General features: G+C 56.0%; 222 protein-coding genes, 1 tRNA gene, 2 pseudogenes and 1 riboswitch (2 of these 226 only partly in view). Of the genes and pseudogenes, 105 read left to right on the forward strand and 120 right to left on the reverse strand.

All coding sequences use genetic code 11. The features are described 5' to 3' along the window. From BLU05_RS06190 to BLU05_RS06255, 14 genes and pseudogenes are all read left to right on the forward strand, one after another. Positions 1-273, forward strand: partial view of a phosphopentomutase gene (locus BLU05_RS06190; protein WP_091878623.1) — the final stretch only. 963 nt of this gene lie to the left of the window's left edge; 273 of the gene's 1,236 nt are visible here — the last part of the coding sequence; its start codon lies off the left edge, out of view; its stop codon occupies positions 271-273. Beyond that, entirely contained in the window at positions 266-1,159 is an 894-nt protein-coding gene (gene mutM, locus BLU05_RS06195; RefSeq protein WP_091878625.1) for a bifunctional DNA-formamidopyrimidine glycosylase/DNA-(apurinic or apyrimidinic site) lyase, read from the forward strand. Before BLU05_RS06190 ends, mutM begins: the two co-directional genes overlap by 8 nt. Positions 1,160-1,172: 13 nt before the next feature. After that, entirely contained in the window at positions 1,173-1,946 is a 774-nt protein-coding gene (locus BLU05_RS06200) for an enoyl-CoA hydratase (protein WP_091878627.1), read from the forward strand. Positions 1,947-2,102: 156 nt separating this feature from the next. Beyond that, on the forward strand, positions 2,103-2,369 hold the full coding sequence (gene rpsT, locus BLU05_RS06205) for a 30S ribosomal protein S20 (protein ID WP_091878628.1): 267 nt from the start codon (positions 2,103-2,105) through the stop codon (positions 2,367-2,369). A gap of 968 nt (positions 2,370-3,337) precedes the next feature. After that, positions 3,338-4,783: pseudogene (dnaA, locus tag BLU05_RS06210) on the forward strand (chromosomal replication initiator protein DnaA); the annotation flags it as partial. A gap of 185 nt (positions 4,784-4,968) precedes the next feature. Then, positions 4,969-6,087, forward strand: coding sequence for a DNA polymerase III subunit beta (gene dnaN / locus BLU05_RS06215; RefSeq protein ID WP_091878630.1), 1,119 nt, complete (start codon positions 4,969-4,971; stop codon positions 6,085-6,087). 432 nt (positions 6,088-6,519) lie between these two features. Further along, a complete protein-coding gene (gene recF / locus BLU05_RS06220) occupies positions 6,520-7,686 on the forward strand; it encodes a DNA replication/repair protein RecF (protein ID WP_091878631.1) in 1,167 nt (388 codons plus the stop codon). 115 nt (positions 7,687-7,801) lie between these two features. After that, a complete protein-coding gene (locus BLU05_RS06225; protein ID WP_091878633.1) occupies positions 7,802-8,506 on the forward strand; it encodes a glutathione S-transferase N-terminal domain-containing protein in 705 nt (234 codons plus the stop codon). A 190-nt stretch (positions 8,507-8,696) separates the two neighbouring features. Further along, positions 8,697-10,358, forward strand: a complete 1,662-nt coding sequence (locus BLU05_RS06230; protein ID WP_091880096.1) for an L-lactate permease — start codon at positions 8,697-8,699, stop codon at positions 10,356-10,358. Positions 10,359-10,504: 146 nt separating this feature from the next. Next, on the forward strand, positions 10,505-10,801 hold the full coding sequence (locus tag BLU05_RS06235) for a DUF6958 family protein (RefSeq protein WP_091878634.1): 297 nt from the start codon (positions 10,505-10,507) through the stop codon (positions 10,799-10,801). Between the two features lie 179 nt (positions 10,802-10,980). After that, a complete protein-coding gene (sugE, locus tag BLU05_RS06240) occupies positions 10,981-11,295 on the forward strand; it encodes a quaternary ammonium compound efflux SMR transporter SugE (protein ID WP_091880098.1) in 315 nt (104 codons plus the stop codon). A gap of 48 nt (positions 11,296-11,343) precedes the next feature. Continuing rightward, positions 11,344-12,126 carry a molybdopterin-synthase adenylyltransferase MoeB gene (locus BLU05_RS06245; protein ID WP_091878636.1) on the forward strand — a complete coding sequence of 261 codons (783 nt, stop codon included), beginning with the start codon at positions 11,344-11,346 and terminating at the stop codon, positions 12,124-12,126. A 9-nt stretch (positions 12,127-12,135) separates the two neighbouring features. After that, positions 12,136-13,389 carry an aconitase X gene (locus BLU05_RS06250; protein ID WP_091878638.1) on the forward strand — a complete coding sequence of 418 codons (1,254 nt, stop codon included), beginning with the start codon at positions 12,136-12,138 and terminating at the stop codon, positions 13,387-13,389. Next, positions 13,386-13,799, forward strand: coding sequence for an aconitase X swivel domain-containing protein (locus BLU05_RS06255; protein WP_091878639.1), 414 nt, complete (start codon positions 13,386-13,388; stop codon positions 13,797-13,799). Before BLU05_RS06250 ends, BLU05_RS06255 begins: the two co-directional genes overlap by 4 nt. Positions 13,800-14,019: 220 nt before the next feature. On the opposite strand, the gene BLU05_RS06260 is transcribed toward BLU05_RS06255, so the two are convergent. Further along, a complete protein-coding gene (locus BLU05_RS06260) occupies positions 14,020-15,021 on the reverse strand; it encodes a 2-hydroxyacid dehydrogenase (protein WP_091880099.1) in 1,002 nt (333 codons plus the stop codon). Between BLU05_RS06260 and BLU05_RS26125 the strand changes: the two genes are divergently transcribed. After that, entirely contained in the window at positions 14,954-15,166 is a 213-nt protein-coding gene (locus BLU05_RS26125; RefSeq protein ID WP_162700490.1) for a hypothetical protein, read from the forward strand. The two genes, BLU05_RS06260 and BLU05_RS26125, sit on opposite strands and share 68 nt — an antisense overlap. Positions 15,167-15,260: 94 nt before the next feature. Continuing rightward, complete coding sequence (locus BLU05_RS06265; protein WP_244518283.1) at positions 15,261-15,767, forward strand: SH3 domain-containing protein; 507 nt, start codon at positions 15,261-15,263, stop codon at positions 15,765-15,767. A 2-nt stretch (positions 15,768-15,769) separates the two neighbouring features. On the opposite strand, the gene BLU05_RS06270 is transcribed toward BLU05_RS06265, so the two are convergent. Beyond that, the gene (locus BLU05_RS06270; RefSeq protein ID WP_210184598.1) at positions 15,770-16,669 is read right to left on the reverse strand and encodes a DMT family transporter; all 900 of its coding nucleotides are present in this window, start codon (positions 16,667-16,669) and stop codon (positions 15,770-15,772) included. A 111-nt stretch (positions 16,670-16,780) separates the two neighbouring features. Between BLU05_RS06270 and BLU05_RS06275 the strand changes: the two genes are divergently transcribed. Further along, the gene (locus BLU05_RS06275; RefSeq protein WP_091878641.1) at positions 16,781-17,650 is read left to right on the forward strand and encodes a LysR substrate-binding domain-containing protein; all 870 of its coding nucleotides are present in this window, start codon (positions 16,781-16,783) and stop codon (positions 17,648-17,650) included. Between the two features lie 12 nt (positions 17,651-17,662). Here the strand turns inward: BLU05_RS06275 and irrA are convergent, their stop codons facing one another. Beyond that, entirely contained in the window at positions 17,663-18,094 is a 432-nt protein-coding gene (gene irrA / locus BLU05_RS06280) for an iron response transcriptional regulator IrrA (RefSeq protein WP_091878642.1), read from the reverse strand. A 223-nt stretch (positions 18,095-18,317) separates the two neighbouring features. On the opposite strand from irrA, the gene fabA reads away from it, so the two are divergent. The 4 genes from fabA to BLU05_RS06300 all read left to right on the forward strand — a co-directional run bounded on the left by fabA (position 18,318) and on the right by BLU05_RS06300 (position 21,384). Further along, entirely contained in the window at positions 18,318-18,833 is a 516-nt protein-coding gene (fabA, locus tag BLU05_RS06285) for a 3-hydroxyacyl-[acyl-carrier-protein] dehydratase FabA (RefSeq protein ID WP_091878644.1), read from the forward strand. A 32-nt stretch (positions 18,834-18,865) separates the two neighbouring features. Next, on the forward strand, positions 18,866-20,095 hold the full coding sequence (gene fabB, locus BLU05_RS06290) for a beta-ketoacyl-ACP synthase I (RefSeq protein ID WP_091878645.1): 1,230 nt from the start codon (positions 18,866-18,868) through the stop codon (positions 20,093-20,095). A gap of 11 nt (positions 20,096-20,106) precedes the next feature. Then, positions 20,107-20,922 (forward strand): enoyl-ACP reductase FabI, encoded by an 816-nt coding sequence (gene fabI, locus BLU05_RS06295; RefSeq protein ID WP_091878647.1) that lies wholly within the window; start codon positions 20,107-20,109, stop codon positions 20,920-20,922. Between the two features lie 108 nt (positions 20,923-21,030). Beyond that, positions 21,031-21,384 (forward strand): NIPSNAP family protein, encoded by a 354-nt coding sequence (locus BLU05_RS06300; RefSeq protein WP_091878648.1) that lies wholly within the window; start codon positions 21,031-21,033, stop codon positions 21,382-21,384. 14 nt (positions 21,385-21,398) lie between these two features. Here the strand turns inward: BLU05_RS06300 and BLU05_RS06305 are convergent, their stop codons facing one another. From BLU05_RS06305 to rpsO, 3 genes are all read right to left on the reverse strand, one after another. Next, positions 21,399-22,418, reverse strand: a complete 1,020-nt coding sequence (locus BLU05_RS06305) for a class I SAM-dependent methyltransferase (protein WP_091878650.1) — start codon at positions 22,416-22,418, stop codon at positions 21,399-21,401. 114 nt (positions 22,419-22,532) lie between these two features. Further along, entirely contained in the window at positions 22,533-24,677 is a 2,145-nt protein-coding gene (gene pnp / locus BLU05_RS06310; protein WP_091878652.1) for a polyribonucleotide nucleotidyltransferase, read from the reverse strand. Between the two features lie 218 nt (positions 24,678-24,895). Further along, a complete protein-coding gene (gene rpsO, locus BLU05_RS06315) occupies positions 24,896-25,165 on the reverse strand; it encodes a 30S ribosomal protein S15 (RefSeq protein ID WP_175540537.1) in 270 nt (89 codons plus the stop codon). 306 nt (positions 25,166-25,471) lie between these two features. Here rpsO and BLU05_RS06320 point away from each other — a divergent pair, with 306 nt between their 5' ends. Both BLU05_RS06320 and BLU05_RS06325 read left to right on the forward strand, forming a co-directional pair. Continuing rightward, on the forward strand, positions 25,472-26,239 hold the full coding sequence (locus BLU05_RS06320) for a class I SAM-dependent methyltransferase (protein WP_091878653.1): 768 nt from the start codon (positions 25,472-25,474) through the stop codon (positions 26,237-26,239). 42 nt (positions 26,240-26,281) lie between these two features. Further along, on the forward strand, positions 26,282-26,629 hold the full coding sequence (locus BLU05_RS06325) for a gamma-glutamylcyclotransferase family protein (protein WP_091878655.1): 348 nt from the start codon (positions 26,282-26,284) through the stop codon (positions 26,627-26,629). A 414-nt stretch (positions 26,630-27,043) separates the two neighbouring features. Here the strand turns inward: BLU05_RS06325 and truB are convergent, their stop codons facing one another. The 6 genes from truB to rimP all read right to left on the reverse strand — a co-directional run bounded on the left by truB (position 27,044) and on the right by rimP (position 34,370). Beyond that, on the reverse strand, positions 27,044-28,018 hold the full coding sequence (gene truB, locus BLU05_RS06330; protein WP_091878656.1) for a tRNA pseudouridine(55) synthase TruB: 975 nt from the start codon (positions 28,016-28,018) through the stop codon (positions 27,044-27,046). Then, positions 28,018-28,485, reverse strand: a complete 468-nt coding sequence (gene rbfA, locus BLU05_RS06335) for a 30S ribosome-binding factor RbfA (protein ID WP_091878658.1) — start codon at positions 28,483-28,485, stop codon at positions 28,018-28,020. The genes truB and rbfA overlap by 1 nt, the downstream gene beginning before the upstream one ends. A gap of 93 nt (positions 28,486-28,578) precedes the next feature. Then, positions 28,579-31,371, reverse strand: a complete 2,793-nt coding sequence (gene infB, locus BLU05_RS06340; protein WP_091878659.1) for a translation initiation factor IF-2 — start codon at positions 31,369-31,371, stop codon at positions 28,579-28,581. Continuing rightward, positions 31,368-32,027, reverse strand: coding sequence for an RNA-binding protein (locus tag BLU05_RS06345; RefSeq protein WP_280139031.1), 660 nt, complete (start codon positions 32,025-32,027; stop codon positions 31,368-31,370). Before BLU05_RS06345 ends, infB begins: the two co-directional genes overlap by 4 nt. Positions 32,028-32,040: 13 nt before the next feature. Continuing rightward, entirely contained in the window at positions 32,041-33,642 is a 1,602-nt protein-coding gene (gene nusA, locus BLU05_RS06350) for a transcription termination factor NusA (RefSeq protein WP_091880107.1), read from the reverse strand. Positions 33,643-33,704: 62 nt separating this feature from the next. Beyond that, on the reverse strand, positions 33,705-34,370 hold the full coding sequence (gene rimP / locus BLU05_RS06355) for a ribosome maturation factor RimP (protein ID WP_091878661.1): 666 nt from the start codon (positions 34,368-34,370) through the stop codon (positions 33,705-33,707). A gap of 402 nt (positions 34,371-34,772) precedes the next feature. Between rimP and BLU05_RS26130 the strand changes: the two genes are divergently transcribed. Beyond that, positions 34,773-34,937: a hypothetical protein gene (locus tag BLU05_RS26130; protein ID WP_175540538.1), complete on the forward strand. Its 165-nt coding sequence runs from the start codon at positions 34,773-34,775 to the stop codon at positions 34,935-34,937. Between the two features lie 68 nt (positions 34,938-35,005). On the opposite strand, the gene BLU05_RS06360 is transcribed toward BLU05_RS26130, so the two are convergent. The 22 genes from BLU05_RS06360 to BLU05_RS06470 form a co-directional block, all read right to left on the reverse strand. Next, positions 35,006-36,523, reverse strand: a complete 1,518-nt coding sequence (locus BLU05_RS06360; RefSeq protein ID WP_091878662.1) for a tripartite tricarboxylate transporter permease — start codon at positions 36,521-36,523, stop codon at positions 35,006-35,008. A 14-nt stretch (positions 36,524-36,537) separates the two neighbouring features. Then, a complete protein-coding gene (locus BLU05_RS06365) occupies positions 36,538-37,020 on the reverse strand; it encodes a tripartite tricarboxylate transporter TctB family protein (protein WP_091878664.1) in 483 nt (160 codons plus the stop codon). After that, complete coding sequence (locus BLU05_RS06370) at positions 37,017-37,958, reverse strand: Bug family tripartite tricarboxylate transporter substrate binding protein (RefSeq protein WP_244518284.1); 942 nt, start codon at positions 37,956-37,958, stop codon at positions 37,017-37,019. Before BLU05_RS06370 ends, BLU05_RS06365 begins: the two co-directional genes overlap by 4 nt. A gap of 245 nt (positions 37,959-38,203) precedes the next feature. Then, positions 38,204-38,911 (reverse strand): tRNA (guanine(46)-N(7))-methyltransferase TrmB, encoded by a 708-nt coding sequence (locus BLU05_RS06375; protein WP_091880108.1) that lies wholly within the window; start codon positions 38,909-38,911, stop codon positions 38,204-38,206. Positions 38,912-38,936: 25 nt separating this feature from the next. Continuing rightward, complete coding sequence (gene metK / locus BLU05_RS06380) at positions 38,937-40,202, reverse strand: methionine adenosyltransferase (RefSeq protein ID WP_091878667.1); 1,266 nt, start codon at positions 40,200-40,202, stop codon at positions 38,937-38,939. Between the two features lie 169 nt (positions 40,203-40,371). Further along, positions 40,372-40,788, reverse strand: coding sequence for a helix-turn-helix domain-containing protein (locus BLU05_RS06385; protein ID WP_091878669.1), 417 nt, complete (start codon positions 40,786-40,788; stop codon positions 40,372-40,374). Positions 40,789-40,888: 100 nt separating this feature from the next. Further along, a complete protein-coding gene (lnt, locus tag BLU05_RS06390; protein ID WP_091878670.1) occupies positions 40,889-42,478 on the reverse strand; it encodes an apolipoprotein N-acyltransferase in 1,590 nt (529 codons plus the stop codon). 57 nt (positions 42,479-42,535) lie between these two features. Next, positions 42,536-43,624: a hemolysin family protein gene (locus BLU05_RS06395; protein ID WP_091878672.1), complete on the reverse strand. Its 1,089-nt coding sequence runs from the start codon at positions 43,622-43,624 to the stop codon at positions 42,536-42,538. Positions 43,625-43,629: 5 nt separating this feature from the next. Beyond that, positions 43,630-44,127 carry an rRNA maturation RNase YbeY gene (gene ybeY, locus BLU05_RS06400; protein WP_091878674.1) on the reverse strand — a complete coding sequence of 166 codons (498 nt, stop codon included), beginning with the start codon at positions 44,125-44,127 and terminating at the stop codon, positions 43,630-43,632. A 2-nt stretch (positions 44,128-44,129) separates the two neighbouring features. Then, the gene (locus tag BLU05_RS06405) at positions 44,130-44,516 is read right to left on the reverse strand and encodes an ADP-ribosylation/crystallin J1 (protein ID WP_091878675.1); all 387 of its coding nucleotides are present in this window, start codon (positions 44,514-44,516) and stop codon (positions 44,130-44,132) included. Then, positions 44,516-45,535, reverse strand: a complete 1,020-nt coding sequence (locus BLU05_RS06410) for a PhoH family protein (protein ID WP_244518220.1) — start codon at positions 45,533-45,535, stop codon at positions 44,516-44,518. Before BLU05_RS06410 ends, BLU05_RS06405 begins: the two co-directional genes overlap by 1 nt. Positions 45,536-45,566: 31 nt before the next feature. Beyond that, complete coding sequence (miaB, locus tag BLU05_RS06415; RefSeq protein ID WP_091878677.1) at positions 45,567-47,006, reverse strand: tRNA (N6-isopentenyl adenosine(37)-C2)-methylthiotransferase MiaB; 1,440 nt, start codon at positions 47,004-47,006, stop codon at positions 45,567-45,569. 9 nt (positions 47,007-47,015) lie between these two features. After that, positions 47,016-47,882 carry a lyso-ornithine lipid O-acyltransferase gene (locus tag BLU05_RS06420; protein WP_244518287.1) on the reverse strand — a complete coding sequence of 289 codons (867 nt, stop codon included), beginning with the start codon at positions 47,880-47,882 and terminating at the stop codon, positions 47,016-47,018. A 4-nt stretch (positions 47,883-47,886) separates the two neighbouring features. Further along, complete coding sequence (gene rimI / locus BLU05_RS06425; protein WP_091878680.1) at positions 47,887-48,390, reverse strand: ribosomal protein S18-alanine N-acetyltransferase; 504 nt, start codon at positions 48,388-48,390, stop codon at positions 47,887-47,889. Beyond that, entirely contained in the window at positions 48,387-49,076 is a 690-nt protein-coding gene (gene tsaB / locus BLU05_RS06430) for a tRNA (adenosine(37)-N6)-threonylcarbamoyltransferase complex dimerization subunit type 1 TsaB (RefSeq protein ID WP_091878682.1), read from the reverse strand. Before tsaB ends, rimI begins: the two co-directional genes overlap by 4 nt. 81 nt (positions 49,077-49,157) lie before the next feature. Then, positions 49,158-49,526: a type II toxin-antitoxin system VapC family toxin gene (locus BLU05_RS06435; RefSeq protein ID WP_091878683.1), complete on the reverse strand. Its 369-nt coding sequence runs from the start codon at positions 49,524-49,526 to the stop codon at positions 49,158-49,160. After that, entirely contained in the window at positions 49,523-49,729 is a 207-nt protein-coding gene (locus tag BLU05_RS06440; RefSeq protein WP_091878685.1) for a type II toxin-antitoxin system VapB family antitoxin, read from the reverse strand. Before BLU05_RS06440 ends, BLU05_RS06435 begins: the two co-directional genes overlap by 4 nt. 75 nt (positions 49,730-49,804) lie before the next feature. Beyond that, positions 49,805-50,647, reverse strand: a complete 843-nt coding sequence (locus BLU05_RS06445; RefSeq protein WP_091878687.1) for a DUF2066 domain-containing protein — start codon at positions 50,645-50,647, stop codon at positions 49,805-49,807. Between the two features lie 36 nt (positions 50,648-50,683). Next, on the reverse strand, positions 50,684-52,726 hold the full coding sequence (locus BLU05_RS06450; protein ID WP_091878688.1) for a GAF domain-containing protein: 2,043 nt from the start codon (positions 52,724-52,726) through the stop codon (positions 50,684-50,686). 332 nt (positions 52,727-53,058) lie between these two features. Then, positions 53,059-53,574, reverse strand: a complete 516-nt coding sequence (locus BLU05_RS06460; protein WP_091878690.1) for a DUF3859 domain-containing protein — start codon at positions 53,572-53,574, stop codon at positions 53,059-53,061. A 6-nt stretch (positions 53,575-53,580) separates the two neighbouring features. Continuing rightward, positions 53,581-55,761: a malate synthase G gene (locus BLU05_RS06465; RefSeq protein ID WP_091878691.1), complete on the reverse strand. Its 2,181-nt coding sequence runs from the start codon at positions 55,759-55,761 to the stop codon at positions 53,581-53,583. A gap of 107 nt (positions 55,762-55,868) precedes the next feature. Then, entirely contained in the window at positions 55,869-57,884 is a 2,016-nt protein-coding gene (locus tag BLU05_RS06470; RefSeq protein WP_091878693.1) for a hydantoinase/oxoprolinase N-terminal domain-containing protein, read from the reverse strand. A gap of 145 nt (positions 57,885-58,029) precedes the next feature. Here BLU05_RS06470 and BLU05_RS06475 point away from each other — a divergent pair, with 145 nt between their 5' ends. Further along, the gene (locus BLU05_RS06475) at positions 58,030-58,989 is read left to right on the forward strand and encodes a cation diffusion facilitator family transporter (protein WP_091878695.1); all 960 of its coding nucleotides are present in this window, start codon (positions 58,030-58,032) and stop codon (positions 58,987-58,989) included. Positions 58,990-59,044: 55 nt separating this feature from the next. After that, entirely contained in the window at positions 59,045-59,638 is a 594-nt protein-coding gene (locus BLU05_RS06480) for a YdeI/OmpD-associated family protein (protein WP_091878696.1), read from the forward strand. 83 nt (positions 59,639-59,721) lie between these two features. Here the strand turns inward: BLU05_RS06480 and BLU05_RS06485 are convergent, their stop codons facing one another. After that, on the reverse strand, positions 59,722-60,957 hold the full coding sequence (locus BLU05_RS06485) for a DNA recombination protein RmuC (RefSeq protein WP_091878698.1): 1,236 nt from the start codon (positions 60,955-60,957) through the stop codon (positions 59,722-59,724). A 114-nt stretch (positions 60,958-61,071) separates the two neighbouring features. On the opposite strand from BLU05_RS06485, the gene def reads away from it, so the two are divergent. From def to truA, 4 genes are read left to right on the forward strand one after another with little or no spacing between them, the layout of a single operon-like run. Continuing rightward, positions 61,072-61,602: a peptide deformylase gene (gene def / locus BLU05_RS06490; protein WP_091880113.1), complete on the forward strand. Its 531-nt coding sequence runs from the start codon at positions 61,072-61,074 to the stop codon at positions 61,600-61,602. Positions 61,603-61,605: 3 nt separating this feature from the next. Then, positions 61,606-62,541 (forward strand): methionyl-tRNA formyltransferase, encoded by a 936-nt coding sequence (gene fmt / locus BLU05_RS06495; RefSeq protein ID WP_091878699.1) that lies wholly within the window; start codon positions 61,606-61,608, stop codon positions 62,539-62,541. Further along, positions 62,538-63,035 (forward strand): GNAT family N-acetyltransferase, encoded by a 498-nt coding sequence (locus BLU05_RS06500; protein WP_091878701.1) that lies wholly within the window; start codon positions 62,538-62,540, stop codon positions 63,033-63,035. Before fmt ends, BLU05_RS06500 begins: the two co-directional genes overlap by 4 nt. After that, the gene (gene truA / locus BLU05_RS06505) at positions 63,035-63,820 is read left to right on the forward strand and encodes a tRNA pseudouridine(38-40) synthase TruA (protein WP_091878703.1); all 786 of its coding nucleotides are present in this window, start codon (positions 63,035-63,037) and stop codon (positions 63,818-63,820) included. Before BLU05_RS06500 ends, truA begins: the two co-directional genes overlap by 1 nt. Here truA and BLU05_RS06510 read toward each other — a convergent pair. Continuing rightward, a complete protein-coding gene (locus BLU05_RS06510) occupies positions 63,772-64,383 on the reverse strand; it encodes a hypothetical protein (protein WP_091878704.1) in 612 nt (203 codons plus the stop codon). The two genes, truA and BLU05_RS06510, sit on opposite strands and share 49 nt — an antisense overlap. 6 nt (positions 64,384-64,389) lie before the next feature. Then, positions 64,390-65,577 (reverse strand): succinyl-diaminopimelate desuccinylase, encoded by a 1,188-nt coding sequence (dapE, locus tag BLU05_RS06515; RefSeq protein WP_091878706.1) that lies wholly within the window; start codon positions 65,575-65,577, stop codon positions 64,390-64,392. A gap of 98 nt (positions 65,578-65,675) precedes the next feature. On the opposite strand from dapE, the gene BLU05_RS06520 reads away from it, so the two are divergent. After that, positions 65,676-66,707 carry a 2-dehydropantoate 2-reductase gene (locus BLU05_RS06520; RefSeq protein WP_348271755.1) on the forward strand — a complete coding sequence of 344 codons (1,032 nt, stop codon included), beginning with the start codon at positions 65,676-65,678 and terminating at the stop codon, positions 66,705-66,707. A 5-nt stretch (positions 66,708-66,712) separates the two neighbouring features. Here the strand turns inward: BLU05_RS06520 and BLU05_RS06525 are convergent, their stop codons facing one another. After that, complete coding sequence (locus tag BLU05_RS06525; protein WP_091878707.1) at positions 66,713-68,008, reverse strand: MFS transporter; 1,296 nt, start codon at positions 68,006-68,008, stop codon at positions 66,713-66,715. A gap of 84 nt (positions 68,009-68,092) precedes the next feature. Further along, on the reverse strand, positions 68,093-68,947 hold the full coding sequence (gene dapD / locus BLU05_RS06530; protein ID WP_091878709.1) for a 2,3,4,5-tetrahydropyridine-2,6-dicarboxylate N-succinyltransferase: 855 nt from the start codon (positions 68,945-68,947) through the stop codon (positions 68,093-68,095). Positions 68,948-69,101: 154 nt separating this feature from the next. Between dapD and BLU05_RS06535 the strand changes: the two genes are divergently transcribed. Then, entirely contained in the window at positions 69,102-69,944 is an 843-nt protein-coding gene (locus tag BLU05_RS06535; protein WP_091878710.1) for an LOG family protein, read from the forward strand. Here BLU05_RS06535 and BLU05_RS06540 read toward each other — a convergent pair. Beyond that, the gene (locus BLU05_RS06540) at positions 69,929-70,801 is read right to left on the reverse strand and encodes a DUF817 domain-containing protein (RefSeq protein ID WP_091878712.1); all 873 of its coding nucleotides are present in this window, start codon (positions 70,799-70,801) and stop codon (positions 69,929-69,931) included. The two genes, BLU05_RS06535 and BLU05_RS06540, sit on opposite strands and share 16 nt — an antisense overlap. Then, a complete protein-coding gene (locus BLU05_RS06545) occupies positions 70,798-71,523 on the reverse strand; it encodes a pyrimidine 5'-nucleotidase (protein ID WP_091878713.1) in 726 nt (241 codons plus the stop codon). The genes BLU05_RS06540 and BLU05_RS06545 overlap by 4 nt, the downstream gene beginning before the upstream one ends. A gap of 236 nt (positions 71,524-71,759) precedes the next feature. Here BLU05_RS06545 and BLU05_RS06550 point away from each other — a divergent pair, with 236 nt between their 5' ends. Further along, on the forward strand, positions 71,760-72,437 hold the full coding sequence (locus tag BLU05_RS06550) for a GGDEF domain-containing protein (RefSeq protein ID WP_175540539.1): 678 nt from the start codon (positions 71,760-71,762) through the stop codon (positions 72,435-72,437). Here the strand turns inward: BLU05_RS06550 and phhA are convergent. Beyond that, positions 72,434-73,267, reverse strand: coding sequence for a phenylalanine 4-monooxygenase (gene phhA, locus BLU05_RS06555; protein WP_091880116.1), 834 nt, complete (start codon positions 73,265-73,267; stop codon positions 72,434-72,436). The two genes, BLU05_RS06550 and phhA, sit on opposite strands and share 4 nt — an antisense overlap. A gap of 122 nt (positions 73,268-73,389) precedes the next feature. On the opposite strand from phhA, the gene BLU05_RS06560 reads away from it, so the two are divergent. Next, entirely contained in the window at positions 73,390-73,872 is a 483-nt protein-coding gene (locus BLU05_RS06560; RefSeq protein ID WP_091878716.1) for an Lrp/AsnC family transcriptional regulator, read from the forward strand. Here the strand turns inward: BLU05_RS06560 and argB are convergent, their stop codons facing one another. Beyond that, positions 73,873-74,766: an acetylglutamate kinase gene (gene argB, locus BLU05_RS06565; RefSeq protein WP_091878718.1), complete on the reverse strand. Its 894-nt coding sequence runs from the start codon at positions 74,764-74,766 to the stop codon at positions 73,873-73,875. Positions 74,767-74,935: 169 nt separating this feature from the next. Here argB and BLU05_RS06570 point away from each other — a divergent pair, with 169 nt between their 5' ends. Continuing rightward, the gene (locus BLU05_RS06570; RefSeq protein ID WP_091878719.1) at positions 74,936-75,475 is read left to right on the forward strand and encodes a sigma-70 family RNA polymerase sigma factor; all 540 of its coding nucleotides are present in this window, start codon (positions 74,936-74,938) and stop codon (positions 75,473-75,475) included. Continuing rightward, positions 75,472-76,191, forward strand: a complete 720-nt coding sequence (locus tag BLU05_RS06575; protein ID WP_175540540.1) for an anti-sigma factor — start codon at positions 75,472-75,474, stop codon at positions 76,189-76,191. The genes BLU05_RS06570 and BLU05_RS06575 overlap by 4 nt, the downstream gene beginning before the upstream one ends. Before the next feature lie 13 nt (positions 76,192-76,204). Here BLU05_RS06575 and yihA read toward each other — a convergent pair whose 3' ends face one another. The 4 genes from yihA to rpmH form a co-directional block, all read right to left on the reverse strand. Further along, positions 76,205-76,828: a ribosome biogenesis GTP-binding protein YihA/YsxC gene (gene yihA / locus BLU05_RS06580; RefSeq protein ID WP_244518291.1), complete on the reverse strand. Its 624-nt coding sequence runs from the start codon at positions 76,826-76,828 to the stop codon at positions 76,205-76,207. 192 nt (positions 76,829-77,020) lie between these two features. Next, complete coding sequence (gene yidC, locus BLU05_RS06585) at positions 77,021-78,862, reverse strand: membrane protein insertase YidC (RefSeq protein ID WP_091878722.1); 1,842 nt, start codon at positions 78,860-78,862, stop codon at positions 77,021-77,023. Beyond that, positions 78,862-79,245: a ribonuclease P protein component gene (rnpA, locus tag BLU05_RS06590; protein WP_091880119.1), complete on the reverse strand. Its 384-nt coding sequence runs from the start codon at positions 79,243-79,245 to the stop codon at positions 78,862-78,864. The genes yidC and rnpA overlap by 1 nt, the downstream gene beginning before the upstream one ends. 48 nt (positions 79,246-79,293) lie before the next feature. Continuing rightward, a complete protein-coding gene (rpmH, locus tag BLU05_RS06595; protein ID WP_040853797.1) occupies positions 79,294-79,428 on the reverse strand; it encodes a 50S ribosomal protein L34 in 135 nt (44 codons plus the stop codon). A 284-nt stretch (positions 79,429-79,712) separates the two neighbouring features. On the opposite strand from rpmH, the gene BLU05_RS06600 reads away from it, so the two are divergent. Then, the gene (locus tag BLU05_RS06600; RefSeq protein ID WP_244518293.1) at positions 79,713-81,170 is read left to right on the forward strand and encodes an ATP-binding protein; all 1,458 of its coding nucleotides are present in this window, start codon (positions 79,713-79,715) and stop codon (positions 81,168-81,170) included. A 14-nt stretch (positions 81,171-81,184) separates the two neighbouring features. Further along, positions 81,185-82,645 carry a phospholipase D-like domain-containing protein gene (locus tag BLU05_RS06605; protein WP_091878725.1) on the forward strand — a complete coding sequence of 487 codons (1,461 nt, stop codon included), beginning with the start codon at positions 81,185-81,187 and terminating at the stop codon, positions 82,643-82,645. Here the strand turns inward: BLU05_RS06605 and BLU05_RS06610 are convergent. After that, on the reverse strand, positions 82,617-83,462 hold the full coding sequence (locus BLU05_RS06610) for an endonuclease/exonuclease/phosphatase family protein (protein ID WP_091878727.1): 846 nt from the start codon (positions 83,460-83,462) through the stop codon (positions 82,617-82,619). The two genes, BLU05_RS06605 and BLU05_RS06610, sit on opposite strands and share 29 nt — an antisense overlap. Positions 83,463-83,869: 407 nt before the next feature. On the opposite strand from BLU05_RS06610, the gene BLU05_RS06620 reads away from it, so the two are divergent. Next, positions 83,870-84,103: a type II toxin-antitoxin system HicB family antitoxin gene (locus tag BLU05_RS06620; protein ID WP_091878729.1), complete on the forward strand. Its 234-nt coding sequence runs from the start codon at positions 83,870-83,872 to the stop codon at positions 84,101-84,103. A 30-nt stretch (positions 84,104-84,133) separates the two neighbouring features. On the opposite strand, the gene BLU05_RS06625 is transcribed toward BLU05_RS06620, so the two are convergent. Together BLU05_RS06625 and BLU05_RS06630 are read right to left on the reverse strand one after the other, a co-directional pair. Continuing rightward, positions 84,134-85,417 (reverse strand): NAD(P)/FAD-dependent oxidoreductase, encoded by a 1,284-nt coding sequence (locus BLU05_RS06625; RefSeq protein WP_091880120.1) that lies wholly within the window; start codon positions 85,415-85,417, stop codon positions 84,134-84,136. 136 nt (positions 85,418-85,553) lie between these two features. After that, positions 85,554-86,459 (reverse strand): LysR family transcriptional regulator, encoded by a 906-nt coding sequence (locus BLU05_RS06630; RefSeq protein WP_091878731.1) that lies wholly within the window; start codon positions 86,457-86,459, stop codon positions 85,554-85,556. 124 nt (positions 86,460-86,583) lie between these two features. On the opposite strand from BLU05_RS06630, the gene BLU05_RS06635 reads away from it, so the two are divergent. The 5 genes from BLU05_RS06635 to BLU05_RS06655 all read left to right on the forward strand — a co-directional run bounded on the left by BLU05_RS06635 (position 86,584) and on the right by BLU05_RS06655 (position 93,023). After that, positions 86,584-87,987 carry a 2-oxoadipate dioxygenase/decarboxylase HglS gene (locus BLU05_RS06635; RefSeq protein WP_091878733.1) on the forward strand — a complete coding sequence of 468 codons (1,404 nt, stop codon included), beginning with the start codon at positions 86,584-86,586 and terminating at the stop codon, positions 87,985-87,987. A gap of 88 nt (positions 87,988-88,075) precedes the next feature. Continuing rightward, entirely contained in the window at positions 88,076-89,587 is a 1,512-nt protein-coding gene (locus BLU05_RS06640; RefSeq protein WP_091878734.1) for an L-piperidine-6-carboxylate dehydrogenase, read from the forward strand. A gap of 289 nt (positions 89,588-89,876) precedes the next feature. Further along, positions 89,877-92,264: a bifunctional diguanylate cyclase/phosphodiesterase gene (locus BLU05_RS06645; RefSeq protein ID WP_091878736.1), complete on the forward strand. Its 2,388-nt coding sequence runs from the start codon at positions 89,877-89,879 to the stop codon at positions 92,262-92,264. Between the two features lie 286 nt (positions 92,265-92,550). Then, positions 92,551-92,796, forward strand: coding sequence for a hypothetical protein (locus BLU05_RS06650; RefSeq protein ID WP_139210409.1), 246 nt, complete (start codon positions 92,551-92,553; stop codon positions 92,794-92,796). Between the two features lie 41 nt (positions 92,797-92,837). Then, the gene (locus tag BLU05_RS06655; protein ID WP_091878739.1) at positions 92,838-93,023 is read left to right on the forward strand and encodes a hypothetical protein; all 186 of its coding nucleotides are present in this window, start codon (positions 92,838-92,840) and stop codon (positions 93,021-93,023) included. Positions 93,024-93,032: 9 nt separating this feature from the next. Here BLU05_RS06655 and BLU05_RS06660 read toward each other — a convergent pair whose 3' ends face one another. Beyond that, positions 93,033-93,245 (reverse strand): hypothetical protein, encoded by a 213-nt coding sequence (locus BLU05_RS06660; protein WP_091878741.1) that lies wholly within the window; start codon positions 93,243-93,245, stop codon positions 93,033-93,035. Between the two features lie 20 nt (positions 93,246-93,265). Between BLU05_RS06660 and BLU05_RS06665 the strand changes: the two genes are divergently transcribed. Beyond that, a tRNA-Arg gene (locus BLU05_RS06665) sits at positions 93,266-93,342 on the forward strand. A gap of 146 nt (positions 93,343-93,488) precedes the next feature. Here the strand turns inward: BLU05_RS06665 and BLU05_RS06670 are convergent. Next, the gene (locus BLU05_RS06670) at positions 93,489-94,517 is read right to left on the reverse strand and encodes a porin (RefSeq protein WP_091878742.1); all 1,029 of its coding nucleotides are present in this window, start codon (positions 94,515-94,517) and stop codon (positions 93,489-93,491) included. Between the two features lie 321 nt (positions 94,518-94,838). Further along, complete coding sequence (locus BLU05_RS06675; RefSeq protein WP_244518222.1) at positions 94,839-95,780, reverse strand: membrane-anchored protein; 942 nt, start codon at positions 95,778-95,780, stop codon at positions 94,839-94,841. Positions 95,781-95,839: 59 nt separating this feature from the next. Here BLU05_RS06675 and BLU05_RS06680 point away from each other — a divergent pair, with 59 nt between their 5' ends. The 4 genes from BLU05_RS06680 to BLU05_RS06695 all read left to right on the forward strand — a co-directional run bounded on the left by BLU05_RS06680 (position 95,840) and on the right by BLU05_RS06695 (position 99,783). Beyond that, on the forward strand, positions 95,840-96,865 hold the full coding sequence (locus BLU05_RS06680; RefSeq protein WP_091878745.1) for a fatty acid desaturase: 1,026 nt from the start codon (positions 95,840-95,842) through the stop codon (positions 96,863-96,865). A gap of 221 nt (positions 96,866-97,086) precedes the next feature. Beyond that, complete coding sequence (locus tag BLU05_RS06685) at positions 97,087-98,001, forward strand: hypothetical protein (RefSeq protein WP_139210411.1); 915 nt, start codon at positions 97,087-97,089, stop codon at positions 97,999-98,001. 178 nt (positions 98,002-98,179) lie between these two features. Continuing rightward, positions 98,180-98,680 (forward strand): ankyrin repeat domain-containing protein, encoded by a 501-nt coding sequence (locus BLU05_RS06690; protein ID WP_091878748.1) that lies wholly within the window; start codon positions 98,180-98,182, stop codon positions 98,678-98,680. Positions 98,681-98,766: 86 nt separating this feature from the next. After that, a complete protein-coding gene (locus BLU05_RS06695; protein ID WP_091878750.1) occupies positions 98,767-99,783 on the forward strand; it encodes a DUF930 domain-containing protein in 1,017 nt (338 codons plus the stop codon). Between the two features lie 15 nt (positions 99,784-99,798). On the opposite strand, the gene BLU05_RS06700 is transcribed toward BLU05_RS06695, so the two are convergent. After that, positions 99,799-100,266, reverse strand: a complete 468-nt coding sequence (locus BLU05_RS06700; RefSeq protein WP_091878751.1) for a VOC family protein — start codon at positions 100,264-100,266, stop codon at positions 99,799-99,801. A gap of 159 nt (positions 100,267-100,425) precedes the next feature. Further along, positions 100,426-100,680 carry a GlsB/YeaQ/YmgE family stress response membrane protein gene (locus BLU05_RS06705; RefSeq protein ID WP_091878753.1) on the reverse strand — a complete coding sequence of 85 codons (255 nt, stop codon included), beginning with the start codon at positions 100,678-100,680 and terminating at the stop codon, positions 100,426-100,428. Between the two features lie 162 nt (positions 100,681-100,842). Here BLU05_RS06705 and BLU05_RS06710 point away from each other — a divergent pair, with 162 nt between their 5' ends. After that, a complete protein-coding gene (locus BLU05_RS06710) occupies positions 100,843-101,301 on the forward strand; it encodes a YidB family protein (protein ID WP_091878754.1) in 459 nt (152 codons plus the stop codon). Between the two features lie 43 nt (positions 101,302-101,344). Here BLU05_RS06710 and BLU05_RS06715 read toward each other — a convergent pair whose 3' ends face one another. Next, a complete protein-coding gene (locus tag BLU05_RS06715; protein WP_091878756.1) occupies positions 101,345-102,520 on the reverse strand; it encodes an MFS transporter in 1,176 nt (391 codons plus the stop codon). A 121-nt stretch (positions 102,521-102,641) separates the two neighbouring features. Between BLU05_RS06715 and BLU05_RS06720 the strand changes: the two genes are divergently transcribed. The 4 genes from BLU05_RS06720 to BLU05_RS06735 all read left to right on the forward strand — a co-directional run bounded on the left by BLU05_RS06720 (position 102,642) and on the right by BLU05_RS06735 (position 104,968). Then, on the forward strand, positions 102,642-103,022 hold the full coding sequence (locus tag BLU05_RS06720) for an ArsR/SmtB family transcription factor (RefSeq protein ID WP_091878758.1): 381 nt from the start codon (positions 102,642-102,644) through the stop codon (positions 103,020-103,022). Further along, complete coding sequence (locus tag BLU05_RS06725) at positions 103,013-103,414, forward strand: (R)-mandelonitrile lyase (RefSeq protein WP_091878759.1); 402 nt, start codon at positions 103,013-103,015, stop codon at positions 103,412-103,414. Before BLU05_RS06720 ends, BLU05_RS06725 begins: the two co-directional genes overlap by 10 nt. A 109-nt stretch (positions 103,415-103,523) precedes the next feature. After that, positions 103,524-103,712 carry a hypothetical protein gene (locus tag BLU05_RS06730; RefSeq protein WP_091878761.1) on the forward strand — a complete coding sequence of 63 codons (189 nt, stop codon included), beginning with the start codon at positions 103,524-103,526 and terminating at the stop codon, positions 103,710-103,712. A gap of 368 nt (positions 103,713-104,080) precedes the next feature. Continuing rightward, a complete protein-coding gene (locus BLU05_RS06735) occupies positions 104,081-104,968 on the forward strand; it encodes a LysR substrate-binding domain-containing protein (protein WP_091878762.1) in 888 nt (295 codons plus the stop codon). A gap of 35 nt (positions 104,969-105,003) precedes the next feature. Here BLU05_RS06735 and BLU05_RS06740 read toward each other — a convergent pair whose 3' ends face one another. Continuing rightward, on the reverse strand, positions 105,004-105,165 hold the full coding sequence (locus BLU05_RS06740; RefSeq protein ID WP_091878764.1) for a Thivi_2564 family membrane protein: 162 nt from the start codon (positions 105,163-105,165) through the stop codon (positions 105,004-105,006). A 216-nt stretch (positions 105,166-105,381) separates the two neighbouring features. Between BLU05_RS06740 and BLU05_RS06745 the strand changes: the two genes are divergently transcribed. Next, entirely contained in the window at positions 105,382-105,795 is a 414-nt protein-coding gene (locus tag BLU05_RS06745; protein WP_091878765.1) for a VOC family protein, read from the forward strand. A 6-nt stretch (positions 105,796-105,801) separates the two neighbouring features. Beyond that, positions 105,802-106,704: a DMT family transporter gene (locus tag BLU05_RS06750; protein ID WP_091878767.1), complete on the forward strand. Its 903-nt coding sequence runs from the start codon at positions 105,802-105,804 to the stop codon at positions 106,702-106,704. On the opposite strand, the gene BLU05_RS06755 is transcribed toward BLU05_RS06750, so the two are convergent. Next, a complete protein-coding gene (locus BLU05_RS06755; protein ID WP_091878768.1) occupies positions 106,685-107,320 on the reverse strand; it encodes a glutathione S-transferase in 636 nt (211 codons plus the stop codon). The genes BLU05_RS06750 and BLU05_RS06755 overlap by 20 nt on opposite strands. A gap of 223 nt (positions 107,321-107,543) precedes the next feature. On the opposite strand from BLU05_RS06755, the gene BLU05_RS06760 reads away from it, so the two are divergent. Further along, positions 107,544-108,728 (forward strand): MFS transporter, encoded by a 1,185-nt coding sequence (locus tag BLU05_RS06760; protein WP_091878770.1) that lies wholly within the window; start codon positions 107,544-107,546, stop codon positions 108,726-108,728. Between the two features lie 151 nt (positions 108,729-108,879). Then, positions 108,880-110,181: a hypothetical protein gene (locus BLU05_RS06765; RefSeq protein WP_091878771.1), complete on the forward strand. Its 1,302-nt coding sequence runs from the start codon at positions 108,880-108,882 to the stop codon at positions 110,179-110,181. 3 nt (positions 110,182-110,184) lie between these two features. Here BLU05_RS06765 and BLU05_RS06770 read toward each other — a convergent pair whose 3' ends face one another. The 9 genes from BLU05_RS06770 to BLU05_RS06810 all read right to left on the reverse strand — a co-directional run bounded on the left by BLU05_RS06770 (position 110,185) and on the right by BLU05_RS06810 (position 117,906). Further along, positions 110,185-110,760: a hypothetical protein gene (locus BLU05_RS06770; RefSeq protein WP_091878773.1), complete on the reverse strand. Its 576-nt coding sequence runs from the start codon at positions 110,758-110,760 to the stop codon at positions 110,185-110,187. 4 nt (positions 110,761-110,764) lie between these two features. Then, positions 110,765-111,352 (reverse strand): hypothetical protein, encoded by a 588-nt coding sequence (locus tag BLU05_RS06775; RefSeq protein WP_091878774.1) that lies wholly within the window; start codon positions 111,350-111,352, stop codon positions 110,765-110,767. After that, positions 111,352-111,936 carry a hypothetical protein gene (locus tag BLU05_RS06780; protein ID WP_091878776.1) on the reverse strand — a complete coding sequence of 195 codons (585 nt, stop codon included), beginning with the start codon at positions 111,934-111,936 and terminating at the stop codon, positions 111,352-111,354. The genes BLU05_RS06775 and BLU05_RS06780 overlap by 1 nt, the downstream gene beginning before the upstream one ends. 117 nt (positions 111,937-112,053) lie before the next feature. Next, positions 112,054-112,932, reverse strand: a complete 879-nt coding sequence (locus BLU05_RS06785; protein WP_091878777.1) for a D-alanyl-D-alanine carboxypeptidase family protein — start codon at positions 112,930-112,932, stop codon at positions 112,054-112,056. Between the two features lie 140 nt (positions 112,933-113,072). Beyond that, positions 113,073-114,113 carry an L-idonate 5-dehydrogenase gene (locus tag BLU05_RS06790; RefSeq protein ID WP_091878779.1) on the reverse strand — a complete coding sequence of 347 codons (1,041 nt, stop codon included), beginning with the start codon at positions 114,111-114,113 and terminating at the stop codon, positions 113,073-113,075. Further along, positions 114,110-115,516: a TRAP transporter large permease gene (locus BLU05_RS06795; RefSeq protein ID WP_091878780.1), complete on the reverse strand. Its 1,407-nt coding sequence runs from the start codon at positions 115,514-115,516 to the stop codon at positions 114,110-114,112. Before BLU05_RS06795 ends, BLU05_RS06790 begins: the two co-directional genes overlap by 4 nt. Positions 115,517-115,519: 3 nt before the next feature. Further along, positions 115,520-116,092 carry a TRAP transporter small permease gene (locus BLU05_RS06800; RefSeq protein ID WP_091878782.1) on the reverse strand — a complete coding sequence of 191 codons (573 nt, stop codon included), beginning with the start codon at positions 116,090-116,092 and terminating at the stop codon, positions 115,520-115,522. A gap of 66 nt (positions 116,093-116,158) precedes the next feature. Further along, complete coding sequence (locus BLU05_RS06805; protein ID WP_091878783.1) at positions 116,159-117,133, reverse strand: sialic acid TRAP transporter substrate-binding protein SiaP; 975 nt, start codon at positions 117,131-117,133, stop codon at positions 116,159-116,161. 23 nt (positions 117,134-117,156) lie between these two features. Next, positions 117,157-117,906: a FadR/GntR family transcriptional regulator gene (locus tag BLU05_RS06810; RefSeq protein WP_091878785.1), complete on the reverse strand. Its 750-nt coding sequence runs from the start codon at positions 117,904-117,906 to the stop codon at positions 117,157-117,159. Between the two features lie 263 nt (positions 117,907-118,169). Between BLU05_RS06810 and BLU05_RS26605 the strand changes: the two genes are divergently transcribed. Both BLU05_RS26605 and BLU05_RS06820 read left to right on the forward strand, forming a co-directional pair. Then, complete coding sequence (locus tag BLU05_RS26605) at positions 118,170-118,961, forward strand: lytic transglycosylase domain-containing protein (RefSeq protein ID WP_091878786.1); 792 nt, start codon at positions 118,170-118,172, stop codon at positions 118,959-118,961. Between the two features lie 71 nt (positions 118,962-119,032). Further along, on the forward strand, positions 119,033-121,873 hold the full coding sequence (locus BLU05_RS06820) for a DUF2339 domain-containing protein (RefSeq protein WP_091878788.1): 2,841 nt from the start codon (positions 119,033-119,035) through the stop codon (positions 121,871-121,873). Here the strand turns inward: BLU05_RS06820 and thiD are convergent. The 11 genes from thiD to BLU05_RS06875 form a co-directional block, all read right to left on the reverse strand. Then, positions 121,815-122,615 carry a bifunctional hydroxymethylpyrimidine kinase/phosphomethylpyrimidine kinase gene (gene thiD, locus BLU05_RS06825; protein ID WP_091878789.1) on the reverse strand — a complete coding sequence of 267 codons (801 nt, stop codon included), beginning with the start codon at positions 122,613-122,615 and terminating at the stop codon, positions 121,815-121,817. The two genes, BLU05_RS06820 and thiD, sit on opposite strands and share 59 nt — an antisense overlap. Then, entirely contained in the window at positions 122,612-123,274 is a 663-nt protein-coding gene (gene thiE, locus BLU05_RS06830; protein ID WP_091878791.1) for a thiamine phosphate synthase, read from the reverse strand. Before thiE ends, thiD begins: the two co-directional genes overlap by 4 nt. A gap of 25 nt (positions 123,275-123,299) precedes the next feature. Then, positions 123,300-124,247, reverse strand: coding sequence for an ABC transporter substrate-binding protein (locus BLU05_RS06835; protein ID WP_091880122.1), 948 nt, complete (start codon positions 124,245-124,247; stop codon positions 123,300-123,302). Positions 124,248-124,285: 38 nt separating this feature from the next. After that, complete coding sequence (locus tag BLU05_RS06840; protein ID WP_244518223.1) at positions 124,286-125,029, reverse strand: ABC transporter permease; 744 nt, start codon at positions 125,027-125,029, stop codon at positions 124,286-124,288. 118 nt (positions 125,030-125,147) lie between these two features. Beyond that, positions 125,148-125,250: riboswitch (TPP riboswitch) on the reverse strand. Between the two features lie 54 nt (positions 125,251-125,304). After that, positions 125,305-126,354: a TadE/TadG family type IV pilus assembly protein gene (locus BLU05_RS06845; protein WP_175540541.1), complete on the reverse strand. Its 1,050-nt coding sequence runs from the start codon at positions 126,352-126,354 to the stop codon at positions 125,305-125,307. A gap of 124 nt (positions 126,355-126,478) precedes the next feature. Beyond that, positions 126,479-127,252: an ABC transporter ATP-binding protein gene (locus BLU05_RS06850; protein WP_091878794.1), complete on the reverse strand. Its 774-nt coding sequence runs from the start codon at positions 127,250-127,252 to the stop codon at positions 126,479-126,481. Then, the gene (locus BLU05_RS06855; protein ID WP_091878795.1) at positions 127,249-128,082 is read right to left on the reverse strand and encodes an ABC transporter ATP-binding protein; all 834 of its coding nucleotides are present in this window, start codon (positions 128,080-128,082) and stop codon (positions 127,249-127,251) included. Before BLU05_RS06855 ends, BLU05_RS06850 begins: the two co-directional genes overlap by 4 nt. Continuing rightward, entirely contained in the window at positions 128,079-129,011 is a 933-nt protein-coding gene (nikC, locus tag BLU05_RS06860; protein WP_091878797.1) for a nickel transporter permease, read from the reverse strand. Before nikC ends, BLU05_RS06855 begins: the two co-directional genes overlap by 4 nt. After that, positions 129,008-130,075, reverse strand: coding sequence for an ABC transporter permease (locus BLU05_RS06865; protein WP_091878798.1), 1,068 nt, complete (start codon positions 130,073-130,075; stop codon positions 129,008-129,010). Before BLU05_RS06865 ends, nikC begins: the two co-directional genes overlap by 4 nt. Positions 130,076-130,103: 28 nt before the next feature. Next, entirely contained in the window at positions 130,104-131,711 is a 1,608-nt protein-coding gene (locus BLU05_RS06870; RefSeq protein WP_091880125.1) for an ABC transporter substrate-binding protein, read from the reverse strand. 31 nt (positions 131,712-131,742) lie between these two features. After that, positions 131,743-132,798 (reverse strand): dipeptidase, encoded by a 1,056-nt coding sequence (locus BLU05_RS06875; RefSeq protein ID WP_091878800.1) that lies wholly within the window; start codon positions 132,796-132,798, stop codon positions 131,743-131,745. Between the two features lie 288 nt (positions 132,799-133,086). On the opposite strand from BLU05_RS06875, the gene BLU05_RS06880 reads away from it, so the two are divergent. Next, the gene (locus BLU05_RS06880; protein ID WP_091878801.1) at positions 133,087-133,386 is read left to right on the forward strand and encodes a toxin-antitoxin system TumE family protein; all 300 of its coding nucleotides are present in this window, start codon (positions 133,087-133,089) and stop codon (positions 133,384-133,386) included. Beyond that, complete coding sequence (locus BLU05_RS06885; protein ID WP_091878803.1) at positions 133,383-133,745, forward strand: HVO_A0114 family putative DNA-binding protein; 363 nt, start codon at positions 133,383-133,385, stop codon at positions 133,743-133,745. Before BLU05_RS06880 ends, BLU05_RS06885 begins: the two co-directional genes overlap by 4 nt. Positions 133,746-133,785: 40 nt before the next feature. Here the strand turns inward: BLU05_RS06885 and gyrB are convergent, their stop codons facing one another. After that, positions 133,786-136,227, reverse strand: a complete 2,442-nt coding sequence (gene gyrB, locus BLU05_RS06890) for a DNA topoisomerase (ATP-hydrolyzing) subunit B (protein WP_091878805.1) — start codon at positions 136,225-136,227, stop codon at positions 133,786-133,788. Positions 136,228-136,420: 193 nt separating this feature from the next. On the opposite strand from gyrB, the gene BLU05_RS06895 reads away from it, so the two are divergent. From BLU05_RS06895 to BLU05_RS06905, 3 genes are all read left to right on the forward strand, one after another. After that, positions 136,421-137,800, forward strand: coding sequence for a cytochrome P450 (locus BLU05_RS06895; RefSeq protein ID WP_091878806.1), 1,380 nt, complete (start codon positions 136,421-136,423; stop codon positions 137,798-137,800). A gap of 655 nt (positions 137,801-138,455) precedes the next feature. After that, on the forward strand, positions 138,456-138,839 hold the full coding sequence (locus BLU05_RS06900) for an MbcA/ParS/Xre antitoxin family protein (RefSeq protein ID WP_091880126.1): 384 nt from the start codon (positions 138,456-138,458) through the stop codon (positions 138,837-138,839). Beyond that, positions 138,799-139,551, forward strand: coding sequence for an RES family NAD+ phosphorylase (locus tag BLU05_RS06905; protein ID WP_091878807.1), 753 nt, complete (start codon positions 138,799-138,801; stop codon positions 139,549-139,551). The genes BLU05_RS06900 and BLU05_RS06905 overlap by 41 nt, the downstream gene beginning before the upstream one ends. Here the strand turns inward: BLU05_RS06905 and fghA are convergent. The 4 genes from fghA to BLU05_RS06925 are packed head-to-tail and all read right to left on the reverse strand — an operon-like array spanning position 139,548 to position 142,654. Continuing rightward, a complete protein-coding gene (gene fghA / locus BLU05_RS06910) occupies positions 139,548-140,381 on the reverse strand; it encodes an S-formylglutathione hydrolase (protein ID WP_091878809.1) in 834 nt (277 codons plus the stop codon). The two genes, BLU05_RS06905 and fghA, sit on opposite strands and share 4 nt — an antisense overlap. 29 nt (positions 140,382-140,410) lie before the next feature. Then, positions 140,411-141,067 (reverse strand): DUF1345 domain-containing protein, encoded by a 657-nt coding sequence (locus tag BLU05_RS06915; RefSeq protein WP_091878810.1) that lies wholly within the window; start codon positions 141,065-141,067, stop codon positions 140,411-140,413. A gap of 1 nt (position 141,068) precedes the next feature. Beyond that, positions 141,069-141,542 (reverse strand): GNAT family N-acetyltransferase, encoded by a 474-nt coding sequence (locus BLU05_RS06920; protein WP_091878812.1) that lies wholly within the window; start codon positions 141,540-141,542, stop codon positions 141,069-141,071. Further along, positions 141,542-142,654 (reverse strand): S-(hydroxymethyl)glutathione dehydrogenase/class III alcohol dehydrogenase, encoded by a 1,113-nt coding sequence (locus tag BLU05_RS06925; RefSeq protein ID WP_091878813.1) that lies wholly within the window; start codon positions 142,652-142,654, stop codon positions 141,542-141,544. The genes BLU05_RS06920 and BLU05_RS06925 overlap by 1 nt, the downstream gene beginning before the upstream one ends. Before the next feature lie 200 nt (positions 142,655-142,854). Here BLU05_RS06925 and hrpB point away from each other — a divergent pair, with 200 nt between their 5' ends. The 3 genes from hrpB to BLU05_RS06940 all read left to right on the forward strand — a co-directional run bounded on the left by hrpB (position 142,855) and on the right by BLU05_RS06940 (position 147,314). Beyond that, on the forward strand, positions 142,855-145,302 hold the full coding sequence (gene hrpB / locus BLU05_RS06930; RefSeq protein ID WP_091878815.1) for an ATP-dependent helicase HrpB: 2,448 nt from the start codon (positions 142,855-142,857) through the stop codon (positions 145,300-145,302). A 75-nt stretch (positions 145,303-145,377) separates the two neighbouring features. After that, positions 145,378-146,682 (forward strand): ActS/PrrB/RegB family redox-sensitive histidine kinase, encoded by a 1,305-nt coding sequence (locus tag BLU05_RS06935; RefSeq protein WP_091878816.1) that lies wholly within the window; start codon positions 145,378-145,380, stop codon positions 146,680-146,682. Positions 146,683-146,750: 68 nt separating this feature from the next. After that, positions 146,751-147,314, forward strand: a complete 564-nt coding sequence (locus BLU05_RS06940) for an ActR/PrrA/RegA family redox response regulator transcription factor (RefSeq protein WP_091878818.1) — start codon at positions 146,751-146,753, stop codon at positions 147,312-147,314. A 301-nt stretch (positions 147,315-147,615) separates the two neighbouring features. Here BLU05_RS06940 and BLU05_RS06945 read toward each other — a convergent pair whose 3' ends face one another. Further along, entirely contained in the window at positions 147,616-148,110 is a 495-nt protein-coding gene (locus BLU05_RS06945; RefSeq protein WP_091878819.1) for an MmcB family DNA repair protein, read from the reverse strand. Between the two features lie 179 nt (positions 148,111-148,289). Here BLU05_RS06945 and BLU05_RS06950 point away from each other — a divergent pair, with 179 nt between their 5' ends. Next, a complete protein-coding gene (locus BLU05_RS06950) occupies positions 148,290-148,907 on the forward strand; it encodes a L,D-transpeptidase (protein ID WP_091878821.1) in 618 nt (205 codons plus the stop codon). Between the two features lie 137 nt (positions 148,908-149,044). Further along, positions 149,045-150,673 (forward strand): alpha-D-glucose phosphate-specific phosphoglucomutase, encoded by a 1,629-nt coding sequence (locus BLU05_RS06955; RefSeq protein WP_091878822.1) that lies wholly within the window; start codon positions 149,045-149,047, stop codon positions 150,671-150,673. Positions 150,674-150,873: 200 nt separating this feature from the next. Here the strand turns inward: BLU05_RS06955 and BLU05_RS06965 are convergent, their stop codons facing one another. Continuing rightward, the gene (locus tag BLU05_RS06965; protein ID WP_091878825.1) at positions 150,874-152,091 is read right to left on the reverse strand and encodes an Mrp/NBP35 family ATP-binding protein; all 1,218 of its coding nucleotides are present in this window, start codon (positions 152,089-152,091) and stop codon (positions 150,874-150,876) included. A gap of 124 nt (positions 152,092-152,215) precedes the next feature. Continuing rightward, positions 152,216-152,674 (reverse strand): carboxymuconolactone decarboxylase family protein, encoded by a 459-nt coding sequence (locus tag BLU05_RS06970; RefSeq protein WP_091878827.1) that lies wholly within the window; start codon positions 152,672-152,674, stop codon positions 152,216-152,218. A 143-nt stretch (positions 152,675-152,817) separates the two neighbouring features. Here BLU05_RS06970 and BLU05_RS06975 point away from each other — a divergent pair, with 143 nt between their 5' ends. After that, positions 152,818-153,681, forward strand: a complete 864-nt coding sequence (locus tag BLU05_RS06975) for a sigma-70 family RNA polymerase sigma factor (RefSeq protein WP_091878828.1) — start codon at positions 152,818-152,820, stop codon at positions 153,679-153,681. A 49-nt stretch (positions 153,682-153,730) separates the two neighbouring features. On the opposite strand, the gene BLU05_RS06980 is transcribed toward BLU05_RS06975, so the two are convergent. The 9 genes from BLU05_RS06980 to hutI all read right to left on the reverse strand — a co-directional run bounded on the left by BLU05_RS06980 (position 153,731) and on the right by hutI (position 162,593). After that, positions 153,731-154,321 carry an SCO family protein gene (locus BLU05_RS06980; RefSeq protein ID WP_091878830.1) on the reverse strand — a complete coding sequence of 197 codons (591 nt, stop codon included), beginning with the start codon at positions 154,319-154,321 and terminating at the stop codon, positions 153,731-153,733. Further along, a complete protein-coding gene (locus BLU05_RS06985; protein WP_091878831.1) occupies positions 154,321-154,857 on the reverse strand; it encodes a copper chaperone PCu(A)C in 537 nt (178 codons plus the stop codon). Before BLU05_RS06985 ends, BLU05_RS06980 begins: the two co-directional genes overlap by 1 nt. A gap of 23 nt (positions 154,858-154,880) precedes the next feature. Further along, entirely contained in the window at positions 154,881-156,245 is a 1,365-nt protein-coding gene (locus BLU05_RS06990; RefSeq protein WP_091878833.1) for a PepSY-associated TM helix domain-containing protein, read from the reverse strand. A 116-nt stretch (positions 156,246-156,361) separates the two neighbouring features. Continuing rightward, positions 156,362-156,745 (reverse strand): hypothetical protein, encoded by a 384-nt coding sequence (locus BLU05_RS06995; RefSeq protein WP_091878835.1) that lies wholly within the window; start codon positions 156,743-156,745, stop codon positions 156,362-156,364. A gap of 89 nt (positions 156,746-156,834) precedes the next feature. After that, on the reverse strand, positions 156,835-157,386 hold the full coding sequence (locus BLU05_RS07000) for a HutD/Ves family protein (protein WP_091878836.1): 552 nt from the start codon (positions 157,384-157,386) through the stop codon (positions 156,835-156,837). Next, positions 157,386-159,056 carry a urocanate hydratase gene (hutU, locus tag BLU05_RS07005; RefSeq protein ID WP_091878838.1) on the reverse strand — a complete coding sequence of 557 codons (1,671 nt, stop codon included), beginning with the start codon at positions 159,054-159,056 and terminating at the stop codon, positions 157,386-157,388. The genes BLU05_RS07000 and hutU overlap by 1 nt, the downstream gene beginning before the upstream one ends. Before the next feature lie 2 nt (positions 159,057-159,058). Continuing rightward, on the reverse strand, positions 159,059-159,859 hold the full coding sequence (gene hutG / locus BLU05_RS07010; RefSeq protein WP_091878839.1) for an N-formylglutamate deformylase: 801 nt from the start codon (positions 159,857-159,859) through the stop codon (positions 159,059-159,061). Beyond that, on the reverse strand, positions 159,856-161,397 hold the full coding sequence (gene hutH / locus BLU05_RS07015; RefSeq protein WP_091878841.1) for a histidine ammonia-lyase: 1,542 nt from the start codon (positions 161,395-161,397) through the stop codon (positions 159,856-159,858). The genes hutG and hutH overlap by 4 nt, the downstream gene beginning before the upstream one ends. 2 nt (positions 161,398-161,399) lie before the next feature. Then, positions 161,400-162,593: an imidazolonepropionase gene (gene hutI, locus BLU05_RS07020; RefSeq protein ID WP_244518225.1), complete on the reverse strand. Its 1,194-nt coding sequence runs from the start codon at positions 162,591-162,593 to the stop codon at positions 161,400-161,402. Between the two features lie 85 nt (positions 162,594-162,678). Here hutI and BLU05_RS07025 point away from each other — a divergent pair, with 85 nt between their 5' ends. From BLU05_RS07025 to BLU05_RS07065, 9 genes are all read left to right on the forward strand, one after another. Beyond that, positions 162,679-164,061, forward strand: coding sequence for a formimidoylglutamate deiminase (locus BLU05_RS07025; protein ID WP_091878844.1), 1,383 nt, complete (start codon positions 162,679-162,681; stop codon positions 164,059-164,061). Beyond that, on the forward strand, positions 164,058-164,759 hold the full coding sequence (locus tag BLU05_RS07030) for a GntR family transcriptional regulator (RefSeq protein ID WP_244518227.1): 702 nt from the start codon (positions 164,058-164,060) through the stop codon (positions 164,757-164,759). Before BLU05_RS07025 ends, BLU05_RS07030 begins: the two co-directional genes overlap by 4 nt. 427 nt (positions 164,760-165,186) lie before the next feature. Beyond that, positions 165,187-165,693 carry a hypothetical protein gene (locus BLU05_RS07040; RefSeq protein WP_091878847.1) on the forward strand — a complete coding sequence of 169 codons (507 nt, stop codon included), beginning with the start codon at positions 165,187-165,189 and terminating at the stop codon, positions 165,691-165,693. Between the two features lie 17 nt (positions 165,694-165,710). After that, positions 165,711-165,887 (forward strand): hypothetical protein, encoded by a 177-nt coding sequence (locus tag BLU05_RS26135; RefSeq protein WP_175540542.1) that lies wholly within the window; start codon positions 165,711-165,713, stop codon positions 165,885-165,887. 326 nt (positions 165,888-166,213) lie between these two features. After that, positions 166,214-167,245 (forward strand): sulfate ABC transporter substrate-binding protein, encoded by a 1,032-nt coding sequence (locus tag BLU05_RS07045; protein WP_091878848.1) that lies wholly within the window; start codon positions 166,214-166,216, stop codon positions 167,243-167,245. A gap of 4 nt (positions 167,246-167,249) precedes the next feature. Further along, positions 167,250-168,110, forward strand: a complete 861-nt coding sequence (cysT, locus tag BLU05_RS07050) for a sulfate ABC transporter permease subunit CysT (protein WP_091878850.1) — start codon at positions 167,250-167,252, stop codon at positions 168,108-168,110. Further along, on the forward strand, positions 168,100-168,984 hold the full coding sequence (gene cysW, locus BLU05_RS07055) for a sulfate ABC transporter permease subunit CysW (protein WP_091878851.1): 885 nt from the start codon (positions 168,100-168,102) through the stop codon (positions 168,982-168,984). Before cysT ends, cysW begins: the two co-directional genes overlap by 11 nt. Before the next feature lie 11 nt (positions 168,985-168,995). Then, on the forward strand, positions 168,996-170,033 hold the full coding sequence (locus BLU05_RS07060; protein ID WP_091878853.1) for a sulfate/molybdate ABC transporter ATP-binding protein: 1,038 nt from the start codon (positions 168,996-168,998) through the stop codon (positions 170,031-170,033). A gap of 355 nt (positions 170,034-170,388) precedes the next feature. After that, positions 170,389-178,992, forward strand: coding sequence for a glycoside hydrolase family 94 protein (locus BLU05_RS07065; protein ID WP_091878854.1), 8,604 nt, complete (start codon positions 170,389-170,391; stop codon positions 178,990-178,992). 29 nt (positions 178,993-179,021) lie between these two features. Here the strand turns inward: BLU05_RS07065 and BLU05_RS07070 are convergent, their stop codons facing one another. Genes BLU05_RS07070 through BLU05_RS07085 form a run of 4 tightly spaced genes read right to left on the reverse strand, consistent with a single transcriptional unit; the run spans position 179,022 to position 182,474 of the window. Continuing rightward, positions 179,022-179,873, reverse strand: coding sequence for a metal ABC transporter permease (locus BLU05_RS07070; RefSeq protein ID WP_091878856.1), 852 nt, complete (start codon positions 179,871-179,873; stop codon positions 179,022-179,024). Next, the gene (locus BLU05_RS07075) at positions 179,870-180,730 is read right to left on the reverse strand and encodes a metal ABC transporter permease (RefSeq protein ID WP_091878857.1); all 861 of its coding nucleotides are present in this window, start codon (positions 180,728-180,730) and stop codon (positions 179,870-179,872) included. The genes BLU05_RS07070 and BLU05_RS07075 overlap by 4 nt, the downstream gene beginning before the upstream one ends. Further along, positions 180,727-181,626, reverse strand: a complete 900-nt coding sequence (locus BLU05_RS07080) for a manganese/iron ABC transporter ATP-binding protein (protein ID WP_091878859.1) — start codon at positions 181,624-181,626, stop codon at positions 180,727-180,729. Before BLU05_RS07080 ends, BLU05_RS07075 begins: the two co-directional genes overlap by 4 nt. Then, the gene (locus BLU05_RS07085; RefSeq protein ID WP_244518294.1) at positions 181,623-182,474 is read right to left on the reverse strand and encodes a metal ABC transporter substrate-binding protein; all 852 of its coding nucleotides are present in this window, start codon (positions 182,472-182,474) and stop codon (positions 181,623-181,625) included. The genes BLU05_RS07080 and BLU05_RS07085 overlap by 4 nt, the downstream gene beginning before the upstream one ends. 279 nt (positions 182,475-182,753) lie before the next feature. On the opposite strand from BLU05_RS07085, the gene BLU05_RS07095 reads away from it, so the two are divergent. From BLU05_RS07095 to BLU05_RS07105, 3 genes are all read left to right on the forward strand, one after another. Further along, positions 182,754-183,188 carry a Fur family transcriptional regulator gene (locus BLU05_RS07095; RefSeq protein ID WP_091878862.1) on the forward strand — a complete coding sequence of 145 codons (435 nt, stop codon included), beginning with the start codon at positions 182,754-182,756 and terminating at the stop codon, positions 183,186-183,188. 32 nt (positions 183,189-183,220) lie between these two features. Continuing rightward, on the forward strand, positions 183,221-184,132 hold the full coding sequence (locus BLU05_RS07100) for an agmatinase (RefSeq protein ID WP_091878863.1): 912 nt from the start codon (positions 183,221-183,223) through the stop codon (positions 184,130-184,132). Positions 184,133-184,298: 166 nt separating this feature from the next. Continuing rightward, on the forward strand, positions 184,299-184,682 hold the full coding sequence (locus BLU05_RS07105) for a cupin domain-containing protein (protein WP_091878865.1): 384 nt from the start codon (positions 184,299-184,301) through the stop codon (positions 184,680-184,682). Between the two features lie 3 nt (positions 184,683-184,685). Here BLU05_RS07105 and BLU05_RS07110 read toward each other — a convergent pair whose 3' ends face one another. Further along, complete coding sequence (locus tag BLU05_RS07110; RefSeq protein WP_091878867.1) at positions 184,686-185,543, reverse strand: LysR substrate-binding domain-containing protein; 858 nt, start codon at positions 185,541-185,543, stop codon at positions 184,686-184,688. Positions 185,544-185,645: 102 nt separating this feature from the next. On the opposite strand from BLU05_RS07110, the gene BLU05_RS07115 reads away from it, so the two are divergent. After that, positions 185,646-186,542: a DMT family transporter gene (locus BLU05_RS07115; protein WP_091878868.1), complete on the forward strand. Its 897-nt coding sequence runs from the start codon at positions 185,646-185,648 to the stop codon at positions 186,540-186,542. 59 nt (positions 186,543-186,601) lie between these two features. Here BLU05_RS07115 and ptsN read toward each other — a convergent pair whose 3' ends face one another. The 6 genes and pseudogenes from ptsN to lptC all read right to left on the reverse strand — a co-directional run bounded on the left by ptsN (position 186,602) and on the right by lptC (position 192,015). Next, entirely contained in the window at positions 186,602-187,066 is a 465-nt protein-coding gene (gene ptsN, locus BLU05_RS07120; protein WP_091878869.1) for a PTS IIA-like nitrogen regulatory protein PtsN, read from the reverse strand. A gap of 63 nt (positions 187,067-187,129) precedes the next feature. Then, on the reverse strand, positions 187,130-187,723 hold the full coding sequence (gene raiA / locus BLU05_RS07125) for a ribosome hibernation-promoting factor, HPF/YfiA family (RefSeq protein WP_091878871.1): 594 nt from the start codon (positions 187,721-187,723) through the stop codon (positions 187,130-187,132). 206 nt (positions 187,724-187,929) lie between these two features. Then, positions 187,930-189,594, reverse strand: coding sequence for an RNA polymerase factor sigma-54 (rpoN, locus tag BLU05_RS07130; RefSeq protein ID WP_091878873.1), 1,665 nt, complete (start codon positions 189,592-189,594; stop codon positions 187,930-187,932). Positions 189,595-189,762: 168 nt separating this feature from the next. Next, positions 189,763-190,491: pseudogene (gene lptB / locus BLU05_RS07135) on the reverse strand (LPS export ABC transporter ATP-binding protein); the annotation flags it as partial. Between the two features lie 109 nt (positions 190,492-190,600). Continuing rightward, positions 190,601-191,233: an LptA/OstA family protein gene (locus tag BLU05_RS07140; protein WP_091878876.1), complete on the reverse strand. Its 633-nt coding sequence runs from the start codon at positions 191,231-191,233 to the stop codon at positions 190,601-190,603. Positions 191,234-191,277: 44 nt separating this feature from the next. Continuing rightward, a complete protein-coding gene (gene lptC, locus BLU05_RS07145) occupies positions 191,278-192,015 on the reverse strand; it encodes an LPS export ABC transporter periplasmic protein LptC (RefSeq protein ID WP_091878878.1) in 738 nt (245 codons plus the stop codon). A 259-nt stretch (positions 192,016-192,274) separates the two neighbouring features. Between lptC and sppA the strand changes: the two genes are divergently transcribed. The 15 genes from sppA to BLU05_RS07220 all read left to right on the forward strand — a co-directional run bounded on the left by sppA (position 192,275) and on the right by BLU05_RS07220 (position 208,826). Next, positions 192,275-193,261: a signal peptide peptidase SppA gene (gene sppA, locus BLU05_RS07150; RefSeq protein ID WP_091880130.1), complete on the forward strand. Its 987-nt coding sequence runs from the start codon at positions 192,275-192,277 to the stop codon at positions 193,259-193,261. Positions 193,262-193,338: 77 nt separating this feature from the next. Next, positions 193,339-193,620 carry an integration host factor subunit beta gene (locus BLU05_RS07155; RefSeq protein WP_091878879.1) on the forward strand — a complete coding sequence of 94 codons (282 nt, stop codon included), beginning with the start codon at positions 193,339-193,341 and terminating at the stop codon, positions 193,618-193,620. A gap of 69 nt (positions 193,621-193,689) precedes the next feature. After that, positions 193,690-194,019, forward strand: a complete 330-nt coding sequence (locus BLU05_RS07160; protein ID WP_091878881.1) for a LapA family protein — start codon at positions 193,690-193,692, stop codon at positions 194,017-194,019. A gap of 24 nt (positions 194,020-194,043) precedes the next feature. Further along, positions 194,044-195,018 carry a bifunctional Delta(1)-pyrroline-2-carboxylate/Delta(1)-piperideine-2-carboxylate reductase gene (locus BLU05_RS07165; RefSeq protein WP_091880132.1) on the forward strand — a complete coding sequence of 325 codons (975 nt, stop codon included), beginning with the start codon at positions 194,044-194,046 and terminating at the stop codon, positions 195,016-195,018. Between the two features lie 84 nt (positions 195,019-195,102). Further along, on the forward strand, positions 195,103-196,254 hold the full coding sequence (locus BLU05_RS07170; RefSeq protein ID WP_175540543.1) for a class I SAM-dependent rRNA methyltransferase: 1,152 nt from the start codon (positions 195,103-195,105) through the stop codon (positions 196,252-196,254). Continuing rightward, a complete protein-coding gene (locus BLU05_RS07175) occupies positions 196,251-197,129 on the forward strand; it encodes a TrmH family RNA methyltransferase (RefSeq protein ID WP_091878882.1) in 879 nt (292 codons plus the stop codon). Before BLU05_RS07170 ends, BLU05_RS07175 begins: the two co-directional genes overlap by 4 nt. A gap of 4 nt (positions 197,130-197,133) precedes the next feature. Next, positions 197,134-197,637, forward strand: coding sequence for a signal peptidase II (lspA, locus tag BLU05_RS07180; RefSeq protein ID WP_091878884.1), 504 nt, complete (start codon positions 197,134-197,136; stop codon positions 197,635-197,637). A gap of 157 nt (positions 197,638-197,794) precedes the next feature. Next, positions 197,795-198,634 (forward strand): l-ornithine N(alpha)-acyltransferase, encoded by an 840-nt coding sequence (locus BLU05_RS07185; RefSeq protein ID WP_091880135.1) that lies wholly within the window; start codon positions 197,795-197,797, stop codon positions 198,632-198,634. A 147-nt stretch (positions 198,635-198,781) separates the two neighbouring features. Further along, positions 198,782-201,502, forward strand: a complete 2,721-nt coding sequence (mutS, locus tag BLU05_RS07190; RefSeq protein ID WP_091880137.1) for a DNA mismatch repair protein MutS — start codon at positions 198,782-198,784, stop codon at positions 201,500-201,502. A gap of 111 nt (positions 201,503-201,613) precedes the next feature. Continuing rightward, complete coding sequence (locus BLU05_RS07195) at positions 201,614-204,424, forward strand: [protein-PII] uridylyltransferase (RefSeq protein WP_091878886.1); 2,811 nt, start codon at positions 201,614-201,616, stop codon at positions 204,422-204,424. A gap of 37 nt (positions 204,425-204,461) precedes the next feature. Further along, positions 204,462-206,060 (forward strand): murein biosynthesis integral membrane protein MurJ, encoded by a 1,599-nt coding sequence (gene murJ, locus BLU05_RS07200; protein ID WP_091878888.1) that lies wholly within the window; start codon positions 204,462-204,464, stop codon positions 206,058-206,060. Beyond that, entirely contained in the window at positions 206,057-206,443 is a 387-nt protein-coding gene (locus BLU05_RS07205; protein WP_091878889.1) for a VOC family protein, read from the forward strand. The genes murJ and BLU05_RS07205 overlap by 4 nt, the downstream gene beginning before the upstream one ends. Before the next feature lie 109 nt (positions 206,444-206,552). After that, on the forward strand, positions 206,553-207,632 hold the full coding sequence (trpS, locus tag BLU05_RS07210) for a tryptophan--tRNA ligase (RefSeq protein ID WP_091878891.1): 1,080 nt from the start codon (positions 206,553-206,555) through the stop codon (positions 207,630-207,632). 27 nt (positions 207,633-207,659) lie between these two features. Continuing rightward, positions 207,660-208,148, forward strand: coding sequence for a universal stress protein (locus tag BLU05_RS07215; RefSeq protein ID WP_091878892.1), 489 nt, complete (start codon positions 207,660-207,662; stop codon positions 208,146-208,148). Positions 208,149-208,247: 99 nt separating this feature from the next. After that, positions 208,248-208,826: a NifU family protein gene (locus BLU05_RS07220; protein WP_091878894.1), complete on the forward strand. Its 579-nt coding sequence runs from the start codon at positions 208,248-208,250 to the stop codon at positions 208,824-208,826. A 52-nt stretch (positions 208,827-208,878) separates the two neighbouring features. Here BLU05_RS07220 and BLU05_RS07225 read toward each other — a convergent pair whose 3' ends face one another. The 5 genes from BLU05_RS07225 to xylF all read right to left on the reverse strand — a co-directional run bounded on the left by BLU05_RS07225 (position 208,879) and on the right by xylF (position 212,907). Next, entirely contained in the window at positions 208,879-209,298 is a 420-nt protein-coding gene (locus BLU05_RS07225; protein WP_091878895.1) for a type II toxin-antitoxin system VapC family toxin, read from the reverse strand. Then, positions 209,295-209,543 carry a FitA-like ribbon-helix-helix domain-containing protein gene (locus tag BLU05_RS07230; RefSeq protein WP_091878897.1) on the reverse strand — a complete coding sequence of 83 codons (249 nt, stop codon included), beginning with the start codon at positions 209,541-209,543 and terminating at the stop codon, positions 209,295-209,297. Before BLU05_RS07230 ends, BLU05_RS07225 begins: the two co-directional genes overlap by 4 nt. Before the next feature lie 136 nt (positions 209,544-209,679). Beyond that, complete coding sequence (locus tag BLU05_RS07235) at positions 209,680-210,459, reverse strand: ATP-binding cassette domain-containing protein (protein WP_091878898.1); 780 nt, start codon at positions 210,457-210,459, stop codon at positions 209,680-209,682. Positions 210,460-210,472: 13 nt separating this feature from the next. Continuing rightward, positions 210,473-211,780, reverse strand: coding sequence for a sugar ABC transporter permease (locus BLU05_RS07240; protein WP_091878900.1), 1,308 nt, complete (start codon positions 211,778-211,780; stop codon positions 210,473-210,475). A gap of 86 nt (positions 211,781-211,866) precedes the next feature. Beyond that, complete coding sequence (xylF, locus tag BLU05_RS07245) at positions 211,867-212,907, reverse strand: D-xylose ABC transporter substrate-binding protein (RefSeq protein ID WP_091878901.1); 1,041 nt, start codon at positions 212,905-212,907, stop codon at positions 211,867-211,869. Between the two features lie 214 nt (positions 212,908-213,121). On the opposite strand from xylF, the gene BLU05_RS07250 reads away from it, so the two are divergent. From BLU05_RS07250 to xylA, 3 genes are read left to right on the forward strand one after another with little or no spacing between them, the layout of a single operon-like run. Further along, positions 213,122-214,366: an ROK family transcriptional regulator gene (locus tag BLU05_RS07250; protein ID WP_091880138.1), complete on the forward strand. Its 1,245-nt coding sequence runs from the start codon at positions 213,122-213,124 to the stop codon at positions 214,364-214,366. 24 nt (positions 214,367-214,390) lie between these two features. Continuing rightward, the gene (xylB, locus tag BLU05_RS07255; RefSeq protein WP_091878903.1) at positions 214,391-215,845 is read left to right on the forward strand and encodes a xylulokinase; all 1,455 of its coding nucleotides are present in this window, start codon (positions 214,391-214,393) and stop codon (positions 215,843-215,845) included. Beyond that, positions 215,842-217,152 carry a xylose isomerase gene (gene xylA, locus BLU05_RS07260; RefSeq protein WP_091878904.1) on the forward strand — a complete coding sequence of 437 codons (1,311 nt, stop codon included), beginning with the start codon at positions 215,842-215,844 and terminating at the stop codon, positions 217,150-217,152. Before xylB ends, xylA begins: the two co-directional genes overlap by 4 nt. 198 nt (positions 217,153-217,350) lie before the next feature. On the opposite strand, the gene BLU05_RS07265 is transcribed toward xylA, so the two are convergent. Next, the gene (locus tag BLU05_RS07265; protein ID WP_091878906.1) at positions 217,351-218,100 is read right to left on the reverse strand and encodes an SDR family NAD(P)-dependent oxidoreductase; all 750 of its coding nucleotides are present in this window, start codon (positions 218,098-218,100) and stop codon (positions 217,351-217,353) included. Positions 218,101-218,270: 170 nt separating this feature from the next. Between BLU05_RS07265 and glpK the strand changes: the two genes are divergently transcribed. Then, entirely contained in the window at positions 218,271-219,761 is a 1,491-nt protein-coding gene (gene glpK, locus BLU05_RS07275) for a glycerol kinase GlpK (protein ID WP_091878909.1), read from the forward strand. Here the strand turns inward: glpK and BLU05_RS07280 are convergent. Further along, positions 219,758-220,252 (reverse strand): SRPBCC family protein, encoded by a 495-nt coding sequence (locus BLU05_RS07280; protein ID WP_091878910.1) that lies wholly within the window; start codon positions 220,250-220,252, stop codon positions 219,758-219,760. The genes glpK and BLU05_RS07280 overlap by 4 nt on opposite strands. Positions 220,253-220,356: 104 nt before the next feature. Here BLU05_RS07280 and BLU05_RS07285 point away from each other — a divergent pair, with 104 nt between their 5' ends. Then, positions 220,357-220,674 carry a metalloregulator ArsR/SmtB family transcription factor gene (locus BLU05_RS07285; protein WP_091878912.1) on the forward strand — a complete coding sequence of 106 codons (318 nt, stop codon included), beginning with the start codon at positions 220,357-220,359 and terminating at the stop codon, positions 220,672-220,674. A 27-nt stretch (positions 220,675-220,701) separates the two neighbouring features. Here BLU05_RS07285 and BLU05_RS07290 read toward each other — a convergent pair whose 3' ends face one another. From BLU05_RS07290 to BLU05_RS07315, 6 genes are all read right to left on the reverse strand, one after another. After that, on the reverse strand, positions 220,702-221,472 hold the full coding sequence (locus tag BLU05_RS07290) for an amino acid ABC transporter ATP-binding protein (protein ID WP_091878913.1): 771 nt from the start codon (positions 221,470-221,472) through the stop codon (positions 220,702-220,704). Between the two features lie 12 nt (positions 221,473-221,484). After that, positions 221,485-222,147 carry an amino acid ABC transporter permease gene (locus BLU05_RS07295; protein WP_091878915.1) on the reverse strand — a complete coding sequence of 221 codons (663 nt, stop codon included), beginning with the start codon at positions 222,145-222,147 and terminating at the stop codon, positions 221,485-221,487. Between the two features lie 4 nt (positions 222,148-222,151). Beyond that, the gene (locus tag BLU05_RS07300; RefSeq protein WP_091878916.1) at positions 222,152-222,814 is read right to left on the reverse strand and encodes an amino acid ABC transporter permease; all 663 of its coding nucleotides are present in this window, start codon (positions 222,812-222,814) and stop codon (positions 222,152-222,154) included. A 62-nt stretch (positions 222,815-222,876) separates the two neighbouring features. Further along, positions 222,877-223,722, reverse strand: coding sequence for a transporter substrate-binding domain-containing protein (locus tag BLU05_RS07305; RefSeq protein WP_091878917.1), 846 nt, complete (start codon positions 223,720-223,722; stop codon positions 222,877-222,879). Between the two features lie 228 nt (positions 223,723-223,950). Continuing rightward, entirely contained in the window at positions 223,951-226,143 is a 2,193-nt protein-coding gene (locus BLU05_RS07310) for a transglycosylase domain-containing protein (protein WP_091878919.1), read from the reverse strand. Between the two features lie 93 nt (positions 226,144-226,236). Further along, positions 226,237-226,638, reverse strand: a complete 402-nt coding sequence (locus tag BLU05_RS07315) for a cupin domain-containing protein (RefSeq protein ID WP_091880140.1) — start codon at positions 226,636-226,638, stop codon at positions 226,237-226,239. Positions 226,639-226,925: 287 nt separating this feature from the next. Here BLU05_RS07315 and BLU05_RS07320 point away from each other — a divergent pair, with 287 nt between their 5' ends. Next, entirely contained in the window at positions 226,926-227,450 is a 525-nt protein-coding gene (locus tag BLU05_RS07320; protein ID WP_091878920.1) for an EF-hand domain-containing protein, read from the forward strand. Positions 227,451-227,501: 51 nt separating this feature from the next. Here the strand turns inward: BLU05_RS07320 and BLU05_RS07325 are convergent, their stop codons facing one another. Beyond that, positions 227,502-227,566, reverse strand: the 3' portion of a protein-coding gene (locus BLU05_RS07325) for an O-methyltransferase (protein WP_091878922.1). The gene runs 601 nt beyond the window's last position; only the last 65 of its 666 coding nucleotides appear in the window; its start codon lies off the right edge, out of view; its stop codon occupies positions 227,502-227,504.

Below are 227,566 nucleotides of genomic sequence, written 5' to 3' on the forward strand. Positions count from 1 at the left end.
TTTGACCGCCGCCTGCCGGAAGCTTTGGCAAAATTGCGGGCCGGTGATCTGCTCATCCTGACAGCCGATCATGGTTGTGATCCAACCTTCAAGGGGACAGATCACACGCGCGAACGCGTTCCGGTTCTGTGTTTCGGGCCTGACCTGCCGCACGGATCGCTGGGTGTGCGTCCGACCTTTGCCGATATTGGTGAAACGATTGCTGCTCATCTCGACATTGCACCCGGCCCACACGGCAAGAGCTTTCTGCGAGGCACAGCATCCCATGCCTGAACTTCCTGAAGTCGAAACAGTGCGCCGTGGGTTGCAGCCCTTCATGGAAGGCGCAACCATTGCGCGCGTCGAGCAGCGCAGACCGGATCTGCGCTTTCCTTTTCCGGAAAATTTCGCGCAAAGGCTGACGGGGCGCCGGATCGATTCTCTGGAACGCCGGGCCAAATATCTGATTGTACATCTCGACGATGGTTTGGGATTGATCAGCCATCTGGGAATGTCTGGCTCCTATCGGATCGAGCAGGACGAGGAAGAAACGGCGCCGGGTGTGTTTCACCATGAACGATCGCGAAATACGACACACGACCATGTGGTGATCCATGTGGAATCAAAAGAACGTGTGAAAAGTCGTATCATCTACAACGATCCACGCCGTTTCGGCTTTATGCTGTTTGCTGAACCCGGTGCGCTCAACACCCACAAATTCATTCAGGATCTCGGCATCGAACCCACGGGCAACCGACTGGATGGCGCACTGCTCGCAAAACTTTTCGAGAACAAGAATGCGCCGTTGAAAGCAGCCCTGCTGGATCAGACATTGATTGCCGGCCTTGGCAATATCTATGTCTGCGAAGCTCTCTGGCGCGCCGAGCTGTCGCCTTTGCGCGTCGCCGGGTCCATCGCTGGCGAGAACAGCGAACCTACTCCCATGGCGGAGCGGCTTGCCACCTCCATTCGCTCCGTCATCTCCGATGCGATTGCCGCAGGCGGGTCCAGTCTGAAGGACTACCGGCAGACCGACGGGGAGCTTGGCTATTTCCAGCATTCATTTTCTGTCTACGATCGCGAAGGCGAGCCTTGCCCGCGTCCTGCCTGTGATGGCACGGTAACGCGCATCGTCCAAAGCGGACGGTCGACATTTTTCTGCCCGATCTGCCAGCATTAGGAGGAGTACCCGCATGGCCTACGAAAATATCATCGTCGAAACGCGCGAGAAGGTTGGCTTCATTCAACTTAATCGACCGCAGGCACTGAATGCGCTGAATTCCGCCTTGCTTGCCGAGCTGAGCGCGGCGCTGGAAGACTTCGAAAAGGACGACCGGATCGGTGCCGTTGTCATTACCGGCTCTGAGAAGGCATTTGCTGCCGGTGCCGACATCAAGGAAATGCAGACACTCCAATTCGCCGATGCTTATCTCAGCGATTATTTCAGCGAATGGGAGCGGGTCACGCGTCTGCGCAAACCGCTGATCGCCGCGGTGGCGGGCTATGCGCTGGGCGGTGGCTGCGAGCTTGCCATGATGTGCGATTTCATCATTGCAGCAGATACCGCCAAATTCGGGCAACCCGAGATTACACTTGGCGTCATGCCCGGCATGGGTGGCTCCCAGCGGTTAACGCGCTTTGTCGGCAAGTCCAAGGCAATGGACCTGTGCCTGACCGGACGCATGATGGACGCTGCAGAAGCGGAGCGAAGCGGCCTTGTGGCGCGCGTGGTGCCCGCTGGCGAGCTTATTGAGGAAGCATTGAAGGCGGCCAAGAAAGTTGCCTCCTTCTCTCTGCCGGTTGTCATGATGACCAAGGAGACGGTCAACCGCGCCTATGAAACAACGCTGTCAGAAGGATTGAGGTTCGAACGGCGCTTGTTCCATTCCATGTTTGCGCTGGAAGATCAGAAAGAGGGAATGGCGGCCTTTGCGGAAAAGCGCACGCCAAATTTCAAGAATCGTTGAGGGTGAAATATCCACCGGCAAGGCGACGATTCCAAGTTGACGCAACAGGAAACGTCATCTATAAGCCCGACAACGTTTGGTGGCCCCTCGGCCACCCTATTATTTTGTGACGGCCGCTTTGAAGCTGCCGAGTAGCTGACAGAAAAGAGAGGCATCATGGCCAACACTCCTTCGGCCAAGAAAGCGGCGCGTAAGATTGAAGCCCGCACCGAAGTAAATAAATCCCGCCGCTCACGCGTGCGCACCTTCCTTCGCAAGTTCGAAGATGCGGTGGCAAGCGGTGATCAGGCAGCCGCTTCCGTAGCCTTCAAGGCTGTTGAACCGGAAGTGATGCGCGCTGCTACCAAAGGCGTGATGCACAAGAACACGGCATCCCGGAAGGTTTCCCGTCTTGCACAGCGCCTTAAGGGCATGTCTGCGTAACTAGACAGAAATAGTCTATTTTGAACCCGGCTGGTCTTTAGCCGGGTTTTTTATTTGCCGTTTTTTTGAGCATAAATTCGTTTCCAGCGAAAAAGATTGTGGCATATCAAAACCCTGACATATGCCGGTCACAAAGAGTTTCATACAAAAAGCGACAATCATCATTTCTTGTTTAATATCAATTACTTACAGAAGGTAGTCATTGTATGCCGACCCCAGCCGGGAGAATCTGCCACCCCAGCCACTGTCAAGCGATAATTTAATATTTTTTTTTGATCGCGTGAGTCTGCGGTGCAGCAAAATCCGCATTCCAAAAAAGGCTTTGAATCCGAAGGCTTTTTCCCGGCTGAACCGGGAGTCGTTAAAAAAAACGTAAAAGCGTTAACCTTTTATTTACTAAAAAAGCGTCGTGCCTGCCCTTGCCCTCACCGCAAAGGTTTTTGTAAGGTCCAGACATCGAAGGGGTGGGCAAAAACCCATTTAACAGGCTTATAAATTTAGTGGGTTCGGACGCAGATTTTTTGTTTGCGTAACGAGTAAGTTTTGTCGGTATTCAGGTTTTATACGGGCCTGGGTCGTTTCAGAAAAGAAGCAAGTTGGCGGCGCTGGCATCAGCCGGGCGTGAGTCTTTTTGCGCCTAAGTTGAGAAGGATATGGACGTGGCAGTTTTTAGAATTTCAGTGCGAGATTGTTCTGATCTGTATTACGCGTCCTTGACCCTGTCCAACCATTAGCTTCAGGAGAGTGGGGGCCGATCATAGGGGTGATCGGTTTTTCAGGACTGCCAACCGGTCTCAGACCGGTCCACATGAGAACACGGGCACAATAAAGCCCGAACAGATAAATATCAGGATGAGGCGATGACAATGACCAGCGGAATAATGGAAAACGGCACGAATGCAGCCATGGTACCGCTCCATATGGATGAAGGGAAAAGCATGTCGGCCGGCAACGAGGGCGAAATGATTTTCGAGAGGGTCAAGACCAAGCTCAAGGCCAAACTCGGAAATGAAGTTTACTCCAGCTGGTTTGGTCGTCTGAAACTGGATGAAACGTCGAAGAGCATCGTTCGCCTTTCCGTGCCAACCGCATTTCTCCGTTCCTGGATCAACAACCACTACTCCGACATGATCAACACGTTGTGGCGTGAAGAGGACGAACAGGTTCTCAAGGTCGAGATCGTATTCCGTAGCGCCAGCCGTGCCTGCCGTCCTTCGCTGGAAGCAGAGCCAGCATTGCGTGCCGACCCTCGTGCCATTACCCGTGACAAGCCAGTTTTCCCTGTCGGCAGCACATCGCAGGACAAGAAGGCACCGGCACATTTCGCTGACCGCGCGACGGATCGTCCCGGACAGAACTCTGTCTTCGGTTCGCCGCTGGACCCTCGCTATACGTTCGAGACATTTGTTGATGGTACGCCGAACCGCGTTGCCCTCGCTGCTGCGCGCACCATCGCTGATGCAGGTGCCAGCGCCGTCCGTTTCAACCCGCTGTTCATCCATGCCTCTGTGGGTCTCGGCAAGACACACCTTTTGCAGGCAATTGCTGCTGATGCATTGAAGCGCTCGGAACGCGCCCGTGTGGTTTATCTCACAGCTGAATATTTCATGTGGCGCTTTGCAACGGCTATCCGCGACAACAATGCGCTCTCTTTCAAGGAACAGCTGCGCGACATCGACCTTCTGATCATTGACGACATGCAGTTCCTGCAGGGCAAGTCGATCCAGCATGAATTCTGCCATCTGATCAACACCTTGCTCGACAGCGCAAAGCAGGTCGTCGTGGCCGCTGACCGTCCGCCGTCAGAACTGGAATCGCTTGATGCGCGCGTACGTTCGCGCCTGCAGGGTGGTGTAGCTCTTGAAATGATCTCCCCTGATTATGGAATGCGTCTGGAAATTCTCAAGCGCCGTCTGGTTTCAGCCCAGCACGAAGACCAGTCGCTTGATATTTCGCCCGAGATTCTCGATCACGTTGCCCAGTCCGTTACGGGAAGCGGCCGCGAACTCGAAGGCGCGTTCAACCAGCTTCTGTTCCGTCAGACGTTCGAGCCCAACCTTTCCGTAGACCGGGTCGATGAGTTGCTGAGCCATTTGATGCGCGGCGGCGAAGCCAAGCGCATCCGCATCGAAGAAATCCAGCGCATTGTTGCCCGCCACTACAACGTGTCCAAGCAGGACCTTCTGTCCAACCGTCGTACACGCACCATCGTGAAGCCACGCCAGATTGCCATGTATCTTGCCAAGATGCTCACGCCCCGTTCGTTGCCGGAAATCGGCCGGCGCTTTGGCGGCCGTGATCACACCACAGTTCTGCATGCGGTGCGTAAGATCGAGGATATTGTCGGCAAGGACCAGAAACTGTCGCAGGAACTTGAACTCCTCAAGCGCCTGATCAACGATCAGGCCCAGTAAGCCACCACGCCACTTATCAACAGAAAGCCTGTGGTATGGTACGTTGATGCCAGCCGCAGGCTTGCTTTTTATGGTGACTTTCTGCCAATTTGCTTGACCTTGGGGGAACTTCACCCTCTCGCCAGAAAAAGCGCCGCAGGCCCCTAAAGGCTTTGGGTCTAAAAAGACAGTGAGACCGGTTTATCATGCGTGTAACTCTTGAACGTTCCAATCTTCTGAAGTCGCTCAACCATGTCCATCGCGTGGTGGAACGGCGCAACACCATTCCGATTCTTTCGAACGTTCTTTTGCAGGCCGAGGGTGCAAGTCTTGCCCTCAAAGCGACCGACCTTGATCTTGAAGTAACCGAAGCCACGGCAGCCCAGATCGAACAATCGGGCGCGACCACTGTACCCGCACATCTGCTCTATGACATTGTGCGCAAGCTGCCCGATGGCGCGGAAGTCATGCTGGCGACCAACACCGACGGCAATTCGATGACTGTGACCTCTGGCCGGTCGAACTTCCGCCTCCAGTGCCTCCCGCAATCGGATTTCCCTGAGCTAACGGCGGGCTCCTTCACTCACACATTCCGCATTACCTCGACAGCGCTGAAAAGCCTGATCGAGCGGACCCAGTTCGCCATCTCCACTGAAGAAACCCGCTATTATCTCAATGGCATTTACTTCCATGCCATTGAAAGCGAGGGTTCCCTGAAACTGCGCGCTGTCGCCACGGACGGACATCGTCTGGCGCGCGCGGAACTCGAAGCGCCGTCAGGTGCCGAAGGCATGCCCGGCATTATTATTCCGCGTAAGACTGTCGCCGAGTTGCAGAAGCTGGTCGATGACCCGGATGTTGCTGTCACGATCGAATTGTCGGACACCAAAATCCGCTTCACCATTGGCTCGGTGGTTCTCACCTCCAAGCTGATTGACGGCACATTCCCTGACTATCAGCGCGTCATTCCATCCGGCAATGACAAGAAGCTGACCATCGACCGCCAGAGCTTTGCCTCCGCTGTTGATCGCGTTTCGACCATTTCGAGCGAGCGTGGCCGCGCGGTCAAACTGACCATTGCCGACGGGCAGCTGACCTTGACCGTGAACAACCCGGATTCGGGCAGCGCTACGGACGAGCTTGCCGCTGATTACGACTCCGACCCGATCGAGATCGGCTTCAACGCCAAATATCTCCTCGATATCACAGCCCAGCTTTCCGGCTCCGAGGCGATCTTCATGCTGGCAGATGCAGGCTCGCCGACATTGGTGCGTGATACGGGCGATGCGAATGCGCTCTATGTGCTCATGCCAATGCGGGTTTAACGCTGGCTGACGAACGTTTCTGACGCTGGAGTTGCTAGCCCTCCTCCGCGGTGTGGGGGGTAAGAGATGGGTTCGTGGTTCGACAAGCTCACCATGAGGGAGAGTGTGGATGAAAGGGGGTCAAGTTCTGGACCCTTTATGATCCGCGATCTTTGTGATCTGCAACCTTTGTAATCTGCAACCTTTGCGATTAGCGTTGCATCACCTCTCTCCCTCATGGTGAGCTTGTCGAACCACGAACCACGCACCCTGCAACACCAACCACGCTCTGAACCCCGACAAACATCATCAATAGCGCAGTGGGAGAATGAACAATGCAAAGTCATATGATTTCTTTCATCAACGCGACTGTTCACTGATGCCAACGCTTTCCTCCCTCCAATCAGGACGTTCCCCACATTGGGGGAGAGTAAAGAGCGGCAGTACATCAGCATGACAAACGACTTCCCAACTCCCGAAGCTGGCAAACCGGCCCGCGTTTCGATCAGCCGGTTGAAGCTCGCTCATTTCCGCAATTATGAAAACCTGTCGCTGCGGCTTGGTCCGTCGCATGTGGTGCTGACGGGTGAAAACGGTTCGGGCAAGACCAATCTGCTTGAGGCGATTTCGTTCCTCTCACCGGGCCGCGGGTTGCGCCGCGCCACCTATACGGATGTTACCCGCAATGATGCGCCTGATGGTTTTGCCATCCACGCGGCTATCGAAACGGAGGACGGCTCCGTCGACGTTGGTACCGGGCTTGCCGGCAATGCCCCGGGGGATACGGCACGGCGTGTGCGTATCAATGGCGTGACTGCATCGAGCGCCGATGACCTTTTGGAATATTCCCGCATTCTCTGGCTGGTGCCTGCCATGGATGGGCTCTTCACCGGTCCTGCTGGTGATCGCAGGCGTTTTCTTGATCGTATGGTGCTTGCCATTGATCCGGCGCATGGCCGCCGCGTTCTCGACTATGAGAAAGCCATGCGCAGCCGTAACCGCCTGCTGAGCGAAGAGCGCAGCAACAGCGCCTGGCTTGATGCTATCGAGACCCCTATGGCGGAGCTTGGCATTGCCATTGCAGCGGCCCGAGCCGAGCTTATGCGCCTGATCAACGGCATGATCGAGCGGCTGCCGGATGATAGCCCCTTCCCCAAGGCCGACTGTATTCTTGATGGCGAACTGGAAGCGCGCATCGGCATCGAATCGGCGACCGATGTGGAAGAAACCTTTCGCCGCGCGCTGCATGATGGTCGCAGCCGTGATCGGGCTGCAGGCCGTACACTTGACGGCCCTCACCGCTCCGATCTGCTGGTGCGCCATCGGCCCAAGAGCATGCCCGCCGAACTTTGTTCGACCGGCGAGCAAAAAGCCCTGCTCATTGGCCTTATCCTGTCGCATGCGCGGCTAACAGGCGAACTGGCAGGCATGGCGCCCATCCTTCTGCTGGACGAGATCGCCGCCCATCTTGACGAGGGTCGCCGGGCGGCACTTTTCGACATTATCGAAGAGCTTGGCGGTCAGGCCTTCATGACCGGCACCGACCGGGCGCTGTTTTCAAGTCTCGCCGGTCGCGCCCAGTTTTTCGACGTGGCTCACGGAGAAGTGCATGCCGGTTAGCACAGACCATGGAAAGTCTGTCTGTCACCGTGTTAGCATGTCCTGGAATCGCAGCAACCCCCATCAAACAAAGCTTCTACGGCCCTCGGCCACTTGATCCAACAAAGGAATCCCTATGTCTGATCTTTCGTCCTTCCCAATCACCCAACGCTGGCCAGCCCAGCACCCTGAGCTTCTTCAGCTCTATTCCCTGCCAACACCGAATGGCGTGAAAGTGTCGATCATGCTGGAAGAGCTTGGTCTGCCCTACGAGGTTCATCTCATCGACATCGGAAAGAACGAAAGCTGGACACCGGAATTCCTGTCGCTCAACCCGAATGGCAAAATTCCTGCGATCATCGACCCGGATGGTCCTGATGGTAAGCCGCTGGCACTGTTCGAATCCGGCGCGATCCTGCTTTACCTCGCCGAAAAGACCGGCAAATTCCTGCCTTCTGATCCAGCGCGCCGCTACCAGACAATTCAGTGGGTGTTTTTCCAGATGGCCGCGATCGGTCCAATGTTCGGTCAGGTTGGCTTTTTCCATAAGTTTGCCGGTCGTGAGATCGAGGACAAGCGCCCGCTTGAACGTTACCAGAATGAATCCAAGCGATTGCTTGGCGTGCTTGAAACGCGTCTGGAAGGCCGCCAGTGGATCATGGACGATGAATACACCATCGCCGATATCGCCACGCTTGGCTGGGTGCGCAATCTGGTGGGCTTCTATGGCGCGGGCGATCTTGTTGACTATGCCAGCCTGAAGAACGTTCCGGCATGGCTGGAACGTGGTCTTGCACGTCCGGCAGTACAGCGCGGCCTGGATATCCCCAAGCGCCCCTAGACGCTTTTAATCAGTCATTCCTGTTGAAAAGCCAGTGAATGCCGCCATTTCGGCGGCGTTTGCTTTTTGTCCGGTTGCATTCTCCTTCGAACGCCGCACAAATAGAGCGATCTGACACATATACTAGAGTACCGGACGATTGTTCGAGGTATTCGGATCGTCGCGGTGCTCCATGATGGGGGGCATTATGATGTGGAATCAGGTCTATAATCCGTTTGGCAATTCCGTTCTTTCAACACTGGCAGCAGCAATACCTGTTGTCGTGCTCTTGGCGATGATCGCATCCAACAAGGTCAAGGTGCACATCGCGGCAATCATTGCGCTGGTGGTTGCCAATCTCATCGCAATCTTCGTGTTCACCATGCCAGCGGATATGTCGATCCGGGCCTCGCTGCTTGGCGTCATCACCGGCTTTTTTCCCATCGGATGGATCGTCCTCAACGTCATCTTTCTCTACCGGCTCACGGTGGAGAAAGGCGTCTTCGAAACGCTGCAAAACACCATTGGCGGCGTAACGCGCGACCGGCGTCTGCAAATCCTGCTGATTGCCTTTTCCTTTGGCGCTTTCTTCGAAGGCGCTTCCGGTTTCGGAACGCCTGTAGCAGTGACTGCCGCGATCCTCATCGGCCTTGGCTTTTCGCCGCTGGCAGCATCCGGGCTTTCGCTGATCGCCAATACGGCACCCGTCGCCTACGGTGCTCTGGGCACACCCATTGCCGGGCTTTCCAGCGTCACCGGCATTGATCCTTTCCTGCTTGGCGCCATGGTTGGCCGTCAGCTACCATTCTTCTCGCTCATCGTGCCGTTCTGGGTTGTCTGGGCCTTTGCCGGATATAAGGGCATGAAAGAGGTCTGGCCGGCAATTCTCGTTACCGGCGTTTCCTTTGCGGTACCGCAGTTTCTCATCTCGAACTTTATCAATCCATGGATCGTTGATATCGGTGCATCGCTGATCTCCATGGCCTGTCTCATCGGCTTCCTGCGCATATGGCAGCCAAAAGTCATATGGACATCCGCCGCATTGCGCACCCGCGATGATTCCGCCTCACAAGTTCCGCCAGTGAAGACAACGAAGACCACACCAACCCGGGCAGAAGTCTGGGCTTCAATGACCCCGTGGATCATTGTCTGCGCTGTGCTTCTGCTCTGGGGTACCGACTGGTTCAAGAGCGCCGTCAATCCATGGGCGACCTTGAGCTACAGCGTTCCCGGCCTTAACAACCTGATTATGAAAGTAGCGCCCATCGCCGCACAGCCAACGCCTGAGAAAGCGGTCTTTGCCTTTACGTGGCTGTCCTATACGGGTTCAGGCATGCTGATTGCGGCTGTTATTTCCGGGCTTGTCATGGGCTACAAGCCTATAGAAATGTTGAAGGTATATGGGCGCACGATCAAACTGTGCTCCTATTCCCTCATCACCATTTCAGCCATGCTGGCCATTGGAACGCTGACGCGCCTTTCGGGCATTGATGCCACCCTCGGGCTCGCATTCGCCGCCACGGGTGTGCTCTACCCGTTCTTCGGCACATTGCTGGGCTGGCTGGGTGTTGCCCTGACGGGATCGGATACGGCTTCCAATGTGCTCTTCGGCAATCTGCAGAAAATCACGTCCGAACAGCTTGGTCTCTCGCCGATCCTGATGGGCGCCGCCAACTCATCGGGTGGTGTCATGGGCAAGATGATCGACGCGCAGTCCATCGTCGTCGCTTCGACAGCCACCAACTGGTACGGGCATGAAGGGACGATCCTGCGCTTCGTCTTCAAGCACTCGATCATTCTTGCCTGTCTCGTCGGCGTGCTTGTGATGCTTCAGGCCTACGTCTTTACCTGGATGATCGTTACGCCACCTTGAGCGTAATCGCCTGCCAACAGACGTCGCGGCTTCCGTTGGCCGCGATTGGTTTGAGCTATTTTCGTACGGCTGTCGGTTTTTAACCCGCCTATACGTCCTATTGAGCAACGCCCGGTGTGGGGCGGACGTCAGAAGGAAAGAATGAAATGCCCCAGTCACAGAAAGTGCAGGTAGAGAACGTCAACCATCCCGGCAACAAACAGCGCCTTGATCAGGCTAAGTACGATGCCATGAAAGAAGCATATCTGCAGGTCCTGCCAGCAGCAACGCCCGGCCTGACCGTGGCTGAAATTCGTGAACGTCTGACTGATGTATTGTCACAGGAGCAATTTCCCGGCGGTGCCAAAGCTGGATGGTGGGCAAAGGCTGTCCAGCTCGATCTTGAAGCCAAAGGCGTGGTGAAACGGGAAAAGACCAGCCCGATAAGGCTGTATCTGGCCTGAATGGACGCAATTCCATTCATTATCCTTGATGTTAAACACCAAAATTACTCAGCCTTTCAGCCCTTGCCTGCGCATTCGCCCCAGCCTAGATAGAGCCATGGAGGACGCCCTCCACGCGGCATGATTTGCAGCGGATGAACACAGCCGGGACGGCCCGCATATGGAAAAGGATGGTCGTCATGGCCTGGATTTATCTCGTTATCGCAGGACTGTTTGAAATTGGCTGGGCTATCGGGCTCAAATATACGGATGGGTTTACCCGTCTGACGCCTTCGGTACTGACCGGGGCAAGCATGGTTATCAGTGTTGTGATTCTTGGGCTTGCCTTGCGTGAATTGCCCGTGGGCAGTGCCTATGCGGTGTGGACCGGCATTGGCACAGTGGGTACTGCCCTGCTAGGCATGTATCTCTTCGGCGAACCGGCTACAGTGATCCGTCTTGTCTGTATAGGCCTGATTGTATCCGGTATTGCCGGTTTGAAATTTCTCGCCTGAGACAAATCGGATGCTGCCTTCAGGCTCAATCTTGTTCTAATGTGAGATATGACCGAGCCTGAAAACCCAGCATTTACCCCAACGGAACTCGAGCGCTATGCCCGCCACATCATCCTTGCGGAGATCGGCGGGCCTGGCCAGCAAAAGCTCAAACGCGCCCGTGTGCTTGTCGTGGGGGCTGGTGGGCTTGGCGCGCCGGTGCTGCAATATCTGGCAGCCGCCGGTGTCGGCACGCTCGGCATTGTCGATGATGACCGGGTTTCGCTGTCCAACCTGCAACGGCAGGTCATCCATGATACGGACCTTGTCGGTTCAGCCAAGGTGGAAAGCGCTGCCCGGGCCATTGCTGCGATCAACCCACACGTAGTGGTTGAGGCGCATGAAACACGGGTTGCATCCGACAATGTTTCAGATCTCATCAGCCGCTATCACATCGTCGTCGATGGTTCGGATAATTTTGACACACGTTATCTGCTGGCAGATGCCTGTGCAGCAGGAAAACGCCCGCTGGTTTCGGCAGCGCTTGGGCGCTTCGATGGTTCTTTGACGACGCTCAAACCCTATGAGCAGAACGCCAAGGGTGAGCAAAATCCATCCTATCGCGATCTCTTTCCTTCACCACCGCCACCGGGACTTGTGCCTGCCTGCGCAGAAGCGGGCGTTCTCGGGGTGTTGCCGGGTGTGATCGGCAGTTTGCAGGCAACGGAGGTCATCAAGCTGATTACCGGTGTCGGTGAACCGCTCATCGGCAAGCTGCTGCTTTACGATGCTTTGAGTTCGCGGTTCGAGACGATCAAATACAGAGCAAGTGCGGCCGGGGCCGCGGCGTGAGCGTGATCCATGCCGCTTGAGCTGACACCGGAGCAGCAGGCTATCGCCAGCGGCGCGCGTGGTGAAGGCGCGGCGATGGCAATGCGCATTGTGGCCGCAACGGCCCGGCTGATGGGCGCGCCCTCTCTCATCCCCATCGCCTCAGCGCATATTGATGGCGCTCTCTATCACGGCGATTCCGGCACGCTGTTTGCCGAGAAACTGGCGGAAGGCGGAGCGAAGGTTGCCGTGCGGGCGACACTCAATGTCGGCTCGCTTGACTTGACCGGCTGCTCCAAAAACAGGCTTGAACCGCATGAACGCGGCATGGCGCGGCGCATGATGGATGCCTACCGGACGCTTGGCTGCGAGCCGACATGGACCTGCGCGCCCTATCAGGCGGGCCATCGCCCGGCTCTTGGCAGTGATGTTGCCTGGGGCGAGTCCAATGCGGTGGTTTTCTGCAATTCCGTTCTGGGTGCGCGCACCAACCGTTATGGTGATTTTCTCGATATCGCCTGCGCGATATCAGGCTGTGCCCCCTATTATGGATTTCACCAGCCGGAAAACCGCCGGGCCAAAATCATATTTGATGTCTCAGGTCTTGAAGTCAGCTTTCTTGATTCAGAAGTAGCATGGCCGATTCTCGGCAGCCTGTTCGGGCGGGAAGTTGGAGATTCTGTCGGCGTTGTCGCCGGTATCGACCATCATCCCGGAGAAGATGCATTGAAAGCCTTTGGTGCAGCCTCGGCATCAGCGGGTGCAGTCGGGCTGTTTCATGTGGCGGGTGTCACGCCTGAAGCGCCCGATCTTGCCACAGCATTGCACCATCAGACGCCTGAAGCGGTGATCAAGGTGACCGGCGATATGATCAAAGAATCACGCCACAGACTGTCGACCGTGGCAGATGCGCAAACCATCAATGCGGTAGCGATTGGCAGCCCGCATCTTTCCAGCACTGAATTTGATCGTCTGGAGGCGCTGATCGCCGGGCGTCGCCTGAGCGTGCCACTCTATGCCTGCACCGGCCGCCACGCGCTGGCTACACTGGAGAGCAGCGGCAAGCGTCAGACGCTGGAGAAAAGCGGCGTCATTATCGTTGCCGATACCTGCGTCGTCGTTACGCCTATCCTGCCTGCTATCGACAATGCGGTGCTGATGACCAATTCGGGCAAATTTGCGCATTATGCACCGGGGAATACGGGGTATGGAGTCATTTACGGTTCCATGGCCGAATGCGTGGAAAGTGCCGTAACCGGGCGTCCGATGTTTGGTGCCGCATGACACAGCTCCAGACAGAGATCCTCGTGAAGGGACAGCCAGCAAAGGCCGAAGCCCTGGTGCTGACGGCCCCGATCAGTTTCTGGGGCGGGGTTAATCCCAAAACAGGGCTGATTGCCGATGTGCGCCACCCGCAGCATGGCGTAGCGATCACTGGAAAAGTATTGTGCCTTCCGGGAACCATCGGTTCTTCATCCGCCGCCGCCGTGCTTCTGGAACTTGTCTACGCAGGCCTCGCGCCCGCAGCGATCATCCTGCATGAACCGGATGCCATCCTTCTGCTTGGGCTGATCGTTGCGCAGGAGATGGATCATGGAACGCCAATGGCGTTGAAGCTTGATCGCGAGGCGTTTGGGTGTCTGTCCCACAAGATTTTGCAGATAGATGCAGGTGGGATGATTTCAATCCGATAGAGCTGTTTGCAGGTTCGTGGTTCGTGGTTCGTGGTTCGACAAGCTCACCATGAGGGAGAGTGGGGATGCAACGATAATCGCGAAGATTGCAGATCCCAAAGTTTGCAGATCACAAATGTTGCCGATCTTGACTCCCTTTCATCACCCCTCTCCCTCATGGTGAGCTTGTCGAACCACGAACCATGACCACAAAGCACCCCACAATCCCGATAAAGATCAGCTAAACCCTATTCGGCAAAACCCGATCAGGCGGGCGGTGGCCATCAATGAAGGTGCGGATGTTGATGATCACCTTCTCGCCCATATCAATGCGGCCTTCCAGCGTGGCGGAGCCCATGTGCGGCAGGATGACGACTTTACCCGCCTTGGCGAGTTTGCGCAGCTTGGAATTGACGGCGGGTTCGTGCTCAAACACATCAAGCGCCGCACCGGAGAGTTTTCCAGTTTCCAGTTGGGCAATAAGTGCCTGTTCATCAATGATCTGGCCGCGAGCCGTGTTGACGATAAAGGCGGAGGGTTGCATCAGCGCCAGCCGCCGCGCCGACAGCAAATGGAACGTCGCTGGAGTAGACGGGCAATTGACCGAGATGATGTCCATACGGGCCAGCATCTGATCGAGACTGTCCCAATAGGTAGCCTCCAGTTCGGCTTCCGTTTTGGGGCTGACAGGTTTGCGATTGTGATAGTGGATCGACAGGCCGAATGCCTTGGCGCGGCGGGCAACGGCTGTACCAATGCGGCCCATGCCGACAATACCGAGGCGCTTGCCCCAGATACGGCGTCCGAGCATCCAGGTCGGGCCCCAGCCCTCCCATTTGCCATCATCGAGAAGAATGGACGCGCCTTCCACCAACCGGCGCGGCACGGCCAGCATCAGCGCCATGGTCATGTCAGCGGTGTCTTCGCTCAGAACATTGGGCGTATTGGTAACAGTGATGCCGCGTTTGGCGGCGGCAGGCACGTCAATATTGTCGACACCATTGCCGAAATTGGCGATGAGCTTGAGATTGGGACCGGCAGCATTGATGATCTCCTCATCGATGCGGTCGGTGACAGTCGGCACGAGAACATTGGCTTGCTGGACGGCTTCAATCAGTTCCGCCTTCGACAATCGCCGGTCATCGACATTCAATCTGGATTCGAAAAGTTCACGCATGCGCGTCTCAACGGAATCGGGCAACTTTCGGGTGATGACGACCAGAGGCTTTTTGCTAACCAATATTCCCCTCCCTTTTTCCGATGGTATTGAGACCTCTTTAACCAAACCACTGCAAACTGCAATCGCTCTTGAGTTCCGCTTCCTGTCTATCAAGGCGGCGCATCAAAGACAAAGAAAAATAGGGATCGTTTCTCGTTCAACCGCATAATCGCCGGAAAAGAGCAGGGAATGATGAAGGACTGGTTTTGTTGGGCATCTCATTTATTCGTTCTTTCGCACTGACTGCAGGCATTGCCTGGGCCATTTTGCTGGCCTCGCCTGCCGCGATACCGGGCTTTGCAGCGGCTCAAGCCGCGGAACAGGTGGGGCCGAGCGGCTTGCCTTTGCCGCGTTTTGTCAGCCTGAAGCCCGGCCGCGTCAATTTGCGCGTGGGTCCCGGACGTGATTATGCCGTGACATGGCTCTTTCTGAAATCCGGACTGCCTGTTGAAATCGTGCAGGAATATGACAATTGGCGGCGCATCCGCGATTCTGAAGGGACCGAAGGCTGGGTCTATCAGTCACTGCTGTCAGGCAAGCGCACGGCCATGACCGCACCATGGCAGCGCGACAAGGACAATGTCATGCTGAATGTCTATCGCAGCGCCGATGACAAGGCTGGCGTCGTGGCGCAGGTGCAACCCGGCGTTCTGGCAACCCTCAAGAACTGCAACGGGGACTGGTGCCGGCTGGTGTTCAGCGGTGCCAGCGGCTGGATGCGCCAATCGGATATCTGGGGCGCTTACCCCGGCGAGAAATTCGATAATTAGATTTATGCGATCTCGCGCCCACGTCGATTTTGCGACCGCTGGAACATAAGAATCGCCGAGATCACAATGAGAACGCCGACAACGGTGAATCCCGTCACAACGGTACCAAACACAATATAATCAAAAGCCATGGTAAAAATCGGCACCAGATAGAACAAAACGCCTACCTTGCTCGCGGCTTCATTGGAAAGCATATGAAACAGCAGGAGAACAGCGCCAACGGACACAACACACACCATCCACGCCACGCAAAAGGCGAATTGAGCCGTCCACAGCACATTCCATCCCTGAAAAGCAATAATGATCAGGAAGACAATGGAAGCGGCAGTGTACTGATAAATCGCCGACGCGATCGGATGGATGTTCAAATGCTTTTGATACACAGAGCCCATTGTGATCGCGAGAACCGATGCAAAAGCAAACAGAACGCCGCCTAGGCTCATGGCGCTTACATCCTTGGCACCGTAAACGACCAGACTAAGCCCGGCAAAACCGACGGCAAGCGACAGATACCCCCTGATGCCAATGACTTCCCGCGCAAAAATGGGCGTGAGAATGGGTTGAAGACCCAGAATGATTGCCAGAGTGCCCGGCGCCAAATGGTGATCAATCGCCAGAAAGAAAAAACTTTGATAGGCAACCTGCAGCAACAGCCCCGCGACCATGGATTTCAATATATGCTTTTTGGAAACGGAGAGCGTTTCACGCATTTCCCTTGGCAATAGAACGCTGCTGGCGACGGTAATCACCAACAGCGCCCCGCACGCCCGCAAAGCCAGGAACGACCAAACAGAGCCATTCTCAAGGCCCAGTTTTACAAATATCGCGCCGCTGCTCCACATCAGCAAAAACAGCACGGGAGCGACCTTGACGAGATTTCGCACAGACAGCTCGATTTCCATTGTTTTGAACGATACCCGGCATAATATTCATTCAGAATTGCCCGTAAAATTAGAAATAACGATCTCCTCAATCACAAAATATGATTGCCTCCTTTATGCAGGACTTGCCGAATGGATCTGGATACCTCGCAGTTGCGCGCCTTCGTAACAGTGGCAGAATTGAGAAGTTTTTCGCGCGCGTCGTTGCAACTCAATCGCGTTCAATCTGCCGTCAGCCAGCTTATCCAGCGGTTCGAGGCGAACATAAGCGCGAAGCTCTTTGTGCGGGAGCGTGGCAGGATCAGTTTGACAGCAGAGGGAGAAGCACTCCTGCCCTATGCGATAAAGATGCTTGCAATCAACGATGAAGCGGCTGGAATGCTGCGCCGTTCGCAGCCAACTGACTGTTTGCGAATTGGAACATCGGACACTTATGCGGCGTGTTTTCTTCCCGCAATGCTCGCCGTGTGCAGAGAGGCTAATTCGAATCTTCAAATCGAGTTGCATTGTGGCTACAGCGAAAAAATCTGGGGTGATTTTGCCTGTGGTGATTTGGATGTGGTTCTCACACAGAGTTGCCCGGCTGACATCATGTCCGAAACGCTTCACATAGAGCCGCTGCAATGGGTTTGTTCCAAGGCAAGCGATGTCCATATGGCAAATCCCGTGCCGCTGGCCCTGTTTACCAGAGGTTGTGCTGATCGGGATTTGGCCGTGAAAACCTTGGCAAAAGCAAAGAAGGATTATGCGATCTGCTATCAGAGCACCAGCCAAGCTGGAATATTGGCAGCGGTGTCATCAGGCATGGCGGTGTCGGCAATGGTGGCCAGCACACAAACGCCGTCGTTTAGATATCTTGATGAATCCGACGGATACCCTGCTTTGGGAAATCTTGAGATATCCCTCGCCTATCACGATCATCGTGATGACAGTGCAACGTCAGTCTTTGCAAATGTCGCAAGGTACTATTTCAAGACGCTGCCCAAAAGGACACACGCCTAAACATCAAATCAATCAGCCGCGCTTTTTGCGCAGGCGGATGATGATGTCCACATTGACGATTTCCATGCCCTCTGGCACGGGAGGGAGGCTGCCAACCATGGCGGAGCCATCGGGAATATCGATTACTTCGTTTTCGCCTTCGACGAAAAAGTGGTGATGATCGGACACGTTGGTGTCGAAATAGGTCTTTGCGCCTTCGACAGCCAGAATGCGCAGCATTCCTGCCTGGGTGAACTGGTGCAGGGTGTTATACACAGTTGCCAGCGAAACCGGCACATTGGCGCCCAGCGCCTCTTCATGCAGTTCTTCGGCTGAAAGGTGACGATCACCCTTGGCAAAGATCAGGCTGGCAAGCGCAATACGCTGACGGGTAGGACGCAAACCCGCAAAGCGCAGGCGCTCTTGCAAGGGTACGTCGGCATCAATCTCATAAGAAATATGCATGGCCCGTCTGCCACTCCGTTAAATGATATCAAAAGTCTCACCATAGACTGTTGTCTATCGTGTTACATCATTGATATATGCCGTCTTGCGAAATCGATCAATAGGCTGCAATTCAGCCATTCCGTTAGGGATAAGCCAACAGACCGTTTTCAGCAAGAAACACTCTGTGATAGGGTCCGCCCGCGCAAAAGCGCCAGCATTGAAGCAATTGATGGGAGACAGAATGCCAGAACAGAAATCAAGCTACGGGTATGAAGAGCTTCTTGCTTGTGCCCGCGGAGAGATGTTCGGCCAGGGCAATGCCCAGTTGCCAGCGCCACCCATGCTGATGTTCGATCGCATTACCGAGATTTCCGAGACCGGCGGCGAAAACGGCAAGGGCTATATCCGCGCCGAATTCGACATCAAGCCAGACCTCTGGTTCTTTCCCTGCCACTTCATCGGCGATCCTGTCATGCCGGGTTGCCTTGGCCTTGACGCCATGTGGCAGATGACCGGCTTCTATCTGGGCTGGCTGGGCGAGCCCGGAAAGGGCCGTGCCCTGTCGACGGGCGAAGTGAAATTTACCGGTATGGTCACACCAAAGACCAAACTTGTTGAATATGGTATCGACTTCAAGCGTGTCATGCGCGGACGGCTGGTGCTTGGCATTGCGGACGGCTGGTTAAAAGCCGATGGCGAAACTATCTATAAGGCAACTGACCTGCGGGTTGGCCTGTTCAAGGAAAGCGCGGCCTGATAGGGCAGCGCAATACCTTCAAGGAGATCGCGATGCGGCGAGTGGTTGTGACGGGGATGGGTATCGTATCCTCTATCGGAAATAATGTGCAGGAGGTGCTGGAATCCCTGCGTGCAGCGAAATCGGGCATTGTCTTCGCCGAAGACTATGCAAAATACGGTTTCCGCAGTCAGGTGCACGGCGCTCCTACGCTTGATCCGACAACGCTGGTCGACCGGCGCGCAATGCGGTTTCACGGTGGTGGAACAGCCTGGAATCATGTGGCGATGGATCAGGCCATCGCCGATGCCGGTCTCGATGAGAGCCAGATTTCCAATGAACGTACCGGCATCATTATGGGTTCGGGCGGTTCATCCACCCGTACAATCGTGGAAGCTGCCGATAAAACCCGCGAATCGGGTTCGTCCAAAAAGGTCGGGCCGTTTGCTGTACCGAAAGCCATGTCTTCAACCGCTTCGGCAACACTTGCCACATGGTTCAAGATCAAGGGCGTCAATTATTCCATCTCATCGGCCTGCGCGACCTCCAATCATTGCGTCGGCAATGCCTACGAGATGATCGCTTACGGCAAGCAAGACATGATGTTTGCAGGTGGCTGCGAAGATCTCGACTGGACCCTCTCTGTGCTTTTCGACGGCATGGGTGCCATGTCATCCAAGTTCAATGACCGGCCTTCGGTAGCATCGCGCGCCTATGACAAGAATCGCGATGGCTTCGTTATCTCCGGCGGTGCCGGTGTGCTGGTTCTGGAAGAACTGGAGCATGCCAAGGCACGCGGCGCCAAGATTTATGGCGAGATTGTCGGTTACGGCGTCACCTCAGATGGTGCCGACATGGTTGCACCGAGCGGCGAAGGGGCTGCCCGCTGCATGCGCATGGCAATCGAGAACGTGAAGGGCAAGGTGGATTACATCAACCCGCACGCCACATCGACGCCCGTTGGCGATCTCAAGGAGATCGAGGCGATTCGCGAAGTGTTTGGCACGGCGGAAGCCGGTTGCCCGCCGATCTCGGCGACTAAATCGCTGACCGGCCACTCGCAGGGTGCCACTGGCGTGCACGAATCAATCTATTCGCTTTTGATGATGAACCACAATTTCATCGCTGAAAGCGCCAATATCGAAGAACTCGATCCGGCATTCGAGGACATGCCTATTGTGCGCAAGCGGATCGACAATGCCAAACTGGATACGGTTCTGACCAACTCCTTCGGATTTGGTGGCACCAATGCAACGCTGGTATTCCAGCGGTTCCAGGGTTGAGAGGGAAGAATATGGGTGAACTGATGAAAGGCAAACGCGGTCTCATTATGGGGGTCGCGAACAGCCATTCCATTGCCTGGGGAATTGCCAAGGAACTGGCCGATAATGGTGCCGAGCTTGCCTTCACCTATCAGGGTGACGCATTCGGCAAGCGCGTTGCGCCGCTGGCTGAACAGCTGGGCTCAAAACTGCTGCTGGCCTGCGATGTCGAGGATATTGCGACTGTCGATGCGGTGTTTGAAACTTTGGAAAAAGAATGGGGCACAATCGATTTCGTTGTGCATGCCATCGGCTTTTCCGACAAATCGCAGCTCAAGGGTCGTTATGCGGATGTGACCACACGCGATAATTTCAGCCGCACAATGGTGATCTCTGCCTATTCCTTCACGGAAGTGGCGCAGCGCGCCGCAAAGCTGATGAAAAATGGCGGCTCAATCCTGACGCTGACCTATGGCGGTTCGACCCGCGTCATGCCGAACTACAATGTCATGGGTGTGGCAAAGGCGGCTCTGGAAGCCATGGTGCGCTACCTTGCGGCGGATTATGGTCCGGAAGGCATCCGCGTCAATGCGATCTCTGCTGGCCCTGTGCGCACGCTTGCCGGTGCAGGCATTGGCGATGCACGCGCCATGTTCTCCTACCAGAAGCGCAATGCGCCGCTGCGCCGGACTGTTGATATTGAAGATGTCGGCCGTTCTGCTCTCTATCTTCTGTCGGATCTTGCGAGCGGTGTAACCGGTGAAATCCATTATGTGGATTCCGGCTACAACATCGTATCGATGCCAACGCTTGAAGAGTTGAAGAAATCCGACGACGGCAAGGAATAAATCCTCCTGCCAGACCTGACAGTAGTCCCGCAAAGCCAGGCTTGGTTTTGCGGGATTTTTGTTGAAAGTGGGCCTCCCTTTTTCGTCAGGAATGTCAGGAGAACCACCATGCGCCTCGTTGAAACACTCATTTACAGCCTGCGCCCGGGAACAGGTGCCGAGTTCCATAAGCTGGTGCGCGAAGAAAGCCTGCCGATACACAATGCTGTCGATATGGACATCGTTGACTTCGGCCAGTCGGAACACCACCCCGATGCCTATTACCTCGTGCGCGCCTATGACAATCTTGATCATCTGAACAGTTCGCAGCAGGCGCTCTATTCCAGCGATATATGGCGCAAGGGACCACGCCCCGCCATTCTCGAACGCATCGTCGTCAGCCTCAAAACCATGGCGTGGATGAGCGAAGCTGCCATCGAGGAAACCCGGCTCTGCGGTGTCCGAAGACGAGCGGTGGACTAGGGTCTGGACTCTGATTATTTCTTCGCTTCGATGATCTTGTAACCGGCCACATCCTCTATCGGGAGAACCGAGCGGAACAGCGACTTCAGGCCCGCCTCATAGGGCATCTGGCGGTTGGCGACCAGTAGCAGCTTGCCGCCGGGCTTCATGCGCTTGGCGGCGGCGGCGATGAACCCCTGCCCCATGGTTGGATCGGCACTGCGACCCGCGTGGAAAGGCGGGTTCATGACGATGGTATCGTAAATCTCGGTGATGGTTTCGCCGTTCACATCATGCCAGTGGAATGACAGCGGCAATTCCGTTGATCCGGCAAGGTTCTGCTTTGCCGCTTCCAGTGCTTCAAAATCCGCTTCATAGAGCGCCAGTGATTTAAGCTTCTCAGGATGCTTCAGCACTTCACTGGCAAGATAACCCCAGCCTGCACCAAAATCCGCGGTATGGCCGCTTATACGTCCGGCAAAATGCTTCACCAGCAGAGCAGAACCCTTGTCGATGGCCGTATGGGAGAACATGCCGGGGGCCGTGATGAAACGCTCTTCCACGCGCGTTGGCTCGGCGACAAGCGCCTGCACCTGCATATCGTCAACCGTCTCGGGGCTGGTGAACCAGAACGCCACTGCGTGGTTCTTGGACAGACGATCCGCGACCGGCGCAAATTTCTCGACTGTCTTGCGGAAACTGTCGATGCCAAGTTTCTTGTCGCCGGCAACCGCAATCAGACCGCCCGCATCCACATGGCGCAGAGCCTGTGCCAGCCATGCTTCATTGCGCCCACGATGCTTGCCAAGGAGGATCAGCGCGCCGTTGAAGCGTTCGCTGCCTTCGAGGCGCGAAACGGCCTTGAAGCCTGCCTTTTGCAAAGCGAGATAATCGGGCCTGAACGGCTGGAGGGCTGTCAGGGCAGCTTTCCACGCGGGATCGATGTCGCGGTCCACCTCGGCGCCAAGGAAGAGCCATGCGCTATCAGCACCGGGGAGCGGCAATATCTCATCTTCAAAGGGCAGAAAAAGCGTCTTGAGTGCGCCGTTGGCCATGGCAGTGTCCATTCATCAATAGGTCAATCTAGGGCGAAATTGCCAGACAAGGAAATCCCGCCAAGAAAAAAGCGCGCCACAGGGGCGCGCTTTCATCACGTCAAAGCAAGAGGCTTATTCAGCGTCTTCTTCAGCCTGCTTCTTTTCCTGAACGATTTCTTTGCCGGTTTCCTGATCGACAACCTTCATCGACAGGCGAACCTTGCCACGTTCGTCAAAGCCCATGAGCTTGACCCAGACCTTCTGGCCTTCCTTGACCACATCGGAGGTCTTGGCAACGCGCTCGGAAGCGAGCTGGGAAATATGGACCAGACCATCGCGCGGGCCGAAGAAATTGACGAATGCGCCGAAGTCAGCAGTCTTGACGACTGTGCCTTCGTAGATTTCGCCGACTTCAGGCTCAGCAACGATCGAATGAATCCACTTGCGGGCAGCTTCGATTTCCTTGGCAGAAGAGGACGCGATCTTGACCGTGCCATCGTCTTCAATGTTGATCTTCGCGCCCGTCTTTTCGACGATTTCACGAATGACCTTGCCGCCGGAACCGATAACGTCACGGATCTTGTCGGTCGGAATGCTCATGACTTCGATACGCGGAGCAAATTCGCCAAGTTCCGAACGGCCTTCCGTGATGGCTTTCGCCATTTCAGTCAGGATGTGCAGACGGCCATCCTTGGCCTGACCCAGAGCAACCTTCATGATCTCTTCGGTGATACCGTCGATCTTGATGTCCATCTGGAGCGCTGTGATACCGTTCTCAGTACCGGCAACCTTGAAATCCATGTCGCCGAGATGATCTTCGTCGCCCAGGATGTCAGAAAGAACAGCGAAACGCTCATCTTCCTTGATCAGGCCCATGGCGATACCGGCAACTGGACGGAGCAGCGGAACGCCGGCATCCATCAGAGCAAGCGAGGTGCCGCAAACGGTTGCCATTGACGACGAACCATTGGATTCGGTGATTTCCGAAACCGTGCGCAGCGTGTAGGGGAACTGTTCCTTGGCAGGCAGAACCGGATGGATAGCGCGCCAAGCGAGCTTGCCGTGACCGATTTCGCGGCGACCGGGCGAACCCATGCGACCTGTTTCACCGACCGAATAGGGCGGGAAATTGTAGTGAAGCAGGAAGGTTTCTTTGTACATGCCAGTCAGCGAGTCGACATACTGCTCGTCTTCGCCGGTGCCGAGCGTTGCAACAACGATGGCCTGTGTTTCACCGCGGGTGAACAGGGCCGAACCGTGGGTGCGTGGCAAAAGACCAACTTCCGATACGATTGCACGAACTGTCGACAGATCACGGCCATCAATACGGCTGCCAGTGTCAAGAATGTTCCAGCGAACGATCTTCGCCTGAACCGACTTGAACACGGTTGCGATCTGCTCGGAGGAGAATTCCGGCTCTTCAACGCCTTCCGGGAAGAAATGTGCCTTGACCTTGGCCTTGGCAGCATCAACCGCAATGTAACGCTTCTGCTTGTCAGTGATCTTGTAGGCAGCGCGCAGGTCAGCTTCGGAAACCTTGAGAACCGCAGCTTCAACAGCCGAAAGATCTTCCGCGTGGAAATCACGTGGCTCTTTGGCAGCAACTTCAGCAAGCTTGATGATCGCATCGATCACCGGCTGGAAGCTCTTGTGACCGAACATAACGGCGCCGAGCATGACGTCTTCAGCCAATTCCTTGGCTTCCGACTCAACCATCAGAACAGCGTCGCCTGTACCGGCAACAACAAGATCGAGGCTGGACTCAACCATTTCGTCAACGGTCGGGTTCAGTCTGTATTCGCCGCCGATGTAGCCGACACGTGCGCCGCCGATCGGGCCCATGAAAGGAACGCCGGAGAGTGTCAGCGCTGCTGAAGCACCAATGAGCGAGACGATGTCAGGGTTGTTTTCGAGATCGTGCTGGATAACGGTCAGAACAACCTGTGTGTCGTTCTTGTAGCCATCAGCAAAGAGCGGGCGGATCGGGCGGTCGATGAGGCGGGAAACGAGTGTTTCGTTTTCGCTTGGACGGCCTTCACGCTTGAAGTAGCCACCGGGGATCTTGCCGGCTGCGTAGGTCTTTTCCTGGTAGTTTACAGTCAGCGGGAAAAAGTCCTGACCTGCCTTTGGTTCCTTGGCGGAAACGACAGTGGCAAGAACCACGGTCTCGCCATAAGTGGCAAGAACTGCGCCGTCTGCCTGGCGGGCAATCTTGCCCGTTTCCAGAATGAGCGGACGACCGCCCCATTCGATTTCAACTTTGTGTTGATTAAACATACTGTGTCCTTGAGTGGAGACAAACGCGCATCCCTTTGGATAGCAGCGTTATTCTTCCGTTTCGTTTTGACCAATCACGGGCAAGACAACGTGCAACTCGCCTATCCGAGTTGCCTGCAATCCTGCCCCATGACGTGTCGCATGAGTCAGTGTTCACCCTGTTCGGAATGAACGAAACCGGCGGAGCGAATGAACGCAACCGCCGGTCTAATCCGTTATTAACGGCGCAGGCCGAGCTTTTCGATCAGCGTCTGGTAACGACCCTGATCAACTTTCTTGAGATAATCAAGAAGGCTGCGGCGGGTCGAAACGAGCTTGAGCAGACCACGGCGGGAATGGTTATCCTTCTTGTGGTCCTTGAAATGTTCGGTCAGGTTAACAATGCGCTCTGTCAGGACAGCAACCTGGACTTCCGGAGAACCGGTGTCGCCTGTCTTTGTGCCATATTCAGTGATCAGTGCCTGCTTACGTTCAGCGGTAATCGACATCGTATATCCTTTCTTTTGAAGGGAAAACGGGATGCCCACGGCCGGGATGTCGTCCAGCGGGGGCCGGTTAAAGCGGAGGCAATGCCTATCGCTGCGGGCCGTATAGTCGAAAATGTGACAAATTACCAGCCGCAAATGATTCGAGGGCTTTTCAGCAGTCGAACGTGGGGCAAAACGGTCATATTCATTTTGCCATCTTACAATAGAATTGAATTCCGGCATGAGCGTGGCAGGCTGTCTTCGCCTCGATTCCGCCCATCCTCGTTTCCATAATGTTTCTCCTCGCCACCAATCCGGAGTGAAATCATGAATACCATTCATCAGGCTGCCGCCGTGGGTTTTGCTGCAAAGGCTGATAGTTATGTGCGCGGCAGGCCGGACTACCCGCCTGCACTCGATGCGTGGTTGCTTGATGAGCTTCATCTGACGGCGGGTAAGACCGTGGTTGATCTTGGAGCCGGAACCGGCAAATTCACCCTCCGACTCATCGCAACAGGCGCAACCGCCATTGCGGTCGAACCGGTGCCCGAAATGCTGCAGAAACTCTCAGAGAAACACCCTGATATCACAGCGATGGCTGGCACGGCGGAATCGATTCCCCTTGATGACGCGTCGGTTGATGCGGTTGTCTGTGCACAGGCGTTTCACTGGTTTGCGACGAAAGCGGCCCTCACTGAAATCCACCGCGTGCTCAAGCCAGGCGGTAGTCTGGGGCTGATCTGGAACACGCGGGACGAGCGGCTTCCCTGGGTGGCAAGACTTGCCGATATCTTCAAGCCCTATGAAGGTGACACACCGCGCCATGGCAGTGGCGACTGGAAAAAACCCTTTCCATTCAAAGGTTTCGGCGCTCTCAAGGAACAACACTTCCCCAATAGTCACATCGGGTCCCCGGAGGATGTCCTTGTCAATCGCGTGCTATCAACCAGCTTCATCGCGGCCTTGCCGCCGGAAAAACAGGAGCAAGTCGCAGCTGACGTGCGGGCGATCATAGCGAGCGAACCATCGCTTTCAGGCAGGACAGAAGTGACGCTGCCCTATGACACGGCAGCCTACAGTTGCGTCAAGGAATGATGTCAGCCAATAAGGATAGAGAGCAAGGAGGCTGCAAACGGCATGAATAACACACGCGCAATCCATCTCTTTTCCTATGGTACCCTGCAGCAGGAGGGTGTGCAGCTATCCTCGTTCGGTCGCCTTCTGAGCGGTGCACCGGATGCGATGCCGGGCTTCAAGCAATCGATGATCGAGATCACCAATCCTGATGTCATCCGTGCCAGCGGGAGCAATTTTCATCCCATAGTTGTGCCAAGTGATGATATCGGGGACGAGGTGGCTGGAACGGTTTTCCAGATAACCGCATCGGAGCTTGCTGCCGCCGATGCTTATGAAGTTTCCGACTATAAACGCATTGAGGTGCGGTTGAAGTCGGGGATTGATGCCTGGGTTTATGTGAAAGCTTAGGTTGGGTCTATATGTGGTTCTGCGGGGTTTCACCCCCCTCTGTCCTGTCGGACATCTCCCCCACAAGGGGGGAGATCACATTGACACAAACGCTTTCGCGCAAATTGCAATGCTGAAGATTGGTGGAAATAGTATTGCCAGCTGATCTCCCCCCCTTGTGGGGGAGATGTCCGACAGGACAGAGGGGGTGAAACTTGGCAACTCTATCCTGCAGGTACGTGGTACGTGGTTCGACAAGCTCACCATGAGGGAGAGGGGTGATGCAAGGGAGCCATATTCTGCAACCTTTGCGCTGCAATATTTGTGATGTGAAATTTTGGCGCTTAGCGTTGCATCCTCACTCTCCCTCATGGTGAGCTTGTCGAACCACGAACCACGCAAAAATGGTATCGCTGGCGTAACCGCAGCTAACGCTCAGGCGTTAAAAACGCGCTTTGGCTTGAACTGGCCCTGTTCGATGAAACCGATAGCCAGAAGCTTGCCCTTGCTGGTCACACAGGCTTCATCAGCCTCAACAGGCGCATCGCGGCCGCGCAGGATCACTGGATTACCCATGCGGATGCGGTGGGCCTGATCATCGGAAAGAGCAACCTGAGGCAGGCTTTCCAGCGCAGCGCCCGTATCGATCAGAAACGCGTCCATTACGGAAAAACGCGCTGCGATGCTTTCATAGGAATTATCCGCGCTTTCATCATCCTCGGCGGGAACCGGCGGATGGGCAGCTTCCAGCTCTGCCAGGGTGACGAAATCCTGCTCGTCGAAGGGTGCAACTTCAATGCGGCGCAGATCGGAAATATGGCCGTAGCAGCCAAGGTCGCGCCCCATATCGCGCGCCAGCGAGCGTACATAGGTGCCTTTGCCACACTCGACCTCGAAAATCGCGGTCGACGCATCAGGCTGCTCGATCAGGTCAAGCCGGTCGATTTCCACTTCGCGGGAAGGAATTTCGACTTCCTCACCGCCCCGCGCCAGATCATAGGCACGTTCACCTGCAATCTTGATGGCTGAGAATTTTGGCGGCGTTTGCTGAATAACACCCGTATATTTGGGCAGGATGGCCGTAATCGCCGCCTTATCGGGGCGAATATCGGAGGTGACGGTGATCTCGCCTTCCATGTCATCGGTGGTGCGTTCGGCACCCCAGGTGACGGTGAAACGATATATCTTGGTTCCGTCCATCACGTAAGGAACAGTCTTTGTCGCCTCACCCAGCGCAATTGGCAGCATGCCGGATGCAAGCGGATCAAGCGTACCCGCGTGACCGGCCTTTTCAGCCTTGAACAGCCATTTGATCTTGGAGACGGCTTCGGTCGAGCCCATGCCCTTCGGCTTGTCGAAAATCAGCCAGCCGGATACCGGACGGCCCTTTTTCTTGCGCTGCCGTGCCATCAGTTATTACCGTCGCCGCCATGTCCCGGCACATCGCCGGGGTTTGGATCACCGCCGTCATCGTCATCATGATCGTCATGATTGTCGAGATCGCGGGTCACTTCAGGCTTGCGCAGCAGCGCATCAATCTTGGCGTAATTGTCGAAGCTCGTATCAATACGGAAGCGAAACTCCGGCATATATTTCATCTGCTTGAGGAAAACGCCCGCCCGGCCGCGAATAAATTTCGCATGCTGGTTCAAGGCGGCAATCACCGCATCACCGTCCTTCGCGCCAATCGGCGAGACAAAGCAGGTGGCTATCTTCAAATCGTTGGACATGCGCACTTCAGAAATGGCGACGACGGCGTTTTCCAGTGTGTCGTCACGGACTTCACCGCGCTGGAGCACCTGAGAAACCGCATGGCGCACCTGTTCGCTGACGCGCAACTGGCGTTGAGAAGGGCCGGGTAGAGCAGAACGAGGCATAATAATCGTATCCCAACATACAGGAGATCGCCGGTTTTGGTCCGGCGATCCTGTTATCGATGATTTAAACGCCGCCCTTGTCAGGGCTGAGCATTAGAGTGTGCGGGTAATGTGTTCGACGCGGAACGCTTCGATTGTATCGCCTGCGCGAATATCGTCGTAGTTCTCGAACGCCATACCGCATTCCTGACCCGCAGGCACTTCGGAGACTTCGTCCTTGAAGCGCTTGAGCGTCTTGAGCTTGCCTTCGTGAATGACAACGTTGTCGCGGATAAGGCGCACGCCTGCACCACGTTCGACCTTGCCTTCCGTAACACGGCAACCAGCCACCTTGCCGACCTTGGTAATGTTGAAGACTTCGAGAATCTCCGCATTGCCGAGGAAGGTTTCGCGGCGTTCCGGCGACAGAAGACCGGACATGGCTGCCTTCACGTCATCCACCAGATCGTAGATGATGTTATAGTAGCGGATTTCGATGCCTTCACGTTCGGCCAGATCACGGGCCTGCTTGTTGGCACGCACGTTAAAGCCGATAATCGCAGCATTGGAAGCTTCAGCCAGAGCAATATCGCTCTCGGTGATACCGCCAGCACCCGAATGGATGATGCGTGCCCGAACTTCGTCAGTTCCAAGCTTGTCCAGCGCACCGGCGATGGCTTCGATTGAACCCTGCACGTCGCCCTTGATGAGCAGCGGGAATTCCTTGAGGCCGGTTACCTGCAACTGGCTCATCATCTGTTCGAGCGAACCGCGCGAGCCAGCCTGACGTGCCACAACCTTTTCACGGGCAAGGCGCGTACGGTATTCGGAAATCTCGCGGGCCTTGGCTTCGCTCTCAACAACAGCAAAACGATCACCAGCCTGCGGCGGTCCGCCGAGACCGAGAACCTCAACCGGCATTGCCGGTCCCGCATCCTTCAGGTTTTCGCCGCGATCATTGACGAGCGCGCGGACACGGCCCCATTCGCTACCGGCAACGATGATATCACCAGGCTTGAGTGTGCCCTTCTGAACCAGAACGGTTGCAACCGAACCACGGCCACGATCAAGCTTGGCTTCGATAACGACGCCCTCAGCTGTACGGGTCGGATCGGCCTTGAGGTCGAGAACTTCGGCCTGAAGCAGGATGGCTTCAAGCAGCTTGTCGAGACCAAGGCCTGTCTTGGCTGAAACTTCCACATCGAGCGTTTCACCGCCCATGGTTTCAACAAAAACTTCGTGCTGAAGCAGGCCGTTGCGGACCTTCTGCGCATCGGCGGATGGCTTGTCGATCTTGTTGATCGCCACGATGATCGGAACACCCGCTGCCTTGGCATGGTTGATCGATTCGATCGTCTGCGGCATCACGCTGTCATCGGCAGCAACAACAAGGATAGCAATATCCGTTGCCTGCGCACCGCGGGCACGCATGGCCGTAAAGGCGGCGTGACCCGGCGTATCGATGAACGTGATCTTGTGACCGTTCTGCTCAACCTGATAGGCACCGATGTGCTGGGTGATGCCACCGGCTTCACCCGATACAACGTTCGCCTTGCGGATAGCGTCGAGCAGCGAGGTCTTGCCGTGATCGACGTGACCCATGATGGTAACAACGGGCGGACGCGATACAAAGGAAGACTGGTCGTCCTGCACGTTGAAGATACCTTCTTCAACGTCGGATTCAGCAACGCGGCGAACCGTGTGGCCAAATTCCTCGGCAATCAGCTGCGCCATATCCGCATCGATCAGGTCGCCAGCCTTCATCATCTGGCCTTCCTTCATCAGGTACTTGATGACGTCGACCGAACGCTCGGCCATACGCTGGGCAAGTTCCTGAATGGTGATGGTCTCTGGCAGAATGACTTCACGTGCGATCTTCTCACGTGTTTCCTGCTGCATGCCGCGCTTGAATTTCTCCTGACGGCGACGCATGGCGGAAAGCGAACGGCTGCGGCCCTCATCATTGAGCGCAGAGCCCAAAGTAAGCTTGCCACGACGGCGTTCGTCTTCGCCCTTGACGACCTTGGGCGTGCGCACTTCCGGCTTGGCCGGAGCAGCACTGCTGTTGCCACGGCGCGCACCGGCAGGACTGCTGCCACGACGTTCTTCTTCTTCCTCACCACCGGCCTTGCGTACAGGACCCTTGGGAGCAGCCGTCTCTTCGGTGGCAGCTTTTGCTGTTTCCGGCTGGCGCTTGCGGGCTTCCTCTTCCGAGCGATGCTTGGCTTCAGCTTCCTTGCGCAGGCGCTCTTCTTCCTCAGCCTGACGGTGGGCGGATGCTTCACGCTCCTTGGCGCGCAGAGCATCTTCTTCCGCACGGCGCGTCGCTTCAACAGCGGCACGGGCCCGGTCCTCGGCATCACGAACCTTTGAACCTTCAAGTGCCTTGCGGCGGGCTTCAAGCTCGGCAGTCGACAATGTGTTCAAGACCATGCCTGAACGGTCGTTCGGGCGCGGACTTGCTGACCGGTAAGGCTGCTGTGCAGGACGCTGCGACTGCGACGGAGCAGCGGAACGCGCGCTCGCGGAAGCAGAAGCTGCTGGTGCACTTGGTGCAGGTGCCGCCGGACGCGGGGCTGGGGCTGGCGCGCTTGGTGCTGCTGTCTGAACAGGCGCAGGGGCTGGCGCAGGCTGGGGAGCCGGTGCTACAGGCCGCACAACCGGTGCCGCAGGCGCAGGCGCCGCGGATGCAGCGGGCGCCGGAGCCGGGGCAGCAGGAGGCGTTACCTCCGGCTTCTGATCCGGTAGGCTAAACTTGCGCTTCTTTGTTTCAACGACAACAGACTTCGTGCGGCCATGACTGAAATTCTGACGCACTGTACTCTGTTCAACGCCAGGCCGCTTCAAGGTCAGGGTCTTTTTATTGACGCCAAGCGTCTTGTCGTCTGTCGATTTTGTATCGCTCATTCCGTTTCCGTTTCCTTCGCGGCAGGTGCCGCTTTAGCGTCGGCCAGATCCGTACGGCCATCGCGAAAATGCTGTAGCAGCCGAGCTCGATTGATGAACCCGGCAGCTGCCTTCCCCTTGAGTACGGCAGCATGTATCACATTTACCCCGCCTAATGCCAAATCCATTTCATCGCTTTCAAACAATGAAAGGGCGGGAATTTCCGGTCCGCCGGCATAAACTACCGAACGGCGGGCCTGGTCAAGCTTGCGGACGCCATCTTCGGCGGCTTCTCGGGCATGAAGAACCAACGCTGCGGTGCCACTGCGGATAGCTGAGTCCACTTTTGCGGCCCCTGTTACCACAACACCGGCCTTGCGCGCCAACCCAAAACTGCCGAGCGCGAATTTTACCAGCATCTGCTCCACAACCAACCCGAAATCATCCGGGACAGTCACGTTGGTTTTCAATGCACGCGGGAAAAGCTTTCGCTTGACCGCTTCATCAATATAACGCCGCTCGGCCTTCACCCAGCACCCCCTGCCGGGAAGATTGCGCTTCAAATCAGCAACAACCGTCCCATCGGGGCTTGCCACGAACCGGATCATGTCATCGACAGAACCGCCTTCGCGCGTGACAATGCATGTCCTGTCGTTCATTTCCGGTTCCACGTACAAGGTCTTCTCGCTATCAGCCAGCGACCTCTTCGTCCGGCACTTCGTCAGTTTCAACAGCAACCAGATCGTCTTCGGTGATCCAGCCAGCCTTGAGGCGGGCGGTCAGAACCATCTGTTCGGCATCGGTACGGCTGACTTCAAAAGCCGAGAGAATGCCCGAATGGTTGATTGTCTCACCATCCTTGCGCTCACGCCAGCCGGTCAGTTCATCCACCGCATATCCGGCGAAGTCTTCGATCGTCTTGACGCCATCTTCACCGACAGCAACCAGAATGGCATTGGTCATACCTGGCAGGTCGCGCAATTCGTCCGTAACACCGAGTTCCTTGCGGCGGGCATCGCGCTCTTCTTCGATGCGACCGAGATATTCCTGCGCACGCTGCTGGATTTCGCTTGCCGTTTCCTCATCGAAACCATCGATGGAGGAGATTTCATCGCCATCTACATAGGCGATTTCCTCGACGCTGGCAAAACCTTCCGACGCAAGAACCTGACCGACCATCTCGTCAACATCAAGCGCTTCCATGAACAGGTTCGAACGCTCGACGAATTCCTTCTGGCGACGTTCGGATTCTTCCTGCTCGGTGAGAATATCGATATCCCAGCCTGTCAGCTGTGATGCAAGGCGAACGTTCTGACCACGACGACCGATTGCTAGTGATAGTTGGTCATCCGGGACCACAACTTCAATACGTTCCGCATCTTCATCGAGAACAACCTTGGAAACTTCCGCCGGCTGCAATGCATTAACGATGAACGAAGCTGGCTCTGGCGACCATGGAATGATGTCGATCTTTTCGCCCTGCAATTCGCCGACAACCGCCTGAACGCGCGAACCGCGCATACCAACGCAGGCACCAACAGGATCAATCGAGGAATCGCGGGAAATCACGGCGATCTTGGCGCGGGAACCCGGATCACGGGCAACAGACTTGATTTCGATGATGCCGTCGTAAATCTCAGGCACTTCCATGGTGAAAAGCTTTGCCATGAACTGCGGATGGGTGCGGCTCAGGAAAATCTGCGGACCACGCTGTTCACGGCGAACGTCATAGACATAGGCGCGAACGCGGTCACCGTAACGGAATGTTTCGCGGGGGATCAGCTCGTCACGACGAACAATCGCTTCGCCGCGGCCAAGATCGACGATCACATTGCCGTATTCAACACGCTTGACGCTACCGTTGATGATTTCACCAACACGGTCCTTGTATTCGTCATACTGACGATCACGTTCGGCTTCGCGCACTTTCTGCACGATAACCTGCTTGGCAGACTGGGCAGCGATACGGCCAAAATCCATCGGCGGCAGCTGATCGGCGAGGAAATCACCCGGCTGCGCATCTGGATTACGGTCGCGGGCAGCATCCATGCTGATCTGCGTAACCGGATCTTCGACATTGTCGACGACTTCAAGCAAACGTTGCAGCTTGATTTCACCCGTCTTGGCGTTGATATCGGCGCGGATGTTGGTTTCCTGACCGTAACGCGAACGTGCGGCCTTCTGGATGGCGTCGGCCATTGCCGCAAGAACGATCTCGCGGTCAATCGACTTCTCGCGGGCCACCGCATCGGCGATCTGCAGAAGTTCTAGCCTGTTTGCACTGACTGCCATGTCTTTCTCCTTGAAATTCCCCTTGGGGTTCATCGCACCGCTTCTCCCGCGGCGTATGAAGATCAATCCTGTTTAGTCTGTTCCTGCTCAGCAGATTCCGGCTGCTCTGCTTCATCAGCAGCGCCCTCCTCCGGAATCCTGCCTTCGCGCAAATCCTTGTCGCGGCGCAAAGCATCGCGAATGAGATCATCCGTCAGTATGAGGCGTGCATCCGAGATCAACTCGAAAGGCACTTCGATTACCGGCTCATCACCATAGCTCGCCTGATCGCTCTCTATCGTGACAGCGCCTTCGGTAACCGCAGCAATGCGGCCACGGAATTTCTTCCGACCGCTCAAAACAGCCGATGTGTCGACCTTGACGATATGACCGGACCAGGTGTTGAAATCCGACTTGCGCACCAATGGGCGATCGATACCGGGCGATGACACTTCCAGATGATAATGGCGGTCGATGGGGTCTTCCACATCAAGCACCGGCGACATGGTGCGGCTGACCAGTTCGCAATCTTCAACGGTCATCGTGCCATCGAAGCGCTCTGCCATGATTTGCAAAGTCAGGCCGTTCAGGCCTGATAGACGAACACGCACGAGGCGAAAACCGATGGATTCGAGAACCGGTTCGATAATACCGGCAACACGGGCATCAACACCCGTCTCGGTTATAATACGCTCTTCATGCACGGTTGTTTCAACCGCTTCGTGTTCTGTTTTGGTGCCGTCTGTCACGCAGAATTTTCCCTGTTTCGGCCCCAAGAAACAAAAAAGAGCGGGACCTGTGTGGACCCACCCCTGTTCTATCGACCAAGAATATGAGTTCTATATATCGAAATGACGGGGTAGTTTCAAGCTCCGTGTCGAATTTCTACACATCAGCCACAGTTCGATGATTTTCAAACCGGAAGACTACCAATCTGTCTAACGTGTTGCGCTGAGAAACGCAGCAGAAGCCCAAGGCAGTCAAAAGCGGTCCGGACAGGTAGATTGAGGCTTTTATGAGGGGCCAAAACGCCCGATTCTGGCCATCGCAATGCATTTTCGCATGGCTGCCCTGCGCCTGGGGGACTAACCATTGGAGGTTAACTCACCTATTTATGCTGCATCGCAATATAACTGCGAAAGGAATGAGCCATGACCACGAGACATATGCCTAACAAGATCAGCCGCTTTCTCAATGTATTCGGCAGTGCCGTCGCTGTTGCTTCTGCAACACGTATCGGTCACCAGCCAGTTGCATCCGACCTGCGCAATCTTGGCATTGACCCTGTTCAGTTCAGCGCTATCCACCGGAACTAAAGCATCGCGCCGTCAATAAGGCGCAAGCTCTCATATCCGGTGGACCGAGGCTGATCGCTGATCGCTGATCAGTCTTCGTTTGCGGCAAGCTGCGACAGTACCTTGCCTTTGCCCCGTGCCCGCAAGATCAACGGCACAACCACAGCACAGACAGCCAGAACCAGCAGTATGATCGCGATGGGCGAACCCACCAGAACGGTGACGTCGCCCTGACTGATCGCCAGCGCGCGGCGCAATTGCTGCTCGGCCATGGGTCCAAGGATCAGGCCGACAACGACCGGGGCGATCGGATAACCGAAGCGCCGCAGGATATATCCCAGAATACCGAACACCAGCAACATACCGAGTTCGAATGTCGAGGGATTGGCGCCGATAGTGCCAAGCGTTGCGAACACCAGAATGCCCGCATAAAGCCAGTGCCTCGGGATCGAAAGCAAGCGAACCCAAAGACCGATCAGCGGCAGGTTTAGCACCAGCAGCATGAAATTGGCGACCAGCAGGCTGGCAATCAGGCCCCAGACGATTTGCGGATTTGTCGCAAACAATAGCGGTCCCGGCTGCAAACCGAATTGCTGGAAACCCGCCAGCATGATCGCGGCAGTGGCCGTCGTTGGCAGGCCTAGTGTCAGAAGAGGAACCAGCGTTCCGGCAGCCGATGCATTGTTGGCAGCCTCTGGACCAGCCACGCCTTCAATCGCGCCATGACCGAACTCCTCCGGCTTTTTCGCCAGCTGCTTTTCCACCGAGTAAGACAGGAATGTGCCAATTTCCGCACCACCGGCAGGCATGGCACCAATCGGGAAGCCGATAAGCGTGCCGCGCAGCCATGGTTTCCATGAACGTGACCAGTCTTCCCGGTTCATCCAGACAGAACCCTTGACCGGCTCGATCTTTTCATCGCCGCCACCACGCGCAGCCGCCACACTCAGCGTTTCACCGATAGCAAAAAGCGCAACGGCAAGCGTCGTCACTTCCACCCCATCAAGCAAATCCGGAATGCCGAAGGCCAATCGTGCCTGACCGGTCTGAAGGTCGATGCCAATCAATCCGAGGGCCAGGCCGAGGAACAATGCTGTCAGACCGCGCAGTGTGGAATCGCCAAAGGCCGCCGAGACGGTCATGAAGGCGAGAATCATCAATGCAAAATATTCGGCTGGTCCAAAGGACAGGGCAAATTTGACGATCGTTGGTGCGATCAGTGCAAGGCCCAGCGTCGCAATCAGTCCGGCAACGAAAGAGCCAATGGCAGCCGTTGCCAGTGCAGGCCCTCCCCGCCCCGCGCGGGCCATCTTGTTGCCTTCGAGCGCGGTGACGATGGATGCGCTTTCTCCCGGTGTATTCAAAAGAATGGACGTGGTGGAGCCGCCATACATGCCGCCATAATAAATACCGGCAAACATGATGAGCGAACCCGCAGGATCAAGCTTGTAGGTTACAGGCAAAAGCAGCGCGACAGTCAGCGCTGGCCCGATACCGGGCAAGACGCCAACGGCTGTGCCCAGTGTCACACCGACCAACGCATAAAACAGATTCATTGGCTCCAGAGCGACGAGAAAGCCGTGGGCCAAGAGTGTGAATGTATCCATGGCTATGATGCCCTTTAAATGAGGTGCTCAAGTGGACCGGCCGGAAGCGACAATTGCAGCCCCTTGGCAAAAATCACCCATACGACAAAGGAAAGGACGATGCCGATTGGAACTGTCATCCAGAGCGGCCCCTTACCGAACCCACGCGCGGTCGCTGCAAACAGGAGGCCCGTTGCAATGGAAAAGCCGACGGTGTTCAGAAGCAGCATCTGGGCGGCAAGTCCGCCAACAATCCAGAAAACCGGACCGAATTCCTGTTCCTCGCGCACGGGAAAATCTCCACGACGGGCTTCAAAACCGGTCCATATGGCCAATACAAACAAGCAGGCGGCAATGGCATAAGGGAAAGCGCCGGGGCCAATGCGTGTCGAGCTTCCGCCATGGGCGGTCGCCGTGCTGTAGACAATGACAGCCGCGATGATGGCCAGAACGGCTGCAATGACCAGCGCCGCCCGATCAGGGCGGCGCGTTTCGGAGGTGGTTGGCTTGTCTGTCATTTTACAAGGCCGATGTCTTTCAGGATCGCTGACGTTGCTTCCGTGTCCTTGGCGAGCTGCGCTTTGAATGCATCACCGGCAAGATAGGTATTGGCCCAGCCCTTGGCAGCAAGCTGATCCTGCCATGTCTTCGACTTCACCATTTTTTCAACGTCAGCGCCGATAGCAGCTTCCTGTTCCTTGGATATGCCGGGGGCAGCCGCAACCATGCGCCAATTCTGGATGGCGACATCAACGCCGCCTTCCTTGAAGGTTGGCGCATCAATGCCAGCAACCCTTGCATCGCTGGAAATGCCGATAATGCGCAGTGTGCCAGCCTTGATCTGCGATTCAAACTCGCCGTAACCGGAAATACCGACTGTCACCTGATTGCCGAGAATGGCAGCCAGTGCTTCTCCGCCACCCGAGAAGGCAATGTAATTGACCTTGGTGGGATCAACACCTGCCGCCTTGGCAATCAAGCCAGCCGTAATGTGATCCGTACCACCAGCGGAGCCACCGCCCCAGGAAACGGAACCGGGATCAGACTTCAGCTTCTCAACAAGATCAGCGATATTTTTGATCGGGGATGCTGCCGGAACAACCAGCGCTTCGAATTCACCGGTAAGGCGGGCAATCGGAGTGACCTGTGTCAGATTAACAGGTGAGTCGTTGGTGAGGATAGCGCCGACCATCACATAACCGCCGACGATCAGCTGTGCCGGATCACCCTTTGCCGAATTGGCAAACTGAGCAAGACCGATGGTGCCGCCAGCACCCGGAACATTGACCACCTGAATGCTTTTGGAGATCTTCTCATCCTGCAATACGGTCTGGATCGTACGCGCTGTCTGATCCCAGCCACCACCAGGGGCCGCAGGTGCCATGATCTTATAGTCTGCAGCGAAAGCCGCACCTGACACGATCAGTGCCCCGGTCGCGACGAAAGCAAGCAACATTTTACGCATTGTAGAAATCCTCCCGTGACAGCATTCCGCCATCTGTTTTTGCTGGTCCTTTGAAGAAGCCGGGAGTTGGCAACAGTCAAAGTCATGAATTGACGGCGAGCGTCGAACTCAAGCACAACAATATAACTACGGACAGCCTCCCAGCGGTCTCCTCATCTTCAAATTGATATGAGAAAACTGTCTGGAAGCTGTCATAGGCAATGAAGAGCAGGCAAATATTGCCCGAAACACCAAAATCAGCGGCGCAAAAAGGTTAGATAAGCGCCAATGCGGCCTTCGCGATGCGCCTTCTGTTCATAGCGCGTGCCGGGCCAGGCTTCGTAGGGCATATGCCAATCAGCAGAGGTTTCGGCCTGCCAGTCAAATTCGCTATGAATGCGGCAATGCTGCAGTGTCCAGTTCACATAGGTGTCGATATCGGACGCAAAGCGGAATGGACTGCCCGGCTTCAATACGCGGGCAAAACGATCAAGATTTTTCTGGCTGACGAAACGCCGCTTCCAGTGCTTCTTTTTCGGCCAGGGATCTGGATAGAAGAGATCAATGCCATCAAGCGATGCTTCCGGCAACCAATCCAAAACCTGAGTCGCATCGTCATCGTAAAGACGGATATTCTGCAAAGGGTTCTCATGCAGATCGACGACGAGCTTCGCCATGCTGTTGACGAAAGGTTCGACGCCTATGAAACCAGACTTGGGAAAGCGTGCGGCCTCATGCAGCAAATGCTCACCGCCACCAAAGCCAATTTCCAGCCTGACCTTGTCGACCTCCGCAGTAAACAAACTGCGAAGGTCGCTTGGTGCAGGTTCCGACAGATCCAGTTTGAGCAACGGTAGCAATTCATCGCGAATGGACCGCTGCAAGGGCCGCAGCGTCTTGCCATTGCGTCTGCCAAAAAAGGCTTCCGTCGAACGCTCGCGTCTGGGCTCTTCTGTCTCTGTCATCATTACAATCAATCGTACGGGCGGCTTACGCTGCCAATGCGCTCTTCAGTTGCTTGGCCAGATCAGTCTTTTCCCAGGAGAAGGAACCATCACGGCCCGGCTTGCGGCCGAAATGGCCATAGGCTGAGGTCTTGGCATAGATCGGCTTGTTCAGATCAAGATGCTTGCGAATGCCTGTCGGCGAAAGGTCCATGACCTTGCGCAGGGCGCCTTCGATTGCATCTTCACTCACCTTGCCAGTGCCATGCAGATCCACATAAACAGAAAGCGGCTGGGCAACGCCAATGGCATAGGACAGCTGGATCGTGCAGCGATCGGCAAAGCCGGCAGCCACAACATTCTTGGCAAGATAGCGCGCTGCATAGGCCGCAGAGCGGTCAACCTTCGTTGTATCCTTGCCGGAGAAAGCGCCACCACCATGGGGAGCGGCACCGCCGTAAGTGTCAACAATGATCTTGCGGCCCGTCAGACCGGCATCGCCATCGGGTCCGCCGATGACAAACTTGCCAGTTGGGTTGATGTACCAGACGCAGTTATCCGCAATCTTGAGATCACCCAGCGCTTCGCGGATATAGGGTTCCACAACCTGGCGGACCTTCTTGGAATCCCAGCTTGCATCAAGATGCTGGGTCGAAAGGACGATCTGTGTGGCTTCTGCGGCAACGCCGTCGACATAACGAACCGTAACCTGGCTCTTGGCGTCGGGGCCAAGCCGTCCGGCATCGCCCTCGCCCCTGTGACGAGCCTCGGCAAGCAGCTCGAGAATCTTGTGGGAGTAATAGATTGGCGCTGGCATCAAGTCAGGGGTTTCGCGGCAGGCATAACCGAACATAATGCCCTGATCGCCTGCACCTTCTTCGCCCTGCCGGTCGGCGGCATTGTCGACACCCTGTGCGATATCGGCCGATTGAGGATGCAAAAGCACGTCAATCTTGGCAGTTTTCCAGCTGAAACCTTCCTGCTCGTAACCGATATCACGGATCGCACGACGCGCCGCCGCACGGAAACGGGCTGGATTGATGACCGGATGACCCTTGGCGTCATGGACAACCGCGCCGCTCTTGTCCTTCTTGAGAAGCGTATCGGGAACACGCACCTCACCGGCGATAACGACTCGGTTGGTCGTCGCCAAGGTTTCGCAAGCGATGCGCACAGTCCACGGATCAACGCCCGTCTTCTTTGCTTCCTTGTAGATCATATCGACGATTTCATCGGAAATCCGGTCACAAACCTTATCTGGATGACCTTCCGATACGGACTCACTGGTAAAAAGGTAGGAACTGCGTGTCACGGGGAACCCCTCTTGAAACAAATATGCGCTCTATCCGCAGGGAACGAGCATGCGTAGTGTTTGCCAAGCTCGAAGGATTCAGTCAATTGCTTTCATTTTCAAACAAACAGCATTGGAAGATTTTTTTACTACAATCCGGAAAGAAAGCTCAGTTTGCACAGAATTTTTGCTATTCTGAATCTTCCTCATGGCTCAAAGTCCGGACGAGGTCGAGGATTTTGCGCCTTATCTTGGGGTCACCAATCTTTGCAAAGGCACGCGCAAGCTGGATACCCTCCGAGCTGTTGAGGAAGCCAACCACATAGGTGTTGTCACCTTCCTCTTCGAAACCCTGCGGTTTATCCGGCTGCTCGGGCATATCGTCAAAGAAGAATGTGACCGGCACATTGAGAACGTTACCGATCGCTTGCAGACGACTGGCGCCGACACGGTTGACGCCCTTCTCGTATTTCTGAATTTGCTGAAAAGTAATTCCCAGACTGTCGCCAAGTTTTTCCTGGCTTAGACCAACCATGTTGCGGCGCAAACGGATGCGCGCGCCCACATGGACGTCAACTGGGTTCGGTCGCTTTTTATTATCGGGCATGAAAATCTCATTCGTATGAAATGGGGCTGAAAACTAATTTTATCATCAATGTATCAACAGACCAAATATACAGGTATTCGACAGGGCAACGACATAAAAGTCAACCAAGACGCCTTCTGTCACGGTAAAAATACGCCAGTACCGCAGCAAAAAACACGCTGAGTACAATCAGAAATTGAAACCTGCGTAAGGCTTCACTTAATGGTAGCTGAACCTTACCCGGTAGCGCCGCGTCAATAACGCCAACGGCATCCAGTGCCAAAGCGTCAATGATTCGACCATAAGGATCGACAACTGCCGACAACCCATTGTTGGCTGCGCGAACCAGTGGCAAGCCCTGCTCGACAGCACGCAACTGCGCCTGACGAAAATGCTGGTATGGCCCCGGCGTATCACCGTACCATGCATCATTGGTCACATTGATGATCGCATCTGCGGGGGCTCCCTGATAACCGAGTTCAGCGGGAAAAATTGCCTCGTAACAGATCAATGGCAGGGCAACGAAACGATCATTCACCTTCAGCGATTGCCGCGACGCTCCTGATGTAAAGCCACCGGGCATTTCCACAACCTCACTGACGCCCAGACTGCGCAGAATACCTTCAAGCGGCAGATATTCGCCAAAAGGAACGAGGTGCACCTTGTCCGCCGCGCCGACAATCTCGCCCGCGCCGTTGATGGAATATATCGTATTATAATAAAGCGGCTGTTGATTGCCGCCCGGCTCTTCCATGCGAATAGCGCCTGCGAGCAGCATCTGTCCATCATCAAGCGTGTCGGCAATAGCCTGCAGAGCATCCGGCGTCTTGGTCAGAATATAGGGAACAGCGGTCTCCGGCCAGACGATAATATCCGGTTTGGCGACCCCCGCTTTTGGCGGTTGGGCGCTCATACCAAGATATTTGTCAAAAATATCGCGGCGAGCACCTGCATCGAATTTGAGGTCCTGCGCGATGGACGGCTGGACAATACGCACGTTCGGACCCTTGGCCACAAGGCTCGCCGTCTGCAGTCTGTAGAATCCATAACCGGCATGCGCACAGACCAGAACCAACGCCAGAATCACGCCCGTCCTGATATCCCGGCGACCCGCCAATAGAGCGGGCATGGAGAATACCAGCACAGCCAGCGCATTCATTGCCAGCAGCCCGACAATGACCGACGACTGCATGAGCACTGGAACGGGCATTGCTGCATAGCCAATGGCATTCCATGGAAAGCCGGTCAGAACAAAGGAGCGCAGCCATTCTGCAACGCCAAAAGCGAATGCCAGTGACAGGATACGCCCAAGCCCTTCACTCCAGAAGAACCGGGCCAATGCAGCCGCAAAAGCGTAGAAAATGGCAAGAACCGCAGGCAATCCAAGGATCGCCAATGGAATAGCCCAGGCGAAATTGGCGGCATCGACGAGCAAGGCATTGCCAATCCACCAGAGCCCGAAAACAAAATAACCGAAGCCGAACCACCAGCCGATCATGGCCGCTGGCAACAGCCTGCGAATGGGACCTGCCCCCGCATTATCAACGGCACCATCGATCAGCCAGACAAGAACAGGAAAGGAAACGAAGCAAACGGCAAAAAAATCATAGGGTGGCAGTGCGAAACTCGCCAGAGCGCCCATGAGAAAGGCCAGCGCAATACGCTTCCATCCCCATAGAAGGATGATTTTACCGGCCAGACGCTGGATCATGCCAAGCCCCACCCTTTCTGATTTTTCTTCAGTCTTAGTCGGTGAGACTTGCGCCAATCATTCGTCCATTTCGGCAGGTTCATCCGCCGCGCCTTGCCGCGGGGTGCGCGGACGGCGCTCGGCATGGCGCAGTGGTACGATGCGAACCTTGCGGATACGGCGCGGATCGGCTTCCAGCACATGGAACTCATAGCCGGGAACCGCCTGCACCATTTCGCCGCGCACGGGAATGCGCCCAAGGATCGAGAAGATCAAACCGCCGACCGTATCCACATCCTCGCCATGTTCGCCAACCACGAAGCCCGAGCCGATTTTTGCGGCGATCTCTTCAAGATCGGCACGCGCGTCGGCAATGAAGATACCTTCCGGCTCTTCCATGATCATCACTTCATCGTCGTCATGCTCGTCTTCAATATTGCCGACGACCATTTCCACAATATCTTCCAGTGATACCAAACCATCGGTACCGCCATATTCATCGATGACAAGCGCAATCTGGATGCGCTGCGCCTGCATGCGGCCCATCAGATCATTGGCCAGCATCGAAGGCGGCACAAACAGAATCGGGCGCATCAGGCTGAGTTCGGCAATCGTCTTGGTCAGTTCGACGTTGCCCAGATCAAACTTGGCAGCAGCGGGCGCTTTCGGTGCCTTGGCCGACGTACGCCGCTGGGTCTTCACCCGCGAAATCTTGGTGATGTGATTGACCACATCCCGGATGTGGACCATGCCACGCGGATCATCCAGGGTTTCAGCAAAGACAGGCATACGCGAATGGCCGGATTTTTCGAAAACCTCAAGCAGATCGCCAAGGGTTGTGGTGATATCAACCGCTTCGATATCGGCACGCGGAATCATCACATCCTCCACGCGCAATTCGCGCAGGCGCAGGATGTTGTGCAGCATGGCACGCTCTTCCGGCGAGAATGCCGTATCGCCATGATCGGTGCCAGCCAGCGCCGCATCGATATCCTCTCGCAAGGATGTACCCGGGCGAGCGCGCAGGAATGGAAAAATTGCGGTGAGAAGCGAGCGCTTTTCAGTGGCGGGCGCTCTGGTGCTACTTTGCCCCTCGGCGTCACTCTCCTGCCCGGTTATGCCCTTTGCGGGTGCGGCAGGATCGTTCTGGTGCGACGTGTCAGACATGGTCCTCAATCGGATTGATCGTCAGAGACCGATAGCGCATATGGGTCGGGAATGGCAAGATGCGCAAGAATTTTACGCTCCAGTCCCTCCATCTCTTCCGCTTCGCTCTCAACAATATGATCATAACCGAGCAGGTGCAGAAATCCATGCACGATCAGGTGGGTCAGATGGTGGTCAAACGGCTTCTGCTCGTCAATCGCTTCGCGCTCAACCGTTTCCCGCGCAATAACGATATCGCCAAGCATCGGCCCCGGCTTTTGACCCGGCTTGATGGGGAAGGCCGGAAATGACAGGACATTGGTCGGCTTGTCCTTTTCGCGCCAGTCATTGTTAAGCGCGCGGATTGCCGCATCATCGGTGAATACGAGGCTGAGTTCGCTTTCAGGCTGCGAGCCCCCGTCGAGAATCTGCCACGCAGCAGCAATGGCCCGTTCTGCAAACGTGCGCAGTTCCAACTCATCGGCCCAGCCGTCTGTCTCAACCAGAATATCGATATCGATCAAAACTAAGTCCTCGTCGGCGAATGACCGGATACACCTTCACGAAATTCTGCCGTCACTTCTATCTCATCAACGATCGCCTCATTAAAGCGGGGCAAATCTTCCGCCGGTATCCAATATTCAAGATGCGCCTTACCGCCTGCTTCTTGAATAGCATACTGATTGAGATAGTCCTTCCTGACGTGGAAACGGGTTACAAAACCCGCGCCACTCGCCGGAACATTCCAATCACGCGCGATTTTGACTGCATAGTCTTCAGACAGCACGGGATAAAAGATCGGTTGATCTGGCAATCTTGGCGGAAAAGCACGCATTCCCGCTTGCCTGATCAATTCAAGCTCCAGCGGCCCAACGGGCCGCCACAGCAGTACAGTTTCTATAGTGCCGCTCATTAAGGCTTGGCACCTTCCTTATCATAGGCCCGGACGATTGCCGCTACGAGCGGATGACGGACAACGTCCACATCCGAGAACCGAACGGTGACAATGCCGCTGACGCCTTCGAGAATTCTCAGCGCCTCGACAAGACCGGATTTTTGGCCGGGTGGCAGATCGACCTGGCTCGGATCGCCTGTGATGATCATGCGGCCGTTTTCACCCAGCCGGGTCAGGAACATTTTCATCTGCATCGCTGTCGTATTCTGCGCTTCATCAAGAATGATGGCAGAGTGTCCCAGCGTACGTCCGCGCATGAACGCGAGCGGTGCAATTTCGATCACACCGGCAGCAATTGCCCGTTCCACCTTATCGGCAGGCATCATGTCGTAAAGTGCGTCATAAAGCGGCCGCAGATAGGGATCGACCTTTTCCTTCATATCGCCGGGCAGGAAGCCCAGACGCTCACCCGCTTCGACAGCTGGACGGGAAAGAATAATCCGGTCCACCAGACCGCGCTCGAGAAGCATGGCCGCATGGGCAACCGCGAGATAGGTCTTGCCGGTACCGGCAGGTCCAACACCGAACACCATTTCGGAGCGGTCGAGCGCCCGCATATAGGCATCCTGCGTCGGCGTGCGGGCAAAAATGGTTTTCTTGCGAGTCGATATCTGGGCAGCAGCCATCTTGCTCTTGTTTTCCATGGTGGGAAGCGTCAACTGATCGTCAGCGGCAATAGCCATGCGCAAGGCACCATCCACATCGGAGGCTGAGATGTCATGGCCTTTCTGCAGCTGTTCATAAAGCTGGTCGAGAGTCCTGCGGGCCTGTTCCGTCGCACCGGGTTCGCCGCGAATGGCAAGCTGGTTGCCCTTGGATCGGACATCCACACCCAGTTTCTGTTCAATGCGGGCAAGGTTCTCGTCGAACTGACCGAACAGGGCACTTGCCAGCCGGTTATTATCAAATGTCAGTACGATATGCGCCAGATCCGAGGCTCCTGATGGAGCGGGTTTCAGCTTTTCGGTGGCGGTCAATCGGCTCTCCTTACCAAAAGGTGTTCAGTCCTTATATAGTCCCATCGCCCGTAGTTTCCATCTCACGAACCCCAACCAGACTGTTGGTTCCTGTGCTGATGATTCGTACCCTGATTATGTCGCCGATTTCGCCGCCATGTACATCGATAATTACAGGTTGTAACCAAGGAGATCGTCCAACCATCTGTCCCGGCTGCCGCCCAGCCTTTTCAATCAGCACATCCATGGTCTTGCCGACGAGACTGCGCTGGAAGGCGTATTGCTGTTCGGACAGCAATGCCTGCAAGCGCTGCAGCCTTTCATCCTTCACTACTTCAGGAACGTGATCATCCATATCGGCACCCGGCGTGCCGGGGCGCGGCGAATATTTGAAGGAATAGGCGGCGGCATAGGTGACATCGCGCACGATTTGAAGCGTCGCCTCAAAATCCTCTTCCGTTTCACCGGGGAAGCCGACAATGAAATCACCTGACAGGGCAATATCAGAACGCGCATCGCGAATCCGATCAATAAGCCTGACATAATCCGCAGCTGTATGTTTGCGGTTCATCGCCTTGAGGATGCGATCTGAGCCTGATTGCACCGGCAGATGCAGATAGGGCATCAGCATAGGCAGGTCGCGATGGGCGTGGATCAGCGTATCGTCCATATCGCGCGGGTGGCTGGTCACGTAGCGCAAACGCGCAATGCCGGGGATTTCTGCGAGCCGGTAAAGCAATTCGCCCAAACCCCATTCGCGTCCATCGGGACCCTCGCCGTGCCATGCATTGACGTTCTGGCCGAGCAGGGTCAGTTCACGCACACCGGCATCCGCAAGCTTTTCGGCTTCCTTCAATATCTGCGCAACAGGGCGCGAGACTTCCGAACCACGGGTATAGGGCACGACGCAGAAGGTGCAGAACTTGTCGCACCCTTCCTGAACAGTCAGAAAAGCGGTCACACCACGGCTTCTGGTCTGTTCCTTGCGCGGCGCAGGCAGATGCTCGAACTTGTCTTCAATGGCATATTCGGTTTCAACAACCCGTTCGCCCTGACGCACGCGGGCAAGCGCCTGCGGCAGCCGATGATAAGTTTGCGGTCCAACCACCAGATCAACCACCGGTGCCCGGCGCGTGATCTCGTCACCCTCAGCCTGTGCCACGCAGCCCGCCACGCCGACAGTCAGTTCGCGGCCTTCTTTGGCGCGGGCGTCCTTCATCTTGCGCAAACGGCCCAGCGCTGAATAGAGCTTTTCGGAAGCTTTTTCGCGGATGTGGCAGGTGTTGATCAGCACCAGATCGGCGTCATCAGCCGTATCGGTGGGTGTATAGCCCTCGGCGGCCAGACTGTCCGTCATGCGCTGGCTGTCATAGACATTCATCTGGCAGCCATAGGTCTTCACATAGACCTTGCGCGTATTGGCAAGGGCCGGTGAAATTGCTGCGGGTCCGGATGTCTCGTCCGGTTTATGAGAGATGCTGATATCGTCCATGCGAGGCTTCTAAAGCTTTTTATCGTCTTTGAGAATAGCAGAGTCAGGGAGAATGGCCGTCTCGGGGTTTTCCACGCGAGGCGTAACCAGATCGCGTCCGAGCAGTGATGACAACATCATCGCCCTCACCCGCTCCTCCATCAACCGTGCCAGGGTCTTGCGATTGGTCTTGGCATCGATGGTTATCGGTTCGCCAAACCAGACATCAACGTCAATCGCACCATCCTTCAAAAGCCCGATCAGGCTTGGTCCCAAAGGCACATCACCCGGCCACGAAATCAACGGGCGATGAAACCGTCCCATGGGCACGCCATGCACCCGCGTATAGGCAATGGCCACGGGTTGCACTGTGACTGTTTCAACGCTTGTTTCGCGAATAGCCACCTGTGCAGCGCCAAAGAGCGAGGTTTTGAAAGGCAATACACGATTGCCGTCAGACGTTGTACCTTCGGCGAACAGCACCATGACATCACCGGCGGCAAGGCGCGTGGCAATCTCGCTCGCCTGATCATGGGTCTTGCCGCGTTTTTCACGCTCAACGAAGACAGAGCGTTGCAGCTTGGAAAGCATCCCGAACAACGGCCAGCTCGCAACTTCAATCTTGGCAATAAAAGACAATTCCTTGAGCGAACCCAGAATCACAATATCGGACCATGAGGCGTGATTGGCCGCCAGCAGCAATGGTCGCTCCGTTGCCATGTCACCATGCATGTGAATACGGAAGCCAAGCAATCTGGAGACAATACGATGGTAGAAAATGGGAAAGCTTTTGCGCAAACCCAAACCGGCCTTCAGGAAAAAATACTGCAAGGGTATCGAGATCGCAGTGATCAGGACGAATGCCGTTGCCGTTACGATGAAACGGGCCCATGCCATCATATCAGCGGACCTGCTTTAAATCGCGGCGCATTGTCAGGGCAGCTGAGCGCCCATCAGCGGTCTCATAATAGCCCGGACGCTTGCCGACCTGTTTAAAGCCAAGGCGACGATAGAGCGCCAGCGCCGGAATGTTCGTCTCATCGACCTCAAGAAACAACATGTCTGCACGGGCATTGTGCAAATGGCGCAAGGTAGCATCCATCAAAGCGCGGCCAAGGCCGCGGCGTTGTGATGATGGTGCGACGGCAATAGTCAGTATTTCGGCCTCATCAATCACAAGCCGAGCCAGCACAAAACCGCCCGGTGGTGCGGATCGGTTGCCCTCTTCCCGCGCGATGAATCCGAAGACATTTTCCTGCACGATCAGCGCATGGAATTCTTCATCGCTCCATGGCTTGCTGAAGGTCAGCATGTGCAGCTTTGCCAAATGGGTCGCATCGCCGCTCATCAATCGCTCGATGACAAAAGGGCGGTTTCGCAGATTGCCCAGGGGAAAACCCATCATTCCGCGACCTTCCTTTTCAACACGAAGCCCTGTTGGGGCTTAACATCAAGCCCGCGCAGATAAAGCGGTTTGGGCGCTTCGCCATTGATCTCGCTCAACGCGCCAAGGCGGGCAAAGGCTCCAATCGTTCCTGTCGATGTTGTCACAGCCACGTCCAGCTTCTGCTCAAGACCGGCGTTGACAAGCGCCGCACCCGAACCGGATAGTACCACATCATTCTGGCGTTCCGACAATGCGGTAAAAACCTCTGGCAGGGTCGTCACACCGGGCACCGAGCCAATCGAGCCATCTGACGCAAAGAATTGCGCATAAATCTCGTCCCGCCGCGCATCAATGATGGACAGCACAGGGCGTCCGGCAAATGTCTGCCGGGCATCATAAGCCAGCGCTTCAAGTGTGCTGATACCCACCACCGGACATTTCAGCGCGAGGCCGAACCCACGCGCCGTCGATACCCCGACACGCACACCTGTGAACGAGCCCGGACCAACGCTTACGGCAACTTTGCCGATTTCGCCGATTGATATGGCGGCTTCATTCAATGCCTGTTCGATAAATGCCATCAGATGTTCGGCATGCCCCTTGCCAATATCCTCACTGATTGCGGCGAGCATAGTCCCGGTTTCAACATCGAGAACAGCGACGGAGCAAAGAGTCGAAGCAGTATCAAGGGCAAGCAGTTTCATGACCAATCGCGTAAACAAGAATCAGCCAGCAAACAAGGTGTGTTCGCTTGACGATGCAAATTCTCGTTCATGGTGTCGTGATTAGTGAAAATCAGCTTGGAGCTGTAGACGAGTTGCAGCCGCAGCCAATCTTTTGTCTCTTGTCCATAACCGTGTGCCGGGCGTCAGCCGTGTTGCAGCCAGCAAGTGCACATCCACATAGCCGATACCAAGACCAAAGATTGTTTCAGCGTCAATGAAATATAAGATCTCTTTGTCATCGGCCACCTGTACTTTCGGCAAATCCTGAAGGCTGTTCAAAATGAGTTCACGCTGCCGCAAACTCCCCAAAGCTAGTTCCCCCACGATAAACGGATGGATTAATATTTGCCCAGTGTTGAGATGTCGTACCAACTCCGCATCGCCGTAACGCAGATGATCTATCCATACTGAAGTGTCGGCGAGGATCATTCTTGAACGTCCGGCATAACTTGACGCCGGGGTATAGTGTTCAAATCAGGTTCACTCCCACCCAGAAGTGCCAATCTACGGGCACTCTCACTGTTGATCAAAGCCTTGAGGGCCGCACGCATAAGTGCGGATTTTTCCCGCAAGCCCGTGTATTCCTGTGCCTTGGCAACCAAATCATCATCGAGAGCAAGTGTGGTACGCATCTTCATATTCCTTGATAGGCACGATTTTAGCATCAAATGATGCCTTAAACAATGCGTACTAAGGTTAACCTCTTGCTATTTTGGCTGGCCGTGGCCGGACAAAACCTGTAGGGCGCCACGCATTCCGTTGCGAAAGGCATCATCGAAGCTAACACCACGGATTTGCCAGTGAAACGTTTTATGCCGGCCATTGATCCGCCAATCGGCAACCCAGCCCATCGCCTCATTGCTCCACACCAGCACACCGGAAAGCGCTGTATCACCTATCCCGCTCTTTGCAGCGGCATTGAGTTCGGTAAGATCAGCAGTCGGCAATGTCTGCACGGTCCAACCTTTTTGCGCCAATTGGGCTTTGGTCGGCAGTGCAATCGGCAGCCCAACTTTCGTAGCCGCAGCTTGAAGAGCGCTGCGCATGTCAGCGTCTTCTTCATTGTCACTCGTCATGACAAAAACGCGCTTGGGCGGCCTGATATCGAGAAATACCGCGACACGCGGTCTGGCTGCACGCCATGGTTGGCGTCCAAGCAAATTCAGTGACGAATCTACGGCAGTCTTGTTGAAATAGACGGTCAAATCCTGTGGACGATCGTAAGAACCCTGTTCGTCGTGTATAGGCTGGCCCGACAGGCGATCATGATATTCAAAGCGGGTGACAAGTCCTGCAACATTGGCTCCAAGCGCAATAGCCGCCGGATCGCCGATCAGGCGGGGATCGCCAGAAACTTTCGCCAGTACATCTTGCAGGCATTGGGCAAGGCCAAGCGCTCTGTTTGCATCGCCGCGCCCTGTCACCACCGCCTGCGACTGGTAAAGATCGGCATCTGATGGATCATCCGCCGCAGCGGCGACCCCACTGCAGAGCAAAAGAACTGTCAGAATAGTGCCAAAAGTACGGGCAAGCGCTGTTTTGGTGTTCATCCGATCTGCCCTTCCCTGCCGTTAAAAAGCGTCCAATCAATTATCCATGATCAGCGCCAGCGGCGCCTTGAACTGTGCCACAAGCCCTTCCTTTTCATATTGGACATCGGCGTCACCTGTTCCTGACAGACCAAAACGGATCAGGCGCGAGCCGAATCCCTTCTTTTCAGGAGCTATTGCCGCCGGACCACCGCGCTCACGCCATGTTAGCACGAATTCCATCTGCGACTGCGCGCGCTGAATCTCCCAACTGATATCCACCCTGCCATGCGCGTTGGACAGTGACCCATATTTCAGCGCGTTTGTTGCAAGTTCATGCAGCAGCAATGACAGCGAAAGAACGGCCTTGGGACCGAGATTGAGATTGGGGCCGCGCAAATTGAACTGTGACGTTTCGCCATGCAATGCCAGAACGCTTTCCAGTACCGAGCGGATACGCGCCGCCGACCAGTTCTGATGCAACAACACATTGTGGGCAGAGCTAAGCGCCATGATGCGCTGCTTGAACGCCTCGACAGCATCCTGCGGCGCATCACGCAGGGTTTGTGTCGCGATGGCCTGCACCATGGTCAGGGTGTTTTTCAACCGATGGCTGAGTTCCTGATTGAGAATGCCCTGCTCGTGTTCGGCCTGCAGCTTGGCGATGGCGGCATAGGTTCGGTCGGCAACACTGACCACGAATTGAATCTCATCCGTCTGCCAATCCCGTGGATTTTCATCATGGACGAACATCAGCCCCACCAGTTCGCCGCCATGCATCAACGGGACATTGATAAAGGATCGGGCCTGGATTGCGGCATAACCATCATAGTCGAGGGCGAGCCAGTCCGTGCTGTTTACGTCAGAAACGGCGATGGGTATGCCGATTTGCGAGTTCTTGATTGTCGCCTTGAAATTAACCAGCGAATGCCGGCCAGCCATGGACTTTAGATCCGACGCTGTCCAGTCGTGCTCCACGTTGAAGAGATCCGCCGTGAGATCGATGATGGCAAATCCTGCGCGACCGGCACCCAGATTCTCTCCCAATATCCTTGAGGCAATCTCTGCCGCTTCACCGGTTGTATTGGCATCGCGAATACTATCACCAAGTTCTAGCAGTGCAGTCTGCCGGATTTCAGCCTGCTTGCGCTTGGTCACATCCTGAACCGTGCCCCGGAAGGCCACCGGCTGTCCCTTATCATCATGGACAAGTTCACCCCGGCGGCTCAACCACCGCAGCGCCCCGTCATCGGCGCGCTTGATGCGGTACTCGATATCCAGAATAACATTGCCGTCCCGTCGCGTGGACTGGTTCGATACGAGGTGTTTGTCTTCCTCGTAGGTCAATGCTTCGAACGTCGTGGCCGCGTATTGGTCATTTACAGCCAACCCGTAGAGCCTGCACATCTCTGGTGTCACCCGCGATGTGTTGGTTTTCATATCGAGTTCGAATGCACCGATGCCACCCGCCTGCTGGGCAGGTACGAGCCAACCATCAATCCGATATTGCTTGTTGCGTGCCGCTTCGCTGGATAGCGCGCGCTTGAGGGTGGCCCGAACCGTACGGCGCTGCTGGATCACAACGTCATTGCGGTCTTCAACCACGCGGCGCAATTCGAGAATGGTGATGACCTGCTCGGCAAGATCCTGCAAAGCTTCGGCCTGTGCTTCAGTCAGTCCGGCGGGACGCGGCGCATTGTCAATGACGCAGAGCGTACCAATTGCTTCGCCGCTTGGTGTGTTGAGCACGGCTCCGGCATAAAACCCGATGAAGGGTTCGCCCGTCACCAGCGTATTGTGCTTGGTGCGCTCGTCCAACGTCAGATCGGGAATAATAAGAACTGAACCTGTCAGCAGGGCGTGAGCGCAGACCGACTGTTCGAGCGGTGTCTCGCAGGGTTCGAAACCAGAGCGGGCTTTGAACCATTGCCTGTCACCCGTGACCAGACTGATCAAGGCAACCGGAGTTTCGCAAATCTGTTTGGCAAGAGAAACGATATTATCGAATGCCGGTTCGGGCGGCGTGTCCAAGATATCATATTCGTCAAGCGCAGCCAGCCTATGGGCGTCCTGAAGCACTGAAAGGGGCAAATCGCTCATGGATGAACCCAATCGCCAAATTGTGTCTGAGAGACAGAGGAAGTATCTGCCCTATCAAATAGTCTAATTTCGGCTTGTGACAATTGCTATTTGCAACCGTCCGTTGTCTTCGTCGTCGCATCCACTCTCAGGTTCAGATGAGCGCTTTCTTCAGCCAGATACAGTCATAACCGTGCGGGATGCCCTCAAGCCTGCCAAACTCGATATATCCTTGCTTGCGGTAAAAATCCGGCGCCTGAAAGGTGAAGGTTTCGAGATAGACACCGACACATCCGCGCAGGATCGGCTTCGTGGATTATCGTCAACATGGTCGAACCTCTGATTTCATCCCGTCACGATATGGGGCAGTTCCCTGCCAGGACATCAAAGCTTTTGGTGGCGAATTCGTGTCCCTTCGCGTCCTGGAGCGAAAAGGTCCACACACCCGATACAAGCTCGTAGCTCTTTTCAAACACCCATCCCGCATAGCGTTGCCGCCGGATAGCACCATCGGGCCAGCTGCTGCGCAACATGACCCGGCCGTCAGGTGTGTGAATGGCCGGATGCTGTACTACAACCATAATGGGCACGATCTGAAAATCGGGAATATTGAAAGCGGCGTACATAACGCCGAAACTCGTACCGAGGCAGGCGGTGATTTTCTCAGCTTGGATAACTTCAACCGGGCCGTCGACGAGCCTGTTATAGCCCGTCGGCGTATCCGGCGCGGTTTCCGTCCCGACATCCCTGGCCCGCGTCAGGCCCCAGTTGAGGATTTCAATGGTAGGTTCGCCACCTTGCGCCCTCGCCAACCCTGCCTCCGCAAATAATGCGAAAAGAAGCAGGGCCAGAAGGCGATAGGTGCCCATCCGTCGCTATGCTGCGGCGCGCTGGGCTTTCAGTTCCAGCCTGCGGCGATGCAGGACCGGCTCCGTATAGCCATTCGGCTGGGCCCGACCTTCGAACACGAGATCACAGGCCGCTTGAAACGCGATTGATCCATCGAAATCCGCAGCCATTGGCTGGTAGTGCGGATCGCCTTCGTTCTGCTTGTCAACGACAGCGGCCATGCGCTTCAGGGTCTCCAGCACCTGTGCCTGGCTGGCAACGCCGTGGTGCAGCCAGTTGGCGATATGCTGGGCGGAAATACGCAAAGTAGCGCGGTCTTCCATCAGGCCGACATTGTTGATGTCAGGAACCTTGGAGCAACCAACACCCTGATCAACCCAGCGGACGACATAGCCGAGAATGCCCTGCGCATTGTTGTCGAGTTCGCGCTGGATGTCTTCGGGCGTCCAGTTGGGCCGTGAGGCAACGGGCACCGACAGAATATCGCTGAGTTTGGCGCGTCCGCGTGATTTCAACTGAGCCTGAACTTCAGCCACATTGACCTTGTGATAATGCGTTGCATGCAGCGTAGCCGCCGTCGGCGAAGGCACCCATGCGGTGTTGGCACCAGCCTTTGGGTGGGCGATCTTCTGCTCCAGCATTGCGGCCATCAAATCCGGCATGGCCCACATGCCCTTGCCGATCTGCGCATGGCCGGAAAGGCCGCATTCAAGACCCACATCGACGTTCCAGTTTTCATAGGCACCGATCCACGATGCCTGCTTCATGTCGCCTTTGCGGATCATCGGTCCGGCTTCCATAGAGGTATGAATCTCGTCGCCAGTGCGGTCAAGGAAACCGGTGTTGATGAACACAACCCGTTCTTTTGCCGCACGGATCGCTTCCTTGAGGTTCACAGTCGTTCGGCGTTCCTCGTCCATGATGCCCATCTTCATCGTGTTGGGCTGCATGCCAAGCAAGGCTTCCACCCGGCCGAAGAGTTCCGACGCAAAGGCCACTTCTTCGGGGCCATGCATTTTTGGCTTCACCACATACATGGAACCGGCGCGCGAATTCATGCGGCGACCGTTCGGGCCGACATCGTGCAGCGCAATCAAACCGGTGATTGCCGCATCCATGATGCCCTCGGGCACCTCGTTGCCATCCTTGTCGAGAATAGCCGGATTGGTCATAAGGTGGCCGACATTGCGCACCAGCATAAGCGAGCGGCCCGGCAGGGTAACCGGCTTGCCATCCTTACCCGTATAGTCGCGATCGGGATTGAGCCTGCGCGTGACTGATTTGCCCCCCTTATCAAACGTGTCCTGCAGATCGCCATTCATCAGGCCGAGCCAGTTGCGATAGATGACAACCTTATCCTCCGCATCAACGGCAGCAACGGAATCTTCGCAATCCTGAATTGTGGTGAGCGCTGACTCCACAACCACATCGGCAATATTGGCCCGGTCAGTCTTGCCAATCGGGTGATCGGCATTGACGACAACTTCCACATGCATGCCGTTCTTGACCAGAAGAACAGCAGATGGTTTGGCCGCATCGCCCTTGTAACCAACGAACTGCGCCTGATCCTTCAGCGGTAAAACCGCACCATTACCACCCTTTAGCGCCAATGCGCCGCGATCAACGGAAAGACCTGTTACCTCAGCCCAGCTTCCGCCGTCGAGGGGCGCGCTTTCATTGAGAAAAGCCTTGGCCCAGGCGATGACCTTGGCACCGCGCGCAGGATTGAATGCCTTGCCTTTTTCGGCGCCATCGGTTTCCGGGATCGCATCGGTGCCATAGAGCGCATCATAGAGCGAACCCCAACGGGCATTGGCAGCGTTGAGCGCATAGCGGGCGTTCATGACAGGCACGACGAGCTGCGGTCCAGCAGTGACAGCGATCTCCGGGTCAACATTGCTGGTCAAGACGGAAAAAGCGCCGCCCTCGGGCAGCAAATAGCCGATCTCGCGAAGAAAGGCTTCGTACTCGTCCTGCGTGTAACCCGTGCTACGCTTCTCACGATAAAAGGCGTCCAGTTTCTCCTGAAAAGCATCGCGCTTGGCCAGCAGGGCACGGTTTTTGGGTGAGAGGTCATCAACGATAGCGGCCAACCCTTCGAAGAAGGCATCGGCATTGACTGAAGTTCCGGCAATGGCTTCGTTCACCACGAAATCGTAGAGTTCCTTTGCCACCTTCAGTCCGTTGATCTCGATACGCTCACTCATGCCATGCTCCTTCAGAATTTTTATTACCGTATCCTTGAACACACCAAAGCATTCCCAGTCAATTCATCAAAAATGAACATGATTTGTGCCGGAATGGAAATAATCACTCAGTGGGCGATGCGGGGCCTGCCAGTGGCTGTTGCGATCAGCACAGCTTCGATGAATTTCCGCTGATCTTCGACGGTTGCGGCGCTGATATCCCTTGCCATGGCAATCTGCGCTTCGTCGGTGCCCGCCTCCAGTGCCAGATGTTTGACCTGTCCCCGCAGCGTGTCCTCGGCAAAGGCGATGGCAAGCTCTTCCTCCTGGAAATCCTTGACCACCGCGCCCGACGAGACCCGGAAGATTCCTTCCACCGGTTGGCTGATATGCGCCTCAACCGATACGCGGACCTGCCCGACCACCGCGCCCAGCGCATTGGCTACATCCGTATCAGCGGGAACGATATCATTGGTGCCAAGCATCCGGCCCACAGCAGGATAATAAACGGGCGCTGATGCACCAAGACCGATGAGCGGCCGGTCAATATCAAGCTTGATACCCGCAATACCGCCTTGCCCCGATAGAGCGCGCTGGATCAGCGGGCTCGCCACCATATCAGGACCATCCAGCCCATCCTCGGCCAATATGGTTTCCAGCACGACTTCGGATGAACGGCGAATGAGCGCATCATAGGTGCGCTGCGACACCTCGTCAGGTGTATCGCATAGCGGACGGCCCGCGCCGTCCTTGCGGCGGGCATAAAGGATAGCTCCGTAGCGCGCTGCTTCACCGTTCCAGTTGCTCTGCAAATTGAGAACATGGCAGGCATCGGAAGGGGTAAAGCCCGAGAGATGCACCAGTCCGCGTGCAACCAGCCGGTTGATGGTCGCGGTTTGCGAAACGGAATTCAGAAGCCGGTCGAGCGGCTGCGGCTCGCGTGTAATCCGCACATAAAGCTCGGCTTCGCCCTTGCTCAATCCCGATGCCATTTGCTCGGGCACACCGGTCAACAGTGCAAACCGTCCATCCAGTCGACCCGGATTGGCGGTTTTGACCTGCCGTGCCAGATGATCAATGACGATTGCACCGTGATTGGCCGCAAGCAGCGAAAGCGGAACGAGACGGCGCGGTCCAAGCTTGATACGCGGGGCCATCGCATTGTCATCAAGCGACACTTCGGAATCGCCGCCGAGCCCGAAGGTGCGCATCGCCACCGCCTCGACCATAGTGCGAAAACCGCCGACGGTAGCGCCATTGGGATCAAGCCGTGGGCGACCATTGTCGAGAACGGCAACATCAGTCGTGGTGCCGCCGATATCAGATACAATCGCATTGTCGAGACCGGTCATGTGACGGGCGCCGACAAGGCTGGCGGCGGGGCCCGACAGAATGGTTTCGATGGGGCGATGCCGTGCGAAAGCCGCCGACACCAGTGCGCCATCGCCGCGCACCACCATCAGCGGCGCATGAATGCCACGCCGGTCAAGAAACCCCTCCGTGGCGGCCACCAGACGGTCGATCATCGCAATGAGCCGGGCATTAAGAACCGTTGTCAGGGCGCGGCGCGGACCATTGAGCTTGGCGGAGAGTTCGTGACTACAGGTGACGGGAAGCCCGGTTTCGCTTCGCACGAGATCGCGAATGGCGATTTCATGCTCCGGATTGCGCACGGCAAAATAAGCGCAGACTGCAAACCCCGTTACCTCTTCTTTCAAACGCGGCAGTGCTTCCCGAAGGGCCGAAACGTCAAAAGGTTGCGGACGTCCATAGACATCGTGTCCACCGGGCAGGAAAATCACCGGATCGGAGCCAAGCGCTGTGCCAAGATCAGCCTTTTCAAGATCAACTTGCGAAAAGCCGACCATGACGAGGGCAATGCGCCCACCCTGCCCTTCAACAAGCGCATTGGTGGCAAGCGTCGTTGACATCGATACAAGGCGGATCTGTCCGGGATCAACGGAGGCTTCTTCGACGATGCGCTCGACAGCGCCGGATATGCCGACACTCAGATCATGACGGGTGGTCAGTGCCTTTGCCTTGGCGATAACGCCGCGCGCCTCCGACCAGAGAACGGCATCCGTATAGGTGCCACCCGTATCAATTCCGAGGAAAATTGCGTTCTCAACCTGTGAATCAGCCATGATGTCCTGCGCCTGTTGAGGCAGGGTTATCGCAAGACACCGCGTACGACTAGCGTCATTCCGACCATTTGCCGCCGCAACGGCACAAGAGTGCCGGAACCATTCAAATCCTGTTACGTTGTGACGTGGGACAAAGGGGACTTCAATGGCATCACAATCTGGCAGCCATGCGGGATCGAAGAAGGTCATCTATGCCGCCATTCTAGGCAATCTTCTGATCGCGGCGACAAAATTCATTGCTGCCTTCTTCACCGGCAGTTCGGCCATGTTATCGGAAGGTGTTCACTCGCTTGTCGATACGGGAAATGGCGGATTGCTGCTTTACGGGTTGCGGCGCGCGGCCAAACCAGCGGATAAATCGCATCCGCTCGGCCATGGACGCGAGCTTTATTTCTGGAGCTTTATCGTTGCCCTGCTGGTTTTCGCTGTGGGTGCCGGTGTGTCCTTTTATGAGGGCCTGATCCATATTCTTGAGCCAGAGCCGGTGTCGAATCCCATCGTTAATTATGTGGTCTTGGGCTTTGCGCTGCTTTTCGAGGGCATCTCATGGACGGTTGCCTTGAAAGAGTTCCGGACCATGAAAGGCAAGCTTGGCTATCTCGAAGCCGTAAAGCAGAGCAAAGACCCAAGTGTTTTTACGGTCCTGTTTGAAGATACGGCGGCTTTGCTCGGCCTCATTGTCGCCTTCGTCGGTATTTCTGCCGCGCAATTGTTCAATATGCCGGAGCTTGATGGTGTTGCCTCGATCGGGATTGCGATCATTCTCGGCGCAACGGCGATTTTCCTCGCGCGGGAAAGCAAGGGACTGCTGATCGGCGAGTCGGCACTGCCCGAAGCGGAACAGCAGATCCTTGCTATTGCCAGCAAAGACCCGGCTATTCAGCAGGCCAATGGTGTGCTGACGGTGCATATGGGACCCAAGCAGATTGTCGCCGGGCTCAGCATCGAGTTTGAGGATCATCTGACCGCGCCCGATATTGAAGCCTGTGTCGAGCGTATTGAAACGGCGATACGTCAGGCCAATCCGGACATTGTCTCCGTATTCGTCAAGCCGCAGACAGCGAGTACCTGGAAAATGCGCCGGCAGAAAATCATTGAAGGCTGAAGTGACTGGAGGGCATACTCGCAGATGAGATTCCAAATCAGTTGAGAGATGCACCATGGTCAAGGACACAACGAACCCCGAAGTCGATTGGTATTTTGATGAGACCCAGAAATGGCAGGAAGAATTCAGGCTGTTGAGAACAATTGTTCTTGCCTGTGATCTCAAGGAAGAGCTGAAATGGGGATGTGCCTGCTACACGTTGGATAAAAGCAACGTTGTTCTCATACATGGCTTTAAAGAATACTGCGCACTCCTGTTTTTTCAGGGTGCCCTGTTAAACGACCCCGACCATATTCTCATCCAGCAAACGAAAAACGTGCAGGCGGGGCGGCAGATCCGGTTCACCAGCGTTCAGGAAATATCCAAGATGGATAACATCCTGAAAGCCTATATTCACGCGGCTATCGATATCGAAAAATCGGGTGCAAAGGTAACTTTCAAGAAAACGGAAGATTTCGCAGTTCCCGAAGAATTTCAAAGCAGATTGAGTGAGAACCCTGCTTTGCAAGCCGCGTTTGAGGCTCTCACACCCGGACGCCAAAGAGCATATCTCTTCCATTTTTCCGCGCCAAAACAATCCAAAACACGCGAGACACGCGTTGAAAAATTCATACCGCATATTCTCGGCGGAAAAGGGTTGGACGATTAGGGCCCATGGATGATAGGGCCTGCGACTTACAGATCCATTTCAGTTTCGCCAGCCCACTTGGTCTAAAGCCACTTGGATATAGCCTAGTCCTCGTCCACCACGCGCAGGCGCAACTGGCCTGTTGTGGAAGCCGCTGATCGGCTAGCGTCCGGACCTTTTGCAGGTTCGCCAGCCGAGGGTTCAACAAATTCCAGCGCCTCGATCTTCTGTCCGCGTTTGGTCACTTTGCTGGAGGAAACGAGAATATCGTCGATATCCTTGTTCGCCTGACCAAAATGCGTCTGCAAACGGCGAACGCGGTCATCAAGGCGCACAACATCTTCCATCAGGCGGATAACCTCGCCCTGAATGAGATGCGCCTGTTCACGCATGCGCACATCCTTGAGCACCGCCTGAATGACCTGAATGGACAGCATCAGCAGCGACGGTGAAACGATCACAATGCGGGAGCGGTGGGCTTTCTGCACGATGCCTTCGAAATTCTCGTGAATCTCGGCAAAGATCGATTCCGATGGCACAAAGAGAAACGCCGTATCCTGCGTTTCACCACTGATCAGATATTTTTCCGATACATCGCGAATGTGGATTTCGATATCGCGGCGGAATTGCGCCAGTGCCATTTTCTTGGCATCGGGTGTCTCGGCCTCACGAATGGCATTCCATGCTTCCAGCGGAAACTTGGCGTCGATAACCAGATTGGGCGCATTGTTCGGCATGCGGACAATACAGTCGGGCCGGCTGCCATTGGAAAGCGTTGCCTGAAATTCATAGGCCCCCAGTGGCAGACCATCGGCAATAATAGTTTCCATGCGCGCCTGACCGAAAGCACCGCGCGTTTGTTTGTTGGCTAGAATGGCCTGCAACTGCACGACCTGACCGGCCAGCGACTGGATATTGTTCTGTGCCGTATCAATAACCGCCAGCCGCTCCTGCAATTTGGCAAGATTTTCGTGCGTCGATTGCGTCTGCTCCGTCATGGTCTGGCCGATACGCGTGGTCATACCGTCAAGCCGTTCGCGGATCGACTGATTAAGCTCTGCCTGACGCGAGCCGAAAAGCTCGGCCATGGTCTGCATACGCCCCTGCATCTCCGACTGGCTTTTCAAAATTTCAGCCATCCGGACTTCCGCATCGCGGGCACGGTCTTCCGCCTGAAACTCTGCCATAAGCCGGGCCCGCCCTGCCCGCCACATTGCGACCACGCAAAGAATGACAGCGAGGGCGACGATCACAGCAGCAACCAGCAGGGCCGTGCCAACCGATACGGTACTGGCGCCAAGCTGAAATAATGGCTGGTCGAGTGAATGTGATGTTTCCATGGGAGATAGATTAACCGATTCGGATGGCAAATGTGAGATCAAAACAAGAACATTTTTACAAATGCCATTTGTATCGGGATTGACGGTTGAAAGCCGAGATATTAGGTGATGCTCATGTCTATCAAACCGCTTGTCATTCTTCCCGATCCGCTGTTGCGTCAGGTTTCTCAACCTGTGACGCGCTTTGACGCTGATTTGCGCAAATTCTCGCAGGATATGCTCGACACCATGTATGACGCGCCGGGCATTGGTCTGGCTGCTATTCAGGTGGCGGAACCCCTGCGCATGCTGGTGATCGATCTTGCCAAGGAAGACGAGCCGAAGGCACCGCAGGTGTTCATCAACCCCGAGGTTGTGTCCTCCAGCACAGAGCGCAACATCTATGAAGAGGGTTGCCTGTCCATTCCGGATTATTATGCGGAAGTGGAACGCCCGGCAAAAGTACGTGTTGCCTATTTCGACATCGAAGGCAAAAAGCACGAGATCGATGCGGACGGCTTGCTGGCGACCTGCCTGCAGCATGAGATCGACCATCTCAATGGCGTTCTTTTCATCGACTATATCTCGCGGCTGAAGCGGGAAATGGTGGTGAAGAAATTCAAGAAGCTTGCCAAGGATCGTGTTCCGAGCCGGCTGGCGGTGTAAGCCATGAGCCTTCGTATCGTCTTCATGGGAACCCCGGAATTTTCTGTTCCGGTTCTCAACGCGCTCATTGGCCAAGGCCATGAGATCGTCGCCGTTTACAGCCAGCCGCCACGTCCAGCCGGGCGGCGTGGGCTTGAACTGACCCCCTCGCCCGTCCATCGCAATGCCCAAGAATTCGGCATTGAGGTGCGCACGCCCAAAAGCCTGAAAAGCGCCGAGGAACAACAGGCATTCCGTGATTTGAATGCAGATGTTGCCGTTGTGGTTGCCTACGGCCTGATATTGCCGACAGCCATTCTCGAGGGCACCCGCCTCGGTTGTTACAACGGCCATGCTTCGCTTCTTCCGCGCTGGCGCGGTGCTGCACCCATTCAACGCGCGATCATGGCTGGTGACACCGAAACTGGCATGATGATTATGAAAATGGACGAAGGGCTCGATACCGGTCCCGTTGCCATGGCTGAAAAGATCAAGATCACATCGGATATGACCGCGGGCGAGTTGCATGACCAACTCAGCATGATTGGCGCTGATCTGATGGTGCGCGCCATGGCCGCGCTGACGCGCGATAGCCTGACCCTGACACCGCAATCCGAAGAGGGCGTCACCTACGCCTCCAAGATCACCAAGGTTGAAACCCGGATCGATTGGACGCTCCCTGCAATCGACATTCACAATCGCATTCGTGGCCTTGCACCGTTTCCCGGTGCATGGTGCGAGATGGAGATCGGCGACAGTCTTGAGCGGGTAAAACTGCTGCGCTCGCTGCTTGCAACTGGTGCTGGCGCTCCTGGTACAGTGCTTGATGATGAATTGCGTATTGCCTGCGGAGAAGGTGCCGTGCGGCTGCGCTCGCTGCAACGGGCTGGTGGCAAGGTCATGGACGGGCTGGAGTTCCAACGCGGCGCCAAGCTCACGCAAGGGGCAAAGCTGCCATGAGCAGCATTTCCATCCGCGCCGCAGAACCAGAAGATCGCTCGCTGATTGCAAGCATCATTGACGATGCTTTTGAAGGCCCGGATGAGGCAAAACTGGTGCAACATTTGCACAATAATGGCGATGTCGTTCTCGAACTGGTTGCAGAACTGGATGGCGCGATTGCCGGTCATATCCTGTTTTCAAGATTGTACATTGACGGCAAGACCCGTTTTGACGCAGTTGCGCTCGCGCCGTTAAGCGTTGCCTCGGATCATCAGGGTAAAGGCGTCGGCGCGGCCCTGATCAAGGCCGCACATCAGCAGCTTGTGCTTATGGGTGAAACGCTCTCCGTGGTACTTGGCGATCCCGGATATTATGGCCGTTTCGGCTACACTAAAGAACGGGCATCGGGCTTTTCCAGCCAATATCAGGGTGAATATCTTCAGGCACTGGCTTTCGGCGATGCGCCGTCGGCTGGAACGCTGATTTATTCCAGAGCGTTCGAGGCGCTCTGATGCCGCGTTACAAACTCACCGTTGAATATGATGGCACGCCCTATGCAGGCTGGCAGCGGCAGGAGAACGGCCATACGGTTCAGGCGGCCATTGAGCAGGCCATTTTCAAGTTTTGCGGCGAAACCATATCGCTTGGCGCGGCGGGCCGTACCGATTCAGGTGTGCATGCGATCGCACAGATCGCTCATGTCGATCTGACCAAGGACTGGAGCAGTTCCAAGGTGCGTGAAGCGCTGAATGCGCATCTGATCGTGGCTGGCGAAACTGTCGGGATCATCAATGTCGAGCGGGTGAGCGAACATTTCGATGCACGGTTCTCCGCGACGGGCCGGCATTATCTGTACCGGATTATCAACCGCAGGCCGCCCGCCCCGCTGGAAGCTTTTCGTGCCTGGTGGGTGAAGAAACCACTCGACGCGGAAGCCATGCATGACGCAGCACAGCGGCTGGTTGGCACGCATGATTTCACAACATTTCGCGCCACCCAGTGTCAGGCAAAAAGCCCGGTGAAAACACTTGACCATCTCAGCGTCCTCAGAAACGGTGAAATCATCGAAATCCGGGCATCAGCGCGTTCCTTCCTGCACAATCAGATCCGGTCATTTGCCGGGACACTGAACGAGGTTGGTTGCGGCCGCTGGACGGCTGACGATGTGAGCGATGCTCTCGCTGCCCGCGACCGCAAGGCTTGCGGTCCCGTCGCGCCGCCCTATGGGCTTTACCTTGTCGGCGTGGATTATCCGATTGTCACCGGTTCCGGCAGCGAAATACCCAGCATATCCTGAAGGCCAATCATCAGGAGTATGGAACCGACCACAAGAACGGCGAAGAAGGCCGCCGTGTAAGCGTGGGGTTTCTTCAAGGCGATATAGGTCAGGCGATAGGTCAGAACGAGAACGAACATATAAAGCGCAAGACCGAAAACGGTCGCGACTGCAGTCCATTCCGGCAGAAGAACGCGTATGATTGTGGCAGGCGCAGCCAACCAGGACGTCACTGCCGACCCCCAGTTGCTGGTGATGACATAGACACTGAAGCGATTGCCCAGGCCAATGCGCGTCGCCAGCAAAAGCAGCACAACCAGTGGCAACACCCATGACGTAAGATCAACAAAGGCGACGCGGCCGATTACGGAAAGCCGGGTGCCCGCCTCGGGCTGAAAGGCCACCATATCATTGGCGAAAACAATCCAGCCAAGAATGAGCGGCGGCAGTGACACGGTAATGGCGTGGAATGATTGCCAGAAGCCATCTTCGGAATAGTCGAAATAATCCAGGCCGTCGGCGTGACCATTCATCATCCGCCACGAACCCCAGAAATAGCGTTGGATGTCTTCGAAACTCAGCATGGCCACTCAGGCAAAAAAGTCGGCAATGAACCGCTCATAGATTTGTGTCAGTGTTTCCAGATCGGCAACCGCCACGCGCTCATCCACCATATGCATGGTCTGCCCGACAAGACCAAACTCGACCACCGGGCAATAATCCTTGATGTAACGCGCATCGGATGTGCCGCCCGACGTGGAAAGCTGCGGGCGTTTGCCTGTGATCGCCTCCACGGACGCGGTCAGCGTGCCGATGAGCTTCTCGTCATGGGTAAGGAATACATGGCTTGGCCGGTCGCGCCAGACCAGCTCGTAATTAACGGGGGTTTTCCTGCCGGGTCTAAGCTTGCGACGGCCCGACGCCTTGTCGAGACGGTTATGGATTTCCGCCATCAATGTTTCATCCGTCCATGTATCGTTGAAACGGATGTTGAACGTCGCGGTTGCCTTGGCCGGAATCACATTCACTGCGGGATTGCCGACATCGACAGTCGTGACTTCCAGATTGGTCGCCTGAAAATGCTTCGTACCCTTGTCGAAGGCCGGATAAAGCAGGCTGTCGACCAATGTTACCAGACCACGAACGGGATTTTCGGCCAGATGCGGATAAGCCGCATGCCCCTGAATGCCGTGGACGGTAACAGTCCCGGAGAGCGAACCACGCCGACCGATCTTGATCATGTCGCCAAGCTTATCGGGGTTGGTCGGCTCGCCGACAATGGCGGCATCCCAAGTCTCACCCTTGGCCTTGGCCCATTCCAGCAATTTGCCTGATCCATTGATCGACGGGCCTTCTTCATCACCTGTGATCAGGAACGAGATGGAGCCCTTCAATGCGCCATTCTTTTCAATATGGCGCGCAACAGCGGCGGCAAAGCAGGCAATGCCGCCTTTCATGTCCACGGCCCCGCGGCCATACATTTCGCCATTGTAGATCGCCGCTGAAAAAGGCGGATAGGTCCAAGCCGCCTCGTCGCCAACAGGCACAACGTCCGTATGCCCGGCGAACATCAGATGGGGACCATTGCCCGAGCGCCGGGCATAGAGGTTTTCCACATCGGGTGTACCATCTTCGCTGAAAATGGGCCGCTCAACGGTAAAGCCCAGTGGCGAAAGCATGGTTTCGAGTGTGGTCAATGCGCCGCCCTCCGCCGGGGTCACCGACGGGCAGGCGATAAGCTGGGCGAGGTTTTTTACGGGGTCAGTGGAGGATGTCATATGCAAAGCGATAATCCAAAAGCACCATCGTGTCACGCACTGGATCACGATGCATGCATCTGTTTTAATGATCTGTACCTACCTCAGGCCGGGACCAAATGATGATTGAAAACAATAGCCGTATTGTTGTCGCTGGAACAGGTTCCATCGGGTGCTATGTGGGTGGCCATCTTGCCGCGTCAGGGAAAGCCGTTACCTTTCTGGCACGGCCGCGTGTCAACGAGGAAATCAGGCAGGCCGGGCTGAAAATCATCAATCTCGATGGAACAGAGCATACCATCCGTGCAGACCAGCTTTCGGTGACAGCCGATCCTGCCACCGCATTTGAAGGCGCTGGAATCATTCTCGTTGCTGTCAAAAGTGGTGCCACCGGGGAAATGGCCGGGCTCATAGCCAGACACGCTCCGGCCGAATGCATTGTCGTCAGCCTGCAGAATGGCGTTGGCAATGCGCAGGTGTTGCGGAAAAACCTGGCTGAAAGCATGACCGTCATTGCTGGCATGGTTCCATTCAACGTTGTTCAGTCGGAGAGCGGGCAGTTGCCGCTGACCGTGCGCCGAACGACGGCAGGCACGATTTTAATCGAAAGCAGAGTGGAAGGCCTTGCCGAAGCTTTGTCCACGCCAGACCTTCCTGTCAGTGCCCACGATAATATGCAGGGCATTTTGTGGGGCAAGCTGATGATGAACCTCAACAACGCGCTTAACGCCTTGTCGAACCTGCCACTTGCCACACAGCTTGCGGATCGGGGCTGGCGTGTCCTGCTTGCCGACCAGATGGGCGAAGGGCTGAAGGTCATGAAAGCGCACGGTATCGTCGCGGCCCCGGTGCAGGGCGTATCACCAGCCCTATTGCGCCTGATTCTGCTTCTGCCGAATTTTCTCTTTCGCCGCGTTGCCCGCAAGATGCTGGCCATCGATCCCCGTGCCCGGTCATCCATGTGGGAGGATTTTTCCCGGGGCCGCACCACTGAAATCGATTATCTGCAGGGTGTCATTGTGCAATTGGCGCGGGAAAAAAACATTCCCACGCCGCTGGCACAAAAGGTTATCGCTTGTGTCAGACAGGCTGAAGGCCAGCCCATCCGCAGCCATGCGGTCGCTGAGATCAGACAGAAAACAATTCTATAACCCCGTCAATCGATTGGCTTGCCTGTCTTGTCCCGCATCGAAAGAAGCGTCAGCGCACTTACAGCCGCTGCGGCAATCACATAGAAGCTTGGTGCGAGCTTTGTACCAGTCGCCTCGATCAGCAGTGTCACAATGACAGCGGCAAAGCCGCCGAAAATGGTAACGGCGAAATTATAGGCGAGCGACAGGCCGGTGGAGCGAAGACCAGCCGGGAACTGCTCGGCCAGAAGTGCGGGCGCTGGTCCTGTGAATGCCGCAAGCAGAAGACCAAGGATGGCCTGCACAATCGACAGTGTCATCAGATTTGGTGATGCATTGACCCACGCAAAGAGCGGATAGATCAAAACACCGATGGCTATGGCGGCAAACAGCAATTGCCGCTTGCGTCCGATCCGGTCCGACAACGCGCCGGCAATCGGACAGCCCAACATCAGGACAAGCCCGCCAATGGTGGTTGCAATGAATGCATCGGCCAGCGGTATGTTGAGCTGCTTGACTGCATAGGTGGTCATGTAGAACAAGAGCACATAGGTGCATACGGTCCACAAAATGGTCACACCGAAACCCGACGCGATACCGCGCGGATGATCACGCAGTGCATCTCGTAGCGGCGACTCGCTCTTTTGCGTGTGGCTGTCGGTGAATACAGGCGTCTCGTCAACACGGGCACGAATGTAGAACCCGACAGGGCCGATCAGCAGCCCGAGCAGGAAGGGCAGACGCCAGCCCCAGCTGTCAATGGAGGCCGGGTCAAGAAACTGCGTAACGATCATGCCGCAGATACCGCCAAGCACAACCGCAAGCGCCTGACTTGTCTGCTGCCAGCTGGCATAAAATCCGCGCTTCTCCGGCGGGGCATATTCAATCAGGAAAGCGGTGGCGCCGCCGATTTCACCGCCAGCGGAAAAGCCCTGAATAAGCCGGGCAAGAACAATGACCAGCGGCCCGAAAATACCGGCCTGCGCATAGGTCGGCGCAAATCCGAGAAGCGCAGTACCCAGCGCCATCATCAGGATTGTCAGGGTCAGCGCGGCCTTACGCCCCTTCTTGTCAGCGTAGACACCGAGAACGACAGCACCAACCGGCCGCATGAAAAAGCCGACACCATAGGTGCCGACTGTCAAAAGGATAGAGGTCAGATCGTCGATGGCCGGAAAGAACAGCCGCGCAATGATCGGCGTGAAGAAACCGTAGACCGTAAAGTCGAACCATTCGAGACCATTGCCGATCGTAGCAGCGGCAATGGCGTGTCGTCGCTTGGCCTCAAAATCACGGATGGAGACGGAAGCCTGTACGGTCATACGGATACCTCAGCTGAAATGGGAATCGGCTTTGGCACCAGCTTCTGTCGAGAATCTCCGTCTGTCCAGTTGTAAATCGCCTAATCAGTCACGCAGCAATTCGTTGATCGACGTTTTGGAGCGGGTCTTCTCATCGACACGCTTGACGATGACGGCACAATAAAGGCTCGGGCCGGGTTCATTGTTCGGGAAAGGCTTGCCCGGCAAAGTCCCTGCAACAACAACGGAATAGGGTGGAACTTCGCCGTAGAAAATCTCGCCGGTGGCGCGATCAACGATCTTTGTCGACTTGCCGATGAACACACCCATGCCGAGAACCGCGCCTTCGCGCACGATGCAGCCTTCCACAACTTCCGAGCGTGCACCGATGAAGCAATTGTCTTCGATAATCGTCGGGCCAGCCTGCATCGGCTCCAGAACGCCGCCGATGCCGACACCGCCGGAAAGGTGCACATGCTTGCCGATCTGCGCGCAGGAGCCAACCGTTGCCCATGTATCGACCATGGTGCCCTCGCCGACGTAAGCGCCAAGATTGACGAAGGAAGGCATCAGGATCGCGCCGGGAGCAATATAGGCAGAGCGGCGAACAATGGCGTTTGGCACGGTGCGGAAGCCTGCCTTGCTGAACTCGGTCGCGCCCCAGCCTTCAAACTTTGAGGGAACCTTGTCCCACCACGGCGCGCCACCCGGACCACCTTCAACAATCCCCATATGATTGAGACGGAAGGAGAGAAGCACTGCCTTTTTCAGCCACTGATTGACCGTCCATGCACCATCAGCCTGCCGTTCAGCAACACGGACCTCGCCGCTATCGAGAAGCAGCAAAGAGGTTTCCACAGCATCGCGTATTTCGCCGCGTGTTTCAGTGTTTACGGCATCGCGGTCATCGAAGGCCTTGTTGATGGTCTTCTCAAGGCTGGCCAGATCGGGCTTGGACATTTTCGGGTCACTCCATTGCACGGGCGGTTAAGGCTGATGTAAGGCCTAGTAAGATAACTCTGTGAGAGGGTCAATCGCAGCGTCACAATGTTGGACGACGAATAGGATTTAATGTCTGTAAGCGTCACTTGCGTCCGCAGAAGGAGAATAACAATTGAATACCGATGAAAAAAACGGCTGGACGCCATTTTCCCACTCCACAGAAGCCGTAAGACGGGTAGAAACTGCTCCCGAGACCCCGCAAACACAGTCAGACACCTATCGTCTTGCCTTTGCCGATCCTGAATTCATGACACGCCGCGATCTGCGCGCCGTGCGATTGCAGCTTGAATTGCTGAAGCCGGAAATGGCGCTGACCGAACGGGGTATCCGTTCGACAGTCGTGCTTTTTGGCGGCGCGCGTATTCCGGAACCGGGCGGTGAAGCATGGGCCGCGAAGAACGAGGTGCAAAAGAAAAACCTTGAAGCCAATTCGCGCTACTATGCCGAAGCACGCAAATTTGCCCAGCTCTGCTCGGTTTATTCTTCAACCACATATAATCGCGAGTTTGTTGTCGTCACTGGCGGCGGCCCCGGCGTGATGGAAGCTGGCAATCGGGGTGCGGCGGATGTCGGCGCGCCGACCATTGGCCTCAACATCGTCCTGCCGCACGAACAGGCGCCGAATGAATATGTGACGCCTGAACTCTGCTTCAATTTTCACTATTTCGCGATCCGGAAGATGCATTTCCTGATGCGTGCCAAGGCGCTGGCGATTTTCCCCGGCGGCTTCGGCACCATGGACGAGACGTTCGAAACACTGACGCTCATTCAGACCGGTCGTATGGAACGGATTCCCGTTCTTCTGTTTGGTCGTTCGTTCTGGGAAAAGGCTATCAATTTCGAGTTTCTGGCTGAGCAGGGCGTTATTTCACCATCGGATCGCGAGCTGATCACCTTTGTCGATGATGCCGACGAAGCATGGGGCGTCATCAAGACGTTCTACGAACTGGCCTGATCGTCGGGTTCATCCTTGCCACGCGGCGGATGAACCCACGTCACCAGCACAACTGATATGATCATCAGCAGGTACCACGAGCCGAGCTTGGCGAAAGATACCAGCGCCCAGCCGTCGGCTTGCGAGGGGTAAATCCAGGCCCTTGACCATGTTCCGATGTTTTCAGCGGCCCAGATGAACAATGCGACCAGAAAGAATGCCACGAGCAGCGGCATTTTGTGGCGGAATCGGAAAACACGGTAATACATCGTCGTACGCCAGAACAGGACAGCGGTTGCAGCAAACAATACGATCCGGATATCCGGCAAAAAGTGATGCGCGAAAAAATTCGCGTAGATAGCGATTGCCAGTACCAGCGTCAGGGCAAATGGCGGGTAACGTTCGAGGCGGATGTCAAAAATGCGGTTGATACGCGCCATATAGGACCCAACGGCAGCATACATGAAGCCGGAGAATAACGGGACGCCGCCAATCCGGAAGAAATTGGCTTCCGGGTAAATCCACGAACCGGCATGGGTCTTGAAGATTTCCATGATTGTCCCGACGATGTGAAAAATCAGGATAACCTTGGCTTCGCTCCATGTTTCCAGTTTGAACACCAGCATGGAAAGCTGGATGATCAAAGCCGAAAGAAACAGAAAATCATAACGCGTTATCGGGCTGTGTTCAGGCCAATGGAATCGCGTGAGCATGATGATGGCGAGCATCACGCCGCCAAACAGGCACGCCCAAGCCTGTTTGATACCAAAAACCAGAAACTCGACAAGGCCGCCACAGATACCCGATTGCGGCAAACGGGCAAGGACCCGGTGCGCCGCCGCATCGATAGCCGCCTCGGCCGATGTAAACCGCTTCAAGCAGGAATTTCCGTGCGAACCTGCCCCGGTTGGATGGCGTTCAGGAACGATGCCAGATCATCAGTCACGTAATCAACGTGATCGGTATAATCAGGATCGCTCTCCCATATCTCGGAGAATGTCGGCTCGAAATTATGCGGGACGATCAGCACGGTTTTCATGCCCAGCGCCTTGGGTTCGACCAGATTGCGCGCAAGATCTTCAAACATGGCGCTGCTGTTGGCGTCGATCTCATGCAGATCGAGAAATCGATCATAGGCCTGACGCGCCGGCTTGGGCATGAGTTCCGCAGCGACGATATCAAAAATATCGTCAAACTGATCGAGAATACCAAGCTGGCGTGCTGTCCGTTCGGCGTGGCCGCGATCGCCATTGGTGAAAATGAATTTACGTCCCGGCAGATGCTTGATCGCCATGGCCAAAGCCGGATCCGGAACCAGCCATGAATAGTCGATATCGTGGACCTTCTGCAGAAAATCATCCGGGTCGATGTCGTAGCGATCCATCAAGCCCTTCAACGTGGTCCCGTAATCCTTGTAGAATTGCTTCTGAATCTGGCGCGCATCCGTATGGGAGAGTTGCAGAAGATTGGCGATATAGCCTGTCATCTTCACATCAATCTGCGAGAACAGATTGGAGTGATGCGGATAGAGCGTATTATCCAGATCAAAGATCCAGTCCGTTATATGGGCAAAATTCAGTGGATCAGGATGTTTTGTCATTCACAACTCGTCGTTTCGGAAACCATAAAGCAGAAGACAGGCATTCTGTTGCCATATCGACTCAATAGACGAAAAAAGACTGAACTACGACCATTTTTAAATTTTCTACTAACAGCAGCGTCATCAATCCAGCATAGTACTGACGAAGCGGTGTTAGGGTCGAAATGTTCAGAATTTTCTACAAATGCGCATTGGTCACAATTATTGCGATTGTCTGTTCTTTCACCGGAAGCATCATGTCTGCTTTCGGCATGCACAACAAAATGGGATTTGTCATCGCCGCGATTTGCCCGCTTGTTATCGCGCCGCCAATCTCGTTTAAGGTTTTCCAGCAATCGGAGCGATTGCGCATCACCCTCATCCATCTGGGCGAGGTTATGCAGCGGCTTGAAGAGTCCAATGCGCGATTGCTGGAGAAAGCCTCACGCGACAGCATGACGGGGCTCCTCAACCGCGAAGCATTCTTCACGCATGTCGATACGATGCGCATGCAGGTGCCGGGATCATTGCTGATTATTGACGCCGATCATTTCAAGAAGATCAATGATCAGCACGGCCATTATAATGGTGACGGTGCGCTGACGGCCATCGCCCATTGCATTTCACGCACTGTCAGCGAAAACGACAGCATAGGCCGTATCGGCGGCGAGGAATTTGCGGTGTTTCTCGCATCGGATCGCGAGAATGAGGTGCGGGCGGTCGCCGAGGCGATCCGTGCGGAAGTCGCCCGTCTCGATTTCAGGACGCCGGAGAATGAACGGGTGCCGCTCAGTGTCAGTATTGGCGGAGTAATCGACCTGTCAGACGAAACGATCGCCGATCATTTTCAGACCGCCGATCGCAGACTTTATGAGGCCAAGCGCAATGGCCGCAATTGCGTCATCATCAAACCGGTGATGAAATCAGCAGCTTAAATAGCCGAGGGATCCAGCGCCGTACTGTCTTTCCATCGTGCAACAAGACTGGCCATATCGGCTTTTTCAAAGCCATCACGCAGCGCGGCAAAGCTTGGGAGAACGAAATACGCACGCTGGAATTTGTCGATTTCATAGCTGGTCCGCATGACCGTTTCGAGATTGAAAGGAACATGGTGGGCATCGGGGCTTTCGACCGAATATTGCAGCTCGCTGAAGGATGACATCAACCCGGCACCAAACGCCTTCAGTTCTGCACCCTCTTCCTGCATCAGGCCGAATTCGGCAGTGTACCAGTAGAGCCGGGCGACCATCTGTTCACCGCCAAGGCGGACCGCAGCGCCACCCTTTTCACCGTAAAGCTGCATAAAATCAGCAAACACTGGTTGGCTGAGAATTGGAACATGGCCGAAGAAATCATGGAACATGTCAGGTTCGACAATGTAGTCGAGTTCTTTTTTGCTGCGCAGCCAATTGGTCACCGGAAAACGGCGATTGGCGAGGTGATCAAAAAACGGTTCATTCGGGATGAGGCCGGGAACAGCCACGATTTCCCAACCGGTCAGCTTGCGCAGCCTTTCGCTCACATCATGAAAATCAGGGATACGATCAAGAAGACCCAGAGCATCAACACCATCGAGATAGCTGTGATGAGCAAGCCGTGAGGTCAGCTTGGTCTGGCGGTCGCAAAGGGTACGCCACACGCCCTGATCTTCCACCGAATAATCATATTGCTGCTCAACCGTAAAATCCGGCTGGCAGGCATGATAGTCGCCGCGCAATCCCTGAGCGGCGCATTCGCGGGCATAGGCCTCAACACTGATGGTCATGAATTCCTCCTCGATTCCCATTCTCAAACAAAGAATATGTCGGGAAAACGAGTGAATTTGACCTTATTGTCTCAATGTAGCATCCTGTTGAGAGAAATATATAATCTTACGGAGAAGAATGAGTGACATCTCCTCGATTTGACGAATTTGAAGTGAAGATGCTGCAAGTTCTGCGCGATAATGGCCGGGTGCCGATTACCGATCTTGCCCAGACCATCGGACTTTCCGCCACGCCCTGTGGACGGCGTTTCGACGCATTGCAGGAAACCGGTGTTATCAAAGGCTTCGCCGCTGTTATCGACCGGCGATCCATCGGGTTAATGGTCGAGGTGTTCGTTCAGGTGCGGCTTACGTCCCATAGTGACGATTCGCCGGAGCGATTCATCACTGAAATCCAGCGAATGGATGAGGTGTCATCCTGCTGGACAATGACCGGCGAGCACGACTTTCTGTTGCATGTCATGGTGCCAACCGTCGATGATCTCAACGATTTCGTCATGCACAGACTGATGCGCCTCAAGGGTGTGCGCGATGTACACACCCAGCTTGTGCTGCAAAATATCAAGGGGCCGGGCAAGATACCGCTCGACCACCTGAAACGCTGATCAGGGAACGATGAGTGTTCCGGCACCACGCTCGGTGAAAAGCTCCAGCAGAACCGAATGGGGTGTTTTGCCGTTGAGGATTACCACACCTTCGACACCGCGATTGATCGCATCAATGCAGGTTTCGACTTTGGGGATCATACCGCCCGAAATCGTTCCGTCCTTGATCAGCGCGCGCGCCTGACCAACGGAGAGTTCCTTGATCAGCTTCTTGTCCTTGTCGAGCACACCGGGAACATCGGTCAGGAACAACAGGCGCGAGGCGGCCAGAGCGCCGGCAATGGCGCCAGCAAACGTATCGGCATTGATATTATAGGTATGTCCATCGCGACCCGGTGCAACCGGAGCAATGACCGGGATCATCTCGGAGCGGGCCAGTAAATCGAGCAATGTACGATCCACCTCAACCGGCTCACCGACAAAACCGAGATCGACGATCTTTTCGATATTGGAATCCGGATCGATAATCGTCTTCTTGGCCTTTTCGGCAAAGACCATATTGCCGTCCTTGCCGCACAGGCCAATCGCCCATTCACCCTCGGCATTGATCAGGGCAACAATTTCCTTATTGATCGAACCGGCCAGAACCATCTCGACAATCTCGAGTGTCTTTGCGTCGGTGACACGCAGGCCACCTTCGAATTTGGACTCGATACCCATGCGCGCCAGCATCGATGCAATCTGCGGGCCGCCGCCATGCACGACAATCGGATTGATACCGGACTGCTTTAAAAGAGCGATATCGCGGGCAAAGGCCTTACCCAGCGTGGCATCGCCCATGGCATGACCGCCATATTTCACAACGACGGTCTTGTTTTCATACCGCTGCATATAGGGAAGAGCGGCGGATAGAAGGCTTGCCTGAATTTCTGCGGTGTGCTCAGTCTCGGACATGTGGGAAGCAAGCTCCAGCTTGAAAAGGACGGGGGTTCATAACCCTAAAGACGATCATGGGCAAACATGATTTAGGGTTGGCGGGAACGTTTTTGCATGCGGCCCATTGACAGATGAACCTTTGCACCGATTTAACTTCGTTAATCAAAGAGTTGGAAACGTCTACCGCATGACACCCGAGGGCATATCGGAACTGATTTCGCGAGTCGCTCTGCGCGACCGTGCGGCGTTCGATGTGCTTTACAGCTCAACAAGTGCGAAACTATTCGGCGTATGCCTGCGTATCTTGGGCAATCGCTCGGAAGCAGAGGACGCATTACAGGATATCTACGTCAAGATCTGGAACAAGGCAGACCGGTTTGCAGTCTCTGATACCAGCCCTATTTCATGGTTGGTGGCCATTGCCCGCAATCACTCGATTGACGTGCTGCGTGCGCGCAAACCCGCTGCAGCCGAACTGGAAAAAGCCGTGGGTGTTGCTGAACCATCGCCCAATCCCGAACAGTCTGCAATTGCATCGGGTGAGACAAAGCGCATCAATGAATGTCTCGACCAGTTGGACACTGACCGGGCATCGGCGGTGCGGGGTGCCTATCTGAACGGCGAAAGTTACGACCTTCTGGCGATACGCCATAGAGTACCACTGAATACAATGCGGACATGGCTACGCCGCAGCCTGATGAAACTGAAGGAATGTCTGGAACGATGAGCACGATACCACCCGATGACACAATGCCCGAAGGCGACGATTTCGTCGCTGCCGAGTATGTGCTGGGCGTGCTCCCGGAACAGGAGCGGCGCGACGCTGTCCGCCGTATTGAAAATGACCCTGAATTTGCCCGCCTTGTTGCCAATTGGCAGCGCCAGTTCGATCCGCTGAACGAGCAGTTCCAGCCGGTCACAGCGCCCAATTACCTGAAAGGTCAGGTCGACCAGCGTCTGTTCGGCATCGATTCCGGGCGGGTCGCAACGGGCGCTTCATTCTGGAATAGCCTGGCCTTCTGGCGGACGGTCGCCGTTGCGGCACTTGCCCTTGTTATATTCAACGTCAGTCGAGAGTACGTCCAACGTCAGGCGGGCTCTGCGCCCTCGCAACTGATTGCTTCCATGGCAAGCGACACCGGTCCGCTGCGAAGCGTGGCAATCTTTGACGACAAGTCGAGAAAGCTGAAAGTGACCCTTGTTGCCGGAGAAATCCCGCAAGGCAAATCGCTCGAACTCTGGCTGATCGCCGGAAAAGACGCTCCGGTCTCGCTTGGTGTACTGAAGTCGCCCAAGATAACCGAGTTTGCGGTATCGACCCCTGTCGCGGCTAAATTGCGTGATGGCACAACGCTGGCCATCTCCGTTGAACCCGTCGGCGGCTCGCCGAGCGGTGCGCCCACCGGTGCAGTTGTGGCCGCAGGCTCGGTGAGCAGCATTTAGAAAACCGAGCGGTTTATTCTTCGAGAAGAAGCGCTATTGCGGCGCGCAGTTCATCCAGACCTGCACCCTTTTCCGATGATGTGGCCAAAATGGTCGGGTAGGCGGCTGCGCGCTTTTTGATGGCCTGTGCGGTTTCTTCCATGAGACGCGCAACACCGGCAGGCTTGATCTTGTCGATCTTGGTCAGGACGATCTGATAGGACACCGCGGCGCGATCCAGAAGGTCTAGCACCTCGGCATCATTTTTCTTTACACCGTGGCGTGCATCGATAAGCAGGTACACACGCTTCAACGTGGTACGGCCGCGCAGATAATCGAAAACAAGGCGCGTCCATGCGTCGACCTGTTCTTTCGGCGCTTCGGCAAAACCATATCCCGGCATATCGACTACCGCGAGTGGCGGCAGGTCACCATTTTCGCCCGAATGGCCATCCGGCACAAAATAGTTCAGCTCCTGCGTACGCCCCGGCGTGTTGGACGTGCGTGCAAGGCCCTTCTGGCCAATGATCGCATTGATCAGCGATGACTTGCCGACATTGGAGCGACCGGCAAACGCGATTTCGATGGGCCCTTCCGGCGGTAGGAACTTCATGGCAGGAACACCGCGAATGAAAACCCAGCCCTGCGCAAAGAGCATCCGGCCCTTTTCGATCAGCCTGTTCGTATTGTCGTTGGTTTCACTCACGTTCTTTTCCGTCCGTTCACTGGGCAGCCATATGCCACCTGCATTCAATGTTATCGCCGCCTTGTCAACTGAACGAGATTGTTCAACGACAAATGAAAAGCCCCCGGTATGAGCGGGGGCTTTTGGAATTCCGGGTTAACCCGCCTATTCGGCGGGCTTCGGTTTCTTCTTGAAGAGCCCTGCGAGATTGCCCCACAGTTCGATCTTCGCACCCTGCCGCTTCATGATGATACCCTGCTGGGTGATCGACAGGAAGTTGTTCCATGCCCAGTAGATCACCAGACCCGCCGGGAAACTGGACAGCATGAACGTGAAGATCAGCGGCATCCAGTTGAAGATCATTGCCTGCGTTGGATCTGGCGGTGTCGGGTTCATGCGCATCTGCAGGAACATCGTCACGCCCATGATCAATGGCCAGACGCCGATCATCAGGAATGCCGGAACCGTCCATGGAATGAGGCCAAACAGGTTGAACACGGATGTTGGATCGGGCGCAGCCAAATCCTGAATCCAGCCAAAGAACGGCGCGTGGCGCATTTCAATGGTCACGTACAGAACCTTATACAGCGCGAAGAAAACCGGAATCTGGATGACGATCGGCCAGCAACCGGCGATCGGATTGATCTTCTCGGTCTTGTAAAGCTCCATCATGGCCTGCTGCTGCTTGACCTTGTCATCCGCATATTTCTCACGGATTTCAGTCATCTTCGGCTGAACCATCTTCATGCGTGCCATCGAAGCATAGGACTTGTTGGCCAGCGGGAAGAACAGCGCCTTGAGCAGAACGGTAACAACAAGGATGGCGACACCGAAGTTGCCGATAGCCTTGTAGAGCCAGTCGATGAGATAGAACATCGGCTCGGTGATGAAATAGAACCAGCCCCAGTCGATCAGGTTCTTGAACAATGGAATATGCAGATTGTTCATGTAGCCATTGATCTTGCCAACTTCCTTGGCACCGGCAAAGACGAGGTTCTCGATCGTTGTGGACTGACCGGGTTCAATTGTTGTCGGGTCAGACAGATAATCGCTCTGATACTGCGGGCGGCCATTGTCGAAATAGGACATGCGGGCCTTGAACGGCTTTGACTGTGCCGGAACGAGAGCGGCAGCCCAATATTTGTCCGTAATGCCGATCCAGCCGCCAGTGTCCGTCTTCTCCGGAGCGACTTCTTTTTCTTTCTCGATCGCCGCGAATTTGTACTCGACCAGCTTTCCGGCGATCACGCCGATTGGGCCTTCGTGCAACACATAGGTGCTGGCATGCAAAGGCTTGTAGAAGCGTGTGACACGGCCATAGGAGGCCAACGACACCGGAGCTGACGTTCCATTCGTCACGGCATCCTTGACGGTAAACATATAGTTGTCGTCAACGCTGAACGTGCGCTTGAAAGTCAGGCCTTTTTCATTGGTAAAGGCCAGGGTAACCGGGGTGGATGGGGTCAACTTGCTGTTGCCGTCAACAGTCCAGACGGTTGTCGGACCGGGTACAGTTCCTGTGGTGTCGTTACCGGTGAACCCGATCTCAACAAATTGCCCGTCCGCCATCTGCGAAGGGCTCAACAGCTGAATGGTCGGTGAATTGTTGTCGACAGTCTCGTGATACTGCTTGAGCTGCAGGTCATCGAGACGCGCGCCGGTCAGGCTGATGGAACCGCTGAGGCTCGGTGTGTCAATGACAACGCGCGAAGTCTGTCCGAGAACCGCAGCGCGGCTCAGGGAACCCGGCTGTGTGGCATCCGGCGTCTGCCCCGGAATATTCGCACCCGGCGCTGCTGGTGTCGTACCCGGCAGATTGTTGGCGGTTGTTCCGGCCGCTGGCGTTGGCTGTGCCGCTGTTTTAGCTGCCTGAGCCTGCCGCGAGGCTTCAACCTGTGCCTGCTGGCGCTCGGCCTCGATCTTGGGGCCCATATAGAACACCTGCCAAAGTCCCAGAATAACGACGGACAAAGCAATGGTGATAAAGAAATTACGATTGGTTTCCATTATCGGGTCCTGTTGGGCCGGTCATGTCTTGGAGAAACGCCGGTTTGGTATTTTTTGGAAACCCGTTTCGAGAGTTCCCGGGATAAGTCCGCAAACGGCGCATCAAGCGCGTCACGGCGAGCAACGATCACATAGTCGGTTCCGGGGGCCATGTCACCTGCAACTTTGACGCGTACAGCCTCTCTCAGGCGGCGCTTGATGCGATTGCGGACAACGGCATTTCCGTTCTTTTTTGTGACTGTAAAACCAACACGCGGCGGACCTTCCCGGTCTTCACGCTGCTTGACTTCGAGCAGGAAAAAGCCACCACGGCGTTTTTCTCCGGCCCGAACAGCCAAAAACTCCGCTCTCTTGCGAAGGCGGAGTGGTTTTTGATCATTCATTCCTGCAATGCCAACGTTGGCCAACCGCGCAAACCTGCGCGGAATGCCTTATGCCGACAACCGCTTGCGACCGCGAGCACGACGTGCTGCGATAACCTTGCGGCCGCCTGCAGTAGCCATACGGGCGCGAAACCCGTGACGACGTGCGCGGACAAGTTTGGATGGCTGATAAGTACGCTTCATTTGTTTAATACCGCGGTGTGCGGCCCTTCTTGTGGTCTGTTCTTTGACAGGAGCATATCAGGACCGCCATTAGCGCATAAAAATACGCCGCCGGGGCGGTCAACCCGGACGTGCGCGGCTTATAGAGGCATGATGGTGATAAGTCAATTCATACAAGAAGATTCACAAATAGGCAAAAATCAGGAAGTGATTTATTGTACCGTCGCAACGTTTGACCTACATCGGGCGTTGATGGAGCAAATATGGCGGTAACGCAACAGGAAGAGCAACGGGCGCGCGTGCAAATGCAGGCGGGGCGGCGTTTGCCTGTTCTCAAACGGCTTTCGGGTAAGCTGTTGCGTCTGACGCTGCTTTTCGGCTTTCTGGCCGGAGTCATGATTTTCGTTCCCATCATGGCCGATATGCGGATGCGCTGGCTTTCGGACCGCCTGAATACGGTCGCTGCCGCCAGCGTCGTGCTCGCTGCAAGCGATGGCAAGGACATCCCCCAGAGCGTGCAGAACGACGTGCTTCTCGCCACGGGCACCAAGGCGATTGCCTTGCGTGAAATGGGGGCTTCGCGCTTGCTTGCGGTTTCGGAAATGCCATCCAAGGTCGACCGGCATATCGACATGACCGTGACTGACCCATGGACAACGCTGCGCGACGCATTCGACACTATTATCAATGGTGGTAACCGCATCATCCTTGTCTACGGCCCTGTTGGAGACACAGGAAAAGTCATCGAGCTGATCACATCGGACGCGCCCTTGCGCAATGCGATGCTGCGCTACGCCCGCAATGTCGCGCTTATCTCGATGTTCATTTCGGCTATTACCGCCGGTCTCGTCTTTCTTGCCATCAGCCATCTGCTTATCCGGCCGATACAGCGCATGAGCGCCAACATGCTGGCTTTCGCCCAGCAGCCTGATGATCCGCAGAGGGTTATCCAGCCCGACAATCGCGAAGACGAACTTGGTATTGCGCAGCGCGAACTCGCCGACATGCAGCTGCGGTTGCAACGCACGCTTTCCGAGCAAAAGCACCTTGCCGACCTTGGTCTTGCCGTTTCCAAGATCAACCACGACATGCGCAATATTCTGGCATCCGCCCAACTGATGTCCGATCACCTTGCCAATGCCAGCGATCCGGCCATTCAGCGCATGGTGCCGAAGCTTGTTCGGACGATTGATCGCGCCATCAATTATTCGCAGACCGTGCTTGCCTATGGCGGAACACAGGAACCACCGCCGCAGCGGCGGCGCGTTAAACTTCACACTATCGTCGGTGATGTGGAAGAGATGCTGAATCTTGATGCGAAGTCGGGAATTGAATTCAAGAACCTTGTTCCTGAAAATTTCGAAATCGACGCCGATCCGGATCAATTCTTCCGCGTGATTTCCAATCTCTGCCGCAATTCGGTTCAGGCAATGAGCGGCGATACGGGTAGCGGTACCTCAATTATCAAACGGCTGACAATTACGGCGGGGCAAATTGGCACCACCTCCATCATCAGCATTGAGGATACCGGTCCGGGGCTCCCGCCCAAGGCCCGCGAGAATCTGTTCACAGCCTTCAAGGGTTCGGCGCGCTCGGGCGGCACGGGCCTCGGCCTTGCCATCGTCCACGAGCTGGTGCGCGCCCATGGCGGCACAATTGAACTGCGCGGCGGTGAAGGCGCCGGAACCGGTTTTGAAATCCGTATTCCGGATCAGCCGGTTTCTCTTGCCGAATGGCGCTCGCGCCGGGATTCAATATCGTGATATGACACTCACAAATGAGTGATTATCTTCCTGCCTATTGGCCCCAGATATTCTTTGTTCTTTCTATCGTCCTTGGCGTTCCCGCCGCGGTCCATGCGACCATGACGAAGGAAGAAGTGCGCGCGGCCATTGGTTGGGTCGGCGTTATCATTCTCTCGCCGGTGATCGGTGCAGTTATTTATGCAGTAGCCGGTATCAACCGGATCAGGCGCTCCTCCATCAGTTCGCAGCGCGCCTTCCTGCACGAAATCGGTCAGGACCATCTCATGCGCTTTGATGCAAATGAGAAGAACGTGCTTGATCATTTCGAAAAGCGCTTTGCGGCGATGAAAACGCTGGGAGACCGCGTGAGCCGCTGCCGCCTGACAACCGGCAACAACATCACCATGCTGCAAAGTGGTGATGACGCCTACCGCTCGATGCTGGAGCACATCAACAATGCCAAACGCAGCATCCTCGTTGAAACCTACATCTTTGACCGGGACAAGATCGGCCTGCGATTGGCCGATGCCCTGATTGCCGCCGTTAAACGCGGTGTCGAGGTCCGGGTTCTCATCGATGCAGTCGGCGCCCGCTACTCAATCCCGAGCATTGTTGGTTATCTGAAAAAGAACGGCGTGCGTACCGATGTGTTCAACGGCAACATCATTATCGGTCTGCGCCTGCCCTATGCGAATCTTCGAACCCACCGCAAGATCCTGATTGTCGACGGGACCACGGCCTTCACAGGTGGCATGAATATTCGTGCCGGGTTTTCCGCGGAAATCGTCGGGGAAGACAATGCGCGCGATACACATTTCAGCCTGACCGGGCCGATTGTCACCGACCTCTTCCACATCGCTTCGGAAGACTGGCGCTTCACCACAGGCGAACAATTGGCTGGCGAGCCATGGCTGATTACCTCGCCCGATACGCATGCGGGCGATCCTGTGTTCATCCGCGCGGTGCCATCGGGACCCGACAGAAGTGTGGAAGCCAATCACCGTATGCTGATGGGCGCGTTTTCTGTGGCGCAAAGCCATATCCGCATCATGTCACCCTATTTCCTGCCTGACCGCGAATTGATCAGCGCACTAGTAACGGCGGCAAGGCGCGGTGTGGAAGTCGATATTGTTATTCCCGCGGTCAACAATTTGAAACTCGTCGACCGCGCCATGACCGCGCAATTCGACCAGATATTGAATAGTCACTGCCGTATCTGGCGCGCCAGCGGCAATTTCAATCATTCCAAGCTGCTGGCGATCGATGGTCAGTGGGCCTATGTGGGTTCGTCCAATCTCGACCCGCGCTCGCTGCGCCTCAATTTCGAGGTCGATCTTGAAATCATGAATGCAGAATTTGCCACCAAAGTGGAAGCGCTCGTTGATACCGCCATGCAATCGGCAAAACCGGTTCTGCTGCAAAGCCTGCGCGCCCGCTCATTCTGGGTGCGGCTGCTTGACCGGATTATCTGGCTAGGCTCGCCCTATCTCTGATTTCGACTGTTTCAGCCAAGGCGCCTTTGAGATCGACATAGGCCTTGATCGGCAGATGATCGGAGGCAACACGGGCAAGCGGCGTGTCATGCACTTCGATGCCGGTAACCAGACTGTGCGGATGGCCAAGTACCCGGTCCAGCGCCAGAACCGGAAAGCGCGAGGGGAAACTCGGCACGGCATTTTTCATCGGATCAAACACTGGATGCAGGAAATGCAGCGACGAGCCCTTGCCAACGCGCCATTCATTCAAATCACCAAGCAACAGCGTTGGGCGTGACGGATCGGCATGGACGGCGTTCAGAATAGCTTCCGATTGCTGCATGCGCGAATGGCGTAAAAGCCCGAGATGCGCAGCGATGATGCGCAATGGTCCGGCTTCAAGATCAAGATCAACGACAAGCGCACCGCGTGGCTCAAGTCCCGGAAGCTTCAACTGCTGTACGCGCCGCACAACACCTTCTCGGAAGAGCAGCAGATTGCCGTGCCAGCCATGCCCCTTGGGGTAAAGCGAGGCAACGCGAACCGGCACGAGATTGTTCTCGCGTTCAAGCCTGTCGAGATCGAGAAGGCCAGAGCGTTCACCAAAGCGTTTGTCTGCTTCCTGAACAGCGACTACATCCGCACCAAGCTCGCCGATGACATGCGCGATGCGATCCGGATCAAATTTCTTGTCGATGCCAACGCATTTATGGACATTGTAGGACGCGATGACGGTGTCATTTCGCACGACCTTGGTCACGCCTGTCGGGCGTTTGTTGCGGTTCTTCACCGCTGCGAGGATGCTGGCTGAGACACTGGGTCTTGTGTGCCGCATTGGCTTCTTGCTGTCCATCTATAAGAGATATGTCGGGAATGATGGAATGGCAAGCAAATGCAGCGACCCCATCATCAGGACAGGCTTCATTCCTACTCCTAATTGCTAATTTCTTTAGAAATCGAATGTTGATACATAGTCTCTGGTCATAGTGACTGACATGAGAGTATGAACAAACGTCTTGAACGAATGCGCCAAAACCCGAAAGCTGATTGGCGCATCGAGGACATTGCGGCGATCTGCAAGGAATTCGAACTGCAATGCGAAAAACCGCGATCCGGGAGTTCCCATTATAAAATCTCTCACTCGTCGCAACATACGATTTTGACTGTGCCTTTTAATAGACCCATCAAGCCTGTATATATACGAAAGCTCATTGAGTTCATTGAAGCCGTCAGAGATGCAACATGACCTATTATGACTACCCAGTCGTTGTTTCTCCGCTGTCACCAGACGATGGAGGCGGATTCGTTGCGTATGTTCCCGATCTTCCCGGTTGCATGAGCGATGGAAACACGCCGGAGGAAGCAGTTCATAATGCCCACGATGCCATCGCGGCATGGCTTGAGGCTGCGAGCGATCATGGCCTGACAATTCCTCTGCCGTCACAAAAGTTCGCTAGGGACGCAAAAGTTTGCTAGGGCATAATAGTCCCTGACAGCTTCCGCCGGTCAAACCCGGTTTCCGACAAAATGCGCCAGCTGCGCACCGACCTCGTAATAGCCTTCGCGCAGAGTACGCAGACCTTCTTCCCGTGGCTTAGTGACCGGCAAGGGCAAATCCGCATCAGATAGCTTTCCAACAATATGTTCGGCCAATACCCGGCCAAACACTGTTCCCGGAGCAATGCCCCGGCCATTATAACCACTGAAACTGATGATCTTCGGCGCAAGCGTGTGGAAACGCGGCAGGTTGTCATTGGTCATGCCGATTTGGCCATACCAGCCCGCTTCAAAGGTGACATCCTTGATTTGCGGAAACAGCTTGCGGATGGAGCGTGCGGCCCATGCCTTGTGAACGGCCATCCCCGTGCCGCGCAGCGCACCGACGCTGCCGAACACAAGGCGGCCGCGCTGGTCCATACGGAAAGAGCTTAATATATCCTTGGTATCCCAGCCGCCCTGCCTTTCAGAGAGAACAGTGTTGCGCACCTCTTCGGGAAGCGGTGTCGTGGCAAAATTGAAATAGGGCAGATGCAGGATTTCGGCTCGTAGTTCCGGCCAGGGTGATGTCGTATAGGCGTTGGTCGCCACGACAACCCATTCAGCAGAAACCTTGCCGGTTGGTGTGTTGACGATCCAGCGGTCGCCGGAACGTGTCGTGGATGACACAGGTGTTCCCGTATAAATAGCAACGCCTGCAGCAATGGCCGCAGTCGCAAGGCCGCGCACATAGGCGAGCGGCTGAATCGTACCGGCGCGATTGTCGAGCAATGAGGCGGCATAAGCCGTCGAGCCAACTTTTTGCGCCGTTTCTTCAGCACCGAGCAAGCGCACAGCTGCGCCGCGTGCCTGCCATTGCTCCGCCCGCTGTTCCAGCTGCTTCACGCCGCCTTTGCCCACCGCGCAGTGCAATGTACCGTTGCGTTCAAGCTCACAGGCGATCTTGTGTTTATCGACAAGATTGAACACCGATTGCGGCGCATTGCCGAGCAATTCCAGCAGGCGTTCGCCATGTACCTGCCCCAGCACCTCAGGCAAATCATTGGGCATCACCCACATGCCGGCATTGACCAGACCGACATTGCGACCCGACCCGCCAAAGCCGATTTCGACAGCATCAAGAACGGCAACTTTCGTGCCGGTTTCTGCCAGATGCAACGCCGCAGACAGACCGGTGAAACCGGCCCCGATGACAGCGACATCAACGGATATATCCCCGCGCAACTTTTCCATCGCAGGGGCTGGCGGCGCCGTCTTTTCCCAGAGGCCGTGGGAGCGTTCATCATTCAGCATGGGGTCACCGTCAGGTCGGTCCGGAATTACCGGCAATCTTGCAAAGACTCGAAGTCAATTCTGCTTATAAGCCGCGTTTTTGGCAACGGAAGTGAAATTCCTCGAACAGGTGATGCGAGAAATGAATGATCTTGGTTTATTGCCGTTCGCTGACCTGATCGGCGATCCAGGCAAAGAAGCTTTGCGCCATGGGATTCTCTTTCTTGTGGTCCGGCACCACAAGATAATAGCTGTTCTCCGTCATCAACGGCTGATCAAACAACACCTGCAAACGGCCGGATGCCAACTCATGCTCAATCAGATAACGCGGCACGAGCGCAAATCCCAATCCCGCCAGCGCAGCTTCAATCACCATGGAGAAATGTTCAAAACGATGCCCCTTATAGGGGCTGACCACGTCCGCCTGTACCGATTCAAACCAGTCCGCCCAGGCTTTTGGCCGTGTCGACAGATGCAGGAGTGGCGCCGCGTTCGCAAGCTGTGCCGGTGTGGCCACCGGATTGGCCGCCAACAGCTCCGGGCTGCCGACAGGGACGATCATTTCACTGCAAAGATAAGTGCATGTGGCATGGGCCCAAACCGGTTGGCCATAATGGATCGCCAGATCAAACGGTTCTTCTTCAAAATCAAAGGGCTGCGAACGCGAAGCCACGCTCAGCGCCATATCAGGATAGAGCCGCAGGAAATCCGGCAGGCGTGGCATGAGCCAGCGACTGCCGAACGTCGGCAAGGTCGCAATGCTCAACGATGACGCTGACTGTGACGCCGCCATTGCGCGCAGCATCGTTTCTTCGGTGAGCCCAAGGAGCCGGCGCACCTCGGGCAAGAATTTTTGCCCGGCATCGGAGAGAACCACCCTTTGCCTGATGCGCTCAAAGAGCAGTACGCCGATCTGGCTTTCAAGCTCGCTCATCTGGCGGCTGACCGCGCTCTGGGTCAGGTTCAGCTCCTTGGCGGCCTGCGTGAAGCTGCCATGGCGGGCGGCGCACTCGAAGGTTTGCAGGATATCAATGTCCGGGATCAGGCGGCGGCTCAACTTCATTCTTATCTCGCATCAACCCAGTTCAAATCATCGCAATCTTTGGCGATATCACCCCTCTATAATCCAGATTGAGCATGACAGCGATAGTTTTCGCCGTCGCAGCAACAACACGGAATGAGACACGATGAAATCAGGCACGTTTACGTCAACTGACGTGATCAGGGCGTCCTTTTCGGCCGCCATGTCATCCATGTACCGGACCGAGGTTCCAGCCTATGGCACGCTGATGTCGCTGGTTGCCGAGGTGAACAGCAAAACGCTCGCAGCATCACCTGACCTGAAAGATCAGTTGCAGGAAACCGATACGCTCGACCGTATTTCGGAAGAACGCCATGGCGCGATCCGCGTCGGCACTCCGGAAGAACTCTCCATGCTGCGCCGGGTCTTTGCCGTTATGGGCATGTATCCCGTTGGCTATTATGATTTGAGCGAAGCTGGTGTTCCCGTTCATTCCACCGCTTTTCGTCCCGTGGGCGATGCTGCGCTGAAGATCAATCCGTTCCGGGTTTTCACATCTCTGCTGCGCCTCAACCTGATTGGCGATGCGGGTTTGCGCAAAAAGGCGCGCGCTGTCCTTGCCGCTCGCCAGATTTTCACTGACAAGGCAATTGCTCTTGTCGAAAAAGCCGAAGCACAAGGCGGCCTTGATGCCGAGGATGCCGAAACCTTCGTGGGTGAAATTCTTGAGACATTCCGCTGGCATGACCGGGCAAACGTTAGTGGTGCGCTTTACCAGCGCCTGCATGATGCCCACCGGCTGATTGCCGACGTGGTTTCGTTCAAAGGACCGCACATCAACCATCTGACACCGCGCACACTTGATATTGATGCGGTACAGGAGATGATGCCCGAGCATGGCATTTCGCCCAAGGCTGTTATTGAAGGTCCGCCCACCCGCGCCTGCCCTATCCTTCTGCGCCAGACATCCTTCAAGGCGCTGGAAGAAAATGTATCTTTCCAAAACACGGATGGTACGTGGGAAACCGGCTCGCACACTGCACGCTTTGGCGAGATCGAGCAACGCGGCGTTGCGTTGACACCCAAAGGCCGGGCGCTCTATGACAAGCTGTTGAATGATACCCGCAAGATCATTCGGCCGGCTGCCGACGGGTCCAATGCAAAAGCCTATATCGCCGCCCTGTCCGACACGTTCAAAGCATTCCCTGATAATTGGGCTGATATTCGACGCGAGGGTCTCGGCTATTTCCGCTATTCCGTGGTCGAGAGTTTTACCGGTCGCGTGCCCTCACGCGGCGCATCGGATATCCAAGCGTTGATCGCGCTTGGAGCCGTGCGGTTTGATCCCATCGTCTACGAGGATTTTCTCCCCGTCAGCGCGGCAGGTATTTTCCAGTCGAACCTTGGTGATGAAGCCAGTCAGAAATTTGTCGCCAGCCCCAGCCAGCGCGAATTTGAAAATGATCTCGGCACAGCCGTTCTTGACGAGTTTGCCCATTATGCCGGGCTTGAACAAAGCTCCATCGAACAATGCCTGCAAGCACTGCGCCCCGCAGCACTTGCAAGTTGAACGCTCATTTGACCTTATGGCGGCCTCTCCGGCAAAAGTCCGGCTCTCGCCGCACGGTCAGACAAAAGATATGTAAAGGGAAGTCAAAATGACGATTGCTCAAGACGTAAAAACGCTCCTCGGAAAGCTTGGCGTAGCAGAGGCTGCCTATACTGGCGGCCAGATGGCTTCCTACAGCCCGGTTACTGGCGAAAAGATCGCCGATATCGCTGTTCATTCAGCTGCTGACACCGCAAAAGCGATTGAACAGGCTGACGCTGCATTCCGCGAATGGCGCCTTGTTCCTGCACCAAAGCGCGGTGAACTTGTTCGCCTGTTTGGTGAAGAATTGCGCGCCCTGAAGACGGAACTTGGACGCCTCGTCTCGATTGAAGCCGGTAAAATTCCGTCCGAAGGCCTCGGCGAAGTGCAGGAAATGATCGATATCTGCGATTTCGCAGTCGGCCTTTCCCGTCAGCTTTACGGCCTGACGATTGCAACCGAGCGCCCCGGGCACCGCATGATGGAAACCTGGCATCCCCTCGGCGTCGTCGGCGTCATTTCCGCCTTCAACTTCCCCGTCGCCGTCTGGGCTTGGAACACGACCCTCGCCCTTGTTTGCGGCGATGCTGTTGTCTGGAAGCCATCGGAGAAGACCCCACTGACGGCCCTTGCCTGTCAGGCAATCTTTGACCGCGCCGTTGCCCGCTTTGGCGATGTGCCTGCTGGTCTGACCAAGACATTGATGGGCGACCGGACAATCGGCGAAGCTCTGGTGGATCATCCAAAAGTCGCGCTCGTTTCGGCAACCGGTTCGACCCGTATGGGCCGTGAAGTTGGTCCGCGCCTTGCAAAACGTTTTGCGCGTTCAATCCTTGAACTTGGCGGCAACAATGCCGGCATCGTCTGCCCGTCTGCTGATCTCGACATGGCCCTGCGCGCCATTGCTTTCGGTGCCATGGGAACCGCGGGTCAGCGTTGCACCACTCTGCGCCGTCTCTTCGTGCATGAAAGCGTTTACGACACGCTCGTTCCACGCCTGAAGAAGGCCTATGAAAGCGTTTCCGTCGGTAGCCCGATCGAGACATCGGCTCTCGTCGGCCCATTGATCGACAAGGCAGCCTTCGACAATATGCAGAAATCCGTGAAGGAAGCTGTTGCCCATGGCGGCAAGCTGACCGGCGGTGCGCGGATCGATACTGCACACCCGAATGCCTATTACGTGCGCCCTGCTCTCGTTGAAATGCCCGAGCAGGCCGGTCCTGTGACGGAAGAGACCTTTGCGCCCATCCTTTACGTGATGAAGTACAATGATTTCGACAAGGCGATTGCCGATCACAACGCTGTTGGTGCGGGGCTGTCCTCCTCCATCTTCACCCTCGACCTGCAGGAAGCAGAACGCTTCCTCAGCGCCGACGGCTCGGACTGCGGCATTGCCAACGTCAATATTGGCACATCAGGCGCTGAAATCGGCGGCGCATTTGGCGGCGAAAAGGAAACCGGCGGCGGGCGTGAATCCGGCTCGGATGCGTGGAAAGCCTATATGCGCCGTGCAACCAACACGGTGAATTATTCCAAGGCGCTGCCTTTGGCGCAGGGTGTATCCTTCGACATCGATTGATACCCTGACCACTTCAATTGAAGCCCTCGGTCTCTGCGAACCGGGGGCTTTTTATTGCCCTGGATGTAGCGCCAACTCAAAGATAATTACAATTTTATACTTCGCTGAGTTCCTATCTATTCAGTTTTCTTAAAGCCCTCTGTGAATTGTTTCATTTTTGTTTACTTCGTTCTCATCATCACCGTTCCAAATCACTTCAAACTCACGAATAAAATACTTCTTAAGTCTGGTTTAAGACAAAGAAACACAGTGTCGTTGAAGAAAAGAATACGGGACAGGGAACAAAAATATGCTGACAGTATACAATTGTATCGTCAATGAGCATGATGTCAGACTTGTTTTTCTTGCTGCAGCTATCTGTATCTTTTCTTGCCTGACGGCGGTGGACCTTCTCAGGCATGCGCGTTACTCAGCCCAACGCACAGTCTGGCTTTGCGTTTCTGCCGCCTCCTGTGGTTTCGGCATCTGGGCCACGCATTTTATTGCCATGATGGCTTTTTCGCCGGGCCTGCCTAACGGCTATGATGGTTTGTTGACTGTCCTGTCATTGTTCATCGCTATTCTTGTGACCGGCTTTGGTTCGTTCATTGCGCTAACAGCCAAATGGAAAAATGCTGACCTTGCCGGTGGAGCCATTATCGGCGCGGGCATTGCGGCCATGCATTTCACCGGCATGTCCGCCTTCGAAGTGGAAGGCAGGATCGCCTGGGACCCGATATTCGTTGCTGCAGCTTTTGGCGTTGGCATTGTCCTTGGTGCTTTTGCTATCCGGCTTGCGCTGTCGCAAGCCGAAGACAAGACCCGCCATGCGGCTGCCGGGTTGCTGACCCTTGCAATCTGCGGTCACCATTTCATCGCCATGAGTGCTGTGTCCATCACGCCGGATTCTTCGATCTTCGTTCCCGAGAATGCCATTCCTGCCAATTTTGTGGCCGTAACGGTGGCATTGGTAAGCACACTGATTCTTGTTGGCAGTTCCATCGCCCTGACCATCGACGTTCGCAATCGGCGATACAGACTTGAATTGCGGCGCATGCACAAACTGGTCAATGCAGCGGTTGAAGGACTGGTCATCTGCGACGGTGAGATCATTGTGACTGCCAATGAGAGCTTTTGTGCCCTGACTGACACTGATGATTCCAGGCTCGCGGGCAGTTCCATCGCGGCCTTTCTGCCCGACACCCGATTGCGTTCAAAACTTCTGAGCGATCAGAACGAATTGATCGAAGCTGATCTTATGACAGAGAATGGCGGAACCATTCCGGTCGAACTGATAGCTCATACCATCGATTTCAATGGCAAATGGCACAGGGCTGTCGCAGTTCGCGATTTGCGTTCACGCAAGGAGGCTGAAGCCCATATCAACTATCTGGCGCACCACGATGCGCTGACCGGCCTGCCCAACCGCCGTAATTTCAACGCTCGTCTGGATCAGCTGATTGCCGCTTCAATGGGCGGCGATGAAACCTATCTGGCCCTGTTCTGCCTCGATCTCGATCGGTTCAAGGAGGTCAATGATCTCTTTGGTCATGCAGCCGGCGACAATATCCTGCAGCGCGTTTCAAGTGCCATCACCAAGCTGCTCGGCAAGGATGAAATGCTGGCGCGGCTGGGTGGCGACGAATTTGCCGTTATCGTGCCGGGCCTCGTCACACCGACAGCCGCAAGCCGGTTAGCCGACAAGATTCTGGAAGCACTCCAGTCCGAAAACCTGAACTCACCCATTGGTTTCCTGATTTCAACCAGTATCGGCATTGCGATCTTTCCTGTCGATGCGGGAGACCGCGAGACATTGCTCAATCAGGCTGACACTGCTCTTTATCAGGCCAAGGCAGAGGGCCGGAATACCTATCGCTTCTTTGAAGCCAAAATGGGAGCGGAGGCGAGAGAACGCCGCATGATCGAACATGACCTGCGCAACGCTCTGCCGCGCAATGAACTCCGGCTGGTCTATCAACCGCAAATGCGAATGGATACGGGTGCCGTCACCGGCTTTGAAGCACTGATGCGCTGGCACAACCCGCGCCAGGGCAATATTTCGCCGACGATCTTTATTCCAATCGCAGAAGAAAGCGGCGTGATCCTGCAGCTCGGCGAATGGGCCTTGCGTGAAGCATGCCGGGAAGCGGCAAGTTGGGAAAAGCCATTATCCGTGGCGGTCAATGTTTCTGCCGTGCAGCTTTACAGCCACGATTTCCCGCAGCGCGTACACCACGCCTTGCTGCATACGGGTTTGCAGCCGCATCGCCTCGAACTTGAAATCACCGAGACTGCCCTCATCAAGGATACAAATCGCGCCCTGACCACGCTGCGGCAGTTAAAAGCATTGGGCGTGCGCATCGCCATGGATGATTTCGGTACCGGCTATTCTTCGCTGTCGAATATCCGCGCCTTCCCTTTCGACATGATCAAGATCGACCGCTCCTTCATCAAATCCGTGGACAAAAACGAGCAGGCCGCCGCCATCGTCAAGGCCGTGCTCGGTCTTGGCCGGGGTCTCGGCATGCCTGTCCTTGCAGAAGGCATTGAAACGCCAGATGAGCTGGAATTTTTGATGGGCGAATCATGCAGCGCGGGACAAGGTTTCTATCTGGGTATGCCAAGCCCAATGGAAGATTTTCGTCACCTCACCAGCGACGACGTCCAGGCGACAGCCAAGAAGCTCGTTGCGCTTTGACACAAATGGATGCGGCTCCTTTGCCAGGCCGCATCCATAACCTTTACTGCGCGGAAATACAGGTTTATTCATTTCATTCAGATAGTTACGCCAAGCGCCTTATTTCAGAAATATTACAGAAACAAAACGCCACATCCCAGAAATATCGTTGAAACAATGCTCGCCGATAAAGAGCAAGTAAAATGGTTTTGTATTCTCGCAAATCTTCAGAATACATTTCTCTTTCTTGCAGGTGGCCGTGATAAATATTTCTACCTTACAAACGATACTTCTCGCCGGGGCGATAATGTCTACTGGCCTCTATGGAGTATCGGCTGAAGAGCGGCCACTGTCGCGCAAGGAACTTTGCGCGAAATTCCAGACACAAGTTCATCAGGCAATCATCGAGCATGCCGAGGCTCCCCGGGCGGCCAAGGCGAAATCACTGCAGAAAAAGGCGATCCGATTTTGTGCAAGCAACAGGCAGGCGCAGGGTGTCAGGACTTTTGCCAAGGCATTGAAAGCACTCGGTGTGCAACCGGTCAATAATTGACGGTTGTATCACAACAGCCCCATCTGAGAGGAAACGCTATTATGAAAAAGTCACTCTATACAGCACTTGGTCTCGCACTTGCCCTTGCATTCTCCGCACCGGTTCTTGCCACCAGCAGCACGACTGCATCGGCAGCACCGATGAAGAAGCATCATCACATGCGGCATCACATGAAGCATCATCGCCATCATGCGAAGCATCATCGTCATCATGCAAAGAAGATGTAATAGCAGCGACTAAATCTGGAATAGTTTTGAAATGATGCTGGTCAGCGGATAATGCTGATCGGCATCATTTGTGTTTCTGCCAAAATGACGGCGCCTGCGTCTTGCCGGATTTACAGCGCAAGCGAACCACGCGACTTCAACGATATCAATCGAGCATCTTGCTGTTTGGCAAAATTGACCATTGAAGCCTTGCCCCGCATCAGCTAGAACCGCTTCGCGCATGCGAGCTATCGCAGCCCCATGCACCCGTAGCTCAGCTGGATAGAGCGCTGCCCTCCGAAGGCAGAGGTCACAGGTTCGAATCCTGTCGGGTGCGCCATTCTCTTCACAATATGAATCCTGCCAAAACAAAAAAACGACGGACTTTGGGTCCGCCGCTTTCTGCGATTCAATGACTGGAGATCATATTGTTTCGCTATTTGACGGTGCACATGTCATGCACCGCCAAATTCCATCAACAGCCGATTAGAAGTTGCGCTGGAAGCGAATGATACCCTGGAAGGCATCGTCATTGCCGTTGCCACGGCCGCCATCAAACGAGGTGTAGTTGATTTCCGGCACAATCTTGAAGCCGGGTGTCAACTGATAGCCAACGTTCAAAGCTGCAGCAAATGTACCAGCATCTTCATAGGAGGCCTGTGCATTGACAGTTGCCTTTTCCGATACTTTGAGAGCAACACCACCCCAAACCGCGTAATCACCGTTCCAACGACCGAAATAGTTGTTGTTGAGCTCATCGCCATTTGACTTGTAGCCGCCCTGCACCCAAGCGGAGAAAGTGTCCGTGAATTTAACATCCAGGCGAACCTTGCCTGCCCACTCTTCAGCGACCGAGTCGTAACCGACCACTGCGCCGATCGAGCCCCAGCCCTGTGCATATTTCGCACCAGCCACAACGTGTGGCATGTAATCGTCGATCAGATAACCCTTGTCACCCTGTTCGGCACCGATCGTTGCAGAGAAGCCATTGCTTCCGGCAAACGTGTAGCTGATCTGATTTGTGACATAAGCACCGGGAGCAATCACGTCATCGGAGATGATGTCGCCCAGATAACCCAGATAGGAAGTGAACTGCGAGTCGGCGGCGCCAACACGGAAGCCACCAAGTTCGATGGTGCCCTGATTGAGTTCGGTGGTGCTGTTTGAACCATCCGTGTAGTTGAATCGCACTTCTGCGTATGAGCGCAATGTACCCAGTTCAGTTTCTGAACGGGCATCAAAGCGCAATTCGGCGCGCGACTGCTTGTACCATGTACCGCGCTCGCCACCATTATACGCATCATCGCCGCCCTTGGCGTCATAGCGCACATAGCCGCTGACCTTCAGGCAGGTTTCAGTTCCCGGAATGTAAAAGAAGCCTGTGCCATACGCATCGCAGACGCGAACATATTCAACAGCCTCCGGTTCGGCGACAACAACAGCATCTGCGGCACGCGCGCCACCGACTGCGATAAGCGCAGCAGTGGAACCCAGCAAGAGCGACTTTATATTCATGAACTTCCCCCTCAATTGGAATAGTAATACTTTTACACGTGTAAGCTGACTTAGTTCTGCAAGGAATGCACCCAATTTTGTCCGTCATTTCCGATCTTATCGATCTTTCACAACCCTGCGTTGCCAATATGTCACAGAATTGACATGCTCCAGCTCATGCAAGGACGCAAATTGCTTGCGCATCACTCTCCGCCATCGCGGGGAAGGGATGAGAATCGGACGGGCAATGCGGTGCTGGTTCGTCTTTAGTCAAGCCAAATGACCAATTATTCGTCATTCCATCATCGGAATTCAGTTCGGGCTCCCGGTCATCAGGCGGGGTTACGGGATTTGAATTGCTGTTGCAGCCTTTGAAGCCAAATGCGCGGCGAGCGTTTTTTCTGTCCAAAGCGGAAGTCCTGTTGCCACAGCCACATCCGGATCGGCGGTGTAGATTTCATGCCCCCGCGCGCTCAACAATAAAAGGATGTCGCGATCTGACTGGCTGTGATGACGGGTAAGCTCAAGCGCATTGTAGACATGGCCTGTCGAGGCAGGATCAATTCCTGAAATAACAACGCATGTCGCACCGTTTGTCAGCGCATAGAGCACTGCGGTGACACCGTTTGAAAACTTTGTATCGAGATCATCTTCACTGTTAAGGACACCCGTCGCCTTCTTAAAAAGCGCCATTCGCTCATACCGGCTAATCGTCTGCAACCGGTCATAACTGTAGTTGAAAGCATTAAGGCCAACGGTTAACCGCCGCCGGCTTTCCGGCCAGCGCATGACATATAGCAGTCTGGTCCGCTCCCCATTCAGCACCCGCCGCACTTCCCTTGCATTTTCGTTCATGCCGTAGACCTGGCGAAATTGCATGAAAGTTACATCGGGCACCGGAATGCCCCATCGCTTTGTAACACTCTGGGAGCCATTGACTGTAATAACGCGAAAGCGGTCATCAAACCCTTCAGGCAGATGCGATCCGGGGGCGGACCCCACCACCAGCACCGGCCCTTTGAAAGGCTCGGGATGAACCGGAACCTTCGGGCATAGAAGATGGTAGTGCAACTTGCGTAGAAATCTCTTTGTGTTGAAACGTTTCTCTAAAACGAACCTTTGCATGTGGCTGTTCACCTCAGTTGCACTGGTGTCACAACGCCTCTTCGGCGTGGGAGGTTCCCGTGCAAACCACGCAAAATCGCTGCGAAATGGGCGAATGCGTATCGGCATCCGCCGGCGCGCAGCGTCATTTCTTCTGAGCTGCACATAAATCCGATCCACACGACAAAAGAACGGTGCCGTCCCTTGTGCGGACCTGTGGCGCAAGCCTATAATGGCCGATGAAAAACTCCTCCTTGAATTCTGACGCTGGTTCCGGCGAACGCGCCTGGCCGAAAATCCTTTTGAATTACCGCAAACCAAATCGCGGTCGCAGCGCATTTGAACTGGCTGTGACGGTTATTCCTTTCGCAATATTCTGGGCTTTGTGCTGGGCGGCCGTGCATTATGGTTTCTGGTGGGGGCTGCTGTTGATCATTCCGGCAGCTGGTTTCCTGCTTCGCCTGTTCATGATTCAACATGATTGCGGGCATGGTTCGTTCTTTGCCCACCGGCATTCCGACGACTGGACCGGCCGGGTAATCGGTGTTTTGACCCTGACACCCTATGATTATTGGCGCCGCGCCCATGCGTTGCACCATGCTTCGGCGGGAAATCTCGATGAACGTGGGGTCGGCGATATCACCACCCTGACTGTCACCGAGTATCGTGCTCTGTCACGCTGGGGCCGGCTTGGTTATCGGCTATACCGGCATCCGGCTATCATGTTCGGCGTGGGTCCCGCCTGGCTGTTTATTTTCAAGCAGCGCTTGCCATTCGGCATGATGCGCTCCGGTGTCCAGCCCTGGGTTTCAACCATGGCAACCAATTTTGCCATCGCGCTTCTGGCGGCAATCCTTATCTGGTTTGTCGGCGTCATTCCCTTCCTGATGATCCATCTGCCGATTGTTGTTCTGGCTGGTGCAGCCGGGATCTGGTTGTTTTATGTCCAGCACCAGTTCGAAGAAACCCATTGGTCGCAGGGTGCCGACTGGAAATTCCAGGAAGCAGCGCTGCATGGCTCGTCTCACTACGACCTGCCGCTGGTATTGCGCTGGCTCACCGGGAATATTGGCATTCATCACGTGCATCATCTTTCCAGCCGCGTTCCCTATTACCGGCTGCCGGAAGTTCTGCGCGATTATCCGGAGCTTGGCGATGTCGGGCGCATCACCATCATGCAAAGCCTGCGCTGCGTGAAGCTGGTTCTGTGGGATGAGGGGCGGCGCCGTCTGATCTCGTTCCGTGAAGCCCGCGCGCTGGCATAGCGCAAGCAATTTCACAAAATATTATCCGGACCTTTTTGCCGCCTGCGCGCTTTGCGCAGGCGTACGCCTCCACGCCCTTTCTGTTCCCTGATCAATATAAAATATATCCGGCTGCCGATCCGGAACCAACTTTGTTCCGACGTGTTTTCGCCGTGATCTCGCCGGACAGCGACGTCCTGCGGGCAATTTTATCTGAAGAACAAAATGAATGGAGACGTACCATGGTTTCGTATGAACGAGGCACAGTGGATACAATCGCAGTGGACGGGCAGCGGCTGGCCTGGGGCGGTATTTTCGGCGGCACACTTCTGACAATTGCGGTGCAGGTCCTGTTTGCAGCCCTTGGGCTTGGCATCGGACTGAGCACAGTCAGTGCAACGGGTGATGGCGCTTCGGCGCAAGGGCTTGGCATCGGCAGCGGCATCTGGAGCGCCATTGTAATGATCATCGCATTGGCGATCGGCGGCTATGTCGCTGCGTATTTTTCCGGTCAGTACGCGCGCTGGAGTGGTGTCTTGCACGGCCTGGTTGTCTGGGCCGCTGGTCTGGTTATCGGCCTTTATTTGCTCGGCACAGCCGTTGGTGGTGCTTTTGGGGTTCTCGGTAGCGTCGCTTCCTCGGTCGGCTCGACGGCAGGTCAGGCCGTAGCCGGCGCTGCCTCGACAGCCAAGGACATGATCCCGCAAGCGGCGCAGGCCAGCGGTATCACCAAGGAACAGGCAGGCGCTGAAGTTGACCGCCTCGTTGACGGCGTTCTCAACCGCGACCCATCCGGTACGACATCCCTGACGCCGGAACAGGCGCGCAAGGAAATCGTCTCGGCTCTGACAAGTCATGCATTGGGTGAAGAGACGACTGCGGAAACCAAACAGCGCGTTACCGGTATTATTGCGGCACAACTCGGCATTTCGCCTGATGAAGCCAACAAGCGTTACGACGCGGCTGTTGCCAAGATCGATGACGTAAAGGCCAAAGCCAACGCAAAGGTTGAAGAACTGAAAGTTCAAGCCAAGCAGGCTGCCGACAAATCTGCGAAACTTGCCGCTGGTGGCAGCTTTGCAGCCTTTATCGCCATGCTGATCGGTGCAATTGCCGCGGCAATCGGCGGTGCGGTGGGCATTCGCCGCAATCGCTAAGTCTTTGCCGTTTTAAAAAAATCCCGCAGTGCAAATTGCGGGATTTTTATCGCGTTGTCGCCCCTGTGAAATCCGCTTGTCCTCCCTTGCTCAGCCGACGAGAAGCCCTGTAGAAGGCTGGCATAGATCCGACTGTGTAACGGGCGGCAGAAGCAATCAAATTGGTGAGGACGATAGCATGTCGAGATTGATTTCAAGCGTAGTCTTGTTTGGCTTGGCGCTGACCACAGGCGGTCTGGTTCCAGCGACAGCTGCAAGCGCGGCTCCGACAGCGGCTGAATGCAAAAAGCTCGACCCGAATGGACGGGATTCTGGCGGTGATCCGCATTTTGCCATTGCGATCCGGGACAAGAAAGCTGATCTGGTTGCCAAAATGCTGGCCTGCGGCGCTGACGTGAATCTGAAGTCTCAGGAGGGATGGGCGCCGCTGCATACTGCGGCCTATTATGGTCCGGCCAATGTGATTGATCTGCTCGTCTCCAAGGGCGCTGATGTCAATGCCAAGGGTGACTATGACAAGATGACGCCGCTGCATATGGCTGCCAGTTACGGCGATGATCCTGCGGTTATCAAAGCACTTCTCAAACATGGTGCCGACAAGACGGCCAAGACCGAGAGCGGCAAGACCGCGCTGGAATTGGCGGCGGACAAACCGGCGATTACCAAACTGTTGAAGTAAGGTTGAACATTCATCCGACTTTGCCACTTGTTGCGAGCCGTTCAAGCTCCTAGGTTTCGGGCATGTGGTCGATAATCGTCTAAGCAATGCTGCAATTTACCAAGAAGCTGCGGGCCGAACTTGGAGCAGGCGTTTTGACGTCTGTGGTCCTGCATCTTTTGGTGGCGGCGTTGTTGTTGTTTCAACTACCGGAATGGAAACCGACACCGCCGGAACAGGAGAGCGTCAAGGTTGAGATTGTTCCCCCGCCAAAACCCGAACCGGAGCCAAAGCCTGAACCGGAAAAGAAAGAAGAGAAGGTAGAAGCACCCAAGCCGCAGCCTGCGCCGGCCCCCGCTCCTGCGCCTGCGCCTGCGGCGTCTTCGGACCATCTCCTCAAACTTCTGCCGCGATCCGAAAAAGAATCCACTGAAGACAAAAAGCCCCCTTCCGGCGAGGGTGAGACGCAAGACGCGGCTTCGACACCGCAGGACTCTGCCACTGAACAAGCAAAAGCAGACGCTGGACCTGGCGCCACTCCGGTCGAGGCACAACCAGCGGTGCCCGATGTGGCGGAAATGCAATCAACCCCCACACCCAGTGAAACAGCGGGACAGACGGCACAACCATCCCCCACCCCGACTGCGTCTCTCAAGGACGCTCCGACACCGCAACAAAAGTCCGAACCTCAGCCCAAAAAAGCCGGTCCGGCATTCAAGCCCAATGGATCAAGAGCCATGAAAAGTTCCGATCCATTTGCCGATCTCAATCAACAGTTTCTGCCGAGCCTTGATCCAAGGATGGGGCAGATTGTTGCCAGGCTTTCACCGGAAGAGCGGCTTGCCAGTCTCTGTACCTCGGAGGCGTTGTCACGATTGCGTTCAAGCCCCAGCACGGCGTCGAGAGACGCACTGCTTCCAAACGGCCCCTCTGGAGGCATCATCTCGGCGACATCGTTTGATGGCACCGGCGCTGCTTTTCGCCTCGGCTCAAACTGGTACAATATGGATTATAGATGTTCGGTCGATGCGCGTATCAGCCGTGTGGTATCATTCACCTTCAGAATTGGCGGTCTCATTCCTGTCAGTGAGTGGAAAGCCCGCAAATTGGACACTCGACGCTAGCACGGCATTATCGCATCACTCGCCATCCGCCGCTTTTTCAATCGTGGCAATATCAATCTTTACCATTTGCATCATGGCATTCATGGCGCGCTGGGCTCTGCCGGGGTCCTTATCCTGTAGCAGTTCGATCATCCTTGAAGGCACAACCTGCCAAAACAGGCCATACTTGTCCTTGAGCCAGCCACATGCGCGTTCCTCCCCGCCTGCGGACAGTTTCTCCCAAAAATAATCGACTTCTTCCTGAGAGGCGCAATCGATGGTGAGGGAAATGGCTTCGGTGAATTTATATTGTGGTCCGCCGTTGAGGGCGACGATTTCCTGCCCGCCGAGTTGAAAGACAACCGTGAGCGCGCGCTCGGACCCGGCAGGCCGAAGAATGTCAACAATCTTCGAATCCTTGAACAGCGATACGTAGAAATTGGCGGCTTCCTCGGCCTGCTTGTCAAACCACAGGAAGGTTCTGATTTTCTGGCTGGTTGTCATGAAACATATCCTCCTTCGTCACAGCGCGCCTTTGGGCGCTGATATGCGCTTTATGCCGGGTGAGTCGCAGGTTTCGTGAATCATAGCTGTTGCTAAAGACCATAGCGCGACACGACGGGTGCCGCGCTATTTTAATCCACAGGGTGATACAGGCTTGGCTTAAGCAGATCTGTTGGTAATCGCGTGATAGAGCCAGAGCACGACGATGGAACCGATAACCGCGACAATCAGGCTGTAAATGTTGAAGCCGGTGACACCGGTTGCACCAAACAAGCTGAAAATAAAACCGCCGGCGACAGCGCCGACAATGCCAAGAACGATATCAAGGATAAAACCCTGACCGCTCTTGTTGACGATCTTGCTGCCAATAAACCCCGCAACAAGTCCAAGTACAATCCAACCGATAACAGACATGCACGCATTCCTTCCCTATCCATTGGCATAATGTCGTCATGTTTTCGCATAGATTGGATAAAATCAAGCTATGTTGTGCTTTGCCCCTGAATGAATAAACTCCTTTAGGGGGACACAATACAGAATTTGAGTGAAAACCGAGCAACATTGAAGGAGATCGAGATGGGAATTTTCGATAATGCGGTACCGGGCGGAAACATTTCAAAGCCGCTCTTGATAGCGCTTGGAGCCGTTCTCGTTGGGAAAATGTTCAGTGGCGGTTCGAGCCAGCCCGCTCCAACTCCGGCAAATCCGCAGACAGCCGACAACGGCAACGCTGCTGGCGGCGGCCTTCTGGGCGGCCTCGGTGGCCTTTTGGAAAGTCTGACCAATGCGGGTCACGGCGAGACAGCCGATTCCTGGGTGAAGCCCGGTGAAAACAAACCCATCGCGCCCAATGAGCTTGGCGTGGCTCTCGGCAAAAAGGCAATCAGTGAGATCGCCCAGCAGACGGGAATGAGTGAAGATGAACTACTGGCGCAGCTCTCCAAAGTCCTGCCCGGCGTCGTCGACAAACTGACCCCGAATGGTCAGGTCCCGACCACTCAGCAGATCGCTTCGCTTTTGAAAACGTCTTCCTGACAATAGCGCTGGCCGAAGTGATCCCTTCGGCCAGCGGTTTTTCTCACGCGACGGAGAGTTCCGTCTTGCGCGCACCGACACTGGCAAGCCGCATCACCACAAGGCCAAGCAGCGGCAATGTTCCACCGATCCAGCCCAGATATTCAAGGCCGATATTGGCGATGATCAATCCGCCGACCAGCGAACCTGACGCTATCCCGAGATAAAGTGCCGAACCGTTTAACGAAAGCGCCAACGGCGCGCTTTCCGGTGCGATGGCGAGAACCCTGCTGGCCTGTGCCGGTGGGAACATCCAGGCGGCGACACCCCAAAGAACCATAACCGCAATGAGCGCAGGACCAGCGATTTCATCAGGCCATTGCATGATCCAGCTGATTGCCATCAATGAGGCAGCATTCAGAAACGAAGCCGCGATGACCGTGCGCGTCGGCCCGAAGCGATCGGATAATTGCCCGCCAACGAAATTGCCAAGGGCAGCGCCGAGACCGAAAGCCAGCAAGACCAGAGGGACCATTTCGCGGGAAAGACCCGTGCCCTGCACCGCGATAGCCGCAATGTAGGTGAACACAATAAAACCACCGGCCATATAGAGGAGCATGGTTACGAGTGCGGGCAAAAGACCGGGATGCCCGATAATGCCGAGCCGCTGTTTCAGCGTCAGCTTGTCGGCGCGCAGCCCGCTTGGAAGGAGGAACCACACGAAAGTCGTCGCAGCAGCGCCAATTAATGCCACAAACACATACGTGCCGCGCCATCCGGCAAAAGACGCAATCAACGCGCCAAGCGGAGCGCCAAAGGCCACGGCCAGCGTGGTACCACCGACGATGACCGATATCGCCCGCGCCCGGTGGTGCGATTCAGAAATGGCAACCGCTGTTGCCTGTGCCGTGGCGGCGTAAAGACCAGCAGACATGCCGATAATCAACCGGGCGGCGGTCAGAAAGGCATAGGATGGAGCAAGCGCGGCAAGAATCGCGCCGATAACGAATGTCGTCGCACTCCCCGCCAGAATGACACGACGGTCAGCCGAACCAGTGAGGGCCGCCAGTACAGGCGCGCCCAGCGCATAGGCCAAAGCGAACATGACGACGAGATAACCGGCCTGCACAAGCGTGACACCGGTATCACCGGCAATCTGCGGCAGGAGACTGGCGACGACGAAACCTTCAATGCCAATGGCGAATGTACCCAACGCCAGACCGACGAGGCGAATGTCCATGGGAGTAATCCTTTGTTCAATGATCCTTGAACTATTGAACTCACCGGGATGTGAAGTCAAGAACAAAGTTCAACGATTATTGAACATTGAACTTTTCGCCTGATGTTGCTAGGTAGAAGCCATGACCCATCCGCTTTTTCATCCGGACGCCGAAGAGATTTCGCTTCCAGCCATCCTCACAGCACTTGGCGATGAGACACGTCTGAACATCATCGCTATTCTTGCGCGTAACGGTGAACGCGCCATGACATGCGGCCAATTTCTTGAACTCGGTTCCAAAACCGCTCTGAGCTATCATGTGGCCAAGCTGCGGGAAGCGGGAGTGATCAATGTGCGGCCTGACGGGACAAAGCGGCTGCTGACCTTGCGCCGTGTCGATCTGGAGGGGCGGTTTCCGGGTTTTCTCGATTCAATCATCGCCTCGGCCAACACCATTCCATTGCGCGAGAACCCCATCGCGGCCAATGCGGCCGACCCAGCAGGAGAAACCGAATGGACGTAAAGACTTGCGGCTCCATACCCTCACGCCGTGCGCCGGAAGACTGGTTCACCGGAACGGTGTGGCAGGACCCGATCATTCAGGCCCCAGCGCCAGCGCGGTTGATCTCCGTCGTCGTGCATTTTGCACCCGCTGCCCGCACGGCATGGCACACCCATCCACTTGGCCAGACCCTTTATGTGGTTTCGGGTTCCGGGCTGGCGCAGGTCTGGGGTGAAAAAATCCGTGAAATCAAAGCCGGAGACGTGGTCTGGATTCCACCGGGAGAAAAACATTGGCATGGCGCAGGCCCGGCAAATTCCATGTCACATATTGCCATGCAGGAAGCACTGGATGGCAATGCCGTCGAATGGATGGAAAAGGTTTCCGATAGCCAATATTCCGGCGCAAAGTAGCGCCGCAAACGCTCAAATGTCATCGAAATGATATGCGTTGATGGCCTAATCTGCTAGCATGCCCCTGGGTGTGGAAGCAGGCATTGCAGATGAATTGAGAGGAAAAACCATGGCGTTCGAAGACATCAAGGCACAGATCGCACTCTTGCTTGAAGAGATGGTGCAGCGGCCAGCGGACGCTCATGAAATTCATGAAAGCTTGCGCGAGCACCTCAACGAACTGAAAGCCATGGGAATGCCGCTTCCCGAGGACCTCGTGGCCCTCGAGAAGCAGCTTGAAGTGGATTTTGATTCCTGACGGGCACGCTCAGACAGACCCTTTGAAGATATCTTTCTGTAGATCATCATGGGATGCAGGAGCCTCGCCGCGTAGAGGTCGACCATCCAGCATGCCCATGTCACGCAGCATGTGACTGGAAAAATCCGTCGCATTGAGGGTTGGAGGCACTGTTGGCCGGGCCAGCAATCGTCCAATGTTCACAAGCCAGCCCCAACGGGAGCTGGTATTTTCTATATGTGTGCAGTGTGATGGCGATGGGTTCATAACCTCAACTCCGGTTTCTACGCGCATCCGCGTCTTGGGTGGAGAATAGATGCGCCTGATCGCGCTTGTTTTCCAACAAAACCGCGAGTATCTTCCATAAGTACACCTTATGGATCGCCATCATGAATCTTCCACCCCTTGCCGCCATCCGGGTTTTTGAAGCCGCTGCCCGTCATGGCAATTTTACCAAGGCGGCGGAAGAACTCGGCATGACACAGGCCGCCGTCAGCTATCAGATAAAGCTTCTGGAAGAGCGCGTTGGCACGGCATTGTTTCTGCGGTTGCCGCGACAGGTGGTGCTGACTGAGGTGGGTGCACGGCTGGCCCCTTCAACGACCGAGGCTTTCGAAATCCTGCGCGCCGCTTTTGCGACAACACGGGAAAGCGCTGATGGGGTGTTGACGATCACAACAATACCGACCTTCGCCGCCACATGGCTGGTTCCACGCCTGGGTTCGTTTCAGATGGAGCACCCTTCACTCGCTGTACGATTGAAATCCACCCGGGATATGCTGGATTTTGCCCGTCAGGAGGCTGATGTGGGCATTCGCAGCGGCGAGACAAAATGGCCCGGCTTGGTCTGCCACAAGCTCTTCTATGCGAATTTCACGCCAATGCTGTCGCCTGCGCTGGCGGCCTCCATAGGCGGCATCAAAACACCGCAGGATATTCTCAAACTGCCGGTGCTTGACCCCGGTGATCCATGGTGGACCATCTGGTTCAAGCTCGTCGGCATCGAAAAGCCGGAGCTGCGCGGCGATGTACGCAACCGGCTGGGTGATCAGCATCTGGAGGGACGGGCTGTGCTGGCAGGACAAGGCGTCGGCATATTGACGCCGGTCTTCTTCCAATCGGAGCTACAACAAGGACAGCTTATCCAACCGTTCGATGTTGTGGGGTCAGGCAAGCATGCTTATTGGCTGGTGTACCCGGAGGCGCGGCGCAACGTTCCAAAAATCCGCGCGTTCCGCGACTGGGTGCTCAGCCACATAGACGAGATAAAAATGTGAAAAGACGGGGCTCAAAAGCCCCGCCATAGTGATCCTTAGAAGATTGCGAGATAACGCAGCAACGAGATAATACCAATCACCACAACGATCACCTGAACGATCTGCTTGGCGCGGCCATCAAGCGGCAGCATCTGGACGAGATAGAGCACAAGAAAAATCACCAGAACGGTGATCAAAAGGCTGATAAGTATGGACATCACAAACTTCCTGTTTTCGGGATCTGAACAATCGTAGCCTGACAAAACTCTTTGCTGGCTATTTTGTTCCATGAAAGCAGGTAATTAGACCCCGGCAAGATTGCTGGTTGCTCCCGGGAGGACAATGTTTCGCAGCATTTCGAACTGTCATGCGTTGCATTGCCCGTAAACTTGCTGATAGCGTTGTCATCACTCCCGCTTCTCAGGATTCTTCCCATGCGCTCGCTGTTTCATCTTGCCTATCACGTCCATGATCTCGATGAAGCACGCGGCTTCTACGGCGGCATTCTTGGCTGCGAGGAGGGACGGAGCACGGATAGCTGGGTCGATTTCGACTTCTTCGGCCACCAGATTTCGCTGCATTTGGGCAAGCCGTTCGAAACAACCAATACGGGCAAGGTTGGCGACCATATGGTGCCCATGCCGCACCTCGGCGTGATCCTGCCACTGGAAGACTGGAATGTCCTTGCGGAACGGTTGAAAGGGGCGAAGGTTGATTTCGTCATGCCACCGCTGGTGCGCTTCAAGGGCGAACCCGGCGAGCAATGGACAATGTTCTTTCGCGATCCGTCAGGCAATCCCATCGAAGTCAAAGGCTTTGCCGATTTCGCCAGCGTCTACGCCAAATAATCCATCATGGAATTCAAGCCGTCGAACCTGAAGGCTGCGTTCTGGATGACCGGGTCGTTGACTGCCATTCTCCTGATGGCAATTTCGGGCCGGGAAGCATCAAAAGAACTCAACGTCTTCCAGATCATGGAAATGCGCTCGCTGATCGGGCTGGCCATGCTCTACCCGCTGATCCGCTCCTCCGGCGGCGTGCGGGCGATGAAGACAGGCCGCATCTGGGAGCATCTTGGACGCAATGCCGCGCATTATGCCGGTCAGTTCGCGTGGCTGCAGGCCCTATCCCTCATCCCGCTGGCGCAGGTAATCGCCATTGAATTTACGACGCCTGCGTGGACAGCGGTCATGGCTGTCGCCTTTCTTGGCGAGCGGATGAACCTTTTGCGAACGCTGACAATCCTGCTTGGCATTGTCGGTGTCATCATTATCGTGCGACCCGGCGTTGGGACGATTGAAGTTGGCCAGCTGATCGTGCTTGGAGCGGCCTTCACGTTCGGCATCTCCTTCACCATGGTCAAATCGTTGACCCGCACGGAAAGCGTGGTGAAAATCATCTTCTGGATGCTGGTCATCCAGTCCGGTATCGGATTGCTGCCAGCGCTGCATGTCTGGCAATGGCCGACTGTGCATGCATGGCCGTGGATTGTTATCATTGCCTTCACAGGCACCTTTTCGCATTTCTGCATGGCAAAAGCCCTGCTCTATGCGGATGCCACCATCGTGATCCCCATGGACTTCCTGCGTGTACCTCTCACGGCGGTGCTCGGCTGGCTCATCTATGCGGAGCGTATCGACATCTATACCGCGCTCGGGGCAGCGCTGATCCTTTCAGGCAATCTTCTGAACCTGAAAAACAGGAGTGTTCCGCGCGTGCCGCAGACCTTACCTGCGGCTACTGACCGAACAGCGTAGGCGCATCACCCGCCTGCCATTTCGGATATTTGAGCATGACGGCTTCAAACCGGCCCGATGATACAAACTCACCCAGCCAGCGTTTCACATTTGGCCGGGCAAGCGCATACCACCAATCCGTATCCACACTGGCAAATTGCCTGACGAATGGCAGGATTGCCATATCGGCAAGGGATGGTGATGCACCGAAAAGATAACGCGACCAGGCGAGGCGCTCTTCATAATCATCCAGAATGGCCAAAGCCTTCGCCCGTTCGGCAAGCGGCTCCACCTTTTCAAAACGCGATGGATATTTGTAGCGGTCAAGGCTGCGCTTGAATGGACCATCATTGCGGGCAATCCAGCCTCCATCATCCACCCCAAGCCAATGTTCGGGATCGTGCTGGCTTAGGGTCCAGCGCATGATGTCGAGGCTTTCATCGATGACCGTGCCATCCGGTAACAGCAGCATAGGCACGGTTCCCGAGGGTGAGACGGCCAGAAACTCTGGTGCCTTGTCCCTCAGCATGATTTCCCGCAACTCGCAGGTCTGATGCGAGGCGTGGACAGCCAGCCTTGCCCGCATGGCATAGGGGCAGCGGCGAAAGGAATATAGGATTGGCAGATCACGCGTCATGGAGTGCCTCGATTGCTACGAGTTTTCCTGAAACGGCACGCGATAACAAGTCTTAGCCGCCAATTGTTTGATTTATGAATTCAATTCACGGGTATCACGCAATATCACCGGATTATCAATGGAATGCACTTCGACCATATTCAGCGCAACCGGATCGCTATCCGTTATCATTCCATTTACGGGCCGGACTGAAATCTGACCTGCCATTTCAAAGGATAAGACAATGCCTCTCGCACTTCTGGCGTTGACAATCAGCGCCTATGCCATCGGCACGACAGAGTTCGTGATCGTCGGCCTCCTGCCCACCGTTGCCGGTGATCTCGGCATCACCCTGCCGCTCGCCGGACTTATCGTCAGTGTTTATGCGCTTGGCGTCACTTTCGGCGCACCTGTTTTGACCGCCCTCACGGGCAAGATTGAACGCAAGCCGCTTCTGCTTGGTCTCATGGCCCTTTTCATCGTCGGCAATACGGCTGCGGCTCTCTCGCCAACCTATGAGCTTCTGCTGGTTGCCCGTGTCCTGAGCGCTTTTGCCCACGGCGTATTCTTCTCCGTCGGCGCGACGATTGCCGCTGATCTGGTTGCACCCAACAAGCGTGCATCGGCTATCGCCATGATGTTCCTCGGCTTGACCGTTGCCATCGTCACCGGCGTTCCGCTCGGCACATTTATCGGTCAGCAGCTCGGCTGGCGTGCAACATTCTGGGCTGTCGCTGCCCTCGGCGTCATTGCATTCCTCGCCATTGCCATGCTTCTGCCTTCGAAGATCGCCAAGGCCGCTCCTGCCCGCCTGATTGATCAGGTGCGTGTACTCGGCAGTGGCCGCCTGCTTCTTGCCTTTGCCATGACGGCTCTTGGTTATGGCGGTACATTCGTGATGTTCACGTTCCTTGCACCGGTATTGCAGGAAATCACAGGCTATGCCGGTTCAACAGTCAGCCTCATCCTCGTGCTCTATGGCCTGTCGATTGCCGTGGGTAATATGGTTGGCGGACGCGTTGCCGACGGCAACCCGGTTGGCGCGCTGATTGTAATGTTCGCCCTGCAGGCTCTCGTGCTGGCAATCTTCACCTTCACGGCTGTGTCGCCGATCTGGTCACTTGTTACACTTGCTGCGCTTGGCGGTTTGTCTTTCTCCAATGTCCCCGGCCTACAGCTCTATGTGGTGCAGCTTGCCAAGATCCACACGCCTGAGACCGTCGATGTGGCATCTGCTCTCAACATCGCCGCCTTCAACCTCGGCATCGCCGGTGGTGCATTTCTTGGCGGTCTTATCGTGGCTTCGCCACTTGGACTTGGCGCTACACCATGGGTCGGTGCAATTCTGGTCCTCGGTGCTCTCGGGCTGACGATCTGGAGCCAGGCACTTGACCGGCGGGCGGCTACAACGGCTCTTGCCGCCTGCTAACAAAGACGCTGATTACGCCAAGCAAACTGCGCCGGATATCCGGCGCAGTTTTTTATTGTCTGTCCTTTGCGACAGAAATCCGAAGCGCGCCCAAGGGTGACAGGGCCGTCAATTTTGCTAAGGTCCGCATGAGATTCGGGAGGGACCTGTCATGCTGGCCGAAGCGGTATTGCCTATCAAGCTGACATTCCGGCTGTGGTGGAGATTCTGGCCGCAACTGTTTGCCGTGGTTCTGCTTGGCGTCATTGCCTCCAACATACTCATGCAATTGGCAGTCGATGCCGCCTTCGCCAATCACTATGCGGGACTGGCGGTGCTGACATTGGTTGCACTGGCACAGCTGGTGACGACCGTTTGCATGATCCAGATTATCAGGCCCGGCCTTCCGGCACTCAATGCGGCTCAAGAAAAGAGACAGCCTGATAGCGGGGAAGACACCGCACGCAAGAGTCTTTCAAGACTGGCTACCATGGTCTCCGTCGCGCTCATTCCCTTCTTTGCCTATTACGCCGCATGGGGATTTCTTGCCAATACCGTGCGGCAATATTCGCGTGCGGCGCTTGAGCAGATGCCCTTCGGCGAAAGCGGCGGCAATGTCCTCGACGTACTGGATTCCAGATGGATACTCTTGTCCGTAGCCGTCTCATGGGCGGTGCGCCAGCTAGCAAAGATCATGAAGGAAAAGACCGGTCAGTCTGTCTGGCAGATCATTATGGTCGTGTGTGAGACAAACTGGGTTTTTATCGGTCTCTATATTGTCAGCCGCTGGAAAGACAGCTGGATGAAGGCACTGAGCGAAGGCAATCTGTGGGGCTATTTCAAGTCACTGATTGCAAGCCTCTCCGAGCCGGTTTCGTCTGCCTATGCTGCGGTGGGTTTCATACCGGTCGAACAGACCCCGCAAGCCTTCAGCACTGTTGCGGTGAGCCTGTTTTTCCATGCGCTCATACCTGTCATTTGGCTCGTCATGGTGGCGCTGGTCTATGGTTACGACGTGCGCGACGAAAAGGAACTTCTGCGCATCCATCACCGTGTCGAACGGTTCGGCGAGCGTTATAAAACCATCCCGAAATTCCTGCGTGATTTCATTGAACATTTCATTGGCGGCTATCGCTCGCGCTACCTGCCCATCGCCAACAGCGTCAAGCTGACCCTCAATTCCGGACTGCTTCTGATCCTGACATTGATCCTCGGTTATCGTTTTATCGAATGGGCTGGGGCATGGTTATGGCTGGGCACCGCCCGGTTGATTGGTCCGCATTCGCTTGATATTTGGCAGGTTCTTTCCAATGGCGTAGCGTTTCTGTTTGGCAGCTCCCTACAGGACTCCTCCACCGGTATTCTGATTGAACCGTTGCGCATCTGCTTTCTAGCCGCTGTTTTGGAAACTGCATTCTCCATGACCCGCAAACCCAAGGAGGTGGTGGCCGAGCCTATAAAAGCTGCAAGCTAAGCTCTATTGCGGGCGGGCAAAGCGCAGATAATAGGGACGCTCGGTGCGCATACCGAGCGTTGGCCGCAATTCACCAACCACATTGGCAGGAACAAGATAGGTTTCCTCCACCACCCGCCGGTTTCCCTTGCTGACACCGGCAAAGATAGTGGTAACACAGGTCTCTATACCCTCGGACTGAGGTGGCAGACCCGGAACTGACGTTGGCGACCACGACCGCCCTGACGCATCGACAAGCTGGATGGAGCACATCACCCAAAGGTTTCTCAGATCGGGATCACCAATCTCGACAATGAAGCGCGCGATAACAGGTACTGAATTTTCCGGAAGTGACTTGGAATTTTTGCCATCAGTGACCGTGCGGAATTCGACAAACTGCCAGTCGCTGCCACCATAGCGTGCGCTTTGACCCGAGGCGACGTCAACAGGCAGAAAGTCGTTACTTTTTCCCATTTCCTTGAGATCATCATAGGACGTAACAAGCAAAGTCAGGGGAACGAGCAGGATCAGCGCCCAAAGGCTGCGCCGTCGCCAACAGCGTTCGGAAAGGTCAGGTGTTTCCTCGTATAGAGCGCTCATCTTGTCAGTTCCCTGAAACAAGCATGGGTTTTGAAAGATCATAGGTGTCGGCTATGAGCGGCTGGCCATCATTGAATTTTCTGAAATCATTGATGGCAATACGCGCCTCTGAATCAAGCCTTGGTTCGATCTGGTTGGCGAGCACAAATGTGGCGCCATTGACCTGATCGGGAATGATCTCGAAAACAATACGGAGCTTTTTGGGCATGCCTGGCTCAAGCATCGGAGGCATCATGCTCGCCAACGTCCCGAGACGATCAGACCTCTGGTAACGCAGGCCAGTCGGTCCCTGCCATGTCGCGGCAATCACTGTTGTCGAAGCGTCTGTTGCCGCCAAATCTACCGTTGCGATAGCCCACAGACCTGAAGTGGTCAGGGTCTTGCTCTGCCCATACTGGGTGAATGTAAGCACGCGGGCAAACTCCACCTGATCCAATGTTACATCAAAGCGGCGGGTAAGCACCTTGTCATGCATCTTGCCATAGACGGGAATGGGGCCGGTTAAATCCATATAGTGTGGCTTCGTCTGTTGCATGCCATAGAGCAAAGCGACAGCAAGGCAGACCGCCAGAATGTTGGCGACAAGGCGCATCAGCCCTGCCCTCCGGCGAGCGGCAAACTGACCGTCGCCGCGGTATATTTGTTGTACCAGCCGGGCATACCGTACAGATTATCCTGTGGTTTGAATTTCTCGGCCTCGATACTCAGAGATATAGCGTCTTTTCGCACTGCGGTGGCTGGTATGAGCCAGACATAGACAAGTTTTTCCGGCAGCCCCGGCTGCAGAGACGGCATCAAGGCCTGATCGCGCGCAAGATAGACCATCGGCTTTTCCGCCTTCGTTTCAATCTCCGAGGGCAAATGGAACGCGCTGTAATAGCTTCTGTCGGACTGGGCCGTCCGGTTCATCAACTCAACTTCAAGTACCAGTGCTTTCTGATCGGGCTTTGGCGTCAGACCATAAATTTTCTGATCGGTCGCCCAGACTTTCAGTGGTTTGATCTGCCACCTGCCCGCATCGAGCGATTGCCCTGGCGATAGTTTGGGAATTTCATTTGGCGACCGGGCTTCGGAAACCCCCAACGCTACGGCAACGGCGATTGCCGCGAAACCACCAATACCAGCTGTTATCCAGGCAAGCGCCTTGCTGCTGAGATTGCGCATGTAGGACCACATCGGGCGATCATCCTCCCATCAGCGCGATACAATCGCGCTAAACTCTGAGTCGCTTTCTGCGGAACATGCAACGTAAGCGCGTTGCATGGCAAGTCCTTGGGTAGAGATCGAAGGTGCTTAGCGCGAGGCCGCCATGGGCAGATAACTATGGACCAGATCGACGACCTGTTGATCGCGCGCTCTTGCCGTATCACCGCCCATCACCACAGCGACGAGCTGGCGGCCATTGTCATAGACGGAGGTGACAATGTTGAAACCGGAGGCGCGGACATAGCCTGTCTTGATACCGTCAGCGCCATTGAGCTTTGCCAATACACGGTTGTGGCCTTCCACAAGCTTCCCGTTGAACGTGAATTCATGCAGGGCAAAATAGTAATATTGGTTGGGAAAATGCTTGCGCAGTGCCATGCCAAGAAGGGCCATATCCCGGGCCGTGGTGATCTGTGCGGGATCGGGCAGGCCCGATGCGTTGTTGAAGGTGGTTCCCTTCATGCCGAGTTGGCGGGCCTTGGCTGTCATCAACGCAGCAAATTGCGGTTCGGAACCACCGAGCGCTTCGGCAAGAGCGACGGCAACGTCATTAGCAGACTTGATTACGATGGCCTTGATCGCCGTATCTACATCGATCGACTGGCCCGGCTTGAAACCAAGCTTGCTTGGCGCCTGAGACGCGGCATGGGCCGAAACCGGAAGCATTGTATTCTTGGTGAGGCGGCCGGATTCCAGCGCCTCGAAGGTCAGATACAACGTCATCATCTTGGTGAGGGATGCCGGAATGCGGGGCAGATCGGCACTCGCCTGATAGAGCACCGCACCGGTGCTGCTATCCACGACGATCGAAGCGGATTTCTCCGTCATTACGGTTGGGGTCGTCGTCGCTACGGGCTGCAGTGCCGAAGTGGTTGTGCAACCGCTCGCCACACCAACGACCAGAACAAACAATGCCAGGCATTTCGACATCAGTGACAGGGGGTAAAAAACTCGCGGCACGTTCATTTTCCGGTGTCTGATTTCCAAGAGTGCAAACAGGCAGTTTCTAGCGCAGTATCGTTAATAATACGCTGCACCGCCATCCTGTTAGCTGATTTCTTGATCAAGACCAAGCGGTGTTCCCATCACTAAATTGTCGCTGGGCTTCAAGCGGTCAGCACAACCTTGACGCTACGGGACCGGTCCAGAGCCTCAGCGAATGCCGCCGGAGCCTCGCTGAGCGGAAATTCACCCGTCACAAGCCGCAATACATCAATTTCGCCCGAGACAATCAACTCAACCGCTTCATAGAATTCTTCGCCGAAACGGAATGTGCCTTTCAGGTCGATCTCCCTTGCCATAACAGCATTGGCTGGCACGGGAATAGACCCGCCGGGAAGATTGCCGACCTGCACGACCGTACCGCCACGCCGTACGGTGCGTATGGCCGAGGCAAGACCAGCGGCGGTGCCCGAAATTTCAAAGCCAATATCGAAAGGCGTTGCCACAGCCAGTTTGGCAAGCTTCTCCTCGCCTTCTGACAGGTCGAATATCTTGTTAGCGCCGAGTTCAAGCGCGAATTTGAGGGGTGCTGCCGCCAGATCAACCATCGCCACCGATTCAGCTCCCGCATGTTTCAGCGCGAGCAAGGTCAGAAGGCCGATAGGTCCGGCGCCGAAAATAATGGCTGAGTGGCCTTTGACATGCCCGACACGCCGCACCGCGTGAAGACAGACGGCAAGAGGTTCGGCCAGCGCCGCTGCCTGAAACGGAAAATCTTTCGGCACCTTCACGCATTGCGCCGGTGTTGCATCAAAATAACTGGCGAACCCCCCCTGCATATGCGGGGTCTTTGAGGCGGAACCCATGAAGTAGATATTCTCGCACAGATTGGCGCGGCCCTCGTGACAATAGACACAGGTGCCGCACCAGCGCGACGGGTTGACCGCGACGCGGTCGCCAACAGCAAGCCCCGCAACGTCAGACCCGATTTGCGCCACTTCCCCGGCCACCTCATGGCCGAGGATGAGCGGCGATGTCACCACGAAATCGCCGGTTCGTGCGTGGCGGAAATAATGCATATCAGAGCCACAGATGCCACCCGCCCCGAATTTGATGCGCACCATATTGGGCTTCAGTGTCGAGAGCGAACCTTCGACAACACGCAGATCCTCGGGGCCAAAAAGGGTAGCAGCTATGGTATTCATTTGATTAGTCCCAGTTGTGTCGGCAGCCACAGGGTGATCGCCGGTATGAAGGTAATGGCAATAAGGGCGATGAAGAGCGGAACCAGCCAGGGCAGGATTGCCATGGTGGTACGCTCAACCGAAAGCTTGGCAACACGCGACAGCACGAACAACACCATACCGAGCGGCGGATGCAGCAGACCGATCATCAGGTTCAACGTCATGATCAACCCGAAATGCACCGGGTCAATGTCGAATTTGAGGACAAGCGGTAGCAGGATCGGCACCAGAATGGTGATGGCGGCAATTGTATCGAGGAAACAGCCGACAAACAGCATCAGCAGATTGACGAGGATGAGGAACACCCATTTGTTATCGGTGATCGACAGGATTGTCGCTGACAGCAATTGTGCGGCCTGACTGACCGTGAGCAGCCATGCAAATACCGATGCCGCCGTTACGATGAACAGCACCGAAGCCGTTGTTTCAATGGTATCAAAACTCGCCTTGGCAAGGCTTGCCAAAGTCATGGTGCGATAGCGCACAAGGCCAAGAAACAATGACCAGAGCACAGCTGCTACAGCGGCTTCAGTGGGCGTGAACCAGCCCATGGTCATACCGCCGATGAGAATAACCGGGGTCATCAGGGCCATCACGGCGGAGAAGTCAAAATACCAGTCCACCGCCAGCAGAATAAGAAGGGCAATACCAACCGAGGCATTAACGGAAAAGCCCAGAAGCGTCGCGATGTAGATGATAACGGGAATGGAAAAGACGACGAGGATTTCGAGCCCTGCCTCAAGCAGTTGCTTCATCTCGAAGGGCGCGTCCGAACCCCATTTGTAAACATAGGCAAAGACGGCAACCGTCAGCATCATCAACACGGTCATGACAACACCGGGCATGATACCGGCCATGAACAATGCACCAATGGAGACATTGGCCATCATGCCGTAAATCACGAAAGGCAGGGATGGCGGGAAGATTGGCCCGAGCGTTGCCGACGCGGCGGTCACGCCAACGGCTGCCTCGATGGGATAGCCATGGTCTTTCATCGCCTTGATTTCGATGGTGCCGATACCGGCCGCATCGGCAAGCGCCGTACCAGACATGCCGGAGAATACCACGGAACCGATGATATTGACCTGCGCGAGGCCACCCTTCATCCACCCGACAAGCGCGACAGCAAAGGCATAGATGCGGCCTGTGACACCGGCGGAGTTCATCAAATTGCCAGCGAGAATGAAGAAGGGCACGGCGAGCAGCGGAAAACTTTCAACACCGGCAATCATGCGCTGTGCGACGATAATGTCAGGGGCGACGCCGTAGAGAACGAGATAGAGCACCGAGGCCACGGCCATGGAAATGGCAACCGGCACGCCGATAATCATGAGAACAAGAAACGATCCAACAAGAAGCAGCATGGATTAATCCTCTACCTTCTGAAATTCCTCCGGCCGTTCCAGAACGGAATAGCCACGGCGCAAATTGCTGATGAAAACCTGAATGGATCGAAACAGCATCAGGACGAATGCCAGCAGGACGGAATAGAAAACGATATTGCGCGGCAGATCGACAGTGACCATCTGCTCGTCGGCAACAATGTCGACATAGCGCCACATCAACCAGCAGGCATAGACAAAGAAGCCCATGCGCACGAGGTCAACGAAAATGGCGAGTACGCGCGCAAGAGGTGCCGGAATGTAGTGATAGAGCACGTCGACCTGAATATGCCGGGAGACCCGCACGCACATGACGGAACCAAGGAACACGACACCGATCAGGCAGTTGATCGCGATTTCCTCTGTCCAGGCATAACTGTTGTTGAGGACATAACGCGTGAAGAATTGCAGGAAAACGCAGCCGGTCATCAGCCAGAAGATGATCAGCGTCAGCCAATCCTCGATGGCATAATCGGATAAATTGGCGGCCGGTGCCGCATCTTCAAATGAATGCGCCAGTTCCTCGGCGGTCGTCTGGGTATGAACTTCCTTTGTCATGCAATCTCTCCGTTCAAAAACCATGGGGAGAGATGACCGGAGAATTTCCCCGGTCATCGCCAGAAATTATTTGATGGCGCGAATGGCTTCCCAATCGGACTTTTCGTAACCGAAGTCTTCGAACTTCACCTTTTCCATGACATTCTTCTCGAAGTCAGCCTTGTCGACTTCAGTAACGTTCAGACCGCGTTCCTTGAAGCTGGTGACGAGTTGGTTTTCCTTGTCCTCGATGATCTTCGTCGTCTTCTCCGCCGCCTCCTGCATCACATCGCCGAAGATTTTCTTGTCTTCATCCGAAAGGCTGGCCCAACGGGTCTTGGAGATCACCGTGTTGAGGTGATCAACAATGTGGCCGGTCAGAACAATGTTCTTCTGCACCTCGAAAAACTTTTTCGCTTCAATCGTGGTCAGCGGATTTTCCTGCGCTTCAACAGTGCCATTCTGCAAGGCGAGATAGACCTCGGCAAAGGCAATCGGTGTGGTGTTGGCACCGCAGGCGCGCGGCATGGCAAGATAGGCAGGCACATCAGGCACACGGATTTTCAGACCCTGCATATCAGAGCATTTTGCAATCGGCTTGTTCGATGTGGTGTGACGCGTGCCGTAATAGCTGACAGCGGCAATGTGGTTGCCCGTCTTGTCCTCGTAGCCCTTGGCCAGACGCTTGAATATATCACTCTTCGTATAGGCGATCAGATGCTCAGGATTGCGGAAAATATAGGGGAAATAAGTAACGCCAATCGGCTTGAAGTCACGGGCGGCAAAGCTGGAACCGGAAATGATGATATCAACGGTACCGAGCTTCAGGCCCTGATTGATGTCGGCTTCCTTGCCGAGCTGCGAAGCCGGGAAAACGTCGATCTTGTAGCGACCATTGGTGCGCTTGTTGATTTCTTCGGCGGCCCAGACCGATTGCGTGTGGAACGGTTCGGATGTTTCGTAAACATGGGCCCATTTGAGCACCGTTTGCGCCTGTGCCGCTACGGCGGACAAGGCAAGCGCTGCCACAGCGCCCAGAATGGCTGTCAGTTTGATCTTCATGTCTTTCTCCTCCCAGATTGAAATCAGATCGTGTTGCTTCTCTTGGCGCGCCCCTCAGGTTGCCCCCTCTCCGTGTCCGGCTCCTCACCGAAACTTTCGGAAAATCTTGCCTGCGATTGCAGAAGATGAAATTGCATGGCCGCTTTGGCCGCCACAGGATTACCCGCCGCGATGGCATCACGAATGGCGCGGTGTTCGGCGAACGCCTGCTGCCACGACGCCGGACCTTCAAAATAACTGGCGAGCTTTTCGAAATAGGGCGTCATGCGCTGGTCAAACAACTCGCCGACAAAACGGTTCAACGCGGAATTTTCGATGATACCGGCGATTGTCGTGTGAAAATCCCGATCATAACCAATGGATATTTGCGGGCTATGGAAATTACCCGCCATGCGGGTCAGCACCTCATCCAGCGCCGCCACATGGGCTGGTGTAACCATCCGCGCCGCTTCTTCGGCAATGGCGCATTCAATCAATGAGCGGGCGCGCAGAAGTTCGAATGGGCCCTCCAGATCTTCCGGATGAAAGGCACTCCGTCGTGGTCTTTGCTGGATGACATAGATGCCTGAACCCATGCGGATGTGGACAAAACCTTCCACTTCGAGGGCGATCAGGGCTTCACGTATGGTTGGGCGGGAGACCGCAAGCTGTTCAGCCAGTTCGCGCTCGCCGGGCAAGCGTTCGCCAACCGCAAACTCACCCTTTTCGATGAGCGCGCGTATCTGGTCGGCGACCTGCCGGTAGAGCCGGCGTGGCTGGATGGCTGCAAACATGGACCCTCCCCTGTGCGCGCATCCTCCCGATCACACGCACCACTGGTAAATTGGCCTTACCAATATTCAACTGATACATTGATATATATGATAGAGTCAATTGTTCAATTTTGCAGCCAATTTAACCGCCCAAAACCGCCGCACAGGCCTGTGGAAAGGGCATTTGTTACAGTTTGTTGCGCAAAGTGATTGCCGCAGATGCCCCCGAACAGGGTAGAGAGAAAATTAACGGGTCGTAAACGGCCGCATAAAACTGGTGGACAATGGTTTCTGACATTCGATTGCTGCGCCCTCTGGCCTGTCTTGGTCTGGTACTGACCTTGGCTGCCTGCACCACGGGCAACCCGACACTTCCAGTCGCTACAGCATCGATTCCGGTTCCTGCTGCTGCCCCCCGCACCACTGCATTGACGGTAACGGACGCCCCAGTCCAGATGGCCTATGCGGGCCCGGCGGTCAAAACCACAACGATGACGCCGAGCGCAGCTGTCGAAGTGGCTTCGGTTGCGGAACCTGCCAAGTTTTCTGCGCCGGGCACTCCGGTTGACACCCTCATTTCGCAATATTCAGCCGCTTATGCCGTACCTGAATCACTTGTGCGCCGTGTCGTCCACCGTGAAAGCCGTGGCCGCCCGGAAGCGCGTAACGGCAAATATTGGGGCCTGATGCAATTATTGCCGTCCACGGCTCGCGCCATGGGCCACAACGGTACCGCCAAAGACTTGCTCGATGCGGAAACCAACCTCAAATACGGTGTGAAATATCTGGCCGGTGCCTATCGCGTTGCCGACCGCAATCCGGATCAGGCCGTGCGGCTTTATTCGCGAGGCTATTACTATCAGGCCAAGCGCAAGGGTATGCTCGAAGAAACCGGTCTGAAGGGTGGCACGCCTGTCGTGTCGACCCAGATTGCTTCCCTGCCCATGGCTCCGGTTCCAACCATTGCCCAGCAGCAGACAGCCGCAATCATCCAACCCGCCGCAGCCATTGCAATGGCTGATCCGGCGCCTGTCCGTCTCAGCCTCGTTGCCATTCCTGCGGACCGCCCATTCTGAACGGGCTATAAATACGCTAGTTGAATAATTAGCCGATTCATGGCGTTGTGTGCTCAATCGGGGGCACATGAATGTTTCTTTCTATCATTATTTCCATCGTCGCGCTTATTGTTGCGGCAACTGCGCGGCAGCAAATCAGTGTACTGCGCAAGCAGGTTGAGCAATTGCAGCAGCAAATTGCCGGGACACTCCAGCCTGCGCCCATAGGGCGCGAGAATAGTAAAACGGCTCGCCGGTTCCGGGAAGATGAACCCTTAACGACCGTCGTCACACCCCAGCTACCCGCCGCCGAGCCCGTAGGGCCGCCGATGCGAGCAGTAGCCGCCTCCACTCGACTCGACCCCAAAAAGGTCGCCGAGATCATGTCCGGCAAACCCTCAGCTGAGCCGGTTACAGTCAAAGCGACGCCTGCAACCGGTATTCCAGTCGAGCAGCCAAAGAAGAAATCCTATGGCGATTTCGAGCGGTCGCTTGGCCGCAACTGGCCAGTCTGGATCGGCGGTGTCGCGCTTTTCCTCGGCGGTATCTTCGTCGTGCAGTATTCCATTGAAAATGAACTGCTTGGCCCCGGTATCCGGCTTTGCCTCGGCGCTCTTTTTGGCCTGCTGCTCTTGGGCGCGGGTGAATATCTGCGGCGCAAAGAAAAGCCACTCGGCCTTTCTGTTAGCGGCCCTGACTATATTCCCGGTGTTCTGACCGCCGCAGGTTCGGCGGCACTCTTTGCCGTCGTCTATGCCGCCCATGGCATCTATGGCTTTATCGGCACCTCCACTGCCTTTGTTGCGCTCGGAGCTGTTGGCCTTGCGACACTCGCTTTGGCCATCAAACATGGCCCGTGGATTGCCGGGCTTGGCCTTATCGGTTCGTACCTCACTCCGGCTCTGGTGAATTCGCAAGCACCGGCACCCTACAGTTTCATGACCTATCTGTCGGTTGTTACGCTCGTCTCGGTTGTTCTGTCGCGCGCGAAAAACTGGCCACTGATCGGCGGCGGCGCAATCATTCTCGCAGCGCTCTGGGGCGCGGCCTATACGGGTTTCGATCCCCTGCCCAATGGCGGCGCGCTCGGCCTTTTAACGGTCAGCCTGTTGGCTCTATCGGTGTTTAGCCATCTGAAGCCAAGCTACAAACTGTTCGACCGGATAGAGGAGCCCTATTTCGACCCTGTTACCATAGCGGGTGCCGCTGGCGCGGTTCTTCTCGGACTTGGCTATATCTCGCACGATCTTTTCGGACTGGCGTCCTCGCGCTATCTGATCCTTGCAACGATCATCATCGCCGTATCAACACTGGCACCGCTCTTTATACGCCGTGCCTTGCCCTTCCTTGTTCCGGCGGCCCTGCTCTCGCTCGTACCACTCACCCTTCTGGACATGCACCAGTTTTTGGATAGCGGCTTCGACAATTCAGGCCTATCGCTCTACGACCCGATGAAATATCGCAGCTTTGCCATTTTCATTGCGCTTGCTTTCACAGCTATCGGCGTTATTGCGGCAACCGTGCTTGCCCGGCTGCCTGACATCATACGCGGACTTGCCTATGCGGCGTTGGGAACTGCTGTTCCATTCGTCATGATCATCCTGATGATCTACATCTTCGGCAATACACCGGCTTCAACCGAAGAAATATTGACCGTGGCGCTGGCAATCATCGGCTTTGGCGCTGCGACGTGGCTGGCACGCGCATGGAAAGACGACATCAAGCCAATCTCGCCCGCATGGCTGTTTGATGCTGCATCCATCGGCTTTGCCGTTCTTGCGCTATTTGTCGTGTTCGAACCGCAATGGCGTGTTCTGGCCGCCTGCATACTTGCCGTTGTCTACGCGCTCGCCACCCGCATGCGCATGGCGCCGGTGCTGCGCTTTGCTCCGGCAGTCTTTGCGGTCGTCATCATCGGACATATTTTCTTCGATCCAACCATCGTCGGCAGTGACCGCTTGTCGACAACGCCGTTCTTCAACCAGCTTCTGCTCAATTATGGCGGGTTCTTCGCGGCTATGGTGATCGCGCAGATCATCCTCGCCAAGGGGATCAAGGATACGGCCTACCGCCTCGTGCAGGCGCTCGCCGTGTTGGCGGGCTTCGTGCTTATCAATATCCTCGTTCGCCATTGGATGAACGGCGGCACATTGAGCAGCAATGGCGATCTCACATTGAGCGAACAGTCGCTCTACACGCTCATCGCGCTTGGCGGATCACTGTCACTGATGATGCTGAGCAAGGGTGGCCAGGACTGGCTCTATCGCACTGCTGCACTGATTGTTGGCTATGTCGGCATTCTGATTGCCGTGTGTCAGCATTTCATCTTCCTCAATCCGCTGTTTGACGGTTTTGTCGCTGGCGGATTTGTCTTCAACAGCCTGTTTATGGGTTATCTGCTGCCCGGCCTTCTGGCAGCACTTGTTGCGCTCAATGCCTTTGGCGAACCGCAGATAAAACTCTTCGGCTTGCCGCTGGTTATGGCACAGGCGAACCGCCCCAGACATTACGCCATGGCGCTGGCAATCCTCTCGGGCCTCATGCTGTTTACATGGGTCACACTGACTATCCGTCTCTTCTTCCAGGGCAACTATATCAATCTGGGACAGGGTGTGGATTCGCCTGAGATGTTCACCTATTCCGCCGTCTGGCTATTGTTCGGCCTTGGCCTGTTCGGTCTTGGGGCATGGCGGCAGAACAGGCCGTTGCGTCTGATCTCTGCCCCGATCGTCTTTCTTGTCATCGCCAAGGTCTTCCTGCTCGACATGGCAAATCTTGAAGGCATCTTGCGGGCGCTGTCCTTTATTGGCCTCGGCCTCTCGCTTGTTGGTGTGGGGCTGTTCTATCAGCGCATTCTCAATGCGGGGGCGGCAGCTACGCCGCCCACCAATGATGAAAGTGGTGAACAGGCCCGCGCCCCTGACCCACTTTAAGCGTATCGGCGGCAGCCATGGCTGCCGTCAGATAATCCTTTGCCTCGCCGATTGCCGTAGGCAGGTCGTGACCTTTGGCAAGTCCGCTGGCGATGGCCGCTGCAAGCGTGCAACCCGTACCGTGATCGTGAGTTGTTGACAGGCGCGGACCGTCAAAACGCTGTAAGGACGAACCGTCGAAGAGAAGGTCCGTACTCAAGGCACTGTTGCCATGGCCGCCCTTGATCAACACTGCCGCCGGGCCAAGCTTCAACAGCAGTTCGGCTTGCCGTGTCATTGCCTGTTCATCTTGAGCAATGTCCGTGCCGGTCAGGAGCGCGGCCTCAGGCAAATTGGGTGTCAGCACAAGCGCCAGAGGCAAAAGCTGCGTACGAAGCACCTCAATCGCCTCGGGCTGTAACAATGGATCACCCGAGGTTGCAACCATTACCGGATCAAGCACCACCTGGCGTTGCCATCGGTTCAAGGCTTCGGCGATAGCATCGATGGTTTCCACGGTGGAGACCATGCCGATCTTGATCGCACCCACCGCGATATCCGAGAGAACCGCATCAATCTGCGCGCGAATAATGCCCGGGCTTAAATTCTCGATGGCGGTAACGCCGCGTGTGTTCTGCGCCGTGATTGCGGTCAATACGCTTGTTCCATAGACACCAAGCGCCGAGAACGTCTTGAGATCGGCCTGAATACCAGCGCCGCCGCCGCTATCGGAGCCTGCAATCGTCAAGGCAATGGCGGTCATGCCGTCGCCCTCAACGCCTCATCGACAGCATCGCGCAGCACCTGTGCAGCGGCGCGCGGATCAGCCTGCCGGAAGATTGCCGAAATGATCGCAACGCCATCTGCGCCCGCCGCAATGGCTGGAGCCACCTTGCCAAGGTCAATGCCAGCGATAGCACCCACAGGTAGATCCGGCTTTGCTGCCCGGATGAGCGCAGCCAGCCGGGCAAAGCCGTCAAAGCCAATCGGCCCATCCGGATTGTGCTTGGCTGGAGTTTCGAACAGGCCGCCCACGCAGGCGTAGTCGATATCAGCGACTATGGCCGCTTGCGCATCCGCTTCGTTCTTCACCGTCAGACCAATGATGGCATCAGGACCAAGCAGCTTTCGTGCATCACTGACCAGCATGTCCTCACGCCCGACATGCACACCGTCAACACCAGCCACCAGAGCAACATCAATGCGGTCATTGACGAGCAACGGCACACCAGTGCCTTTCAACGCCGCATGGATAGCCCGCGCGCGCTCCACCATCACCCGGGTCGGTGAGTTCTTATCGCGATACTGGATAATGGTCGCGCCGCCGCGCGCGGCCTGCAGCGCCAGTTGCCCTAAATCCTTGTCACCACCGATTGCATCAACATCGACAATGGCATTCAAACGAAAATCTACTTTTGGCATGATTGTTCCTCCTCTATGAAACGTTTCACCGCAGTTCAACGGCCAGATCATCAACTTTGGGTACGGATTTGATCAGTCCGGCATCGTGCATGAACACACCGAGCCGTTCATAACGGCTACGGTCGAGCGCAGCGGGACGCTTGGCAAAACGCGGCAAAGTATCGGTCCATGCCTTCAGGTTCAGCGGGTTATCGAGGTCGGGATAGGCCTTGATGAACAGCGCCCAGGATTCATCCGGGTGATTGGTCAGATAAACCGCGCCCTTCTCCACCGCTTCGATGAAACGTTTCATCCTGCTGTCTCCGGCAAGGTCAGGGTGCGTCAGGAAGATCAGTTCATCATAGACAGGAACACCGTGCTCCTCCGGAAAGAACGCCGTTCCCTTATGGCCTTCCTGCGCCATTTGGGTGAGTTCAAAATTCCTGTAACCACCAACCGTCGCATCCACCTGTTTGGCGATGAGCGATGATGAAAGGGCGAAATTGACATTGATCAGTTCGACATCATCGGCTTTCAGGCCTTCCGATTTCAGCATGGCGCCGAGCATGGCATCTTCAAAGCCCGCCACGGAAAAGCCCACCTTTTTGCCCTTCAAATCCTTCAGGCTTTTGATCGGACCATCGGCCAGCACCGTCACCGTATTGAGCGGGGTTTCCACCAAGGTGCCAAAGCGCACCAGCGGCAGACCCTCATCATGGCTGAGGTAGAGATTGGGCTGATAGCCGATGGCAATATCAGCCTGTTTCGCCGCGACAAGACGCGGTGGCGCCGCCGGATCAGCCGGGGGGATCAGATCGACATCAAGACCGGCCTCACTGAAAAAACCCTTTTCGCGAGCGACAACCAGCGGTGCATGGTCAGGGTTGACGAACCATTCGAGAAGAACAGACAGCTTGTCCGCCGCCATCGCCTGTGATGGCAGGAAAGGCAAAGCGGTTAAGAGGGCAAAGGCAAACGCACAGCGGCGAAACATGGATATTCCTTTATTGATGGGACGAACGAAAATTCTGATCATGACACCTGCATCCAAGGGGTGAGGCGCGCGGCGAAAGCATCGACGAGAAAACGCAGGACAATAGTCAGAACCGCGAGAATGATGAGGGCGGCAAACAGCGTATCGGTCTGCATACGGGCATTGGCCTGAAGCATGACAAAGCCAAGCCCACGCGAGGCACCAACCCATTCGCCAATCACCGCACCAATAGGCGCAAAGACCGCCGCAACGCGCAGGCCTGAGCCGAGACCGGGCAAGGCGCTGGGAACGCGGATTCGAAACAAGGTCGCCAGCGGCGTTGCCTGTGTCAGGGCTGCCGCATCCAGCAAATCCTGATTGGTGCGGCGCAGCGCATCGGCAAAGGCGGAGGCCACGGGAAAGAAGATAATGAGGCTCGCCATGACCACTTTCGAGGCAAGGCCAAAGCCGAACCAGAGAACCAGAAGCGGCGCGATGGCAAAGACAGGAAGTGCCTGCAAAACAAGCAGGAGCGGCCAGACGATCTGACCGAAACCCGGCAAACCAGCAACGAGAAGTGCGGTCAGGATTCCGGCAACAGCACCAAAGAACAATCCGAGCAGAATTTCGAGCACGGTGATGGCGGCATTGGTCAGGAGATAGTGGCGCTGTTCGATCAAGGCGACAATAACTGAGCCGGGACCCGGCAGGATAAAGCGCGGCGGCTGCAAGGCCCAGATAGCCAACTGCCAGCACAGAAGCACAGCCAGCAAAGCGCCAGTGATGCGGACAAGCATGCCCATGACGGCGATCACATCGTCACAGAAATGATGATTGCGATATCAGGGTAAACGGCATCTGCAGGACTCCATCAAAAGCGTGGAGATCCGGATATGTGCGAAGACAAGGCAGAGTGCGTGGAGAGTGCTCAATTCCCGTTCCTACGCCGGCATAACCCGGATCAGGTTCAAGGGTCCAGCTCGACGCTATCTCAGCACTGTACAGTGCCCCCCTCGGAATAAAGTCATGATGGAGCGGCGCAAGAGCAAAGTCAATCGCGCCGCTTTTGTGCTGATGATTACTGGGTCAGGCGAATTTGTGAGTAATCGAATGCGCACCCGGTTGTCAGCGTATACTCGAAATCCGGTGTGCCCCCACCGCCATCTTCCCAACCGTGTTTTTTTACCGAACCATCGCAGTTCATAAGTTTGTCCATAATCACCGGAGTGTCGCTATCTTTCGGCACAGTGGATTGACCGCCGCCCTCAACGAACCGCCAGGCATCACGCGCTCTGTTGCTTTTGACCAAGAAAGCATAGGTCGTATCATTGCCATAGAATTTATTCTCGTTGTCAAAGTTTAGATTGTTTGGAACTGGCGTGATCTGGTATTTGGGATCATCGACCATGCCAGGATTCTTAGGGTCGTTGGATTTTACCTTGGGGGCATCCACACAATTCCTGCCCGAAGGCTTCATTCCAATAGCGCAGCCGTCTTTCTTGACGATCATGGTAAAATAAAACGACTTGTATGTGCCCAAGTCAAAGGTCAGCGGCGTTGATCCCACTGCGGGATTGGATGTCCCTGTGTTGTTGATGTATTTGTATTCGATAGAGCCGACTTGTTTCTCAGCGCCATCGGCTCCAACAACAATAATGGAAATTTTCTTGTAATAAATTCCTTTTACGTTCGTGACTTTTATTGTTGCTTGCTTTGGCGTCAACGCCCCTGAAGCTGTCGAAGTGGTTCCGATATCCATCGAATTTTGGCTCAACACCTGCATGAATGTCGTCTTCATCGGCCTCGCGAGTGAAAGCTTGATCCGTGCAGGGACATCGTCAGTAACCGACACGTCGTAGGTAGCGCCACTAGCGTCAAAGCCTGGAAGGTTAGCGCGCAAACTTTGTTGAATGCGGGCCTTCACATCGGGTAAATTGCTGCCGTTGTAAGTTGAGGCGCCCCACAAAACCGCGGCATCTGCTGCATTCTGCAGTTCCGCGTGATCACTGCTTGCACGGGTATAATCCACGGCCAATCCTGTCACGCCGAGAAGCGGAACAAGCAATAGTCCAAACGTCAATGCAGTTGCGCCGCTGGTATCTTTAAGAAAATCTCTGAATTTTTTCATAGCCCGCTCCGGTGTTGGGCGGACCATGGATGAAATGGCGTAAATACGCCTTTAGGAAATTCGTTCAGATTGTCACGATCTGCGGCAAGTCTCAGCGTATGGTAAAAATCCGGTGAAACAGACCCTATGCGGCGGGTATATCCGGCCGCACAAAACCCTCGCTGGCGACAAGCAGATTGCGCGTATAGGCCTGCGTGACCTTGTGCGCCGCAAGATCATCAGCTGAAAGGCGCTCCACTTCCGCGCCGTTCTGCATCACCATCAGCCGGTCGCACATATGGGTCACAACTGCCAGATCATGGCTGACCATGAGGAATGTCAATTTGCGGTCGCGGCGGATCTGTTCGAGCAGGTTTAGCACCTCTGCCTGCACCGAGGCATCAAGCGCCGATGTCGGTTCATCCAAAAGCAGGATCGATGGTTCAAGGATCAGGGCGCGCGCAATAGCCACGCGCTGGCGCTGGCCGCCGGATAGCTGATGCGAATAGCGAAAGCGGAAGCTCGATCCAAGTCCCACCTCGTCAAGCGCGCGCAGGATACGTTTTTCAATATCGGCAAAGCCATGCACAGCCAGCGGCTCCAGCAAAAGCCGGTCGACGGTCTGGCGCGGATGCAGAGAACCATAGGGGTCCTGAAACACCATCTGCACTTCCCGGTAAAATGCCTTGGTGCGGCTCTTGCCGAGAAGCTTGCCGTTAACGGTGATTGATCCGCGTGTCGTTGGGGCCAGTCCTGCAATGGCACGCAGCAATGTCGACTTGCCTGAACCGGATTCGCCCACAAGCCCGAAGGATTCACCCGGCATCACGTCAAGACTGACGCCGCGAAGCGCGCGGAAGCGGTCGAATGTCACTTCAAGTTTATCGACGACAAGCGCTTTGGAAGGAGATGTAGTCATGCGGCCCACTCCGGCTTGCGATCAAGGACGGGGAGCGGATGGGTATCGGCACCAATCTTGGGCATGCAGTTCAAAAGACCTTGCGTATAGGGATGTTTGGCATTGTGCAGGTCCTTGGCGGCAATCTCCTCGACGATCCGTCCGGCATACATGACAATGACCCGGTCGCAGAAGGAGGATACCAGCCGCAAATCATGCGAAATGAAGATCAGCCCCATGCCGCGGTCCCGCACCAGATTGTCGAGGATGGCAAGAACGTCGAGCTGGACGGTGACATCAAGCGCCGAGGTCGGCTCGTCTGCGATCAGCAATTCAGGCCCGGTGATCAGCATCATGGCAATCATGGCCCGCTGCCCCATACCGCCTGATACTTCGTGCGGGTGCAGATCAAAAACCCGCTCAGGGTCGCGAATCTGCACGGCGGCAAGCATATCGAGCGCCCGCTTGCGCGCTTCTGACCGGCTGACCTTTTCGTGGGTGCGCAGGGTTTCGACAATCTGCCGTCCGATGCTCATCACCGGATTGAGCGAATATTTCGGGTCCTGCAGGATCATGGCAATGCGATTGCCGCGCAGCGACCGCCGTTCGGCTGCTGAAACTTTCAGAAGATCGATCCCGTCGAAATTCAACGTCTCCGCCGTGATTTTCGCATGAGACGGTGTCAGCCCCATAATGGCACGCCCGGTCTGGGATTTGCCAGAACCGGATTCACCGACGATACCAAGACGTTCACGGCCAAGGGTAAAGGAGACGCCACGCACGGCATCGACCACCCCGGTGCGGGTTGGAAACTGAACCCGCAGATCGTTCACGGTCAAAAGGGTGCTCATTGGTTGTTACCCCGCGGATCAAGCGCATCACGCAGGCCATCGCCCAGCAGGTTGAAGCCAAGGCTGACGATGACAATGGCAAAGCCGGGTGCTGCCGCAACCCACCATTGATCCATGATGAAGCGACGGCCCGAAGCGATCATCGCACCCCATTCCGGCAGTGGCGGCTGAGCGCCGAGACCGAGAAAGCCAAGACCGGCTGCAATCAGGATGATGCCAGCCATATCAAGTGTCACACGCACGATGAGCGAGGACAGGCAGAGCGGCATGATGTGGCGCAGGACAATCCGAAAGGGCGATGCACCCATCAGGCGCACGGCTGCAATATAGTCGGAGTTGCGTATGGTGAGCGTCTCGGCTCTGGCAATACGGGCATAGGGTGGCCACGAGGTGACGGCGATGGCCAAGACCGCATTCTCAATGCCGGGTCCCAGGGCTGCGACCAGCGCCAGCGCCAGAATGAGCTTTGGAAAGGCAAGGAAAATATCCGTCAGGCGCATCAGGATCGAATCCACCCAGCCACCCGCATAACCGGCGACAGTGCCGACGATCAGGCCGATAGGTGCCGCGATGATAGCGACGAGAATCACCACATAGAGTGTCAGGCGCGAGCCATAGATCAGGCGCGAGAGAATATCGCGGCCCTGATCATCAGTACCAAGCCAATAGTCACCACCGGGCGGCAACAGGCGCGCATTGCGCAAATCGCCAATGACAGGCGAATGCGGTGCGAGAACATTGGCCAGGGCGGCCACCAGCAACAGCGCGATGATGATGGCAAGACCGGCAAGGGCGAGCCGGTTGCTGGCAAAGCGGCCCCACACCAGATAGGCGCGCCCAAGCCTTGCCTGCAGGCGCGATTGCGGACGGTCGCTCATCAGCCATTCACGGCGGGACATGGGTTGTGGTGTCTTGATTGTCTGGCTCATCGTGCACGCGTCCGTGGGTCAAGCACCCGATACAAAAGATCGGACAGAAGATTGATGGCGATGAACACTGTACCGATGACGATGGTGCCACCAAGCACAGCGTTCATATCGGCGTTTTGCAGGGAGTTGGTGATGTACATGCCGAGACCCGGCCATGAAAAGACTGTTTCAGTCAGGACTGATCCCTCAAGCAAATTGGCGTAGGACAGGGCAATGACCGTCACCAGTGGCACCGCCGCATTGCGCAGCGCATGGGCCCAGATGATACGGGTTTCGGACAGGCCCTTGGCACGGGCGGCTACGATATATTCCTGTTCCAGTTCATTCAGCATAAAACTGCGGGTCATGCGGCTGATATAGGCAAGCGAGAAATAACCGAGCAGCGAGGCGGGCAGGATGATGAAGGAGAAGATATTCCGGAAGGCTTCCCAATTGCCCTGCAGCACGGCGTCAAGGAGATAGAAGCCTGTTATGGGCGTGAAAGTATATTCATAGATGACATCAATACGGCCGGGGCCAGAGGTCCAGCCGAGTTTTGCATAGAACACCAGAAGCGCCAGCAGCCCAAGCCAGAAGATTGGCATGGAATAGCCGATCAGACCGATAAGACGCACGATCTGGTCAACAAGGCTACCGCGCTTGACAGCGGCGAGCACACCAAGCGGTACGCCGAAAAGCGTGCCTATGAGTGTACCGAAAGTGGCAAGTTCCATCGTCGCGGGAAATACCCTGCGGATGTCGGTCATCACAGGATTGGACGTTAAAACCGAATTGCCGAAATTGCCCTGCAATGCGCCTTTCACGTAAAGGATGAACTGCTGATAGATCGGCAGGTTCAACCCATATTCTTCCCGGATACGTTCGACCACATGGGCCGGGGCTCGATCACCAACGATCGCCAAGGCGGGGTCAATGGGAATGACCCGCCCGATGAAGAACGTGACGGCAAGAAGGCCAAGGAAGGTGATTGCACCGATCAGCACAAAACGGCCAATGGCAAGGGCAAGGCTGGAGACCCAGGCGCCTGAGCGCCTGGCCTCCAGTTGGGTATCGGTCGTTGTCATCGTTTCAGCCTTGGGCGTTTGCCCCAGTTCATTTCGATACGTTGAAGACGTAGTTGGTATCGAATGATGGTCCAAGCTTAAGGCCCTTGAGGGTTGAGCGGTAACCAGCAACTTCCGTCTGCTGGAACAACATCACAAACGGGCTTGTTTCAAGAACCTTCTTCTGCAGATCCACGTAGATCTGCGCACGTTTGGCCGTGTCGCGTTCAAGCAAAGCGGCCTTGGTTTCCTTGGTCAACTCAGGCACGTCCCAGGCATTGCGCCATGCGAGCGTCTTGTTGGTGCCCGTATCGGCATTATCAGGATTGCTGGTGAAGGTTTCCGCATTGGAATTCGGGTCCCAGTAATCAACGCCCCACTGGCCGATATAGATGTCGTGCGTGCGGGCACGGAATTTTGTCAGGGTCTGCTTGCCGTCGCCGGGGATAATCTCCAGCTTGACGCCGCCCTGTGCAAACGTCTGCTGTACGGATTCGGCAATGCCCGTTACCGGCTGGCCGTTACGCACATCCATTGTCACCGAGAAGCCGTCCTTCAGACCTGCCTTATCAAGAAGCTCCTTGGCCTTTGCCACGTTGAGCGAATAGGGCTTTTCATCCAGTTCGCCCAGAATGCCTTTCGGCAGGAACGTCTGGTGGATTTCGCCGATACCCTTGATCAGCTTTTCGCCGATGGCATCGTAATCAACGAGATACTTCAGCGCTTCGCGCACCTCCGGCTTGGCCAGATTGGCGTTCTTCTGGTTAAGACTGAAATAATAGATCGTGCCCTTTGGCGCACTTGTCGTCTTGATGTCGCTGTTCTTCACAACCTGTTCCAGATCGTTCGGTTCCAGATTGCGGGCAACATCAATATCGCCTTTCTCCAGAAGCAGGCGCTGCGTCGCGCTTTCCTTCACATGGCGATAGATAACGCGGTTGAGTATCGACTTGGTGCCGTAATAATTGTCATTGCGTTCCAGAACGAGGATTTCATTGGCACGCCAGTCGCGGATTTTCATCGGACCGGACCCGGCATAGTTGGTCTTCATCCAGGCATTGCCGTAATCATTGTCGACGATGTGCTGGGAGACGAGCTTCTTGTCGACAACCGAGGCGACCGTTGCGGTCAGACAGTTGAGCACAAAGCTTGGCGCATAGGGCTGATCAACGGTGAAGACGAACGTGTTCGGGTCTGTCGCCTTGGCCTTTTCGGTCACATTGTCAGGCTTCAGGCCAAACTGGGTGAGAATGAACGCCGGGCTCTTGTCGATCTTGATGGCGCGCTCGAAGGAATAGGCAACGTCTTCGGCAGTCAACGGGTTGCCGGAGGCGAATTTGAGGCCCTGCTTCAGCTTGAACGTATAGGTCAGGCCATCATCAGAAACCGTCCAGCTTTCGGCAATATCGGGGATAATCTTGGAAGGATCGTTGATATCGAGACGAACCAGCTTGTCATAGGTATTGCCGTTGATCTCACCCATGGTGAGCTCGAATGCTTCGCCCGGATCAAGCGTGATGACATCATCAATCGCCCACGCTTCGACAAGCGTGTCCGCCGGTGTTGCCGCCCACGCAGGCACGCCCGACACAATAAGCGCTGACAGCGCCGCGCTGCCGACGAGCAGTCGGAATTTTGCGTTTATCTGATTGATCAACATTATGATTACCCCTGTTTTTTGTATTGTTTCAGTTTGTTTCGTGCCAGGCCGACCCAAGAACGCGCATCCAGTTCCCGCGGCAAATCTTGGCAAGGTCCTCTTCAGAATATCCCGCCTCTCCCAGCGCGTTGACGAGCGCCTGATTACCCGCTGCATCACCAATTTCGCCGGGGATTTTAGCACCATCAAAATCTGAGCCAAGTGCCACGCAGTCAATACCCATACGATTGACCATATAATCAATATGACGAACCATATCGCTGAGCGGTGTATCGGCATTTTCGCGCGCGTCAGGACGCAGCATCGCCACAGCGTAATTCAGGCCAACCAGCCCCTTGCGCTCCCGGATAGCGTCGAACTGTTTGTCCGTCAGATTGCGGGCGACCGGGGTCAGCGCATGAACATTGGAATGGCTGGCGACCAGCGGCTGATCGCTGATACGGGCGACATCCCAGAAACCTTTTTCGGTGATGTGGGCGAGATCGACAAGAATACCGAGGCGATTGCAGGCCTTGACGAGATCCTCGCCAGCGGCGGTCAAACCGGGGCCCGTATCGGGGTCCATGGGGTAAGCAAAGGGAACCCCATGGCCAAAAACATTGTTGCGGCTCCAGACAGGCCCCAGAGAGCGCAAACCGGCAGCATAGAAGACATCCAGCGCGGAAAGATCAGCGCCAATACCTTCGCAGCCCTCAATATGCAAGACCGCAGCAAAAAGGCCCTTGCCCATCGCTTCCTCGATATCGGCAGTGGACCGGCATAATTTCCAACCGCCCGCCTGTTCGAGACGCAGCGCAATTGAAGCCATTTCCAGCGAGATGTCGAGAGAGGGCGCACGCTCCAAAGGCGCGGCAAGCGGCGTAGAGTAATGACCTTTTGCATCAGGCGCCTTGAAGGCGAGATCGCCGGATGGGACATAGATGGCACAAAGTCCACCAATCAACCCGCCCTTCAGCGCACGCTTCTTGTCGATATGCCCTGATGTGGTGCCGTCGATGAATTCCCTGATCGGGTCGGCTCCGTCTCTTGAATGTTTCCACAACCGGTAAAGCACATCGTTGTGACCATCAAAGACAGGCTGCATTTCAATTCCCAATCCGGTTGTTCGGCAAGGCGCGGGTACCGATAAATCGTTTCATCAATTCCGGCATCACGCACTTCTTCTTTGACAAAAGATCATGTCACCGGCGAACAGGCAAGATAGTAATTGTACAAAAGTATAATAGCCGCCGCATTTGTGCGCGGGCTGCCTATGACGACTGATTGCAACCTGTGGGTCGTGGTTAAAACCCAGCTTTCAGGCTACCAATTGAGATATTTCACAATTCGTGTTTTGTATGATGTTAATTTTAGCATATGATATTTCTAGCATATGAGGAAATCCGCGATCCTTATTCGAGACGAGCGATTTGATTTTCCGGATGGTCTGATCGTGCAGATCAAAATATGGAAATTACCTTACTCGACTACAGAGCGACCCCATGGTTTGAAATATTCGCTCTTTTTTGGTCGAAGAGGCGAGAGAATAATAGGTTATGATAATGAGGCGGGGAAAGGCGATCATCGTCACTATCGCCACCAAGAAGAACCATATGCGTTCAGGTCAATGGTCGTGCTGGTCGAGGATTTCTTGGCCGACATCCGTCGTGAGATGAAAGGAAGCCGCTCATGAACGAATTAAAAATTCTAATCGAGCGATTCGAAGATTTTTCGAAGCGGTCTGTCGAAACTGCAAAGCTTCTTGATGCGGGAGATTATAAGAATCAGCCCGCCACGCTTTCGTTTAACAGCATGCAAACACTTTTAAAGGTGTTGACGCCCAATCGTTGGACCTTGGTGGAAAAACTAAGCGAGATTGGCCCGTCGTCCATACGCCTATTGGCCCAACAGTTAAAACGTGATTATCGGGGAGTTCATGCCGATGTTAAGGCATTGGAGGACGAGGGGCTTATAATCCTGCACTCCGGCAAGATCAGCGTTCCCTGGTGCAAAATTACCGCTGTCTTTGAAATAGGCGGTATAGCGGCATGAGGAAAGGCACCTCCGTAACATTACGAAGGTGCCCGAAACCTTACACGTCCAGATTGGCGACGCTCAGCGCATTGTCCTGAATGAATTCGCGGCGCGGTTCAACGTCATCGCCCATCAGCCTTGAGAACAGGCTATCGGCATCGGTCGCGTCGTTGACCTTCACCTGCAGCAGTGAACGCGCATTCGGATCAAGCGTGGTTTCCCACAGCTGGTCGGCATTCATTTCGCCCAGACCCTTATAGCGTTGCAGCGACAGGCCCTTGCGACCCGTGGCAAAGACTGCTTCCAGCAGTGTGCTTGGTCCGGCAAGGGATTCGACCTTCTCCTTGCGGCGCAGAACCGGCGGCTTGCCGTAAACTTCCTGCAGACGCGGCGAGTAGCGGTCGAGCTGGCGTGCATCGGCGGAGCCGATCAAAGCCATATCGAGTGTCACAGTTTCCTTCACACCGCGCAGCGAGCGCTCAAGGACGTAACCATCAACACCATCATCAGGCGTTGCGAGGCGTCCGGACCAGCCCTTTTCCGTTTCTTCGGCGATCAGATCGAGGCGGGCAGCAACTTCCTTCACTAAAAGCTCGGCGCGTGGCGTATCGGAAATGGCTTCAGGATTGAGAGCCCCGGCGATGGTCGCCTGTTCCACGACCGCACGGTCATAACGGGTATTGAGGCCCGTTAGCAGATGCCGGACAGCCAGCGCATCATTGATGACGGCGCGCAGGTCGGGTCCGGTGCGCACTTCGCCGCTGGTCAATTCCAGCGATGCTTCTTCCAGACCCGATTCAATCAGGAATTCCTCGAAAGCAGCTTCGTTTTTGATGTATTGCGAGGACTTGCCACGCGACACCTTATAAAGCGGTGGCTGGGCGATATAGATATGGCCACGCTCGATCAATTCAGGCATCTGGCGGAAGAAGAACGTCAGCAACAGCGTGCGAATATGCGCGCCATCGACGTCAGCATCCGTCATGATGATGATCTTGTGGTAGCGCAGTTTGTCCGGATTGAACTCATCCTTGCCGATGCTGGTGCCCAGCGCCAGAATCAGCGTGCCGATCTGGTCGGAGGAGAGCATGCGGTCGAGCTTGACGCGCTCGACGTTGAGAATTTTACCACGTAGCGGCAGGATGGCCTGGTTCTGGCGCGAACGTCCGCCCTTGGCAGAACCACCAGCGGAATCACCCTCGACGATGAAGATTTCCGATTTGGCCGGATCGCGTTCCTGACAATCGGCAAGCTTGCCCGGCAGTGAGCTGATGCTGAGCGAGTTCTTGCGGGTAATGTCGCGCGCTTTGCGCGCAGCTTCACGGGCGGAAGCGGCCTGAATGACCTTCTCCACCAGAATCTTGCCTTCAGCCGGATGCTCTTCGAGCCAGCTTGACAGCGCCTCGTTGACAAGGCTTTCGACAACCGCGCGCACTTCGGACGAAACAAGCTTGTCCTTGGTCTGCGACGAGAATTTCGGATCGGGAACCTTGACCGAGAGAACAGCAGTCAGACCTTCGCGGCAATCATCGCCAGTCAGCGTAACCTTTGCCTTCTTGGCCTGTCCGGAGCTTTCGGCATAACCGGTCATCTGGCGCGTCAGCGCACCACGGAAACCGGCAAGGTGCGTGCCGCCATCGCGCTGCGGAATGTTATTGGTGAAGCACAGCACGTTCTCATGGTAGCTGTCGTTCCACCACATGGCGACTTCCACCGTGGTGTCATCGCGCTCACCGCGAATGTAGATCGGCTCGTTGACCAGTTCCTTCTTGGTGCGGTCGAGATATTTGACATAGGCGGTCAGTCCGCCCTCGTAGAACAGTTCAAGATCGACCGGATCGGCATGGCGACGATCCGCGAGCAAAATGCGGACACCTGAATTCAGGAACGCAAGCTCGCGCAGGCGATGCTCCAGCGTCTTGAAATCAAACTCGACCATGGTGAACGTATCTGTCGATGGCAGGAAGGATACTTCCGTGCCCGTCTCGCCATTCGAGTCGCCCGTTACCTTGAGCGGCGCATCGGCAACACCGTGGGTGAAGCTCATTTCATGAATCTTGCCCTGACGGCGAACCTTCAGGCGCAGCCAGACCGAGAGTGCATTGACCACAGAAACACCGACGCCGTGCAGGCCACCTGACACTTTATAGGAATTCTGGTCGAATTTACCGCCCGCATGCAGCTGGGTCATGATGACCTCGGCAGCCGAGACGCCTTCTTCGTGCATATCTGTGGGAATCCCGCGCCCGTTATCCGTAACGGTGCAGGAACCGTCGGGATTAAGCGTCACGGTGACGCGGGTCGCATGACCGGCAAGTGCCTCGTCAATTGCGTTGTCCACGACTTCGTAAACCATGTGGTGCAAACCGGAACCGTCATCCGTGTCACCGATATACATGCCCGGGCGTTTGCGAACAGCATCCAACCCCTTGAGAACCTTGATGGAATCTGCACCATATTCCGGTGAAGTTCCGGTCGTCATCTCAGGTGTATCACTCATATAAATTCAATCTTTTCTTGGCGCCGTGAGCTGGCGTGAAGGACCCGGGCGAATCATGCCCGGTTACAGACTTAGATATAGTGGTTAATGTGGGTTTTTCCAATTCTTGAGCACCAGGCTATCCACGGATGATGGCTAAATTAGTGGACATTGGGAATAATTATACCCACATCGTGGCTCTGGAGGCTGCCAAATGGACACTGTCAGAACCGCATTCATTCCCCCTGCACCTGTACCGCGTACGGGACCGGTTGGTACGATTGAGCTAATCCGCACCATTTACCGCAATCCACTCGAATTATGGGGCGAGCCCTCCTACAATGATCCGTGGGTATCAATCGATTGGGCCTTCCAGCATACGATCATCGCCAATGATCCCGGATTGATCCGGCATGTGCTTGTCGACAATGCCAAGAACTACAAAATGGCGGCAGTGCGCCAGCGCATCCTGCGCCCAATCCTGCGCGATGGGCTTTTGACTGCCGAAGGCGAAACATGGAAGCGCTCGCGCAAGGCCATGGCCCCGGTGTTCACCCCGCGCCATATCAATGGCTTTGCCGAAGCTATGAAGCGAACGACCGAAAACTTTGCCCAGCGCTATGAAAGCGTGGCCGGAACCGTCGATGTCTCCCGCGATATGACGATGCTCACCTATGACATTCTGGCGGAAACTTTATTCTCAGGCGAAATCGCCGGGGAAGCGGATCAATTTGCCCACGAGGTTGACCGGCTGTTCGAGACGATGGGCCGCGTCGATCCGCTTGACCTTCTCGGTGCGCCAAGCTGGCTGCCGCGCTTTACCCAGATACGCGGGCGCCGGGCGCTGGCTTTCTTTCGCAAGATCGTTGCCGAGACCATCGTCCTGCGCAAGGCACGGATGGACCGTGACGGTGATAAGGTTCCCAATGATTTCCTCACGCTACTCTTGCGCGCAGAAGGGCCGGAGGGGCTGTCGCGTGCCGAGATCGAAGACAATATCATCACCTTCATCGGTGCCGGGCACGAAACCACGGCGCGCGCGCTTGGCTGGACGCTTTATCTGCTGGCGCAGGCACCATGGGAGCGCGACCTGATCGAGCAGGAAATCGATGCCTTCATGCAGCAGGACTCTTTGCCCGCGCCGCATGATTGGCTGAACGCCCTACCCTTCACCCGCGCAGCCTTTGAGGAAGCCATGCGGCTCTACCCGCCCGCCCCCTCGATCAATCGCGAGCCGGTGGAAGACGATCAGTACAAGGACCTGTTTATTCCCAAGGGCTCGGCCATTCTGGTCATGCCATGGACCGTGCATCGCCACCGGCTCTATTGGGACAACCCCGAGGCTTTCGTGCCCGCCCGCTTCCATCCAGATAATCGCGACAAGATTGACCGTTTTCAGTATCTGCCGTTCGGCGCCGGACCGCGCGTCTGCATCGGCGCCAGCTTTGCCCTGCAGGAAGCCATCATCGCGCTTGCAATACTGCTGCACCGCTTCCGCTTTGATACGGTTGGCGCAGGCAAACCATGGCCGGTACAGAAGCTGACCACCCAACCCGATGGCGGCTTGCCCATGGCTGTTACCGGGCGGAGATAAGAGAGTGAGCGTTGCATGAACGTGGTTCGTGGTTCGACATAACAACCATGAGGGAGATATCTCCTCCCGTCATCCTCGGGCTTGACCCGAGGACCCGTAACCCCAAAGTGCTGAATATCGGGATTCACCTAATCTCCTTAGTCGTGGGTCCTCGGGTCAAGCCCAAGGATGACGGTGGGGTGGGTTGCTGAGGAGTCAAGTTCTGCAATGGTGGAGATTAGTTTTGCAACCAAACCAAACCCCTCATCCTGAGCTTGTCGAAGGGCGCAACAATCGATTTGCAGCCGACATGATTAAGCTTCCCCATTGCCACGCCCGCTTTTGCGTCTGGCTATTGAAAGGTGGGAAAGACGGGCGATCCAAAAACGGCGGCATTCACCCCCCTCTGTCCTGTCGGACATCTCCCCCACAAGGGGGGAAATCAGCTGTCAGTACTGCCTTTGCACAATTTGAAATGCTTCCTGTTGTGGGAAAGCGTTTGTGTCGATGTGATCTCCCCCCTTGTGGGGGAGTAGTCCGACAGGACAGAGGGGGGTGAAATGCCTCGACCCAATGGCAGAAAGCCCCCTGCAACCCCGCATAGACAAACAATAAACCTGCCAATTGATTTCACATGAAATAAACGCTATATTCCTTTCAGATGAAAGGTATGATTATGTCGGCACTCACTCAACGCACACCGGAACGCTCCAGCAAGACTGCGGTTGTCTCGAAAGCCTTGTTGCGCTCGGCAGAGTTGCTCGGGCTGACCGCCAAGGAGCTGTCAACAGTGGTTGGATTGTCGGAGCCGACCATATCACGCCTGAAGCGCAGTGAGGATGGCACGCCGCTGACCGGCAAGAGTTACGAACTGGCGCTCCTGTTCATCCGTCTTTACCGCTCCCTCGACGCCATTGTCGGTGGTGACGATACCGTCGCCCGGCACTGGATTCGCACTGACAACAGCATGCTTGGCGGCAAGCCGCTCAACCGCATCAAAACCATTGACGGTCTCGCCCATGTCCTCGCCTATCTGGACGCCCGACGCGCTCCGATCTGAGGCGCGTGACAGGCACGGCGCCTGCTGGCGTCTTGTTGAAGCCCAGCACCGCGTTTCCACCATGAAACTTGTCGATACGCTCGACGAGCAGGCTTTGCTTGAAGACGAGATCGAAGCGACAAAACCACCCCTTCCGCAAGCCTGCGTGCATCTCGACTATCTGCTGGCAACGCCGTTCCGCTATGGCCGTTATCCCGGTAATTCACGTTTCCGGCGCGAAGGCTATTCCCCCGGCGTGTTCTATGCCAGCGAAGTGGTGGAGACAGCCGTTGCGGAAACGGCCTTCTACCGGCTGCTGTTCTTCAGCGAGAGCCCCGGCACGCCATGGCCGCGCAATGCGCTGGAATTCACCGCATTTGAAGCCCGCTACGCCACCAAGCGCGGCATCGATCTGATGGCTGCGCCCTTTGTGCAGCATGCGGAGCACTGGACGCACCTGTCCGATTACTCGGCCTGTCTTGCGCTTGCCGATGCGGCACACGAGGCTGAAATCGAGATTATCCGCTACAAGTCGGTGCGCGATCCATCGGGCGGCGCCAATCTCGCGCTTCTCTCCTGCGCCGCCTTTGCCATGCCCCGCCCGACGCATACGACGACGTGGCGGCTGGTGTTTTCCAATTATGGCGTCAAAGCCATCTGCGATCAGCCTGATATTCGGCTGGGTTTCAGCCGTGCGATCTTTGCCAATGATCCACGCATGGCACGGGTCTAGCCAAGCCGCGCCGCATGCCAGGTGATGTGATCGGCCATGAAAGTCGAGATGAAGAAATAGGAATGGTCATAGCCATCGCGCATGTTCAGCGTCAGCGGAATACCGGCGCGCTTGCAGGCGACTTCCAACAGCCATGGACGCAGGCCATCATCGAGAAAACCATCGGCCTTGCCCTGATCCACCAGCAATTCCGGCACCCGGTGGCCGTCTTCGATCAGAAGCACGCTGTCATAGGCGCGCCAAGCCGCCTGATCCGTGCCAAGATATTTCTCAAAAGCGGGACGTGACCAGCCCGCAACGCCCGGACGGGTAATCGGAGCGAAGGCCGATACGGACCTGAATCGATCAGGGTTTTTGAGCGCCAGCGTGATCGCGCCGTGCCCGCCCATGGAGTGGCCGAAAATGCCTTGACGCGCCATATCAACGGGGAAATTAGCGGCGATCAGCGCGGGCAGTTCCTCGGCGATATAACTTGCCATGCGATAATTGGTGGCATAGGGCGCCTGTGTGGCATCGAGATAAAAGCCCGCGCCTTTACCGAATTGCCAATTGTCCGTTTCGTCGGGCACATGCTCGCCGCGCGGGCTGGTATCCGGGCAGATGATGGCCACTCCATGCTCGGCGGCGGCACGGCGATATTCGCCCTTGTCCATGACATTCTGGTGGGTGCAGGTAAGACCCGACAGATACCACAGCACCGGTACTGGACCATCCTTTGCCTGCGGCGGCAGGAAAACCGCAAAGGTCATGTCGCATTGGCATGCATCGCTGCGATGACGATAGACCCCTTGCGTACCGTCAAAACTTTTGGCGATCGATAGCGTTTCCATGACAATTCCCGTGAGATTTTATGTGTTGATTATTGGCCGAGCGAGACGGCGACATTCACCGCTGCCGCGACAAGAACGGTGTTGAAGAAGAATGAAACAATGGCGTGCAGCAGATTGACCTTGCGCATTTCGGTGCTGGTGACAGCGGTATCCGAGGTCTGCGCCGTCATGCCGATGACAAAGGAAAAATAGAGAAACTCGATGCCGCCGGGCTCTTTTTCTCCCGGAAAATCCAGCCCGCCGACATGTTTGCGCGGTGCGTCCTTTGCCCCTTCCGCCGTCTCATCCGGCTGCCAGTAAAGATGGGCATAATGAATGGCGGTCATCATATGAATGGTGAACCAGCCAAGCGGCACTGCAGCCAATGCCAGAGAAAGATCCAGCAAATGCGGGTTTTTCTCACTGTTGATCAAGACGAAAAGCGAGCCCACAGCCACGACAACCGTGCAGAATGTCACGGCAAAAATGATCCAGATCGGCTCATCGGAACGGGCGGCATTCTTCCTGAGAAAGGCTGCGGTCAGACGATGAATCTTGAATGCGGAGAGCACGAGATAGACAATGAAAAAGGCGTTTGCGCCGATCACATAGGCAAGGCGCGGGTAGAACGCCAGAGCGAGCGCCAGCGCCGCAAGGCCGACAATTGCTGCAAGATAAAAAGGATTGTGCCGCCTCAGTATCAACATCCTACCCCGCTTTTGCCGTCACTGGCCGTTGCATATCCACATGAGGAATATTGTCTTCGAGATATTCCCCGGAAACCGGCAAAAAGCCAAAGGATTCGTAAAACCGCTGCAAATGGCTTTGGGCGGACAATGCAATGGGACTATCCGGGTAGCGCCGTTCACATTCGGCAATCGCCTCCGCCATCAACCGGTCGCCCAGCCGCTTGCCGCGATGAACAGGCGAGACGACGACCCGGCCGATACGTGCATCGCTGCCAGCGCCATGCGGCTGGCGCAGACGGGCGCTCGCCACCAGCTCATCACCGCTGAAAAGCCTCAGATGCAACGCCTCAATGTCTTTGCCATCCAATTCCGGATAGGGGCATTTCTGCTCGACAATGAACACGTCAACCCGCATGCGCAGCATGGCATAGAGATCGCGCGGGCTGAATTCATCAATCCCGCGCACATCCACCGTGTAATCGGCAGGGTTCATCAGAAGACCACAACCGAGCGGATCGACTTGCCTTCGTGCATCAGATCGAAGGCGGTGTTGATTTCATCAAGCGGCATGGTGTGGGTGATGAGCGAGTCGATCTCGATCTTGCCTTCCATGTACCAGTCGACGATTTTCGGCACATCCGTGCGGCCGCGTGCGCCGCCGAAGGCCGTACCGCGCCAATTACGCCCGGTGACCAGCTGGAACGGCCGGGTTGCGATTTCCTTGCCGGCTTCCGCAACGCCGATAACAATGCTGGTGCCCCAACCACGATGGCAGCATTCCAGCGCCTGCCGCATGACATTGGTATTACCAGTGGCATCAAAGGAGAAATCCGCGCCCCCATCGGTCAGGTCCTGAATGGCCTGCACGACCTTGTCATTGCCCACTTCGTTGGGGTTGACGAAATGGGTCATCCCGAACTTTTTCGCGATCTCAACCTTCGCTGGATTGAGATCAACGCCGATGATCTTGTCCGCACCCACCATGCGGGCACCCTGAATGACATTGAGGCCGATACCGCCAAGGCCAAACACGACAACATTCGCGCCGGGCCAGACCTTGCCCGTATAGATGACCGCGCCGATGCCCGTCGTTACACCGCAGCCGATATAACAAATCTTGTCGAATGGCGCGTCTTCACGCACTTTCGCCAAAGCGATCTCAGGCAGGATGGTGAAATTGGAGAAGGTCGAGCACCCCATATAATGGAACACTTCACCGCCATCGCAGGAAAAGCGGCTGGTGCCATCGGGCATAACGCCCTGCCCCTGGGTCGAGCGGATGGAGGTGCAGAGATTGGAGCGCTGCGACAGGCAGGTTTTGCACTGGCGGCATTCCGGCGTGTAAAGCGGGATGACATGATCGCCGACTTTGAGCGACGTGACGCCAGCGCCGAGTTCGCGCACAATGCCTGCGCCCTCATGGCCAAGGATGGCGGGAAATTTACCTTCGGAATCAAGCCCGGAGAGTGTGTAAGCATCCGTATGGCACACGCCGGTGGCCATGACTTCCACCAGAACCTCGCCCGGCTTTGGCCCGCCAATCTCGATTGTCTCGATGGTCAGTGGCTTCTTGGCTTCCCAGGCAACGGCGGCGCGCGATTTCATTCAAACTCTCCCTGATACGTCTTTTAAGTGCGGTGTACTGATTTGCTGTTGTGCAGGATGATAGCCGGTGTCGTCAATCAAATCGGCGACATTTCCCGTCGCCGATCAGGGCAACCGACAGGGAGGGAGGCACAAGGCTATGGACTTGCGACAGTAAACCTTGTCAAAACGGCCTGACATTTCATCCTTGGATTTCGCCCGTGCCCGATCTGCCTCTCCTGCCCGTTACCGAGATTTTTCCAGCGCTGGATGAAGCGCTGGCAGGCGGCCATGCGGCGGTTGTCGTTGCGCCGCCCGGTGCGGGCAAAACCACGCTCATTCCCCTGCACCTGCTTGACGCCAGCTGGCGCGGCGAGCGCACCATTATTCTGCTCGAACCGCGCCGTCTGGCAGCGCGGGCAGCAGCAAGCCGCATGGCCAGCCTGCTTGGCGAGGAGGTTGGCGCCACCGTTGGCTATCGCATGCGGCTTGAAAACAAGGTTTCGGCTAAGACACGCATTCTGGTTGTGACCGAAGGCGTTTTTGCCCGCATGATCCTTGATGATCCTGATCTTAAGGACGTCGCGGTGGTGCTGTTCGATGAATTCCACGAGCGTAGTCTCGATGCGGATTTCGGTCTGGCGCTGGCGCTTGATGTGCAGGCAGCCTTGCGGCCGGACCTGAAACTTCTGGTGATGTCGGCAACGCTTGACGGCGCGCGGGTCGCGCAGCTTCTGGGAAATGCGCCTGTGCTGGAAAGCAAAGGCCGTTCATTTCCCATCGAAACGCGTTATCGCGAGCGCAAGCCCGATGAAAAGATCGAAGATGCCATGGCCAAGGCGATCCGCGATACGCTGGCGACCGAGGCCGGAAGCATCCTGGCGTTTCTGCCCGGCCAGCGCGAGATTGAGCGAACCGCCGGGGCATTGGAAAGGCGTGTCGGCGCAGATACGATGATCGTGCCGCTCTATGGCGCGCTTGAGGGCCGCGATCAGGACGCGGCAATCAAGCCTGCACCCACGGGCAAACGCAAAGTGGTGCTGGCCACCTCCATCGCCGAGACGTCAATCACTATCGACGGCGTGCGCGTTGTCATCGATAGCGGCCTTGCGCGCCTGCCCAAATTCGAACCGGCAACCGGCCTGACCCGGTTGGAAACTGTGCGCGCCGCCCGGGCAGCGGTGGACCAGCGGGCGGGACGTGCGGGGCGCACGGAACCGGGTATCGCCTTGCGCCTGTGGCGGGCGGAACAGACGGCGGCACTGGAAGCATTCGCGCCACCCGAAATTCTCGAAGCTGATCTTACCGGGCTGGTGCTTGATTGTGCGGCATGGGGTGTTGGCGATCCGCGCAGCCTGTCATTTCTGGATTTGCCGCCAGCGCCTGCCATCAAGGAAGCCAAGGCTTTGCTTGAAAACCTTGGCGCACTGGATGGTGACCGCATCACCCCGATGGGCAATGCCATGCGCGCCCTCGCCCTGCCGGCGCGTCTGGCGCATATGGTGTTGACAGCGCGCGAACGCGGACAGGCCCTGCGCGCGTCAGAAATTGCCGTGCTTCTGACCGAACGCGGGCTTGGCGGCAATGATATCGACCTTGACGTGCGTCTTTCCCGCTTCCAGCGTGAACGCGGCGACCGTGCGACACGGGCGCGCGGCCTCGCCAAACGGCTGGCGGGACGCGACGCCATGTATGCGCCGGAACCGGATAGCGTTGGACGATTGCTCATCGATGCCTATCCTGATCGTATCGCCAAATCGCGCGGCAATGGCCAGTTCACGCTGGCCAATGGGCGCGGCGGCGAGGTTGACGCGGCGACGTCACTGGCACGTTCCCCGTGGCTGGTGGTTGCCGATCTGGCTGGCCGCGCCGGAAAAGCGCGTATCCTCGCAGCAACGGAAATATCCGAAACTGAAATCCGCGAGGCGCTGGCTGATCGCATTATCAGCGGCAAGCAGGTTACATACGATGCCGCCCGCAATGCTTTGCAGGCCCGCGACGCCACCCGGATCGGGGCCATAGCGCTATCGGAAAAGAACCTGCCCGCACCCACAGGCGAACAGGCCAATCAAGGTGTTGTCGAAGCGGTGCGCAATCACGGCCTTGATATCCTGCCCTGGTCGAAGGAAGCGACCATCCTGCGGCGGCGCCTTGCATGGCTGCACAAGGGCCTTGGCACTCCATGGCCATCCATGGCGGATGCGGACCTGATCGCGGCGCTTGATGACTGGTTGCTGCCATTCCTGTCAGGCGCATCAAATCTCAACCAGATACCCGTGCATGTGCTGACGGATGGATTGCGTTCGCTAGTGCCTTACGATTTGCAACGCAAGATCGACACATTGGCACCGACGCATTTCGAGGTGCCAACAGGATCGAACATTCCCATCCGCTATGATGCCGATGACCCCGTTCTTGCGGTACGTGTGCAGGAACTGTTCGGGCTTGGCACCCATCCTGCCATCGCTGAAGGTACGATCCCGCTGCTGCTTGAGCTCCTCTCCCCCGCACACCGGCCAATCCAGATCACCCGCGATCTGCCGGGGTTCTGGAAAGGCTCATGGGCCGATGTGCGCAGCGACATGCGCGGGCGCTATCCAAGACATGTCTGGCCTGAGGACCCGGCGCAGGCCCTGCCCACCAGCCGCGCCAAGCCGCGCGGCACCTAAGTCCAGATTCTGAACCGTAACCAACGATGTAAAACGAGAATTCCCTTTGCATCGGGTTTGTTCTAAAGCTCGCCCATGGCTCAAGAATTCGGCATACGTTCCTCCTATCTGTCGCGGCGACTGCGGCTGACAACATTGATCCGCCTGCGCTGGCTGGCGGTTGCTGGTCAGAGCATCGCGGTTCTCTTTGTCGCGCTCTATCTGAAATTCCCGTTCCCGGTCAGCATCTGCTTCGCATTGATTGCCTGCTCGGCATGGTTGAATCTGCTTTTGTCGTTCCGCTACCCGATCAATCACCGCCTTGAACCACGGGCAGCGATCACCGTACTTGCCTTCGATATCCTGCAGGTGGCCGGACTGCTTTATATGACTGGCGGTCTGCAGAACCCCTTTGCCGTGCTGATGATTGTTCCGGTCATTATCTCCGCAACATCACTGCCGGCATCATCCACCGTCATACTCGGCATTCTTGTGACCGTCTGCGCAACGGCACTGGCCTATTTTCACCTTCCCTTGCCCTGGTACCCTGACGAGACACTGCAATTGCCCTTTGTGCTCGTCGCGGGCGTCTGGTGTTCCGTTGTATCCGCGCTGGTCTTCACCGCCGTCTATGCCTACCGCGTTGCCGAAGAAGCCCGCCTGCTTGCCGACGCGCTCACCGCGACGGAACTGATCCTGCAACGCGAACAGCACCTTTCGGCACTTGATGGCCTTGCCGCAGCAGCAGCGCATGAACTTGGCACACCGCTTGCCACCATCGCGCTTGTCGCCAAGGAAATGCAGCGGGCACTGGCACAGGATGATCGCTTTGCCGAAGATGTCGAGCTTTTACGCTCGCAGACGGATCGCTGCCGGGAAATTCTGAAGCGCCTGACCAGCCTTTCCTCCGAGAGCGAAGAGCATATGTCCCGGTTGAAGATTTCCTCGCTGATCGAGGAAGTCATCGAACCCAACCGCAATTTCGGCATCAGCATCGAGGTAACAAAACTGCGCGGCGAAGGCCACGAGCCGGTTATCCGCCGCAATCCGGGGATCATTTATGGCCTTGGCAATCTGGTTGAGAACGCCGTGGATTTCGCTCGCGAGACCATTGAGGTCAGTTGGGGCTGGACTGACAAGACGGTGCAGATTGTCGTCGCCGATGACGGAAAAGGTTTCCCGGCTGATATTCTCGACCGAATCGGCGAGCCCTATACCACTGGCCGCGACCGCGAGATCAATGAACATGGTGGCGGTCTGGGCCTCGGGCTATTCATCGCCAAAACCCTGCTGGAACGCTCCGGCGCAGCCATAACCTTCCGTAATCGCAATGATCCGGGCCAAGGCGCGGAAGTTGTCGTGACATGGCCACGCAACCAACTTGATGAACAAAACGGATAACCTTTGACTTTTTGTTCATTGCGAACCATTAACGGAGTATATTTGTAAGAAATGAGCAGGAAACCCTGATGGAACACACGGATCAGGACGATATTGCGGCCATAGGCGGCGATCGAACGTTGTTACTGGTTGACGACGACAAGCCCTTTTTGCAGCGCCTTGCGCGCGCCATGGAATCCCGCGGGTTTACGGTGGCGATCGCTGAATCGGTCGAGGCCGGACTTGCCAGCGTCAAGACGCACGCACCTGCCTATGCGGTTGTTGACATGCGCCTTGGTGATGGCAATGGTCTCGATATCATCGAAGCAATCCGGGCGCGCCGCGAAGATACCCGCGCAATTGTCTTAACCGGCTACGGCAATATCGCGACTGCTGTTAACGCCGTGAAGCTGGGTGCCATCGATTATCTGTCGAAGCCTGCCGATGCGGACGAGGTGTTTGCTGCACTGACCCGGCGCTCCGGTGCCAAGGTTGCGCCGCCTGAGAATCCGATGTCAGCGGATCGTGTTCGCTGGGAGCATATTCAGCGTGTCTATGAAATGTGCGACCGCAATGTTTCCGAAACAGCGCGCCGCCTCAACATGCATCGCCGCACGCTGCAACGCATCCTCGCCAAACGCGCCCCGCGCTGAGTTTCCATGTCATCGGTTTTTGCAGCCTATGCAGTAGGCGCAACTCACCATGACAGAGACACGCCTCCCGTCATCTTCGGGCTTGACCCGAGGACCCATGATCGAGAAACACGGGAGTTACCGGCATTGTAGTGGTTTTGCCGCTTTGTCGTGGGTCCTCGGGTCAAGCCCGAGGATGACGGAAAGAGGGGCATGGCCAATTTTTCTGCACCTGTGCGATTAGCGTTGCATCCTCACTCTCCCTCATGGTGAGCTTGTCGAACCACGAACCTGCAACAACTCTGCAACACATCACAAACACCTACTCCACATCCGTCTCAGGCAAATGTATCCCCGACAGTTCAGCAAGCGTCATGCGTGCGGCGCTTACCCGCGCAAAACGCAGGGTCATCGCCTTGCGGGTGGCGCCGGGCAATTTGTGCTCCGGGGCATCGCGCAGGATTTCAGCGCCATAACCATCCGATAATATGAACCCGCAATCATCAGGGAAAATATCTGCCGGAACGCCGGGATGGGTGGCAAAGAACAGCCTGTCGCAATGGGCGCGGTATTCGGGCCATTTCCTGTCGACCTTCCAGTCCTCAATCGATGACTTGATTTCAACAATCCATATTTCACCATTACGCGACAAAGCCACCAAATCCGCACGTCGTCCGGAGGCCAGCGGCAGCTCCGGCACGACAGCCAAACCAAGCTCCAGAAACAGCCGCTGCACGCCGCGGCGCACCAGCATGGCATTTTCTGACTGGCGTCCATCGATGAGCGGACTGGTCTGACCGGGAATCACAAGGGGCATGGCGCAAGTATCTTTGAAAACTCTGCAACCGAATACGGCAAAAATGCACCAGTTGGTTGAAGAAAACGTGGTTAACAGAAAACTACGCTTTACGGTTAATCAAGCATTAACAATAATGGCAGTAATGAGGGAAGACAACTGAATCGCCTTGGATTCGGCCAATACTTGATGGGGTGACTATGCAACTCAAGACGATCGCTCTTGCAGTTGGACTGATGGGTGCAACTGCTCTGACCGGCTGTTCCACGTTCGGCTTCAACTATTCCACTGCCTCCTATTCTTCTGTGACTGACGCGGGATATGTGCTTCCAGCCATTCCACGCGCCAAAATTCCTCCGCAGTTCCTGCGTCAAGAAGTTCGCTATGATAGTGGTGAAGCACCGGGGACAATCATTGTCGATACCAATGCAAAGTTCCTCTACTTCATGCTTGGGGATGGTCGCGCCATGCGTTACGGCATCGGCGTCGGCAAGCAGGGTTTTGAATGGTCCGGCTCTGCCCGCATTGCCCTGAAGCGCGAATGGCCGACCTGGACACCGCCAAAGGAAATGATCAAGCGCAAGCCGGAACTGGCTGAATTCCGCGACGGCATGGACCCCGGCCTGCAGAACCCGCTTGGCGCACGTGCGCTCTACCTCTTCAACAAGGGTGGCGATACGGGCTACCGCCTGCACGGCACCCCCGAATGGTGGTCCATCGGCAAGGCGATGTCCTCCGGCTGTATCCGCCTGATGAATCAGGACATTATCGACCTCTTCAACCGCGCCGAGGTGGGTGCGAAGGTCGTTGTTCTTTAATTTTCCGGCTTATGAATTGCACGAAAAGGCTGCCCCTCGGGCAGCCTTTTTATTTATCGAACTGATTTTTGCCTTGTTGACCTGATCGACAAGGCGCTCATAGATTGTTCTCAATGCGCATAACCGGGAAGGTCCACATGTTTAAAACCGTAGCCACCACGCCATTTGACGATCAGAAGCCGGGAACATCCGGACTGCGCAAGAAAGTTCCCGAATTCAAACAACCGAACTATGTCGAGAACTTCATCCAGTCGGTGTTCGATTCACTGGACGGCTATAAAGGCAAGACTTTGGTGATCGGCGGTGACGGGCGCTATTATAATCGCGAAGTCATCCAGATTGCCGTGAAGATGGCGGCGGCCAACGGGTTTGGCCGGGTCCTTGTCGGTCATCACGGCATTCTTTCAACACCGGCTGCCTCCAATGTGATTCGCAAGTACAAGGCGTTCGGCGGCCTTATTCTTTCCGCCAGCCACAATCCGGGTGGTCCAACCGAAGATTTCGGCATCAAATACAATATCAGCAATGGTGGCCCGGCCCCCGAGAAGATCACTGATGCGGTCTTTGCCAACTCCAAGGTGATCAAGGAATACAAGATCGCGGAAGCCGCTGACATCGACATCGATACCGTTGGCAAGCAGCAGCTCGCAGGTATGGATGTCGAGATTATCGATTCCGTCTCCGACTATGCGGAGCTGATGGAAACGCTGTTCGATTTCGATGCCATCCGCGCATTGATCAAGTCAGGCTTCACGCTACGCTTCGATTCCATGCATGCCGTGACCGGCCCCTATGGCAAGGAAATCCTCGAACACCGTCTTGGTGCGCCTGACGGCACCTGCGTGAATTTTGTGCCGCTGGAGGATTTCGGCGGACACCATCCCGATCCCAACCTCGTCTATGCCAAAGATCTCTACGATCTGCTGATGTCCCCGGATGGCCCTGATTTTGGCGCTGCGTCCGATGGCGATGGTGATCGCAATCTGATTATCGGCAAGGGCATGTATGTCACCCCGTCGGACTCACTGGCGATGCTGGCAGCCAATGCGCATCTTGCGCCCGGCTATAAGGCTGGGCTCAAAGGCATTGCCCGTTCCATGCCCACAAGCGGCGCTGCGGATCGCGTGGCCGAAAAGCTGAAAATCGGCATGTACGAGACGCCGACAGGCTGGAAGTTCTTCGGCAATCTGCTTGATGCGGATATGGCAACGATCTGCGGTGAGGAAAGCTCAGGCACCGGCTCCAATCACGTCCGCGAAAAGGATGGTCTGTGGGCCGTTCTGCTCTGGCTCAACATCCTTGCTGTGCGCAAGGAAAGTGTCCAGCAGATCTCACGGGAACATTGGGCCACCTATGGGCGCAATTACTATACCCGCCACGATTACGAGGAAGTCGATTCGGCAGCCGCCAATGGCCTGATCGACACCTTGCGCGCCAAGTTGCCGACATTGGCTGGCAAGACCGTGCAGGGGCTGACAATCACCACGGCGGATGATTTTGCCTATCACGATCCGGTCGACAAATCGGTAAGCCAGCACCAGGGCATCCGCATCCTCTTCGAGGGCGGTTCGCGCATTGTCCTGCGCCTTTCCGGAACAGGAACATCGGGGGCAACGCTGCGGCTCTATATCGAGCGCTACGAGGCAGACCCGAAGCGCCACGGCCTTGAAACGCAAGCGGCTCTGGCAGACCTTATCAGCGCTGCGGACGAGTTGACCGAGATCAAGACCCGCACCGGCCGCGATAAGCCGAGTGTGATTACTTGAGGAGCGGTTTCACCCCCCTCTGCCCTCTCGGGCATCTCCCCCACAAGGGGGGAGATCAGCTGTATTGCCGCCTTTGCACAATCTGCAACGTTTTCTGTTGTGGGAAAGCGTTCATGCCAATGTGATCTCCCCCCTTGTGGGGGAGATGTCCGACAGGACAGAGGGGGGTGAAAACCACCCCACCAACACACAGAACACAGCTATTCAAACACGATAGCCGGAGCCGCCCTGCCCTGGGTCTTCGCCGTCTGCAACTGATCCCAGACCTTTGCCGCAATCTCGCGGTAAACCTTAGCCTGCGGCCCCTCAGGATTGCTGATCACAACGGGCGTTCCAGCGTCAGACATTTCGCGGATTTCCATCACCAGCGGCACTTCGCCGAGGAAGGGAACACCGAGCCGCTCCGCTTCCGCACGCGCTCCGCCATGACCGAAAATGTCATAGCGATTGCCGGTATCGGGCGCGATGAAATAGCTCATATTCTCGACAATACCGAGCAATGGCACATCGACCTTTTTGAACATGTTGAGGCCCTTGCGCGCATCGATCAACGCCAGATCCTGCGGGGTCGAGACGATCACCGCGCCAGCCAGCGGCACCTGCTGTGCCATGGTCAATTGTGCGTCGCCGGTGCCGGGCGGCATATCGACAACGAGAACATCCAGATCGCCCCATTGCACTTCGCGCAGCATCTGCGTCAGGGCCGACATGACCATTGGGCCACGCCAGATCATCGGCGTTTCCTCATCGACGAGGAAGCCGATCGACATGACTTTCAGACCGTAGCCTTCCATGGGCTTGAGCACGCGGCCGGAGACGACTTCCGGTTTGCCTGAGATGTGCAAAAGGCGCGGCATGGACGGGCCATAAATATCCGCATCGAGAATCCCGACGCGGTGGCCATTGGCCTGCAATCCAAGCGCCAGATTGACGGCGGTTGTCGACTTGCCGACACCGCCCTTGCCGGAAGCCACAGCGATAATCGCGCCAACACCGGGAACACCTGATTTAACCGGCGCGGCGGCGTGGCCATGCTGGTGAGTTGCCGCAGGCTGTGCGGCAACGCGGGGCGGCGGAACAGCACCGGCAGGCGCGGGCCGCTGGGCAGGGCGTTGCGGGGCAGTAGGTGCCGGACGCGGTACGGCATCATCGCTGGTCGGGCCACCCTTTTTCTCGGCGGTCAGCGCGACAATAGCGCCCGCCACATCGGGCATGTTCTTGACAACCCGTTCGGCTGCAGAGCGCAGAGGCTCCAGTTCCTGGGCACGCGCCGCCGGAACAGTGATGGAGAAAAACACCTTGTTGTCAGCAATGAAAATATCCGAGACGAGCCCCAGATCGACAATATTGCTGTTGAAATCAGGTCCGGTCACTGTTTTCAGCTGATCGAGAACCTGCTCCTTGCTCACGCCTGCCATGCTTGTTGTCCCTATTATTTCCCAACGCTTCACATAGTGCAGTTGAACAGAAACGCCAATGGGGCAATGCGCATCATCCGCTGCGGCCGACCGTGAGAGCCACAGCGGAATGCATAAGTTGGGATCAGACTTTCCACACACCCGGTATCTGCCGGGTGGCGATGTTGAGACGGTTCCACACATTGACGTTGGCAATGGCCAGAACGAGGTCTCCGAGCTGCCTTTCATCGAAATGCTTTGCGGCTTCATTCCAGATGTCATCCGGTACCGGGTCGGATTTGTCGGCAACGCGGGTCACAGCTTCCGTCAACGCCAGCGCGGCACGCTCGGCATCGGAGAAATAAGGCGTATCGCGCCATGCCGAGACAGCAAAGAGGCGCTCATCGGTTTCGCCAGCCTTGCGGGCCATGCGTGGATGCATATCAACACAGACGCTGCAGCCATTGATCTGGCTGGCCCGCAAATGGACCAGTTCCAGCATACCTTTGGGGAACTCGCTCGTGCTGGTGGAAGCGGCGAGCGCCTGCAAGGCTTTCATGGCTTCAGGATTGATCATTGCCGGGTTGCTCATACGTGCTTGCATTTTCTTTCCTCTCATTTTTCAGGGTCCGGTGTGTGCATAACCGGGCATTTGCTCTTGACGGTCCGGCGGCTCCGATTTCTTGTCACATCCGCCGGTTTTCGTTCGTCATTGCTTTGACGGAACAGGATGAGGAAATGTGACAGATGAACGAGAAAAAATTTCTGGCAGAGCAATTCGAGGCCAATCGCACGCATTTGCGGCAGGTTGCCTACCGCATGCTGGGCTCCATGACCGAGGCCGAGGATGCGGTGCAGGAAGTGTGGCTGCGGCTCAACCGCGCGGAAATGGATGGTGTCGATAACCTTGGCGGGTGGCTGACAACCGTGATCTCCCGCATCTGTCTAGACATGCTGCGCGCGCGCAAATCCCGCCGTGAGGAACAACTGACCCCGCAAACGCCAGAACCGGTGGCCGGTGGCGACCCTGAACGCGATGTGGTGATGGCGGATTCAGTTGGTGCAGCGCTCTTGGTGGTTTTGGAGAAGCTGGCCCCGGCGGAGCGGCTGGCTTTCGTGCTGCACGATATGTTCGGCGTGTCCTTTGACGAGATCGCGCCCATTGTCGATCGCACGCCGGATGCGGCGCGGCAGCTTGCCAGCCGGGCACGGCGGCGGGTGCAGGGAACGGAGACCACGCCGGAACGCAATCTCGCCCGGCAGCGTGAAGTGGTAACTGCCTTTCTGGCCGCGTCGCGTGGCGGGGATTTCAGCACGCTTCTGGCGCTGCTTGATCCGGATGTGGTTTTCCGTGCCGACAGTACTGCGGTGCAGATGGGCTCACTTGCGGAAATTCGTGGTGCCGAGGCTGTGGCCAATACATTCAAGGGACGAGCACAGGGCGCACTGCCAGCACTTGTCGATGGTGCGCTGGCTATTGTTGTCTCTATCCAAGGTCAGTTACGCGTGGTGCTAAACCTGACAATGATGGACGGAAAAATCACTGGCATCGAGGCTATTGCCGATCCGGAACGCCTCGGTGGCTTCGATCTGGTGATGCTGGACAATTGAACCATCATGAACGAGGCCGGATATTGGCCTCGTTCATTGTTGCGGGAAATCAGGAAGCGATGAGAAGCCGCAGCTTCTTCAACGCCATCTCTGTGGTTTCCTTGTAGTCGATGGTGCTTTTCAGCCGGGCATCCCGGTCCAGCAGCATCACCGATGCCGTGTGGTCCATGGTGTAATCGCCATTTTCCGTCGGCACCTTGCGGGCATAAATCTTCCAGCCCTTGATGAGTTTTTCGACTTCCTTGGGATCGCCGGTGATACCAGTGATCCGGTCGGTAAAGGCAGCGGTATAGCCCTTCATCACCTCGGGCGTGTCACGCTCAGGATCAACAGAGATGAAAAAGACACGCAGGTCCTTGCCTTCATCGCCCAGTGCCTTGAGCCAGCCCGCCATCTCAAACAATGTTGTCGGGCAGACTTCCGGACAGTGGGTAAAGCCAAAGAACAAGGCTGTCGGATGCCCCTCGAACGCCGCCTGGGTGATTGGCGCACCGTTCTGATCAATCAGGGAAAACGGAGCACCAAGCTTGACCGGCTCTATCTCATTGCCATTGCGGGCACTCAGATAGGTAAAGGCAAGGAAGATGATCAAGAGACCGATGACCGACCACAGCGCTATACGAACATTGCGTACATTCATCACTGACCATGCCCCGTGGAGGTCGCACCGGCGGCTTCCACTTTCAGATTGACCTGAACTTTGCCCGCCTTCTGGAATTCCAGCGTGACGGGAACGGTTTCACCCTGCTTCAGAGGCTGTTTAATCTCCAACAACATCAGGTGCATGCCGCCGGGCTCAAGTTCGATGGTTCCGCCAGCGGGAATTTCAACGCCATCCTTGAGCTGACGCATCTTCATCACCTCGCCGTCCATCTTCATTTCATGCACTTCGACGCGGGCGGCGACCGGGCTGGAGCCGCCGAGCAGACGGTCGGCTTCCTTGGCTTCGTTGGTGATTGAGATATAGCCGCCGCCCACTTTGGCACCCGGCAATGTGGCGCGGGTGAAAGCATCAGTGAACACAAGATTGCCGACTTTCACCGCGTCCTGCGTCATATCTTTCTTCATCTTGGCTGCATCGCCCTTACCCATGGCCGCATGATCATGGGCCAGTGCAGGCACTGCAAAGGATGTCGCCAGAAGAGCAATGGCGGCAAATTTGAGAGTGGATTTCATGGACGTTCTCCAGTTCCGTTTGGTTACGAGAATACGCGTTTGAGCGGGGAAGGAATACGCTGGATCAGCTGATCCAGAACAAGCATCGCCAGAATGGCAAACCCGGTGAGCGGGAAGAGCACACCGAAGCCGAGGATGACCAAAGTCAGCGCCGCAAAGACGCTTTTTTGCGAAGGCATGGGCGGCACACCAAGACGACCGGAAGGACGACGCTTCCACCACATGACCACGGCGGAAACCGCCGCAAGGATGATGGCAAAGCAGGTGATGAGCATGACAATCTGGTTGAGGAGACCCCAATACTGACCCATGTGAACACCAATGCCGAACTCGATTGCCTTGGCACCCGCGCCATAATCGGCAAACTTCAGATCGACCAGCGGCTTGCCGGTGTATTGATCGAAATGGATCGTCCGCTGTTTGGCGATGTCATCGGGAAAGATCGCCGCCGTATAGACACCTTCCGGATCGGATGGCAGCGAAACCTCGAAACCGGGGGTAATGCCTTCAGCCTTGGCGGATGTGACGATCTGATCGAGGCCAACGCTCTTTATGACGCCATCAGCCGTCGAGGTTGGAACGGGTGCGTTCTCAACGGTCCAGCCTGCTTCGGTCAGCACATCCTTTGTCGGGATTTGCGACATGGGTGTCTCGTTCCAGAGCTGCGTGGGATAGCCAAGACCGTTATTCGCCAATGTTCCATTGAGCTTTTCACCCCAATAGGACGACCAGGGCATGCCTGTGATGGCAAGAAAGAAGATCAGCGCACCGGCTACCGCACCGGTCACCGCATGCAGATCGCGCCAGAACACCCGCTTGTCGGGCGTGCCGCGCACTGTAATGACACCGCCACTCTGCTTCCGCGGCCACCAGAGATAGAAGCCGGTGACAACGAGGATCAATGCGAGACCGCCAACGGCTTCAACCACCCGGTCAAGTGCAAGGCCGAAATAGACCAGACTATGGATCTTGCGCACGACCCAGTTGAACTCCTGCTTCTCGGCGACCTTGCCAAGAACAGAACCCGTATAAGGGTCAACAAAGACCAGCACCTTTCCGGCATCAGTGCCGACGATCACCCGTGCTGATTGGGTTGGTGTCGATGGATCGCGATAACGCAGGATTGTCGAACCGGGCACCGCCGCTTGTGCATTCTTGATCAGCAGTGATGGCGCAAGCACCTCATTATGGGGCGTGACGACATTGCGATAGGCAAAGACCGTATTGTCGATTTCATCCTTGAAGAGATAAAGCCCGCCGGTGATGGCGAGATTGAGCATGAAAGGAATGACCAGAAGGCCAGCGAAAAAATGCCAGCGCCAGATGGCGCGGTAGAGAGATTGACTGATGTCTTTTGGCTTCTCCGAAGCCAGAGTTGAGACGCTCATGCGTGTTCCAATCGTCCGAAAGCAACAATGATTGGCCTTTGATCAGGCCAATGGACGCGCCAAAAATGGCGCAACCCTTCCGTTCGATAGCGGACCAGCGTGCGAAAGGGTTCTTGTCAGACGAGTGGGGGAGCCTGCGGCGGCGCTGCCGGAGGATAAAGGCTGCGGGCAATCAGAACCGCTTCACGCTTGATGGCAAGCGAGCGAACAGGTTCAACCTTCAAGCCACCCGTATGGGGCGGGGTGGCAAGAATGAACGAAGCAGAGAGGCGGCAGGCTTCGCAGCTATTGCCGTGATAGGCGCTTTTATGCGGGTCCTGATCACCACTACCGGGAAGGCAGAGCACAGGAACGGTGCCGTCAGGCAGCGTATAGGCGGCAAGATCAATCTGATCGCCGGGCGATGCAATAACCGGCTGATGGGCAAAGGCGACGAAGACAAGCGCCAGCGCGCACAGCATGCGCACAGCCAGTTGCCAATCGTATCCGTATTTGCGCATCACATCCCCATTTTGCGGTTCCGGCTAACCAGATACTCCAGCTCGGCGGCGAAATCTATGCGGCAAAGCGACAAATGCCCGGAGGATACTCATGACGAGAGAGAATTGATCTCGATGAGCCATGCATGGGATGGCGCGGTTTCGAATGTTGCTGTTTCCGATGTTGCGAGATGCAATACATCGTCGGACCTGAGCGCTTCACCTGACACCAGCTGTGAATTATCGCGTAGAAGCACAAAAGTCTGCTCGGCGTCGCCACGTACAACCGCCCTGTCCAACCGGCTAACCCGCGCCTGATATCTTCCGCGCCTGATCATAACATTGAGATCCGTCACCTCGTGCAAGACCACTGCGCTTGTCGGCGTATCGCCGGGAAATGCCATGGCCTGACAGGACCGATCGAGTTTTTCAGTCGGCCGACCGTCCACCTTCAGCACCATCTCGCCTTCCAGCACGGCCAGCACCCTGTTGATCCCGGCAAAGGCCGAGAACGGACCTGAATTGGGTACTTTCGCCATGCTGATACGCCAGTCGAAACTGTCGACCGATGCGCCCTCAGGAAAAACGGCAATTTCGGTGGTGACACCCTTGCCGTTCTTCCAGGGCATTTGCCGGTGATCAGCGGCGCGCAGGATGCGCATCAGCCGAGAATGCCCGGCAGGTTGAGGCCCTTCTCCCTGGCGCAGTCAATGGCGATCTCATAGCCCGCATCCGCATGGCGCATGACGCCGGTTGCCGGATCGTTCCAGAGAACCCGCTCAATACGGCGCTTGGCATCATCAGTACCGTCGGCGCAGATAACCATGCCCGCATGCTGCGAAAAACCCATGCCGACACCGCCGCCATGATGCAGCGAAACCCATGTGGCACCGGATGCAGTGTTGAGCAAAGCGTTGAGCAATGGCCAATCGGAAACCGCATCGGAACCGTCCTTCATGGATTCCGTTTCGCGGTTCGGCGAGGCGACAGAGCCGGAATCCAGATGATCGCGACCGATGACAACAGGCGCTTTCAGCTCGCCTGTACGCACCATTTCGTTGAACGCAAGACCAAGGCGATGGCGATCGCCCAGACCGACCCAGCAGATGCGCGCGGGCAGGCCCTGAAACGCGATACGTTCACGCGCCATATCGAGCCAGTTGTGCAGATGGGTATTGCCGGGTGTCAGCTCCTTCACCTTGGCATCGGTCTTGTAGATATCCTCAGGATCACCCGAAAGCGCGGCCCAGCGGAACGGACCAATACCGCGGCAGAACAGCGGACGGATATAGGCAGGAACGAAACCGGGGAACGCGAAGGCATTTTCAAGCCCCTCATCCTTGGCGACCTGACGGATATTATTGCCATAATCGAGCGTCGGCACACCGGCATTCCAGAAGGCAATCATCGCTTCCACATGTTCGCGCATGGAGGCGCGGGCTGCTTTTTCGACGGCCTTTGGGTCACTTTCGCGCTTGGCTTTCCATTCAGCCATGCTCCAGCCCTTGGGCAGATAGCCGTTGATCGGATCATGGGCCGAGGTCTGGTCGGTGACGATGTCAGGACGGACGCCGCGACGTACGAGTTCCGGCAGAATTTCAGCGGCATTGCCGAGAAGTCCAACGGACTTGGCTTCACCAGCCTTGGTCCAGCGGTCGATCATTTCAAGGGCTTCATCCAGCGTTTCAGCCTTGGCATCAACGTAGCGGGTGCGCAGGCGGAAATCGATGGAATCAGGATTGCACTCAACGGCAAGGCAGCAGGCACCGGCCATGACAGCCGCCAGCGGCTGCGCGCCGCCCATGCCGCCAAGACCGCCGGTCAGAATCCACTTGCCCTTGAGACTACCGCCATAATGCTGACGGCCAGCCTCGACGAAGGTCTCATATGTTCCCTGAACGATGCCCTGCGTGCCAATATAAATCCATGAACCGGCGGTCATCTGGCCGTACATGGCCAGGCCCTTCTTATCCAGTTCGTTGAAATGATCCCATGTAGCCCAATGGGGAACGAGGTTCGAATTGGCGATGAGCACGCGCGGCGCATCCGCATGGGTGCGGAACACGCCAACCGGCTTGCCGGATTGCACGAGCAGCGTCTCGTCTTCGTTCAATGTCTTGAGCGTTGCGACGATCTTGTCAAAATCATCCCATGTGCGGGTGGCGCGGCCAATGCCGCCATAAACCACCAGTTCATTGGGGTTTTCGGCGACGTCCGGATCAAGATTGTTCATCAGCATGCGCAGCGGCGCTTCGGTCATCCAGGATTTGGTGTTGAGTTCCGTACCACGGGGGCTACGAATTTCTCTAATGTTATGGCGCGGATTGTTCATCATTAGCTCCCCAGCTTGAAAGCGGTTTGTTCGAGATTTTCGAGAATGTCTTTGAGATGTTTGCGCAGGCGCTCGGCCTTGGTTTCATCATAGGCAAAGGGCGGCGCTTCGCTCTGCAAATGGGTGGACTGCGCCAGTTCCATCTGGATCGCATGGATGCCCAGTTGTGGCTTGCCATAATGGCGCGTGGTCCAGCCGCCCTTGAAGCGGCCGTTCATCACCCCATCATAACCGGATGCAGCAAGGGCAAATCGGCCAGTGGCAGCAGCCACTTCGGGGGCGCAACTGGTGCCCTGATTGGTGCCGATGTTGAAATCCGGCAGCTTTCCCTCAAACAGGAACGGGATGTGCGAGCGGATGGAGTGGCAATCATAGAGAATGGCAAGGCCATGAATATCCTGCACGCGCTTGATCTCAGCAGCAAGCGCCTCGTGATAGGGTTTGTGGAACTGCTCCAGACGCGTTTGTGTGTCGGCGGCGGCAGGCTTTTCACCGTCGCGCCAGATCGCCCTGCCATCAAAATCCGTTTCAGGAATTAGGCCGGTGGTATTCTGTCCGGGATAAAGGCTCACACCCTCAGGGTCGCGATTGGCGTCGATGACATAACGATGGAACGTCGCACGCACCGTCGTCGCTTCAGGCAAAAGGCCATCATACAGCGTGTGAATGTGCCAGTCCGTATCAGCAAGCAGCTTGCCGTTTTCATTGAGGCGGTCCCAGATATCAGCAGGAACCTCCGTGCCCGTATGCGGCAAGCCTAAAATGACCGGGGATGAACCCTGTTTGACGTCAACAACACTCATAGGGCGGTATCCAGTGCTGGCAGGATATCAGGGGAAATGGCGGCATTCAGAGCGCCGGAGCCAACAAGATCAGACACGGCCTTGAGATCGGGCGCCATATAGCGGTCTTCATCCAGCGTCGGCACAACGGAACGGATCGCCGCATGGGCGCGGGAAAGTTCCGGGCTTGTTTGCAGCGGGCTGCGCAGGTCAATGCCCTGTGCAGCGGTCAGCGCCTCGATGCCAATGATGGAGAACAGATTGTCGGTCATCTGCAATAGGCGGCGCGCGCCGTGGCAGGCCATGGAAACATGGTCTTCCTGATTGGCTGACGTCGGGGTGGAATCGACCGATGCCGGATGCGACATCTGCTTGTTTTCTGACATCAGCGCAGCAGAAGTCACTTCGGCAATCATCAGACCGGAATTCAAACCGGGCTTGCGGGCGAGGAAAGCAGGAAGGCCATAGCTCAGGGCCGGATCAACCAGCAGCGCGATACGGCGCTGCGCAATCGAGCCGATTTCACAGATCGCAAGCGCAATCTGGTCCGCAGCGAAAGCCACGGGTTCCGCGTGGAAATTACCGCCCGAGACCACTGAACCATCGCTGAGAACCAGCGGATTATCGGTGACAGCATTGGCTTCGATTTCCAGCGTGCGGGCCGCCATGCGCAGGAGATCAAGACAGGCCCCGTCCACCTGCGGTTGGCAGCGAATGCAATAGGGGTCCTGAACGCGTTCGTCGCCTTCAATATGGCTTTCGCGGATCGGCGAATTTTCGAGGAGACGGCGGAGTGCTGCTCCCGTATCGATCTGGCCGCGATGACCGCGCAGGGTATGAATATCCGGATGGAACGGAGCGGAAGAGCCCATCGCCGCATCCGTCGAGAGCGCGCCGGTGATCAGAGCTGACTGCGCGGAACGGTGCGCGCGGAACAGGCCAGCCAGCGCCAGCGCCGTTGAAACCTGCGTACCGTTGATCAGGGCCAGACCTTCCTTGGCGGCAAGCACAACCGGCTTCAGACCAGCCTTCGCAAGTCCTTCGCCGGCGGGCATCTGGGTTCCTGCAAACATCACATCGCCCTCGCCAATCATTGCGGCAGCCATATGGGCCAGAGGTGCCAGATCGCCCGAAGCACCGACTGAACCCTTTTCAGGAATAACCGGGATAACACCCTTGGCGAGCATACCCTCGATCAGGCTGATCAGTTCAGGGCGAACACCAGAAGCGCCGCGACCCAGCGAAATGAGTTTCAGCGCCATGATCAGCCGGACGATATTTTCCGGCAACGCGTTACCGACGCCGCAGCAGTGCGAGAGGATCAAATTGCGCTGGAGAGTTCCGACATCAGCCGCATCAATACGGATCGAGGCAAGTTTGCCGAAGCCGGTATTGATACCATAAACAGGGGCGTTCCCAGCGGCGATTTCGGCGATACGGGCAGCGGCGGCCTCAATGCCCTTATGGAACGAGGGATCAAGCTTGACTGGAGTTCCCTGCCAGTAGATTTTTTCCAGTTCGGCGAGAGGAACGGAACCGGGGTGGAGGACGACAGTCATGGTTAGGCCTTCAAGATGAGCTGGTGGAGGGGATTGAAGCCGATGCGGTAGCAAAGTTCTGCTGGCTGCGTGGCGTTCCAGATGGCGATTTCGGCGCGTTTGCCTGATGCGATGGTGCCGAGATCATCCTGCAATCCAAGCGCATGGGCCGCCTCGCGCGTTGCGCCTGCCAGCGCCTCTTCGGCGGTCAGGCGGAACAGGGTGCAGGCCATGTTCATGGTCAAAAGCAAGGATGTCAGCGGCGATGTGCCGGGATTGCAGTCCGTGGCGATAGCGATACGCGCACCGGCTTCGCGCAGGGCTTTGACCGGCGGCGCCCGTTCTTCGCGCAGCGCATAGAAGGCACCGGGCAACAGCACGGCAACCGTACCAGCAGCAGCCATCGCCTTTGCACCATCTTCATCAAGATACTCAAGATGATCGGCGGAGAGCGCGCCATAGGAGGCTGCGAGCTTTGCACCGCCAAGATTGGAAAGCTGCTCCGCATGGAGCTTGACCGGGATACCAAGCGCCTTGGCCCGGTCAAAAACGCGGGCAATCTGCGCGGGCGAGAAAGCTATGCCCTCGCAGAAGCCATCAACCGTATCAACCAGACCTTCCGCATGGGCAGCATCAAGACCGGGCAGGACTACTTCGCCGATATAATCATCCGCGCGCCCACGATATTCAGGCGGAACCGCATGGGCCGCAAGATAGCTGGTACGGATGCGCACCGGGCGCACCGTGCCGAGGCGGCGCGCCACCCGCAGCATTTTCAGTTCCGTTTCGATATTGAGACCATAACCGGATTTGATTTCAACCGTGGAAATACCTTCCGCCAGCAGGGTATCCAAGCGCGGCAGGCTTTGCGCGACGAGTTCATCTTCCGAAAGGCCATTGGTCGATTTGACCGAGGAAACTATGCCTCCGCCCGCCCGGGCGATTTCCTCGTAACTTGCACCTTCGAGCCGCATTTCAAATTCACGGGCGCGGTTGCCGCCGAACACCAGATGGGTATGGCAATCGATCAGCGCAGGCGTTGCCAGACGTCCGCCGAAATCCTGCGTCTCAACACCTTTCCATTCACCCGGAATGGTCTCGCCGACCCAGGCGATGCGATCACCTTCAATGCCGATGGCACCCGTATCGATCAGGCCATAGGCCGCACCGGTATTCTCCAGCGTCGCAATTCTCAATCCGGAAAGAATTTTCCTCATTGGCCTTGATACCATCCCCATTAGCGCTTGCTCATGACGTTATTATGTATATACATATTATGTCAATCCGGGGATGAGAGAAGAAATGAGCGAAGCCAAAAAATCCGTTTTTGCGAATAAGGCCCTCACGGAAAACGGCTGGGAAAACGATGTTCTGGTTGAGATCGACACATTGGGGCAGATTGTTTCCGTCAAAGCCAACAGCACCGCCCTCCCCAACAGCCACAGCACCCCTATCCTGCTTCCCGCTCAGGCCAATCTGCACAGTCACACCTTTCAACGCGCGATGGCGGGACTGTCAGAAGCGCGCAGCCCTGAAGGCCGGGATAGTTTCTGGACGTGGCGCGCGATCATGTACCGGTTTCTTGATATTCTCGACCCTGCGGATATTGAGGCCATCGCCGCCTTTGCTTTCGTCGAAATGCTTGAATCCGGTTATTCCAGCGTTGCGGAATTTCACTATGTCCACCACCAGCCGGGTGGAACGCCCTATGCGAGCCTTGCCGAGTTGTCCGAGCGGATCGCCGCTGCAGCCAGTGCCACCGGCATCGGCCTGACATTGCTGCCTGTCGCCTACGCGCAGGGCGGTGTCGATGGTCGGGCGCTTGCGGGCGGGCAATTACGTTTCGGCAATGATATCGAGCGGTTTTCGCAACTGGCGGAGGCAGCCGAAAAAGCGGCCCGCCAGACCGGGCCGGATGCCGGTTTCGGCGTTGCGCCGCATTCAATCCGCGCCGTCAATGAGCATGACCTTCTGGAGCTTGAGCGCCGGTTTAGAGCCATGCCGTTCCATATTCACATTGCTGAGCAGCTTCCCGAGCTTGAAGAGGTTCAGGCTGTCTATGGCCAACGCTCCATGAGCTGGCTGCTGGATCACCTGCCCGTCAATGAACGCTGGTGCCTCATCCACTCGACACATATGACGCCGGAAGAAACATTGCGCGTGGCGAAAAGCGGCGCGGTTGTCGGCCTTTGCCCGCTGACGGAAGCCAGTCTTGGCGATGGCATTTTCGATGGTGTGCGCTACCTCAATGCGGGTGGACGCTTTGGTACGGGTTCGGATTCCAATATCCGCATTTCACCATCGGAAGAACTGCGCCAGCTTGAATATAGCCAGCGCTTACGCGATGTCTCGCGGGTGACGCTTTCAGTTGACGGCAAATCAAACGGGCGAACGCTTTACGACACAGCACTTATCGGCGGAGCACAGGCACTCGGCCGCAATGCTGGCAGTCTGGCGGCCGGGAAATGGGCCGATATGGTCGCGCTCGATGCCGATACTCCTGCGATCCTTGGCCTTAAGGGCGACCGGCTGCTTGACGGCTGGATTTTTGCAGGCGACAGGCATGCGGTGACCGATGTGTGGTCGGCAGGCCGCCATGTGGTGCATAACGGACGCCATCATGCGCGAGAACAAATCTTTGCAACTTACAAGACGCGGCTTGCGTCAATTCTGGAGCGGGTGTGACAGCAACAGCGCGAAAATCCTTCCACGCCATCAAGGCTGAAATGGCCCGGCGCATCGCCGAGCGGGTCTGGGCTCCCGGGGCGCTTATTCCCGGCGAGGAAGTTTTATCGGTTGAGTTTGGCTGTGCCCGCGCAACTGTCAATCGCGCCCTGCAGGAATTGGCGCGTGGCGGTGTGCTTGTACGCAAGCGCAAGGCCGGAACACGGGTTGCCCTGCATCCAATGCGCGAGGCACGCTTCGTCATTCCTATTATCAGGCAGGAAATCGAGACAAAGGGCGGAAAATACCAATTCAAGCTGCTTTCCAACCAAGTTGAGAAAGCCCCCGCTAGCATTACCCAGCGCATGGGCCTCACCAAGGGCAAGGAGATGCTGCATGTACGGTGCCTGCATCTGTCCGATGGCAAGGCCTATCAATATGAGGACCGCTGGGTCAATCTGGATGCTGTGCCTTCCATTCGCGGTGAGACGTTTGAAACCATCAGCCCAAATGAATGGCTGGTGACCCATTCGCCGTTTTCACAGGCTGAAATTGTCTTTCACGCTGATGTGGCGGGGGCAGAAGAAGCCGATATTCTCGGTGTTGCCGAAAAGGATGCGGTGTTCATTGTCGAGCGCGTTACATTCGTGCCGCAGAAACCGATCACATTTGTGAGGATGATCCATCCCTCGTCCCACCGGATGGTCACGCAGCTTTAGGCTAAATTCCCGAATTTCCTGAGGATGCGGTTCGCACGGCTTCCACCCGTAAAGACGGCTGAGGTGCGGTGATTTGTCGGCTTGTCAGAACAATTGTCTACTAAAATACTCATAATTTCCTAGAATAATTCTAAGCTATTGATATTTTTTATTGTTTTCCGAAATTATCGTTTGACTTTGAATTGAACCATTGCCTTTATGCACGAGCACAAGAGTGCATACCTTTGATGTCTGGGCCTTGAACCCGTTCGATTGGAGGACCCTATGATAGGTCTTTTTCTGCCACGCCTGCGCGTGGTTTCTACGCTGCACCCGCGGCGTCCACATTCTGCTTCCGGCCTCAACAGGCTGACGCAGCCCGTTGCCTGGCTATGCCACAACGAATTTACTGCCTTGATCCGCAACAATGAGCAGGATGGGAGTGGACATGTATCCACGCACATCTGAAATCGGGAACGGTACGGGTTGTTATTTCGACCGCCCCCCGGAAAAGCTCGTACTTGAAGGGTATCGCCGCTGGACTGCCGGGTTTGAAACCGGCTCGGTGATTGCCTGGGAAATGGCTTACGGACTTTACAGCGAAATTCTTGGCACCCGTGAAGGCAATCGCGCCCTGTCGGAACTGTCTTTCTTCATCCGCACGCTGCGCCATTGCGCCCTGTGCCCGCTGAAGACATTCCCCTTCGGCTCGCACCATGTGTGCAAGGAAGAGTGCCTGACTTTGGGTCTGATCGCCGGGCTTCAAAATTGCGACATGCTTGCAGCAAGAACCTGCCTCAATGCCATGGCATGTCCCTCCCGGCATGAGGAAGTCGAGAACGCAGCCATCGGTTTTGCCGAAACACTGGTGGAACTGGATCAAGTGCTTTTGCCGATCCCCAAATTTGCGATCGACGACATCATTTCTCGCCCGGTGCGGGCGAAGTACCATTAAGAAGAAGGGGAAATATAATGATCATCAGCTCCCGCTTGGAACGACGCCTCTCAATCGCCGCGACTGCCGCATTGACTCTGGCGATTTTCATCACACCGCTCACGGTGCGCGCTTCCATTGAAGCCAAGGCCGTGACGAGCACTTTCACGGAAGTTGCGTCGGTGGAACCGGCCGACCTGCTGCTCAGAAAATAAAGGCCTCGAGCCCGGTACCGGCCCTGCGCCGGTACTGTCCTTCAACGCGGACAGCACAACCTGCCGGTGAAATATTATTTCGCACGCAACCAGTTTTCCTAAGAGTACCAAACCCATCAATCCATTTAATTGGAGCTTGCGCTTGATAGCCGGAAAGAATCCCATTGCGGGCAAAATTCCGGGTCAGCGGATAATAGACTACTGTTTCTGTAGACTAACGTATTCAGGTAGAATTTTCTAATTTATCGATATAAAAGGAATTCTTTCCAACGCCCGCTATGCGGGTCGCTCTGCTACGCTTCAGGTCACACTACACGGAGGCAGGCATGAAACATTCCCGATTTTCGCTATCGCTGGCGGCAGCATTGTTCGCCGCAACAGTTTCCTTTCAATCGCTGTCTGCCGCCCATGCGGATACGACGCTTCTGAACGTCTCGTATGATCCTACCCGCGAACTCTACAAGGACTACAACGCGGCTTTTGCTGCGAAATGGAAGGCCGATACGGGCGAGACCCTGACCATCCAGACCTCGCATGGTGGCTCCGGCGCGCAGGCCCGCTCCGTCATCGATGGCCTTGATGCCGATGTGGTGACACTGGCGCTTGAGAGCGATATCTCGGCCATCGTCAAGGCGACCAAGAAGATCAATCCTGACTGGCGCACCAAATATCCGCACAATTCGGCACCTTACACGTCCACAATTGTTTTCCTCGTGCGCAAGGGCAATCCCAAGGGCATCAAGGATTGGGGCGATCTGGTCAAGGATGGTGTCGAAGTCATCACGCCAAATCCGAAAACATCCGGTGGCGCCCGCTGGAACTACCTTGCAGCCTGGGCTTGGGCCTATGGCCAGTACGGCGGCGATGAAGCCAAGATCAAGGACTATATCGGCAATCTGTTCCAGCATGTTCCCGTGCTTGATTCCGGCGCACGCGGTTCGACCACTACCTTTGCCCAGCGCGAGCTTGGCGATGTGCTGCTCGCATGGGAAAATGAAGCCTATCTTGCTTCCGATGAATTCGGTGCTGACAAGTTCGACATCATTGTCCCGCCGCAATCCATTCTGGCCGAGCCGCCCGTGGCTGTTGTTGACGGCAATGTCGATGCCAAGGGCACACGCAAGGTGGCTGAAGCCTACCTACAATATCTCTACTCCGCAGAGGGCCAGACCATCGCCGCCAAGCATTTTTATCGCCCGGCGGAGCCCAAACTGGTGCCTGCTGACATCTTGAAGAAATTGCCGGAGTTGAAACTGGTGACGATCGATGATCCAATCTTCGGTGGATGGGCTAAAGCACAGCCCTATCACTTCGGAGATGGCGGAACGTTTGACCAGATTTACAAGCCGAAAAAGTAACAGCATGCTTTCCAACCTTGCCAAGGCAGGTTGGCGGTTTAAGAGGCCGAGTGTTATTCCAGGGTTCGGAATGACGCTCGGCTTCACTCTTGCCTATCTGACCCTCATTGTCCTTATTCCACTGGCTGGCCTCGTCTGGCGCTCCGCCTCGCTCGGCTGGGGCGGCATGTGGCATGTCGCAACAGATCCGCGCACACTGAACGCGCTGAAGATCAGCTTCGGCACGTCGTTCGTGGCCGCGCTTGTTAATGTCGTGTTCGGCGTTATCGTCGCCTGGGTGCTGGTGCGCTATCGCTTCCCCGGTCGCCGTATCATCGACGCCGTTGTGGATTTGCCCTTCGCTTTGCCAACGGCCGTTGCCGGTATTGCGCTGACAGCGCTCTACTCCAAGAATGGCTGGATCGGCAAATGGCTCGATCCGCTGGGAATCAAGGTCGCCTTTACACCGATTGGCATAACGATTGCCCTGATCTTTATCGGACTGCCTTTCGTCGTGCGCACCGTACAGCCGGTGATGGAGGAAATCCGCAAGGAAGTGGAAGAGGCGGCCGCCACACTCGGCGCCACGCGGTTCCAGACGATCACGCGTGTGCTGTTACCCGGACTGACACCAGCGATCCTCACCGGTTTTGCCCTCGCCTTTGCCCGTGCCGTTGGCGAATACGGATCGGTGATCTTCATTGCTGGCAATCTTCCTTATATTTCGGAAATTGCGCCACTTCTGATCGTTATCAGGCTTGAAGAGTTTGACTATACCGGTGCGACTGCAATTGCGGCCATTATGCTGATCATTTCGTTCACGATGCTTTTTGTCATCAATCTCATTCAGGCCTGGAGCCGCAGGAGGTATGGCTATGCGACATGAATTGCCACAACCTCCGGAGCCTGCAACCAAAGCCTGGCACCCGGCGACCACGGAAAGCCGAACGGCGCGTTTCGTGCTGATTGGCGTGGCGCTGGCGTTTCTCGGGCTGTTCCTGCTTCTGCCGCTTATCTCGGTTTTCTTTGAGGCGTTCCGAAAGGGTCCCGCGGCTTACTTTGCAGCCTTTGCCGATGCGGATGCGCTTTCCGCCATTCGGCTGACCCTTTTGGTGGCGGTGATTGCTGTTCCACTCAACCTCGTGTTTGGCGTGGTCGCAGCCTGGACGATTGCCAAGTTCGAATTTAAGGGAAAGGCGTTTCTGACAACCCTGATCGATCTGCCTTTTTCGGTTTCTCCGGTTATTTCGGGTCTTGTCTATGTGCTCTTGTTCAGCAGTCATAGCGCGCTAGGGCCCTGGCTCAAATCGCACGGGATCGAAATCCTGTTTGCTGTTCCGGGCATTGTTTTGGCAACGGTTTTCGTGACCTTCCCCTTTGTAGCGCGGGAACTGATTCCGTTGATGCAGGAACAGGGCACGACCGATGAGGAGGCCGCGCTTTCGCTTGGTGCCAATGGCTGGCAGACTTTCTGGCATGTCACCCTGCCGAACATCAAATGGGGCTTGCTCTACGGCGTGCTCTTGTGCAACGCCCGTGCCATGGGAGAGTTTGGCGCAGTGTCCGTCGTTTCAGGCCATATTCGTGGCCTGACCAACACGATGCCGCTGCAGGTCGAGATTCTCTACAACGAATTCAATACGGTTGCTGCCTTTGCAGTGGCTTCGCTTCTGGCGCTGCTGGCGCTGGTAACGCTCGTTCTCAAAACTCTTCTGGAGTTGAGATATGGTGCGGAACTGGCTGCCAATGGCGGACACTGAGAGGAATTAAGATGGACGTTCGCGTAAGTGGTGTACGCAAGGAATTTGATCGCTTTCCGGCGTTGCACGACGTGTCGCTCGATATCAATTCGGGGGAATTGATTGCCTTGCTCGGCCCATCGGGATCAGGCAAGACAACGCTTCTGCGCCTGATTGCCGGTCTGGAGACTCCGACTGAGGGCAAGGTGTTCTTCGGCGACGAAGACGCATCGCTGAAATCCGTGCAGGAACGCAATGTCGGCTTCGTATTCCAGCATTATGCGCTGTTCCGGCATATGACTGTGATCGACAATGTTGGTTTCGGCCTCAAAGTTCGCCCGTCTGCCAGCCGCCCAAGCAATGAGGAAATCCGTCGCCGCTCGTCAGAGCTGCTCGATTTCGTGCAGCTTGGTGGACTGGAAAAGCGCTATCCGGCCCAGCTTTCCGGTGGTCAGCGCCAGCGCGTTGCGCTTGCCCGTGCCATGGCGATTGAGCCGCGCGTATTGCTTCTTGACGAGCCATTCGGCGCGCTGGATGCGAAAGTGCGGAAAGAACTGCGCCGCTGGCTGCGGGAAATTCACGACAAGACCATGCACACCACGGTTTTTGTGACGCATGATCAGGACGAGGCGCTGGAACTCGCCGACCGTGTGGTGGTGATGAGCCAGGGCAAGATCGAGCAGATCGGCACACCTGATCAGGTCTATGACACGCCCAATTCCCCGTTCGTCTACGGCTTTATTGGCGAATCAAGTTCGCTTGCCGTGCGCATCGAAAGCGGAGAAATCTGGCTTACGGACCGTGCACTTGGCATAAAGAGCGATGTGCCTGACGGGGAAGCCGCGCTTTATTTCCGCCCGCACGATGTCGAACTGGTCGATGGTTGTGGCGGCTGCATTGCCGGGACTGTCATTGCAAGCCGCCGCGTGGGTGCGACAAGGCGTGTGGAACTTGAAATCGGCGGCGCGGCAGAACGGGTCGAGATTGAAATTCCCGCTGATCATCCGGCCAAGGAAAAGAGCCGCATCGCCTTTCGCCCCAAGCATTGGCGGGTTTTTCCGAAGGTTTGATCCTCCTTACGACCGACACGGAAAGCCGGAGTTCCCCTCCGGCTTTTTTGCATGTCCGCTATATTTGCTGTTACTGATCTCGAAACAGTCTGTTCACAAAGCCTATGGCATTCCGTGAACGGCTACAACGCGGTTTGCGCGCAATGCCCCTGTGCAGTCCGCTACGAATTGCCTAAGATAAACAGATGGAAATTTGACTCATTTTCATCAAAACTGATCGGCAAGGGTAAAAGTGATGGTAGCTTAGTTGCTCCGACCCGATTAGATCGTGACTCCTCTATGGGTCAATCGACCCGTTATTATCGTCTGTGTTGCAGCCCTGAAGATTTTTTCTTCACAACCGAAACGAAGGCAAATGGCCCTACTGTCTTTTTTTAAATCTTTCACACCACAGAAGAATGCCGTTGGTCAGATTTTTTCGGTCCAACCCAATCCAATCAGAGCTCACTACAAATCCGTTGACGATCTGCGAGAGATGGGTGCGCGCGTGGCGCGCGGCGAAGATATCCGCTTGCCCGATTATGAACCGATGGTCTTTGAGCAACGCACCGTCGAGAATGCGCGGCTGATCCTGCACTCCTATCGTTCCTCCGACGCGGCTGCACGCAAGGGCGAAACGATTACACCGGCAGCGCAGTGGCTCCTCGACAATTATTATCTCGTTGATCAGAACATCCAGCAGGTCGAACGCGATCTTCCGAAAAAATTCTTCCGCCAGTTGCCCCCGCTGAAAGGCAAGCCGGAAATTCCGCGTGTCATGGCACTCGCCTGGCTCTATGCAGCCCATACGGACAGCCAGTTCTCGCTCAGCAGCCTGACCGCCGTGGTCGAAGGCTTCCAGACCGTTTCGCCGCTGCATATTGGTGAGCTTTGGGCGCTGCCTTCAGCTGTGCGCTTCATCCTTATCGAGAATGCGCGCCGCCTGTCTTTGCGGGTCGAGCGCGCCCGGCGCATGCGCGCCTATGCCAATAGCGTTGCCGATGAAATCACGCTCAACGCCGACAAGGACACGCTGCCGCAGCTTCTAGCCCAATATACCACGGCTGCGCGCGACAGCACATTTGCTACCCATTTGCTCTACCGCCTGCGTGGCGGCGCGATGCATTCCGGCGCCGCTGTCGCCTGGCTGGAAGAAGAGCTGGAGAAGAACGGCAGTGACGCGGAAGACGCCATTATCCAGGAACATACGCGCCAGTCCACCGGCGGTGTTACCATGGGTAACCTCATTCGCAGCCTGAAAGCCATTGACGACGTCGACTGGATCACATGGTTTGAGACGGTTAGCGGCGTCGATGCGGTGCTGCGCGAACATTCCAACTTCGACGCGCTCGATTTCCACTCCCGCAACGCCTATCGCGTGGCAATTGAAAAGATCGCGCGCCGCTCCGGCAAGAGCGAGCAGGACATTACACAGGCCGCACTTGATCTGGCCCATCACAGCGCCGAGACCAAAGGCGACGAGAAAAGCGTTACCGTGCAACGCAAGCGCGATGTCGGTTATTATCTCGCGGGTGACGGACGCTCCGAACTTGAGGAAACCTGTGGTTCCACACCGACCGTGCTGCAGCGTTGGGTGCGGTTCTACAAGATGCTTGGCCTTGCCGGTCTGTGGGTCCCTGCCTCCGTTATCTCCATCGGTATTCTGTTTCTGATCCACTATTGGCTGCGCCGCTATGGCCTGCCGAGCGATACGGTTCTTCTGCTGACGATACTGGCCGTCTTCCCGACGATGGAAACCGCCAATGGTTTCGTCAACTGGATCATTCCGATGTTCATGCCGCCAACACGGCTCATCGGCTTTGAATATAAGAACGGCCTGCCGCCGGAAGCCAAAACCCTTGTGGCGGTGCCGACGCTGATCACCTCGCGCGATTCCGTTGACGAGCATATCCGCAATCTCGAAGTCCACTATCTGACCAATCCGCGCGGTGAAATTTATTTCGCGCTGCTGACCGACTGGGCCGACAGCAAAGTTGAGCAGACCGAGAATGATCTCGATATTCTTGACTATGCCCGCGAGAAAGTAACCGCGCTCAACCAGCATTATACTCAGGGCGGAAATCCACGTTTCTTCCTCCTGCACCGCAAGCGCCTTTACAATGCGCAGGAAGGCCGCTGGATGGGTTGGGAGCGCAAGCGCGGCAAGTTGCACGAACTCAACCTTCTGCTGCGCGGCGATAAGGATACAACCTATTTCCCCAGCAATGAGGAAGTACCGACAGACATCAAATTTGTGATGACGCTCGACTCCGACACGCGCCTGACGCCGGATTCCGTCAATCGTCTTGCGGGCAAGCTCAGCCATCCGCTGAACCGTCCAATCTACAAGGAAAAGTCCGGCCGTGTGACGAGTGGTTATGCCATTCTCCAGCCGCGCGTTACGCCTTCGCTAACAACAGGTGACGATGCTTCGTTCCTGCAGCGCGTTTTCTCGGTCAATCGCGGCATCGATCCTTATGTCTTTGCCGTTTCAGACGTTTATCAGGACGTGTTGGGTGAAGGCACATTCACCGGCAAGGGCCTCTACGATATCGACTTCTTTGAGCTGGCGCTTGACGGCAAGATCGATGAGAACACTGTTCTCAGCCACGACCTTCTCGAAGGTGGTTATGCCCGTGCCGCTCTCGTCAGCGATGTCGAGGTGGTTGAAGATTATCCTACCGGATATAATGTCGACATTTCCCGCCACCATCGCTGGACCCGTGGTGACTGGCAGCTTCTGCCTTACCTCTTCAGCACCAAGCCGGGGGTAACAGCTGTTACCCGCTGGAAGATGACCGACAATCTGCGCCGCTCGCTGACGCCTGTTTTCTGGATTATCGCTTCGATTGCCGGCTGGACACTGCTGCCACCGGGTGTTGCCGCGCTATGGCAATTCTTCATGATCTTCAGCATGTTCATCGTCCCGACGATGATCCTCTTCACCAATCTCGTGCCGACAGATATGAACCTGTCGCTCAAGGGCCATTTTCAGGCGATCCTCACCGATATCTTCTCCGGTGCCGCCGATATTGCGCTGCGCATTACCTTTATCGCCAACATGGCCTGCCTGATGGCGGATGCCATTGCCCGCACACTCTACCGCGTGTTCATCTCGCGCAAGAACCTGCTTGAATGGCGTGCTGCGGCACAGGCCAAGGCCAGCGCGCCGGATACGTTGCAATATTATGCCCGCCTGATGTGGCCAGCTGTTATCGTGGCCATTGTTGCCATTGCACTGCCACTCGCCACCCATAACCGGGCGTGGTTCCTCGCCGTGCCTTTTGCGCTGATCTGGTTCTTCTCGCCTGTCATTGCATGGCTCGTCAGCCGTTCGGCCAAGCCGCTGGATGATCTGAACGTCCGCTCTTCGGATAAGAGCGAGTTGCGCCGGTTCGCCCGCCGCACCTGGCATTATTACGATACGTTCGTCACCAAAGAGCAGAATTTCATCCCGCCTGACAATTTTCAGGAAGACCCGCACCCGGTTATCGCGACACGCACATCGCCAACCAATATCGGCATGTATCTGCTGTCGACGGTGGCTGCGCGCGACTTTGGCTGGATCGGTTTCAACGAGACGCTGACGCGCATCGATGACACGCTGACCACCCTTGAGAAGATGGAAAAATATCGCGGCCATCTCTACAACTGGTATGAGACAACGACATTGCGGCCCCTGCTGCCGCTCTATGTCTCCTCAGTGGATAGCGGCAATCTCGCCGGTCATCTGGTGGCGCTTTCCTCCGCTTTGGAAAAGTGGGCCGAAGCACCGTCGGTCTATCTGCAAAGCGATCTCGACGGCATTCTCGATGTCAGCGATATCCTCGAAGAGGCGATCAACGATATTCCCGATGAACGCCGTGTGCTGCGGCCACTGCGCCGCCGTCTCGATGAGCGTGTGGCGAATTTCCGCCGTGCCATCACGACCATCAAGGAAGAGCCGGAAACCGCATCATTGCGGACCATCAATCTCTCGCTCTTTGCCGGTGACATTCAGCGCCTGACCGAGGAACTGCACGGCGAACTTGAAAGCCCGCTGAGCACCGTTGCCAATGGCTGGGCGCTGCTTCTGGTCAAGACCTGTCAGGCCCATACGGATGATGCCATCGGAACGCATGATGGTACGGACAGCCTGCGCGAACGTCTGGTTTCGTTGGCAACCCGGGCCCGGCAACTGGCCTTTGATACGGACTTCACCTTCCTTGAGCGCAAGGAACGCCGTCTGCTATCAATCGGTTTCCGTGTCGATACCAATGAGCTTGATGCCAGCTGCTACGATCTTCTGGCTTCGGAGGCCCGTCTTGCCAGCCTCTTTGCCATTGCCAAGGGCGATATACCGGTTGATCACTGGTTCCGTCTTGGCCGTCTTCTGGTTCCGGTTGGCTGGCGCGGTGCGCTGATCTCGTGGTCAGGCTCCATGTTCGAATATCTCATGCCACCTTTGGTCATGATCGAACCATTGGGCTCCATGCTCGATCAAACCAACAAGCTGATCGTCCAGCGCCAGATCGAATATGGCGAGTCAAAGGGTCTGCCATGGGGTATTTCGGAAGCCGCCTATAATGCGCGCGATCCGGAGATGAACTACCAGTACACCAATTTCGGTGTTCCGACGCTCGGCCTGAAGCGTGGCTTGTCCAAGAACTATGTGGTGGCACCCTATGCCAGCATCATGGCGGCCCAATATCGCCCGGCAGAAGCTGTCGTTAATCTGAAGCGCCTACGCGAGATGGGTGCACTGGGTCAGTACGGTTTCTATGATGCCGTGGACTTCACCCGCTCCCGTGTTCGCGAGGGTGAGGAATATGCCGTCGTTCGCAATTACATGGCGCACCATCACGGCATGTCGATTGTTGCTGTTAACAATGTGGTGTTCGAAGGCCGCATGCGTGATCGGTTCCATTCGGACCCTGTGATTGAAGCTGCCGAACTGTTGCTGCAGGAAAAAGCCCCGCGCGAAATTCCTGTCCTGCAGGCCAAGGCTGATAATCCGATGCGCAAGGCCGTGGAAAGCGGCGAGGAAACGGCGTCTATCCGCTTCATCAAGAACCCGCTTTCCGCCCCGCGCGCCACGCAGATCATGTCGAACGGCCATTACTCGGTTATGGTCACCGCCAATGGTGGTGGTTACAGCCGCTGGAATGGTCTCGCCATCACCCGCTTCCAGCCAGATCCGCTTGAAAGCGGCTATGGCACCTTCCTGTTCCTGCGCGATCTCGACAGCGGTGAATGGTGGTCAGCGACCGGTGATCCTGTCCGGGCTGCCGGTGAAAAAAGCACGACAATCTTCGCTGACTACAAAGCCGAATTCGTCAAGGAAAACGGCACAATCCAGACCACAGTGGAAACCATCGTCGCTTCGGATTCCGATGGCGAAGGCCGCCGCATCATCATCACCAATACCGGAACAAAAGACCGGATCATTGAAGTGACGTCCTATGCGGAACTGGTGTTGACCGCTGACGATACGGATACGGCACATCCGGCATTTGCCAAGATGTTCGTGGAAACCGATATCGATCCGCGCGGTGACACGATTTATGCGACGCGCCGCAAGCGTGACAGCAATGAACCCGATATTCACGTGGCCCATGTGGTTACCGATGGTTCTGGCGCAATGCGCGAAATTCAGGCGGAAACCGACCGGCGGGCATTTATCGGCCGTGGTCGCAACCTGCGCAATCCGGCAGCTTTCGATGAGGGCGTCACTCTTAACGGCAGTCAGGGATTTGTGCTCGATCCCATCGCTTCGCTGCGTTGCCGCGTGCGTGTTCCTGCGCACAAGCGTGTGACGCTGGTTTACTGGACCCTTGTCGGGCCAGACCGGCATGAACTGGAAGAAGTCGTCTCGCGCTTCCGTCACCCGGATTGCTTTGCTCGCGAATTCTCATTGTCGTGGACAAGTTCGCAGGTGCGGCTGCATCATATCGAGATCAATCCGGATGAGGCCGCGGATTTCCAGCGCGTTGCAACCAGCCTGATTTATACGGACAAGGCCCTGCGCCTGCCCTCCGAAAGCATCGCATCCGGCCTTGGCAGCCAGTCCGATCTCTGGCCCATGTCCATCTCGGGCGACTTCCCCATCCTTGCACTGCGCATTGATGATGAAGCCGATATGGAAACGCTGAAGAATGTGCTGAAGGCACAGGAATACTGGCGGGCGAAGGGTCTTGTGGTTGACGTTGTCGTCATCAATGAGCGCTCCTTCTCCTATGCACAGGATTTCCAGCGTGGGCTTGAAGCGATCTGTGAGAACAGCCGCAACCGTGGTGGCCAATATGGACCGCGTGTCCATATCTTCACCGTGCGCAAGGATCAGATGAGCGATGCGAGCTATAATACCCTGCTCGCCTCCGCCCGCATTGTCATGCATGCCCAGAACGGTACGCTGGTCGAGCAGTTGAAGCGTACGGAAGAACTGGCGGCGGCAGACCTGCAACCAGCCATTACTGCTTCCGGCAAAACGCTCGCTACCGGTGACACCGGTCTTGACGACATGCGCGCCATTGCGCCAGCGCCGACCCAACTGGCAAGCAAGCGTCGCCAGAAAACAGAGGGTAGTGATCTTGCCTTCTGGAATGGTTTTGGCGGCTTCAACATGAAGACCAATGAATATGTCATCCGTCTTGCCGACCGGGCCAACACGCCGCAGCCTTGGATCAATGTGATTTCCAATGCAGGCTTTGGCTTCCACGTTTCGGCTGAGGGTGCAGGCTTCACATGGTCCAGCAACAGCCGCGACTATCAGTTGACGCAATGGTCGAACGACCCTGTGATCAACCGGTCGGGCGAAGCGATCTATGTCGTTGATCTCGACAAGGGCACGGCATTCTCGCCCACGGCTTCGGTGCTGCGCGATCCTTCGGTGCAGTATGAAACACGCCATGGACAGGGCTATTCGACGTTCCTGTCGCGCCATGGCAATGTTGGCTTGGAACTGACCCACACGATCGATACGGAAATGCCGGTGCGTGTGTCCAGTCTCAAGATCACCAATAATGGCGGAACGGCCAAACGACTGCGCGTTTATGGTTTCGTCGAATGGATGCTTGGCAATTCCCGGGCGAAAACGGCGCCGTTCATCGTGCCGTCGCACGATGTGGAAAGCGGTGCACTGTTCGCCCGCAATCCCTATGGTGCTGACCGGAAAGATCATGTGGCATTCTTTGCTTCAAACGTGAAACCGCAATCGGTGACATCCGACAGGACAGAGTTTTTCGGCCCATTGGGTTCGGTTGATCAGCCAAGTGCAGTGCTACAGGCAAAGACACTTTCGAATGTGGTTGAAGCAGGCGGTGATCCCTGTGCGGCAATGGCTGTCGATGTGGAAATCGCAGCCGGAGAGACCAAGGAAATCCTGTTCTATATCGGCGATACTGCCGGTGCCACAGAAGCCCGCCGTGTGCTTTCCGAACAGCTGAAAAAGCCGTTTGAAAAGACGCTTGCCGCTTCCAAGGCAATCTGGACCGGGTTCCTCGACGGGTTGCAGGTGGATACGCCTGATGATGCGTTCGACGTGATGGTCAATCGCTGGCTGCCTTATCAGAGCCTTGCCTGCCGCATCTGGGCACGCACGGCCTTCTATCAGGCCAGTGGTGCCTTCGGTTTCCGCGACCAGTTGCAGGATACACTGTCCATGCTGGTTCTCGATCCGTCTCTGGCCCGTCACCAGATCCTGAATGTCGCTGCCCGCCAGTTCAAGGAAGGCGATGTTCAACACTGGTGGTTGCCAACCTCAGGCGCCGGTGTGCGGACGATGATTTCCGATGACGTGGTCTGGCTTGGCTATGCCATTGCGCACTACACCTCGGTAACTGGCGACATGAGCATTCTGGATGAGCAGATCGCCTTCATCGAGGGCAAGGCTCTGGAAAATGGCGAACATGACGCTTTCTACCAGCCGGTAATCGCTGGTGATAAAGTAACAGTCTATGAACATGCGGCGCGGGCGCTTGATCTCGCCATTGCCCGCACTGGTTCGCATGGTCTGCCACTTATGCTCACCGGCGACTGGAACGACGGCATGAACCGTGTCGGCGAAGAGGGCAAGGGCGAGAGTATCTGGCTGGGCTGGTTCCTGATCAGCACCTTGCGCGATGTTCTGCCGATTGCCCGTCAGCGCAAAGACACTGACCGTGTCAAGCGATGGGAAGCCCATATTGAAAGCCTCAAGGCCGCGCTTGAAAAAGATGGCTGGGACGGTGAATGGTACCGCCGCGGCTATTTCGATGACGGTTCGCCTCTGGGTTCCAAGACGAGCGAGGAGTGCAAGATTGACTCGATCGCCCAGTCCTGGAGCGTGCTCTCGGGTTACGGCGATGCGGATCGTGCCAGGCAGGCGATGCAGTCTGTGGCGACGCATCTGGTGGATGACGAAGTGGATATCATCAAGCTGTTCACACCGCCCTTCAACAAGTCGCGCCACGATCCGGGTTATATCAAGAGCTATCCGCCGGGCGTGCGCGAAAATGGCGGTCAATACACCCATGCGGCCACTTGGGCTGTGCTTGCCATGGCAAAGCTCGGCAATGCCGATGAAGCCTATCGCTGGTTCAGCAAACTCAATCCGGTGAACCATTCGCTGGATGCCGATAAGGCCGAATCCTATCGGGTTGAGCCCTATGTTGTCGCTGCTGACGTTTATTCGGTTGATCCGATGCGCGGACGCGGTGGCTGGACCTGGTACACGGGTTCCGCCGGCTGGCTCTACCGGGTGGCGACGGAAGGCATTCTCGGCATCAGCCGCCAGAATGACCGGCTGTTCGTCGATCCTGCCCTGCCAACCGCATGGACCAATGGCTTCAGCTTCGTCCTGCGCAACGGCAAGGCGCGTTATACGGTCGAGGTGAAACCAGCCGCCAAGGGCGGCAGGAAAATCACTGTGGATGGCAAGAAGCTGGCGAAGGCCGATGCGGGCATTCCGCTTGAGACATCGGGCGAACACAAGGTGCTTGTGGAAGTCGTGCCGGGAAAATAGCCAGCGGCTTTCACCGCTGACTTCGACGTTTACTCCGCCGCCTGCGCTTCTGCGCTGGCGGCGGTTCTTTTTCTGGAAACGAGAAACGCCAGAATGAAGCTTGCTGTCAGCAGAAGCACGATAGTCGGTGCGGGAGCACTATCGAGGAAGAAACTCAGATAGATACCGGCGAGCGACGTCACCACGGCAACCGCCGCTGAGACGAGCAGCATCTGCTCGAAGCGTCTGGTCAGCAGGAATGCAATCGATCCCGGCGCTATCAGCATTGCAACGGCAAGGATGATACCAACGGCCTTGAGTGCACCGACGATGGTAAGCGACAGGATGCAGAGCAGGCCATAGTGCAGGAATTTGACCGGCAGGCCGATAGCCTGCGCGTGCTGCGGATCAAAGGCATGCAGCAGCAGATCGCGCCGCCAGATGCCCAAGGCCAGCAAAGTGACCGCTGCAATGACACCTGTCTCGGCAATATCACTCCATGCCACCCCCAGCATATCGCCGAACAGAATATGGTCGAGATGCACGTCGGACTGGATCTTGGTATAAAGCACGATGCCAAGCCCGAACATGCCGGAGAATACCACGCCCATAACCGTGTCTTCCTTGACCCGGCTGTTCTGCTTGAGAAAACCGGTTGCCAGCGCACAGATCATACCCGCAGCAAAAGCGCCGATGGCAAGTGGTATGCCCGCGATATAGGCAAGGACCACACCGGGCAGCACCGCGTGCGAAATGGCATCACCCATCAGCGACCAGCCTTTCAGAACAAGAAAGGGAGAGAGCAGGCCCATGGGGATGGCCACCAGCAGCGTGATGACAAAGGCCTGCTGCATGAAGCCGAAATTGAATGGCTGCAACAGAAGCTGGACAAGATCGCTCATGCCCCCTCCTCCAGTGCCAGTTTGGCACGGCGGCGCGCGGCAAGTGTTCCGTGTTTGGGTGCGAAGACAAAGGCGGTGAGAAAGACGAGGGTTTGCAACACCACGATAATGCCGCCGGTGGCGCCATCAAGGAAGTAGCTCAGATAGGATCCGACAAAACTGGTCAGCGCGCCAATAGCCACACTCGTCTGGATCAGACGCGGGAAACGATCATGCAGCAGGTAAGCCGTCGCTCCGGGAGTGACAACCATTGCCACAACCAGAAACGCGCCCACCGTCTGCATGGCTGCAACCGTCGATGCGCTGAGCAGTGTGAAGAAGAGGATTTTGAGAACTGGCGGATTGAGGCCGATGGACCGGGCGTGGTTTTCATCGAAGAACGTCACCATCAGATCTTTCCATTTGACGAGAAGGACGGCGAGCGAGACGCCGCAAATGATGACCAGTTGCAACGTGTCTTCAGGCGTGATGGCGAGAATGTTGCCGAGCACAATGGTCTGGATATTCACCGAGGCCGGTGACAACGACATCATGAACAGGCCGAGCCCAAAGAAGGAGGTAAAGATAAGACCGATGATGGCGTCCTCTTTCAGCTTCGTTCGCTGGTTGAGAAACAGCATGGCAATGGCCGCAAGACCACCGGAGAAGAACGCACCGATGGAAAAGGGCAGGCCGAGCATATAGGCACCGGCAACGCCCGGTACGATGGAATGGGAGAGCGCATCGCCAATCAGCGACCAGCCTTTCAGCATCAGATAGGCAGACAGGAAGGCGCACACGGCGCCAACCAGCGCGCTTACCCACATGGCATTGACCATGTAATTATAGGAGAATGGTTCAAGCAGGATTTGCGTCATGGCTTCGACTTGCCTTTGCCACTCTTGGGCTCGCCATAGATAACGAATGGGCGTTCGTCATCGCTAAGCACAGTCACGCTGCGCGGGTCGGCGTCATCATGCAAATCAACACCACCCAAAATGAAGTGCCGGAGCACACCGCCGAAAGTCATTTCCAGATTGGCCTGCGTGAACACTTTTTTGGTCGGACCAGAGGCAAGAACCGTGCGGTTGACCAGCACTGCCCGGTCGCAGAATTCGGGGACACTGCCGAGATTATGGGTGGAGACCAGCATAACCTTGCCATCATCGCGCAGTGATCGGAGCAGGCCGATAATCGCCTCTTCGGTGCGCACGTCGACGCCGGTAAATGGCTCATCCAGCAGAATGATATCCCCTTCCTGCGCCAGCGCGCGGGCCAGAAACACCCGCTTCTTCTGGCCCCCGGAGAGTTCGCCGATCTGGCGCTTACGGAAATCGGTCATACCGACCCGTTCGAGCGCCGCCGTCACCATGTGCTGGTCACGCTTCTTGGGTATACGCAGAAAGTTCATATGGCCGTAACGTCCCATCATCACGACGTCCTCGACCAGTACAGGAAAATTCCAGTCGACATCCTCGCTCTGCGGGACATAGGCAACGACATTGCGCTTCAGCGCCTGTCCCGCCTTTTCGCCAAGGATCGATACCGATCCCTTGGCAAGCGGGACAAAACCCATGATTGCCTTGAACAGGGTGGACTTGCCGCTGCCATTGACACCCACCAGAGCGGTGATCGACCCGCGCGGGATATCGAAACTGGCATTGCGCAGGGCCGTATGACCATTGCGATAGGTGACGGTGACGTCATGTACGGAGAGGCCAGCCCCTCGCTTTGCGGCGGAGGGACTGGCGGGCGCTTGGGAGGTTGCGCTCACTGGGTAAATCCTTTGGCAACGGTTTGCGCCGTAGTTCGCAACAGGTCGAGATAGGTGGGCACCGGTCCATCGGGATCGCTGAGCGAATCGACATAGAGGACACCGCCATATTTCGCGCCGGTCTCGCGCGCCACCTGCTTGGCGGGCGAGGCGGAAATTGTGCTTTCGCTGAACACAACCGGGATTTTTTCGGCACGTACCTTGTCGATGACCTTACGAACCTGCTGGGGCGTACCCTGCTGATCCGCATTGATGGGCCAGAGGTAAAGCTCCTTCATGTCGAAATCACGGGCGAGATAGCTGAAGGCACCTTCACTGGTCACAAGCCAGCGATGCTCGGCAGGAACGGCAGCAAGGCTTTCGCGGATGGGCGCGACGGTGGCCTTGATCTTATCCGAATAGGCCGCAGCATTGCGGTCATAGATTGCCTCATTATCGGGGTCATATTTGCCGAGGGCCTTGCGGATATTCTCCACATAGATCAGAGCGGCATTGGGCGACATCCACGCATGGGGATTTGGCTTGCCCTCATAGGGCCCCTCGGAAATACCCATGGGCTCAACACCCTCGCTGACAACAGCACTTGGCACGTTTTTCACATTGCCAAAGAATTTTTCGAACCAGCGCTCAAGGCCAAGACCATTCCAGAGGACGAGATTGGCGTCCTGTGCTTTCAAAATATCACCGGGTGTGGGCTGGTAATCGTGAATTTCCGCATTGGGCTTGGTGATCGAATCCACATCTGCTGCATCACCCGCAACATTGCGTGCCATATCAGCAATGATCGTGAAGGTAGTGACCACCTTGAATTTCTTGCCATCAGCAGCGGATGCCGGGCCGAGAATCATGAAAAGAGCAAAAACAGCAATCAACAGTCGGTAAAATCTCATATCGCCTCCAGCATACAAGGGAAAATGGCGCGGCTTTTTCAGCGCCATTGTTACTCCATAACGTTCGATTTTTCATCCGTCAATGCAAATGCAAATGATTTGCAAAAAGAAATTTTCACCGGAAGACTGACACGCCGGTTGCTCCAATCACTGAAATTCTGTGCAACAATGCCGATATCTGGGCGAGCCAGTTGAGAATCTTTGCAACTGAACGCGTTCTGGCGCATAATCACGCTCATGAAACATGCACTAAATCAGAAGCCGGATTACGAGAAAGAGTTACGCAAGGCAGGCGTTCGGATCACCCGCCCCCGCCGAATCATTCTCGATATTCTGACCTCGACGGAAGACCATCCGGATGCGATGAAAATCTTCCACCGGGCCATCGAAATTGACGACAGCATTTCGCTCTCGACCGTGTATCGTACCATGAACCTTTTGGAAGAAATGGGGGCGATCCATCGCCACGCGTTCAATGGCGGACCCTCGCGTTTTGAACAGGCGCACGGCGAGCATCATGATCATCTGATCGATGTCGATACGGGTGACGTTATCGAATTCCAGTCCGATAAGATCGAGAAGTTGCAGGAAGAAATCGCCCGCGCCCTTGGCTATGACATCATCCATCACCGGCTTGAGCTTTACGGACGGAAATCAAAACGGCCTGAATAAGTCTGCTCTGAGCAACGGATTGACAAAAAACAATGACCGCCTTTCCTCCCTTTCTCGGGTTTCCTGAACGACTGACCGAGGGCCATACGCCCCGCATGGTGATCTTCGGAGCCGGTCACGGCAGCACTTATCCCGGCAAGGACAGCAGCGCCTATCACTCGGCTGCCAACGCGATCCGCGCTGCGAGTCAAGACGATACCGCACTCGTCGAGCACTGGGATTTTGATCTCGGCGGTCCACTTTTTGACGGCAAGCCGGTCTGTTGCGTCGATACGGGTGACATTCCAACGACGATGTATGACAACGCTGGCAACCGGGCCCGGATCGAAGCGCGGACGCGCGCGGTTCTGGCATTGCCAGCCTTACCCATCGTGCTCGGCGGCGACTGCTCTGTCACCATACCCTTCCTCGCCGGCTTTGCAGATCACGGGCCTGTCTGGATTCTTCAGATAGACGCTCATATTGACTGGCGCGACGAAGTGCATGGCGAGCGCCACGGTTATTCGAGCCCGATGCGCCGGGCGAGCGAGATGTCGCACGTCGCCGGGATTGTGCAGGTCGGCCTGCGCAGCGTTGGTAGCGCGCGCCTTACCGACATTGAAGCAGCCCGGCACTATGGCAGCCGTTTTGTGACTGCCCGCGAAGTTCATACTCAAGGCGTCGAAGCCGCTCTCCGGCATATCCCTGAAGGAGCACGCGTTGTTGTTACCCTCGACTGCGATAGCCTTGATCCCAGCATTATGCCGGGTGTGGCGGCGCGTACGCCGGGTGGCCTTACTTACACGCAGGTCATCGACCTGATCGCGGGTCTCAGCAAGTGCGCCAGTATCGCAGGATTCGACCTTGTCGAACTCTATCCGCCCGCCGATATTGACAGCCTCTCGGCGCTGACCGCCGCACGCATTATCGTCAATGTCATCGGCACCCTCGTCCGGCAGGTTTGACCTTGCGAGGTTACGGCGCAGAAGAACATCAGACCCGTTCGGGGATGCAGCGTTATAGCCGAAAGGGCAAACGCCGGAACAAGTCTTTTCCTGCGCACAAACGTACAAGACCGCTGTTCCCGATTGGCGGATAACTCCCGCTTGCGATTATCCAAGGGAGTCATGCATGCAGTCCGCCCCGTCAAAGCCTTATAATGCCATCAATTTTTCCCAGAAATTTGGCCTGTTCACCGAACAGTGGCAGCCCAAAGTGGTGGCTGAACTCAACGATTATCAATTCAAGATTGCCCGTCTCGAAGGCGATTTCGTCTGGCATGACCATCCGGAAACCGATGAGGCATTCATCGTTTTGGATGGCGAATTGCGCATCGATTTTCGCGATGGGTCCGTGACGATCAAACCGGGTGAAATGTATGTGGTGCCCAAGGGGGTCGAGCATAAGCCCTATGCGGAGAGGGAAGTTCGCTTAATGATGATCGAGCCGCGCGGGGTGGTCAATACCGGCCGCGAAGGTGGCGCGCGGACAGCACAGAACGACGTTTGGGTCTAAAACTCACACTATCTGCGCAAGGTTCCGCCGCAGGAAATCATCAAGCCGGTTAACAGCGGCATCCGTTGAAGTAGGGTTACGCATAACCCCGACCTCAAGGTCATGCAGCGGCGGCAGGCCCTCATTCTCGCCGACTATGCGCAGTGAGGACGGTACACTGCAGGCGGCAAGCCCCGCCACCGCCAGCCCCGCTTGAACAACGGCGATCAGACCAAGCAGGCTGGCGCTGGAGTAAGTGCAGCGATAACTGCGATCCGCATCACCCAGCGCTTGTAAGACATGGGTGCGTCCCGCACAGCCCGACTCGAACAGGGCAATGGGAAGCGGGTCATTTTCCCAGGTAACGTGCGTTGGTGATGCAACCCAGACAAAACGTTCGCGCCGGATAATTTCAAGCGGCTGCTTTTGAACGCGTGTCACAATAGCCAGATCGACCCGGTTATCCTCAATCGCCTTGACCAGCGATGTGGACTGTTCACACACCAGCTCCACAGTAACCAGCGGATGGTCAGCGGCGAACCGCGACAGGATGGGTGGCAGGAGGAAGGCGGCATAATCATCCGGCACCCCCAGACGCACGCTGCCGGTTTCCTCAGGGCGGGTGACATTGGCCCACGCCTCATCCGATAATCGCAACAGCCGCCGTGCATAATTCAGAAAACTTTCGCCGGCTAAATTGGGTTCGACTGAACGCGGATTGCGAATCAGAAGCTGCTTGCCGACTGCCTGCTCCAGCCGCTGCATCTGCATACTGACAGCTGACTGGCTTCGGCCAACGCGCGGCGCAGCCGCCGAAAGGCTGCCGCTTTCGACGACAGCAACAAAGGTTCGCAGCAGATCAAGGTCGAGGGGTGCGGCCATAATGCCATCAGCATAACGAATAGTTTCTTACAAATCTATTCGTTTGTTTGGATGAAACTATCGAGGCTAACTGGGCATCCAATTATTCAGGAATGACCCGTCATGGCCGAGCCGCTTTCAGAACGTTTTCCAGCTGCCCGGCTTGCCATTGCCATGGTCATCATTGGCACAGTGGGCGCATTTGCAACGGAAACACGGCTTGATCCGGTAACGATTGTGTTCTGGCGCTGCGTGTTTGGTACGATCTTTCTCGGCGCATGGTGCTTTCTGCGCGGCTATCTGCCTGATCGGACGCTCTCCTGGTCGCGACTGGCACGCGCAGCGCTTGGCGGGATTTGCATGGTGCTAAGCTGGGTTTCGTTCTTTGCCGGTTTCCGCATGACGTCCATTGCAACCACCACAATCATCTATCACATCCAACCATTCTTCGTTGTCCTCATCGGCGCAACCCTACTCAAGGAACGCATCACCCGTGATCAGATCATCTGGATGCTCGGCGCGTTTCTTGGCGTCGTACTGGCCAGTGGTCTTGTTGGCAGCACAGCACCCATCAGCACAATCTGGGTTCTTGGTATTGTCATGTCACTCGGCGCGGCCATGCTTTATGCAGCGGCAACGATTCTCGCCAAGGGTCTTGGCGAGCAGCGCCCTGAGATCACCGTGCTTTGTCAGACAATCGTCGGTATTTTCATGCTCGCACCGTTTGCCAATCTGACGGGACCTGTCCCGCTGGCTTCGTGGGGCTGGCTTGCCAGCATTGGCATTTTCCATACGGGCATTGCCTATATCCTGATCTATTCGGCCTATCCGCGCCTGCAGACACCTGTCATCGGCGTATTGACCTTCATCTATCCGATCGTCGCCATCATTGTTGACTGGGCAATTTACGGCCATCCATTGGGAATAGCGCAGGCCGCCGGAATGCTGCTGATTGCCTGCGGCACACTTGGTGTGCGGCTCGGCTGGCAAATCCCGTTCCGGCATGCTTCGGCTGCCTGATGTATGGAAACGAAAAAACCGCCCGGAGGCAGCTTTCTCTTCAAACAATATAAAAAGAATCAGGCGGCGTTGGATGCAGGCTGCGCCGTCAGCAATTCATAGATAAGGCTCGCATCATGGGCGGTGCGCAATTTGGCAATTCTCTCGGGATCACGCAGCATACGTGCAATGCGTGACAAAGCCTTCAGATGATCAGCACCGGCATTTTCAGGCGCCAGCAGAAGGAAAACAATATCCACAGGCTGATCATCAAGCGCTTCGAAATCGACAGGCGTTTCGAGCTGCGCAAAGACCCCGGTAATTCGCTTCACGCTGTTGATCTTGCCATGCGGAATGGCAATGCCATTGCCAACACCGGTCGAACCAAGGCGCTCCCGCTGCAGGACAGTGTCGAACACTTCCCGCTCCGTCAAACCGGTCAAGGCGGCTGCCTTTTCCGACATGATTTGCAAAAGCTGCTTTTTGGAATTGACTTTCAATGCGGGCAGGACAGCGTCGGGCTGAATGAGATCACCCAGATCCATTATTCTCTTCCTTCCTGATTACCGTCCGCGCTTTTAGAGCGCGGACGGTAGTTCAAATTTCGCCTATGAGCCGGCGCCGTTCTGACCGGCAACGGCCGATGGATCGATCCAGCCGATGTTGCCGTCAGCGCGGCGGTATACGATATTCACCTGCGTACTTCCAGAGTTGCGGAAGACAACCACTGGACTATCTTTCAGATCAAGCTCGACCACAGCAGACGCGACACTCATGCTTCTGAGCGCCATGGACGTCTCAGCCACGATTGTCGGTGCGTAATCTTCCGGAATATCCTCATCCTCATCCGGTACAGGGGCTACGACCCGGTAGGAAATATCGTCGAAAACACCGTTGGAGCCCGGTGCCTGATGCGATTTCAGACGCCGCTTGTAACGGCGAAGACGCTTGTCCACGCGTTCTCCGGCTGCATCGAAAGCAAGCTGAGGATCCTGTGCCTCGCCCGCTGCCTGCAACACCGTGCCGGTATCGAGACGGATCAGGCAGTCTGCGATAAAACGCGACCCCTGCTTCTCCACTGTGACGTGGCCTGTATATCCGCCATCGAAATACTTGGTAACCATCTCGCCGATCCGTTCGTCAATGCGAATGCGGAAAGCGTCACCAATGTCCATATGTTTCCCAGATACACGCAGACTCATGATACCTCACCTTCGTTGTGACTTTTCATTGCCCGAGCCAATCTACACTGTTGTTGTAAGACGAGCAAAGACATCCCGCACATTCCCTGCGAGCGATTCATCACATTTCACTTTCTGATTCTTCATATCCAAAGGCGCGCTTTCGCTTCAATTGACGCAAATTACCGGCGCTTCACTCTCCCTTGACCGGACTTCTATGGTCCGGTTCATTTACCCACTCGTCGCGATTCTACACCTGTGTGGCGGATGAATCCAGAGTTTCCGTCACCCTTGCGCACAGAAGCCTGTGCTTTTTTCTCGCGGCGCCTTTGGACCGAGGAAGCGATGTTCATCGCTTCCCGGTATTTCGCAACGGTACGCCGTGCAATATCAACGCCCTGGCCCTTCAAAAGATCCACAATTGTATCGTCGGACAAAATATCCTCAGGCTTTTCATTGTCGATAAGAAGCTTGATTTGATGCCGGACAGACTGTGAAGAATGCTGCTCGCCGCCTTCGGTGGCCGAAATTCCGGCATTGAAGAAGTAACGCAACTCGAAAACACCACGCTTCGTCAGCATGTATTTATTGGCGGTTACGCGGCTCACTGTTGATTCATGCATACCGATGGCGTCAGCCACATTTCGCAGGTTAAGCGGCTTTAGATGTGCCACGCCAAATTGCAGAAACTCCGACTGCTGGCGTACAATTTCCGTCGCCACTTTCAAAATTGTCTGTGCTCGCTGGTCCAGACTGCGGGTCAACCAGTTGGCATTTTGCAAACATTCGCTCAAAAAACCCTTCTCGGCCGGAGATGCGGTGACTTTGGCAATCGTCGCATAATAGGTGTTGTTGACGAGAACGCGTGGCAAAGCATCGGGATTGAGTTCGATATTCCAAGTCCCATCAGGCGCCATATCAACCTGAACGTCCGGAATGATGCTATCAGCCACGCCAGAGGAAAATGCTGTTCCCGGCTTTGGATCCAGCAGCCTGATCTCCTTGAGCATATCGAGAAGGTCCGTATCCGTGACACGGCACAGCTTTCTCAAGGTCTGGAAATCCCGCTTGGCGAGCAGTTCCAGATTCTGCAGAAGCATCGTCATCGCCGGATCGAGCCGGTTTTTGGCGCGGAGCTGAATGGCCAGACACTCAGCCAGATCGCGGGCAAAAAGGCCCGCGGGTTCGAATGTCTGCAAGACTGTGACGAGCTTACAGATATGGGCCGCATCAACACCCAATCTCTCGGCAATTTCATCCACATCAGCGCGCAGATAGCCCATTTCGTCAAGATGATCGGCGAGCTCCGCCGCAATCAACCGGTCCGCAGCATCAACAAAAGCAAAGATGATCTGTTCGCCCACATGGTCGCGCAAAGTCAGAGGCGAAGCCGTCACCTGTTCGAGGTTGAACCCTTCACCACCCGTCGACACATACCCATCACCGGAAGATGATTTCCACTGCGTCGCAAGATCGCCTGCAATGAAATCATGGGTTCCGGGGTCATCGGGAAAGATATTTTCCAGCGAACTGTCGAATGTATCGGACATCGAACCGGAGCTGGTGGTCTCGCCACTGACGAGCCAGTGCTCAGTCTGTTCGCCCGTGTCGGATGTATCCCGATGTTCACCAGCGTCGCCACTATTGACACTCCGGGAGTAATCACCAGCCTCTCCGGGTCCCCGCTCGTCTGATGTGCCCCTGCTTTCAAAGGAAAAATGCTCGCTTGCCGGATCATCGCGTTCCAGCAGAGGATTTTTTTCAATCTCCTGTTCGATAAACTGCTCAAGCTCGACATAGGTCAATTGCAACAGCCGAATCGACTGCATTAGCAGTGGCGTCATCACCAGCGACTGTGTTTGCCTCAAATCGAGTTTTGGCGACAATGCCATGGTGAACGCAAGGACCCCTGTACGAAATTCTTTTCAATGTACAGAACTGGCCCAATCCTTGCTTGTCAATTCCGACAAAGCAAAAAACGACTCTTTTTCAGGAAAATTCGTCTTGATACACGGCTCAGGAAGCAATTTCTGGCGAAAAGTCACCAGAAATCGACAAAATCAAAGCTTGAACTGATCGCCGAGATAAAGACGCCGAACATCCGGATTGGCAATAATTTCATCCGGACGGCCATGGGTCAGAACCTGACCAGCATGAATAATATAGGCACGGTCGATCAGCTTCAATGTCTCGCGCACATTGTGGTCAGTGATGAGCACACCGATGCCACGGCTGGTCAAATGGCGCACGAGTTGCTGAATATCGGCCACCGCAATCGGGTCAACACCGGCAAAGGGTTCGTCCAGCAGCATGAAATTGGGCCGCGAAGCCAAAGCGCGCGCAATTTCGAGACGCCGCCGCTCGCCACCCGACAGCGAAAGCGCCGGGGCCTTGCGCAGATGGGCAATGTGAAACTCTTCCAAAAGGGAATCCAGTTCCTGTGCCCGCGCCGAGCGATCCTTCTCGACAACTTCGAGTACGGCCTTGATATTGTTTTCGACGGAGAGACCACGGAAAATGGACGCTTCCTGCGGCAGATAACCAATGCCAAGGCGCGAACGGCGATACATCGGCATTGTCGTGACATCAAAGCCATCGATCTCGATATTGCCCTTATCAACGGGCACCAGCCCGGTGACCATGTAAAAACAGGTGGTCTTGCCAGCGCCGTTCGGACCCAGAATACCAACAGCTTCACCGGCGCGCACGCCGAAGGAAACGCCATTGACCACCTGACGGCCATTATAGCTCTTGGTGATGCCGCGCGCGACGAGCGTGCCCTTCATCCGATCCGTAGCAGTTGGATCAGCGGCCCGCATTTCCTGAGAAATGCGAGCGTCTGGCGATACGGGAGTCTGGGTGGATCGACGCGAGAACAGGGACACTTATACCGCCGGTCTAGTTTTTCGGAGCACTTTTCGGTGCGACAACGATAGAGACACGGCCAGTCTGGCCATTCTTGCAGCTTTCAAGCTGGGCCTGTCCGCTCTTCATCTGCACGGTCAGCTTGCAGCCGACACCGACATTGTCGCCCTGAGACAGAACAACCTTGCTACCGGTCAGGACCAGAACCTGGGTCTTCATGTCAAACGTACCGTGATCGCCCGTGGCAACCTGATCCTCTGACTTGACGTAGACCTTGTCATTGACCTCGATATGATCAATGTCCTGGGCACCGGCTCCTGCAGGCGAAGCAGGGTTGGTTTCCGTCTTTTTCGCAGCTTTGTCGGCTGCTTTTTCCGCCTCGGTCTTCTCAGGCTTCTTCACGTAATAAACGACCATCGAGCCGGCCTTCATCAACGTGGTGCCCTGTACAACCGATACATTGCCAGTAAAAGTTGCTGTACCGACATCATTGTGAACATCGAGCCGATCAGAATCGATCTGGATGGGCTGATCGCTCGAAAGCTTCATACCGTTTGGAGCAACGGCCTTGCTCGCATCCTGTGCTGCGACAGGACCAATCATGGAGGTTGCCAAAATACCCAATGCAACAGTCGATATGCTGATCAGTCTTGTCCCGCGCGACATTGTCTCAATCTCCTAAATCCGGGATATCCCCATGAGGCCCACAATCACTGTTGTGATTTGGCTTCCTTGCGACCTTCTTGCAGCTTTGCGGGCTGAATGACAAGCCTGACACCCTTTTCAAAGACCATTACTTTGCCGCTCTGAGTAATTTTCATGCTGTCTGCGACAATACTGGCACTGCTATTCTCGATCCTGACCGGCTGATCGGTCGACATCGTGTTCGCTTCTATATTGATATCGGCGGATTTCAACTGTGCCTTCATACCATCTGAAGTTGTCAGCGTTATGTCGTTGTCCAGCTTCAGCTGACGGTTGGCATTGTCATAAAGACCTGACTTGGCATGCACCTGCGCACGCAATTCCGCGCCAACAGGAATTTCAGCATTGATATTCTCAAGCGTGATCAGGGAGCTGTTACCGACATCCTGAAGCGCGCGTTCCGCACCCATCTTGTAGGGGAGCTTGTCCTTGGTGAAGCCATCAAGCTTCGGATTGGTCATGACAAGCTTGCCGTCCTGAATGCCGGCACTGTCCAACGAGATATTGCTTGGAATATTGGTCGTGGAAAAGAAAGTGAACCAGGAAAACACACCGGCGCCAACCAATGCGATCGTCGGCAGCGCGAACTTCAGGAAGCGCACACGCCTGGAATGACGCTCCGCCGCACGAAAAACGTGCGATTCCTTTTCGGTGGCAGCAAATTGCCGCGCAACTTCCGCATGCTGCGCAGCAGCGGCTGTTGCATCACCGTTAGGATGCGTATGTTTAAGTTCAATGGACATAAGTTGGTTATACTACCGATTGATATCTACTGGCGCTGCGTTAGTTGAACGCCAATGTGGTTATTTTTCGATGAAACGAACGAGCGCCCATGGCAAAAGTCGCATCTGATCGAACAAGTATGCCGTCATCTGCCCATATACAAGGTGCGCGGCGAATTGCCTATATCGTTCAGTACACCAGACTCAAGGCTCTGGACATCCTCAGAATGTTGCCGCAGAAGAATGCTTGCATTCAATTGGACAGGAAACGGACAAGACGATGGCAAACACCGCTGACGCAATTATCGACAGGCGTCGTCTCCGGCGCAAGCTGACATTCTGGCGCGTTCTTGCCCTGCTTGTGGTGGCACTTGCATTGATCGGGCTCTACGGTTTTCTCTCCGGCTCCGACCGCCTTTCGGGCAAAACTGCCCCGCATATCGCCAAAGTTCGCATCGAGGGAACCATTTTCGAGAATGACGAACTCATCAAGCGCCTTGGTGAAGTTGCTGATTCTGCTGCGGTAAAAGGCGTCATCCTCTCGGTGGATTCGCCCGGCGGCACCACTGCTGGTGGAGAAGCCATTTACGAAGCGGTCCGCAAGATCGCAGCGAAAAAGCCCGTGGTCGCGCAGGTGGGTACCCTTGCCGCTTCGGCGGGTTACATGATTGCCAGCGGTTCGGATCATATCGTCGCACGCCAGTCTTCCATCGTCGGGTCTATCGGCGTACTTTTTCAATATCCTGACATTTCCGAATTGCTGACAAAGATCGGCGTCAAAGTCGAAACGATCAAATCCAGCCCGCTCAAGGCTGAGCCAAACTTTTTCAATCCCGCAAGCGATGAAGCCAAAGCGATGATCCATCGCATGATCATGGATTCCTATGACTGGTTTGTCGGAATTGTGCAGGAGCGGCGCAAATTTACCCGTGAGCAGACGCTTGCGCTCGCCGACGGCTCTGTTTTCACTGGCAGACAGGCACTTGCCAACAAGCTCATCGATGAGCTTGGCGGCGAAGACAAGTCTGTTGCATGGCTGAAAACCAAGGGTGTGGACGAGAAATTACCCGTAGTTGAATGGAAACCCGTTCAAAAAACCGCTTTTAGTTCGCTTCTGTCGCAATCAGCATTGAAAATGCTGGCGGAATATCTCGGCATTCCGCAGGAAAGCACTGGCTTGCTCAAGGATTTGACCGGTGATCGTATCTTCCTTGACGGGCTCGTTTCAGTTTGGCACGTTGACGGCAGGCCTGTCGGGGCGCAATAGGATATTTAAGCTTACAGGATCAGTGACATAGTCATAATGGCGATGTTGTCTGAACTTGAACCAGAAGGGATTATGCCGTGATCAAATCAGAGCTCGTCCAGATCATTGCCAACCGCAATCCGCACCTGTTTCAACGTGATGTCGAAAATATCGTCGGCGCCATATTTGACGAGATCACCGATGCTCTGGCGGAGGGAAACCGGGTCGAGCTGCGTGGCTTCGGTGCGTTCTCGGTGAAAAACCGTCCCGCCCGCAGCGGCCGCAATCCCCGTACCGGCGACAGTGTCGAGGTCGAAGAAAAATGGGTGCCATTTTTCAAGACCGGCAAGGAATTGCGCGACAGGCTGAACGCCGACTGAGCGCAGTGACAAGCCGGGGCGGCTCCATTGCCTGACTATTTGTAAAGTGCCGTCACCCTGGAGAGAGAAATGATCAATCGCGTTGTTGTCGTCCTCATTCTTGTGCCGCTTGCCGTCATTCTGATTGCCTTGTCGGTGGCCAATCGCGGGCTGGTGACCTTCACGATTGATCCCTTCAATCCGGGAAATCCCGGGCTTTCCTATTCGGCCCCCCTGTTCGTCTGGCTGTTTCTTGCACTCATCATCGGCCTGATCCTTGGCAGTTTTGCCACCTGGTTCAATCAGGGCAAGCATCGCAAGCTGGCGCGCCAACGCAAACAGGAAGCGGAACTCCTGCGCATAGAAGCGCGGAAATCAGCCGCCACCCAGTCAACACCCAATCTCCCATCGCTGCATTAAACAGCATACTTTCAAGGATTTATGATGAAACTGGTCTCACCGGCTGAGGTCGACGGGCTGTTGAACTGGCCGGATATGATCAATGCCATCGAAACGGCGTTCCGGCAGGGCGTGATCCAGCCTGTCCGCCATCACCATACGGTTGACCGCCCTGACGGCGCTGCATCGACACTTTTGCTGATGCCCGCCTGGTCGGATTTCGATGCACTTGGCGATTCCACGAAAGGCTATATGGGCGTCAAGATCGTCACCGTCTCCCCTGACAATGGCGCCATCGCCAAACCTGCCGTCATGGGTGTCTATCTCCTGCTCGACGGCAAAACTGGTGAACCCAAAGCTCTGATTGATGGTCAACGATTGACCACGTGGCGCACCGCGGGTGCTTCCGCCCTTGCCGCCCGCTATCTTGCCCGCGAAGATGCATCCAAACTCGTTATCCTCGGCGCAGGCGCGCTATCAGGCTTCCTTGCCCGTGCGCACAGTTCTGTGAGGCCGATCCGCGAGATTTCCATCTGGAACCGCAATTTCGACAATGCGCAGAAAGTGGCTGCGGAGCTTGTTGCCGAAGGGTTCAATGCCAAAGCAGTCACCGATAAGGATGCAGCCATTGGCGATGCCGACATTATCGCGGCAGGAACGCTTTCTACCGAGCCACTCATTCTTGGCAGACACCTGAAAAAGGGCGCTCATGTCGACCTTATCGGTGCTTTCACCCCTGCCATGCGCGAAAGCGATGATGAATGCGTCAAGCTTGCGCGGGTGTTTGTCGACACGAAAGAAGGCGCGCTGAAAGAAGGCGGCGATATTGTCCAGCCAATCAAAGCGGGTGTGATCAGCGAAAGCCATGTAATCGGCGACCTGTTCGATCTCACGCGCGGCAAGGTCAAAGGGCGCCAATCACCTGACGAAATCACCTTGTTCAAGTCCGTAGGTGCTGCCTTGGAAGACCTTGCGGCGGGTATTCTGGTCTATGAAAAGGCGATTGCTGCCTCGATTTGAGTGTTTTAGCTTTCGCCTTTCCTCGTCTTGGCATAGGAAACCACCATTGGATCAAAGGCCAAGGGAACACGAGGGCATAGTCGTTTGAAATCGTCTGGTGGAAAAATCAGGAAAGCCGGGGGTACTGGCCCCCGGGGTATTGACCCCCGGGGCGCAAGCCCCAAGGGTGCGAGCCCTAAGGGCGTAGGACCGAAGGCCGCTCCCTACAAGCAGCAGGCCACCAAGCCGCGTCCGCAATTTGCCAAGCCTGCTCCTGCGCCGGAAATTGACACCCGCGTCAAGGCCGCGCCGCGTTCAGAGCCCCTGCCGAAGCGTGTCTTGACCCGCCGCACCGGTACGCGCCCGACCGAAAAGACCGGCTTGATCCTCGAAACACTGCCATCAGACGATTATGCGCTGCTTGATAGCGGCAACGGCCTGAAGCTTGAACAATACGGTCCCTACCGCATTATCCGGCCAGAAGGTCAGGCCATCTGGCTCCCGGCATGGAGTAAGGCCGAGTGGGACAAGGCGGATGCTGTCTTCACGGGCAATACGGATGAAGAGGGCGTTGGACGCTGGTACTTTCCACATGTGCCGCTCGGCGAGACCTGGCCAATGGCCTATGAGGGTATCCCGTTCTTCGGCCGCTTCACCTCATTTCGCCATGTCGGTGTGTTTCCCGAACAGGGAACACACTGGTCGCATATGGACCAAACTATCCGCAACGCCAAGCGTCCGGTAAAAGTGCTCAATCTCTTTGGGTATACCGGCGTCGCCTCACTCGTTGCCGCGCGTGCCGGTGCAGAGGTAACGCATGTCGATGCCTCGAAGAAAGCGATTGTCTGGGCGCGGGAAAATCAGGAAATGGCGGGGCTGTCCAGCAAGCCTATTCGCTGGATTTGCGAAGACGCGATGAAGTTCGTTGCCCGCGAAGAGCGGCGCGGCAGCGGTTATGACATCATCCTGCTTGATCCACCCGCCTATGGCCGTGGCCCGAATGGCGAGGTCTGGCAGCTTTTCGACAACCTGCCTGATATGGTCGATCTTTGCCGGTCGATCCTCACACCCAACCCGCTCGGCGTTGTTCTGACAGCCTATTCCATCCGGGCATCATTCTTTGCGATCCACGAGCTGATGCGCGATGCATTCACAGGCCTTGGCGGCGAAGTACAATCGGGCGAACTGATCCTGCGCGAACGCTCGTCGGGTCGCGCGCTCTCCACTTCCCTGTTCAGCCGCTGGGGTGCCAAATGACAAGACATGATGACCGCCAGCACGGCAGCTCTATTTCAAGCCCCGGCAGGGTCAAGGAAGTCACCAGCCTGACCAATCCGATCGTCAAGGATTTGCGCTCACTGGCGCTGAAGAAGTTTCGCGATCAACAGGGCGTTTTCCTTGCCGAGGGCCTGAAACTGGTTATCGATGCGCTTGATCTCGGCTGGGTTATCAAGACACTCGTCTATTCCAAGGCTGGCAAGGGCAATTCCCTCGTCGAGCAGGTGGCAGCCCGCACCGTCGCCAAAGGCGGCGATGTGCTTGAAGTCAATGAAAAGGTGATTTCCGCAATCACCCGCCGCGACAACCCGCAAATGGTTGTCGGTGTTTTCGAGCAGAAGTTGCAGCCCTTGTCCGCGATCAAACCGCAGGGCAACGAAGTTTACGTGGCTCTCGACCGGGTGCGCGACCCCGGCAATCTCGGCACGATCATCCGTACCGCCGATGCCGTAGGCGCCAAGGGGATCATTCTGATCGGCGATACGACGGACCCGTTTTCACTGGAAACCGTGCGTGCCACCATGGGTTCCCTATTTGCCGTGCCACTGGCGCGCGCGACGGAAGCCGAATTCCTTGCCTGGCGTAAGGGTTTCTCCGGTCTCATCGTCGGCACGCATCTCAAGGGTGCCGTGGATTACCGGACGATCCCCTATAAGGGAAAACCCGTCATATTGCTGATGGGCAACGAACAGCAGGGTCTCCCCGACGCGTTGGCATCGACCTGCGACAAGCTTGCCCGTATTCCGCAGGAAGGCCGAGCGGATTCGCTCAACCTTGCCATCGCCACCGGCGTCATGCTGTTCGAGATCCGCCGTGAGGCGTTGACGCTCATCGGCGACAAACAGGATAAATGACCCCATGAAGAACAAATCCTTCTTCAGCCTGCTCGCCATCGTGGTTTTTGCCGTGGCCAGTGACCAGATCATCAAATATCTCGTTGAGACCGGAATGGACTATCAGCAGCAGATCGACGTGCTGCCATTTCTTGCACTTTTCCGCGTTCACAATAATGGCATCGCATTTTCAATGCTCAGCGGCATGCATGACCTTGCCCTTGTTGGCATGACTGTCATTGTCATCGCCTTTGTCAGCTATCTCTGGTGGACCACCGCCGCGGCGCGATGGATTTCGCGCATCGGCTTTGCGCTGATCATCGGTGGCGCTATCGGCAACCTGATTGACCGCAGCCTGCTTGGTTATGTCGTTGATTATATTCTTTTCCACCTGCCATCCTGGTCGTTTGCCGTCTTCAATCTGGCTGACGCTTATATTTCTGTCGGCGCAGCGCTTGTTGTGCTTGAAGAAATATTTGTGTGGCTGCGAGAGCGCAAAACACCGAAGGGGCAGACTGGGGAAAACTGATCATAAACCAGTATTTGCAGCGTTCTGGACGTCATGTGCTCGTCATCCAATTGTTGTATTCAGGCATCTAGTGATTGCCGATCAACCATGATGAGAGCGAATCGTTATGAGCTTCGCCTTGCTTGAACCTGCGTCTATCTCTAAAGATCAGCACACGATGTCGCAGGTTGATTCAACACGCTCGCCGTTTACGGCGCCACACCTGGTCTCGGTGCTTGGACGCATTGGGACGATGGAAGTGTGTCTTGCCCAGACCGAGGACGAAATTGTCTCGGCTCAGCAGCTGCGTTTCAAAGTATTTTTCGATGAGTTAGGTGCCAAAGGTTCGGCTTCGCTGGAACAGCGTGATGCGGATCGTTTCGATCCGGTATGCGACCATCTTCTGGTTTATGACACCTCGATTGTCGGGCCAAAGCACAAGCAGATCGTCGGTACATATCGCCTGATGCGTTCGGAAGTTGCCCATAAGACCGGTGGCTTTTACACGACGAGCGAATACACCATCGACAATCTTGTGGCCGCCAAACCGCAAATGCACTTTCTTGAGTTGGGACGTTCCTGTGTTTTGCCGGAGTATCGCTCGAAGCGCACGGTCGAACTGCTCTGGCAGGGGATCTGGAGCTATTGCCGCTATCACTCGATTGACGTGATGTTCGGCTGCGCATCTTTCCAGGGAACTGTCCCGGCGGCACATGCATTGCCGCTGTCGTTCCTCTATCACAATTGCCGCGCAACTGCAGATTGGGATGTCCAGGCTCTGCCTTCGCTGTACCAGCCAATGGATCTCGTCCCAAGCGAAGCGGTTAATCCAAAGGTCGCATTGTTTGCCATGCCGCCATTGATCAAAGGTTATCTGCGTCTCGGTGCCATGATCGGCGACGGTGCGGTAGTCGACTATGATTTTGGCACGACTGATGTGCTGATTATCCTGCCGGTCAGCCGGATTTCCAGCCGCTACGTCAGCCATTACATCTCAAACGCCAAGCGTTTCGACTGAAATTTGCCCTTCCCTGCGTGCTGGAACAACATCATCTGTGGAGAAAACCACTGATGATGTTGTCGCACGGTGTGTAAAGTTTTCGATAGCGCATAGATTGGTCTTCTGATCGGAATCGGTCAAATTCAGGAGAACGTCTTGGCCGACATGCCATTCACAGCGGAAACACCATCCTATGAAGCTGACCTCTCGGCGCGCCCAACGCCGATGATGGAGCAATATATCGAGATCAAGGCGACCAACCCCGATAGCCTATTGTTTTACCGGATGGGGGATTTCTACGAGCTGTTCTTCGATGATGCCGTGCAGGCATCGCGTGCGCTCGGAATCACGCTAACCAAACGTGGCAAGCATCTGGGCAACGATATTCCCATGTGCGGCGTTCCTGTGCATGCGGCGGATGACTATCTGCAAAAGCTGATTATGCGCGGCTTCCGGGTCGCGGTTTGCGAACAGGTGGAAGACCCAGCCGAGGCTCGCAAACGCGGCTCGAAATCCGTGGTGAAGCGCGATGTCGTGCGTCTGGTCACACCGGGCACCATCACTGAAGAAAAGCTGCTTGATCCTTCCGAAGCCAATTATCTGATGACGCTGGGACGGGTCAAAGGTGCGGCACAGGGCCAGTTTGCGCTTGCCTGGATCGATATCTCGACCGGAACATTTCGGGTGGCCGAAACAGATCCGTCGCGGCTTCTGGCTGATATTCTGCGGGTCGACCCGCGTGAGTTAATCGTTGCCGACCCGGTTTTCCATGATCCGGAACTACGCCCGACATTCGATGTGATCGGCCGTTCCGTCAGTCCGCAGCCACCGAGCCTTTTCGACAGTGCCACGGCAGAAAACCGCATTCAGCGCTATTTCGATGTGGCGACACTCGACGGTTTCGGCAACTTCTCCCGTGCCGAACTCTCAGCGATATCAGGCGCTATCGCCTATGTGGAAAAGACCCAGATTGCCGAACGCCCGCCGCTGATGCGGCCGGAGCGGGAATCCGAAGGCTCCACGCTGTTCATTGACCCGGCTACCCGCGCCAATCTGGAAATGTTGCGCACATTATCCGGCCAACGCGATGGCAGCCTGCTGAAATCCATAGACCGGACGGTTACCGGCGGCGGTGCGCGGCTTCTTGCCGAACGCCTGACCTCGCCCCTCACCAATCCCGATGCCATCGCCGAGCGGCTTGATTCCGTATCCTGTTTTCTGGCGGGCCAATCGCTTGCCGATCTGACCCGCGAGGCCTTGAAGGGCGTCCCTGATATGCCGCGTGCCCTGTCGCGGCTTGCGGTTGGACGTGGCGGCCCGCGTGATCTGGGTGCGCTGGCGCGTGGGCTGGAAGCGGCGGCCGAGATTGCCACTTTCCTTGGAAGAGAAGTGCTTCCGGCGGAACTTTCTGCAGTTCGCAACTGCCTTGGCGCTTTACCGGTGGATTTTGCCACCCATCTTGAGCATGCGCTTGATGATGAGTTGCCTTTGCTCAAGCGCGATGGCGGTTTTGTCCGCCCCGGATACAATGCGGAACTCGATGAAATGCGTGCGCTGCGCGATCATTCGCGCCGCATCATTGCCGGCTTGCAAGCCGACTATATGGATCTGACCGGTATCCGCTCGCTCAAGATCAAACACAATAATGTGCTCGGCTATTTCATCGAGGTAACAGCCAACAATTCATCTGTCATGACGGATACGGATGAAGCCAAAGGCAAATTCATTCACCGGCAGACCATCGCCAATGCCATGCGTTTCACCACCACCGAACTCGCAGAGCTTGAAACCAAGATTGCCAATGCGGCGGAACGGGCCTTGGCGATTGAACTTGGGATTTTCGAGACGCTCGTCACGGAAACCGTTGCCAATGCGGATGCGATCCGCGCCGGTGCAGCAGCACTGGCGACGCTCGATGTTTCCGTATCGCTTGCCGCGCTTGCCGAAGAGCAGGGCTATTGCCGCCCGCTTGTTGATGACAGTCTGGCCTTCGAAATTGTTGCCGGTCGCCATCCCGTTGTCGAACAGTCCCTGCGCCGTCAGGCCGCCAATCCGTTTGTGGCCAATGATTGTAATCTTTCACCGGAAGGAACGGCCAAGGGCGCTATCTGGCTTTTGACCGGGCCGAATATGGGTGGTAAATCGACATTCCTGCGCCAGAATGCGTTGATTGCCATATTGGCGCAGATGGGTTCCTTTGTTCCGGCGGGCTCCGCCCATATCGGCATTGTCGACCGGCTGTTCTCGCGCGTCGGCGCTTCGGATGATCTGGCACGCGGTCGCTCGACATTCATGGTAGAAATGGTGGAAACCGCTGCCATTCTCAATCAGGCCAGTGATCATTCGCTGGTTATTCTCGATGAGATCGGGCGCGGAACAGCCACGTTTGACGGTCTTTCCATCGCTTGGGCGGCGGTGGAATATCTGCACGAAAAAAACCAGTGCCGGGCGATTTTCGCCACGCATTTCCACGAAATGACTTCGCTTTCGGAAAAACTGCCGCGGCTGAGCAACGTCACTATGCGTGTCAAGGAATGGGATGGCGATGTTGTCTTCCTGCATGAAGTGGCCAAGGGCGCTGCTGACAGGTCCTATGGCGTGCAGGTGGCACGGCTTGCGGGGCTGCCCGAAGCGGTGGTTAATCGCGCCCGCGACGTTCTGCATCAGCTTGAGGCTGGAGAGACTTCAGGGAAGGCGGACAAGCTGATTGATGATCTGCCCTTGTTCTCGGTTGAGGTGAAACGCGAGGTGAAAGCACCCGCCAAGGGTAAGGACAGCGCTTTGCTGGCCGCGCTTTCAACAGTAAACCCGGATGAAATGACCCCGCGTGAAGCGCTCGACGCCCTCTACCGGTTGAAAGGCCTTGCCACAAACCCGACATCCTGAGCGCATAGGGGCACGCCTGACCCTAGCGGATACACTGTCTTCAAAGGTAAGCATTTCGTTTATAGCAAATACACGCTATAGCGTGCGGCCATCATTCATAAAGTCGTGTTCATGAGCGCAGACCTGAAACTGGAACAGATCGTCAGTCCGGCCAAACTTCATCGTCAATTTGAAGATCTGGTCAAGGCGGCAAAGAAACAAGGCGCCGCTTCCGTCAATCGCAATGACGTGCTGCTGCTCCTGAAAGAAACACTCGGTTCGGGTCGCAAGACTGCTGAAGAGATGTTGAAAAAGGACGGCGGCGGCACACGCTGCTCCGTGCGCTTGTCCTATCTGATGGATCAGATCATTTCGGCACTCTACGAGTTTGCCATCACCCACATCTACCATTCGACCAACCCCTCCTCGGCGGAGCGTATGACCGTGGTTGCCGTGGGTGGCTATGGTCGCGGCGGCCTGGCTCCGGGTTCGGACATCGATCTTCTATTCCTTCTCCCCTATAAGCAGACGCCGTGGGGCGAGCAGGTGGTCGAGTATATTCTCTATATGCTTTGGGATATGGGCCTGAAGGTCGGCCATGCCACCCGCAATATTGACGAATCCATTCGCCAGTCACTTGCTGATATGACCATCCGCACCAGCATTCTCGAAGCGCGCTATGTCTGCGGCAACGACGAGCTTTTCACCACATTGGTCCGCCGGTTTGATACGGAAGTCGTCAAGGGTACGGGACCCGCTTTCATTGAAGCCAAGCTCACCGAGCGCAATGAACGCCACCGCAAGGCGGGTGCCACGCGCTATCTGGTCGAGCCGAACGTCAAGGAAGGCAAAGGCGGTCAGCGCGATCTGCACACGCTTTTCTGGATTGCCAAATATTATTACCACGTCAAAACCAGCGACGAACTGGTCAAGCTCGGCGTGCTGTCAAAGGCCGAACACAATATTTTCCGCAAGGCCGAAGACCTGCTCTGGGCCGTGCGCTGCCATATGCATTTCTATACGGGCAAGGCGGAAGAGCGGCTATCTTTCGATATTCAGAGCGAGATTGCCCAACGGCTCGGCTATACGGCCCATCCCGGCCAGCGCGACGTCGAGCGCTTCATGAAGCATTACTTCCTTGTAGCCAAGGAAGTGGGCGACCTGACCCGCATCATCTGCGCGGCGCTGGAAGAAGAGCAGGCTAAACACGTTCCGGGTTTCAACCGGATTTTCCTCACCTTTTCCCGGCGCAAACGCAAGCTTCCGGGAACATCGGATTTTGTCGTCGACAATCACCGCATCACCATCGCCAATGACGGCGTGTTCCATAAAGACCCCGTTAATCTCATCCGCCTGTTTCATCTGGCGGATCTGCATGGCCTTGAACTTCACCCCGATGCGATGCAGCTCGTTACCCGTTCGCTCTCGCTGATCAAGGCGGAGTTGCGCGAAAACCCTGAGGCCAATAGCCTGTTCCTCGAAATCCTGACTTCCGAGCGCAATCCGGAATTGATCCTGCGCCGCATGAATGAGTCAGGCGTGCTGGGCAAGTTCATCCCGGATTTCGGCAAGGTCGTCGCGATGATGCAGTTCAACATGTATCATCACTATACGGTTGACGAGCATCTGCTGCGCTGTATCGCTGTGCTTTCGGAAATCGAGCATGGCGATCTTGGTCAGGAACATCCGCTGGCCAACCAGATTATGCCGGGTATGAAGAAAGACCGGAAGCTGCTCTACGTCGCGCTGCTGCTGCACGATATCGCCAAGGGCCGGCCCGAAGATCATTCCCATGCGGGTGCCCGCATTGCCAAGCGTATCTGCCCGCGTCTGGGCCTGTCCAAGTCCGATACGGAAACCGTCTCATGGCTTGTGGAACAGCACCTGACCATGAGTATGGTGGCACAGTCGCGTGATCTCAATGACCGCAAGACCATTGAGGATTTTGCCGAGATTGTTCAAACGCTCGACCGGATGAAGCTTCTCCTGATCCTTACCGTTTGCGATATCAAGGCGGTTGGACCGGGCGTATGGAACGGCTGGAAGGGCCAGTTGCTGCGCACCCTCTTCTATGAAACGGAACTGATGCTGACCGGCGGCTTCTCGGAAGTATCGCGCAAGGAGCGCACCGACCACGCCCGTGCGCAGCTTGAGCATTCCCTTTCGTCATGGCCGCAGGTGGAGCGCCAGTCCTATCTTGCCCTGCACTATCAGAACTATCTGCTGACGGTCAGCCTCGATGATCAGGTGCGTCACGCCAATTTCGTGCGCGAGTCCGATAATACCGAAAAGACGCTGGCAACCATGGTGAAAACCCATGATTTTGAAGGCGTGACCGAAATCACCGTGCTGTCGCCGGATCATCCGCGCCTGCTGTCGATCATCGCCGGTGCCTGTGCCGCAGCCGGCGCCAACATTGTCGATGCGCAAATCTTCACCACTAGCGATGGCCGGGCACTTGATACAATCCTCATCAGCCGCGAATTCCCGACCGATGATGATGAGCGCCGCCGTGCCATGCGGGTTGGCCGCCTGATCGAAGATGTGCTTTCGGGCAAATCCTATCTGCCTGAAATGCTGGCATCGCGGACCAAGCCCAAGCGTGCAGTCAAGGCATTCCGCATCACGCCGCGTGTCGAAATCAACAACAAACTGTCGAACAAGTTTACCGTTATCGAAGTGGAGGGTCTGGATCGTCCGGGTCTGCTCTCCGAGATAACAGGTGTCATTTCCGATCTGTCCCTCGACATTGCATCGGCCCATGTGACGACGTTCGGCGAAAAGGTCATCGACGTGTTCTACGTCACCGATCTCGTTGGCCATCAGATCACCAATGCGGCCCGGCAGAACCGTATCCGCAAAAAGATGCTCGCTTTGTTCGGCGAAGGCGATATCACCACGGCACAGCCGCAGCGGCACAACATCCTGATGTCGGCAGAATAGGTTCAGCACCCATGTTTATTCGAAAACTGGAACAGGTATGAGTCTGGTCAAAAAATTCGCGACGGTGGCCTCCGGCACCCTGATGAGCCGTGTTTTCGGGCTGACGCGCGAAATGCTGATGGCAGCAGCGCTCGGCACCGGCCCCGTCGCAGATGCCTTCAATGCTGCGTTCCGGTTTCCCAACACCTTTCGCCGCCTGTTTGCTGAGGGCGCATTCAATGCCGCCTTCGTGCCGCTGTTTGCCAAGGAGATTGAGGCGAACGGCATGGAGGGCGCCAAGCGCTTTTCCGAAGAGGTCTTCGGTGTACTTTTTACGGTCCTGATGGCGCTGACCATTTTGATGGAATTGTCGATGCCGCTGATCGTGCGGACCGTGATCGCGCCGGGCTTTCTCGATGATCCGGTCAAGTTCGGCAACACGGTGTCGATGGCAATCATCATGTTTCCCTATCTCGCCTGCATGTCGCTGGCGGCGATGATGAGCGGTATGCTGAATTCGCTGCATCGCTATTTTGCCGCCGCAGTTGCGCCGGTGTTTCTCAATGTCATCCTGATCGGCGTTCTCGCCTATGCCTGGTATAAGGGCCATGATGGTATCAAGATCGGCTATGGCCTGTCCTGGGGCGTTATGGCAGCCGGTCTGGTGCAATTGGCCATCGTCTGGTTTGCCGTGCGTAATGCGGGCATTTCGATCGGCTTCCGGTTGCCGCACTTCACGCCGAATGTGCGGCGTCTGCTGGTGCTTGCCCTCCCCGCCGCAATTACCGGCGGCATTACCCAGATCAATCTTCTGGTGAACACGAATATCGCCTCCGCCCGGGACGGCGCGGTGACATCACTCGCCAATGCCGACCGGGTTTATCAGTTGCCGCTTGGTGTTGTGGGTATTGCCGTTGCAACCGTGCTGCTGCCCGAGCTTGCCCGCGCATTACGCTCCGGCAATCTGAAGGAAGCCGGAAGCCTGCAGAACCGCTCCGTCGAATTCATCCTGTTCCTGACACTGCCAGCTGCCGCCGCGCTTCTTGTCATGTCGGAGCCGATTATCCGGCTCCTGCTTGAGCGCGGTGAATTCACCGTCGAGTCGACGCGGCGCGTCTCCAACATTCTTGCGGTTTATGGCCTTGGCCTGCCCGCCTTTGTTCTGATCAAGGCTTTCATTCCCGGTTTCTTTGCCCGCGAAGACACCAAGACACCGATGATCTTTGCGGCAGTTTCCGTGGTCATCAATGTTGCCATGGCTCTCACGCTGTTTCCGTTGATGGCGGAAACCGGCATTGCCACCGCTGAAGTGACCGCCGGTTGGGTCAATGCCATTCTGCTCTTCGCAACGCTGGTGTGGCGTGGTCATTGGGGCCGCGATATTCCGCTGCTCACGCGTATTCCGCGCCTGATCTTTTCGGCTGCGGCGATGGGATTTGCGCTTTATTATGCGATCCAATGGGCAGCACCTTACCTTGCTTCCCATACGCCCGTTCATGTTCAGGCACCTGTTGTCTTTGGGTTGATCCTGCTTTCCATGATCATCTATTTCGCGCTGGCTTTCGCAACAGGTGGTGCGAGCTTCGGCATGATCCGCCGCAATGTCAAACGGGGCGCAAAGACACCTGTAGCGCCACCGGAGGACCCTGCCGCATGAGCCGTCATATCGGGATGATCACCCTTGTCGTGCGCGATTATGACGAGGCGATTGAATGGTACACTGGGGTGTTAGGATTTTCGCTTGTCAGCGATACCGCACTGTCCCCCACGAAGCGCTGGGTTGTCGTCGCGCCTGAGCAAGATGGAGCAAAGCTCCTGCTGGCGCAGGCTGACACGGAAATGCAAATATCCAGCATCGGCAATCAGACAGGCGGACGGGTAGCGCTGTTTCTCTATACGGATGACTTCGCACGGGATCATGCGGCAATGCTGAAATCAGGCGTGCGTTTTCTCGAAGACCCGCGTCACGAAGCCTATGGCAGCGTTGCCGTGTTTGAAGATCTCTATGGCAACACATGGGACCTCCTCGAACTCAAATGAACCAGCACGTTTCGATAGGGCTTGAATAGAGCGCCCTGCTCTGCCAAAACCTCCTCTCCATTGACATCGGGTCCGAAGACCCGATCCCCGAACGATCTAAGGACTGACCATGAGCACGTTTGAGCCGCTCGTCTTTTCCGGTGTCCAGCCAACCGGTAATCTGCATCTCGGAAATTATCTGGGAGCCGTGCGGCGTTGGGTTGCCTTGCAGGAAAATAACAATTGCATTTACTGCGTCGTTGACCAGCACGCGATCACACAGGCGGTTTCCGTCTGGGGCGGACCGGCCGAGTTGCAGCGCAATACACGCGAAGTCACTGCGGCTTTTCTGGCTGCTGGTATCGACGCGGAAAAGCACATTGTCTTCAACCAGAGCCGGGTACGCCAGCACGCGGAACTCGCATGGGTGTTCAATTGCATCGCGCGCATGGGCTGGCTGAACCGCATGACCCAGTTCAAGGACAAGGCGGGCAAGGACCGCGAAAACGCTTCCGTTGGCCTCTTCGCCTATCCCAACCTGATGGCTGCCGATATTCTCGTTTACCGCGCAACGCATGTGCCTGTCGGTGAAGATCAGAAACAGCATCTGGAACTGACACGCGACATTGCCCAAAAATTCAACACGGATTTCTCCGACCGCATTGCCGAACTTGGTCTTGGCGTCGAGACCCAATCGGGCGATGAAACCATCCAGAGTTTCTTCCCGCTGACGGAGCCTGTCATTGGCGGTCCAGCTGCGCGGGTGATGAGCTTGCGCGATGGCACAAAGAAAATGTCGAAATCCGATCCGTCCGATCTGTCGCGCATCAACCTGACGGATGATGAAGACACAATCTCGAAGAAAATCCGCAAGGCTAAGACCGATTCCGAGCCGTTGCCATCGGATATTGAAGGTCTGAAAGAGCGGCCGGAAGCAGACAATCTTGTCGGCATCTATGCGGCGCTCACCGATACGGACAAGGAAAATGTCATCCGCGATTTCGGCGGCCAGCAGTTCTCCGTGTTCAAGCCCGCTTTGGCCGATCTGGCCGTGGCAAAGCTTGCACCGATTGCCAGCGAGATGCGCCGCCTTTCCGCCGATACTGCCTATATCGACTCCGTCCTAAAAAACGGCGGCGAACAGGCAAGTGTGTTGGCGGAGAAGACGATGCGCAATGTGCGTGATATTGTCGGATTTCTTCAGGATTAGGATCAACAGTCAGGGCAGGTTGAACAGATGGTATCAAGACGTCTCAGCCGCGAAGCTGGTCACCGCCGCAAGTTTCTGGCGGTTATTGACGAAACGCCTGAATGCGAGCGGGCAGTCGCCTATGCCTCGCGCCGCGCCAAGACCACGAATGGCGTGCTGGTTCTGCTTTTTGTCATTGATTCCGCTGACTTCCAGCAGTTTCTCGGTGTTGAGCAGATTATGCGAGCAGAAGCCGAAGAGCGGGCGCACTCGACGCTGAACAAGTTTGCCGCATCCGTGCGGGAAACCATCAACATTGAGTCCGAGCTTGTTGTGCGTGAGGGAATCACTTCCGAACAGATCCAGAAGCTCATCGAGGAAGATCAGGATATCGCCATTCTGGTTCTGGCTGCTGGTTCCGGCAAGGACGGTCCCGGCCCGCTGGTTCAGGCTCTGGCCGGACGCGAATCCTTTTCTATTCCGGTGACTGTCGTGCCTTATAATCTCTCAAACGAGGATATTGACGCAATCACATGATTGCATCTTGAAACCGTGATACAATCCGCCTTGAAGAGACTGGCTGAAAGGCCTATATGCTTTTGAACTGTTCTAAACTAGACACGCGAGACATCCGCCATGTTCATCCAGACTGAAGCCACGCCCAATCCGGCGACGTTGAAATTCCTGCCTGGCAAGGTTGTGCTTGAGGAAGGCACGGCTGACTTCCGCGATGCGGCGACCGCTTCCGAAGCATCGCTGCTGGCTGCCAAGATTTTTGCTGTTCCCGGCGTTACCGGTGTGTTCTTCGGCTATGATTTTGTAACTGTCACCAAGGCTGAGGGCCCCGAATGGCAGCATTTGAAGCCGGCCATTCTCGGCGCGATCATGGAACACTTCATGTCCGGCGCCCCTGTCATGGCCAGTGCGACATCCGTTGCGGCCACGGCCCAGCTGGAAGGCGAAGGCGAGTTTTTCAACACGGCGGATACCGAGATCGTCGACACGATCAAGGAATTGCTGGAGACCCGCGTGCGCCCGGCTGTTGCGCAGGATGGCGGCGATATCACGTTTCGGGGCTTTGAGAACGGCACCGTTTACCTGCACATGAAGGGCGCCTGCTCCGGCTGCCCATCCTCAACGGCAACGTTGAAGCATGGTATCCAGAACCTCTTGAAGCATTTTGTGCCTGAGGTTCAGCAGGTCGAAGCCATCTGATTGCTTCTACATGATCATGACAAAGGCCGCTTGATGCGGCCTTTTTGTTGTCTCACGCTAGCCAGGGATTGATGATATCCAATCCGCAATCCGCAAAATCCTTTATATTCCGCGTCGCAAGCTTTGCGCCTCTGGATTGCGCAATCGCCGCAATCTGCGCATCAAACTGGTTGATGGTTTTGCCAGCCCTGCGTCGCTCCAAAAAGATTTCGGGATAGGTTTCAGCAGCAGAACCGTCAAAAGGCAGAATACGACCGGCAAAATCTTCGTTGAACATAGACTGGGCGGTGTCCAACAATGCCGCTTTGCGCTTTCCATCTGAAAGCAGCGACAGGCCGTATAAAATTTCCGCTTGCGTGATCGTGGTTATAAACAGCGATGCAACGGGCTGCTCGCCAAGCCATTGCGCAACCCGTGCATCCGGCTCCAGCTTCATCATTTCCGAGATGATATTTGTATCGAGGATAATCATTCGTTGAAATCAACAGGATTACGGGCGGCTTCGCGTGGGGCAATCGGCAGATCGACACCACCCCATGCCTTGAAGCGCCCGTGAATTGCGTCAGCCAGATTGACGGGCGCAAATGGCTCGCGTGAAAGCGCCGCGCGCAGGATATCGCGCGCCTCATCCTCCATCGACTTCCCATGCTGCGCCGCCTGAATACGCAGCCGTGTTTTCAACTGGTCATCAAGATTGCGAATTGTCATGCTGGCCATTATGATCTCCATCAATCATTGAATACATATTAATCAATGATTGCATTGCATTCAATGATTAATCACTAGCCGTGATAGTGCTGAAACGCAAACAGCCCCGCATGGCAGGGCTGTTCAAACGTTTAAATCGGCTGAATCAGTTGACCGCGCCGGGACCGGGAATAGCTCCGGGCGGGCATTTGCCCAGAATGATCATCCCGAGCACTTCATCCTCGGTGACATCCCCCACCTTGGCGGTGCCGACCACCTGACCGTTTTTCATCACAGCCACGCGATCAGCCAGATGAAACACGTCGTGAATGTCATGGCTGATCAGGAAAATGCCGATGCCTTCGCTCTTCAACTGCTTGATCAGTTCACCCACTTGCGCGGTTTCCTGTGGTCCTAGCGCAGCCGTCGGCTCGTCCATGATCAGGATACGGGCATTGAAGAGGATTGCCCGCGCGATGGCCACCGACTGGCGCTGACCACCTGACAGGGCTTTCACCGGGTCCTTGAAACGCTGGAAACGCGGATTGAGGCGGCCCATCACTTCTCGGGCACTGTGTTCCATGGCCACATCGTCAAGTGTGCCCCAAGGCGTCATCAATTCGCGCCCAAGATAAAGATTGGCGGCTGTATCGACATTGTCGGCCAGAGCCAGCGTCTGATAGATCGTCTCAATACCATAGGCCTTGGCATCACGCGGATTGCCAATGGATGCTTCTTCGCCATTGACCTTGATTGTGCCGCTGTCGCGCTTGTAGGCACCGGACAGAATCTTGATCAGTGTGGATTTCCCGGCACCGTTGTGGCCGAGAAGAGCCACGACTTCGCCGGGAAAAAGATTGACGGAAGCACCATCGACCGCGCGGATACCACCGAACGCTATCGAGATATTGTCCATGTCGATGAGAGGTGTCTGTGTATTGGTCATGATTTCTCCTCCATCAAGCCGTGCGGCGGCGATAGATCGTGTCGAGCCAGACAGCGACCACCAGAACAAGACCGACGACAATATTCTGCAAGGGCGTATCAAGCCCGAGCAACACCATGCCTGAACTCAGTGACTGCATGAGCAGCGCACCGATCATGGCACCGGCAATCGTGCCGACACCACCGGCGAGTGACGTTCCGCCAATGACAGCGGCGGCAATGGTGAGAAGCTCGTCCAGTGTGCCCTGTGCGTTGGTTGCCGCATTGAGGCGGGCTGTGGAAATCGCGCCTGCGATGGCGCAGAGGATACCCATGATGATGAAAATCTTCATAGTAACCCAGCGCGTGTTGATGCCCGCAAGGTCAGCGGCTTCCGGATTGCCGCCCATGGCGAAGACATAGCGGCCAAAGCGGGTGCGCGTCGTCACGAAAGTCATGATGATGCCCGTTGCCACTGCAATCAGAACCGGAATGGCAATGCCATGCGAGATAAACAGGCCACCATCGGGAATGGTAATGTTGTTGGCTTCCGCATATTTGCGCACGATGCCAATGGGCCAGTAATAGGCATTGGCAATGGCGATCGCCCCGAGCACCAAAGCGCAGCTGATGGCTGTCATGAACACTTCGGCCCAGACAGGACGCCGTGGAAAGTTGAACCGTTTGCGCTGACGGCGGCTGTTGACCACCATGATGATGATGGCGACACAGGCAACAATGCCAACGATCCAGCTCCACATGGAACCGATCGAACCTTCAGGGCCACCGCCCATCAGGCGGAAGGTGGAATCCATCGGCGCAACCGTCCGGCCAGAAGTGACCCACCACGCAGCGCCGCGCCAGACGAGGAGACCACCAAGGGTGACGATAAAGGCGGGAACGCCGAGAAATGCGATGATAAAACCCTGAAAACCGCCGATGACAGCGCCGGTGACAATGCCGATGCCAAGCGCGATGATCCATGTGGCGGGGTGCTCGAAGCCGATAAGCTTTGGCAGCATTTCCGTCTGCATCACACCCATGATCATGCCGACAAAGCCCAGCAGCGAACCCACCGACAGATCGATGTTACGCGTGACGATGATCAACACCATACCCGTTGCCATGACGGCCACGGATGAAGTCTGCACGGACAGATTCCACAGATTGCGCGGCGTGAGAAACTGTCCGCCGGAGAGAACCTGAAATGCAATCCAGATAACGACCAGCGCGCCGATCATACCGAGAAGACGGGTATCAAGCTCGGTCGCTTTGAAGAAACGGGCGACAAGGCCAAGTTCGGAGGCGCGGGCCCGGTCAATACTGACTGCCGGATCACTCATTTTTCTCTCCCCATTCTAAGGTTCTTTTTAAAACGCCGCCGATCCTGTGGATCAGCGGCGCTCAATTTTAACAGATTATCTCAGGTTTACTTGCAGGCCGCGACAGCGCCAGCCTTGACGCCCTGGCAGACAACGTCCTTCTTCACCCAACCGGCGTCGATGATGACGTTGAGGTTGTCCTTGGTGACCGGAACCGGTGTCAGGAACACGGCATTGACTTCCACCTTGTTCGCACCGCCAGCAAACTTCTGGACTTTCGGGATTTCAGTCATCTTCTTGCCATCAGCAAGCGCCGCAGCAATACCGGCAGCTTCCTTGCCAAGTTCACGCGAGTCTTTCCAGATCGTAACGGTCTGGGTGCCAAGCGCGATGCGGTTCAGCGCAGCAAAATCAGCATCCTGTCCGGAGACGGGAACCGTACCGGCAAGACCCTGCGCCTGCAAAGCAGCGATAGCACCGCCAGCAGTGCCGTCATTGGCCGCAACGACAGCGTCGATCTTGTTGTCGTTTTTGGTCAGGAACTGTTCCATGTTCTTCTGCGCATTGGCTGGCAGCCAGCCATCGGTATAGGCTTCGCCGACATTCTTGATCTTGCCTGATGCAATGGCGTCCTTGAGGACTTCCTGTGCGCCCGAGAAGAGGAAATCGGCGTTCGGATCAGCGGAACTACCCTTGATGAAGGCATAGTTGCCTTCCGGCTTCACGGCGAGAACGCCGCGTGCCTGCATACGGCCTACTTCCTTGTTGTCGAAGGTGATGTAGAACGCATCCTTGTTTTCGATCAGGCGATCGTAGCCAACGACCGGAATGCCTTCAGCAACGGCCTTTTCAACGGCTGGTCCAATCGCGCTCGAATCCTGAGCCAGAATGATCAGCGCATTGGCGCCCTGTGAGATCAGGCTTTCAACATCGGTCAGCTGCTTGGAAGCGGAAGACTGCGCATCGGCCGAAATATACTTGTCACCATTGGCTTCCAGCGCCTTCTTGATGGCAGCTTCGTCAGTCTTCCAGCGCTCTTCCTGAAAATTTGACCAGGACACGCCAATGATTTTGTCCTTTGCCAGCGCAGGGCCAGCCAAAGAGACAGCAAGAGCAACGCCCGCCAAAGCGGTTGCGTATTTTTTCATGATAATCCTCCCAGTGCACATGGCACGTTAATCCCGTCAGATATCCAGCCTTTCACCTCCGGCCAGATATCCAAACCTCTTTATTTCGAGGCTCGAAAAAAATAGTGACTTAATTTGATTTCCATGTCAACATAGAATCTGATCTGCTAAGTTATTGCATTGCAACAATATTTTTGCATCGCATCAAAAAAAGATTTCGGGAGGAGATCCTTTGTTGATTGATGAGATAGCCAGACCCGATGATGTTCGGCGCCAGAATCGCAGGCTCGTGCTGGCCGCATTGCGTGGCCATGACCTTTTGTCACGCACGGATATTGTTGCCCAAACGGGCCTCAGCGCGTCCACGGTTTCGGCCATCACAACAGCGCTGATCGCCGAGGGAATCATCAATGAAAGCCGTGACGGCGATGTCACTGCCAACCGTCGTGGCCGACCACAGGTCGCGCTGACACTCAATCCTGAGATTGCCACCATCGCGACCGTTGAATTGGCGCTTAATCTCGCCCACGCGGTGCTGTTCGACTACAAGGGACAGGTGATCGGCGAAGAAATCCGGCGCATTCCGACACTGGATGCAACCACTGGCGATCTGACACGGGCAATCTGCGAAATGCTTGACGGGCTGCTATCGGCCATGCCTGACAGTGCAGGCAAGCTCATGCATATTTCGATGGGTGTGCAGGGTGTGACCGATGCAGCCAGCGCGACTATGCTGTGGTCACCAATTACACCGGACAATAATGTGGCTTTCGGCGAAGTCCTTTCAGCGCGATACGGTGTCAGCGTTTCAGTTGCCAATGATTGCAGCATGATTGCCGAAGCGCTGCGTTGGACCGATCCGGAACATTATACGGAAGATTTCGCCGCCATCCTGCTTTCGCACGGTATCGGCATGGGCCTTTACCTCAAAGGCAAGCCCTTTCTTGGCGTGCAGTCTTCAGGGGCTGAATTTGGTCACATGCTGCATGTGCCCAACGGTGCACTTTGCCGCTGCGGCCGGCATGGCTGTATCGAAGCTTATGCCAGTGATTACGCCATCTTGCGCCGGACAGCTGGCGAAGATGAACGATCTCAGCCCGCGCAGGACGTGGATTCTGTCACGTTTGACGACGTGGCAAATCGCGCCCGCGCCCGTGATGGGGTGGAGCGCGAGGCGTTTCGCAAGGCCGGAGAGGCTATCGGCTCCGGCTTGCGCAGCCTCTTCTCATTGATTGATCCCATCCCCATCGCGCTCGTTGGACCGGGTGCGGGTGTTTTCGATCTCATTGAAGCCGATCTTCGCGAGATGGTATCCGGCACAACCGGCTGGGGTGGCAAGCCTGACCTGACCATCCGCTGCTATCCTGACGAGCATCCTCTCATCCTGCAGGGGTGCATGATGACATCTTTGCTGCATCTTGATACCCAGCTTTTCGCTCCCGGCGACCTGCGTGAAACGCCGCTTCGACGCGTGATCTAGTTTTCATATTTCAAAGGATTTTCCATGTATCTCGGTCTCGATTTAGGCACATCCGGCGTCAAGGCGCTGTTGATTGACGACAAACAATTGGTCATCGGCTCCGGCACGGGAACGCTGGAGGTTTCACGGCCGCATTCCGGCTGGTCGGAACAGGACCCCGCCCATTGGATACGCGCGACGGAAGAGGCGATTGCAGCGCTCAAGGCCAGCCATCCCAAGGAACTTGCAGCGGTCAGAGGGATCGGCCTGTCCGGGCAGATGCATGGCGCAACGCTCCTCGACGGCGATGACAAGGTGCTGCGGCCCTGCATGTTGTGGAACGATACCCGCAGTCACAAGGAAGCAGCGGAACTTGACGGCAATCCCATCTTCCGCGCGCTGAGCGGCAATATTGTTTTTCCCGGCTTCACCGCACCGAAAGTGGTGTGGGTCAAGAACAACGAGCCGGAGATTTTTGCCAAAACCCGGCGGATATTGTTGCCGAAGGATTATTTGCGGCTTTGGCTGACGGGCGAGCATGTCTCTGAAATGTCCGATGCAGCGGGCACGTCGTGGCTCGATGTCGGCAAACGTGCATGGTCGGAAGAATTGCTCGCCGCATCCGGGCTGGATAAAAGCCATATGCCGTCTCTCGTCGAGGGAACAGAGGTTTCCGGCACGCTAAAAGCCGATCTCGCATCCCGCTGGGGTATGAGCAATCAGGTGGTTGTTGCCGGTGGTGCCGGTGACAATGCAGCCTCTGCCTGCGGTATGGGAACGGTTGCCGAAGGTCATGCCTTTGTCTCACTTGGCACTTCAGGCGTGCTTTTTGCTGCCAACAACGCCTATCTGCCCAATCCTGAAAGCGCGGTTCACACCTTCTGCCATGCCCTTCCCGGCACATGGCATCAGATGGGTGTGATCCTGTCGGCGACCGACGCGCTCAACTGGTACGCGGGCATTACAGCGCGCAAGCCGGCTGAATTGACAGATGAGCTGGGCGATAAACTGCGTGCCCCATCAGGCGTTACCTTCCTGCCCTATCTCTCCGGTGAGCGCACGCCCCTTAACGACTCGGCCATTCGCGGCTCGTTTCAGGGGCTTGAACACTCCAGCGACCGTGCAAGCCTGACACAGGCCGTTCTCGAAGGTGTTGCCTTTGCCTTCCGTGATTGCCTGCAGGCACTTGCCAGTGCCGGCACCAAGCTTGATCGCGTCACCGCCGTTGGCGGTGGATCACGTTCCGCCTATTGGCTGAAGACCATTGCAACAGCACTCGACATTCCAGTCGACGTTCCCGCTGACGGCGATTTCGGCGCGGCGTTCGGCGCGGCAAGGCTTGGCCTGATCGCTGCGGAAAGGGCCGATCCGCGCAGCATTTGCGCTCAGCCCGCAACAGAAAAAACCATCGAGCCCGACAAGACGCTCACATCCGAGTTCGACGCCGCCTATCGGCGCTATCACAGCCTCTATCCAGCATTAAAGGGAGTTCAATCATGAGCAGCGGATTTTTTGGTGATATCAAACCAGTCAAATATGAAGGGCCGGACAGCACCAATCCGCTTGCCTATCGCTTTTACAACCCGGATGAATTGATCAATGGCAAGCGTATGGAAGATCACCTGCGCTTTGCCGTCGCCTATTGGCATTCCTTCACATGGCCGGGCGGCGATCCCTTCGGCGGTCAGACCTTTGAACGCCCATGGTTCAATGACACAATGGCAGGGGCAAAACTGAAGGCCGACGTGGCTTTTGAAATGTTCTCGCTGCTTGGTGCGCCCTATTTCTGCTTCCACGATGCCGACGTGCGCCCGGAAGGCGACACGCTCGCCGAGAGCAACAAACGTCTCTACGAGATTGCCGACTATTTTGCCGGCAAGATGGAAGCAACAGGCACGAAGCTCCTCTGGGGCACGGCTAACCTTTTCTCCAACCGCCGCTATATGTCCGGTGCCGCGACCAATCCTGATCCTGATGTGTTTGCCTATGCGGCAGCCACCGTCAAAACCTGTATCGACGTGACGCAGAAGCTTAAGGGCGAGAACTACGTGCTGTGGGGTGGCCGTGAGGGCTACGAGACTCTGCTCAACACCGATATGAAGCGTGAACTGGACCAGATGGGCCGTTTCTTAAGCCTCGTTGTCGACTACAAGCATAAGATCGGTTTCAAGGGTGCCATCCTGATCGAGCCGAAGCCGCAGGAGCCGACAAAGCATCAGTATGACTATGATGCGGCAACAGTTTATGGCTTCCTCAAGCGCTTCGGTCTTGAGAATGAAGTAAAGGTCAATCTTGAACAGGGTCACGCCATTCTGGCGGGTCACTCGTTCGAACACGAGCTGGCAACTGCTGCGGCACTTGGAATTTTTGGTTCCATCGACATGAATCGCAATGACTACCAGTCCGGCTGGGATACGGACCAGTTCCCTAACAATGTACCCGAAGTGGCGCTGGCCTATTACGAAATCCTGAAAGCCGGTGGCTTCACGACGGGCGGCACCAATTTCGACTCGAAACTGCGCCGTCAGTCGCTCGACCCGCAGGATCTGATCATTGCGCATATTGGAGGCATGGATACCTGCGCCCGCGGCTTGAAAGCAGCAGCCAAGATGGTCGAAGACAAGGCCCTGACTGGCTTTGTCGAGGAACGTTATGCCGGTTGGTCAAAGCCAGATGCACAGGCGATGCTGTCAGGCAAACTATCGCTTGATGATATCGCTGCCCATGTCGAAGAAAAGAAAATCCAGCCGCAACCGCGTTCCGGTCGGCAGGAATATCTGGAGAATGTCGTCAATCGGTATGTTTGATGGCTTGGGGGTGTTTTCACCCCCCTCTGCCCTGTCGGGCATCTCCCCCACAAGGGGGGAGATCAGCTGTATTACTGCCTTAGCACAATCTGAAACTGTTCCTGTTGTGCAAAGGCGTTCATGTCAAAGTGATCTCCCCCCTTGTGGGGGAGATGTCCGACAGGACAGAGGGGGGTGAAAGCCCCAACCAATACAAACCTAAACGTGCTGACCACCATTGATATGGATTTCCGAACCCGTCACATAGGACGACGCCTCGGAGCACAGAAAATAGATCGTCTCAGCCACTTCAGCGGTTTTGCCAAGGCGGCGCAGCGGCAGTTGTTCTACTAATTTGTCCGTACCCGGTGACAGGATCGCCGTATCAATCTCTCCGGGTGCTATCGCGTTGACACGAATGCCATGCGGGCCAAAATCCGATGCCATTTCGCGTGTGAGCGAGGCGAGCGCGGCTTTCGATGTTGCATAGGCGGTACCGGCGAAGGGATGGACGCGGCTTCCGGCAATGGAGGTGACATTGACAACCGATCCCTGCCCCGCTTCCAACTCCTTGAAGAGACCACGCGCCAGCATGATGGGGGCGAAGAAGTTCACCTGAAACACCGTCGACCATGTGTGCATCGGTGTTTCGATGGAATCGAGGCGGTTTCCACCGGAGTTCTTGGGTGAAATACCGGCATTGTTGATCAGCGCGTGCAGTTTGCCACCTTCAACCTCAAGCCTTTTGCGAATTTCCAGAACGGCGTGATCCACATCGGCAGGGTCGGCGAGATCGACCTTGATATGATCATCAGGGCCTGCGGGCCAGGGACAATCATCGGAAAAATCCTGACGCGAGCAGGTGATGACACGCCATCCGGCGCGGGAAAACCGTTTGACTGTTGCGTGGCCGATGCCACGGCTTGCGCCAGTCAGGACAAGGACCTTGCGTGCTTCATCGCTACTCATGGGAAAACTCCGTTTGCATGAGCCATAGAGCAAGCGTCTGATAAAGGGAACTGCTGCCGTTTTCATTTTGGCGTGTGTGATCAGGTTCTGCGAAATTCACGGATATTCCATCGCTGCGGTTGATCCACCGGAGCGAAGCAAATATCGTGGCCGAAATTTGAGGGGGAAGCATGAACGGATATATCCTCGCGATCGATCAGGGCACCACATCGAGCCGCGCCATCATCTTTGACAAGAACCGCAAGGTGGTTGGAAAAAGTCAGCAGGAATTTACCCAGATTTATCCCCAGTCCGGCTGGGTCGAGCATGATCCGGAAGAAATCTGGCAGTCTGTGCTCAGCACCTGCGAGGTGGCCATAGAGAATGCCAAGATTCAGGCTGGCGATGTTGCCGCCATCGGCATTACCAACCAGCGGGAAACCGTCATCGTCTGGGACAAGGCAACGGGAAAACCCATCCACAATGCGATTGTCTGGCAGGACCGGCGCACCGCGTCCCTCTGCCAGAAACTGAAGAAGCAGGGGCTGGAAAAGAAGTTTACCAAAAAGACCGGCCTGCTGCTCGATCCCTATTTTTCCGGCACCAAGCTTGCGTGGATTCTCGACAAGGTGCCCGGCGCGCGCAAACGCGCGGCAAATGGTGAGCTGCTGTTCGGCACGGTTGATAGCTTCCTGATCTGGCGTCTTACCGGCGGCAAGGTTCATGCCACTGACGCCACCAACGCCTCACGCACTCTGCTGTTCAATATTGCGACCAATGAATGGGACGATGAGTTGCTGGAAATCCTGCGCATTCCGCGCGCAATGCTACCCGATGTCAAGGATTGCGCGGCCAATTACGGTTCCGCCGAAGCATCGCTGCTGGGTGCCGATATTCCTATTCTCGGTGTGGCCGGTGACCAGCACGCGGCAACCATCGGTCAGGCATGTTTTGAGCCCGGCATGTTCAAATCCACCTATGGCACCGGCTGCTTTGCCATCCTCAACACCGGCAGCGACATGGTGCTCTCAAAGAACCGGCTATTGACGACGATTGCCTATCGGCTGAACGGCAAGACAACCTATGCGCTTGAGGGGTCGATTTTCATTGCCGGAGCGGCGGTGCAGTGGCTGCGTGATGGATTGAAAATCATTGGTTCGGCACCTGAAACCGGAAAGCTCGCCGATCAGGCCGATCCTAGCCAGAATGTCTATCTCGTGCCTGCCTTCGTCGGCCTTGGCGCGCCGCATTGGGATGCCGAAGCACGCGGGGCGATCTATGGCCTTACGCGCAATTCCGGCCCGGCGGAATTTGCCCGCGCGGCGTTGGAATCCGTTGCCTACCAGACCCGCGACCTGCTCGATGCCATGCGCAAGGACTGGAAATCATCGGATACGAAAACAGTGCTGCGTGTCGATGGCGGCATGGTCGCGTCGGACTGGACCATGCAGCGTCTTGCCGACATTCTCGACGCGCCTGTTGATCGCCCGACGATCCTCGAAACCACCGCGCTTGGCGCCGCATGGCTTGCCGGATCAAAGGCCGGGATATGGCCGAACCGGCGCGAGTTCGCGAAAACATGGGAACGCGATATGCGCTTTACCCCCGAGATGGATGAGAAGACCCGCAAGGCAAAAATCGCCGGCTGGAAAATCGCCGTCAAACGGACCCTGACGCACTAGGCTGCAAGAGGTGCGGCCATCTCTTCTTTTCGTTGGTAGGCAAGCCTGCGCCAGTTTCTGGATGCATAGGCATGGGCTTGCCGCAGGGATACCCAGAGGCCCAGTTGCTTAAGTGGACGCAGTGCTCCGGCGGCACCGAATCGCGTTGTCCGTTCAACGCGGGTCCTGCCACCGGGTAGAGGCGTCAGAGTGAATGTATCTTCGAGATATCCAACCCAGTCTCGACACCAGACCGTGCTTTCCTGCATTTTGTACTGCAACTGCCTGTTTTCATCGAGAATGAGAATGCGCTGATTAATCGTACCGCGATCCGTCGTGCACTGCCGGGTATTGCCAACCGCCGCCCTGTCTTCCAGCACGCGGCAACTCATGGGCTTCGGAACACCAAACCGGAACAGGAATGGCCGCGTATTGTCCATCTTGGCATGAAGAAAATGCGGCCAGATATGCTGCGGCTCGCAATCAAATACCCATTCGGACCGGATTATCATCTCTGTTCTCCATCAAACAATTCATTTAGTTAATTACCTTATTGATTTATTGTTGTCCGTCAACAGTTAGTTGAAAAACTAATTAACTTATTGTATGAAGGGATATGACCGTTCAACTCATCTTCGAAGCTCTCGCATCGCCCGTAAGGCGAAAGATTCTTGCTTACGTGGCCCACACCGAGCTTAATGCCGGGGACATTGCCGCGCGCTTCAATATGACAAAGCCATCCATTTCGCAGCATTTGTCATTGCTGGAGAATGCCGGACTTGTATCCAGCGAGAAGCGCGGCAAATATGTCTATTACCGGCAGGTATCCGATACGCTGGCGAGCACTTTGACCGGGTTTGTTCAGGATATCTGTCCGATCGGACGACCTCTACGCCGGGAAAGTGCAGAGCTGGAAGAACAAAAGCAACCCTAGTGGATCAGCACCTGAACCGGCTGCGGTTCAGGCAAAACTTGATGTTTTCAGAAATTCGGCGAGGCGCTCGCTCTTGGGTTTATGAAACATATCGCGTGGATTGCCTTCCTCGCCGATAAGTCCCTGATTCATGAAAATCACCCGGTTGGACACCTCATAGGCGAAGCGCATCTCGTGAGTGACGAGCAACATGCTCATTCCATCCTGTGCCAGGGATTTGATTACCTGCAGCACCTCGTTCACCAACTCCGGGTCCAGCGCCGAGGTGACTTCGTCAAAGAGCATCAAGCGGGGATTCATCGCGATGGCCCGGGCAATGGCAACACGCTGCTGCTGGCCCCCGGATAATTGTCCGGGAAAATGATCGGCACGGGAAAGCAGTCCGACGCGGTCCAGCCACTTTTCGGAAACGGTGCGCGCTGCATCCTTCTCCATTTTCTTTACCTTGACCAAACCCAGCATCACATTGCCAACAGCGCTCATATGCGGGAACAGGTTGAACTGCTGAAAAGCCATGCCCGTCAGGGCGCGCTGGCGGGCGATTTCCTTTTCCCGCTTGCGCCGGCGCTGTGCTCCGGCCATTTCGTAACCGATCTCCTCACCATCAATGCTGATAGAGCCGCCTTGAAACTCTTCCAGCATATTGATACAGCGCAACATGGTGGTTTTGCCGGACCCGCTTGATCCGATGATGCTCACCACATCCCCCTGCTTCATGGTGCAGTCGACGCCTTTCAGAACCTCGACATTACCGTAGCTCTTGTGCAGGCCCCGGATTTCAAGAAGGTTTTCTGACATCCCGGAATCCCCTTAGGATGGAACCATGATCTTGCGCTCGACATAACGGCCTAAACGCTCGATGGCATAGTTGATGATGAAATAGAGAAAGCCTGCGAAAAAATAGAATTCGAGGCTCATGAAGGTTCTGGAAATCAGTTCCTGCGTGCGGAGCAGCAACTCGGCGACCCCGATGATCGACAACAATGTCGACGCCTTGACCATTTCAGCGGCGGTGTTCACCCAGGCGGGCACGACCTGTCGCAAAGCCTGCGGTCCAAGCACGTAGGCGAAGGTCTGGGGGAACGTCAGCCCGATAGCCTTGGCCGCCTCGGTTTGCCCCTTTGGGATGGCTTGCAGGGCGCCGCGAACAATCTCGCCCACATGGGAGCTGCAGAAGACGGCAAGCGCAAGAATCCCTGCCTGAAAAGGCCCGAGATCAAGGCCCACGGTTCCAAGCACGTAATAGCTGGCCAGAACCAGAACGAGAACCGGCGTTCCTCGAATAAAATCCGTGTAGCCACGCACAATCCACCGCAATGGCGCCTTGCTGTAGGTCAGCGCCAGACCAACGAAGACCCCGAGCACAGTGCCGCAGCAGATCGCCAGAAACGAAATGGAAAGCGTGACACCGATGCCTTTGAGGATGGGCCAGCGGGCGAGCCAGAGAACGTCGAGAAAGTGCGCCATATCCATCACATCACCTCGGCAGGGCCAGACGGCGTTCCAAGGCACGCATCAGCGCGGCGAGGGTCGAGCAGGTAAAGACATAGAGGCAGCTTGCGACCATCCAGGTCTCGATGACCCGAAAGGTTTCGACATTGATCTTGCGGGTCTCGAATGTCAGCTCCGGCACGGCAATCGCCGCAGCAAGCGATGTATCCTTGAACAGCGAGATGATTGTGCTGCTCAGGGATGGCAGGATGTTGCGAAACATCAGCGGCGCGATGATCGATGTCCGTATCTGTGTTTCCGTCAAACCGATAGCCAAACCGGCCTCTCGCAATCCCGGCGGGATCGACAAGAGACCTGACCGAAACACCTCCGCCAGATAGGCACCCGAATAGACTGCCAGCGTGAACACGAAACTTTCGATCTTGCCGAGACGAACACCCAATTGGGGAAGGGCGAAATATGTAAACAGAACGAGCACAAGGATTGGCGTATTGCGGATGATGGAAACGTAGATTGCCGCCGGCCGTTTCACCAATCTGTTTTTGGCCATCAGGGCAAAGGCTACCCCCAGTCCGATGACCGCGCCCATGAGAATTGCGCCAAAGGCAAGGACAAGGCTGAGCCCCAGCCCCAATAGCAGATCATCAAAGCTGCGCCAGACGGCAGCAAAATTCAGCGTGTAACCCATGGATATCCGCCACCAGAAACAAAAGAAGGCGGCCCTGCACCAAACAGGGACCGCCGGAGCAATTATTTGTATTCGACGGGAAAGCCGATCTGTGGAGGCGCAAGATCCTTGCCGAACCACGTCTTGAACGATTTCGCAAAGGAATCAAATTCAACACCAGTCATGGCTTCGTGCAGCGCCGTATTGACGAAGTTCAACCAATCCTGATCGCCGCGTTTCACACCGCAGGCGTAGGTTTGCGGGTTCCAGCCATAACCGGCATCCTTGTACCGGCCCTGGTTCTGGGTCATGTACCACGCCAGTGACGATTGATCCGTGGCAACCGCATCCGCGCGGCCGGATTCAAGTGCCTGATAGATCAGATCGACGGAGTCATACTGATCGACCTTGGCCTCTGGCAGGGCTGCATGCACCATGGACTCGGCATACACATTCTGCAGCACCGAAATTGTCACCGAAGACCCCGCCGCCTTGAGCGCCGCATAGTCGGCATATTTGCCATCGGCCTTCAGCATGAGGCCGACACCTTCCCGGTAATAGGGGATGGTGAACGCAATCTGCTGCGCTCTTTCGCCCGTCACCGTCATGAACTGGCAGGTGATATCAACCTTGTTCGTGGTGATATTCGGAATCCGCGCGTCGGATGACTGGTTGACGAACTCCACCTTGTCAGGATCGTTGAACAGCGCCTTTGCAATGATATGACCCATATCAACGTCAAAGCCCTGCAATGTGTCATCGGCACTCTTGAAATGCCAAGGAGCATTGGTGCTGCCTGTACCCAGAACCAGATGGCCGCGAGCCAATACTTCATCAAGTTTGCTTTTGTTGTCCTGAGCGAGCGCTTGCCCCGACAGTTGTGCAAGAAATACGGCCGCAGCGGCCGTTGCGTAAAATAATCTGGACATTTTTAGTTCCCCTATCCGTCGAGCGAATATTGTGCTTGATCCATTATTATGGAATATAATATTTAATAATGGATTTCGTGATAGGATAACAAGCCCTGTAACTTGTCAAGCGGGATTTCGCGCATGGAAAACCGGCACACGCCTGAGGTGGCGTGCGCTGGACTGGTCGGGAATGCGTAATCTCTGGCAACGATAGCGGGATGGGAGACGTCGTGCCTGATCCGGGGATCAGTTTCCCATGATCAGGTCAAACAAGGTGGTCTTGCGACTTTTCTGGCCATTGCCACCGACTGTACCCGGTGGCGTTGGGTGCGTCGAACCGGTCTGGTCCTCGAGCCCTACCGATGGAACAGGCGCACCCGGATTGAGCTGCGCTGACGGAACACCTTCTGCGGCGGGAACGGAATCAGGCAGAGCATCATTCCCGTCTATAACGGTTTCATTCATGCGATAACTGCCGGGCAATTCAGCAACCGGCACGCCCTTATGCGCGGCAACCATGAACTCTTTCCACGCCAATGCAGGCAGACCGCCGCCGGTGACTTTCTTTGTCGGCTTGCCATCATCATTGCCGAACCAAACACCGGTGGTCAGGTTCGATGTATAGCCAATGAACCATGCATCGCGGAAATTCTGGCTGGTGCCGGTTTTGCCTGCTGCTGGCCAACCAAATTTTGCCTTGGTCGCCGTACCGCTTTCGACAGTCTGGCGCAGCATCGCATTCATCATGCCGACATTGCGCTCGCTGATCACCTGATCCTGTTTGGGGCTCTTATATTCGTAAAGCACCTTGCCCTCATTGGTGGTGATACGGCGGATGATATGAACCGGTGCCTTGTAGCCGCCATTGGCAAAGGGCACGAAAGAATCGGTGAGTTCCAGAAGGGTAACTTCCGAGGTTCCCAGCGCAAGCGAGGCATTGGCGTTAAGGTTCGAGACAATACCAAGCCGATGCGCGGTATCCACGACCGTGCTCGGGCCGACTTCCATAACCAGCTGCGCGGAAACCGAATTCAGCGAACGAGCCAGCGCCTCTGCCAATGTGACCTTGCCGAAATATTTGCCGTTGTAATTACCGGGCGTCCAGTTGCCGATGCGGATCGGCGCGTCGACACGCACGGATTCGGGCGTGCGTCCCTGCTCCAGTGCCGAGAGATAGACAAATGGTTTGAACGTGGAGCCCGGCTGGCGTTTGGCTTCGCTGGCCCGGTCGAACTGGCTGTTGGCGTAGTCATAGCCGCCTACCAGTGCGCGGACAGCCCCCGTACCATCGACGGAAACAAGCGCGCCTTGTGAAACATTCAGCTTTTCGCCGTTTTTCTGGATGAGGTCACGGATTGAGGCCTCACCAAGCTTTTGCAAGCCAAGATCAACCGTCGTGTCGATGATCACGTCAGCGCGCACATCACCGATAAGGTCAGGCAGTTCTTCCATCACCCGGTCGGCAACATAGTGTTCCGAACCGCTCCAATAGGCGGCAGCACGGGTCGCGGGCTGCTTCATGGCAAAGGTCAGTTCCTTGTCGCCAATCATGCCCTGATCGCGCATGGCAGCGAGCACAAGCTGCGAGCGCTCGGCGGCAGCTTTGGGATCGCGGGCTGGGGACAGGCGCGAAGGTGCTTTCAGGAGCCCAGCGATGACAGCCGCTTCGGACAGACTGACGTCATGGGCCGATTTGTTGAAATAGCGCCGTGAGGCAGCGGCAACGCCATAGGAGCCGGAACCAAGATAAACCCGGTTCAGATACATCTCCAGAATCTGATCTTTCGAGTATTTATGCTCAAGCCACAGCGCAAGCAGCACTTCCTGTACCTTGCGCTCCAATGTGCGGTCCGGGGTCAGAAACAGGTTTTTTGCCAACTGCTGCGTGATGGTCGAGCCGCCCTGCACCAACCGTCCGGAGACCACATTTGTCGCCATGGCGCGGGCAAAACCGATGGGATCAACACCAAAATGCGAATAAAAACGCCGGTCTTCAATGGCAACCACGGCCTGCGGCAGATAAGGCGACATCTGATGAAGTCCAATGGCTTCGCCGCCCGTGGCGCCGCGATTGGCAATCAGATCACCTTCAACCGAAACGATTTTCACATTGGGCGGACGATCAGGGATCGACCATGTGGTCGTCTGGGGCATTTTTGCAGCAAAATAGATGACAGTGCCTGCCACTGCGATACCGCCCCAGATACACAGAACAAACGACCAATAGACGAGACGCCGCAAAAGGCCGAAGAAGCCGCGACGCTGCCCGCGCCCAGAACGGCTGCGCTTTGATCTGGCGGATTTGCGCGGCGACGTCTTGCGCTTCTGGCTCCGCACGGGTCTGTCCTCCGGGTCAGCACGCATGTCATCGTCATCCGAACGGCGGTTCGAACTGAACCCCGGCTCGATGCGTTGTCTGCCCTTGTCGCGTGATGCCATTGACTGAAATACCCGCCCCAACCGGTGCCGCAAAATCCTTTGCGACCCGTTGCAGGGTAAATGCGGCGATTTAAGGTGGGGTTAAAACCGCGTTCACTTTTCCGGAACAACGACCGGCTCGCCTTTTCTGACGATATATGTTGCAAGTTCCGACGTTTTGCCGCTGCTGACGTTCTTCGCCACATGGGCAACACCATCGGGAATAAACAGCGCCTCGCCCGCCTTGAGCGTTACAGGCGGTCTGCCTTCAAGCTGGTACTCCATTATTCCTTCAAGCACATAAGCAACCTCAACGCCGGGATGGGAGTGTTTTATGGAGACGGCACCCGGTTCGAAATCGACCCGCACCTGACTGAATTCGCGCCCGGCAACACCGAGATCATTCTGCAGAACATCAGTCCGTTGGACCGCCTGTTGCTGTGCGTGTGCCAGAGACAGCGGCATGCCGATCCCGAAAGCCAGCACTGCAGCAGCCATGATACGCGTTGTTTTCATGTCATCATCCTTTCGCACATTAAAATGGCGGGTGAACTTCCCATTCATCCGACATCAGGATTTGAACGCAGACATGTATCCGGGATGTTTCGGCTTGGAGGATTTTTGTAACACCATGTATTTGCCCTAAGGATATATCGGTATGTACGTTCCGCAGCCGGGGCATATCGAACCAATTGTTTTCATTACGAAATCGTAATGCCACCAGTCATCTCCCGTTCATTTTCGCAACGTTAAGTTGTCTTCACGGAGCGAAACAATCCGCTCGCGCTACAAAGGAGACGACCATGAAACGCATTACTCTTCTCGTCCTTTCGGGCACCTTCCTCACGGTATTTGCTGCCGGTGGAGCATTCGCCCAGACCGAGACCCCTGCAAAGGACCCTGCCCCGGTAGCAACGGACGCAGCAGCGAATGCCGGCCATTCAAAACGCGCAAAAATCGATGCCAATGATGATGGCGTGGTTGATCTTGCCGAATTCACCAACATGGATCGCCTGAAGCAGGCCGATACCAATGGCGACGGCACGCTCTCCAAGGATGAAATCGATGCCATGGCGTTGAAGCAGTTGGTGGAAAAGCGGGCGCGCCGCATTACCAACCGTCTTGATGTCAATGGCGACGGGGTGGTGACAATCGCCGAAGTTGAAAAACAGAAGGCAAAGCGATTTGCGCTATTGGATCGCAACGAGGATGGAAAGCTCGAAAAGAGCGAATTGCGGCACGGTTGGAAGCATCACAAAGGCCGCGAACATGACGGGCACAAGCATCGTCATCATGCCGATAGTGAGAAGCCAGCTCCCAAGGAATAATTGACAAGCTGATGACGGTCGCCCCAGTAGGCGACCGTCATTAGGCTGGTATCAGCCAAGCCGCATCGATAGCTCAACATCCTCACCAAACGGCGTAGAAAGATACCCGTTCGCAG

This window comes from Phyllobacterium sp. OV277 (assembly GCF_900104355.1).
In the GTDB taxonomy this organism is placed as follows: domain Bacteria; phylum Pseudomonadota; class Alphaproteobacteria; order Rhizobiales; family Rhizobiaceae; genus Phyllobacterium.

What these genes read in the sequence shown, in the direction of transcription:
- argB (WP_091878718.1), bottom strand. Translation starts at nt 74,766, where the DNA reads ATGTCCGAGACTGAGCACACCGCAGAAATTCAGGCAAGCCTTCTATCC.
- BLU05_RS06885 (WP_091878803.1), top strand. Translation starts at nt 133,383, where the DNA reads ATGAACGAATTAAAAATTCTAATCGAGCGATTCGAAGATTTTTCGAAG.
- BLU05_RS07175 (WP_091878882.1), top strand. Translation starts at nt 196,251, where the DNA reads ATGACAAGACATGATGACCGCCAGCACGGCAGCTCTATTTCAAGCCCC.
- BLU05_RS07225 (WP_091878895.1), bottom strand. Translation starts at nt 209,298, where the DNA reads ATGATTATCCTCGATACAAATATCATCTCGGAAATGATGAAGCTGGAG.
- BLU05_RS07220 (WP_091878894.1), top strand. Translation starts at nt 208,248, where the DNA reads ATGTTCATCCAGACTGAAGCCACGCCCAATCCGGCGACGTTGAAATTC.
- fabB (WP_091878645.1), top strand. Translation starts at nt 18,866, where the DNA reads ATGCGGCGAGTGGTTGTGACGGGGATGGGTATCGTATCCTCTATCGGA.
- BLU05_RS06435 (WP_091878683.1), bottom strand. Translation starts at nt 49,526, where the DNA reads ATGATCCTCGCCGACACTTCAGTATGGATAGATCATCTGCGTTACGGC.
- BLU05_RS06635 (WP_091878733.1), top strand. Translation starts at nt 86,584, where the DNA reads ATGAAATCAGGCACGTTTACGTCAACTGACGTGATCAGGGCGTCCTTT.
- BLU05_RS06790 (WP_091878779.1), bottom strand. Translation starts at nt 114,113, where the DNA reads ATGAATACCATAGCTGCTACCCTTTTTGGCCCCGAGGATCTGCGTGTT.
- dapE (WP_091878706.1), bottom strand. Translation starts at nt 65,577, where the DNA reads ATGACATCCTCCACTGACCCCGTAAAAAACCTCGCCCAGCTTATCGCC.
- BLU05_RS06985 (WP_091878831.1), bottom strand. Translation starts at nt 154,857, where the DNA reads ATGAAATCCACTCTCAAATTTGCCGCCATTGCTCTTCTGGCGACATCC.
- BLU05_RS06820 (WP_091878788.1), top strand. Translation starts at nt 119,033, where the DNA reads ATGTTTCTTTCTATCATTATTTCCATCGTCGCGCTTATTGTTGCGGCA.
- BLU05_RS06945 (WP_091878819.1), bottom strand. Translation starts at nt 148,110, where the DNA reads ATGCCCCTTGTGATTCCCGGTCAGACCAGTCCGCTCATCGATGGACGC.
- glpK (WP_091878909.1), top strand. Translation starts at nt 218,271, where the DNA reads ATGAACGGATATATCCTCGCGATCGATCAGGGCACCACATCGAGCCGC.
- BLU05_RS06710 (WP_091878754.1), top strand. Translation starts at nt 100,843, where the DNA reads ATGGGAATTTTCGATAATGCGGTACCGGGCGGAAACATTTCAAAGCCG.
- BLU05_RS06875 (WP_091878800.1), bottom strand. Translation starts at nt 132,798, where the DNA reads ATGCAGCCTGTCTTTGATGGTCACAACGATGTGCTTTACCGGTTGTGG.
- hutU (WP_091878838.1), bottom strand. Translation starts at nt 159,056, where the DNA reads ATGAACAATCCGCGCCATAACATTAGAGAAATTCGTAGCCCCCGTGGT.
- BLU05_RS06965 (WP_091878825.1), bottom strand. Translation starts at nt 152,091, where the DNA reads ATGGCAGGCGTGAGCAAGGAGCAGGTTCTCGATCAGCTGAAAACAGTG.
- BLU05_RS06940 (WP_091878818.1), top strand. Translation starts at nt 146,751, where the DNA reads ATGGAACACACGGATCAGGACGATATTGCGGCCATAGGCGGCGATCGA.
- BLU05_RS06765 (WP_091878771.1), top strand. Translation starts at nt 108,880, where the DNA reads ATGCTGGCCGAAGCGGTATTGCCTATCAAGCTGACATTCCGGCTGTGG.
- BLU05_RS07290 (WP_091878913.1), bottom strand. Translation starts at nt 221,472, where the DNA reads ATGTCAGAAAACCTTCTTGAAATCCGGGGCCTGCACAAGAGCTACGGT.
- BLU05_RS06450 (WP_091878688.1), bottom strand. Translation starts at nt 52,726, where the DNA reads ATGAGCGATTTGCCCCTTTCAGTGCTTCAGGACGCCCATAGGCTGGCT.
- BLU05_RS06995 (WP_091878835.1), bottom strand. Translation starts at nt 156,745, where the DNA reads ATGCGCAAATACGGATACGATTGGCAACTGGCTGTGCGCATGCTGTGC.
- BLU05_RS06520 (WP_348271755.1), top strand. Translation starts at nt 65,676, where the DNA reads ATGATGATTGAAAACAATAGCCGTATTGTTGTCGCTGGAACAGGTTCC.
- BLU05_RS07095 (WP_091878862.1), top strand. Translation starts at nt 182,754, where the DNA reads ATGAAACATGCACTAAATCAGAAGCCGGATTACGAGAAAGAGTTACGC.
- rpoN (WP_091878873.1), bottom strand. Translation starts at nt 189,594, where the DNA reads ATGGCATTGTCGCCAAAACTCGATTTGAGGCAAACACAGTCGCTGGTG.
- murJ (WP_091878888.1), top strand. Translation starts at nt 204,462, where the DNA reads ATGAGTCTGGTCAAAAAATTCGCGACGGTGGCCTCCGGCACCCTGATG.
- BLU05_RS07160 (WP_091878881.1), top strand. Translation starts at nt 193,690, where the DNA reads ATGATCAATCGCGTTGTTGTCGTCCTCATTCTTGTGCCGCTTGCCGTC.
- def (WP_091880113.1), top strand. Translation starts at nt 61,072, where the DNA reads ATGTCTATCAAACCGCTTGTCATTCTTCCCGATCCGCTGTTGCGTCAG.
- BLU05_RS06835 (WP_091880122.1), bottom strand. Translation starts at nt 124,247, where the DNA reads ATGTTTCGCCGCTGTGCGTTTGCCTTTGCCCTCTTAACCGCTTTGCCT.
- BLU05_RS06845 (WP_175540541.1), bottom strand. Translation starts at nt 126,354, where the DNA reads ATGAAAAAATTCAGAGATTTTCTTAAAGATACCAGCGGCGCAACTGCA.
- fabI (WP_091878647.1), top strand. Translation starts at nt 20,107, where the DNA reads ATGGGTGAACTGATGAAAGGCAAACGCGGTCTCATTATGGGGGTCGCG.
- BLU05_RS06990 (WP_091878833.1), bottom strand. Translation starts at nt 156,245, where the DNA reads ATGAGCGTCTCAACTCTGGCTTCGGAGAAGCCAAAAGACATCAGTCAA.
- dapD (WP_091878709.1), bottom strand. Translation starts at nt 68,947, where the DNA reads ATGTCCAAGCCCGATCTGGCCAGCCTTGAGAAGACCATCAACAAGGCC.
- BLU05_RS06500 (WP_091878701.1), top strand. Translation starts at nt 62,538, where the DNA reads ATGAGCAGCATTTCCATCCGCGCCGCAGAACCAGAAGATCGCTCGCTG.
- BLU05_RS06600 (WP_244518293.1), top strand. Translation starts at nt 79,713, where the DNA reads ATGCAGGCGGGGCGGCGTTTGCCTGTTCTCAAACGGCTTTCGGGTAAG.
- rpsT (WP_091878628.1), top strand. Translation starts at nt 2,103, where the DNA reads ATGGCCAACACTCCTTCGGCCAAGAAAGCGGCGCGTAAGATTGAAGCC.
- BLU05_RS07140 (WP_091878876.1), bottom strand. Translation starts at nt 191,233, where the DNA reads ATGTCGCGCGGGACAAGACTGATCAGCATATCGACTGTTGCATTGGGT.
- BLU05_RS06480 (WP_091878696.1), top strand. Translation starts at nt 59,045, where the DNA reads ATGGTCAAGGACACAACGAACCCCGAAGTCGATTGGTATTTTGATGAG.
- lnt (WP_091878670.1), bottom strand. Translation starts at nt 42,478, where the DNA reads ATGATCCAGCGTCTGGCCGGTAAAATCATCCTTCTATGGGGATGGAAG.
- BLU05_RS06485 (WP_091878698.1), bottom strand. Translation starts at nt 60,957, where the DNA reads ATGGAAACATCACATTCACTCGACCAGCCATTATTTCAGCTTGGCGCC.
- mutM (WP_091878625.1), top strand. Translation starts at nt 266, where the DNA reads ATGCCTGAACTTCCTGAAGTCGAAACAGTGCGCCGTGGGTTGCAGCCC.
- BLU05_RS06950 (WP_091878821.1), top strand. Translation starts at nt 148,290, where the DNA reads ATGCAACTCAAGACGATCGCTCTTGCAGTTGGACTGATGGGTGCAACT.
- BLU05_RS06230 (WP_091880096.1), top strand. Translation starts at nt 8,697, where the DNA reads ATGTGGAATCAGGTCTATAATCCGTTTGGCAATTCCGTTCTTTCAACA.
- BLU05_RS06445 (WP_091878687.1), bottom strand. Translation starts at nt 50,647, where the DNA reads ATGAACACCAAAACAGCGCTTGCCCGTACTTTTGGCACTATTCTGACA.
- BLU05_RS06645 (WP_091878736.1), top strand. Translation starts at nt 89,877, where the DNA reads ATGCTGACAGTATACAATTGTATCGTCAATGAGCATGATGTCAGACTT.
- BLU05_RS06690 (WP_091878748.1), top strand. Translation starts at nt 98,180, where the DNA reads ATGTCGAGATTGATTTCAAGCGTAGTCTTGTTTGGCTTGGCGCTGACC.
- tsaB (WP_091878682.1), bottom strand. Translation starts at nt 49,076, where the DNA reads ATGAAACTGCTTGCCCTTGATACTGCTTCGACTCTTTGCTCCGTCGCT.
- yihA (WP_244518291.1), bottom strand. Translation starts at nt 76,828, where the DNA reads ATGCTCTTTGCGCAGGGCTGGGTTTTCATTCGCGGTGTTCCTGCCATG.
- BLU05_RS06735 (WP_091878762.1), top strand. Translation starts at nt 104,081, where the DNA reads ATGAATCTTCCACCCCTTGCCGCCATCCGGGTTTTTGAAGCCGCTGCC.
- phhA (WP_091880116.1), bottom strand. Translation starts at nt 73,267, where the DNA reads ATGACCATCAGTGTTGAGGCCTATGCCCGCGAATGCGCCGCTCAGGGA.
- BLU05_RS06370 (WP_244518284.1), bottom strand. Translation starts at nt 37,958, where the DNA reads ATGTTGCTTGCTTTCGTCGCGACCGGGGCACTGATCGTGTCAGGTGCG.
- xylF (WP_091878901.1), bottom strand. Translation starts at nt 212,907, where the DNA reads ATGAAAAAATACGCAACCGCTTTGGCGGGCGTTGCTCTTGCTGTCTCT.
- BLU05_RS07215 (WP_091878892.1), top strand. Translation starts at nt 207,660, where the DNA reads ATGGTATCAAGACGTCTCAGCCGCGAAGCTGGTCACCGCCGCAAGTTT.
- BLU05_RS06935 (WP_091878816.1), top strand. Translation starts at nt 145,378, where the DNA reads ATGGCTCAAGAATTCGGCATACGTTCCTCCTATCTGTCGCGGCGACTG.
- sppA (WP_091880130.1), top strand. Translation starts at nt 192,275, where the DNA reads ATGGCAAACACCGCTGACGCAATTATCGACAGGCGTCGTCTCCGGCGC.
- BLU05_RS07280 (WP_091878910.1), bottom strand. Translation starts at nt 220,252, where the DNA reads ATGATAATCCGGTCCGAATGGGTATTTGATTGCGAGCCGCAGCATATC.
- hutH (WP_091878841.1), bottom strand. Translation starts at nt 161,397, where the DNA reads ATGACTGTCGTCCTCCACCCCGGTTCCGTTCCTCTCGCCGAACTGGAA.
- rbfA (WP_091878658.1), bottom strand. Translation starts at nt 28,485, where the DNA reads ATGCCTCGTTCTGCTCTACCCGGCCCTTCTCAACGCCAGTTGCGCGTC.
- BLU05_RS06385 (WP_091878669.1), bottom strand. Translation starts at nt 40,788, where the DNA reads ATGCCCGATAATAAAAAGCGACCGAACCCAGTTGACGTCCATGTGGGC.
- truB (WP_091878656.1), bottom strand. Translation starts at nt 28,018, where the DNA reads ATGGCACGGCAGCGCAAGAAAAAGGGCCGTCCGGTATCCGGCTGGCTG.
- BLU05_RS06255 (WP_091878639.1), top strand. Translation starts at nt 13,386, where the DNA reads ATGACACAGCTCCAGACAGAGATCCTCGTGAAGGGACAGCCAGCAAAG.
- BLU05_RS06570 (WP_091878719.1), top strand. Translation starts at nt 74,936, where the DNA reads ATGACACCCGAGGGCATATCGGAACTGATTTCGCGAGTCGCTCTGCGC.
- BLU05_RS06365 (WP_091878664.1), bottom strand. Translation starts at nt 37,020, where the DNA reads ATGACAGACAAGCCAACCACCTCCGAAACGCGCCGCCCTGATCGGGCG.
- BLU05_RS06915 (WP_091878810.1), bottom strand. Translation starts at nt 141,067, where the DNA reads ATGTTGATACTGAGGCGGCACAATCCTTTTTATCTTGCAGCAATTGTC.
- xylB (WP_091878903.1), top strand. Translation starts at nt 214,391, where the DNA reads ATGTATCTCGGTCTCGATTTAGGCACATCCGGCGTCAAGGCGCTGTTG.
- hutG (WP_091878839.1), bottom strand. Translation starts at nt 159,859, where the DNA reads ATGAGTGTTGTTGACGTCAAACAGGGTTCATCCCCGGTCATTTTAGGC.
- BLU05_RS06545 (WP_091878713.1), bottom strand. Translation starts at nt 71,523, where the DNA reads ATGACAAAACATCCTGATCCACTGAATTTTGCCCATATAACGGACTGG.
- thiE (WP_091878791.1), bottom strand. Translation starts at nt 123,274, where the DNA reads ATGCCAAAAGTAGATTTTCGTTTGAATGCCATTGTCGATGTTGATGCA.
- recF (WP_091878631.1), top strand. Translation starts at nt 6,520, where the DNA reads ATGACAAACGACTTCCCAACTCCCGAAGCTGGCAAACCGGCCCGCGTT.
- BLU05_RS06955 (WP_091878822.1), top strand. Translation starts at nt 149,045, where the DNA reads ATGTTTAAAACCGTAGCCACCACGCCATTTGACGATCAGAAGCCGGGA.
- BLU05_RS06730 (WP_091878761.1), top strand. Translation starts at nt 103,524, where the DNA reads ATGGCGTTCGAAGACATCAAGGCACAGATCGCACTCTTGCTTGAAGAG.
- rimI (WP_091878680.1), bottom strand. Translation starts at nt 48,390, where the DNA reads ATGATGGGTTTTCCCCTGGGCAATCTGCGAAACCGCCCTTTTGTCATC.
- BLU05_RS06705 (WP_091878753.1), bottom strand. Translation starts at nt 100,680, where the DNA reads ATGTCTGTTATCGGTTGGATTGTACTTGGACTTGTTGCGGGGTTTATT.
- trpS (WP_091878891.1), top strand. Translation starts at nt 206,553, where the DNA reads ATGAGCACGTTTGAGCCGCTCGTCTTTTCCGGTGTCCAGCCAACCGGT.
- rpmH (WP_040853797.1), bottom strand. Translation starts at nt 79,428, where the DNA reads ATGAAGCGTACTTATCAGCCATCCAAACTTGTCCGCGCACGTCGTCAC.
- BLU05_RS06405 (WP_091878675.1), bottom strand. Translation starts at nt 44,516, where the DNA reads ATGAGCGGCACTATAGAAACTGTACTGCTGTGGCGGCCCGTTGGGCCG.
- fmt (WP_091878699.1), top strand. Translation starts at nt 61,606, where the DNA reads ATGAGCCTTCGTATCGTCTTCATGGGAACCCCGGAATTTTCTGTTCCG.
- BLU05_RS07310 (WP_091878919.1), bottom strand. Translation starts at nt 226,143, where the DNA reads ATGGCATCACGCGACAAGGGCAGACAACGCATCGAGCCGGGGTTCAGT.
- lspA (WP_091878884.1), top strand. Translation starts at nt 197,134, where the DNA reads ATGAAGAACAAATCCTTCTTCAGCCTGCTCGCCATCGTGGTTTTTGCC.
- BLU05_RS06925 (WP_091878813.1), bottom strand. Translation starts at nt 142,654, where the DNA reads ATGAAATCGCGCGCCGCCGTTGCCTGGGAAGCCAAGAAGCCACTGACC.
- BLU05_RS07320 (WP_091878920.1), top strand. Translation starts at nt 226,926, where the DNA reads ATGAAACGCATTACTCTTCTCGTCCTTTCGGGCACCTTCCTCACGGTA.
- BLU05_RS07315 (WP_091880140.1), bottom strand. Translation starts at nt 226,638, where the DNA reads ATGAAAACAACGCGTATCATGGCTGCTGCAGTGCTGGCTTTCGGGATC.
- BLU05_RS06970 (WP_091878827.1), bottom strand. Translation starts at nt 152,674, where the DNA reads ATGCAAGCACGTATGAGCAACCCGGCAATGATCAATCCTGAAGCCATG.
- BLU05_RS06460 (WP_091878690.1), bottom strand. Translation starts at nt 53,574, where the DNA reads ATGGGCACCTATCGCCTTCTGGCCCTGCTTCTTTTCGCATTATTTGCG.
- BLU05_RS07100 (WP_091878863.1), top strand. Translation starts at nt 183,221, where the DNA reads ATGACCGCCTTTCCTCCCTTTCTCGGGTTTCCTGAACGACTGACCGAG.
- BLU05_RS06715 (WP_091878756.1), bottom strand. Translation starts at nt 102,520, where the DNA reads ATGGACATTCGCCTCGTCGGTCTGGCGTTGGGTACATTCGCCATTGGC.
- BLU05_RS07070 (WP_091878856.1), bottom strand. Translation starts at nt 179,873, where the DNA reads ATGAGCGATCTTGTCCAGCTTCTGTTGCAGCCATTCAATTTCGGCTTC.
- BLU05_RS06650 (WP_139210409.1), top strand. Translation starts at nt 92,551, where the DNA reads ATGTCTACTGGCCTCTATGGAGTATCGGCTGAAGAGCGGCCACTGTCG.
- BLU05_RS06980 (WP_091878830.1), bottom strand. Translation starts at nt 154,321, where the DNA reads ATGAATGTACGCAATGTTCGTATAGCGCTGTGGTCGGTCATCGGTCTC.
- BLU05_RS07000 (WP_091878836.1), bottom strand. Translation starts at nt 157,386, where the DNA reads ATGCGCATCCTGCGCGCCGCTGATCACCGGCAAATGCCCTGGAAGAAC.
- BLU05_RS06510 (WP_091878704.1), bottom strand. Translation starts at nt 64,383, where the DNA reads ATGCTGAGTTTCGAAGACATCCAACGCTATTTCTGGGGTTCGTGGCGG.
- BLU05_RS06750 (WP_091878767.1), top strand. Translation starts at nt 105,802, where the DNA reads ATGGAATTCAAGCCGTCGAACCTGAAGGCTGCGTTCTGGATGACCGGG.
- BLU05_RS06895 (WP_091878806.1), top strand. Translation starts at nt 136,421, where the DNA reads ATGGACACTGTCAGAACCGCATTCATTCCCCCTGCACCTGTACCGCGT.
- BLU05_RS26125 (WP_162700490.1), top strand. Translation starts at nt 14,954, where the DNA reads ATGCGCGTCTCAACGGAATCGGGCAACTTTCGGGTGATGACGACCAGA.
- BLU05_RS07265 (WP_091878906.1), bottom strand. Translation starts at nt 218,100, where the DNA reads ATGAGTAGCGATGAAGCACGCAAGGTCCTTGTCCTGACTGGCGCAAGC.
- BLU05_RS07305 (WP_091878917.1), bottom strand. Translation starts at nt 223,722, where the DNA reads ATGTCCAGATTATTTTACGCAACGGCCGCTGCGGCCGTATTTCTTGCA.
- BLU05_RS06975 (WP_091878828.1), top strand. Translation starts at nt 152,818, where the DNA reads ATGAACGAGAAAAAATTTCTGGCAGAGCAATTCGAGGCCAATCGCACG.
- BLU05_RS06795 (WP_091878780.1), bottom strand. Translation starts at nt 115,516, where the DNA reads ATGCTGCTTCTTGTTGGATCGTTTCTTGTTCTCATGATTATCGGCGTG.
- BLU05_RS06660 (WP_091878741.1), bottom strand. Translation starts at nt 93,245, where the DNA reads ATGCGCGAAGCGGTTCTAGCTGATGCGGGGCAAGGCTTCAATGGTCAA.
- cysT (WP_091878850.1), top strand. Translation starts at nt 167,250, where the DNA reads ATGCTTTCCAACCTTGCCAAGGCAGGTTGGCGGTTTAAGAGGCCGAGT.
- pnp (WP_091878652.1), bottom strand. Translation starts at nt 24,677, where the DNA reads ATGTTTAATCAACACAAAGTTGAAATCGAATGGGGCGGTCGTCCGCTC.
- raiA (WP_091878871.1), bottom strand. Translation starts at nt 187,723, where the DNA reads ATGAGTCTGCGTGTATCTGGGAAACATATGGACATTGGTGACGCTTTC.
- BLU05_RS07060 (WP_091878853.1), top strand. Translation starts at nt 168,996, where the DNA reads ATGGACGTTCGCGTAAGTGGTGTACGCAAGGAATTTGATCGCTTTCCG.
- BLU05_RS06920 (WP_091878812.1), bottom strand. Translation starts at nt 141,542, where the DNA reads ATGAACCCTGCCGATTACACGGTGGATGTGCGCGGGATTGATGAATTC.
- BLU05_RS06235 (WP_091878634.1), top strand. Translation starts at nt 10,505, where the DNA reads ATGCCCCAGTCACAGAAAGTGCAGGTAGAGAACGTCAACCATCCCGGC.
- BLU05_RS07300 (WP_091878916.1), bottom strand. Translation starts at nt 222,814, where the DNA reads ATGGGTTACACGCTGAATTTTGCTGCCGTCTGGCGCAGCTTTGATGAT.
- BLU05_RS06620 (WP_091878729.1), top strand. Translation starts at nt 83,870, where the DNA reads ATGACCTATTATGACTACCCAGTCGTTGTTTCTCCGCTGTCACCAGAC.
- BLU05_RS06745 (WP_091878765.1), top strand. Translation starts at nt 105,382, where the DNA reads ATGCGCTCGCTGTTTCATCTTGCCTATCACGTCCATGATCTCGATGAA.
- BLU05_RS06245 (WP_091878636.1), top strand. Translation starts at nt 11,344, where the DNA reads ATGACCGAGCCTGAAAACCCAGCATTTACCCCAACGGAACTCGAGCGC.
- lptC (WP_091878878.1), bottom strand. Translation starts at nt 192,015, where the DNA reads ATGTCCATTGAACTTAAACATACGCATCCTAACGGTGATGCAACAGCC.
- BLU05_RS06465 (WP_091878691.1), bottom strand. Translation starts at nt 55,761, where the DNA reads ATGAGTGAGCGTATCGAGATCAACGGACTGAAGGTGGCAAAGGAACTC.
- BLU05_RS06610 (WP_091878727.1), bottom strand. Translation starts at nt 83,462, where the DNA reads ATGCGGCACACAAGACCCAGTGTCTCAGCCAGCATCCTCGCAGCGGTG.
- BLU05_RS07110 (WP_091878867.1), bottom strand. Translation starts at nt 185,543, where the DNA reads ATGGCCGCACCCCTCGACCTTGATCTGCTGCGAACCTTTGTTGCTGTC.
- BLU05_RS06420 (WP_244518287.1), bottom strand. Translation starts at nt 47,882, where the DNA reads ATGGCATGGGCCCGTTTCATCGTAACGGCAACGGCATTCGTCCTGATC.
- BLU05_RS06250 (WP_091878638.1), top strand. Translation starts at nt 12,136, where the DNA reads ATGCCGCTTGAGCTGACACCGGAGCAGCAGGCTATCGCCAGCGGCGCG.
- BLU05_RS06550 (WP_175540539.1), top strand. Translation starts at nt 71,760, where the DNA reads ATGTCTGCTTTCGGCATGCACAACAAAATGGGATTTGTCATCGCCGCG.
- yidC (WP_091878722.1), bottom strand. Translation starts at nt 78,862, where the DNA reads ATGGAAACCAATCGTAATTTCTTTATCACCATTGCTTTGTCCGTCGTT.
- BLU05_RS06305 (WP_091878650.1), bottom strand. Translation starts at nt 22,418, where the DNA reads ATGGCCAACGGCGCACTCAAGACGCTTTTTCTGCCCTTTGAAGATGAG.
- BLU05_RS06725 (WP_091878759.1), top strand. Translation starts at nt 103,013, where the DNA reads ATGGACGTAAAGACTTGCGGCTCCATACCCTCACGCCGTGCGCCGGAA.
- BLU05_RS06670 (WP_091878742.1), bottom strand. Translation starts at nt 94,517, where the DNA reads ATGAATATAAAGTCGCTCTTGCTGGGTTCCACTGCTGCGCTTATCGCA.
- BLU05_RS07025 (WP_091878844.1), top strand. Translation starts at nt 162,679, where the DNA reads ATGAGCGAAGCCAAAAAATCCGTTTTTGCGAATAAGGCCCTCACGGAA.
- BLU05_RS06275 (WP_091878641.1), top strand. Translation starts at nt 16,781, where the DNA reads ATGGATCTGGATACCTCGCAGTTGCGCGCCTTCGTAACAGTGGCAGAA.
- BLU05_RS07085 (WP_244518294.1), bottom strand. Translation starts at nt 182,474, where the DNA reads ATGATTCTCGGCCCGGCATCCGCTGCTGATGGCAAGAAATTCAAGGTG.
- BLU05_RS07045 (WP_091878848.1), top strand. Translation starts at nt 166,214, where the DNA reads ATGAAACATTCCCGATTTTCGCTATCGCTGGCGGCAGCATTGTTCGCC.
- BLU05_RS07185 (WP_091880135.1), top strand. Translation starts at nt 197,795, where the DNA reads ATGTCGCAGGTTGATTCAACACGCTCGCCGTTTACGGCGCCACACCTG.
- BLU05_RS06800 (WP_091878782.1), bottom strand. Translation starts at nt 116,092, where the DNA reads ATGACAAAGGAAGTTCATACCCAGACGACCGCCGAGGAACTGGCGCAT.
- fghA (WP_091878809.1), bottom strand. Translation starts at nt 140,381, where the DNA reads ATGGAAACGCTATCGATCGCCAAAAGTTTTGACGGTACGCAAGGGGTC.
- dnaN (WP_091878630.1), top strand. Translation starts at nt 4,969, where the DNA reads ATGCGTGTAACTCTTGAACGTTCCAATCTTCTGAAGTCGCTCAACCAT.
- rnpA (WP_091880119.1), bottom strand. Translation starts at nt 79,245, where the DNA reads ATGAATGATCAAAAACCACTCCGCCTTCGCAAGAGAGCGGAGTTTTTG.
- BLU05_RS06225 (WP_091878633.1), top strand. Translation starts at nt 7,802, where the DNA reads ATGTCTGATCTTTCGTCCTTCCCAATCACCCAACGCTGGCCAGCCCAG.
- sugE (WP_091880098.1), top strand. Translation starts at nt 10,981, where the DNA reads ATGGCCTGGATTTATCTCGTTATCGCAGGACTGTTTGAAATTGGCTGG.
- BLU05_RS06475 (WP_091878695.1), top strand. Translation starts at nt 58,030, where the DNA reads ATGGCATCACAATCTGGCAGCCATGCGGGATCGAAGAAGGTCATCTAT.
- BLU05_RS06850 (WP_091878794.1), bottom strand. Translation starts at nt 127,252, where the DNA reads ATGACTACATCTCCTTCCAAAGCGCTTGTCGTCGATAAACTTGAAGTG.
- cysW (WP_091878851.1), top strand. Translation starts at nt 168,100, where the DNA reads ATGCGACATGAATTGCCACAACCTCCGGAGCCTGCAACCAAAGCCTGG.
- BLU05_RS06880 (WP_091878801.1), top strand. Translation starts at nt 133,087, where the DNA reads ATGAGGAAATCCGCGATCCTTATTCGAGACGAGCGATTTGATTTTCCG.
- BLU05_RS06810 (WP_091878785.1), bottom strand. Translation starts at nt 117,906, where the DNA reads ATGTTTGCAGCCATCCAGCCACGCCGGCTCTACCGGCAGGTCGCCGAC.
- BLU05_RS26605 (WP_091878786.1), top strand. Translation starts at nt 118,170, where the DNA reads ATGGTTTCTGACATTCGATTGCTGCGCCCTCTGGCCTGTCTTGGTCTG.
- BLU05_RS06300 (WP_091878648.1), top strand. Translation starts at nt 21,031, where the DNA reads ATGCGCCTCGTTGAAACACTCATTTACAGCCTGCGCCCGGGAACAGGT.
- BLU05_RS06780 (WP_091878776.1), bottom strand. Translation starts at nt 111,936, where the DNA reads ATGTGGTCCTACATGCGCAATCTCAGCAGCAAGGCGCTTGCCTGGATA.
- nikC (WP_091878797.1), bottom strand. Translation starts at nt 129,011, where the DNA reads ATGAGCCAGACAATCAAGACACCACAACCCATGTCCCGCCGTGAATGG.
- BLU05_RS07235 (WP_091878898.1), bottom strand. Translation starts at nt 210,459, where the DNA reads ATGACCAATACACAGACACCTCTCATCGACATGGACAATATCTCGATA.
- BLU05_RS07165 (WP_091880132.1), top strand. Translation starts at nt 194,044, where the DNA reads ATGAAACTGGTCTCACCGGCTGAGGTCGACGGGCTGTTGAACTGGCCG.
- BLU05_RS06760 (WP_091878770.1), top strand. Translation starts at nt 107,544, where the DNA reads ATGCCTCTCGCACTTCTGGCGTTGACAATCAGCGCCTATGCCATCGGC.
- miaB (WP_091878677.1), bottom strand. Translation starts at nt 47,006, where the DNA reads ATGGACGATATCAGCATCTCTCATAAACCGGACGAGACATCCGGACCC.
- BLU05_RS06440 (WP_091878685.1), bottom strand. Translation starts at nt 49,729, where the DNA reads ATGCGTACCACACTTGCTCTCGATGATGATTTGGTTGCCAAGGCACAG.
- BLU05_RS07075 (WP_091878857.1), bottom strand. Translation starts at nt 180,730, where the DNA reads ATGACGCAAATCCTGCTTGAACCATTCTCCTATAATTACATGGTCAAT.
- BLU05_RS06900 (WP_091880126.1), top strand. Translation starts at nt 138,456, where the DNA reads ATGTCGGCACTCACTCAACGCACACCGGAACGCTCCAGCAAGACTGCG.
- BLU05_RS06640 (WP_091878734.1), top strand. Translation starts at nt 88,076, where the DNA reads ATGACGATTGCTCAAGACGTAAAAACGCTCCTCGGAAAGCTTGGCGTA.
- rpsO (WP_175540537.1), bottom strand. Translation starts at nt 25,165, where the DNA reads ATGTCGATTACCGCTGAACGTAAGCAGGCACTGATCACTGAATATGGC.
- BLU05_RS06770 (WP_091878773.1), bottom strand. Translation starts at nt 110,760, where the DNA reads ATGAGCGCTCTATACGAGGAAACACCTGACCTTTCCGAACGCTGTTGG.
- BLU05_RS06685 (WP_139210411.1), top strand. Translation starts at nt 97,087, where the DNA reads ATGGTTTCGTATGAACGAGGCACAGTGGATACAATCGCAGTGGACGGG.
- BLU05_RS06720 (WP_091878758.1), top strand. Translation starts at nt 102,642, where the DNA reads ATGACCCATCCGCTTTTTCATCCGGACGCCGAAGAGATTTCGCTTCCA.
- gyrB (WP_091878805.1), bottom strand. Translation starts at nt 136,227, where the DNA reads ATGAGTGATACACCTGAGATGACGACCGGAACTTCACCGGAATATGGT.
- BLU05_RS06575 (WP_175540540.1), top strand. Translation starts at nt 75,472, where the DNA reads ATGAGCACGATACCACCCGATGACACAATGCCCGAAGGCGACGATTTC.
- BLU05_RS06840 (WP_244518223.1), bottom strand. Translation starts at nt 125,029, where the DNA reads ATGGGCATGCTTGTCCGCATCACTGGCGCTTTGCTGGCTGTGCTTCTG.
- irrA (WP_091878642.1), bottom strand. Translation starts at nt 18,094, where the DNA reads ATGCATATTTCTTATGAGATTGATGCCGACGTACCCTTGCAAGAGCGC.
- BLU05_RS07115 (WP_091878868.1), top strand. Translation starts at nt 185,646, where the DNA reads ATGGCCGAGCCGCTTTCAGAACGTTTTCCAGCTGCCCGGCTTGCCATT.
- BLU05_RS06375 (WP_091880108.1), bottom strand. Translation starts at nt 38,911, where the DNA reads ATGACAGAGACAGAAGAGCCCAGACGCGAGCGTTCGACGGAAGCCTTT.
- BLU05_RS26130 (WP_175540538.1), top strand. Translation starts at nt 34,773, where the DNA reads ATGACCACGAGACATATGCCTAACAAGATCAGCCGCTTTCTCAATGTA.
- BLU05_RS06700 (WP_091878751.1), bottom strand. Translation starts at nt 100,266, where the DNA reads ATGACAACCAGCCAGAAAATCAGAACCTTCCTGTGGTTTGACAAGCAG.
- BLU05_RS07230 (WP_091878897.1), bottom strand. Translation starts at nt 209,543, where the DNA reads ATGGCCAGCATGACAATTCGCAATCTTGATGACCAGTTGAAAACACGG.
- BLU05_RS06200 (WP_091878627.1), top strand. Translation starts at nt 1,173, where the DNA reads ATGGCCTACGAAAATATCATCGTCGAAACGCGCGAGAAGGTTGGCTTC.
- BLU05_RS06625 (WP_091880120.1), bottom strand. Translation starts at nt 85,417, where the DNA reads ATGCTGAATGATGAACGCTCCCACGGCCTCTGGGAAAAGACGGCGCCG.
- ptsN (WP_091878869.1), bottom strand. Translation starts at nt 187,066, where the DNA reads ATGGATCTGGGTGATCTCATTCAGCCCGACGCTGTCCTGCCCGCATTG.
- truA (WP_091878703.1), top strand. Translation starts at nt 63,035, where the DNA reads ATGCCGCGTTACAAACTCACCGTTGAATATGATGGCACGCCCTATGCA.
- BLU05_RS06605 (WP_091878725.1), top strand. Translation starts at nt 81,185, where the DNA reads ATGAGTGATTATCTTCCTGCCTATTGGCCCCAGATATTCTTTGTTCTT.
- BLU05_RS06470 (WP_091878693.1), bottom strand. Translation starts at nt 57,884, where the DNA reads ATGGCTGATTCACAGGTTGAGAACGCAATTTTCCTCGGAATTGATACG.
- BLU05_RS06865 (WP_091878798.1), bottom strand. Translation starts at nt 130,075, where the DNA reads ATGACAACGACCGATACCCAACTGGAGGCCAGGCGCTCAGGCGCCTGG.
- thiD (WP_091878789.1), bottom strand. Translation starts at nt 122,615, where the DNA reads ATGACCGCCATTGCCTTGACGATTGCAGGCTCCGATAGCGGCGGCGGC.
- BLU05_RS06655 (WP_091878739.1), top strand. Translation starts at nt 92,838, where the DNA reads ATGAAAAAGTCACTCTATACAGCACTTGGTCTCGCACTTGCCCTTGCA.
- nusA (WP_091880107.1), bottom strand. Translation starts at nt 33,642, where the DNA reads ATGGCAGTCAGTGCAAACAGGCTAGAACTTCTGCAGATCGCCGATGCG.
- BLU05_RS07240 (WP_091878900.1), bottom strand. Translation starts at nt 211,780, where the DNA reads ATGAGTGATCCGGCAGTCAGTATTGACCGGGCCCGCGCCTCCGAACTT.
- fabA (WP_091878644.1), top strand. Translation starts at nt 18,318, where the DNA reads ATGCCAGAACAGAAATCAAGCTACGGGTATGAAGAGCTTCTTGCTTGT.
- hutI (WP_244518225.1), bottom strand. Translation starts at nt 162,593, where the DNA reads ATGAGGAAAATTCTTTCCGGATTGAGAATTGCGACGCTGGAGAATACC.
- BLU05_RS06270 (WP_210184598.1), bottom strand. Translation starts at nt 16,669, where the DNA reads ATGGAAATCGAGCTGTCTGTGCGAAATCTCGTCAAGGTCGCTCCCGTG.
- BLU05_RS07065 (WP_091878854.1), top strand. Translation starts at nt 170,389, where the DNA reads ATGGCCCTACTGTCTTTTTTTAAATCTTTCACACCACAGAAGAATGCC.
- BLU05_RS26135 (WP_175540542.1), top strand. Translation starts at nt 165,711, where the DNA reads ATGATCATCAGCTCCCGCTTGGAACGACGCCTCTCAATCGCCGCGACT.
- BLU05_RS06320 (WP_091878653.1), top strand. Translation starts at nt 25,472, where the DNA reads ATGAATACCATTCATCAGGCTGCCGCCGTGGGTTTTGCTGCAAAGGCT.
- infB (WP_091878659.1), bottom strand. Translation starts at nt 31,371, where the DNA reads ATGAGCGATACAAAATCGACAGACGACAAGACGCTTGGCGTCAATAAA.
- BLU05_RS06395 (WP_091878672.1), bottom strand. Translation starts at nt 43,624, where the DNA reads ATGTCTGACACGTCGCACCAGAACGATCCTGCCGCACCCGCAAAGGGC.
- BLU05_RS07295 (WP_091878915.1), bottom strand. Translation starts at nt 222,147, where the DNA reads ATGGATATGGCGCACTTTCTCGACGTTCTCTGGCTCGCCCGCTGGCCC.
- BLU05_RS07195 (WP_091878886.1), top strand. Translation starts at nt 201,614, where the DNA reads ATGAGCGCAGACCTGAAACTGGAACAGATCGTCAGTCCGGCCAAACTT.
- BLU05_RS06360 (WP_091878662.1), bottom strand. Translation starts at nt 36,523, where the DNA reads ATGGATACATTCACACTCTTGGCCCACGGCTTTCTCGTCGCTCTGGAG.
- BLU05_RS06805 (WP_091878783.1), bottom strand. Translation starts at nt 117,133, where the DNA reads ATGAAGATCAAACTGACAGCCATTCTGGGCGCTGTGGCAGCGCTTGCC.
- BLU05_RS06755 (WP_091878768.1), bottom strand. Translation starts at nt 107,320, where the DNA reads ATGACGCGTGATCTGCCAATCCTATATTCCTTTCGCCGCTGCCCCTAT.
- BLU05_RS06680 (WP_091878745.1), top strand. Translation starts at nt 95,840, where the DNA reads ATGAAAAACTCCTCCTTGAATTCTGACGCTGGTTCCGGCGAACGCGCC.
- BLU05_RS06525 (WP_091878707.1), bottom strand. Translation starts at nt 68,008, where the DNA reads ATGACCGTACAGGCTTCCGTCTCCATCCGTGATTTTGAGGCCAAGCGA.
- BLU05_RS06325 (WP_091878655.1), top strand. Translation starts at nt 26,282, where the DNA reads ATGAATAACACACGCGCAATCCATCTCTTTTCCTATGGTACCCTGCAG.
- BLU05_RS06855 (WP_091878795.1), bottom strand. Translation starts at nt 128,082, where the DNA reads ATGAGCACCCTTTTGACCGTGAACGATCTGCGGGTTCAGTTTCCAACC.
- BLU05_RS07105 (WP_091878865.1), top strand. Translation starts at nt 184,299, where the DNA reads ATGCAGTCCGCCCCGTCAAAGCCTTATAATGCCATCAATTTTTCCCAG.
- BLU05_RS06695 (WP_091878750.1), top strand. Translation starts at nt 98,767, where the DNA reads ATGCTGCAATTTACCAAGAAGCTGCGGGCCGAACTTGGAGCAGGCGTT.
- BLU05_RS06740 (WP_091878764.1), bottom strand. Translation starts at nt 105,165, where the DNA reads ATGTCCATACTTATCAGCCTTTTGATCACCGTTCTGGTGATTTTTCTT.
- BLU05_RS07040 (WP_091878847.1), top strand. Translation starts at nt 165,187, where the DNA reads ATGTATCCACGCACATCTGAAATCGGGAACGGTACGGGTTGTTATTTC.
- BLU05_RS06630 (WP_091878731.1), bottom strand. Translation starts at nt 86,459, where the DNA reads ATGAAGTTGAGCCGCCGCCTGATCCCGGACATTGATATCCTGCAAACC.
- mutS (WP_091880137.1), top strand. Translation starts at nt 198,782, where the DNA reads ATGCCATTCACAGCGGAAACACCATCCTATGAAGCTGACCTCTCGGCG.
- BLU05_RS06775 (WP_091878774.1), bottom strand. Translation starts at nt 111,352, where the DNA reads ATGCGCCTTGTCGCCAACATTCTGGCGGTCTGCCTTGCTGTCGCTTTG.
- BLU05_RS06785 (WP_091878777.1), bottom strand. Translation starts at nt 112,932, where the DNA reads ATGAACGTGCCGCGAGTTTTTTACCCCCTGTCACTGATGTCGAAATGC.
- BLU05_RS07205 (WP_091878889.1), top strand. Translation starts at nt 206,057, where the DNA reads ATGAGCCGTCATATCGGGATGATCACCCTTGTCGTGCGCGATTATGAC.
- xylA (WP_091878904.1), top strand. Translation starts at nt 215,842, where the DNA reads ATGAGCAGCGGATTTTTTGGTGATATCAAACCAGTCAAATATGAAGGG.
- BLU05_RS06905 (WP_091878807.1), top strand. Translation starts at nt 138,799, where the DNA reads ATGTCCTCGCCTATCTGGACGCCCGACGCGCTCCGATCTGAGGCGCGT.
- BLU05_RS07285 (WP_091878912.1), top strand. Translation starts at nt 220,357, where the DNA reads ATGACCGTTCAACTCATCTTCGAAGCTCTCGCATCGCCCGTAAGGCGA.